Origin of the sequence: Nonomuraea sp. NPDC050786 (assembly GCF_040654115.1) — a bacterium.
In the GTDB taxonomy this organism is placed as follows: Bacteria; Actinomycetota; Actinomycetes; order Streptosporangiales; family Streptosporangiaceae; genus Nonomuraea.
This window is the reverse complement of the sequence record NZ_JBFAHJ010000002.1, coordinates 222,046-450,941: the sequence shown is the minus strand read 5'-3', so window position 1 is coordinate 450,941 and position 228,896 is coordinate 222,046. Positions and strand designations below refer to the sequence as shown.

The 228,896-nt window shown below is 71.6% G+C and carries 210 protein-coding genes, 1 pseudogene and 3 riboswitches (2 of these 214 only partly in view); of the genes and pseudogenes, 127 read left to right on the top strand and 84 right to left on the bottom strand.

From position 1 onward, the window contains the following. The 5 genes in view from AB0H84_RS06460 to AB0H84_RS06440 are tightly spaced (at most 10 nt apart) and all read right to left on the bottom strand, a layout consistent with a single transcriptional unit that may run on beyond the window. A protein-coding gene (locus AB0H84_RS06460) for an alpha-amylase family glycosyl hydrolase (RefSeq protein WP_357599018.1) crosses the window boundary here: on the bottom strand, positions 1–1,914 show its 5' portion. The gene continues 102 nt to the left of window position 1, outside the view; the window shows 1,914 of its 2,016 coding nt (coding positions 1–1,914); its start codon is at positions 1,912–1,914; its stop codon lies off the left edge, out of view. Then, on the bottom strand, positions 1,911–2,252 hold the full coding sequence (locus tag AB0H84_RS06455; protein ID WP_357599015.1) for an STAS domain-containing protein: 342 nt from the start codon (positions 2,250–2,252) through the stop codon (positions 1,911–1,913). Before AB0H84_RS06455 ends, AB0H84_RS06460 begins: the two co-directional genes overlap by 4 nt. A gap of 1 nt (position 2,253) precedes the next feature. Further along, complete coding sequence (locus AB0H84_RS06450) at positions 2,254–4,650, bottom strand: AGE family epimerase/isomerase (RefSeq protein ID WP_357599012.1); 2,397 nt, start codon at positions 4,648–4,650, stop codon at positions 2,254–2,256. A gap of 10 nt (positions 4,651–4,660) precedes the next feature. Beyond that, a complete protein-coding gene (locus AB0H84_RS06445) occupies positions 4,661–6,250 on the bottom strand; it encodes a thiamine pyrophosphate-binding protein (protein WP_357599009.1) in 1,590 nt (529 codons plus the stop codon). Between the two features lie 2 nt (positions 6,251–6,252). Next, complete coding sequence (locus AB0H84_RS06440) at positions 6,253–7,077, bottom strand: type 1 glutamine amidotransferase domain-containing protein (protein WP_357599006.1); 825 nt, start codon at positions 7,075–7,077, stop codon at positions 6,253–6,255. A 153-nt stretch (positions 7,078–7,230) separates the two neighbouring features. On the opposite strand from AB0H84_RS06440, the gene AB0H84_RS06435 reads away from it, so the two are divergent. Continuing rightward, on the top strand, positions 7,231–8,856 hold the full coding sequence (locus AB0H84_RS06435; protein ID WP_357599003.1) for an FAD-dependent oxidoreductase: 1,626 nt from the start codon (positions 7,231–7,233) through the stop codon (positions 8,854–8,856). A gap of 7 nt (positions 8,857–8,863) precedes the next feature. Here the strand turns inward: AB0H84_RS06435 and AB0H84_RS06430 are convergent, their stop codons facing one another. The 7 genes from AB0H84_RS06430 to AB0H84_RS06400 all read right to left on the bottom strand — a co-directional run bounded on the left by AB0H84_RS06430 (position 8,864) and on the right by AB0H84_RS06400 (position 17,772). Continuing rightward, positions 8,864–10,273 carry an ATP-binding protein gene (locus AB0H84_RS06430; protein ID WP_357599001.1) on the bottom strand — a complete coding sequence of 470 codons (1,410 nt, stop codon included), beginning with the start codon at positions 10,271–10,273 and terminating at the stop codon, positions 8,864–8,866. After that, positions 10,252–11,328: a transposase gene (locus AB0H84_RS06425; protein WP_357598998.1), complete on the bottom strand. Its 1,077-nt coding sequence runs from the start codon at positions 11,326–11,328 to the stop codon at positions 10,252–10,254. Before AB0H84_RS06425 ends, AB0H84_RS06430 begins: the two co-directional genes overlap by 22 nt. Positions 11,329–11,441: 113 nt before the next feature. After that, a complete protein-coding gene (locus AB0H84_RS06420) occupies positions 11,442–13,022 on the bottom strand; it encodes a GMC family oxidoreductase N-terminal domain-containing protein (protein ID WP_357598995.1) in 1,581 nt (526 codons plus the stop codon). An 11-nt stretch (positions 13,023–13,033) separates the two neighbouring features. Then, entirely contained in the window at positions 13,034–14,533 is a 1,500-nt protein-coding gene (locus tag AB0H84_RS06415) for a GMC family oxidoreductase N-terminal domain-containing protein (RefSeq protein ID WP_357598992.1), read from the bottom strand. Beyond that, positions 14,533–15,225 (bottom strand): EthD domain-containing protein, encoded by a 693-nt coding sequence (locus AB0H84_RS06410; protein WP_357598989.1) that lies wholly within the window; start codon positions 15,223–15,225, stop codon positions 14,533–14,535. Before AB0H84_RS06410 ends, AB0H84_RS06415 begins: the two co-directional genes overlap by 1 nt. Before the next feature lie 119 nt (positions 15,226–15,344). Continuing rightward, complete coding sequence (locus AB0H84_RS06405) at positions 15,345–16,964, bottom strand: BBE domain-containing protein (RefSeq protein WP_357598987.1); 1,620 nt, start codon at positions 16,962–16,964, stop codon at positions 15,345–15,347. Between the two features lie 205 nt (positions 16,965–17,169). Beyond that, positions 17,170–17,772: a TetR/AcrR family transcriptional regulator gene (locus AB0H84_RS06400; protein ID WP_357598984.1), complete on the bottom strand. Its 603-nt coding sequence runs from the start codon at positions 17,770–17,772 to the stop codon at positions 17,170–17,172. Between the two features lie 86 nt (positions 17,773–17,858). On the opposite strand from AB0H84_RS06400, the gene AB0H84_RS06395 reads away from it, so the two are divergent. Beyond that, positions 17,859–18,695, top strand: a complete 837-nt coding sequence (locus tag AB0H84_RS06395) for an NAD(P)H-binding protein (RefSeq protein WP_357598981.1) — start codon at positions 17,859–17,861, stop codon at positions 18,693–18,695. Positions 18,696–18,749: 54 nt separating this feature from the next. Here the strand turns inward: AB0H84_RS06395 and nadA are convergent, their stop codons facing one another. After that, the gene (gene nadA, locus AB0H84_RS06390) at positions 18,750–19,901 is read right to left on the bottom strand and encodes a quinolinate synthase NadA (RefSeq protein WP_357598978.1); all 1,152 of its coding nucleotides are present in this window, start codon (positions 19,899–19,901) and stop codon (positions 18,750–18,752) included. 163 nt (positions 19,902–20,064) lie between these two features. Here nadA and erpA point away from each other — a divergent pair, with 163 nt between their 5' ends. Then, entirely contained in the window at positions 20,065–20,418 is a 354-nt protein-coding gene (gene erpA / locus AB0H84_RS06385) for an iron-sulfur cluster insertion protein ErpA (RefSeq protein ID WP_043638338.1), read from the top strand. 97 nt (positions 20,419–20,515) lie between these two features. Then, entirely contained in the window at positions 20,516–21,502 is a 987-nt protein-coding gene (locus AB0H84_RS06380) for a carbohydrate kinase family protein (RefSeq protein WP_357598975.1), read from the top strand. A gap of 96 nt (positions 21,503–21,598) precedes the next feature. Here the strand turns inward: AB0H84_RS06380 and AB0H84_RS06375 are convergent, their stop codons facing one another. The 3 genes from AB0H84_RS06375 to AB0H84_RS06365 all read right to left on the bottom strand — a co-directional run bounded on the left by AB0H84_RS06375 (position 21,599) and on the right by AB0H84_RS06365 (position 23,474). Next, a complete protein-coding gene (locus tag AB0H84_RS06375) occupies positions 21,599–22,033 on the bottom strand; it encodes a CBS domain-containing protein (RefSeq protein WP_357598972.1) in 435 nt (144 codons plus the stop codon). A 65-nt stretch (positions 22,034–22,098) separates the two neighbouring features. Beyond that, positions 22,099–22,344, bottom strand: a complete 246-nt coding sequence (locus AB0H84_RS06370) for a sulfurtransferase TusA family protein (protein ID WP_344985357.1) — start codon at positions 22,342–22,344, stop codon at positions 22,099–22,101. Beyond that, on the bottom strand, positions 22,341–23,474 hold the full coding sequence (locus tag AB0H84_RS06365) for a cysteine desulfurase family protein (RefSeq protein ID WP_357598969.1): 1,134 nt from the start codon (positions 23,472–23,474) through the stop codon (positions 22,341–22,343). Before AB0H84_RS06365 ends, AB0H84_RS06370 begins: the two co-directional genes overlap by 4 nt. A gap of 319 nt (positions 23,475–23,793) precedes the next feature. Here AB0H84_RS06365 and AB0H84_RS06360 point away from each other — a divergent pair, with 319 nt between their 5' ends. From AB0H84_RS06360 to AB0H84_RS06345, 4 genes are all read left to right on the top strand, one after another. After that, a complete protein-coding gene (locus AB0H84_RS06360) occupies positions 23,794–24,456 on the top strand; it encodes a cytochrome c oxidase subunit II (protein ID WP_357598966.1) in 663 nt (220 codons plus the stop codon). Continuing rightward, entirely contained in the window at positions 24,453–26,114 is a 1,662-nt protein-coding gene (gene ctaD, locus AB0H84_RS06355) for a cytochrome c oxidase subunit I (protein WP_357598963.1), read from the top strand. Before AB0H84_RS06360 ends, ctaD begins: the two co-directional genes overlap by 4 nt. After that, positions 26,114–26,527 carry a cytochrome c oxidase subunit 4 gene (locus AB0H84_RS06350; protein ID WP_357598961.1) on the top strand — a complete coding sequence of 138 codons (414 nt, stop codon included), beginning with the start codon at positions 26,114–26,116 and terminating at the stop codon, positions 26,525–26,527. Before ctaD ends, AB0H84_RS06350 begins: the two co-directional genes overlap by 1 nt. Before the next feature lie 141 nt (positions 26,528–26,668). Beyond that, positions 26,669–27,871, top strand: a complete 1,203-nt coding sequence (locus AB0H84_RS06345) for an Ig-like domain-containing protein (protein ID WP_357598958.1) — start codon at positions 26,669–26,671, stop codon at positions 27,869–27,871. A 167-nt stretch (positions 27,872–28,038) separates the two neighbouring features. Here the strand turns inward: AB0H84_RS06345 and trpD are convergent, their stop codons facing one another. After that, complete coding sequence (trpD, locus tag AB0H84_RS06340) at positions 28,039–29,085, bottom strand: anthranilate phosphoribosyltransferase (RefSeq protein ID WP_357598955.1); 1,047 nt, start codon at positions 29,083–29,085, stop codon at positions 28,039–28,041. Positions 29,086–29,091: 6 nt separating this feature from the next. Next, positions 29,092–29,490, bottom strand: coding sequence for a hypothetical protein (locus tag AB0H84_RS06335; RefSeq protein ID WP_344987638.1), 399 nt, complete (start codon positions 29,488–29,490; stop codon positions 29,092–29,094). A gap of 210 nt (positions 29,491–29,700) precedes the next feature. On the opposite strand from AB0H84_RS06335, the gene AB0H84_RS06330 reads away from it, so the two are divergent. Genes AB0H84_RS06330 through AB0H84_RS06315 form a run of 4 tightly spaced genes read left to right on the top strand, consistent with a single transcriptional unit; the run spans position 29,701 to position 33,939 of the window. Continuing rightward, positions 29,701–30,354: a heme-copper oxidase subunit III gene (locus AB0H84_RS06330; RefSeq protein ID WP_344985347.1), complete on the top strand. Its 654-nt coding sequence runs from the start codon at positions 29,701–29,703 to the stop codon at positions 30,352–30,354. A gap of 14 nt (positions 30,355–30,368) precedes the next feature. Then, positions 30,369–31,178 (top strand): c-type cytochrome, encoded by an 810-nt coding sequence (locus tag AB0H84_RS06325; protein ID WP_357598952.1) that lies wholly within the window; start codon positions 30,369–30,371, stop codon positions 31,176–31,178. After that, positions 31,175–32,287, top strand: coding sequence for a Rieske 2Fe-2S domain-containing protein (locus tag AB0H84_RS06320; protein ID WP_357598949.1), 1,113 nt, complete (start codon positions 31,175–31,177; stop codon positions 32,285–32,287). Before AB0H84_RS06325 ends, AB0H84_RS06320 begins: the two co-directional genes overlap by 4 nt. Beyond that, positions 32,284–33,939, top strand: a complete 1,656-nt coding sequence (locus AB0H84_RS06315) for a ubiquinol-cytochrome c reductase cytochrome b subunit (protein WP_357598946.1) — start codon at positions 32,284–32,286, stop codon at positions 33,937–33,939. Before AB0H84_RS06320 ends, AB0H84_RS06315 begins: the two co-directional genes overlap by 4 nt. Positions 33,940–34,153: 214 nt before the next feature. On the opposite strand, the gene AB0H84_RS06310 is transcribed toward AB0H84_RS06315, so the two are convergent. Both AB0H84_RS06310 and AB0H84_RS06305 read right to left on the bottom strand, forming a co-directional pair. Further along, positions 34,154–34,441, bottom strand: a complete 288-nt coding sequence (locus tag AB0H84_RS06310; RefSeq protein WP_357598944.1) for an Lrp/AsnC ligand binding domain-containing protein — start codon at positions 34,439–34,441, stop codon at positions 34,154–34,156. Between the two features lie 17 nt (positions 34,442–34,458). Beyond that, positions 34,459–36,183: a DEDD exonuclease domain-containing protein gene (locus AB0H84_RS06305; RefSeq protein ID WP_357598941.1), complete on the bottom strand. Its 1,725-nt coding sequence runs from the start codon at positions 36,181–36,183 to the stop codon at positions 34,459–34,461. A gap of 75 nt (positions 36,184–36,258) precedes the next feature. On the opposite strand from AB0H84_RS06305, the gene AB0H84_RS06300 reads away from it, so the two are divergent. The 3 genes from AB0H84_RS06300 to AB0H84_RS06290 all read left to right on the top strand — a co-directional run bounded on the left by AB0H84_RS06300 (position 36,259) and on the right by AB0H84_RS06290 (position 40,822). Further along, positions 36,259–37,767, top strand: coding sequence for a serine/threonine-protein kinase (locus AB0H84_RS06300; RefSeq protein WP_357598938.1), 1,509 nt, complete (start codon positions 36,259–36,261; stop codon positions 37,765–37,767). Next, positions 37,757–39,190: a serine/threonine-protein kinase gene (locus tag AB0H84_RS06295; RefSeq protein WP_357598935.1), complete on the top strand. Its 1,434-nt coding sequence runs from the start codon at positions 37,757–37,759 to the stop codon at positions 39,188–39,190. The genes AB0H84_RS06300 and AB0H84_RS06295 overlap by 11 nt, the downstream gene beginning before the upstream one ends. 87 nt (positions 39,191–39,277) lie before the next feature. Continuing rightward, positions 39,278–40,822, top strand: a complete 1,545-nt coding sequence (locus AB0H84_RS06290) for a hypothetical protein (RefSeq protein ID WP_357598932.1) — start codon at positions 39,278–39,280, stop codon at positions 40,820–40,822. A gap of 124 nt (positions 40,823–40,946) precedes the next feature. Here AB0H84_RS06290 and AB0H84_RS06285 read toward each other — a convergent pair whose 3' ends face one another. The 4 genes from AB0H84_RS06285 to AB0H84_RS06270 form a co-directional block, all read right to left on the bottom strand. After that, the gene (locus tag AB0H84_RS06285) at positions 40,947–41,156 is read right to left on the bottom strand and encodes a hypothetical protein (RefSeq protein WP_357598929.1); all 210 of its coding nucleotides are present in this window, start codon (positions 41,154–41,156) and stop codon (positions 40,947–40,949) included. 148 nt (positions 41,157–41,304) lie between these two features. Next, positions 41,305–43,005, bottom strand: coding sequence for a PH domain-containing protein (locus AB0H84_RS06280; protein ID WP_357598926.1), 1,701 nt, complete (start codon positions 43,003–43,005; stop codon positions 41,305–41,307). Then, the gene (locus AB0H84_RS06275; RefSeq protein ID WP_357598923.1) at positions 43,002–43,502 is read right to left on the bottom strand and encodes a PH domain-containing protein; all 501 of its coding nucleotides are present in this window, start codon (positions 43,500–43,502) and stop codon (positions 43,002–43,004) included. Before AB0H84_RS06275 ends, AB0H84_RS06280 begins: the two co-directional genes overlap by 4 nt. After that, positions 43,499–43,726: a hypothetical protein gene (locus tag AB0H84_RS06270; RefSeq protein WP_357598920.1), complete on the bottom strand. Its 228-nt coding sequence runs from the start codon at positions 43,724–43,726 to the stop codon at positions 43,499–43,501. The genes AB0H84_RS06275 and AB0H84_RS06270 overlap by 4 nt, the downstream gene beginning before the upstream one ends. Before the next feature lie 112 nt (positions 43,727–43,838). On the opposite strand from AB0H84_RS06270, the gene AB0H84_RS06265 reads away from it, so the two are divergent. Together AB0H84_RS06265 and AB0H84_RS06260 are read left to right on the top strand one after the other, a co-directional pair. Further along, positions 43,839–45,140, top strand: a complete 1,302-nt coding sequence (locus tag AB0H84_RS06265; RefSeq protein ID WP_357598918.1) for a histidine kinase — start codon at positions 43,839–43,841, stop codon at positions 45,138–45,140. After that, entirely contained in the window at positions 45,137–45,784 is a 648-nt protein-coding gene (locus tag AB0H84_RS06260) for a response regulator transcription factor (RefSeq protein ID WP_357598915.1), read from the top strand. Before AB0H84_RS06265 ends, AB0H84_RS06260 begins: the two co-directional genes overlap by 4 nt. On the opposite strand, the gene AB0H84_RS06255 is transcribed toward AB0H84_RS06260, so the two are convergent. After that, entirely contained in the window at positions 45,785–46,846 is a 1,062-nt protein-coding gene (locus tag AB0H84_RS06255; RefSeq protein ID WP_357598912.1) for a phosphotransferase family protein, read from the bottom strand. A gap of 134 nt (positions 46,847–46,980) precedes the next feature. Between AB0H84_RS06255 and AB0H84_RS06250 the strand changes: the two genes are divergently transcribed. From AB0H84_RS06250 to AB0H84_RS06225, 6 genes are all read left to right on the top strand, one after another. Beyond that, complete coding sequence (locus AB0H84_RS06250; protein ID WP_357598909.1) at positions 46,981–48,303, top strand: NYN domain-containing protein; 1,323 nt, start codon at positions 46,981–46,983, stop codon at positions 48,301–48,303. 102 nt (positions 48,304–48,405) lie between these two features. After that, positions 48,406–49,380 (top strand): NlpC/P60 family protein, encoded by a 975-nt coding sequence (locus AB0H84_RS06245; RefSeq protein ID WP_357598906.1) that lies wholly within the window; start codon positions 48,406–48,408, stop codon positions 49,378–49,380. Positions 49,381–49,703: 323 nt separating this feature from the next. Next, positions 49,704–49,867: riboswitch (cyclic di-AMP (ydaO/yuaA leader) on the top strand. A 73-nt stretch (positions 49,868–49,940) separates the two neighbouring features. Beyond that, the gene (locus AB0H84_RS06240; RefSeq protein WP_357598904.1) at positions 49,941–50,456 is read left to right on the top strand and encodes a C40 family peptidase; all 516 of its coding nucleotides are present in this window, start codon (positions 49,941–49,943) and stop codon (positions 50,454–50,456) included. A 114-nt stretch (positions 50,457–50,570) separates the two neighbouring features. After that, positions 50,571–51,359: a hypothetical protein gene (locus AB0H84_RS06235; protein WP_357598901.1), complete on the top strand. Its 789-nt coding sequence runs from the start codon at positions 50,571–50,573 to the stop codon at positions 51,357–51,359. 62 nt (positions 51,360–51,421) lie between these two features. Beyond that, entirely contained in the window at positions 51,422–52,693 is a 1,272-nt protein-coding gene (locus AB0H84_RS06230; protein ID WP_357598898.1) for a M48 family metallopeptidase, read from the top strand. Positions 52,694–52,701: 8 nt separating this feature from the next. Then, positions 52,702–53,823, top strand: a complete 1,122-nt coding sequence (locus tag AB0H84_RS06225; protein WP_357598895.1) for a glycosyltransferase family 4 protein — start codon at positions 52,702–52,704, stop codon at positions 53,821–53,823. A gap of 8 nt (positions 53,824–53,831) precedes the next feature. Here the strand turns inward: AB0H84_RS06225 and AB0H84_RS06220 are convergent, their stop codons facing one another. Further along, positions 53,832–55,577, bottom strand: a complete 1,746-nt coding sequence (locus AB0H84_RS06220) for an AMP-dependent synthetase/ligase (RefSeq protein WP_357598892.1) — start codon at positions 55,575–55,577, stop codon at positions 53,832–53,834. Positions 55,578–55,680: 103 nt separating this feature from the next. On the opposite strand from AB0H84_RS06220, the gene AB0H84_RS06215 reads away from it, so the two are divergent. The 7 genes from AB0H84_RS06215 to AB0H84_RS06185 are packed head-to-tail and all read left to right on the top strand — an operon-like array spanning position 55,681 to position 61,425. After that, positions 55,681–56,448: a metallophosphoesterase gene (locus tag AB0H84_RS06215; RefSeq protein WP_357598889.1), complete on the top strand. Its 768-nt coding sequence runs from the start codon at positions 55,681–55,683 to the stop codon at positions 56,446–56,448. 57 nt (positions 56,449–56,505) lie between these two features. Beyond that, positions 56,506–56,943, top strand: coding sequence for an SRPBCC family protein (locus AB0H84_RS06210; protein ID WP_357598886.1), 438 nt, complete (start codon positions 56,506–56,508; stop codon positions 56,941–56,943). A 1-nt stretch (position 56,944) separates the two neighbouring features. Continuing rightward, complete coding sequence (locus tag AB0H84_RS06205) at positions 56,945–58,105, top strand: ArsA family ATPase (protein ID WP_357598883.1); 1,161 nt, start codon at positions 56,945–56,947, stop codon at positions 58,103–58,105. 42 nt (positions 58,106–58,147) lie between these two features. Continuing rightward, the gene (locus AB0H84_RS06200) at positions 58,148–58,582 is read left to right on the top strand and encodes a DUF5304 family protein (RefSeq protein WP_357598880.1); all 435 of its coding nucleotides are present in this window, start codon (positions 58,148–58,150) and stop codon (positions 58,580–58,582) included. Between the two features lie 15 nt (positions 58,583–58,597). Further along, entirely contained in the window at positions 58,598–59,530 is a 933-nt protein-coding gene (locus tag AB0H84_RS06195; RefSeq protein WP_357598877.1) for an ROK family glucokinase, read from the top strand. Positions 59,531–59,585: 55 nt separating this feature from the next. Next, positions 59,586–60,275 (top strand): endonuclease/exonuclease/phosphatase family protein, encoded by a 690-nt coding sequence (locus AB0H84_RS06190; protein WP_357598874.1) that lies wholly within the window; start codon positions 59,586–59,588, stop codon positions 60,273–60,275. A 37-nt stretch (positions 60,276–60,312) separates the two neighbouring features. Further along, positions 60,313–61,425 (top strand): hypothetical protein, encoded by a 1,113-nt coding sequence (locus AB0H84_RS06185; RefSeq protein ID WP_357598871.1) that lies wholly within the window; start codon positions 60,313–60,315, stop codon positions 61,423–61,425. Between the two features lie 195 nt (positions 61,426–61,620). On the opposite strand, the gene AB0H84_RS06180 is transcribed toward AB0H84_RS06185, so the two are convergent. Together AB0H84_RS06180 and AB0H84_RS06175 are read right to left on the bottom strand one after the other, a co-directional pair. After that, the gene (locus AB0H84_RS06180; RefSeq protein ID WP_357598868.1) at positions 61,621–62,064 is read right to left on the bottom strand and encodes a hypothetical protein; all 444 of its coding nucleotides are present in this window, start codon (positions 62,062–62,064) and stop codon (positions 61,621–61,623) included. A gap of 46 nt (positions 62,065–62,110) precedes the next feature. After that, entirely contained in the window at positions 62,111–62,869 is a 759-nt protein-coding gene (locus tag AB0H84_RS06175; RefSeq protein WP_357598866.1) for an alpha/beta fold hydrolase, read from the bottom strand. Positions 62,870–63,017: 148 nt separating this feature from the next. On the opposite strand from AB0H84_RS06175, the gene AB0H84_RS06170 reads away from it, so the two are divergent. Beyond that, a complete protein-coding gene (locus AB0H84_RS06170) occupies positions 63,018–63,728 on the top strand; it encodes a lysophospholipid acyltransferase family protein (RefSeq protein WP_357598864.1) in 711 nt (236 codons plus the stop codon). A gap of 2 nt (positions 63,729–63,730) precedes the next feature. Here AB0H84_RS06170 and AB0H84_RS06165 read toward each other — a convergent pair whose 3' ends face one another. Further along, positions 63,731–64,192 (bottom strand): MarR family transcriptional regulator, encoded by a 462-nt coding sequence (locus AB0H84_RS06165; RefSeq protein ID WP_357598861.1) that lies wholly within the window; start codon positions 64,190–64,192, stop codon positions 63,731–63,733. Between the two features lie 84 nt (positions 64,193–64,276). Here AB0H84_RS06165 and AB0H84_RS06160 point away from each other — a divergent pair, with 84 nt between their 5' ends. Then, the gene (locus AB0H84_RS06160; protein WP_357598858.1) at positions 64,277–64,705 is read left to right on the top strand and encodes a DoxX family protein; all 429 of its coding nucleotides are present in this window, start codon (positions 64,277–64,279) and stop codon (positions 64,703–64,705) included. A 57-nt stretch (positions 64,706–64,762) separates the two neighbouring features. Here AB0H84_RS06160 and mmuM read toward each other — a convergent pair whose 3' ends face one another. The 3 genes from mmuM to AB0H84_RS06145 all read right to left on the bottom strand — a co-directional run bounded on the left by mmuM (position 64,763) and on the right by AB0H84_RS06145 (position 69,479). Further along, positions 64,763–65,629 (bottom strand): homocysteine S-methyltransferase, encoded by an 867-nt coding sequence (gene mmuM, locus AB0H84_RS06155; RefSeq protein ID WP_357598855.1) that lies wholly within the window; start codon positions 65,627–65,629, stop codon positions 64,763–64,765. Between the two features lie 173 nt (positions 65,630–65,802). Continuing rightward, positions 65,803–68,160, bottom strand: coding sequence for a VIT domain-containing protein (locus AB0H84_RS06150; RefSeq protein ID WP_357598852.1), 2,358 nt, complete (start codon positions 68,158–68,160; stop codon positions 65,803–65,805). Then, on the bottom strand, positions 68,157–69,479 hold the full coding sequence (locus AB0H84_RS06145; RefSeq protein WP_357598849.1) for a MerR family transcriptional regulator: 1,323 nt from the start codon (positions 69,477–69,479) through the stop codon (positions 68,157–68,159). The genes AB0H84_RS06150 and AB0H84_RS06145 overlap by 4 nt, the downstream gene beginning before the upstream one ends. A gap of 111 nt (positions 69,480–69,590) precedes the next feature. On the opposite strand from AB0H84_RS06145, the gene AB0H84_RS06140 reads away from it, so the two are divergent. Together AB0H84_RS06140 and AB0H84_RS06135 are read left to right on the top strand one after the other, a co-directional pair. Further along, the gene (locus AB0H84_RS06140) at positions 69,591–70,058 is read left to right on the top strand and encodes a DNA starvation/stationary phase protection protein (protein ID WP_357598846.1); all 468 of its coding nucleotides are present in this window, start codon (positions 69,591–69,593) and stop codon (positions 70,056–70,058) included. A gap of 176 nt (positions 70,059–70,234) precedes the next feature. After that, a complete protein-coding gene (locus tag AB0H84_RS06135; protein WP_357598843.1) occupies positions 70,235–71,257 on the top strand; it encodes an alkaline phosphatase PhoX in 1,023 nt (340 codons plus the stop codon). Here AB0H84_RS06135 and AB0H84_RS06130 read toward each other — a convergent pair whose 3' ends face one another. Continuing rightward, positions 71,258–71,854, bottom strand: coding sequence for a TetR/AcrR family transcriptional regulator (locus tag AB0H84_RS06130; RefSeq protein ID WP_357598840.1), 597 nt, complete (start codon positions 71,852–71,854; stop codon positions 71,258–71,260). A 97-nt stretch (positions 71,855–71,951) separates the two neighbouring features. Here AB0H84_RS06130 and AB0H84_RS06125 point away from each other — a divergent pair, with 97 nt between their 5' ends. Next, a complete protein-coding gene (locus AB0H84_RS06125; RefSeq protein ID WP_357598837.1) occupies positions 71,952–74,141 on the top strand; it encodes an MMPL family transporter in 2,190 nt (729 codons plus the stop codon). On the opposite strand, the gene AB0H84_RS06120 is transcribed toward AB0H84_RS06125, so the two are convergent. After that, positions 74,110–74,958: a helix-turn-helix domain-containing GNAT family N-acetyltransferase gene (locus tag AB0H84_RS06120; RefSeq protein ID WP_357598834.1), complete on the bottom strand. Its 849-nt coding sequence runs from the start codon at positions 74,956–74,958 to the stop codon at positions 74,110–74,112. The genes AB0H84_RS06125 and AB0H84_RS06120 overlap by 32 nt on opposite strands. Positions 74,959–75,052: 94 nt before the next feature. Between AB0H84_RS06120 and AB0H84_RS06115 the strand changes: the two genes are divergently transcribed. Both AB0H84_RS06115 and AB0H84_RS06110 read left to right on the top strand, forming a co-directional pair. After that, positions 75,053–75,958, top strand: coding sequence for a beta-propeller fold lactonase family protein (locus AB0H84_RS06115; protein ID WP_357598831.1), 906 nt, complete (start codon positions 75,053–75,055; stop codon positions 75,956–75,958). 101 nt (positions 75,959–76,059) lie between these two features. After that, entirely contained in the window at positions 76,060–77,358 is a 1,299-nt protein-coding gene (locus tag AB0H84_RS06110; protein WP_357598828.1) for a N,N-dimethylformamidase beta subunit family domain-containing protein, read from the top strand. A gap of 8 nt (positions 77,359–77,366) precedes the next feature. Here AB0H84_RS06110 and glpK read toward each other — a convergent pair whose 3' ends face one another. Continuing rightward, positions 77,367–78,839: a glycerol kinase GlpK gene (gene glpK / locus AB0H84_RS06105; protein WP_357598825.1), complete on the bottom strand. Its 1,473-nt coding sequence runs from the start codon at positions 78,837–78,839 to the stop codon at positions 77,367–77,369. A gap of 121 nt (positions 78,840–78,960) precedes the next feature. Between glpK and AB0H84_RS06100 the strand changes: the two genes are divergently transcribed. Continuing rightward, positions 78,961–79,986 carry a 6-phosphofructokinase gene (locus tag AB0H84_RS06100; protein WP_357598822.1) on the top strand — a complete coding sequence of 342 codons (1,026 nt, stop codon included), beginning with the start codon at positions 78,961–78,963 and terminating at the stop codon, positions 79,984–79,986. 126 nt (positions 79,987–80,112) lie between these two features. On the opposite strand, the gene AB0H84_RS06095 is transcribed toward AB0H84_RS06100, so the two are convergent. Continuing rightward, on the bottom strand, positions 80,113–80,928 hold the full coding sequence (locus AB0H84_RS06095) for an MHYT domain-containing protein (protein WP_357598820.1): 816 nt from the start codon (positions 80,926–80,928) through the stop codon (positions 80,113–80,115). A gap of 62 nt (positions 80,929–80,990) precedes the next feature. Beyond that, positions 80,991–81,854, bottom strand: coding sequence for an MHYT domain-containing protein (locus AB0H84_RS06090; protein WP_357598817.1), 864 nt, complete (start codon positions 81,852–81,854; stop codon positions 80,991–80,993). A 113-nt stretch (positions 81,855–81,967) separates the two neighbouring features. Here AB0H84_RS06090 and AB0H84_RS06085 point away from each other — a divergent pair, with 113 nt between their 5' ends. The 3 genes from AB0H84_RS06085 to thiI all read left to right on the top strand — a co-directional run bounded on the left by AB0H84_RS06085 (position 81,968) and on the right by thiI (position 85,572). Then, positions 81,968–83,065 (top strand): DUF5931 domain-containing protein, encoded by a 1,098-nt coding sequence (locus AB0H84_RS06085; RefSeq protein ID WP_357598815.1) that lies wholly within the window; start codon positions 81,968–81,970, stop codon positions 83,063–83,065. Positions 83,066–83,667: 602 nt separating this feature from the next. Then, positions 83,668–84,309, top strand: a complete 642-nt coding sequence (locus AB0H84_RS06080; RefSeq protein WP_357598812.1) for a response regulator transcription factor — start codon at positions 83,668–83,670, stop codon at positions 84,307–84,309. A gap of 63 nt (positions 84,310–84,372) precedes the next feature. Further along, on the top strand, positions 84,373–85,572 hold the full coding sequence (thiI, locus tag AB0H84_RS06075) for a tRNA uracil 4-sulfurtransferase ThiI (RefSeq protein WP_357598809.1): 1,200 nt from the start codon (positions 84,373–84,375) through the stop codon (positions 85,570–85,572). Between the two features lie 19 nt (positions 85,573–85,591). Here the strand turns inward: thiI and AB0H84_RS06070 are convergent, their stop codons facing one another. After that, positions 85,592–85,879 carry a YiaA/YiaB family inner membrane protein gene (locus tag AB0H84_RS06070; protein WP_357598806.1) on the bottom strand — a complete coding sequence of 96 codons (288 nt, stop codon included), beginning with the start codon at positions 85,877–85,879 and terminating at the stop codon, positions 85,592–85,594. A gap of 166 nt (positions 85,880–86,045) precedes the next feature. On the opposite strand from AB0H84_RS06070, the gene AB0H84_RS06065 reads away from it, so the two are divergent. From AB0H84_RS06065 to AB0H84_RS06045, 5 genes are all read left to right on the top strand, one after another. Continuing rightward, positions 86,046–86,642: a sulfite oxidase-like oxidoreductase gene (locus AB0H84_RS06065; RefSeq protein ID WP_357598803.1), complete on the top strand. Its 597-nt coding sequence runs from the start codon at positions 86,046–86,048 to the stop codon at positions 86,640–86,642. Positions 86,643–86,697: 55 nt separating this feature from the next. Further along, positions 86,698–87,843 (top strand): histidine kinase, encoded by a 1,146-nt coding sequence (locus AB0H84_RS06060; RefSeq protein ID WP_357598800.1) that lies wholly within the window; start codon positions 86,698–86,700, stop codon positions 87,841–87,843. Positions 87,844–87,909: 66 nt separating this feature from the next. Next, positions 87,910–88,650, top strand: a complete 741-nt coding sequence (locus AB0H84_RS06055) for a LytTR family DNA-binding domain-containing protein (RefSeq protein ID WP_344985277.1) — start codon at positions 87,910–87,912, stop codon at positions 88,648–88,650. Between the two features lie 75 nt (positions 88,651–88,725). Next, positions 88,726–89,019, top strand: coding sequence for a hypothetical protein (locus tag AB0H84_RS06050; RefSeq protein ID WP_357598797.1), 294 nt, complete (start codon positions 88,726–88,728; stop codon positions 89,017–89,019). Positions 89,020–89,103: 84 nt separating this feature from the next. Then, positions 89,104–90,594 (top strand): cation acetate symporter, encoded by a 1,491-nt coding sequence (locus AB0H84_RS06045; RefSeq protein WP_357598794.1) that lies wholly within the window; start codon positions 89,104–89,106, stop codon positions 90,592–90,594. Positions 90,595–90,955: 361 nt separating this feature from the next. On the opposite strand, the gene AB0H84_RS06040 is transcribed toward AB0H84_RS06045, so the two are convergent. The 15 genes from AB0H84_RS06040 to thiO form a co-directional block, all read right to left on the bottom strand. After that, positions 90,956–91,795 carry a deoxyribonuclease IV gene (locus AB0H84_RS06040; protein ID WP_357598791.1) on the bottom strand — a complete coding sequence of 280 codons (840 nt, stop codon included), beginning with the start codon at positions 91,793–91,795 and terminating at the stop codon, positions 90,956–90,958. A gap of 76 nt (positions 91,796–91,871) precedes the next feature. Then, complete coding sequence (gene alc, locus AB0H84_RS06035; protein WP_357598789.1) at positions 91,872–92,840, bottom strand: allantoicase; 969 nt, start codon at positions 92,838–92,840, stop codon at positions 91,872–91,874. After that, positions 92,841–94,145: an allantoinase AllB gene (allB, locus tag AB0H84_RS06030; RefSeq protein ID WP_357598786.1), complete on the bottom strand. Its 1,305-nt coding sequence runs from the start codon at positions 94,143–94,145 to the stop codon at positions 92,841–92,843. Then, positions 94,146–95,300 carry a glycerate kinase gene (locus AB0H84_RS06025; RefSeq protein ID WP_357598783.1) on the bottom strand — a complete coding sequence of 385 codons (1,155 nt, stop codon included), beginning with the start codon at positions 95,298–95,300 and terminating at the stop codon, positions 94,146–94,148. It lies immediately after the preceding gene. 121 nt (positions 95,301–95,421) lie between these two features. Then, positions 95,422–95,634: an EF-hand domain-containing protein gene (locus tag AB0H84_RS06020; RefSeq protein ID WP_357598780.1), complete on the bottom strand. Its 213-nt coding sequence runs from the start codon at positions 95,632–95,634 to the stop codon at positions 95,422–95,424. 39 nt (positions 95,635–95,673) lie between these two features. Further along, positions 95,674–97,062 (bottom strand): 8-oxoguanine deaminase, encoded by a 1,389-nt coding sequence (locus AB0H84_RS06015; protein ID WP_357598777.1) that lies wholly within the window; start codon positions 97,060–97,062, stop codon positions 95,674–95,676. After that, complete coding sequence (locus tag AB0H84_RS06010; RefSeq protein WP_357599663.1) at positions 97,059–97,532, bottom strand: (2Fe-2S)-binding protein; 474 nt, start codon at positions 97,530–97,532, stop codon at positions 97,059–97,061. Before AB0H84_RS06010 ends, AB0H84_RS06015 begins: the two co-directional genes overlap by 4 nt. Further along, positions 97,532–98,392, bottom strand: coding sequence for a xanthine dehydrogenase family protein subunit M (locus AB0H84_RS06005; protein ID WP_357598774.1), 861 nt, complete (start codon positions 98,390–98,392; stop codon positions 97,532–97,534). Before AB0H84_RS06005 ends, AB0H84_RS06010 begins: the two co-directional genes overlap by 1 nt. Positions 98,393–98,397: 5 nt before the next feature. Beyond that, on the bottom strand, positions 98,398–99,285 hold the full coding sequence (gene pucL / locus AB0H84_RS06000) for a factor-independent urate hydroxylase (protein WP_357598771.1): 888 nt from the start codon (positions 99,283–99,285) through the stop codon (positions 98,398–98,400). After that, on the bottom strand, positions 99,286–99,585 hold the full coding sequence (gene uraH, locus AB0H84_RS05995; RefSeq protein WP_357598768.1) for a hydroxyisourate hydrolase: 300 nt from the start codon (positions 99,583–99,585) through the stop codon (positions 99,286–99,288). Then, positions 99,582–100,082 (bottom strand): 2-oxo-4-hydroxy-4-carboxy-5-ureidoimidazoline decarboxylase, encoded by a 501-nt coding sequence (gene uraD, locus AB0H84_RS05990; RefSeq protein WP_357598765.1) that lies wholly within the window; start codon positions 100,080–100,082, stop codon positions 99,582–99,584. Before uraD ends, uraH begins: the two co-directional genes overlap by 4 nt. A gap of 125 nt (positions 100,083–100,207) precedes the next feature. Then, a complete protein-coding gene (gene pknB / locus AB0H84_RS05985) occupies positions 100,208–102,097 on the bottom strand; it encodes a Stk1 family PASTA domain-containing Ser/Thr kinase (protein WP_357598762.1) in 1,890 nt (629 codons plus the stop codon). Between the two features lie 122 nt (positions 102,098–102,219). Beyond that, the gene (locus AB0H84_RS05980; RefSeq protein ID WP_357598759.1) at positions 102,220–102,975 is read right to left on the bottom strand and encodes a thiazole synthase; all 756 of its coding nucleotides are present in this window, start codon (positions 102,973–102,975) and stop codon (positions 102,220–102,222) included. Continuing rightward, positions 102,968–103,168, bottom strand: coding sequence for a sulfur carrier protein ThiS (gene thiS / locus AB0H84_RS05975; RefSeq protein WP_357598756.1), 201 nt, complete (start codon positions 103,166–103,168; stop codon positions 102,968–102,970). The genes AB0H84_RS05980 and thiS overlap by 8 nt, the downstream gene beginning before the upstream one ends. Next, positions 103,165–104,262: a glycine oxidase ThiO gene (thiO, locus tag AB0H84_RS05970; protein WP_357598753.1), complete on the bottom strand. Its 1,098-nt coding sequence runs from the start codon at positions 104,260–104,262 to the stop codon at positions 103,165–103,167. The genes thiS and thiO overlap by 4 nt, the downstream gene beginning before the upstream one ends. Beyond that, positions 104,252–104,368: riboswitch (TPP riboswitch) on the bottom strand. (Overlaps the previous gene by 11 nt.) Before the next feature lie 53 nt (positions 104,369–104,421). Here thiO and AB0H84_RS05965 point away from each other — a divergent pair. Genes AB0H84_RS05965 through thiE form a run of 3 tightly spaced genes read left to right on the top strand, consistent with a single transcriptional unit; the run spans position 104,422 to position 106,612 of the window. Then, positions 104,422–105,591 carry an FAD-dependent oxidoreductase gene (locus AB0H84_RS05965; RefSeq protein WP_357598750.1) on the top strand — a complete coding sequence of 390 codons (1,170 nt, stop codon included), beginning with the start codon at positions 104,422–104,424 and terminating at the stop codon, positions 105,589–105,591. Positions 105,592–105,621: 30 nt separating this feature from the next. Then, positions 105,622–105,996, top strand: a complete 375-nt coding sequence (locus AB0H84_RS05960) for an Rv2175c family DNA-binding protein (RefSeq protein ID WP_357598748.1) — start codon at positions 105,622–105,624, stop codon at positions 105,994–105,996. Beyond that, positions 105,974–106,612: a thiamine phosphate synthase gene (gene thiE / locus AB0H84_RS05955; RefSeq protein WP_357598745.1), complete on the top strand. Its 639-nt coding sequence runs from the start codon at positions 105,974–105,976 to the stop codon at positions 106,610–106,612. Before AB0H84_RS05960 ends, thiE begins: the two co-directional genes overlap by 23 nt. Before the next feature lie 638 nt (positions 106,613–107,250). Here thiE and AB0H84_RS05950 read toward each other — a convergent pair. Further along, positions 107,251–108,318 carry a polyprenyl synthetase family protein gene (locus AB0H84_RS05950; RefSeq protein WP_357598742.1) on the bottom strand — a complete coding sequence of 356 codons (1,068 nt, stop codon included), beginning with the start codon at positions 108,316–108,318 and terminating at the stop codon, positions 107,251–107,253. 168 nt (positions 108,319–108,486) lie between these two features. Between AB0H84_RS05950 and metF the strand changes: the two genes are divergently transcribed. Beyond that, positions 108,487–109,407, top strand: a complete 921-nt coding sequence (gene metF / locus AB0H84_RS05945; RefSeq protein WP_357598740.1) for a methylenetetrahydrofolate reductase [NAD(P)H] — start codon at positions 108,487–108,489, stop codon at positions 109,405–109,407. Positions 109,408–109,754: 347 nt separating this feature from the next. On the opposite strand, the gene AB0H84_RS05940 is transcribed toward metF, so the two are convergent. Next, a complete protein-coding gene (locus AB0H84_RS05940; protein WP_357598738.1) occupies positions 109,755–110,315 on the bottom strand; it encodes a GNAT family N-acetyltransferase in 561 nt (186 codons plus the stop codon). A 10-nt stretch (positions 110,316–110,325) separates the two neighbouring features. Continuing rightward, positions 110,326–110,802 (bottom strand): YbaK/EbsC family protein, encoded by a 477-nt coding sequence (locus tag AB0H84_RS05935; protein WP_357598735.1) that lies wholly within the window; start codon positions 110,800–110,802, stop codon positions 110,326–110,328. A gap of 217 nt (positions 110,803–111,019) precedes the next feature. Here AB0H84_RS05935 and AB0H84_RS05930 point away from each other — a divergent pair, with 217 nt between their 5' ends. Both AB0H84_RS05930 and AB0H84_RS05925 read left to right on the top strand, forming a co-directional pair. After that, positions 111,020–111,727: a L,D-transpeptidase family protein gene (locus AB0H84_RS05930; protein WP_357598732.1), complete on the top strand. Its 708-nt coding sequence runs from the start codon at positions 111,020–111,022 to the stop codon at positions 111,725–111,727. A 141-nt stretch (positions 111,728–111,868) separates the two neighbouring features. Continuing rightward, positions 111,869–113,590, top strand: coding sequence for a hypothetical protein (locus AB0H84_RS05925; protein ID WP_357598729.1), 1,722 nt, complete (start codon positions 111,869–111,871; stop codon positions 113,588–113,590). Positions 113,591–113,654: 64 nt separating this feature from the next. Here AB0H84_RS05925 and AB0H84_RS05920 read toward each other — a convergent pair whose 3' ends face one another. Then, on the bottom strand, positions 113,655–114,212 hold the full coding sequence (locus AB0H84_RS05920; protein WP_357598727.1) for a hypothetical protein: 558 nt from the start codon (positions 114,210–114,212) through the stop codon (positions 113,655–113,657). A 49-nt stretch (positions 114,213–114,261) separates the two neighbouring features. Continuing rightward, complete coding sequence (locus tag AB0H84_RS05915; RefSeq protein ID WP_357598724.1) at positions 114,262–114,882, bottom strand: helix-turn-helix domain-containing protein; 621 nt, start codon at positions 114,880–114,882, stop codon at positions 114,262–114,264. A gap of 95 nt (positions 114,883–114,977) precedes the next feature. On the opposite strand from AB0H84_RS05915, the gene AB0H84_RS05910 reads away from it, so the two are divergent. The 3 genes from AB0H84_RS05910 (at position 114,978) to AB0H84_RS05900 (ending at position 117,233) form a co-directional block, all read left to right on the top strand. After that, positions 114,978–116,171: a cytochrome P450 gene (locus tag AB0H84_RS05910; RefSeq protein ID WP_357598722.1), complete on the top strand. Its 1,194-nt coding sequence runs from the start codon at positions 114,978–114,980 to the stop codon at positions 116,169–116,171. Between the two features lie 6 nt (positions 116,172–116,177). Beyond that, positions 116,178–116,369: a ferredoxin gene (locus tag AB0H84_RS05905; protein WP_344985247.1), complete on the top strand. Its 192-nt coding sequence runs from the start codon at positions 116,178–116,180 to the stop codon at positions 116,367–116,369. Positions 116,370–116,846: 477 nt separating this feature from the next. Beyond that, positions 116,847–117,233 (top strand): SAV_6107 family HEPN domain-containing protein, encoded by a 387-nt coding sequence (locus tag AB0H84_RS05900; RefSeq protein WP_344985246.1) that lies wholly within the window; start codon positions 116,847–116,849, stop codon positions 117,231–117,233. A gap of 462 nt (positions 117,234–117,695) precedes the next feature. Here AB0H84_RS05900 and AB0H84_RS05895 read toward each other — a convergent pair whose 3' ends face one another. The 5 genes from AB0H84_RS05895 to AB0H84_RS05875 all read right to left on the bottom strand — a co-directional run bounded on the left by AB0H84_RS05895 (position 117,696) and on the right by AB0H84_RS05875 (position 123,024). Then, entirely contained in the window at positions 117,696–118,190 is a 495-nt protein-coding gene (locus AB0H84_RS05895; protein ID WP_055503136.1) for a transcriptional regulator, read from the bottom strand. Between the two features lie 310 nt (positions 118,191–118,500). Further along, positions 118,501–119,355 (bottom strand): universal stress protein, encoded by an 855-nt coding sequence (locus AB0H84_RS05890; protein WP_357598719.1) that lies wholly within the window; start codon positions 119,353–119,355, stop codon positions 118,501–118,503. Next, entirely contained in the window at positions 119,356–120,774 is a 1,419-nt protein-coding gene (locus AB0H84_RS05885) for an amino acid permease (RefSeq protein WP_357598716.1), read from the bottom strand. A 9-nt stretch (positions 120,775–120,783) separates the two neighbouring features. Further along, positions 120,784–121,719 carry a carbamate kinase gene (gene arcC, locus AB0H84_RS05880; RefSeq protein ID WP_357598713.1) on the bottom strand — a complete coding sequence of 312 codons (936 nt, stop codon included), beginning with the start codon at positions 121,717–121,719 and terminating at the stop codon, positions 120,784–120,786. Positions 121,720–121,779: 60 nt separating this feature from the next. Beyond that, positions 121,780–123,024, bottom strand: coding sequence for an arginine deiminase (locus tag AB0H84_RS05875; RefSeq protein ID WP_357598710.1), 1,245 nt, complete (start codon positions 123,022–123,024; stop codon positions 121,780–121,782). 205 nt (positions 123,025–123,229) lie between these two features. Here AB0H84_RS05875 and pyrR point away from each other — a divergent pair, with 205 nt between their 5' ends. The 33 genes from pyrR (at position 123,230) to AB0H84_RS05710 (ending at position 158,038) form a co-directional block, all read left to right on the top strand. Then, a complete protein-coding gene (gene pyrR / locus AB0H84_RS05870) occupies positions 123,230–123,775 on the top strand; it encodes a bifunctional pyr operon transcriptional regulator/uracil phosphoribosyltransferase PyrR (RefSeq protein ID WP_357598707.1) in 546 nt (181 codons plus the stop codon). Further along, positions 123,772–124,689, top strand: a complete 918-nt coding sequence (locus AB0H84_RS05865; RefSeq protein WP_357598704.1) for an aspartate carbamoyltransferase catalytic subunit — start codon at positions 123,772–123,774, stop codon at positions 124,687–124,689. The genes pyrR and AB0H84_RS05865 overlap by 4 nt, the downstream gene beginning before the upstream one ends. A gap of 64 nt (positions 124,690–124,753) precedes the next feature. Next, positions 124,754–126,043 (top strand): dihydroorotase, encoded by a 1,290-nt coding sequence (locus AB0H84_RS05860; protein ID WP_357598702.1) that lies wholly within the window; start codon positions 124,754–124,756, stop codon positions 126,041–126,043. After that, positions 126,040–127,146, top strand: coding sequence for a glutamine-hydrolyzing carbamoyl-phosphate synthase small subunit (gene carA / locus AB0H84_RS05855; protein WP_357598699.1), 1,107 nt, complete (start codon positions 126,040–126,042; stop codon positions 127,144–127,146). The genes AB0H84_RS05860 and carA overlap by 4 nt, the downstream gene beginning before the upstream one ends. Beyond that, positions 127,133–130,420 carry a carbamoyl-phosphate synthase large subunit gene (gene carB / locus AB0H84_RS05850; protein ID WP_357598697.1) on the top strand — a complete coding sequence of 1,096 codons (3,288 nt, stop codon included), beginning with the start codon at positions 127,133–127,135 and terminating at the stop codon, positions 130,418–130,420. The genes carA and carB overlap by 14 nt, the downstream gene beginning before the upstream one ends. 23 nt (positions 130,421–130,443) lie before the next feature. Continuing rightward, the gene (locus tag AB0H84_RS05845) at positions 130,444–131,310 is read left to right on the top strand and encodes a dihydroorotate dehydrogenase electron transfer subunit (protein ID WP_357599660.1); all 867 of its coding nucleotides are present in this window, start codon (positions 130,444–130,446) and stop codon (positions 131,308–131,310) included. Continuing rightward, the gene (locus tag AB0H84_RS05840) at positions 131,300–132,277 is read left to right on the top strand and encodes a dihydroorotate dehydrogenase (RefSeq protein ID WP_357598694.1); all 978 of its coding nucleotides are present in this window, start codon (positions 131,300–131,302) and stop codon (positions 132,275–132,277) included. Before AB0H84_RS05845 ends, AB0H84_RS05840 begins: the two co-directional genes overlap by 11 nt. Positions 132,278–132,361: 84 nt before the next feature. After that, a complete protein-coding gene (pyrF, locus tag AB0H84_RS05835; RefSeq protein WP_357599657.1) occupies positions 132,362–133,057 on the top strand; it encodes an orotidine-5'-phosphate decarboxylase in 696 nt (231 codons plus the stop codon). A gap of 667 nt (positions 133,058–133,724) precedes the next feature. Beyond that, positions 133,725–134,048, top strand: coding sequence for an integration host factor, actinobacterial type (gene mihF / locus AB0H84_RS05830; RefSeq protein WP_020541698.1), 324 nt, complete (start codon positions 133,725–133,727; stop codon positions 134,046–134,048). 116 nt (positions 134,049–134,164) lie between these two features. Further along, positions 134,165–134,758 (top strand): guanylate kinase, encoded by a 594-nt coding sequence (gene gmk, locus AB0H84_RS05825; protein WP_357598691.1) that lies wholly within the window; start codon positions 134,165–134,167, stop codon positions 134,756–134,758. 5 nt (positions 134,759–134,763) lie between these two features. Continuing rightward, on the top strand, positions 134,764–135,033 hold the full coding sequence (gene rpoZ, locus AB0H84_RS05820; RefSeq protein ID WP_043638590.1) for a DNA-directed RNA polymerase subunit omega: 270 nt from the start codon (positions 134,764–134,766) through the stop codon (positions 135,031–135,033). 8 nt (positions 135,034–135,041) lie between these two features. Continuing rightward, positions 135,042–136,595: a bifunctional phosphopantothenoylcysteine decarboxylase/phosphopantothenate--cysteine ligase CoaBC gene (gene coaBC / locus AB0H84_RS05815; protein ID WP_357598688.1), complete on the top strand. Its 1,554-nt coding sequence runs from the start codon at positions 135,042–135,044 to the stop codon at positions 136,593–136,595. Positions 136,596–136,706: 111 nt separating this feature from the next. Beyond that, positions 136,707–137,069 carry a hypothetical protein gene (locus tag AB0H84_RS05810; protein WP_357598685.1) on the top strand — a complete coding sequence of 121 codons (363 nt, stop codon included), beginning with the start codon at positions 136,707–136,709 and terminating at the stop codon, positions 137,067–137,069. A 127-nt stretch (positions 137,070–137,196) separates the two neighbouring features. Continuing rightward, the gene (gene metK / locus AB0H84_RS05805) at positions 137,197–138,390 is read left to right on the top strand and encodes a methionine adenosyltransferase (RefSeq protein WP_357598683.1); all 1,194 of its coding nucleotides are present in this window, start codon (positions 137,197–137,199) and stop codon (positions 138,388–138,390) included. A gap of 414 nt (positions 138,391–138,804) precedes the next feature. Next, entirely contained in the window at positions 138,805–140,979 is a 2,175-nt protein-coding gene (locus AB0H84_RS05800; protein WP_357599654.1) for a primosomal protein N', read from the top strand. 49 nt (positions 140,980–141,028) lie between these two features. After that, positions 141,029–142,468: a hypothetical protein gene (locus tag AB0H84_RS05795; protein ID WP_357598680.1), complete on the top strand. Its 1,440-nt coding sequence runs from the start codon at positions 141,029–141,031 to the stop codon at positions 142,466–142,468. 37 nt (positions 142,469–142,505) lie between these two features. Continuing rightward, a complete protein-coding gene (locus tag AB0H84_RS05790; RefSeq protein WP_357598677.1) occupies positions 142,506–143,840 on the top strand; it encodes a hypothetical protein in 1,335 nt (444 codons plus the stop codon). A 27-nt stretch (positions 143,841–143,867) separates the two neighbouring features. Beyond that, positions 143,868–144,416: a peptide deformylase gene (gene def / locus AB0H84_RS05785; protein ID WP_357598675.1), complete on the top strand. Its 549-nt coding sequence runs from the start codon at positions 143,868–143,870 to the stop codon at positions 144,414–144,416. 4 nt (positions 144,417–144,420) lie between these two features. Beyond that, on the top strand, positions 144,421–145,347 hold the full coding sequence (fmt, locus tag AB0H84_RS05780; protein ID WP_357598672.1) for a methionyl-tRNA formyltransferase: 927 nt from the start codon (positions 144,421–144,423) through the stop codon (positions 145,345–145,347). A gap of 41 nt (positions 145,348–145,388) precedes the next feature. Beyond that, positions 145,389–145,817, top strand: a complete 429-nt coding sequence (locus tag AB0H84_RS05775; RefSeq protein WP_357598669.1) for a hypothetical protein — start codon at positions 145,389–145,391, stop codon at positions 145,815–145,817. Between the two features lie 15 nt (positions 145,818–145,832). Further along, positions 145,833–147,449, top strand: coding sequence for a transcription antitermination factor NusB (locus AB0H84_RS05770; RefSeq protein WP_357598666.1), 1,617 nt, complete (start codon positions 145,833–145,835; stop codon positions 147,447–147,449). A gap of 179 nt (positions 147,450–147,628) precedes the next feature. Continuing rightward, entirely contained in the window at positions 147,629–148,291 is a 663-nt protein-coding gene (gene rpe, locus AB0H84_RS05765) for a ribulose-phosphate 3-epimerase (RefSeq protein WP_357598663.1), read from the top strand. Positions 148,292–148,321: 30 nt separating this feature from the next. Then, the gene (locus AB0H84_RS05760; RefSeq protein WP_357598661.1) at positions 148,322–149,131 is read left to right on the top strand and encodes an oxygenase MpaB family protein; all 810 of its coding nucleotides are present in this window, start codon (positions 148,322–148,324) and stop codon (positions 149,129–149,131) included. Between the two features lie 81 nt (positions 149,132–149,212). After that, positions 149,213–149,343, top strand: a riboswitch (FMN riboswitch). A gap of 110 nt (positions 149,344–149,453) precedes the next feature. Continuing rightward, on the top strand, positions 149,454–150,980 hold the full coding sequence (gene ribD, locus AB0H84_RS05755) for a bifunctional diaminohydroxyphosphoribosylaminopyrimidine deaminase/5-amino-6-(5-phosphoribosylamino)uracil reductase RibD (protein ID WP_357598660.1): 1,527 nt from the start codon (positions 149,454–149,456) through the stop codon (positions 150,978–150,980). Further along, complete coding sequence (locus tag AB0H84_RS05750; protein WP_357598658.1) at positions 150,961–151,551, top strand: riboflavin synthase; 591 nt, start codon at positions 150,961–150,963, stop codon at positions 151,549–151,551. Before ribD ends, AB0H84_RS05750 begins: the two co-directional genes overlap by 20 nt. Then, entirely contained in the window at positions 151,548–152,207 is a 660-nt protein-coding gene (locus tag AB0H84_RS05745) for a nicotinamide mononucleotide transporter family protein (protein ID WP_357598655.1), read from the top strand. Before AB0H84_RS05750 ends, AB0H84_RS05745 begins: the two co-directional genes overlap by 4 nt. Continuing rightward, on the top strand, positions 152,204–153,424 hold the full coding sequence (locus tag AB0H84_RS05740; protein ID WP_357598652.1) for a bifunctional 3,4-dihydroxy-2-butanone-4-phosphate synthase/GTP cyclohydrolase II: 1,221 nt from the start codon (positions 152,204–152,206) through the stop codon (positions 153,422–153,424). The genes AB0H84_RS05745 and AB0H84_RS05740 overlap by 4 nt, the downstream gene beginning before the upstream one ends. Then, entirely contained in the window at positions 153,421–153,888 is a 468-nt protein-coding gene (gene ribH, locus AB0H84_RS05735; protein WP_357598649.1) for a 6,7-dimethyl-8-ribityllumazine synthase, read from the top strand. Before AB0H84_RS05740 ends, ribH begins: the two co-directional genes overlap by 4 nt. Before the next feature lie 19 nt (positions 153,889–153,907). After that, complete coding sequence (locus AB0H84_RS05730) at positions 153,908–154,360, top strand: PH domain-containing protein (RefSeq protein WP_357598646.1); 453 nt, start codon at positions 153,908–153,910, stop codon at positions 154,358–154,360. A 56-nt stretch (positions 154,361–154,416) separates the two neighbouring features. Further along, positions 154,417–155,283, top strand: a complete 867-nt coding sequence (locus tag AB0H84_RS05725; RefSeq protein WP_357598643.1) for a MoxR family ATPase — start codon at positions 154,417–154,419, stop codon at positions 155,281–155,283. After that, positions 155,276–156,358, top strand: a complete 1,083-nt coding sequence (locus tag AB0H84_RS05720) for a VWA domain-containing protein (protein WP_357598640.1) — start codon at positions 155,276–155,278, stop codon at positions 156,356–156,358. The genes AB0H84_RS05725 and AB0H84_RS05720 overlap by 8 nt, the downstream gene beginning before the upstream one ends. Beyond that, positions 156,351–157,445, top strand: a complete 1,095-nt coding sequence (locus tag AB0H84_RS05715; RefSeq protein ID WP_357598637.1) for an XdhC/CoxI family protein — start codon at positions 156,351–156,353, stop codon at positions 157,443–157,445. The genes AB0H84_RS05720 and AB0H84_RS05715 overlap by 8 nt, the downstream gene beginning before the upstream one ends. A gap of 26 nt (positions 157,446–157,471) precedes the next feature. Then, positions 157,472–158,038 (top strand): nucleotidyltransferase family protein, encoded by a 567-nt coding sequence (locus AB0H84_RS05710; protein WP_357598634.1) that lies wholly within the window; start codon positions 157,472–157,474, stop codon positions 158,036–158,038. Here AB0H84_RS05710 and AB0H84_RS05705 read toward each other — a convergent pair. Then, entirely contained in the window at positions 158,024–158,911 is an 888-nt protein-coding gene (locus tag AB0H84_RS05705; protein WP_357598631.1) for an endonuclease/exonuclease/phosphatase family protein, read from the bottom strand. The two genes, AB0H84_RS05710 and AB0H84_RS05705, sit on opposite strands and share 15 nt — an antisense overlap. Positions 158,912–159,005: 94 nt before the next feature. Between AB0H84_RS05705 and AB0H84_RS05700 the strand changes: the two genes are divergently transcribed. Both AB0H84_RS05700 and AB0H84_RS05695 read left to right on the top strand, forming a co-directional pair. Next, positions 159,006–160,046 carry an LLM class F420-dependent oxidoreductase gene (locus AB0H84_RS05700; RefSeq protein WP_357598628.1) on the top strand — a complete coding sequence of 347 codons (1,041 nt, stop codon included), beginning with the start codon at positions 159,006–159,008 and terminating at the stop codon, positions 160,044–160,046. Positions 160,047–160,272: 226 nt separating this feature from the next. Further along, positions 160,273–161,556: a dicarboxylate/amino acid:cation symporter gene (locus tag AB0H84_RS05695; RefSeq protein ID WP_357598625.1), complete on the top strand. Its 1,284-nt coding sequence runs from the start codon at positions 160,273–160,275 to the stop codon at positions 161,554–161,556. 27 nt (positions 161,557–161,583) lie between these two features. On the opposite strand, the gene AB0H84_RS05690 is transcribed toward AB0H84_RS05695, so the two are convergent. Further along, positions 161,584–161,793 carry a helix-turn-helix transcriptional regulator gene (locus tag AB0H84_RS05690; protein ID WP_357598623.1) on the bottom strand — a complete coding sequence of 70 codons (210 nt, stop codon included), beginning with the start codon at positions 161,791–161,793 and terminating at the stop codon, positions 161,584–161,586. Continuing rightward, on the bottom strand, positions 161,793–162,398 hold the full coding sequence (locus tag AB0H84_RS05685; RefSeq protein WP_357598620.1) for a DUF2975 domain-containing protein: 606 nt from the start codon (positions 162,396–162,398) through the stop codon (positions 161,793–161,795). The genes AB0H84_RS05690 and AB0H84_RS05685 overlap by 1 nt, the downstream gene beginning before the upstream one ends. A gap of 126 nt (positions 162,399–162,524) precedes the next feature. On the opposite strand from AB0H84_RS05685, the gene AB0H84_RS05680 reads away from it, so the two are divergent. From AB0H84_RS05680 to AB0H84_RS05645, 8 genes are all read left to right on the top strand, one after another. Beyond that, on the top strand, positions 162,525–164,051 hold the full coding sequence (locus tag AB0H84_RS05680; RefSeq protein ID WP_357598617.1) for a serine/threonine-protein kinase: 1,527 nt from the start codon (positions 162,525–162,527) through the stop codon (positions 164,049–164,051). A 66-nt stretch (positions 164,052–164,117) separates the two neighbouring features. Next, a complete protein-coding gene (locus tag AB0H84_RS05675) occupies positions 164,118–165,155 on the top strand; it encodes a Xaa-Pro peptidase family protein (protein ID WP_357598614.1) in 1,038 nt (345 codons plus the stop codon). A gap of 26 nt (positions 165,156–165,181) precedes the next feature. Further along, complete coding sequence (gene efp / locus AB0H84_RS05670) at positions 165,182–165,742, top strand: elongation factor P (RefSeq protein WP_357598611.1); 561 nt, start codon at positions 165,182–165,184, stop codon at positions 165,740–165,742. A gap of 1 nt (position 165,743) precedes the next feature. Beyond that, positions 165,744–166,154: a transcription antitermination factor NusB gene (gene nusB / locus AB0H84_RS05665; protein WP_080041071.1), complete on the top strand. Its 411-nt coding sequence runs from the start codon at positions 165,744–165,746 to the stop codon at positions 166,152–166,154. A gap of 189 nt (positions 166,155–166,343) precedes the next feature. Then, positions 166,344–166,682, top strand: a complete 339-nt coding sequence (locus AB0H84_RS05660; protein WP_357598609.1) for an MmcQ/YjbR family DNA-binding protein — start codon at positions 166,344–166,346, stop codon at positions 166,680–166,682. Between the two features lie 189 nt (positions 166,683–166,871). Further along, positions 166,872–167,624, top strand: coding sequence for a methyltransferase domain-containing protein (locus AB0H84_RS05655; RefSeq protein WP_357598606.1), 753 nt, complete (start codon positions 166,872–166,874; stop codon positions 167,622–167,624). Positions 167,625–167,650: 26 nt separating this feature from the next. Next, on the top strand, positions 167,651–168,892 hold the full coding sequence (gene dinB, locus AB0H84_RS05650) for a DNA polymerase IV (RefSeq protein WP_357598603.1): 1,242 nt from the start codon (positions 167,651–167,653) through the stop codon (positions 168,890–168,892). Positions 168,893–169,121: 229 nt separating this feature from the next. Then, positions 169,122–169,526, top strand: coding sequence for a DUF3040 domain-containing protein (locus tag AB0H84_RS05645; protein ID WP_357598601.1), 405 nt, complete (start codon positions 169,122–169,124; stop codon positions 169,524–169,526). Positions 169,527–169,751: 225 nt separating this feature from the next. Here AB0H84_RS05645 and AB0H84_RS05640 read toward each other — a convergent pair whose 3' ends face one another. The 3 genes from AB0H84_RS05640 to AB0H84_RS05630 are packed head-to-tail and all read right to left on the bottom strand — an operon-like array spanning position 169,752 to position 174,458. Further along, a complete protein-coding gene (locus AB0H84_RS05640) occupies positions 169,752–172,205 on the bottom strand; it encodes a DUF3488 and transglutaminase-like domain-containing protein (RefSeq protein WP_357598598.1) in 2,454 nt (817 codons plus the stop codon). Beyond that, the gene (locus AB0H84_RS05635; RefSeq protein WP_357598595.1) at positions 172,202–173,461 is read right to left on the bottom strand and encodes a DUF58 domain-containing protein; all 1,260 of its coding nucleotides are present in this window, start codon (positions 173,459–173,461) and stop codon (positions 172,202–172,204) included. The genes AB0H84_RS05640 and AB0H84_RS05635 overlap by 4 nt, the downstream gene beginning before the upstream one ends. A gap of 19 nt (positions 173,462–173,480) precedes the next feature. Continuing rightward, a complete protein-coding gene (locus tag AB0H84_RS05630; RefSeq protein ID WP_357598592.1) occupies positions 173,481–174,458 on the bottom strand; it encodes a MoxR family ATPase in 978 nt (325 codons plus the stop codon). A gap of 470 nt (positions 174,459–174,928) precedes the next feature. On the opposite strand from AB0H84_RS05630, the gene mraZ reads away from it, so the two are divergent. The 3 genes from mraZ to AB0H84_RS05615 all read left to right on the top strand — a co-directional run bounded on the left by mraZ (position 174,929) and on the right by AB0H84_RS05615 (position 177,209). Further along, entirely contained in the window at positions 174,929–175,360 is a 432-nt protein-coding gene (gene mraZ, locus AB0H84_RS05625) for a division/cell wall cluster transcriptional repressor MraZ (protein WP_090930667.1), read from the top strand. Positions 175,361–175,579: 219 nt separating this feature from the next. Then, entirely contained in the window at positions 175,580–176,545 is a 966-nt protein-coding gene (gene rsmH, locus AB0H84_RS05620; protein WP_357598589.1) for a 16S rRNA (cytosine(1402)-N(4))-methyltransferase RsmH, read from the top strand. After that, positions 176,535–177,209 carry a hypothetical protein gene (locus AB0H84_RS05615; protein WP_357598586.1) on the top strand — a complete coding sequence of 225 codons (675 nt, stop codon included), beginning with the start codon at positions 176,535–176,537 and terminating at the stop codon, positions 177,207–177,209. The genes rsmH and AB0H84_RS05615 overlap by 11 nt, the downstream gene beginning before the upstream one ends. A gap of 5 nt (positions 177,210–177,214) precedes the next feature. On the opposite strand, the gene AB0H84_RS05610 is transcribed toward AB0H84_RS05615, so the two are convergent. Further along, entirely contained in the window at positions 177,215–178,285 is a 1,071-nt protein-coding gene (locus AB0H84_RS05610) for a hypothetical protein (protein ID WP_357598583.1), read from the bottom strand. A gap of 159 nt (positions 178,286–178,444) precedes the next feature. Here AB0H84_RS05610 and AB0H84_RS05605 point away from each other — a divergent pair, with 159 nt between their 5' ends. The 16 genes and pseudogenes from AB0H84_RS05605 to AB0H84_RS05530 all read left to right on the top strand — a co-directional run bounded on the left by AB0H84_RS05605 (position 178,445) and on the right by AB0H84_RS05530 (position 197,607). Then, the gene (locus tag AB0H84_RS05605) at positions 178,445–180,232 is read left to right on the top strand and encodes a penicillin-binding protein 2 (RefSeq protein ID WP_357598581.1); all 1,788 of its coding nucleotides are present in this window, start codon (positions 178,445–178,447) and stop codon (positions 180,230–180,232) included. A gap of 40 nt (positions 180,233–180,272) precedes the next feature. Beyond that, the gene (locus tag AB0H84_RS05600) at positions 180,273–181,811 is read left to right on the top strand and encodes a UDP-N-acetylmuramoyl-L-alanyl-D-glutamate--2,6-diaminopimelate ligase (RefSeq protein ID WP_357598578.1); all 1,539 of its coding nucleotides are present in this window, start codon (positions 180,273–180,275) and stop codon (positions 181,809–181,811) included. Beyond that, positions 181,811–183,028, top strand: a pseudogene (gene murF, locus AB0H84_RS05595) (UDP-N-acetylmuramoyl-tripeptide--D-alanyl-D-alanine ligase); the annotation flags it as partial. The gene AB0H84_RS05600 and the pseudogene murF, both read left to right, overlap by 1 nt. A 776-nt stretch (positions 183,029–183,804) precedes the next feature. Next, a complete protein-coding gene (gene mraY, locus AB0H84_RS05590; RefSeq protein WP_357598576.1) occupies positions 183,805–184,863 on the top strand; it encodes a phospho-N-acetylmuramoyl-pentapeptide-transferase in 1,059 nt (352 codons plus the stop codon). Further along, entirely contained in the window at positions 184,860–186,236 is a 1,377-nt protein-coding gene (gene murD, locus AB0H84_RS05585; protein ID WP_357598574.1) for a UDP-N-acetylmuramoyl-L-alanine--D-glutamate ligase, read from the top strand. Before mraY ends, murD begins: the two co-directional genes overlap by 4 nt. Continuing rightward, a complete protein-coding gene (gene ftsW / locus AB0H84_RS05580; RefSeq protein WP_357598568.1) occupies positions 186,220–187,494 on the top strand; it encodes a putative lipid II flippase FtsW in 1,275 nt (424 codons plus the stop codon). Before murD ends, ftsW begins: the two co-directional genes overlap by 17 nt. A gap of 12 nt (positions 187,495–187,506) precedes the next feature. Next, on the top strand, positions 187,507–188,583 hold the full coding sequence (gene murG / locus AB0H84_RS05575; RefSeq protein WP_357598565.1) for an undecaprenyldiphospho-muramoylpentapeptide beta-N-acetylglucosaminyltransferase: 1,077 nt from the start codon (positions 187,507–187,509) through the stop codon (positions 188,581–188,583). Next, positions 188,580–189,980 (top strand): UDP-N-acetylmuramate--L-alanine ligase, encoded by a 1,401-nt coding sequence (gene murC, locus AB0H84_RS05570; RefSeq protein ID WP_357598562.1) that lies wholly within the window; start codon positions 188,580–188,582, stop codon positions 189,978–189,980. Before murG ends, murC begins: the two co-directional genes overlap by 4 nt. A gap of 176 nt (positions 189,981–190,156) precedes the next feature. Further along, positions 190,157–190,822 (top strand): FtsQ-type POTRA domain-containing protein, encoded by a 666-nt coding sequence (locus AB0H84_RS05565; RefSeq protein WP_357598559.1) that lies wholly within the window; start codon positions 190,157–190,159, stop codon positions 190,820–190,822. A 323-nt stretch (positions 190,823–191,145) separates the two neighbouring features. Beyond that, on the top strand, positions 191,146–192,633 hold the full coding sequence (gene ftsZ / locus AB0H84_RS05560) for a cell division protein FtsZ (RefSeq protein ID WP_357598557.1): 1,488 nt from the start codon (positions 191,146–191,148) through the stop codon (positions 192,631–192,633). A 51-nt stretch (positions 192,634–192,684) separates the two neighbouring features. After that, entirely contained in the window at positions 192,685–192,894 is a 210-nt protein-coding gene (locus tag AB0H84_RS05555; protein WP_357598554.1) for a hypothetical protein, read from the top strand. Beyond that, positions 192,891–193,583, top strand: coding sequence for a YggS family pyridoxal phosphate-dependent enzyme (locus AB0H84_RS05550; RefSeq protein ID WP_357598551.1), 693 nt, complete (start codon positions 192,891–192,893; stop codon positions 193,581–193,583). The genes AB0H84_RS05555 and AB0H84_RS05550 overlap by 4 nt, the downstream gene beginning before the upstream one ends. 140 nt (positions 193,584–193,723) lie before the next feature. Beyond that, positions 193,724–194,224, top strand: a complete 501-nt coding sequence (sepF, locus tag AB0H84_RS05545; RefSeq protein ID WP_344985172.1) for a cell division protein SepF — start codon at positions 193,724–193,726, stop codon at positions 194,222–194,224. A gap of 80 nt (positions 194,225–194,304) precedes the next feature. Beyond that, positions 194,305–194,592, top strand: coding sequence for a YggT family protein (locus AB0H84_RS05540; RefSeq protein WP_357598548.1), 288 nt, complete (start codon positions 194,305–194,307; stop codon positions 194,590–194,592). Positions 194,593–194,697: 105 nt separating this feature from the next. After that, on the top strand, positions 194,698–195,576 hold the full coding sequence (locus tag AB0H84_RS05535) for a DivIVA domain-containing protein (RefSeq protein WP_357598545.1): 879 nt from the start codon (positions 194,698–194,700) through the stop codon (positions 195,574–195,576). A 42-nt stretch (positions 195,577–195,618) separates the two neighbouring features. After that, complete coding sequence (locus tag AB0H84_RS05530; protein ID WP_357598542.1) at positions 195,619–197,607, top strand: hypothetical protein; 1,989 nt, start codon at positions 195,619–195,621, stop codon at positions 197,605–197,607. Positions 197,608–198,050: 443 nt separating this feature from the next. Here AB0H84_RS05530 and ileS read toward each other — a convergent pair whose 3' ends face one another. Further along, positions 198,051–201,197 (bottom strand): isoleucine--tRNA ligase, encoded by a 3,147-nt coding sequence (gene ileS / locus AB0H84_RS05525; protein WP_357598539.1) that lies wholly within the window; start codon positions 201,195–201,197, stop codon positions 198,051–198,053. A 467-nt stretch (positions 201,198–201,664) separates the two neighbouring features. Between ileS and AB0H84_RS05520 the strand changes: the two genes are divergently transcribed. From AB0H84_RS05520 to AB0H84_RS05510, 3 genes are read left to right on the top strand one after another with little or no spacing between them, the layout of a single operon-like run. Continuing rightward, the gene (locus AB0H84_RS05520; protein ID WP_357598536.1) at positions 201,665–202,057 is read left to right on the top strand and encodes a TraR/DksA C4-type zinc finger protein; all 393 of its coding nucleotides are present in this window, start codon (positions 201,665–201,667) and stop codon (positions 202,055–202,057) included. Then, positions 202,021–202,614 (top strand): signal peptidase II, encoded by a 594-nt coding sequence (lspA, locus tag AB0H84_RS05515; RefSeq protein WP_357598533.1) that lies wholly within the window; start codon positions 202,021–202,023, stop codon positions 202,612–202,614. The genes AB0H84_RS05520 and lspA overlap by 37 nt, the downstream gene beginning before the upstream one ends. Beyond that, positions 202,607–203,536, top strand: coding sequence for an RluA family pseudouridine synthase (locus AB0H84_RS05510; protein WP_357598530.1), 930 nt, complete (start codon positions 202,607–202,609; stop codon positions 203,534–203,536). The genes lspA and AB0H84_RS05510 overlap by 8 nt, the downstream gene beginning before the upstream one ends. Before the next feature lie 8 nt (positions 203,537–203,544). On the opposite strand, the gene AB0H84_RS05505 is transcribed toward AB0H84_RS05510, so the two are convergent. The 6 genes from AB0H84_RS05505 to AB0H84_RS05480 are packed head-to-tail and all read right to left on the bottom strand — an operon-like array spanning position 203,545 to position 210,411. Further along, entirely contained in the window at positions 203,545–204,960 is a 1,416-nt protein-coding gene (locus AB0H84_RS05505; RefSeq protein ID WP_357598527.1) for a protein kinase, read from the bottom strand. 10 nt (positions 204,961–204,970) lie between these two features. Continuing rightward, positions 204,971–205,282, bottom strand: coding sequence for an AzlD domain-containing protein (locus AB0H84_RS05500; RefSeq protein WP_357598524.1), 312 nt, complete (start codon positions 205,280–205,282; stop codon positions 204,971–204,973). Beyond that, positions 205,279–205,953 (bottom strand): AzlC family ABC transporter permease, encoded by a 675-nt coding sequence (locus AB0H84_RS05495; RefSeq protein ID WP_357598521.1) that lies wholly within the window; start codon positions 205,951–205,953, stop codon positions 205,279–205,281. Before AB0H84_RS05495 ends, AB0H84_RS05500 begins: the two co-directional genes overlap by 4 nt. Positions 205,954–205,963: 10 nt before the next feature. After that, the gene (locus AB0H84_RS05490; RefSeq protein ID WP_357598518.1) at positions 205,964–206,809 is read right to left on the bottom strand and encodes an AraC family transcriptional regulator; all 846 of its coding nucleotides are present in this window, start codon (positions 206,807–206,809) and stop codon (positions 205,964–205,966) included. 22 nt (positions 206,810–206,831) lie between these two features. Continuing rightward, positions 206,832–208,484, bottom strand: coding sequence for a serine/threonine-protein kinase (locus AB0H84_RS05485; protein ID WP_357598515.1), 1,653 nt, complete (start codon positions 208,482–208,484; stop codon positions 206,832–206,834). A gap of 10 nt (positions 208,485–208,494) precedes the next feature. Continuing rightward, on the bottom strand, positions 208,495–210,411 hold the full coding sequence (locus AB0H84_RS05480; RefSeq protein WP_357598512.1) for a protein kinase: 1,917 nt from the start codon (positions 210,409–210,411) through the stop codon (positions 208,495–208,497). A gap of 287 nt (positions 210,412–210,698) precedes the next feature. Between AB0H84_RS05480 and AB0H84_RS05475 the strand changes: the two genes are divergently transcribed. Continuing rightward, entirely contained in the window at positions 210,699–211,556 is an 858-nt protein-coding gene (locus tag AB0H84_RS05475) for a chorismate mutase (RefSeq protein ID WP_357598510.1), read from the top strand. 9 nt (positions 211,557–211,565) lie between these two features. On the opposite strand, the gene AB0H84_RS05470 is transcribed toward AB0H84_RS05475, so the two are convergent. Then, a complete protein-coding gene (locus tag AB0H84_RS05470; protein WP_357598507.1) occupies positions 211,566–212,666 on the bottom strand; it encodes an SGNH/GDSL hydrolase family protein in 1,101 nt (366 codons plus the stop codon). 13 nt (positions 212,667–212,679) lie between these two features. Next, entirely contained in the window at positions 212,680–214,044 is a 1,365-nt protein-coding gene (locus AB0H84_RS05465) for an amino acid permease (protein WP_357598504.1), read from the bottom strand. A gap of 169 nt (positions 214,045–214,213) precedes the next feature. On the opposite strand from AB0H84_RS05465, the gene dnaE reads away from it, so the two are divergent. Next, complete coding sequence (gene dnaE / locus AB0H84_RS05460) at positions 214,214–217,741, top strand: DNA polymerase III subunit alpha (RefSeq protein ID WP_357598502.1); 3,528 nt, start codon at positions 214,214–214,216, stop codon at positions 217,739–217,741. Positions 217,742–217,976: 235 nt separating this feature from the next. Here dnaE and AB0H84_RS05455 read toward each other — a convergent pair whose 3' ends face one another. Further along, the gene (locus AB0H84_RS05455) at positions 217,977–218,654 is read right to left on the bottom strand and encodes a response regulator transcription factor (RefSeq protein ID WP_357598499.1); all 678 of its coding nucleotides are present in this window, start codon (positions 218,652–218,654) and stop codon (positions 217,977–217,979) included. A 17-nt stretch (positions 218,655–218,671) separates the two neighbouring features. Further along, positions 218,672–220,117, bottom strand: coding sequence for a histidine kinase (locus AB0H84_RS05450; RefSeq protein WP_357598496.1), 1,446 nt, complete (start codon positions 220,115–220,117; stop codon positions 218,672–218,674). Positions 220,118–220,361: 244 nt separating this feature from the next. Here AB0H84_RS05450 and AB0H84_RS05445 point away from each other — a divergent pair, with 244 nt between their 5' ends. The 3 genes from AB0H84_RS05445 to AB0H84_RS05435 are packed head-to-tail and all read left to right on the top strand — an operon-like array spanning position 220,362 to position 223,859. Continuing rightward, positions 220,362–221,051, top strand: a complete 690-nt coding sequence (locus AB0H84_RS05445) for an ABC transporter ATP-binding protein (protein WP_357598493.1) — start codon at positions 220,362–220,364, stop codon at positions 221,049–221,051. Continuing rightward, positions 221,048–223,441 (top strand): FtsX-like permease family protein, encoded by a 2,394-nt coding sequence (locus AB0H84_RS05440; RefSeq protein ID WP_357598490.1) that lies wholly within the window; start codon positions 221,048–221,050, stop codon positions 223,439–223,441. The genes AB0H84_RS05445 and AB0H84_RS05440 overlap by 4 nt, the downstream gene beginning before the upstream one ends. Positions 223,442–223,451: 10 nt before the next feature. Then, the gene (locus tag AB0H84_RS05435) at positions 223,452–223,859 is read left to right on the top strand and encodes an NUDIX hydrolase (protein WP_357598487.1); all 408 of its coding nucleotides are present in this window, start codon (positions 223,452–223,454) and stop codon (positions 223,857–223,859) included. Between the two features lie 205 nt (positions 223,860–224,064). Here AB0H84_RS05435 and AB0H84_RS05430 read toward each other — a convergent pair whose 3' ends face one another. The 3 genes from AB0H84_RS05430 to AB0H84_RS05420 form a co-directional block, all read right to left on the bottom strand. Further along, positions 224,065–224,886 (bottom strand): aminoglycoside phosphotransferase family protein, encoded by an 822-nt coding sequence (locus AB0H84_RS05430; protein ID WP_357598484.1) that lies wholly within the window; start codon positions 224,884–224,886, stop codon positions 224,065–224,067. Positions 224,887–225,129: 243 nt separating this feature from the next. Next, entirely contained in the window at positions 225,130–225,777 is a 648-nt protein-coding gene (locus AB0H84_RS05425; protein WP_357599651.1) for a response regulator transcription factor, read from the bottom strand. A gap of 23 nt (positions 225,778–225,800) precedes the next feature. After that, positions 225,801–226,952, bottom strand: a complete 1,152-nt coding sequence (locus AB0H84_RS05420) for a sensor histidine kinase (RefSeq protein WP_357598481.1) — start codon at positions 226,950–226,952, stop codon at positions 225,801–225,803. A gap of 125 nt (positions 226,953–227,077) precedes the next feature. Between AB0H84_RS05420 and AB0H84_RS05415 the strand changes: the two genes are divergently transcribed. Next, positions 227,078–227,902, top strand: coding sequence for a type II CAAX endopeptidase family protein (locus AB0H84_RS05415; RefSeq protein WP_357598479.1), 825 nt, complete (start codon positions 227,078–227,080; stop codon positions 227,900–227,902). 137 nt (positions 227,903–228,039) lie between these two features. Then, a protein-coding gene (locus tag AB0H84_RS05410) for an amidase (RefSeq protein WP_357598476.1) crosses the window boundary here: on the top strand, positions 228,040–228,896 show its 5' portion. Its footprint extends 514 nt past the window's final position; the window shows 857 of its 1,371 coding nt (coding positions 1–857); it begins with the start codon at positions 228,040–228,042; the stop codon falls past the right edge of the window.

The window sequence follows — 228,896 nt, the reverse complement described above, 5'->3', positions numbered from 1 at the left end:
GGCGGCGGCGGTGTCGGCGAACAGGTGCCAGGCCTGCCCGCGCGGCGCGGCCGGCAGCTCGAGCGTGTGCGACTCCCAGTGGGAGTTGGCGGCGACGTACACGCAGTCGTCCCCGCCCCCGTCGAACAGCGCGGCCAGCACCCGCGAGTGCGCCGCCCAGTCCGGCGACCAGGCGCGCACGCCGTGCCAGTCGACCGAGCCGGGAGAGCCGCCCCGCAGCACCGGGTGCGCCCGGCGGAAGGCGATGGCGCGCCGCGTGAAGCGGAACAGCTCGGCGTTGTGCTCCCGCAGCCCCCAGTCGAGCCACGTGAGCGGCCCGTCGTGGCAGTAGGCGTTGTTATTGCCGAGCTGCGTGCGGCCGATCTCGTCGCCGGCGAGCAGCATCGGCACGCCCCGGCTGGCCAGCAGGAGCAGCAGCGCGTTGCGCTGCTGCCGGGCGCGCAGCGCCAGCACCGCCGGGTCGTCCGTCTCGCCCTCGTGCCCGCAGTTCCAGGAGTTGTTGGCGTCGTCGCCGTCCCGGTTGCCCTCGCCGTTGCCCTCGTTGTGCTTGTGGTCGTACGAGACCAGGTCCCGCAGCGTGAACCCGTCGTGCGAGGTGACGAAGTTGACCGTGGCCGCGGCCCCCCTGCGGCTGTACATGTCGGGAGAGCCGACCATGCGGGTGGCCAGCTCCCCGGTGACGCCGAGGTCGCCCTTGACGTACCTGCGCACCGTGTCGCGGTAGCGGCCGTTCCACTCCGACCAGCGGCTGTAGTGGGGGAAGCTGCCCACCTGGTAGAGCCCGGCGGCGTCCCACGCCTCCGCGATCAGCTTGCGGTCGCGCAGGATCGGGTCGTACGCCAGCGACTCCAGCAGCGGCGGGTTGTGCAGCAGCTCGCCGTCGGCCCCCCGCCCGAGTATCGCCGCCAGGTCGAACCTGAAGCCGTCGACGTGGCACTCGGCGGCCCAGTACCGCAGGCAGTCCAGCACGAACCCGCGCACCACCGGATGGTTGCAGTTGAGCGTGTTGCCCGTGCCGCTGAAGTTGTAGTAATGACCGTCGGCGGTCAGCATGTAGTAGGTGGCGTTGTCCAGCCCCTTGAAGCTGATCGTCGGCCCGCGCTCGTCGCCCTCCGCGGTGTGGTTGAACACCACGTCGAGCAGGACCTCGATGCCCGCCCGGTGCAGCTCCTTGACCAGGTGCTTGAACTCGTCGACCTGCATGTGCTCGCGGCCGGTGGCCGCGTAGGACGCCTTGGGGGCGAAGAACCCGACGGGGCTGTACCCCCAGTAGTTGACGCCGGTGAACACGTTGTCGGTCTCGTCGAACTCGAAGACCGGCATCAGCTCGACGCAGTTGACCCCGAGCTCCCGCAGGTACGGGATCTTCTCCACGAGCCCCGCGTACGTGCCGGGCGCCGAGACCCCCGAGGAGGGGTGCCGGGTGAAACCGCGCACGTGCAGCTCGTAGATGACCAGGTCCTCGTGCGGCAGCCGCGGCGGGCGGTCGTCCTCCCAGTCGAAGTCGTCGAGCGTCACCCGCGACCTGTGCCGGTAGGGGCCGTGACCGGTCAGCGTCCTGGCGTACGGGTCGCTGAGCACGGTGCCCGGATCGAAGCGGTGGCCCTGCCACGGCCGGCGGGGGCCGTCCACGCGATAGCCGTACTCCAGGCGCTCGACGTCGAGGCCGAACACGGTCATCGCGTAGACGCCGCCCACCCGGAACGACTCCGGGAAGGGCAGTTCGGCCATCGGCTCCGGCTCGCCCTCCCGGTAGAGCACCAGCGTCACCGCGGTGGCGTGGTTGGAGTAGACCGAGAAGTTGACACCCCCGGGCACCCGCGTGGCGCCGAACGGCAGCGACCGCCCAGCGCGCACGGGGTATCCGGCGATCCGCTGCGTGGGGTAAGCGTCGATCGGCTCCAGGATGGTCATACAGTCAACGCCTCCACGCCTTCCTCGACGGATTCCACCACGGTGAAGAATCCGAGGAACCCGGTCGCGTCCATGACCGCGCGCACGTCGGGGGCCAGCCCCGTCAGCGCCAGGCGTACCGTGCTGTGCTGGGCCTGCCGGTAGATCAGCAGCAGCACCCGCAGGCCCGCGCTCGACATGTACAGGGTCCGGGACAGGTCCAGCACGACCAGCCCCTCCTCGGGGAAGAGCGCCTGCAGGTCCTGCTGGACCCGGGGCGCGGTCTCGCTGTCCAGCCGGCCGTCCATGCTGATGACGGTGACCCCGCCGCGCAGCTCCTGATGCAGTCGCATGGTCATGTCACTCCTCCACGGGCGCGAGGTGGGCGCGGACCGTCACCGGCCCGGCGGAGTCGGGCAGCTTCACCGTCATCGCCGCGGCGTCGAAGAGCTGGTACGGCGAGCCGTCCACCTCCACCCACTCCAGCCGGACCCGGCCGGGCGGCAGCGCGTCGGGCGCGACCCGCAGGACGCGGTCGGTGAACCCGTCGGGCCGCGGCCGGAACCACAGCGTCAACGGCTCCTTGTCGAGCAGCAGCCGCTGGTAGACGGTCGCCAGGAAGCAGAGCTCGGCCGCGTGGCACATGCTCATGGAGTGGCTGCCCTTGAACCGCTCGGTGCCGAGCAGGTACGGGTGGCCGTCGGCGAGCACGTTGAAGTAGATCCCGCCCTCGTCGTGGTCGAGGAAGAACGCGCTGTAGAAGGCGGCCGACTCCCGCGCCCTGCGCACGAACTCCTCCTGGCCGCCCAGCCCCGCCAGGATCTGGTAGGCGAGGATCGCCTGCTCCTGCTGCCACCAGGCCTTCCTGTCGTGCCAGACGAACCGGTGGACGTGCTGGCCGGGGGCGAGCCTGCGCTCGACCACGTCGTACCAGCCGCCGCGCTGCGGGTCGCTGCCGAGGCCCGGCATCTTCTCGCCGATCTCGGTCGCCAGCGCCCGGTAGCGCTCCTTGGGCCGGATCGACATCATCCGCATGAGGTTCCAGGCGATCTTGAGGTTGTGCCCGACGACCGCCCTGTCCTGCTGCCAGTGCCAGGTGGTGTCCGGCGTCCAGTCGGCGTGGAAGCGCTCCTGCACGTACGGGCTGTCCTTCCTCGGCATGTGCTTGACGATCAGGTCGAACGTCTCCTCGAGCATGTCGGCGTGCCGCTCGTCGCCGGTGGCCAGGAGCAGGTTGATGAGGTAGGCGGGGGCGTGGTCGCCGACGGAGTTCCAGTTCTTCCTCGACCGGTTCGGTCCCAGCGACTCGTGGTGCGGGCTGAGCAGGATCGGGTCGATGTGCGAGTAGTAGCCGCCCCGCTCGGGGTCGTGGAAGAACTTGCGGAACAGCCGCAGCGTGCCGTCGATGTCGGCGGCGATGCGCGGGTCCCCGGTGAGCCGGTAGAGCTGGGTGGGGCCGGCCAGGGCGTAGATCTGCTCGTACATCGGGATCGCGTCGTAGTCGTCGCCGAACTCGGAGGTGAACAGCTTGCGCTCGACCCCGTCGCGCACGTCGATGCCGTGGTACCAGTACACGACGTCCTCGTCGCGGTCCACGAAGCGCATGTGCTCGCGCAGGTAGGCGGCGCCCTGCTCGGCCACCTCCAGGAAGTCCTCCTCGCCCGTGAGCATGTAGGCCGAGGACATCCCGTAGACCATCCGGGAGATCGTGTCGGTCTCCTGCACGTCCTGGCCGGCCTTCTCGCCGCCCAGGCGCAGCATGGTCCGGTACGTCGAGTAGTCGATCGGGCCGTCGGCCCCGAACTGCGCCTTGCGGTAGAAGCGGCCCAGCTCGCGGATCTGCTTGACCCACCAGTCGGGCTGCTCGAAGGCGTACTGGCCCGGCTGCCGGCCCAGGAAGGTCAGCGCCTTGGCCTCGATCGTGTAGGAGCCGTTCTCGTAGTAGAAGATCCCCTTGACGAACACGTAGGTGCCCGGCGTGAGCAGCTGCTCCAGGTGCGCCGAGGCGTCGAGGTACGGCTCCGAGAGGTTGCGCACGAACTCGGCGGAGGTGGTGCCGGTCAGGCGCACCCGCACCGCCCGCCCGTCGTTGGTGCGCAGCCTGATCTCCCCGTGCTCGAAGCCGGTGACATAGCCGGCCACCAGGTCGGAGAAGGTGAAGTCGGGCCGGTAGACCGTCTCGGAGCTGCGGTCGGCGGCCACCAGGTCGATGATCATGCGGGCGAAGGCGGCGCAGTGCTCGGCCGTCCGGCCGGTCACCAGGTCGCGGTGCACCACGACGTCCTGGTCGGTGTAGAGCGCGCCCATGTTGCGCACGTCGCCGATCAGGTTGTTGTGGCACGTCACGCGGCGGCCCTTGACCGCTTCGGCGATGGGCGCCGCCAGCCAGAGGCCGTGGCAGATGATGCCCTTGATGATCCGGTGGTCGTCGAGGGCCTCCTTGAGCAGCCGTACGGCGGGGGCGAGCTCGTTGACGTCCTCGGTGTAGCGCAGCCGGTCCGACACCATGCCGGACGGCACGATCAGCACGTCGATCCCGCTCAGGTCGGCGCTCTCCAGGTCGCCGCTCACCGTGAACGGCATCTTGTACTCGTGGCCGTGGAAGGTCAGCGAGTCCTGTCCCCACAACCGCGTGAGGAACTCGACCCGCGCCCCCTCCTCGGTGAAACGCCGCTGGTAGTAGTGGAGCTCCTGCTCGACGAAGTCGCTCTCCATGAGGATCGCGACGGTGCGCCCGGCCAATCGCTTCTCACGCACGATGTACCTCTCAGGTGGTAATCAGATCGACGAGGAACGGCCCCGGCGCCGCCAGCATCCGCTGGACCGCCGCCTCCACCTGGGCGGGCTTGCTCACCTTGACGCCGGGGACACCCAGGCTCGCGGCCAGCCTCACGAAGTCGATCTGGGGATGGGACAGGTCGAAGCCCTCGGGGTGGGGGTGCGCGGCGACGCCGCGCTCGCGCCAGTACTGTTCGAGGTTGTCGTCGAGCAGCTGGTAGCGGCGGTTGTCGCAGATCACGAAGCGGGCGGCGACGCCGTACCTGACGGCGGTCCACAGGGCCTGGATGGTGTACATGCTGCCGCCGTCGCCGGTGAAGGCGACCACCTCGGCCTCGGGGCGGGCCAGCTTGATCCCGATCGCGCCGGGGATTCCGACGCCGAGCGAGCCGCCCCTGGTCTGGAAGTAGGTGCCGGGCCTGCGCGGCGGCAGCCGCCTGAGCAGCGCGGGGGAGGCGGTCAGCGCCTCGTCGAAGAGCACCAGCCCGTCGCCCGCGCGGGCGGCCAGCTCACCGGCGAACAGGTCCATCATGGTCTCGCCGTACGCCTCGGCCGGCTCGCGGGCGGGCACGGGTCGGCCGGGGCCGAGCAGCGCGGCCAGCGCCGCGAGCGTCGGCTTGGGATCGGCGACGAGCGCCACGTCGGCCGGCAGGTTCTTGGCGATCTCGTAGTCGTCCAGGTCGATGTGGACGATCTTCGCCCCCTCCGGGAAGGGGCTGGTCAGCAGCGGGAACACCTCGGGGAAGAGGTACGTCCCGACGACGAGCGCGGCGTCGGCCCCGGCCAGCGCGGCGGCGCTGTGCTCGCCGAACATGTGCCCGAGGTCCCCCCGGTGGAGCGGGTGGGTGGTGTCGATGGTCAGCTCCGAGGAGTTCACCGTCCACACCGGGGCTCCGAGCGCCTCCGCCACCCTGGCCAGCTCCTCCTGCGCGCCGGAGACCGAGACCCCGTCGCCGGCCAGCACCACGGGCCGCCGGGCGGCGCGCAGCACGGCCGCGGCCCGCTCCAACTCCTCCGGCACGGGCACCGTCGCCCGGCTGGGGATCGTGCTGGCCACGGCCGGCTCGTCGGTCTCCTCGTCGAGCACGTCCATCGGCAGCGCCACGAAGACCGGCCCGCGCGGCGGCGTCATCGCGGTCTTGACCGCCCGCCGCAGCACCCTCAGCACCGAGCCCGGGTGGGTCACCCTGGTCGCGTACTTGGTCACCGGCCGGGCCATCGCCACCAGGTCCACCGCCATCTGGCCGTCCATGGCCTCGTACCGCACCCCCGCCTCGCCGGCGATCACCACCAGCGGCGAGTGGCCGCGCATGGCCTGGTAGAGCAGGCCGACGCCGTTGCCTAGGCCGACCCCGCTGTGCAGCTGGACCAGCGCGGGGCCGGCGGTGGCGCGGGCGTAGCCGTCGGCGATGCCGAGCGCCGCCGACTCCTGCAGCGCCAGCACGTACCGGAAGCCCGGCGTGTCCTCCAGCACGTCGAGGAACCCTTGCTCCACGGTCCCCGGGTTGCCGAACATCACCGAGATGCCGTCGGCCGCGAACTGCTCGAAGATCGCCTTCTTGGCGGGACGGGTCGCCATGGTCACCAGCCGAAGCGGCGCAGGCCGGACTCGAGCACCTCGACCAGCTTCTCGCCGGACAGGTACGAGTCGGGGGTCGAGCGGCCCGTCACGAACGGGTAGTCCACGATCACCGACGTCTCCTTGCCCACGTTGCCGTGGTAGCGGCCGTCGGGCGCGGTGGCGTCGCGCAGGATGTACTCCAGCGGGTACGGCGGCGGCCCCATGTTGAAGTCGACCCCCAGGAAGCCGGTGCCGTCCTTGTAGTCGTACTCCTTGCAGTGGCCCGTCACGTGCTTGCCGCGCAGGATGCTCGCCCGGTCCTCCCAGTCGCGGGCGAAGGCCAGGCAGGCGACGCCGTAGCACTCGGCGAGCACCGGCTTGTCCGCCCGCACGAAGGCGAGGATGAGGTCGTGCACCCGGCCGTTGTTGGCCAGGTCCACGATCGGGCCGCTGCCGCCCACGAGGACCAGGGCGTCGTACTCCTGGACGTCCCGGTCCAGCCGGCCCAGCTCCCGGTAGTAGGCCTCGACCTTGCGGAGGTAGCCGTCCTCGCTGTTGTAGGGGCGTTCGGGGATCCACTCGGCCAGGCTGACCGGGGCGTCCAGCCGGTCCGACTCGTCCAGCTGCCTGGCGGCCACGGCCACTTCCGGCGTGGTCACGGAGCGGCCCAGCGGCGGGTCCACGTACCCGGGGTCGAGACTGGGCGGCAGCGCCCGCGCCCGCTTGCCGGTGGGGGTGGCGAACACGCTCCGGTAGCCCTGCCGGTCGAAGGCGGCCAGCGGGCCGACGAGTTCCTCTCCCCAATATCCGTACTCGGAGAGAACAATAAGAATGGTGCGCGTCATGCGTGGATTCAAACAACGAGTGGTTTTCCCGGACAACCCCGGCACCCCTATTCCGTCAAGTCGATGAAATTCGCCGGCACTTCGTCAGGTGCCGGGAGCGGCGGTGTGGAAAATGGCGGAAGAATGGCCGTAGCCGATGGTTGGAGGGTCGTGATGCCCGAGCAGCGCCGGCCGGTTCTGCTGGCCGTGGACGACGACGACCACGTGCTCCGCGCGGTGCGGCGGGATCTGTCCCGGGCCTACCACGAGCGTTACCGGGTGGTGGCGACGAGGTCGCCGGTGGAGGCCACGCAGATCCTCGACCGGCTGCGCGGGCGCCGTGAGGAGGCCGCGCTGATCCTCTCCGACCAGCGCATGCCCGAGATGACCGGGATCGAGTTCCTGGGGGAGGCCGGCCGGCGCTTCCCCGCCGCGCGCCGCGTCCTGCTGACGGCCTACGCCGACACGAGCGTCGCCATCTCGGCGATCAACAAGGTGCGGCTGGACCACTATCTCGTCAAGCCGTGGGAGCCGCCGGAGGAGCGGCTCTACCCCGTGCTCGACGACCTGCTGTCGGACTGGGAGTCCGCCCATGAGGCCCCCTACCAGGGCATCCGCCTGGTCGGCCACCGGTTCGCGCCCGCCACGCACCGGCTGCGCGACCTGCTCACCCGCTACCGGCTGCCGTTCAGGTTCGAGGAGGCGGAGCCGGGCGACCCGGAGGCGCCCGCGGTGGTGCTGCCCGACGGGCGCCGGCTGGCCCGCCCCGGGCACGGCGAGGTGGTGGCGGCGCTGGGCCTGGCGACGGAGCTCAGTCACCCCCACTACGACCTGGCGATCGTCGGCGGCGGCCCGACCGGGCTGGCCGCGTCGGTCTACGCCTCGTCGGAGGGGATGACGACGCTGCTCATCGAGGCGTACGTCCCGGGCGGCCAGGCCGGCACCTCCAGCCGGATCGAGAACTACCTCGGCTTCCCGTCCGGCATCTCCGGCGTCGACCTGACCAGCCGCGCCATGGCGCAGGCCCGCCGCTTCGGCGTGGACGTGCTCGCCCCGGTCGAGGCCGAGCGGCTGAGCCGGGCCGGCCGGGCGTGCGTGCTGAACCTGTCCGACGGCAAGGAGATCACCGCCGCCACCGTGCTGCTCTCGCCCGGCCTGTCCTACCGCAGTCTCGACGCCGAGGACGCGGCCCGCTTCGAGGGGGCCGGCATCTACTACGGCGCGGCCCTGTCGGAGACCGAGTCATGCGTGGGACGGCACGTGTGGATCGTGGGCGGCGCCAACTCCGCCGGGCAGGCGGTGCTGCACTTCTCCCGGCACGCCCGCCACGTCACCCTGGTGGTTCGCGCGGACAGCCTGGCCAGCGGCATGTCCGCGTACCTGGTGGACGAGATCGCCGCGCGGGGCAACATCACGGTCATGACGAACACCTGCGTGGTCGCCGCCGGCGGCGCGGACCGGCTGGAGCACATCACGCTGCGCGACACCCGCAGCGGAGCGCTGACCACGCGGGAGGCCGAGCACGTCTTCGTGTTCATCGGCGCCCGCCCGCGCACCGAGTGGCTGGACAACCTCGTGCGCGACCCCCACGGCTTCCTGCTGACCGGCCCCGACCTCGGCCCGGTGGCCGGGCTGGCGGGCTGGGACCTGCCCAGGCCGCCGCTGCTGCTGGAGACGAGCGTGCCCGGCGTGTTCGCGGCCGGCGACGTGCGCGCCAACTCGGTCAAGCGGCTGGCCTCGGGCGTCGGCGAGGGCGCCATGGCGGTGTCGATGATCCACCGCTACCACTCGGAGAGCTGATCCCCTCTTATCCGGGATCACTCGCGGAAGGGGCCAGCGGCAGCCGCACCACGAACCGCGTGTCGCCCGGCCGCGAGTCGACCTCCATCGAGCCGCCGTGCCGCTGCGCCACGATGTCCATGCTGACGTGCAGCCCGAGACCGGTCCCCTTGCCCAGGTCCTTGGTGGTGAAGAACGGCTGGAACACCATCGGCAGCGCCTCGGCGGGGATGCCGTGGCCGGTGTCGCGGAACTCCACCACGGCGTGGTCGCCCTCCCGCCTGGTGCTGATGGTCAGCTCGCCCTCGCCGCCCATGGCGTCCACGGCGTTGTCGATGAGGTTGGTCCAGACCTGGTTGAGCTCGCTGGGGAAGGCCTGGAGGTCGGGGACGCCGCCGTACTCGCGGCGTACGCGGATGTTGCGCAGCTTGGGCGCCATGAGGGCGAGCGTGGCCTCCAGCCCCTCGCGCAGGTCGGCGTCCCGCTGGGGCGCGCGGTCCAGGTTCGTGTAGGCCGAGGTGCGCCGTACCAGCTCCACCACCCGCTCGGACGCCTCGGCCGCGTCGCCGGCGAGCGTCCGCGTGCGCAGCACCAAGACCAGGTACGCCAGCGCCGTGGCGAGGGCGTCCGGCCGCAGCCCTGAGGCCAGCTCGTCGAGCGCGGCGGCGTCCACGCCGTGCTCGGCGAGGTCGTCGGCCAGCTCGGCGGCCTGATCGAGGCCGTGTCCGCGCAGCCAGTCGGCGACGTCGTCGGCCGCCTCCGCCTCGGCCAGCGGGTCCAGCGCCGCCGCGGAGCCCAGCCGGTCCTGGAAGCGCGCGACGAGCCGCACCTCGGCCTCCTCGCCCGCGCGCCCCCACTCGACCGCGGCGGCGGCCATCCGGGGCGCGAGGTCGCGCAGCTCCCGCGCGGCCCGCAGCGCGGCCGCCGCCGGGTTGTTCAGCTCGTGGGCCAGGCCCGCCGCCAGCATGCCCAGCCCTTCGAGCATGCGGCTGCGCCCGGCCTGGCGCTCCATGGCGTTGATGCGCCCGGCCAGCACCGGCAGCAGCACCCGGCAGACCTGCGGGCAGCGCTCCAGCAGGTCGAAGAACGCGTCCTTGCCGTAGGCCACGACCCGCGCCGGCCCCACGGCCAGCGCGGTGGCGAGGTACTCGTCGCTGGTGAGCAGCGGCAGCTCGCCGATGAACTGGTGCTCCAGCGCGTCGCCGAGGTGCCGGGCGAGCACCTGCTCCCGCCCGCCGACCAGCTTGGAGACCACGATCTCGCCGTCCAGCAGGACGTAGAAGGCATCGGCGGGCGCGCCCTCGACGAACAGCGGCTCCCCGTCGCCGAGCTCCCTGACCGTCCCGGCGCACGCCAGCCAGTCGAGCTGCTCGCTCGACAGCCCGGCGAACAGCTCGATCCCGGCGAGCCGGTCGGTCAGCCATGCGGGCGCAGGCACAGTTCCTCCGCCTCCCGTCCGTCCAGGCCGCGCAGCAGCCGGTACGCGTGTGCCACCGACACCAGCGTGACGTGGTGGTGCCAGCCCTGGAACGAGCGGCCCTCGAAGTGCTGCAGGCCGGAGTCGGCGGCGACCGACGCGAGCACGGACGCCGCCCTGTTGCGGAGCCCGACCAGTCCCGCCAGGTCGGGCACCCGGTTGCGGCCCAGGTCCGTCAGCCACATCGCCCGCGCCCCCGAGCGCGGGTACCAGCGGTGGCCCGGTCCCGTGGGCCGCGTGCCCGCCTGCCCCTGCACCACCTGCAGCCGGGGCCGGAGCGGCTCCAGCACCGGGCGCGCGGGCAGGCCGGCCCCGCCGGCGGGCAGTGTGCCGGGGGAGACCCGGACGAGGTAGGGCAGCCCCCGCTCGGCGAGCCCGGCGAGGAGGAGCTCCACGCCCGGCATCGACCTGCCGTCCGCCACGATGGGCGCCGGGGGCAGCCCCCAGTCGATCACCATCTCGTCGATGGCCTGCAGCAGGTGGCGCCAGCGCGGCTGGCTGCGCTCGTGGGCCGGCACGCGGGCCCGGCCGCGCAGGCCGTCGTCCTCGTCCCAGCAGCGGGGCAGCAGCAGCCGCCAGTTGACCGGGCAGCCGCCGTCCTCTCCCACCATCACGACCGACAGGCCGAGCTGGCAGTTGAGGAGGCGGCCCGCGGAGGTGACGAACTGCCGCGCCACGCCCACCGACTTGGAGCCGTTCTTCGGGAAGACGACCTCCTCCAGCACCCACGCCTTCGGGCGGATCGCCCCGGCGAGCAGCTGGGCCAGGCGCTGCCGGACGGGCGCCCAGTCCCAGGGGCTCTGGTTGATGAACTGCTGGAGGCACTGATCGACGGGCCGCCCCACGACCTGGGTGGAGATCCGGCGGATCGACTTGCGGCCGGGGACGGAGACCAGGCCCTGGACGTAGACCTCGCCCCATCGCCGCTGATCAGAACGGAGAAACGACGCGAACAGGTCCTCACATAAAGGCGAGAGCCAAATCTGGCGCGTATCCAGATCCGAGTAGACGGCCATAAGACCAACCCCTATAAATCGAACGTCCCCCCTTTCCTGGAATTATTGAAATGTTCGGGGCCGGCTGACAGGACGAGGTTGTGCTGGCACTCTCGCTTCTACTTATGAGACTTCTACTCATGAGCACGGACGAGGTCGGCCGCGCGCTCGCCGATCATCACCACCGTGGTGTGCGGGTGCGCGTTGACCAGCGAGGGCATGACGGAGGCGTCGGCCACGCGCAGCCCCTCCACGCCGCGTACCCGCAGCCGGGGGTCGACCACGGCGGAGGCGTCGGCGCCCATCCGGCAGGAGCCGGCGAAGTGGTAGTACGAGCCGGTGTTGGCCTTCACCCAGGCGCGCAGCTCGTCGCGGGTGGTCACGCCCGGCCCGGGGGCGACCTCGGACAGCCCCCATCTGCCGGTGAACGCCTTGGTGCGGTAGATGTCCCTGGCGATCTCCACGGCGGTGACCGTGCGCTCCAGGTCGACCGGGTCGCCGTAGTAGTTGGCGTTGATCCGCGGGTAGGCGGTGGGGTCGGTGCCCGCCAGCCGTACCCAGCCCCGTGAGACCGGCCCCACCAGGCCGGTCAGGCTGAGGACCACGTGCGGGTCCACCAGTTCCCGCACCGGCGCGACCGGCTGGCCGGTCTGCACGCGGCGGATGACGTTGGCGAAGAACTTCTCGCCGAACGGCGCGCGGTGCACCAGCGCGACCTCCAGGTCCGGGACGGGCAGCCCGTCCTGCGAGCCGCAGAAGAGCGCGACCTCGGTCACGTTGCCGCGCGGGTCGTCGCCCGGCTCGGCCAGGTAGCCGATCGGCCCGATGACCAGCGGGTGGTCGTGGAAGTTGGCCCCGACCCCGGGCAGGTCGGCCACGACCGGGATGCCGAGTGCGGCCAGGTCGTCGGCCGGGCCCAGGCCCGACAGCAGCAGCAGCTTGGGCGACTGGATGGCGCCCGCGCAGACCACCACCTCGGCCTCGGCCCGCGCCGTGTGCGTGCGGCCCTCGCGCAGGTACTCCACGCCCACGCAGCGGGTCCCCTCGAACAGCAGCCGGGCCGCCGGGGCCGCGGTCAGCACGGTGAGGTTGGGCCGGTCGAGCGCGGGATCGAGGTAGGACTCGCGGGCGCCCCTGCGGCGGCCGTCCTTGATGTTCACGTGGTGCCAGCCCGCGCCGAACAGGCCCGCGTTGAAGTCGTCCAGGCGCGGATGGCCGAGCTCGACGCAGGCCTCGATGAACGTCTCCGACACCGGGTTGCCCGTCTCGGCCGCGTCGGCCACGGTCATCGGACCATCCTTGCCGGCCAGCGGGTTGTGCCCGTCGCGCTGGTCCTCCAGGCGCTGCAGCCAGGGCAGCACGTCGTCGAAGGACCAGCCGGGGCATCCGTGGTAGGCCCAGTCGTCGTAGTCCTGGGGGCGGCCCCTGGTGTGCATCATGTGGTAGATGTTCGAGGTGCCGCCCAGGCCGCGACCGGCGGCCGAGTAGACGCGGTTGCCGTCCAGGCCGGGCTGGGGCTCGCTCATGTACGCCCAGTCCAGGTCGGTCAGCAGCACCTCGTTCCACCGCCACGGCGTCGTGACCGCGTCGGTGACCTGCGCGTCGCCCGCCTCCAGGAGCAGCACGGAGGCGTCGGGGTCCTCGCTGAGCCGGGCGGCCACCACCGATCCGGCCGCGCCGGCGCCGATGACGATGTACCTGTAGCTGTCTGGCACGGTCGGCTCCTTCATGTGAGCAGGTCGGCCGCGCGCTCCCCGATCATGACGGTGGCGGCGGCGGTGTTGCCCGTGGTGATGGACGGCATGATCGAGGCGTCGGCGACGCGCAGCCGCTCGATCCCGTGCACGCGCAGCGCCGGGTCGACCACGGCCAGCGGGTCACGGCCCATGCGGCAGGTGCCCACGGGATGCCACACGGTGGTCGCGGTGGCGCGGACGTAGGCGGCCAGGTCGGCGCCGTGGCCGGGCGCGCTCTCGCGGTCGTGCAAGGAGCACATGGCGCTGGTGTGCGCCAGTTCCCTGGACAGCTCGATCCCGCGCACGAGCGCCGCCAGGTCGGCCGGGTCCTCCAGGTAGCGCGGGTCGACCAGGGGCGCGTCGGCGGGGTCCGCCGACCGCAGGGCGAGCCTGCCCCTGCTGCGCGGCTGGGCGAGCACGGGGGCGAAGGTGAAGGCCGGCCCGTCGATGCGGTACTCGTCGGCCACGAACTGGACGGGGCCGAAGAGCAGCTGCAGGTCGGGGTCGTCCGGTGGGAACAGCCCCGCCTCCGCCAGCAGCTCGGGCAGCGGCAGGGCGGAGCGCGCGGCGTAGGCCACGCCGAGGATGAGGTGGTCGTGCAGGCCGGCGCCGACGCCCGGCAGGTCGGCGGCGACCGCGAGCCCGTGCTCGCGCAGGGACTCGGCCGGGCCGATCCCGGAGAGCATCAGCAGCTTGGGCGTGGCCAGCGCGCCGCAGGAGACGATCACCTCGGCGCTCGCGCCGGCGCGGTGGACGGCGCCGTCGCGCAGGTACTCCACGCCCGTGGCCGTGGTGCCGTCCAGCAGCACGCGGGTCGCCGTGGCGCCGGTCTCGACGGTGAGGCGGGGATGGCCGCGCAGCGGCTCGAGGTAGGCGAACGCCGTGCTGGAGCGCTGGTTGTCCTTAGTCCTGGTGGACTGGTAGGCGAAGGCGCCCTCCTGCGCGGCGCCGTTGTAGTCCCAGTCCTCGCCGCCGGGGAAGCCCAGGTCGGCGGCGGCCCTGAGGAAGGCGCGCGACACCTCCGACATCGCGGACAGGCGGGCCACCTTCATGGGCCCGTCCGCCCCGTGGTACGGCCCGGCGCCGTCCTCGTAGTCCTCGGCCCGTGTGAAGCAGGGCAGCACCTCGTCGTACGACCAGCCGTCGTTGCCCTGGGCGGCCCAGCCGTCGAAGTCGCGGCGGTTGCCCCGGACGTACAGCATGGCGTTGACCGAGCTGCCGCCGCCCAGCACCCTGCCCTGCGGCAGCGGGATGGTCCGCCAGCCGAGCCCGGCCTGCGGGACCGTGACGTACGGCCAGGTGACGGCCGGGTCCTGCCAGAGCGAGGCCATGCCGGGGATGCCCGTCTGGCGGATGGCCGGCAGGCCGGCGTCGCCGCCGGACTCCAGCAGGAGCACGCGTGCCTCGGTCCGCTCGACGAGCCTGGCGGCGACGACCGCCCCGGCCGCGCCGGCGCCCACGACGACGTAGTCGTATCCCTGGCCGGACATCAGCGGCTCTCCGGCCCGATGACCCAGTGCTCGGTGACGGCCATCCGGTGCACGTACCTCGGCTCGACCAGCGTCTCCATGTCGGCCACGACCTTGGCGTACTCGGGCGAGGCGAGCGCGGCCTCCATGGCGTCCCTGTCGTCGAACCACAGCAGGTGGGCGGCGTCGAGGACCGTCTCGCCGATGGCGTACGCGCCGTCCCGCACGTGGCACTGCAGGTACCGGCGGAGCCCCGGCACCTGGGCGACCAGCTCGGCGTGCGGGCCGAGGTCGGCGCTCCTGAAGTCGGCCAGCGGCAGCCCTTCCTTCCGCTTGACCAGCACGATCAGCTTCACGCCCGACGGCGGGGCGAGCTCGGGCCCCGGCACCAGCTCGTGCGCGTCGGTGTCGAGCACGACCGTGCGCCAGAACGCCGCCCAGCGCGGCTCGTCGACCCGCGCGCCCTCCAGGAACTCGGGCGTCTGCAGCGACTCGAGCTGCTCCCGCTCGTCGCGCAGCCAGATCTCCGCGACGCCGCTCCACAGCGGCTCGCCCTCGTCGGGTGACAACGGGATCCTGGTGTCGATCAGGTACTTCCTGATCTGCGGGATCTTGCTCGCGTACCGGACGGCGTGCACGTTCAGCCAGTACTGCTGGAACTCCTCCTCCGTCATCCCGGGCTTGGGCGCGGCGAAGATGAGTTGATGGATCACGGTGTTCTCCTCCGTCACTCGGTGTGTTCGACGCTAGGAGCGTGGATCCGCGCCGGGAAGCGGGCGCGGTGGCGCCGGGCTGACAAAGTCAAGTACGGCGCGGACTTGGCCAGGTGCCGCTACGGCAGCGCGACCGACTGCGCGTGCCGGAAGACGTCGCGGGGGTCGTAGGCCGCCTTGACCTGCTGGAGCCTGGCGTAATTGCCCTTGTAGTAGAGGGTCTGCCAGGGCACGCCCGAGTGGTTGAACGCGGGGTCGGTGATGTCGGGGTCGGGGTTGTTGATGTAGCAGCCGTCGGCCTGGTCGCCGGGGACCGGGTAGCCGCCGGTGGCCGCCCATACCGAGCCGTACAGGTCGCGCAGCCAGCCGATGTTGGCGGCGTCGGCGGCCGGGTCCTGCCACTGGGCCTCGAACAGCGTCCAGAACGCGGCGTCGCGGTGCGCCAGCGCGGTACGCGTGGCCGGGACGGCGTTGATCGCGCCGCCGCTGAACCCGGCCAGCGTCACCGCCGCCGCCGGGTTGGCGAAGTCCGTACGGGTGAGCGCGTCGTACATCTTGCCCGCCTGCTCGGCCGTGTACGAGCGCCGCAGGTACGCCGACTTGGAGGAGCCGCGCAGCGTCGGGTTGATGAACGAGGGAATGCTGGCGGCGATCAGCTTGACCGCGCGCAGCCAGGGCAGCCGCTGCGCGGGCTGGGCCGCGACCACGGCGTCGGCGCCGAGCCCGGCGGTCAGGGCCCCGAGGTAGTCGCCGAGGATCCGCGCCGCGTCCGGGGCGGTGGCGTCCACCTGGGTCAGCAGGAAGACGTTCCCGCTCGAGCGGTGCGCCAGCGACGCGACGCCGGACAGGATCCTGGCGGGGGAGTCGGGCGCGGCGTGCCCCTCGTACCAGGAGCCCCAGTTCGTGACCAGGGTGGCGAACTTCGTCCGGTCGAGCATGCTCCACGGGATGCCGACGGCGCTGAGCAGCACGTCCTTGGGCGGGTTGACGAGCAGGCGGCTCGGGTTGGCGCCGCTCGCGCCCGGCGTGCGGAACCAGAAGCGGGTGACGATGCCGAAGTTGCCGCCCCCGCCGCCGGCGCACGCCCACCACAGGTCGCGGTTGGGGTCGGCCGGGTCGCGCGAGGCCGTCACGGCGCGGGCGGTGCCCGAACGGTCCACGACCACGACCTCGACCGCCGCCAGGTGGTCGATCACGGCCCCGAACTGCCGGGACAGGAAGCCGTACCCACCGCCGGTGGCGTGGCCGCCGATGCCGACCGTGGGGCACATCCCGCCGGGGATCGTCACGCCCCATTTCTTGAACAGCGTGTCGTAGACACCCGACAGCCGGGCGCCGCCCTCGACCGCGAACGCGCCCCGCTGCTGGTCGAAGTAGACCTCGTCCAGCCCGGACAGGTCGATGACGACGTCCACGTCGGCGTTGAACACGAACGGGGCCAGGCAGTGGCCGCCGGACACCACCGAGATCCGCTTGCCCGCGTCGACCGCCTCCTGCACCGCGGCCACGACCTGGGCGGTCGAGCTGACCACGCGCACGTAGTCGGGCGCGCCGACCCAGCGCTGGTTGTAGCCCACGGTCAGCTCCTGGTAGCGGGGGTCGCCCGGGTACACGGTGACCGGGCCGGTGACCGGCCCACCGGCCGGCGCGGCGGCTTGGGCGGGGGACGCGGAGAGCGTCACGGCGCCCGCGGCCAGCGCGGCGCCGCCCAGTAATCCCCGCCTTGACGGACCTTTCATGATCGCTCCTTCCCGGGGGATCCCCGTGGGGTCCCTCCGTGCGGTTCCGGGGATGATCGTCGGGACATCCCTCATGGTGTCCCGGCCTCCCGCGGATGCCGCGAAAAAGGAGCGGAGTCCGTTACCTCCGGCCGACGGCCTCACGAAGAGCGTGGCGGACATCACGAAGTACGGCCGCCGCGCTCTTCGTGAGGCCGTCGTGCCTTCAGGGGGCGGGGGTTCGGGGGAGGGAGTCGAGCCAGTCGAGCAGGCGGGCGCCCTGCCGGGTCATGATGCCGGGGTCGCGGAGCGCGTTGGCCAGCAGCGACATCCCCTGGTAGGCGCCGACCAGCGTCAGGGCGAGCCCCTGGGGGTCGGGCAGACCGAGCTCGCGGAACTGGCGTTCGGCCCAGTCGATCAGCAGCCGGATGACCCTGCCCGCTTCGACGTCCAGCCCACCGTCGTCGCGTTTGTCCAGCTCGACGGCGAGCGTGCCGGTCGGGCAGCCGTACCGTGCGGCGAGGTCTCGCTGGCTGACCCACGCCTCCACCAGGCTCTTGAGCCGTTCCCTCGGGTCGGCGAGGGTCTCCAGGCGGCCGGTGAGGATCTCGAGCTGCCGGGCGTGCTCGGCCAGCGCGGCCGCGACCAGCTCGTCCTTGGTCTTGAAGTAGTAGTACACGTTGCCCACCGGGACGTCGGCGGCGCGCGCGATGTCGGCGATGGTGGTGCGCTCCGCCCCCTGCCGGTGCACGACCTGAGCGGCCGCGGCCATCAGCCGCTGGCGCTTGGCGGCCGCCGTCTTCACCCGGGAACGCGTTGAGTCAGTCACCTGACTAACTATAGGCGCCGTAGTCGTGCTACGGTCTCTTCCAGGTCAAGTGAGTCAGCCGACTAACTAACTCGGAGGAGAACATCATGATCGTTGTCACGGGAGCCACGGGGAACGTCGGCCGGACGCTGGTCCGGTCCCTGGCCGAGGCGGGCGAGGAGGTCACGGCCGTGTCGCGCCGCATCACGGGCGCGGATGTGCCCGAGGGCGTACGGGCTGTCAGCGCGGACCTGTCCGACCCCGGCAGCCTGCGCCCAGCGCTGGAGGGTGCCGACGCGGTGTTCCTCCTCACGGGCGGCGACCTGTTCGCCACGGAGCCCAAGGAGATCGTCGCCGCGGTGAGCGGACCGGACAGGGTCGTCCTGCTCTCGTCACAGGGCGTCGTGACGCGCCCGGAGAGCCCGTCCCACGGCCGGTTCGGAGCTGAGGTGGAACGCGCCGTCATGAACTCGGGGGCGCGATGGACGATCCTGCGGCCGGGCGGGTTCGCCTCCAACGCCTTCGCGTGGGCCGAGTCGGTCCGCGCCCGGCGCACGATCGCCGCGCCGTTCGGGGATGTGGGACTGCCGATCATCGACCCCGACGACATCGCCGCGGTCGCGGCTGCGGTGCTGCGCCGGCCGGGCCACGACGGGCAGATCTACGACCTGACCGGGCCCGAGCTGGTGACCCCGCGCCAGAGCGCGGCCGCCATCGGCGAGGCGATCGGGGAGGAGGTCACGTTCGTGGAGCAGAGCCGCGAGGAGGCGCGGGCGCGGATGCTGGCGTTCATGCCGGAGCCGGTCGCGGAGACCACTCTGGCCATCCTGGGGGAGCCGACCCCGGTCGAGCAGCGGATCAGCCCGGACGTCGAGCGCCTACTCGGCCGGGCTCCCCACCCGTTCGCCACCTGGGCCCGACGCAACGCCGCAGCCTTCCGCTGACCGCCCCACAACGGCGGAGGGCCTCCGGTCCGCACAGGCCGGAGGCCCGGTGGGCTAGGGGAGGGCCAGCATGCGGTCCAGGGCGACCTTGGCCCAGTGGGTGGTGTCCTCGTCCACCGTGATCTGGTTGACGACCTCACCGAGCACCAGCGACTCCAGGGCCCACACCAGGTGCGGCAGGTCGATCCGGTTCATGGTGGAGCAGTAGCACACCGTCCTGTCCAGGAACGAGATGCTCTTGTCGGGGAACATCTGGGCCAGGCGCTTGACCAGGTTGAGCTCCGTGCCGATCGCCCAGCTGGAGCCCGCCGGAGCCGCTTCGAGCGTCTTGATGATGTGCTCGGTCGAGCCCACGTGGTCGGCCTTGAGCACGACCTCGTGGCGGCACTCCGGGTGCACCAGGACGTTCACGCCGGGGATGCGGGAGCGTACGTCGTCGACCGATTCGGCTGTGAAGCGGCCGTGCACCGAGCAGTGGCCGCGCCAGAGGATCATTTTCGCCCGCTCCAGCTGCTCCTGGGTGAGGCCGCCGTTCGGACGGTGCGGGTTCCAGACGACGCAGTCCTCCAGGGACATGCCCATCTCCAGCACCGCCGTGTTGCGGCCCAGGTGCTGGTCGGGCAGGAACAGCACCTTCTCGCCGCGCGAGAACGCCCAGTCCAGGGCGCGGCGGGCGTTGGAGGAGGTGCAGACCGCGCCGCCGTTGCGGCCGCAGAAGGCCTTGATGTCGGCGCTGGAGTTCATGTACGTGACGGGAATCACCTGGTCGGCCAGACCGGCGTCCTCTAGGGCGTCCCAGCACTCCTCGACCTGGTCGAACGTGGCCATGTCCGCCATCGAGCACCCGGCGGCCATGTCAGGCAGGATCACTTTCTGCGTATCGGCCGTCAGGATGTCGGCGGACTCGGCCATGAAGTGCACCCCGCAGAAGACGATGAACTCCGCCTCCGGCCGGGCCGCCGCCTGCTGGGCGAGCTTGAACGAGTCGCCCGTCACGTCGGCGAACTGGATGACCTCGTCGCGCTGGTAGTGGTGCCCGAGCACGAACAGGCGGTCGCCGAGCGCCTCCTTCGCCTTGCGGGCCCGTTCCACCAGGTCCGGGTCGGAGGCGGGCGGCAGCTCGCCCGGGCACTCGACCCCCTTCTCGCTGTGCGGATCGGCGCCCTGGCCGAGGACGAAGAGCGGCAGCCCAGTCTGGGTGGCCATGGCCAAACCCCCTTATCGTCGAATTGACGATACTCATCATGGCACACGGACGAACCTGCTTATTACGGGGGCGGGTACCACGGGAATGTGTGGCATGGGCCAGGTGTTGGTAGCGTCATCAGTAGGACGTCGGAAACAGACAGCCGGGTTAGGGAGTCAGCAGATGACGGTTGAGAGCAGCGAGACCACGGCGCAGGGCCTGATCCTGACCGACGCGGCCGCGGCCAAGGTCAAGAGCCTGCTGGAGCAGCAGGGCGAGGAAGGTCTGCAGCTGCGGGTCGCCGTGCAGCCGGGTGGTTGCTCCGGCCTGCGCTACCAGCTCTTCTTCGACGACCGTTCGATGGACGGCGACGTGGTGTCGGACTTCGGGGGCGTCAGCGTGGTCACCGACCGCATGAGCGCTCCTTACCTGATGGGGGCCTCCATCGACTTCGTCGACACCATCGAGAAGCAGGGCTTCACCATCGACAACCCCAACGCCACGGGCTCCTGCGCCTGCGGCGACTCGTTCAACTAGGGGTGGCTTGCGCGGTCCCGCTTGCTTCAAGCGAGCGGGACCTTCGCGTATTCTCGTGGGGCTCATTGGCCTGCTGACAACGAGGAAGAAGAATCCCGTGCGCATCGCCGTTACCGGCTCCATCGCGACAGACCACCTGATGACCTTCCCAGGAAGTTTCGGCGATCAGCTGATCGCCGAGCAGCTTGACCGGGTGTCACTCTCGTTCCTGGTCGATGACCTTCAGATCCGTCGCGGCGGGTGCGCCGCGAACATCGCGTTCGGGATGGCCTGCCTGGGCCTGAAGCCCGTCCTGGTGGGCGCCGTCGGCAACGACTTCGCCGACTACCGCTCGTGGCTGGAGCGCCACGGCGTCGACTGCGACTCCGTGCACATCTCGGAGACCCAGCACACCGCTCGCTTCCTGTGCACCACCGACCAGCACCACAACCAGATCGCCTCGTTCTACACCGGCGCCATGGCCGAGGCTCGGCTGATCGAGCTGCGGCCCGTCGCCGACCGCCTGGGCGGCCTCGACCTGGTGCTGATCAGCCCCAACGACCCCGACGCGATGCTGCGCCACACCGACGAATGCCGCCAGCGCGGCATCCCGTTCGCGGCCGACATCTCCCAGCAGCTCGCGCGCATGGAGGACGAGCAGATCCGCCAGCTCGTCGACGGCGCCGCGTACCTGTTCTCCAACGACTACGAGAAGGGGCTCATCGAGCAGAAGACCGGCTGGTCCGACGAGGAGATCCTCGACCGGGTCGGCGTCCGGATCACCACGCTCGGCCCCAAGGGCGCCGTCATCGACCGCAGGGGCGAGCCGTCCATCGCCGTCGCCCCCGCCCCCGAGCGGGGCAAGGCCGACCCCACGGGCGTCGGCGACGCCTTCCGCGCCGGATTCCTGTCGGGCCTGGCCTGGGGGCTGCCGCTGGAGCGCTGCGGCCAGATCGGCAACCTGACCGCCACGCACGTGCTGGAGCGCGTCGGCGGCCAGGAGTACGAGCTCGGCCAGCAGGTCTTCCTCGAGCGTTTCAGCGCCGCCTACGGCGCCGAGGCCGCGGCGGAGATCGCCGAGCACGTCCGCTGCTACCACCCGTAGGCGTGAATGAGCCGCCCCGCCCGACGTGCGCGGCGGGGCGGCCTCCGTGGTTCCTGTCCCAGATTCTCCGGTACGGACCCGCGTCCCGTGCCGGGCTCAGCCTCGCGCGTACACGTGGTGCATGAACTCGGCGAGCTGGGCGTCGGGCAGGTGCTTGGCCAGGTCGGACTCGCTGATCATGCCGACGATCCGGTCGCCCTCCAGCACCGGGAGCCGCTTGATCTGGTTCTCCTCCATCTTGGTGAGCGCCTCGTCGACGCTCGTGTCCGGGGTGACGAAGACGAGCCCGCCGGCCAGCTCGCCCGCCGTCACCTTCGACGGGTCGTGCCCTGCGGCGATGCACTTGATCACGATGTCGCGGTCGGTGATGATGCCCTTCACGCGCTCGTCCGGCCCGCACACGGGCAGCGATCCCACGTTGCTGTTGCGCATGATCTGCGCCGCCCTGTCGAGCGTCTCGTGCGCCCCGATGCATTCCGCTCCGGGACTCATCAGGTCACGGGCGGTCTCGTGCGGATGTCCGCTTGTCATGGCTTTCCCCCGAAAGTCGGTGACTTCTCGTACGGGGAGCCCCTACCCACCCACTTCGGGAAAAGTCAGTAATTGCGCCTTACGTGGATCGCCCAGCCGCCCCCGGGCAGCTCGTACGAGCCCACATGCCGGTGCGACTTCAGCCTGCACCACGCCGGCACGTCCGTATAAGCCGCCGGATCGTCGGCCAGCACGGCCACCACGGCGTTGAGCGGGACGTAGTTGATCTGCTCGGCCAGCATGATGATCGGGATCGGGCACTTCTTCCCGAGCGCGTCGATCGTCAGAGCCGGCTGGGTAACCTCGGTCATGCGACTCCTGCGTCCTGGCGGATGCGGCGCACCAGCTCGGGCAGCACGCCGAGGAACCTGTCGACCTCGGCCGCGGACGTGCCCCTGGGCAGCGACACCCGGACATTGCCATGCGTCAGCACGCCCATCGCTTCAAGAACGTGCGACGGACGAAGCGTACTAGCGGTGCACGAACTTCCTGACGAAACGGCGAAACCGGCCTTGTCCAGCTCGGTCAGCAGGGCCTCGCCGTCGACGTACAGACACGAAAAGGTCACGATGTGCGGCGCCCGCTCGACGGGATCGCCGATGACCTCCACGTCCGGGACGATCTTCGGCACCGTCTCCCTGATCCGGCCGACGAGCTCGGACAGCCGCGCCTGCTCCTGCGCCGCCTCCGCGGCCATCGCGCGCAGGGCGGCCGCCGCGGCGACGATGCCCGGCACGTTCTCGAAACCCGGCACCCGGCGGCGCTCCCGCTCGTCCTCCGGCAGGAACGAGCGGAACCGCGTGCCCTTGCGCACGATCAGCACGCCCACCCCCGCGGGGCCGCCCCACTTGTGGGCGCTGGCGGTGAGCACCGACCAGCCGGGCGGTATCGGCATCCTGCCGGCCGTCTGCGCCGCGTCCACCAGCAGCGGAACCCCGTGGGACCGGCAGGCCACGGCCGCCTCCGCCACCGGCTGCGCCGTGCCGACCTCGTGGTTGGCCGTCTGCAGGCAGGCCAGCGCGGTGCCGGGACGGGAGACCGCCTCGGCGAAGGCGTCGAGATCGACCCGCCCCGTCAGGTCCACGCCCACCGTCTCGACCGTGCCGCCGTCGCGTTCGTGCACTCCGCCGGCGTGCAGCACGCTGGAGTGCTCCACCGCGCCGGTGACCAAGTGGCGCCCGACCCTCCGCCTGCCGTGTAGGGTGCCGAGCACGCCGAGATGCACGGCCTGCGTGCCCGACGAGGTGAACGACACCTCGTCCGGACGCGCGCCGAGCGCCTCGGCCACCTCCGTGCGAGCCTGCTCGAGCAGCAGGTGCGCGCGGCGGGCCTGGCCGTACAGTCTCGCGGGGTCGGCCCAGCCGACGTCGATCGCCGCCAGCAGCGCCTCGCGTGCCTGAGGGTGGAGCGGCTCGCTCGAAGCCGCGTCGAAGTACGCCACGAGACTTATCGTCCCACTTGCGGCGCCATCGAGGGGTCGCGCGGGAGGGCAAGGCACCTGCACGCTAATGTGTCTGCAATCAGCTGTGCATATGGAAATACGAGCGCCCAAGGGAGAGACTCTTGGGCTTCATCTGTGGGGTAGGCGATCCGTGAGTCCGACTCGCCGTACGACGCGGCGTTCGTTGGCCCGGCGCAGGGTGCCAGGCGCCGCCGCTTTGGCGTTGCTGCTGGCCACTGCTACGGCGTGTGCTAATGACGTACCGAAGGCCGACTGGTCTCGCGGCCTTCTGCCTGACCATGTCACCGAGCAGGGCGACGTGGTCCAGAGTCTGTGGAACGGGGCCTGGATCGCCGCACTCGCCACGGGCGCCGTCGTCATCGTCCTGATCGTGTGGGCGAGCATCTTCCACCGCAAGCGCAGGGCCAAGGCCGATCTCCCGCCGCAGGTGCGTTACAACCTGCCGATCGAGATGCTCTACACCCTGATCCCGCTGGTCATGGTGTCGGTGTTCTTCTTCTTCACCGCCCGCGACAGCCAGGCGCTGACCCACGTGGACGGCGACGCGCCCGTCAAGGTCAAGGTAGAGGCCTTCCAGTGGAGCTGGCGCTTCACCACGACCGTCAACGGCAAGACGCTGCAGCCGGTCGCGGGCGTGCCGGTGAACGACTACCACCAGGGGCCCCAGCTGGTCCTGCCGGCGAAGACGAAGGTCGAGTTCGACCTGTCGACCGACGACGTCATCCACTCGTTCTGGGTGCCGGAGTTCCTGTTCAAGCGGGACGTCATCCCCGGCATCAAGGAGGGCAACCCGGGGCGCAAGTTCCAGATCACAACGCTTGACCGGACGGGCGTCTTCGCGGGCCGGTGCGCCGAGCTCTGCGGCGTCGACCACAGCCGCATGCTCTTCTCGGTGAAGCTCGTCCCGCAGGCTGAGTTCGACCAGTACATCGCGACACACCAGGCTGGGAGTGCCCAGTGACCGCCATCCAAGAACCCCTTCGCGCGCCGGCAAGGCCCCACACCAAGGGCCAGGTGATCGCCAAGTGGCTGTCCTCCACTGATCACAAGATCATCGGGCACCTCTACCTGATCACGTCGTTCGTGTTCTTCCTGATCGGCGGCGTCATGGCGCTGGTCATGCGGGCCGAGCTGGCGCAGCCGGGCATGCAGTTCACCAGCAACGAGCAGTTCAACCAGCTGTTCACCATGCACGGCACGATCATGCTGCTGATGTTCGCGACGCCGCTGTTCGCCGGCTTCGCCAACGAGCTGATGCCGCTGCAGATCGGCGCCCCGGACGTGGCTTTCCCGCGCCTCAACATGGTGAGCTACTGGCTCTACCTGTTCGGCAGCATCATCGCCGTGTCGGGCTTCTTCACCCCGGGTGGCGCGGCCTCGTTCGGCTGGTTCGCCTACACGCCGCTGTCCAACGCGATCAACTCGCCCGGCATCGGCAGCGACCTGTGGATCATGGGCCTGGCCCTGTCGGGTCTCGGCACGATCCTCGGCTCGGTCAACTTCATCACCACGATCATCTGCATGCGCGCGCCCGGCATGACCATGTTCCGCATGCCGATCTTCACCTGGAACGTGCTGCTGACCAGCATGCTCGTGCTGATGGCCTTCCCGGTGCTGGCCGCCGCGCTGCTCGTGCTCGAGTCCGACCGCAAGCTCGGCACGCATGTGTTCGCCTCCGACAACGGCGGCGCGATGCTGTGGCAGCACCTGTTCTGGTTCTTCGGCCATCCCGAGGTCTACATCATCGCGCTGCCGTTCTTCGGCATCGTGACCGAGGTCCTGCCGGTCTTCAGCCGCAAGCCGATCTTCGGATACATCAGCCTCGTGGTCGCGACGATCTCGATCGCGGGCCTGTCCATCACGGTCTGGGCGCACCACATGTTCCCGACCGGACAAGTGCTGCTGCCGTTCTTCTCCTTCATGACGTTCCTCATCGCGGTGCCCACCGGTGTGAAGTTCTTCAACTGGATCGGCACGATGTGGCGAGGGCATCTGTCGTTCGAGTCGCCGATGCTGTTCGCGGTCGGCTTCCTCGTCACGTTCCTCCTGGGCGGTCTGACGGGCGTCATCCTGGCCTCGCCGCCGCTCGACTTCCACATCAGCGACACCTACTTCGTCGTCGCCCACTTCCACTACGTGGTCTTCGGCACCGTCGTGTTCGCCATGTTCGCGGGCTTCTACTTCTGGTGGCCCAAGTTCACCGGCAGGATGCTCAACGACAAGCTCGGCAAGCTGCACTTCTGGCTGCTGTTCATCGGCTTCCACACGACGTTCCTCATCCAGCACTGGCTCGGCATGCTGGGCTTCCCGCGGCGCTACGCCGACTACAGCCCGGCCGACGGCTTCACCGACCTCAACCTGATCTCGTCGGTGGGCGCGTTCATCCTGGGCGCCTCGACGCTGCCGTTCTTCTACAACGTCTGGAAGACCTGGCGCAGCGCGCCCAAGGTCACGGTCGACGACCCCTGGGGCTACGGCGGCTCGCTCGAATGGGCGACCTCCTGCCCGCCGCCGCGGCACAACTTCACCTCGCTGCCGCGCATCCGGTCCGAGCGCCCGGCGTTCGACCTGCACTACCCGCACGTGTCGGCCAAGCAGGCGCAGGAGGTTGAGGCCTGATGAGAGTCCAGGGTTGGCTGTTCCTCGCGTGCGGCCTGTTCTTCGCCGGCGTCGACGTCGCCTACTGGTTCTGGACCAAGGCGGCGACGGGCCACGGTGAGCCGGTCGGCACCACGGCCATGGCGATCTCGGTCGGGTTCGCGTTCATGGTCGGCTACTACCTGATGTTCACCGCGCGGCGCATCGGCGCCCAGCCGGAGGACAACAAGCAGGCCGACATCAGCGAGGGCGCGGGCGAGATCGGGTTCTTCAGCCCGAGCAGCTGGTGGCCGCTCTTCCTGTGCCTGGCGGCGGCCTTCGCCTTCGCCGGGTTCGTGATCGGCTTCTGGATGTTCCTGATCGGGGTCTTCCTGGTCATCATGGCCATGATCGGGTTCGTGTTCCAGTACTACCGGGGTCACTTCTCGCACTGACCTGTTGCCGAAGCGGGCGTTTCCCTTGTGGGGGAACGCCCGCTTTTTGGTGTTCTTTGCCAGTATGCGGATGTGGTTAATCGATCACTGAGGGTAATAAAGGAGGTGGAAGCGGTTCGATCGCGGACGAGGGAGTCACTCGTGGGGCACGTAGCGAAGGGATCGGCCGGGCTGTTGGCGCTGGCACTGCTGTCTGCTTGCTCCGCCGGCGGCACATCCAAACCTGACGGGGTGGCCATGGCCGGAGGGGCGTCGGGGCCCTCTGTGACGTTCTCACCGCAGGACAAGACCGCGAACGTACCCACAGACCAGCCTGTGGTGGTCGCGGCCCGTACGGGCACGCTCAGGAGCGTACGGGTGGACGGAGGCAAGTCCGGTCCGCTGGAGGGCGTGCTCAGCGCCGACGGCACCCGCTGGCGCAGCAACGCCACCGCCAGGCCCAGCACGCAGTACACGGTCACCGCCGTCACCGTGGACGGCGCGGGCAAGCAGAGCGAGACCACGAGCACGTTCACCACGGTCAAGGGCAACAAGGCGTTCGACATCCAGACGATCACCCCGAACAAGGACGACACCGGGCTGACGGTCGGGGTCGGCATGCCGATCATGATCGCCTTCGACAAGCCCATCGCCGACCGGGTCTCCGTCGAGCGCAACCTCACCGTCCGCAGCTCCAAGCCGGTGGAGGGGGCCTGGCACTGGTTCGACGACAGCCACGTGGACTTCCGGCCGTTGAAGTACTGGCCCGCCCACACGAAGGTGCAGGTGGAGGCGAAGCTGGCCGGCGTGCGCGGAGGACCGGGCATGTACGGCAAGCGCGACGTACGGCTCGACTTCAAGATCGGTCGCGAGCAGATCACCAAGGGCAGCACCGACGAGCACGTCCTGATCGTCCGGCGGGACGGCAAGAAGATCCGCGAGATCCCGATGAGCGCGGGGCAGGGCGACGCGTGGAACCACTACACGACCTCGGGCATCCACCTGGCGATGTCACGCGAGCCCGTCACGGTCATGACCTCGCCCGACGCCGGGCCGGGGCAGGCCGGGTACTACCAGCTGACGGTCTACAACACGGTCCGCATCTCCAACAGCGGCGAGTACGTGCACAGCGCGCCCTGGTCGGTGGGCTCGCAGGGCAACTCGAACGTCAGCCACGGCTGCGTGAACGTCAGCCCGGAGAACGCCATCTGGTTCCTCAGGAACACGTTGATCGGGGATCCGATCATCATCACGGGGTCGCCGCGGAAGCTGGAGCCCACGAACGGGTGGGGGCACTGGCAGGAGAACTGGAAGGACTGGCTCAAGTGGAGCGTGCTGAAGGACGGCCCGACCATCACGTTCTGATGCCGGTTCCATAACGCCACCGACTGCCGCACCGGCGCTGCCGCCTGGCCGCCATCCGTCCCAAGGGCTGCGGCTCGCCGCGGACAGGGGGCGCACTTGGGAGTGCGCCGCAGACACGGCGCGCTCGGGAGTGTGCCGTCAGGCGCGGCGCGCTCGGGAGTGTGCCGTCAGGCGCGGGTGAAGGCGGCGCTGGCCTCGACCCAGCGGTCGAGGGTGGCGGCGGCGGCGCCCGAGTCGACGGCCTGGGCCGCGCGGGCGTAGCCGTCGGACATGGCCGCGTCGAGGTCGTCGCCGGGGCCGTTGAGCGCCACCAAGGCCGCGGCGGCGTTCAGCAGGACGGCGTCGCGCACCGGACCCGTCTTGCCCTGCACCAGATCGCGTACGGCCTGCGCGTTGAACGTCACGTCGCCGCCCCGCAGCGTGCCGACGTCGGCGCGCGGGATGCCGAGGACCGCCGGGTCGAAGGTGGTCTGCGTGGCCGTGCCCTCCTTGACCACCCAGACCGTCGAGGTGCCCGCGATGGTCAGCTCGTCGAGCCCGTCGTCGCCGCGGAACACCAGGGCCGAGACGCCGCGCTCGGCGAAGACGCCGGCCAGCACGGGCAGCATGCGCGGGTCGAAGACGCCGATGGCCTGGGCGGCGGGGCGGGCCGGGTTGGTGAGCGGGCCCAGGAAGTTGAAGATCGTGGGAACGCCGATCTCCTTGCGCGTCGGCCCGGCGAAGCGGAGCGCGGGGTGGTAGACCGGGGCGAAGCAGAACGCGATGCCCGCCTCCCGTGCCACCTGCGCGGTCTGCTCGGGCGTGAGGTCCAGCCGGATCCCCAGGTGCTCCAGGACGTCGGCGGCGCCGCACGAGGACGAGGCCGCGCGGTTGCCGTGCTTGACCACCCGGGCGCCCGCGGCGGCGGAGACGATGGCGGCCATCGTGGAGACGTTGACGGTGTGGGCGCGGTCGCCTCCCGTGCCGACGATGTCGACCACGGGCCCCTCCACGCTCAGCGGCGTGGCCAGCTCCAGCATGGTGCGGGCCAGGCCCACCACCTCGGCCACCGTCTCGCCCTTGGCGCGCAGGGCGATCACGAACCCCGCGATCTGCGACGGTGTCGCGCCGCCGGACATGATCTCCCGCATCGCCCAGGCCGACTCGTCGGAGGTGAGGTGCTCGCCGGACAGGAGGGCGGTGAGCAGGGCGGGCCAGGTCGTCCGGGAGTCCATGGGCACCTACTTGGCGTTGAGTCGGGTGGAGGAGCGGCGGCGCATCAGGTCGGCCACCGTGTCGGCGAGGACCATGGGCTCCAGCGGCTGCGGCACGACGGCGTCGGCCTTGGACCACGCGGCCAGCCAGCGGTCGTCGCGCCTGGCGATGAGCAGGCAGATGGGCGGGCAGTCGTAGACCTCGTCCTTGGCCTGGCGGGAGATGCCCATGCCGCCCGCGGGCTGCGTCTCGCCGTCGAGGACGGCCACGTCGATCTCGCCGGAGCCGAGCCACTGGTGGACCTTGGGCTCGGTGGCGCACTCCACGATCTCGACGAAGGGCACGTCGGCCGCCGGGCGCCTGCCGATGGCCTGGCTCACCTCGGCCCTGGTGGCGGCGTCGTCGCTGTAGACGAGGACCCTCATCGTGTCGGCGGTGCTCCCAGTGGACGTCACTGTCGCGCTCACTATCCCTTGTAGCGGTATGGTCACCTCGGATGGTACCGGTGTGCCGGTGTGCATTCCCAGGCCACCGTGCCTGGCAGGGGGTTTTGGGGCGATTTTCCCAGGTTGCTTCCCGGTTTGTACCTGCTAACCGGGGGGTCGTGCGCGGGACCGACCACTGAAGCCGCAATAATGCTGCCCGTGGCGACAGCATCCGCAATAACTTCGACGACGACAGCACAGTCGTACCGCAGACCCAATCTGGTCAGCGTCGGTACGATCGTCTGGCTGTCCTCCGAGCTCATGTTCTTCGCGGCGCTGTTCGCGATGTACTTCACCATCCGGTCGGTGAGCGAGGGCAACGGCCTCGTCTGGGGGCCCGCGCTGCACAAGGCGGGCCTCGAGGTCGCTGAGGGCGCTCACCTGAACATCCCGTTCGCGACGGCCAACACGATCATCCTGGTTCTGTCGAGTGTGACGTGCCAGCTCGGTGTGTGGGCCGCAGAGAAGGGGCAGGTCCAAAAGCTCCGCTTCTGGTACATCGTCAGCTTCCTCATGGGCGCGGTCTTCGTGGCCGGGCAGCTGTACGAGTACGGCGAGCTGGCGTCAGAGGGCGCGACCCTGTCCGCTAACGCCTACACCTCGGTGTTCTACCTGACGACGGGCTTCCATGGCCTGCACGTGACCGGTGGCCTTTTCGCGTTCCTGTTCATGCTGGGACGCACGTACGCCGCGAAGCGCTTCACGCATGAGCAGGCCACCAGCGCGATCGTCGTGTCTTACTACTGGCACTTCGTAGACGTCGTCTGGATTGGTCTCTTCTCGACCATCTACATCATTCGTTAAGGAACGGGATCTCTGTGACTAGGATCACCGCTTGGCGGCGGCATCCCCTCGCGAGATATGCCGTCCTGATTTTGGCGTTGGCGCTGGTCGGGATGGTATACGCCGCCTTTGTCCAGGCGGGTAAGCCTGCCGACGCGGCACTGGCGTCCGGCAAGGTCGATGACGTGGCCGAGGGCAGGAGCCTGTTCGTTCAGCACTGCTCCAGCTGCCACGGCATGAACGCGCAGGGCACCTCGACGGCGCCCACGCTCGTCGGGGTCGGGGCGGCGGCCGTCGACTTCCAGATGAGCACCGGCCGCATGCCCGCCGCCAACCCCGGCCCGCAGGCTCCGCGCAAGCCGCTGGCGCCCTGGGTCGACGAGACCAAGATCAAGCAGATCGGCGCCTACGTGCAGTCCCTCGGCGGCGGCCCGCAGGTCCCCGCCTCGGAGCAGGTCGATCCCAAGCTCGGCGACGCGGGCAAGGGCGGCGAGCTGTTCCGCGCCAACTGCATCCAGTGCCACAACTGGGTCGGCGCCGGCGGCGCCCTCACGCAGGGCAAGTACGCGCCCAACCTCAACTCGGCCACCCCCACGCAGATCTACGAGGCGATGGTCACCGGTCCGCAGGCGATGCCCGTCTTCAACGACTCGACGATCACGCCTGAAGAGAAGCGCAGCATGATCGCCTACATCACCCAGGTCCGCGAGCAGAAGGACCCGGGCGGCTTCGGCCTGGGGCGCATCGGCCCGGTCACCGAAGGTCTCGTAGCGTGGGTCGCGGGCCTGAGCGTCCTCGCACTCGCCGCCATCTGGATCACCGCGAAGAAGCGACAGAAGTCATGACAGAGAACGAGCACGAGATCGAGCAGCCCGATGAGCGCGTACCCAAGCGCGTCATCGGCACCCCCGCGCCGGGCACCTCGATGCTCGGCACCGTCGAAGCGGCGGACGTCGAGAGGGAAGTCCCAGGCGTCACGCTGCCCGATGAGAGCAAGGCCCGCAAGGCCGAGAAGATCGTGGCGCTCTGCTTCACGATCACGTTCCTGGCGGGCATCGCGTTCATCATCTCCTACGTGGTCTTCCAGGTGGGCAGCCCCGAGAAGACCGGAGTGTCCAACCTCGCGCTGGGCGGCTCGCTGACGCTGGCGGTCCTGGCGCTGGCGGTCGGCATCGTGATCTGGGTCCGCCAGATCATGCCGAAGTACTCCCTGGTCCAGGAGCGCCACCTGATGGCCTCCGAGGAGGACGACCGCGAGGTCGTGGCCGACACGTTCGTCCAGGGCGCCAACGAGAGCGGCTTCGTCAAGCGCAAGCTGCTGCGCCGCACGCTGCTGCTGGCCGCCGCGCCGCTCGGCCTGGTGCCACTGGTGCTGCTGCGCGACCTCGACAACAGCAAGATGCCCGGCGCCAAGTTCAACAAGCTGCTGCGCCACACGGTCTGGGGAGAGAAGACCAAGGACGGCAAGCCGCTCAGGCTCGTCGTCGAGGGCACCGGCCAGCCGATCCGGGCCGCCGACTTCAACTCGCCCGGCGGCATCCTGTCGGTGGTCCCCGAGGGCTACGAGCACGACCTCAACGCCCTCGCCAAGGCCACGCTGATCCTGATCAAGTTCCGTCCGGAGGAGCTCAAGAGCGGCGTCCGGCAGAACTGGACGCACGACGGCATCGTGGCGTACTCCAAGATCTGCACGCACGTGGGCTGCCCTGCCGCCCTCTACGAGCAGAACACCCACCACATCCTCTGCCCCTGCCACCAGTCGACGTTCGACGCGGCAGACGGTGCGAAGGTCATCTTCGGCCCGGCCGCCCGGCCGCTGCCGCAGCTGCCCATCACCGTCGACTCCGAGGGCTACCTCATCGCCAAGGGAGACTTCGAGGTGCCGGTCGGCCCCAGCTACTGGGAACGCGGTGACGCCGAGCGGGCGGCCAGGGAGAAGGGAGGGCAGGCATGAGCGAGCTCAATGCCGTTCCCAAGGGCATCGCGGGGCCGTCGACCTTCCTCGACGACCGCCTCGGCGGGGCCAACTTCCTCAAGCGCAACCTGCGCAAGATCTTCCCGGACCACTGGTCGTTCCTGCTGGGCGAGATCGCGCTCTACTCCTTCGTCATCCTGCTGCTGACCGGTACGTTCCTGACGTTCTGGTTCAAGCCGAGCATGATGGAGATCGCCTACGACGGCTCGTACGCGCCGCTCAAGGGCGTGATGATGTCGGAGGCCTACGCGTCGTCGCTGGAGATCAGCTTCGACGTCCGGGGTGGTCTGCTGATCCGGCAGATGCACCACTGGGCGGCCCTGATGTTCGTGGCCGGCATGATGGTCCACATGCTGCGGGTGTTCTTCACGGGCGCCTACCGCAAGCCGCGCGAGCTCAACTGGATCATCGGTGTCCTGCTGCTGACGCTGGCGCTCGCCGAGGGCCTGACCGGCTACTCGCTCCCGGACGACCTGCTGTCCGGCGCCGGTCTGCGGATCACCGAGGGTGTGGCGATCTCGCTGCCGCTGGTCGGTACGTACATCACGTTCTTCCTGTTCGGCGGGGAATATCCGGGTGAGGCGGTCATCTCCCGGTTCTACTCGCTGCACATCCTGCTCATCCCGGGCATCCTGCTGGCGCTGATCTCGGCGCACATGGTGCTCATGTGGGTGCAGAAGCACACGCAGATGCCGGGCAAGGGCCGGGACAACAAGAACGTGGTGGGTGCGCCGTTCTACCCGGCCTTCATGGCCAAGGCGGGGGCGTACTTCCTGTTCACGCTCGCGACGGTGGCGGGGCTGGCGACGTTCACCCAGATCAACCCGATCTGGCTGTTCGGCCCGTACACGCCCGCCGACGTGTCGGCCGGTTCGCAGCCCGACTTCTACATGGGCTTCCTCGAGGGCGCGCTGCGCATCATGGTGCCGTGGGAGATCAACCTCTTCGGCACCTCCCATGCGGGCACGCTGCCGTTGAGCGTGATCATCCCGGCTCTGGTGCCGATGGGCATCATCATGACCGGGCTCGCGCTCTATCCGTTCCTCGAACGCTGGGTGACGGGCGACCACCGCGAGCACCATATCGCCGACCGCCCGCGCAACAACCCGCACCGCACCTCGATCGGCATGGCGGCCATCACGTTCTACGGCGTGCTCTGGCTGCTCGGCGCCAACGACGAGATCTCGGCCAACTTCCACGTCAGCCTCAACTGGACGACGTACTCCGGCCGGGTGCTGGTCTTCGTGGCTCCGGCGCTGGCCTACCTGATCACCTACCGCATGTGCCTCGGCCTGCAGCGCTCCGACGCCGCGGTCGTCTCGCACGGCGTGGAGTCCGGTGTCATCAAGCGGCTGCCGCACGGTGAGTTCATCGAGGTCCACACGGCGCAGGCCGACGACATCGAGGCCCACGTGCGCGGCAAGGAGCCGGTGGCGATGCTGCCGGTGGCCGAGGACGCCGCGGGCATCCCGCCGAAGGGGATGCGCGGTCCGCTCGGCAAGCTGCGCGCCCGCATGTCGAAGGCGTACGGCGGGGAGAAGATCCCGCTGGACGACGGGCACGGGCATGGGCACGAGGAGGAGCACGCCGCCATCGGCGCCGGTGGCGACGACCGGAGTTTGACGCATTGATGCGTCTTTGACGCTCTCGGGCCCGGACGGAGCTATCCGTCCGGGCCCGGCTTCTGTTCTATGGTCATTTACGGCTGCGCCGGGGTCGCCCGCACGCGCCGTAGACCGTTGCCGTCCGTCATGGCCGGTCGTGAAGGCTCACGGGCTGCTCGCCGTGACGGCGCGCATTCTCGGCCCGCTCCGTGGTCGGACGCCACCACGACCGGGGGGCGGGTCAGTCGGCCTCGGGGAAGCCGATCGAGAAGGCGGCGTCCAGGTCGTGCCTGGAGTAGGCGCGGAACGCGATGTGCGTCTCCGTGTGCAGCACCCCGGCCACCTTGTTGATCCGCCCGGGCACCACCTCGGCGATCTCCTCATAGCGGGCCACCCGCACCATCGCCAGCAGGTCGTAGTCGCCGGTGATCGAGTAGACCTCGCTGACCCCTTCGATCTCGGCGATCGTCTGGGCGACCTCCGGGATCCGGTCTACCTCTGCATTGATGTGGACGATAGCCGTGACCATGGATCAACTCTATCGTTTCACCTCAGGGGCCGCCCCTCCCGGTTCCGCCCCTGATCGAGATGCCGGTACGCCAGGTCGATGCGGGCCTTGTGGCGGGCGGCGCCCCAGGCGGGCAGGCTCCACTCGCCGTCCACCTCCACCAGCCGGACCCCGGGCGACTCCAGCCAGCGCAGGATGCACTCGGTCTCCTCGGCGCTGGCGGCGTGGACCGGGCCGGGGCCCGGGATGACGGCCTCGGCGGTGGCCGTCAGGGAGGCCACGAAAGGGGTCGGATGGGTGCCCTTCGGCATGACCCCGGCCGCCGCGAGCCGCCCGTACCGGATGACGTGGATGTCCCAGCCGCCGCCGAAGGCCGGGCTGGCGGCCACTAACTGCGGGATGCGGGTGATGGCGCTCAGGCGCTGCATGCGGGCCGCCGTGCGGACGAAGGAGGCCAGCCGGTCGCGGTCGACCGACGCCTCCTCGTAGCGCTGCTCCACCGACAGCCGCTCCATGCGGGCCGACACGGCGGTGAAGACGAGCGAGGCGTCGAGGGTCATGGCCCGGCGCGCGCTCTCCACGTGGAGCGCGTATTCCTCCTGGCTCTCCTTGCCCGCGCAGGGCGCGCCGCAGCGGCCCATCTCGTGGAGCACGCAGGCCGCCCGCCGGGTGCGCAGCGAGAGCGGCTGGGTGCACTGGCGCAGCGGGACCGCCTCGTGCAGGGCGATGCGGGCGTCGTCGGCGAGGCGGGCGCTGGTGAACGGGCCGAGGTAGGTGGCCCCGTCGTCCTTGACCTCGCGCACGATCGACAGGCGCGGGAAGACCTCGGCGGTGAGCTTGAGCCAGAGCACCTTCTCGGGGAAGCGGGAGCGGCGGTTGTAGCGGGGCTTGGCGCCGCCGATCAGGCGCAGCTCCCTGACCTCCGCCTCCAGGGCGGTCGAGCAGACGATGTGGCGCACCCGCTCGGCGATGCCGATCATCTCGCGGATGCGCGGGCGGGTCTCGCTCGCCGTGAAGTAGGAGCGTACGCGGTTGCGCAGGTTGGTGCTCTTGCCGATGTAGAGCACCTCGCCGCGCTCGTCCTCGAAGAAGTAGACCCCGGGGGCGTGCGGGACCGACTCGGCGAGGTGGCGCTTGCGCTGCTGCTCGGGCGTCGGGGCGCGGACGAACGACTTGAGCTCTTCGAGCGTGTGCACCTGGAACGAACCGGCCCGCTCGATCAGCCCGTGGAGCACCTCGACGGTGGCCCTGGCGTCCTCCAGGGCGCGGTGGCACGGCTCGGTGGCGCTGCGGAAGAACCTGGCCAGCGTCGCCAGCTTGGCGTTGGGCACCTCGTCGCGGGTCAGCACCCGGCGGGCCAGGTCGACGGTGTCGACGACCGGATTGGCGGGCGGGGGATAGCCGTGCGCGGCGCAGGCGGCCTTGACGAAACGGGTGTCGAAACCGGCGTTGTGGGCCACCAGCGTGGCCCCCCGGATGAACTCGAGGAAGCTCGGCAGCACCGCCTCGATCCGCGGCGCCGCCGTGACCATGGCGTCGGTGATGCCGGTCAGCACGGAGATGAACGGCGGGATCGGCCCGCCGGGATCGACCAGCGTGGAGAACTCGCCGAGCACCTCGCCCGCCCGCACCTTGACCGCGCCGATCTCGGTGATGGCGTCGTCGGACGGGGAGCCGCCGGTCGTCTCGAGGTCGAACACGACGAACGTGACGTCACTCAGCGGAGTGCCGAGCTCGTCGAGAGTGCCTTGAACCGCGTCCACGATCCAAGACCATAGAGAGGGGGACCGACAGGAACGAATAACCATCCCTCTTGATCCTTAGTTACCCTTCCGTGTATGTCCGCGGGAAGACTTGCCGGCCGCTATGCCCTGATGCGCCCTCTAGGCGCGGGTGGCATGGGAAAGGTGTGGCTGGCCAGGGATGAGATGCTTGACCGCGATGTCGCGGTCAAGGAGCTCACGCTGGCCGAGGGCATGTCGCCCAAGGAACGCTCCGACTCGGTGAAGCGGGCCGTGCGCGAGGCGCAGGCCACCGCGCGGCTGCGGCATCCCGGCATCGTGGCGCTGCACGACGTGGTCGTCGAGAACGACCGCCCCTGGCTGGTCATGGAGTTGCTACGAGGCCGCACGCTCGGCGAGACGGTGCGCGAGTTCGGACCCATGCCGGCTGAGCATGCCGCGCGCGTCGGCGCCGACGTGCTGGAGGCCTTGATGGCGGCCCACGCGCAGGGGCTGCAGCACCGCGACGTCAAGCCGGGCAACGTGTTCCTGACCGAGAGCGGCCGGGTGGTGCTCACCGACTTCGGCATCGCCAGGCAGGAGGGTCAGGCCACGCTCACCGAGCAGGGCCTGATGATCGGCTCGCCGGGGTTCATCCCGCCCGAGCGGCTGGCCGGCGAGCCCGGCGGGCCGGCCAGTGACCTGTGGTCGCTCGGCGCCACGCTCTACGTCGCGCTGACGGGCGCGCCGGCCTACGAGGGCTCGGCGGCCCAGCGGGTGCGGGCGACGCTGACGGAGCCCGTACGGGTCGCTCCAGGGCCTCTCGGGCCGCTGCTGGCCGCCATGATGGCGCACCAGCCGGCGGCCCGCCCCGACCCGCGGGTGGTCGTGCAGGCGCTCAGGCAGGTGGCAACGGGCGGCCAGGCGCTCCCGCTGCCGGTCAACCACGACGTGACCGCGCCCGGCAAGGTCGGCCGGCGCGGCGGCAGGGCCGCGCTCTGGATCGCGGCCGTGACGGCGCTGCTCCTCGGCGCGGGCGGCACGGCCGCCTTCCTCGTCCTGCGGGACCGGGCGGAGGCGGGGCCGGCCGCGTTCACCGTGCCCATGGACGTGTGCACGCTGCTCGCCCCGCAGGACGTGGGCAGGCTGCTGCGTACGCAGCAGCCGCCGAAGGGACAGCCGAACGCCGACGAGCAGGGCCCCAAGTGCGGTTGGCCGGTCACCAACACCGGCGTGGGCCTGCAGGTGCAGAAGGACTCCGACACCGTCGACCCCTGGTCGATGACGGCGGCCTCGGCCCACCTGCTCTTCGAGAACCAGAAGCGCTGGTGGACCAGGTACGACAAGGTCGACTGGACCTGGCCCGAGATCGGCGTCAAGAACATGCAGCAGGCCAGGCGCACCCCGCTCCACCAGGTCAGCGGCGTCGGCGAGGAGGCGTTCGGCTTCGAGTTGATGGGCCCCACCGGCCGCGTCCACTCCGCCCACGTCTTCTACCGGCTGGCCAACCTGGTGGTCACCGTCGAATACTCCACGCTCGCCGACAAGCCGACGGACGAGGAGATCAAGCAGACGGCGCTGAAGGCGGCGCAGGCGAGCGAGCAGGTGCTGCGCAATGCCCGATGAGCTCTACCAGCTGGCCGGCCGCTACCGCCTGATCGAGCGGCTCGGGCAGGGCGGCGCGGGCACGGTGTGGCGGGCCATCGACGAAATCCTCGACCGCCAGGTGGCGGTCAAGCAGGTACGCGTTCCGGAGGGGCTGACGCCGCCCCAGCGGGCCGAGTTCGCCGACATCGCGATCCACGAGGCCAGGTCGGCGGGCCGGCTGCGCGACCCGGCGATCGTGCTCGTGCACGACGTCGTCCTGGAGGGCGGCCAGCCGTGGATCATCATGGACCTGGTCACCGGCCGCTCGCTGGACAAGGTGATCAAGGAGCAGGGCCCGCTGCCGCCCGGCTACGTGGCCGCGGTGGGGCTGCGCGTGCTGTCGGCGCTGGAGGTGGCCCACGCCAACGGCATGCTCCACCAGGACGTCAAGCCGGCCAACATCCTGCTCGACGCCGACGGCTCGGCCATGCTCACCGACTTCGGCATCGCGACGCAGATGGGCGGGCAGGGCGGCAGGTTCGGCTTCGCGGGCTCGCCCGGCTACATGGCCCCCGAGCGGCTCAACGAGGAGCCCGCCGGCCCGTCGTCCGACCTGTGGTCGCTCGGCGCCAGCCTCTACACCGCGGTGGAGGGGCGCGCGCCGTTCGAGCGGGAGCTGCCCGCGGCGGTCGCGGCGGCGGTGCTGCTGCACGAGCCGCCGTTCCCGATGAGGGCGGGCCGCGAGTTCGGCGGCCTGCTCATGGCCATGCTGGTGAAGAACCCGTCCGCCCGTCCCACCGCGGCACAGGTCCGCCAGGCGCTCAGCGCCCTGGCGGGGGCCGCCCCGGTTCGCCGCCGCCGGTGGTGGCTGGTGCCCGCGGCGCTCGCCGCGGTCGTGGCGCTGGGCGCCGGCGGCTGGTACGCCACGGGGGCGCTCAGGAGCGGGCCGGAGGCGGGCAGGTTCGCCACGGCTCCCGACCCCTGCACGCTGCTCAGTGACGCCCAGGCCGCCCAGCTCGTGAAGGGCGAGCCCGAGCGCACGCTCACCCGGCCGGGGGAGTGCCAGTGGTACCTCCGCCGGGGCTCGGTGGGCGACCGCCTCCTCGTACGCACCTGGGCGGAGCAGCCCGACGGCGACCTCAGCGGCCCCCAGGTGGCGCAGCGCCGCTTCGCCAGCGAGAAGGCGAGCCGCGCCGCGGCGAAGGGCACGGTGCTGCGCACCTCCCGAGGCCAGGTCAACGACCTCCCGGGCGTCGGGGAGGCGGCGATCACCCAGAACACCTTCAAGGCCGCCATGACCAGCACCACCGAGGGTTTCGCCGACACCACGGTGCTCTTCCGCACGAGCAACCTGCTCGGCGAGGTGATCTGGCAGCGGGCGGACGTGCCGGTGACGGACCCGGTGGACAAGGAGCCGGCCCTCGCCGCCGCCCGGCTGATCTCCGCGAAACTGGCCAAGTGAGCCGGTCAAGCGGCAGAACCGCAAGCGCGTTGCAAGGGGCGTGACTAGGCTGTTTCCCCGCAAGTCAGGGCAACCCCAGGAGTTCAGGTGAATCCCGGTAGCGAGTGGCAGCCGCCGACCACCCCTTACCAGGTGCCGGGAAGGCAGTTCGAGCCGCCGACCCAGCCCCCGATGCCGCCACCGCCACCTCCACCGCCACCTCCACCGCCGCCCGCGCCGCGGCGGCCCGCCTGGCTGCTGCCCACCATCGCCGCTGCCCTCGTCGTGCTGGTCGCGGCGGGCGGGGTGGGCGCCTACATCGTGGTCCAGAAGGTCTCCGGCGCCTCCAAGCCGCCCACGGCCCGGAGCGCCGGGCCGTCTCAGGCCGCCCCCGCCGCGGCGGCCGGCCCCGACGTGTGCGCCATGCTGCCCCAGGAGGAGGCCGACCGCCTCGTGCCCGACGCGACCGTCTCCAAGCGCTCCGAGGACAACGAGTACACGGTCGTCTTCACCTGCGACTGGATGAACCAGCGCATCTCGTTCGGGGAGTTCTGGCGTAGCAGGGAGATCGACGTACGGATCGAGCAGCACAAGGGCGACGGCGCCAAGACCGGCCGGGCCATGGCGCAGAACTCGTACGAGGTCGAGTACCAGGGCGGCAAGTACAACGAGACCGCCAAGCCCTCGCTCGACCCCGACGAGAAGGAGTACATCTCGCCGCTCAAGGACATCCCGGGCGTCGGCGAGGGCGCGTTCGCGCAGTACACCTGGCGGCGGGACAGCAAGCTGCTGTGGTACTCCTACGGCGAGGCCCACGCCCGGGTCGGCGACATGACGGTACGGGTCAAGTTCCAGGCCGGACAGCAGCGCAAGGACGCGCAGATCCTGTCCAACGAGAGCACCAAGTCGATCAACGAGGAGAACGCCATCCGGGAGGTGAGCGGCCTGGTCGCGCAGTTCGCCAAGGGCGTCGCGGCCTGGCAGGCCCAGCATCCGGGCGTGCTGGCCAAGCCGGAGCCGTCGAAGGCCACGACCTCGCCGAGCGCGCGCCCGACGCCCTCGCCGACCGTGCTGGCGGCCTTCCCGGGCGACTGCGGCGCCGTGACCGAGGTGGCGACGCGGCTGGTGCCCGAGCCCACCACCCGGGCGCGCGGCACCGAGGTCGGCGCCGACGCCCAGACCGAGTGCCGCTGGCTCAACCTCGACCTGCCCGGCGACAGCAAGGGCGGCAAGAAGATCCGCAGCGCGCTGATCACCGTCCACCGGTTCACCAACCGGGCGGGCGCCGCCGACGAGACCGCGGCCAAGGGCTACTACGCCAGCGAGCACGGCCGCGACAAGACCACGGAGCGGTCGTCGATAGGCGGCATCTCCTGGGGCAGGCTGACCGACGTCAAGGGGCTGGGCGACGAGGCGTACCAGCAGTACGTCACGGACCGGCACAGCGAGGTCTCGGCCTCCAGCGGCACGGTGGTGATGCGCAAGGGCGCGGTCGTGGTCGTCGTCGACCTCTCCGGCCACCAGCGGCCCGCCGACGAGCCGCAGACCTCTCGCAAGGTCCAGCTCATGCCTCAGAAGGAGGCCATGGACGGGGCGCTCACCCTGGCCAGGGCGTACCTGGCCCAGCTCGCCAAGCAGCCCGTGGGCAGCTAGCCGGGCAACCGGGCGCGCGGCTGGCCAGGCAGCTGGGCGCCCGGACCCACGCGGCCAGGCGGGCAGCTGGACGCGGCCGGCCGGGCCGCTGGGCGCGCGGCTGGACAGGACACCGGGCGCGCGGCTAGGTGGGGGCGTCGCGGAGGCGCTCCACGCGGATGCCGCGCAGCAGCGCCTCCGACACGAGCACGGCGGCCAGCAGGCTGATCAGCAGCGCGACGCCGACGACGGCCGCGACGCTCGAGGGTGAGGTCTTCGATGACCGTACGCCCGCCCGCGCGGCAACTGAGGGCTCGGCAGGCGAGCGCCGGTCCAGGCACCACGCGGGGATCATCCCCCTGGGCGCTCACCCGCGTCAACGGTTAATGGAGCTGCAACCCGGTTGCAAGTGGCCCAAATACCGTTATGTCCTGCAAGACCTGAGCCGCGGGATCGGGTTTGTCCAGTACAGGGGCATGGGCAAGCCGGGGGGATCACGCGGCTCACTGGTTTTCCCGCGCCTTTTCGCGGACGAGGAACGGCTCGAGCAGGCCGGGGACGGCTCGAGCCGCCAGCAGGAGGCCGTCGGCGCGGCCCACGTCCACCACGTCGTAGTGTCCCTGGCCCGCGGCGGTGACGGCGGAGACGGTGAGCAGGCCCGCGCGGCGCTGGAAGAACGACTCGCTGATCGTCCACCCTGAGATGCCCTTGCGGTCGAGGGCGACGGTGCGCCGTACTAGCGCGCCCTGCCTGGTGAGGAGGTGGCGGCCGCCCAGCGCGTGCCCGAGGCTCCTGGCGTCCGTTACGGCCGCCCACATGCCGGACGCCAGCGCCACCACCGGCACCGCCCAGACGGACAGCCGCACCCAGGACCACGGGGCCAGCCAGGACACCGCCCCGGCGATCGCGGCCAGCACGGAGACCGTCACCAGCGCCCGCACCACCCGCCTCCGCCTGGCCGCCGCCGGATGCGCCACGAGCGCCCCCATGCCCATTTCGACCGCGCCGCTTCCGGACGCGTTCGCGCTGCTTCCGGCGTCGCTCGTAGTGGCCGGCGCCCGAGTGCCGGCGATCCTGGCGGCGAGCTGCCAGGCCACGGCGCGGGGGAGCGGCGGGGTGAGGGCGGCGACGTCCTCCGTCTCGTTCTCCGCCGCCTTGCCGAGCCCGGTGGCGATGGTCTTGACGCGTGCCCCGCCGCCCAGCCGGAGCAGCAGCGGTTCGCTGATCTCCACGCCGCGCAGCCGCCGCTCCTCCAGCGTCAGGGAACGGGTGGTCAGCAGGCCGCGCCGGAGCCGGAGCCGGCCTGGCTCGCGGTCCAGCCGGTAACGGCCCCACGACTCGGCGAACAGCAGGACGGCGCCGAGGACACCGGCGGCCGCGTTCACGGCGAGGAGCAGCGGGACCGCCACCAGCGGCCGTGCCGTCACCCAGGCCCACAGGCCGTTCGCCGCCCAGGTGGCGACGCCCTCGACCCCGAACGAGTCGAGCGCCTTGTAGAGGCCCCCGAGCACCAGCGCGGTCCCGGTGAACGTCCACACCGACAGCGGCGCGTACCTGATCCACGACCAGCGCAGCTCCACCAGCGGCCCGTCGCCGGGAGCGGATCCCTCGCCCTGGCGCAGCAGGGTACGGCGCAGGGACTCCGCCTCGTGCCTGGTCAGCGGGTCGAGCGCCAGGTCGGTGCCCTCGGCCGAGTGCTCACCGGTGCCGACCTTGACCACCGTCAGGCCGAAGAACCGGAGCACCGGATCGGCCCTCAGGTCCACGCTGCGTACGCGGTCGAGGGGGATCGAGCGGTGCTGGCGTACGGTGATGCCCGAGCGCAGCTCGAGGCGTTCGGGGGTGAGCCGCCAGCGGGTGGCACGGAGCCGGGCCGCGTCGTACGCCACCACGGCGGCCACGACCAGCACCGCCGCCGCCGCGCTGGCCGTCACCACAGCGCCGGGCGGCCAGTCGCTCCCGACGAGGAAGCGCACCACCGCCGCCACCACACCCGCCACGATCGCCAGCGACTTCGCCCCGGACGCCCACAGGCTCCGCCCGGCCAGCCCCCGCCAGCCCCCGGCCCCGCCGCCTGGCCCGCCGTCAAGGGATGCCCCGCCGTCAAGGGATGCCCTGCCGTCAAGGGATGCCCCGCCGTCAAGGGACGCCACCTCCACGCCGTGCCCATCCCCGGGCCCGTCCCCGGTGTGAGCGGCGTTCACGTCGCGTCCCCCGGCGTCGCCTGCGTGATGGCGGTCAGGCGTTCGGCCAGTTCGGCCGCCACCTCGTGGTCCAGCGCCTCGATCTTGACGGCCCCCGCCGACGAGGCGGTGGTCACCGTGATGTCGGCCAGCCCGAACAGTCGCTGCACCGGCCCCCGCGCGGTGTCGACCCGCTGGATACGCGACATCGGCGCCACCCGCCAGGTGTGGGTCAGCCACCCCTTGCGCGTGTAGACCGCCTGGTCGGTGACCTCCCACCGCTCCACCCGGTAGTAGGCGCGCGGCGCCACGAGGGCCAGCAGCACGCAGCCCACGGCGAAGACCCCCACGCACGCGCCCAGCCAGAGCGGCCGCGAGGTGAAGATCCAGTACGCCGCCACCGCCGCGAGCGCTACCGGCACCAGGAAGATCAGCCCCTGCACCGTCCACCAGGCGACCGCCCGCGGATCGGCCTGGTGACGCGGTGGGCGTAGCCCCACCTGCGCGCCTCCGGTCATCGCCCGCCCTCCGCCCGCTTCACGGAGTCGGCCACGGCCAGCAGCGCCAGCCCGAGCACCCCGATCACGATGGCAGCGAACACCTCGTACCCCTCCAGGAACGGCAGCCGGTTGACCACGAGCAGGTCGTGCGCCCACCGCCACCATCCGAACAGGGTGTTCAGCAGGCCGCCCAGACCTTGCAGGAGCAGCAGCCAGCCGAGCACCGTCAGCACAGCCTTCATGGGTCCCAAGCGTCGCCGCCGGGACGCGGGAGCCGCGTCGGCCGTAGGTCTCGGCCGGCATCGACTTTGGTCGCTGTCGCCGTACCCCTGGCAGGGCCTAACCTCGGTGAGCGTGACGGGACTGCGGGGGGACGGCGCTCACGCCGACGAGTACCGGTGGGCGCTGCCGTCGGTGCTGCTCGGCGACGGGCGCGAGAGCCGCAGGGTGCGCCGCTCGACCCGCGACTGGATCGTCGACATCGGCATGTTCCTGCTCGCGTGCGGCATCACGCTCTTCACCCTGCCGGAGCTCCAGGACGAGCCGGAGCCGCTGCAGGCTCTGGAGCAGGTGGTGGGGGCGCTGTCGTGCATGGCGGTGTGGCTGCGGCGCAGGTGGCCGGTGGGCCTGGCGGTGGTGACCACCCTGCTCTCGTCCTACCTGGAGCTGTCGGGCGGGGCCTCGCTCGTGGGGCTGTTCACGGTGGCGGTGCACCGGCCGTTCAAGGTCTCCGGGCCGATCCTGCTGTTCTCCCTCGTCACGGTGGCCCCGTACGTCATGCTGCGGCCCCAGGAGGAGCTGGACCGGGCGTTGGCGGCGGCGCTCGGCGTGACGATCGCGCTGGCCGTGTACGCGTGGGGCGTCGTGATCAGGGCCAGGCGGCAGCTCATCTGGTCGCTCCGGCAGCGGGCCGACAGCGCCGCGGAGGAGGCCAAGCGGCTCGAGCGCGAGCGCATCGCGAGGGAGATGCACGACGTGCTCGCGCACCGCATCTCCATGCTGAGCCTGCACGCGGGCGCCCTGGAGTTCCGGCCGGACGCGCCCGCCGAGGAGATCGCCAGGGCCGCCGGCGCCATCAGGACCAACGCCCACCTGGCGTTACAGGACCTGCGCGAGGTGATCGGCGTGCTGCGCCACGCGCACCCGGACGGCGAGGACCCGGTGCCCGACCGGCCGCAGCCCACGCTCGCCGACCTGCCCGCGCTGGTCGAGGAGTGCCGCCACGCGGGCATGGACGTGCGGCTCGACCTGCGGGCCGACGGCGGCGCGCCGGAAGGGCTGGGCCGCAACGTCTACCGCATCGTCCAGGAGGCGCTGACCAACGCGCGCAAGCACGCCGGCGGGGCGCCCGTGGCGGTGTCGGTCTTCGGAGCGCCGGGCGAGGGGCTGTCGGCGGAGGTGCGCAACCCTCTGGAGGCGCGCCACGGGCTGCACCTCCCCGGCGCCGGAGCCGGGCTCGTCGGGCGGGGCCTTCCGGGCGCCGGGGCGGGGCTCGTCGGACGGAGCCTTCCGGGCGCCGGGGCCGGGCTCATCGGGCTGAAGGAACGGGCCGGGCTGGCCGGCGGACGGCTGGAGCACGGCGCGACCCCGGACGGCGAGTTCGCGGTACGCGCGTGGCTGCCGTGGCCGGTGGAGACGGATCGGGAGGACGCATGATCAGGCTGCTGATCGTCGACGACGACGCGATGGTGCGGGCGGGGCTGTCGATGATCCTGGGCGGCGTGGACGACATCGAGATCGTGGCCGAGGCCGGCGACGGGTCCGAGGTGCCGCCGCTGGTTGCCGAGCACCGGCCCGACGTGGTGCTGATGGACATCCGCATGCCCGGCGTCGACGGGCTGACCGCCACCGAGGCGCTGCGCCGCACGTCCTCGCCGCCCGAGGTGGTGGTGCTGACCACCTTCCACGCGGACGCGCAGGTGCTGCGGGCGCTGCGGGCGGGGGCGGCGGGGTTCCTGCTGAAGGACATCGCGCCCGGCGAGCTGGTGCAGGCCATCAGGAAGGTGGCCGCGGGGGAGCCGATCCTCGCACCGGCGGTGACGCGCCAGCTCATCACGCATGTGTCGGACGGCGGGGCGGGAGAGCGTACCGAACGGGCCAGGAAGCTGCTCGCCCGCCTCAGCGAGCGGGAGCGGGAGGTGGCGCTGGCCGTGGGACGGGGCAGGTCGAACGCCGAGATCGCGCGTGAGCTGTACATGAGCGTGCCCACGGTCAAGGCGCACGTCTCACGCATCCTCGCCAAGCTCGACCTCAACAACCGGGTCCAGGTCGCGCTGCTGGTCTACGACGCCGGTACGTAGTCACCCCGCCAGCAGCTCCTCGATCGTGGCCCGGTGCAGCACCAGGTCGTCGGGGTCAGCCGGGGCGGGCTGCTCGCCGAAGTGGATCCGGCGCTGCCACACCCTGGCCATGACGATGCCGTGCCGGAGGGCGGCATACGTCTCGTAGAAGTCCATGTCGCGAGGCTCGTATCCCGTTAATTCGCGATATTTCCGGCAGACGTCGTCGCGGCGCATGAAGTCGGGCATGCCGGGGAAGCCCGCGGCGACGGTGAGGTCCTGGAAGAAGCGGTGCAGGAAGATCATCCAGGACAGATCCAGCTCGCGCGGGCCCACGGCGGCCATCTCCCAGTCGAGCACCGCGACGGGGGTGAAGTCCCTGAACACCATGTTCCCGATCCGGGCGTCGCCCCAGCACAGCACGTCCGGACCCGGCTCGTCCGGCCAGTGCGGCTCCAGCCACCGGAAGGCCCGCTCCAGCAGCGGGATCCGCCGCTCGCCGTGCGCCCACTCGTAGTAGGCGCGCTGCGCCTCCACGTGCGCGCGCAGCCCGGGCTGCCCGAACGGCGCCAGCTCCCCGGCCGTGAACCGGGCCTGGTGCAGCGCCGCCAGGACCGCCACGGCGGCGTCCTGGAGCCTGCGCCGGTCCGTCGGCGCCGCGTCCAGCAGCCAGCTCCCGAACGTGTACGGCATCACGTCCGGCGGCACGTCGCCGTCCTCGCGCTCCATGACGAGGAACGGCGTACCGAGATGCCGGGGGTCGGGTTCGTACCAGAGAGCCCTGGGCGCTGGAATCCCAGCTTTTTCCCTGGCCAGGCGCATGATCCCGAACTGCGTCCGCAGGTCGTACGAGGGGAACACCGGAACGGCCTCCACCGCAGGTGCGAGCCTGGCTACACAGCGCGTCACCCCTTCGCCCCAGGCGGCGGTGAAGAAGAGGGTCTCGCTGGACATGCCGTTCTCGGACGGCCTGGACACTCCGGACACCGAGGTTCTCACGCCGAGCCTGCCGCTCAGCCAGACGGCCAGGCGTTCGCCCAGCTCCTCCAGGTCGCGGGTGGACGTGCGGATCTCATCTGTCACGGTCGGCCTCCCAGGCTCCGGCTCAGTCGTACATCACCAACCAAGCGCTCGTCCATACAGGGGTGACCGTTACGGTCAGGTACGCGGCAGCCGTACCCTTGTCTGAAAGGGCATGTCACGAAGGGACAAGTGGGATGAGTTCAGCGGGTGAAGGCCTGTCTCGCCCGCTTCCCGAGCAGGTGCGGCTCAATGTCGTCGATCTGGCTTCTCAGGTGCTCGGGACGATGCCCGCTGTCTCCATACCTCCGCCGCTCCGCGGCATCGCCAAGTTCGACCCCCGTAAACGTGCCAAGCTCGGCAGCGCGCCCATCGCGGCGCAGCTCGAGAACGACAAGAAGTTCCGCGAGCTGGTGGCCGAGTCGGTGGCCGCCGGCTGGCCGGAGCTGGTCGCCTCGCTGGCCGAGGGGAACGTGCCGCCCGCCGCCGACCCGGTGCTCGTGGCCGCGGCCGCGTACCTCACGCGGCCGCCCGGCTGGGCCGAGATGATCGAGGCCGCCCGCGCCGACCTGGAGCAGTCGGCGGCGGCGGCCGAGGGGTCGGAGCGCGAGGAGGCGGTCACCCGGCTGCGCGAGCAACTGGCCGCGCAGAAGAGCGCCGCCAAGGAGGAGTCCGACCGGCTGCGCGAGCAGCTCAAGGCGGCCCGCGCGGAGAACTCCGACCTGCGGCGCAAGCTCCACGAAGCCCGCGAGCGGGCCAAGGCCGCGGTCCGCCATGCCGAGGAGATGGAGCACGCGGCAGAGGAGGCCAGGTCGGCCGCCTCGGCCGCCTCCGTCTCGGGCGAGTCCGAGCTGCGGCGGCTGCGCGAGCGCCTGGCCGACGTGGAGAAGCAGCTCGAAGCCTCGCGCCGGGCCGCCCGTGAGGGCAGGAGCATCGAGGACGCCCGCATCAGGGTGCTGCTCGACGCGCTGCAGGACGCCTCCGCCGGGCTGCGCAGGGAGCTGGCCCTGCCCACGACGATCAGCCGGCCCGCCGACTCGGTCGCCGCCGTCACCGGCGAGCGGCCCGGCGTGCGCGGCGTCCCGGCCCGCGCCCTCGCCGACGACGACCCGCAGCTCCTCGACCAGCTCCTGGCCCTGCCGCAGGTCCACCTGATCATCGACGGCTACAACGTGACCAAGACCGGCTACGGCACGCTCACCCTGGCCGACCAGCGCAACCGGCTGATGACCGGGCTCGGCGGGCTGGTGGCGCAGACCAGGGTCGAGGTGACCGTGGTGTTCGACGGGGCCGAGCTCAACGCCCCCGTGCAGGTGGTGGCGCCGCGGGGGGTGCGGGTGCTGTTCAGCGACCCCGGGGAGATCGCCGACGACCTGATCCGCCAGCTCGTCCGCGCCGAGCCGCCCGGCCGGGCCATCGCCGTGGTGTCGTCGGACCGCGAGGTGGCCGAGTCCGTCAGGCGGATGGGAGCCAGACCCGTTCCGTCTGGCCTGCTGCTGCGCAGGCTGGGCCGGGGCTAGATTACGGCCTGGCCGTCCATCACGATTTACCTCTTTGGGTGAGACCTCACCCGCCACTTCTGTACTATTTCGCCCCAGACATCATCCCTGGGAGGCGACACAGTGAGGTTTGGCAGGGTGCCGGTGGCCGCGGGTCTCGCGTTCGGGCTGATCCTGTCCCCGATAGGTCCGGCCCTCGCTGATCCCAAGCCGACGCTCCGGCAGGCCAAGGCCAAGCTCGAGAAGCTCAACGACAAGGCGGACAAGGTCGTCGACCGCTACAACACCGCCACGGAGCGCTTCAAGGAAGCCAAGAGCGCTTACACCAAGCTGAACGACAGCTACGAGCGCAAGCTGGCGACCGTCGCGGACCTGCGCGCCCAGGTGATCAACATGGCCGTCAACGGCTACAAGCTCGGTGCCTACCCGACCTCCCTGCCCGGCCTGGTCAGCACGGACGACCCCTCGGCGCTGCTGACGGGGCTGACGCTGGCCGGGCAGATCTCGAAGGAGGAGGCGGCGAAGCTGGCCGCGTTCGACCGCGAGAACCGCGGGCTGAAGACGGAGCGGGACAAGGCGGAGCAGGCGCTGGAGGCGGCGGACAGGGAACGGGACGGCGTCGAGAAGGAGCGCAAGGAGGTCATGAAGCTGATCAGCCAGCAGAAGAAGCTGCTGGACAAGCTGAATGCCTACAATCCCGGCAATCCGCACAGCGTCGGCATCAAGTACACGGGTCCTGCCTCGGGCAACGCCGCCGCCGTCCTGCGCTTCGCCTACGCGCAGGTCGGCAAGCCGTACGTGTTCGGCGGCACCGGACCGAACGGCTGGGACTGCTCGGGCCTGACCCAGGCGGCGTGGCGCGCCGGTGGCGTGTCGCTGCCGCGTACGACGTGGCAGCAGTGGGCGTGGGGGGCCGGCCGCAAGGTCTCCCTGAGTGAACTCCGGCCCGGGGACCTCATCTTCAGCAACGGACTGGGCCACGTCAGCATTTATGCCGGCAACGGGCAGATCGTCCACGCGCCCCAGACCGGCGACGTGGTCAAGGTCGTCAAGCTCTCCTCTTACGGCAGCGGCCTCGTGGGAGCCATCCGCCCGTAACCGCCTTTTCTCCGGTCCCGCTACGGGGCCTGTCCGTTCTTGGAACGTTCCAGAAGAAATGTGACAAACGCGACATTTGCCACCTGACAAGCCACCCTGAAGCCAAATGTGAGCAGTGTCACATTCCGATAACGGAACCTGGCGTTCCAGCAGCGGCTTGTCATCTGACAGCCCCCTTTATCTGATCTTTACAGCGCATGTCTCGCTTTGCTGTTTCTTGACGGTTCCGCATAGCTTCTGGCGTCGTCGCGTTGAACAAGCCATGTCCTCCGCGCCCTGAAGATCCGCCGGTTGCCGCCCCTATCCCCGTTTCACCTTGATCGGGCGGTGACCTGCCGAGTCCGTGCAGCCAGGAGGCACGGAGCCGGGGACCCAGCGATCCCAGTAGTCCCCAGGGATCAGGGGTGAATCGGCGCCAGTCGCGCCGTAGGGCTACTTCCAGGCCCGAACCCGTCAGCTAACCCGGTAGGCGTTCGTGGAAGTCCCAAGGAGAAATCCTGTCTACGTCCCCGCATAACCCCCGTCTGTCCCGCCTTGCCCTGAGTGGCGCAGCGCTCACGATGACCGTGACGGCCGGAGGTGTGGTCCTCCATGCCCCGACGGCTCAGGCGGCGACGAACACGGCCGCTTCGGCGGCCACGGCGGCCACGGCCGCCCGCACCTCGAAGTCGGCCAGGGCCGCGGCGCTCAGAGCGGCCAAGGCCGCCCGGCAGAAGTCCAAGGCCCGCAAGGCCGTCGCGGTGGCCAAGCACCAGATCGGTGACCCGTACCGGTACGGAGGCACGGGTCCTGGCTCGTTCGACTGCTCCGGCCTCGTCCAGTACGCCTGGAAGAAGGCCGGCGTGCGGATCCCGCGCGTGGCGAGCAGCCAGTTCGTCCGCATCAAGAACAAGGTCTCCTGGCGGCACCTCAAGCCGGGCGACCTGATGTTCTTCAGCGGGCTCGGCCACGTGGGCATGTACGTCGGCAAGGGCAAGATGGTCCACTCGCCGCGGACAGGCGAACGGGTACGCATCGACAAGCTGAGCAGATGGCGCAAGGCGTCCTTCGTCGGCGCCGTCCGTCCCGGCATGTGACCGAGCCCCCCGCCCGAACGCGTTTCGGGCGGGGGCTCGCTCTTTTGCGCTGAAGTCTCCGTGGGCCGACTACGATCGGGCGTCGTGTCCGGGTGGGTGAGTCGAAGGTTGGCGATGGTCTCCATCGCGCTCCTCGCTCTCGCCCCCGCCGCCGCCCCCACCCTCGATGCGCCGATCCTGCCGCCGCAGGCCCGCGGGCTGTGGCGTGACGGTGCGGTCGTGATCCACGGAGCGCGCTCCGTCGTCGTCGGCCACCACGCCCCGGAGGGCGAGCTCCACGAGCTCGCGCGCCGGGCCGACGCGGCAGGGCGGCGGGTCTCGGTCGTGCTCGGCCGGCCGGTACGACCGCTGATCGTCGTCCCCCGCTCCGCCGCGGAGGCCGCCCGGCTGGCCGGGGTGGGACAGGTCGACGGGCTGGCCGCGCTGGCCGACGGCGGCCGGGTGATCGTCGTCCCCGAGCTCTTCGCCAAGCTCAACCCCACCGGCAAGGACGTCGTACTCGCTCACGAGCTCACCCACGTCGCCGCGGGCACCGACCACCTGCCCGTCTGGCTCTACGAGGGGTTCGCCGACTACGTGGGGTACCGCGACTCCGGGCTCCCCGTGCGGACCGCCGCCGCCGAGCTCGCCGCCGAGGTGCGTTCCGGGCGGCTCCCAGGGGAATTGCCCGGACCTGCCGCTTTCGCGGCCGACGGTCGGGACCCCGTACGGCTCGCGCGGGCGTACCAGGAGGCCTGGCTGGCGTGTCGCTTCCTCGCGGACCGGTTCGGTGAGGGGACGCTGGTGAGGCTCTACCGTGATGCCCGGGCAGCCGGCGTCGATCGGGCGCTCGCCGCGCTCGGGCTGTCCGCGGCCACGCTGACCGCACGGTGGCGCGACTACGTGCGGGACCAGCTCGCGTGAGGGAGAGGAGCGGCGTGGACGTTCACGCTCAAGGGGGGCAGGGGCATGGGGAAGGTATCTCCGTGAACGGGGACGGAGCGCGTGAGGCCGCCGGCGGGCAACGGCTGAGGCGGCAGGCGGCGGTGGCGGCCGTGGTGCTCGCCCTGATCATCCTGGCCGTGGCCGCCTTCAGCACGCCCTGGCGCCTGCTCGCCTCCGGGCCGCCGGACCCCGCGCGTGACTTCACCGCCGCGCAGATCGCCAGGGCCGAGGCGTTCGACGCGGCCACCACCGTGCCGAGCTACCTGTCGCTGGCGCTCACGCTCCTCCTCGCCGGTCTGCTCGTGGCCACCCCGCTCGGCGCGAAGGCCGTGGGCTGGCTCAAAGGCCCGTGGTGGATACGCGTGGTGCTCGGCGTCGTCGTCATCACCGTCATCGTCGAGCTGCTCAAGCTGCCGCTCGGGATCTGGTTCGAGACGATGCTGCGCGGTTACGGCCTGTCCACCCAGGACTGGGGGGCCTGGGCCGGTGACCGGCTCAAGAACATCGGCGTCGAGACGTTCATCCTCTGCCTCATGCTCCTCGTGCTCATGGCGCTGGCCCGCAGGATCAAGCGCTGGTGGATCCCGGCCGCCGCCGGGGCCTTCGCGCTGACGGTGGCGATGTCGTTCATCTATCCGGTGGTGTTCGAGCCGCTGTTCAACGACTTCACGCCCATGCGGCAGGGCGCGCTCCGCGCGAGCCTGCTCGCCATGGCCCAGCGGGACGGCGTGCCCGTCGAGGACGTGCTGATCGCCGACGCCTCGCGCAGGACGACGGCGCTCAACGCGTACGTGTCCGGCTTCGGCGCCACGCGCCGGATCGTCGTCTACGACACGCTGCTCAAGGCCCCGCTGCGGGAGGTCGAGCTGGTCGTGGCGCACGAACTGGGCCACGCCAAGCACAACGACGTCCTCTACGGCACCTTGATCGGCGCCCTGGCCGCCGCTCTGGGCGCCATGCTGCTGTTCCTGGTCTTCGACCCCGTACGCCGCCGCACGGGCGTCACGTCGATCGGCGACCCCCGCGCGGTCGGCGCGATCATGGGGTTGATGACGCTCGGCTCGCTGATCATGGGTCCGGCCCAGAACCTGGTCAGCCGGCACATCGAGGCCAGGGCCGACCTGCACGCGCTCGACCTCACGCGCGATCCGGCCACGTTCATCGCCATGCAGAAGCGCTTGGCCGTCACCAACGTTTCCGACCTGTCGCCGGATGCGGTGGAATATGTGCTCTATGCCTCCCACCCTTCGACACCTGAGCGCATCGCCATGGCCCGCGCATGGGCCAAGGTGAACGGCGTCCCAGTGCAGTGACAGGGGCGGTGGATTCCAGTGCGGAGTCGGGTGCCGGGGGCAAGGTGCTCATCGTCACGAACGACTTCCCGCCGAGACCTGGCGGCATCCAGTCGTTCGTGCACGGCCTCGCCCTGCGGACGCCTGGCGTGGCCGTCTACGCGCCCGCCTGGCCGGGCTGCGAGGAGTTCGACGAGCGCCAGCCGTACCCGATCGTGCGGCATCCGACGCGGCTGATGCTGCCGACCCCGGCCGTCGCGCGCAGGGCGGCCCGGCTGGTGGCCGAGCACGGCGCGCGGACCGTGGTGTTCGGCGCGGCGGCGCCGCTCGGGCTGCTCGCGCCCCGCCTGCGCGCGGCGGGCGCGCGGCGGGTGGTGATGCTCACGCACGGCCACGAGGCCTCGTGGGCGAGCGCGCCGGGCTTCCGCGCGGCGCTGCGCAGGATCGGCCGGCACGCCGACGTGGTGACCTACCTGGGCGAGTACACCCGCCAGCGCCTGGTCGCCGTCATCCCCCCGGAGAAGCTGGTACGGCTCGCGCCCGGCGTGGACGTCACCCTGTTCCACCCCGGCGCGCCCAAGGCCCGGCTGGGCCTGGACGGCAGGCCGGTGGTCGTCTGCGTGTCGCGCCTGGTGCCGAGGAAGGGCCAGGACCAGCTGATCAGGGCCTGGCCCGAGGTGCTGCGGGCGGTGCCGGACGCGGTGCTGCTGCTCGTGGGCGGCGGGCCGCACCGCGGCAGGCTGGAACGGCTGGCGGCGGGGCGGGAGTCGATCAGGTTCACCGGCACGGTGCCCGCCGCCGCGCTGCCCGGCTACTACGCGGCCGCCGACGTGTTCGCCATGCCGTGCCGTACCCGGTGGAAGGGGGTGGACGTGGAAGGGCTCGGGATCGTGTTCCTGGAGGCGTCCGCCACCGGGCTGCCGGTGGTGGCGGGCGCGTCCGGCGGCGCGCCGGACGCCGTGCGGCCCGGCGAGACCGGGCTGGTCGTGGACGGCGAGGACGCGGGCGAGGTCGCCCAGGCGATCGTCGAGCTGCTGGGCGACCCCGACAAGGCCCGCAAGATGGGCGCGGGCGGGCGTGACTGGATCGCCCGCGAATGGGCGTGGGACCACGTGGCCGCCCGGTTCCGCACCCTCCTCCAGGCGCCCTGAGCGCCGGGCTACTTCCCGTCGTAGAGCTCGTCGATCTCCTTGGCGAAGTCGCGCATGACCAGGTTGCGCTTGACCTTCAGCGTGGGCGTCAGGTGCCCGCTGTCCTCGGTGATGTCGTTCTCCAGGATCAGGAACTTCTTGATCTGCTCGGCCTTCGACACCTGCAGGTTAGCCCGGTCCACCGCCGCCTGGACGTCCGCCAGCACCGCGGCGTCCTTGCGCAGCTCCGCCACGGCGGATCCGGCGGGCACGGCCTCGGGGTCGAGCGTGATCAGGGCGGCGACGAAGGGGCGGCCGTCGCCGACGATCATGGCCTGGGAGATCAGCGGGTGGGCGCGCAGCGCGTCCTCCAGCGGCCCGGGGGCGACGTTCTTGCCCGCCGCGGTCACCAGGATCTCCTTCTTGCGCCCCGTGATCCGCAGGTAGCCGTCGGCGTCCAGCTCGCCGATGTCGCCCGTGTGGAACCAGCCGCCGTCGTCGATCGCGTCGGCGGTGGCCTCGTCGTTCTTCCAGTAGCCGTGGAAGACGTTCCTGCCCTTGGCCAGGATCTCCCCGTCGTCGGCGATGCGCAGGGTCACGCCGGGCAGCGGCTTGCCGACCGTGCCGATCTTGTTGGCGTACGGCATGTTGACCGTGCACGGTCCTGTGGTCTCCGTCAGGCCGTACCCCTCGAAGACCTCGATGCCTACGCCCCTGAAGAAGTGGCCGAGCCGCTCGCCGAGCGCGCCGCCGCCGGAGACCGCGGCCGAGAGGCGGCCGCCCGTGGCCGCGCGGAGCTTGGCGTAGACCAGCCGGTCGAAGAGCGCGTGCTTCAGCCGGAGCCCGAGCGGCGCGCCGGCGGCGGAGGCGCGGCTCGCGTCCATCGCCACGTCCACGGCGCGGGCGAAGATCTTGCCCTTGCCGCCCGCGATGGCCTTCTGCTCGGCGCCGTTGTAGACCTTCTCGAACACCCGGGGCACGCCCAGCAGGAACGTGGGCCGGAAGTCCTGCAGGTCGGGGGCGACGTTCTTCATGTTGGGGGTGTGCGCGATGACCGCGCCCGCCTCGAGCAGCACCACCTGGATGATCCGGGCGAGGATGTGCGCCAGCGGCAGGAACAGCAGCGCCGCCGGGTCCTTAGTGGCGAACAGCGGCTCCAGCGGGCCGCGCAGCACGTTGAGCGCGGTGAAGAGCAGGTTGTCGTGGGTGATGCGGCAGCCCTTGGGACGTCCGGTGGTGCCCGAGGTGTAGACGACCGTGGCGAGGTCGGCGGTGACCACCTGTTCGCGCCGCTCGTCCACGTCGGCGTCGGAGACGTCGCCTGTGTCCAGGGCGCCGTCGATCCGCCAGACCTGCTTCAGCTCGGGCGCGGCCTCCCTGACGGTCTCCTCGTGCTCGTCCAGCTCGACGAAGACCGCCTTGGCCTCGCTGTCGGACAAGATCCACCGGACCTGCTCGGCCGAGGACGTCTCGTAGATCGGCACGGTGACCGCCCCGACCGTCCAGACGGCGTAGTCGACCAGCGTCCACTCGTACCGGGTGCGCGACATCAGCGCGACCCGGTCGCCGCGCGAGATCCCCGCCGCGATCAGTCCCTTGGCCACCTCGACCACCTGGTCGCGGAACTCCGACGCGGTGACCGCCGGCCAGCCGGCGCCGCTCTTGCGGCGCATCACCACGGCGCCCGGCTCCTGCTCGGCCCGCCGGAAGACGATGTCGGACAGGCTGGCGGAAGCAGGCACATCGACCAGGACGGGAACGCTGTACTCGCGCACGGATCAAACTCCTCTTCGGGGACCGCCTGGACGTTACCGCGTCAAGTTACGGACGGGTAGTCTCAACGCTCACGCTAGCAGCCGGACATTTAAGATTTGCTCCATGAAGGTCCATGTCGTCAGCGACGTCCACGGCAGAGCCGACGCGTTGGCCAGGGCGGGCGACGGCGCGGACGCGCTGGTCTGCCTGGGCGACCTGATCCTCTTCATCGACTACGACGACCACGCGCAGGGCATCTTCCCCGACCTGTTCGGCGCGGAGCAGGCCGCCGAGTTCATCGCGCTGCGCACGGCCAAGCGGTTCGACGAGGCCAGGGCCATGTCCGCGCGCCTGTGGGCCACGCTCGACGGCGACCCGCGCGAGCACATCGAACGCCGCGTGCGCTCCCAGTACGAGACCCTCTTCGCCGCCATGCCCACCCCGGCCTACCTGACGTACGGCAACGTGGACCTGCCGCGCCTGTGGGCCGACTATCTCCGGCCGGGCCTCCAGGTGCTCGACGGGGAGGTGGCGGAGATCGGCGGCCTGCGCTTCGGGTTCGTGGGCGGCGGGCTGCGGACGGCCTACCGCACGCCGTACGAGATCGGCGACGAGGAGTACGCCGCCAAGGTCGAGGCGGTCGGCGAGGTCGACGTGCTCTGCTGCCACATCCCGCCGGCCGTGCCCGAGCTGCTCTACGACGTCGTGGCCAGGAGGTTCGAGCGCGGCAGCCAGGCCACCCTGGAGGCGATCAGGCGTACGCAGCCGCGCTATGCCCTGTTCGGGCACGTGCACAACCCGCTCCACGCGCGCGCCCGCATCGGCCGCACCGAATGCGTGAACGTCGGCCACTTCCGGGGAAGGGGCGTCCCGTTCGTCCTCGAGTGGTGACGCCGTCCAACAGGTTGGCTCCATCGCAAGTAGCGGGTTGTGCACTACGGTGGTCGCATGGCTGATCGCACCACTTCGAGCACCACCATCAGCGCAGGCCGGCCCGAGGTCATGGCGGTGATCGCGGACTTCCCCACGTACCCGGAGTGGGCCGGGCAGGTCAAGAGCGCCGAGGTCCTCACCATGGACGGCGACGGCAGGCCGGAGACGGTGCGGTTCGTCCTCGACGCCGGCATGATCAGCGACACCTACACCCTCGGCTACACCTGGCAGGGCGACGACGGCGTGAGCTGGAAGGTGGTCGAGCCGGGGAAGATGGTCTCCGATCTCCGCGGGAGTTACCGGCTCGCCGACACGGGCAGTGGCACGGAGGTGACGTACGAGCTCACGGTCGATCTCAGCGTCCCCATGATCGGCCTGGTCAAGCGCAAGGCGGAGAAGGTGATCGTGGACACCGCGCTCAAGGGCCTCAAGAAGCGCGTCGAAGGTCGCTGAGTTGAGTCCCCGGGTCCTGCTCTTCACGGGAAAGGGCGGCGTCGGCAAGACCACGGCCGCCGCCGCCACGGCCACGCTCGCCGCCAGGCGCGGGCTCAAGACGCTGGTGGTCTCGACCGACACCGCGCACTCGCTGGCCGACGCGCTCGCCGTGGAGCCCGGAGAGATCGCGCCGGGCCTCCACCTCCACCAGGTCGACACGCAGAAGTCGCTGGAGCACCACTGGGGCGAGCTGCAGCAGTACGCCAAGGGGGTGCTGGGCGAGCTGGGCCTCGACGAGATCACCTCCGAGGAGATCACCGTGCTGCCCGGCGCCGAGGAGGTCATCGCCCTGCTCGAGCTGCGCGAGCACGCCCGCGAGGGCCGCTGGGACGTGATCGTGGTCGACTGCGCGCCCACCGCCGAGACGCTGCGGCTGCTGGCCCTGCCCGAGGCGCTCGACTGGCACGTCAGCAGGCTCCTGCCGGTCGGCCGCAAGCTGGTGCGGCTCGTCTCGCCGTTCGTGCGCAGCGTGGCCCACGTCAGCGCGCCCGGCGAGGAGGTCATGAGCGCGGGCGAGCGCCTGCACCGCGGCCTCATGGAGGTCCGCGAGCTGCTCACCGGCGACCACGCCTCGGTCCGGCTGGTGTTCACGCCGGAGTCCGTGGTGCTCGCCGAGGCCAGACGCACCCTCACCTCGCTCAGCCTGTACGGCTACCGCGTCGACGCCGTCATCGCCAACCGGGTCTTCCCCTCCGACGGCGCCGACGAGTGGCGCGCCCAGTGGGCGGCGGCGCAGACGCGGCTGCTGGCCGAGGCGGAGCAGTCGTTCGCGCCGCTGCCCATCCACGTGGTCCCCTACCTGCCCGCCGAGCCCGTCGGCACGGACGCGCTGGCCTCGGTCGGCGAGGCGATGTACGGCGACTCCGACCCGTTCGCCGCCCACGCCGTCGAGCCGCCACTGCGGATGAGCGCCGACGAGCTGGTGCTCGCCCTGCCCGGCGCCGACCGCGGCGACGTCGACCTGGCCCGCAAGGGCGACGAGCTGATCGTCACGGCGGGGCCGTACCGGAGGATCCTGGCGCTGCCCACCGCGCTGTCCCGCAGGAAGATCAGTGGAGCGGCGCTCCGGGACGGCGTGCTGCGGGTAGGTTTCAGCCCGGGGAGCGAATCCGCGTCCTGATGAGTTGAGGAGGATGAGCGACCCCAGAGGCAGGGAGGGCCCATGACCGAGAGCAACAACAGCAGCGACAACGACAGAGACCCGATCGGCACCGTCGCCGACGAGGCGCGCAAGCTGTTCGAGTCGATCCAGGGGCGGGCCACCCGCCAGGTCGGCAAGAGCGTGTTCAACTCGTTCACCGGCGGCGGCGGCCGCCGCGAGCGTGACGTGTGGGAGGAGGCCGTGTCCGAGCCCCACGACGAGTACATCTGCCGCGCCTGCCCGTGGTGCCGGGCCATCGCGGCGCAGCGCGAGTCGGGCGGCGACGTGACCGGGCACCTGATGGCGGCGGGCGGCGAGCTGTTCGCCGCGTTCCGGGGCGCGATCGACGCGATCAGCAAGCCGGCCCCCCGCGGGCCGCGCGACGACCGTGACCGCCAGAACCGCCAGGACCGCCAGGACCGCCACGACAACGTGGAACACATAGATTTGGGATAGGGAGAAAAAGGGGCAATGCTCACGATCGGTGTCGACATCGGCGGGACCAAGGTGGCCGCCGGTGTGGTCGACGACAAGGGTCAGATCGTCGAACACACGTTGAGGCCCACCGCCGCCGACCGTCCCGACGTGGTGGCCGAGACGGTCGCCGACGTCGTTCGCGAGCTGAGCGCGGGCAGGACCATCGAGGCCGTCGGGGTCGGCGCCGCCGGGTTCGTCGACGAGACCCGCTCGATGGTGCGCTTCGCTCCCAACCTCGCCTGGCGCGACGAGCCGCTGCAGAAGAAGATCAGCGACCTCGTCGGCCTGCCGGTCGTGATCGAGAACGACGCCAACGCGATGGCCTGGGGCGAGACCAGGTTCGGCGCCGGGCGGGGCCAGTCCCACGTGGTCTGCATCACGCTCGGCACCGGCATCGGCGGCGGCCTGGTCTTCGACGGTGTCCTCTACCGGGGCCGCTGGGGCATGGGCGCCGAGATGGGTCACATGCAGGTCCTCCCCGGCGGGCGGCAGTGCGGCTGCGGCAACGTCGGCTGCTGGGAGCAGTACGCCAGCGGCCAGGCCCTCGTCAAGGACGCCAGGGAGATCGCCGACGCGCACCCCGAGCAGGCCAAGATCCTCCTCGGGCTGGCCGGCGGCAAGATCGAGGGCGAGGAGGTGACCGAGGCCGCGCGGCTGGGCGACGAGGCCTCGCTGGCCGCGTTCGCCAGCCTGGCCGACTGGCTGGGCCAGGGCATGGCCGACCTGGCCGGCGTCCTCGATCCCGGCTGCTTCATCGTGGGCGGCGGCGTCTCCCGTGCCGCCGACCTGTTCATCGACCGGGCGCGCCAGGCCTTCGCCGAGCGGGTGACCGGCCACGGCCACCGGCCGCTCGCCGAGATCAGGCTGGCCGAGCTGGGCGCCTCCGCGGGGGTGGTGGGCGCGGCCGACCTGGCCAGGCAGCGCTGACGGGCCGGGTGCTGGCGGGCCGGGTGCTGGTGGGCCGGGTGCTGACGGTCAGGTGGTGACGATCAGGGTCGCGACCTACAACGTACGCGGGATGCGCGACAGCGTGCCCGCGTTGACCAGGGTGATCACCGCCATGCGCGCCGACGTGCTCTGCGTGCAGGAGGCGCCCAGGCTCAGGAAGCCCCGGCGCGCCGCCCTGGCCGCCGGGGCGGGCCTGCGCGTCGCCACTCCCGGCCGGGTCGGCGGCGTGGCCGTGTTCGCCGGCCCGCGCGTCAGGGTGCTGCACGCCGAGAGCCACGCGCTGCGGGTCTTCCTCGGGCTGGAGCGGCGCGCGCTCGCGCTCGCCGTGCTGGAGGTGGACGGGGCCCGCCTGGCGGTCGGCTCCCTCCATCTGGATCTGAACGGCCCGGCCAGGGTGCACCACGCCGCCGAGGCCGTGGCGCTGATGGAGCGGGCGGCCGGCCGCTTCGGGGCGACGATCGTGCTCGGCGGCGACCTCAACGAACAGGCCCACCAGCCCGCCTGGCGGTTTCTCGCCGCGCGGCTGGCCGACTGCTACGCCGTGGCGCCCGAGGGCGACGGCCTGACGTTCACGGCCGCACGGCCCGCGCTGCGCATCGACGGCGTGTTCGCCGCGCGCGACGCGCGGGTCGTGTCATGCGGGGGAGCGGACGCCCCTATCGCCGATCTGGCCGCAGCCAGCGACCATCTGCCGGTTATCGCAGAGTTGCGAGTTGGGCACTAACGGGCAAGCCGTGCCCCCCAGCCCGTAGCATTTGCTCATGACCCGTCGCTCTCAGCGGCGTGCGCTCTCCTTGATCTTGGCGACGTCCGTGGCCTTGACGCAGGCCACGCCCGCCGCGCATGCCGAACCTCGCCGCCCCGCCACGATAGAGGCGTGGCAGCAGTCGACCAGCGTGCGCCTCCAGGCCGACGGCTCGCTCTCCGACGTGCTCGCCGTCTCCTCCAGCGACGTGTGGGCCGTCGGGCAGCAGGAGATCTGGGACGTCTGGAAGAACCGCGGCACCATCCGCCACTGGGACGGCAGCGGCTGGTCCGAGGTTCCCGTCCGCGACGCCGCGTCCGCGGGCAACCTGAGCGGGCTGGCCGCCGACTCCGCGTCCGACGTGTGGGCGGTCGGCGACGGGCACGACGGGCTGCCGTACATCGCCCACGGCGACGTGACGGGGTTCGACCGGGTCAGGCCGCAGGGGCTGCGGGCCGGAGACTGGCTCGGCGGCGTCGACGCCAAGTCGGGGCGGGTCGTGGCGGTCGGCAGCCGCGACAAGCAGGGCCTCATCCTCACCGGCCAGGGCAGTTCCTGGACCGTGCAGCAGACCAAGGAGAAGGGCGCGCTCTACGCGGTGGCGAACGGGTTCGCCGTCGGCGACACGGGCGTCGAGCCGCTGATCATGCACTACTCGGGCGGGTCGTGGAAGTCCATGCCGCTGCCCTCGATCCCCGGCGGCTACCTGCGTGACGTGCAGGCCGACAGCGCCAAGCGGGCGGTGGCCGTCGGCGGCGTCTACCGCGGGCCGGGCGACATCTCGCCCCTCATGCTGACCTGGAACGGCAAGCGCTGGCGCGAGCAGCCGCTGCCCGACTCCGCCGCCCGGCTCTACGGCGTGACCGGTGACGGCAAGGGCCGCTACTGGATGGCCGGCTACGACCCGTCGCGGCCCACGGAGCCGTTCATGCTGCGGTGCGAGAAGGGCGACTGCGAGACCATCCGCGGGGTCGCCCAGAAGGACAGGAGCAGCGTGCGGCTCCAGGCGGTGGCCTACCTCGCCGGCAAGGGCGCGGTGTGGGGTGTGGGGCACGCGGTCGACACCCGCGACCGCTACACCGACGTGGTGGAGTCGTTCGCCCCCAAGAGCGTCACCTCGAAGTCCTGACGCCCCGGGGGACCGCCGTCCCGCCTTCCCTTAAAGGAACCTCGGTCACGGCCGGCGGTCCTTCGGCGGACAGGCATGAGCACCGGTTCACGGCGCCGCAGACATCAGGCCAGGGGACCGCACCGCAGACGTCAGGCTGGGCGCGAGGTCAGGGGATGGGCGTCGCGGGCGTGAGGGCCGGGCCGGGGCGGGCGGTCACAGGACGGCGCCGTCGTCCCAGCCCGAGTCGTTGGGGGGCCCGTCGCCCATGCGCACCACCAGCGCCACGAACCCGCCGATGAACGCCGCCACCGCCGTGAACAGCGCCCATCCCTCCATGTGCCAGCTCGCCATCGCGGCGACGAGAAGGTACGCGGGGCCGCCGAACAGCGCCACCCACGCCAGCTTGGTCGTCAGGTCGAGCTTGGGCAGCGGAGGCGGCGGGGGCGGCTCGAAGTGCCCCTCCTCCTCCCCGTCCTCCTCATCCTCGGCGTCCTCGTCGGGCGAGGGCTCCTCGGAGGGTTTCACGACCCGGCGGGTGGGCTCAGGGGGGATGTTCTCGCTGTCCGGCCATGGCTGGTCGGCCGAGTCGCGCTCGGCGGTGTCGTTGAAGGACGCGACGATCTGCCGCCAGACCTCGTCCTCACTCTGGGGCGTCACCTAGATGGGCCTCTCCACAACGATCGCGACTTCCCCCTGGGTGCGATCAGTCCCTCTGCAAGGGTACCGAGGCATGTGTCCGGATGAAGTCGAGGCTCCCGGCAAAGATCCTGTCGGCATCGTTGTCCAGCGTCGCAACATGGTAGCTATCGGTAAGCTCCTCGATCGTGGCCTGCGTGACCTTCTCGCGGATGATCGCCACGCTCGTCGGCTTGACCACGTGGTCCTCCGCGCTGTGGAACACCAGCAGCGGTTGTGTCACCTTCGCCAGGTCCGCCTGCACCAGCGACCATAGCGAGGGCAGCGACGCGGCCGCCTTCACGGGGGTGCGGGCGTAGGCCAGTTCGGTCACGCCGGGCTTCTTGACGTCGTTCGCGACGCCGGCCACCGACGGCACGAACCACCTGATCAGCGGGGCGAGCCTGAGCAGCGGCACGTCGTTGGCGATCGACGGGTTGACCACCACCACGCCGCTGATCGCCGCGCCGTGCACCTCGGCGAGGCGCAGCGCCAGGCAGCCCCCGAGCGACAGCCCCGCCACGAACACATTCTGGCAGCGTCCCTGGAGGTCCGCGAACGCCTTCTCCACCTCGGCGTACCAGTCGTCCCAGCGCGTCCGGTTCATCTCCTGCCACGTGGTGCCGTGACCGGGCTGGCGGGGCAGCGAGACGCTCACCCCGTGCCCGGCCAGGAACTCCCCCCATGGCCGCAGCGACTGCGGGGTGCCGGTGAACCCATGGCAGAGCAGCACACCGACCTGGCCTCCGTCGTGGTGGTAGGGCTCCGCGCCTGGCATGAGCGGCATAACAGCTCCTTGACGGAATTTCATCCCGGAACTGCCCGATCGTCGCACGTTCCGGGGTGTTTGTGCGAGAGCTGATGTAGGAGCATGGCCTTCGGGATGGGAAGATGACTCTGGGTCGCCCGCAACGTGCTGGAGAAGAGGTGCCGGGGTGTTCTACTGGGTGGTCAAGGCCATCTTGAGTCCGTTCCTCCTCGCCATATTCCGGCCGTGGACGGAGGGCGCGGAAAACGTGCCCAAACAGGGGCCCGCGATCCTGGCCGGCAACCATCTGTCGTTCGCCGACCACTTCTTCGGGCCGCTGCAGATCCGTCGCAAGGTCATCTCGCTCGGCAAGGCCGACTACTTCACCGGGCGCGGCATCAAGGGCTTCTTCACCCGCCTGTTCTTCAGCGGCGTCGGCACCGTGCCGATCGACCGCTCGGGCGGCAAGGCCAGCGAGGCGGCGCTCCGCACCGGCCTGCGCATCCTGCGCGAGGGCCACATCCTGGGCATCTACCCCGAGGGCACCCGCTCGCCCGACGGGCGGCTCTACAAGGGCAAGACGGGCGTGGCCCGGCTCGCCCTGGAGTCACGGGCGCCGGTCATCCCGTGGGCGATGGTCAACACCTACGAGATGATGCCGCCGGGGCGGCCGCTGCCCAAGCTCGGCATCCGGCCCGGCGTCAAGTTCGGCAAGCCGCTCGACTTCTCCCGCTACTACGGGATGGAGGACGACCGGCTGGTGCTGCGCGCCGTGACCGACGAGATCATGTACGCGCTGATGGAGCTCTCCGGCCAGGAATACGTCGACAAGTACGCCGCCAGCGCGCGTGTCGAGATGGAGCGCGCCGCGCGCGCGGCTGCCGCCGCCAAGAGCTGACCTCACCTGCGGGAGCGCAGGACCGCCTCGGTCTTCTGCATGGCGGTGGTCATCGCCTGCAGCTCCTCCCGGCTGAGCCGGTCGATCAGATACTCGCGCACGACCTCCACGTGCCCCGGGGCCACCCGTTCCAGGCAGCGCAGGCCCGCCTCGGTGAGCACCGCCAGCACTCCGCGCTCGTCGCCGGGGCATTTGGCACGTTCCACCATGCCGGCCTTCTCGAGCTGGGTGATCTGGTACGTCAGCGCGCTCTTCGACACCACCGCGCCCCTGGACAGCTCGGTCATGCGCATCTGATGTCCGGGGGCTTCGGCGAGCCGTACCAGGATCTCGTACTGCGGGTGCGTCAGCCCGGCCGCGGCCTTGAGCTGCTCCTCGATACGCCGCTCGAGCAGGTGGGAAGTGGACAGGAAGGCGCGCCACGCCGCCATCTCCGTCGCGTCCAGCCATCGGGGGTCTGTCACCGGCCCATTCTACGTGCTGTTCAATTTTGAACGATCGATGCTAGGGTGTGGTTGAAATGTGAACGACTCTCCCAAGGAGCTCCAATGATCGACCAGGCCCGCCCCGTCGTCCTGCTCCTCGCGAGGATCGCCATCGGAGTGATCTTCCTCGTGCACGGCTACCAGAAGTTCGCCACCATGGGGATCGCGGGCACGACCAAGTTCTTCGAGTCCGCGGGCATCCCGCTGGCGTCCGTGGCCGCTCCGGCCGTGGCGGTGCTGGAGGTGGTGGGCGGCCTGGCGCTGATCCTCGGCGCGGCACTGCCGATCGCGGGCGCGCTGCTGGCCCTCGACATGGTGGGCGCCATCGTGTTCGTGCACGCCTCGGGTGGCTTCGCCGTCGGCGAGGGCGGCTACGAGTATGTCCTGGCGCTGGCGGCCGCCAGCCTGGCCATCGGGTTCACGGGCGGGGGCGCGCTGGCCCTCGACAGCGTCCTGGGCCGCCGCCGCAGCGCCGCGGCGGTGGCCGCCTAGCGCACCTCGCCCGCGAACGGACCTCGCGCACGCGGGGTCCGTTCGCGCATCGGGGCCTCAGGACAGGTGGGCGCGGATCTGCGCGATGTGCTCAGGAGTGGTACGGCAGCACCCGCCGATCAACGACGCGCCCGCCTTCTGCCACTCCTTGGCCGCCTGCCCGAACTCCACCGGATCGGCCAGCCCCAGCCACCGCCGGTGCCCCGCGTCCCAGGTCTCGCCCGAGTTGGGGTAGACCACCACGGGCGGCCCGCCTGCCAGGCACGAGATCAGCCCGGGGATGTGCCGCGGCGCGGTGCAGTTGGCGCCCACGGCCACCACCTGCGGGTTTCCGGCGAACAGCGCGGCCGCCTCGCGGATGGGCGTGCCGTCGTTGAGCCGCTCCCCGTCACGGCAGGAGAAGCTCACCCACGCCTTCACCTCGGGCGTGCGGGCCAGCAGCCTGACCAGCGTCCGCGCCTCCGGATATGACGGGATCGTCTCGCAGGCCAGCAGGTCGGCCCCGGCCGAGGCGAGGATCTCCCAGCGCGGCAGATGCCACTCGAACAGGCCCTCCTCGTCGAGGCCGTAGTCGCCGGTGTACTCGGCGCCGTTGGCCAGGTAGGCGCCGTACGGGCCGACCGAGGCCGCCACCAGCCCGCGACCGGCCTCGTCGCGCGCCTGGGCGGCGAGCTCCACCGACAGCCTGATCAGCCGCTCGGCCGTCGCCACGTCCAGCCCGCGCCGCAGGAAGCCCGGGATCGTGGCCTGGTAGCTGGCGGTCGTGGCCACGTCGGCGCCCGCCGCGAAGTAGTCGGCGTGCACGCGCCTGATCAGCTCGGGCTGCTCCAGCAGCAGCCGCGCGGACCAGAGCTCGTCGCCGAGGTCGGCGCCGAGCCGTTCGAGCTGGGTGGACAGGCCGCCGTCCAGGACAAGTGCAGTCACGCATCCAGGGTACGAGCACTCGCGCGGCGCACGGTGCGGCGCCACGATCGGCGCTTCGCACGCCACCGCCACCGGACAGGGTCGCACGCTCGCGCGGCGCCACGATCGGCGCTTCGCATGCCACCGCCACCGGCACGGGCCGAGCGCTCGTACCGCCGAACGGCACGCGCCTCCTACGTGCGCTTCCAGAAGGAGCCGCGGCGACCTGATGAGCCCGGGTCGTCGCCCACGAGGGCCGTGAGGACCTCCACGGCCCGGTCGTGCAGGGCCTGGGCGTCGGCGCCCGGCCGCTCGGCGGACTCCAGCTCGCGGGCCAGCGCCTCCAGCTGCTCGTTCCTGCCGAGGTACGCCGCCAGCGCCGCCAGCCGCGACCCCAGGTCCGCCAGGTACAGCAGATCGGCCACGGGCAGCGCCTTCAGCCGGTCGAGCTCGGCCACCAGTTGCGGCCTGACCGAATCCAGCGGCTGCGCGGGTCTGGGCGACCGGCCACCCGGCCGGCCCCACCCCGGGCCGCGCACCCCGCCACCGGGCACGGAGGGCGCGGGCGCCGCGGGCGGCTGTCCGGGCATCGGGGAGACGCCGAAGCCCTCGGTGGCCCCGGCCGGGCCACCGGCCAGCAGCCCCTGATCCAGGTCGCCGAGGCCCGGCTGCGGGAGATGCATCCGCTGGGCGCCCATCGGCGGGGCGGCCATCACCGCCGCGCGCGCCGTGAAGCCCATCATCGGCGGGGCCTGCGGCGGCTCCCAACCGCTCGGTGGTTCGACCGGCTGGATGACGCGGTGTTCCGGAGCGCCCTCGGCGACCTGCCTGGTGTCGATCGCCACGTACGCGGTGAAACGGCAGAGCACGCCGTACTCGAGCGAGGTCCGTACGATCCTGGGCTCCAGGTCGTGCTCGCCCATGGCGTACCGGTCCTCGAGCTCGCGCAGGTGCGCGCGGGCCCAGACGGCGCGGATGGCCGGACTGTCCACCGTCACGCCCGTGACCTGCTCCTCCCACGGCCCGTCCGCGGCCATCCCGCGTACGGTCAGCGAGGAGCCCTCGCGACAGCGCCCGTACACGCGCAGCGGCACCCCGGGGAAGATCGACCCCAGATGGGTGACCGTGCCGGGTTCGACGTCGAGGCCCTTGAGCGAGAGGTCGGTCACCAGGGGAGCGCCGATCCTGCGGTGGATCTGCTCCATGGCGGCGTCCAGCCGGTCCTCCGACTCGACCAGCTCGCACCGGCCCGCGCCGAGCCCGGCGAGGCGGCCGAGGAAGCCGGCGTTCACGGCGCGGTCGATGCCGACCGTGTGCACGCGCATCGCCGACAGCGCGCCGCCGACCTGCTCCAGGATCTGGTCCTCGTGGCCCACCTGGCCGTCGGTGACCAGCACCACGACGCGTTCGCGCCCGTCGCGGGAGCCTAGGAGCGCGATGGCCCGGCGCAGCGGCTCCAGCAGCTCGGTGCCGCCCCGGGCGTCCACGCGGGCGAGGTGTTCGACGGCGCGGTACCGGTTGCGGTCCGACGCCTCCACCAGCCCCTCGAACGCCTCCTCCACCACGGAGTCGAACGTCAGCACCGCGAACCTGTCCTGCTCGGTCAGCGTGTCGACGATGCGGGCGGCGGCCCTGCGCGCGGTGACCATCTTCCAGCCGCCCATGCTGCCCGAGCGGTCGAGCACCAGCACCAGGTCGCGCGGCGTGCGCGTGGACTGAAGCGGCGGCGGCACGACGGTGAGCGCGAACGTCCCGCGCCCGTCCAGTTGCAGCGACGTGGACGCGTCGAACGACATCCGCAGGATGAAGTCGCGGTCGAGCCGCTCGCCCGGGCGCAGCCGTACCGTGTCGCCCTCCTCCTCGACCACGTGCAGGCTGGAGGCCAGCTCGCGCAGCTCGAGCCCGGCCGCGTCCACGGTCGCGCGCAGCGACAGGCGCACGGGGTCGGGGAAGCCGGGCAGCAGGACGGGCGGGCTGATCCGGGACGCGTCGGGCACGGCGTCGGTGTCGGGCGCGGCCCCGTCGCCGACGGGCGGGCCGTCGATGGGGCTGCCCGGGATGTAGCGCGGGGCCACGACCAGCGGGAAGCGGAACGTGGCCGCGCCGTCCTCGTACGGCAGCGGCTGGCTCATGGTCAGCCTGACCGAGACGCGCTCGCCGGGCAGGATGTTGCCCACCCTGATCGTGAACACGTCGGGCCGGTCCTCCTCGGCGATCGCCGCCCGCCTGCCCTCGCGCAGCGCCTGGTCGTAGTCGGCCCTGGCCTGGGCGCGCTCTTTCAGCACGCCCTCGACGACCCGGTCGTCGGCCTCCATCCTGAACGCGGTGACGGCCGCCCTGTCAGGCAGCGGGAAGACGTACGTGGCCTCGAGCGTGACGTCGAACGGGTTCCTGAACCCCTGCGTGACCTCGACCCCGGCGATGAGCCCTGAGATGTCGGCGGCCACGTCCACGCTCTCCAGCGGCAGGTTGCCGCGTTCCGTCCGCAGCGCGCCGAACCCGGCCTCCGGCACCGGCAGGCACCGTGCGGGCTCCAGCGAAGTGATGTTCATCTGAGTTCCCTCTCTTCGAGCACCGCGAGCAGCGGCGCCGCCGCCGCGAGCACCGCCTGAACGTCCTCCTCGGAGGGGACCCGGCCCGCGTCCAGCACGAGCCGCACCCCGTCCGCCAGCCTGACCCCTGTGACCACCGGGGCAGCCGGTCCCTCGTGGGCCGCCCCTTGACCGGGAGCCCATGGACCAGTTGTCCCTTGACCAGTAGTCCCTTGACCAGTAGTCCCTTGACCAGTAGTCCCTTGACCGGCCGCCCCCGGAGCCCGTGCGGCCGCCTGCCCGTGCCGATCAGCCCAGAACCGCCCCCTGGTGTGCTCCCCACCGGCCCGCGCTGCGCCGTCTCCGGGGTACTCGGCGCCGGTCGTGGCCTGTGCCACGTCGTCATCGGCCCACATCGCATCAAGCTCGGCCGCACTGCGCTCCGTCGCGTCAGGCTGGGCGGGGTCAGGCTGAGCCGCGCTGCGCTCGGGCGCGTCGGGCTGGGTGGTGTCGCGCTGAGCCGCGCTGGGGTCGGGCGCGTCGGGCTGGGCGGTGTCGCGCTCAGTCGCGCGCCGCTCGGTCGCACCGTGCTGGGCATCCCGGCGCTCGACGGTGCTGTGCTTGCCTGCGGCGCTGCCACGCTCGGCATCGGTGCCGGTAGCAGCGCCTGCATCGTCCGTTCGGGCATCGGTGCCCGGTCCGGCGCCGTCGTGAGCGGCGCGGGTGTCGCGTCGCGGATCGGCGTGCGTGGCACCGGTGCCGTCGTGCGTGGCGTCGGCTTCCGGCCTCGCGTGGTAGGCGGCCGCCGGCCCGTGCCTCAGCGGCGCCTCGCCGTGCAGCGCGTCCTCCAGCCAAGCCGCCCCACCGGTGCTGGGCGCCGCGTCCGCCCGAGGTGTCGTGTCCGGCCTCGGAGCGGCGGCCGGTCTCGGGGTGGCGCCCGGCCCGACGGCGATGTCAGGTCCCAGCGCGTCGCTCGACGTCATGGGTCCCGGGCTGGAGTGGGAGGGCCCGTCCGGTGAGCCGGGGGCGGGGGCCAGACCGGCCGTGGCCTCCAGCATGCGGTCCGTGGCGCCGGTCAGGGCCGCCTGGATCTGGGCGATCGAGTGGCCGGCCGCCTGCAGGCGCTTGACGGCCACGAGCTGCAGCAGGTGTCTCCGGCCGTACTGGGCGATCCTGCCACGCCTGGTCAGAGGCGGGTCCACCAGGCCGATCGTCGTGTACCACCTGATCAGCCGCTCTCCGGGCACGTCGCGGACCCGGCCGTTGGCAGGTGCCGCGCCGCTGCGCAGGGCGCGCGCCGCGTGCTCGGCCAGTTCGCCGATGGTCCAGGTGTCGCTCATACCTCCACCATGACACTGTCATTATTACACTGTCAACAACAGCATGGAATGCCCGCTCGGTCGTTGTCGTTCTAAATAGGGAAAGTCCTACTTACAGGGGAGGAATGCGACATGGCTGTGATTACCGGCCCCCTTGCGGGCGAGGCCAAGAACACCGTCGCGGAGGCTCTGCAGGGCGCCCTGGTCGATCTCATCGACCTCTCGCTGGTCGCCAAGCAAGCACACTGGAACCTCATCGGCCCGCACTTCCGCTCGATCCATCTCCAGCTCGACGAGCTCACCGACCTGGCCAGAACGCACATGGACACCGTCGCAGAACGCGCCGTCGCGATCGGCGCCAACCCGGACGGCCGTTCCGCCACGGTCGCCAGGGCCACGAAGCTCCAGCAGCCGGAGTCCGGCTGGCTGGAGGACGGCAAGGTGGTGGCGATGATCACCGGCCTTCTGGACGGCGTCAGCAAGCGGATGCACGAGCGTGTCCGGACGACCGAGGAGGCCGACCCGGTCAGTCAGGACCTGCTCATCGCGGTGGCGCAGGACATCGACAAGCAGCACTGGATGTTCCAGGCCATGGCCTGATCCGCACGGGCCTGATCCGCACTGACCTGACCTGCCGGAAAGCCCGGGAGCCCGTTCGGGGCCCCGGGCTTCGGCACGCCGGACGGCAGCACGTTTGCGCAGAGTTTGATGTCGCGAGTCCCTGTCATTCATGTCGGTGCGGTCGACTAGCGTGGCACCTAGAGGGAGGCCCCACGATGTCCCACAAGACTCTCCTCCGCACGGGCCCGCTCTGGCGGGGCGGCACCAGCCCGTACGGTCCGCTCGGCCTGCCGGGCGCGGACGGCCTCGCGCTGCCCGCCGGCTTCACCGGCAGGGTGGTGGCCACTTCGGGCCAGAAGGTCGCCGGGCTGACCTGGCACGCCGCTCCCGACGGCGGCGCCTGCTTCCCCGACGGCGCCGGCTGGATCTACGTGTCCAACTCCGAGCTCCCGCTGCTCGGCGGCGCCTCGGCGCTGCGCTTCCGGCCCGACGGCACGGTCGGCGACGCGTACCGCATCCTGTCGGGCACCGACCTCAACTGCGCGGGTGGCGCCACGCCGTGGCACACCTGGCTGTCGTGCGAGCTCGGCGACCGCGGCCGCGTCTTCGAGTGCGACCCCTACGGCGCGCGGGCCGCGCGCCCCCGCCTGGCCATGGGCCGCTTCAGGCACGAGGCCGCCGCCTGCGACCCGGAGCGGCGCGTGATCTACATGACCGAGGACGAGCCCGACGGCTGCTTCTACCGGTTCAGGCCCGGCGACTGGGGCGACCTGACGGAGGGCACGCTCGAGGTCCTGTGCTCGGCGGGGCGCTGGCAGGCGGTGCCGTCACCGGCGGCCCTGGTCACGGCGGCCCGCCACCAGGTCGAGGACGCCCGCCACTTCGACGGCGGCGACGGCTGCCACTACGCGGGCGGCGTGTGCTACTTCACCACCAAGGGCGACACGGGCCTGTGGGCCTACGACGCGCAGACCGCCACGCTCGACCGGCTCTGCGAGGGCGTGCGCGCCATCACCGCCGCTCCCTCGGGCGACCTGTACGTGGCCAGGGAGACGACGGAGATCGACGTCATCACCCCCGACCGCGCGGTCACGCCGTTCCTCAGGCTCGAGGGGCGCCCAGGGGCGGAGCTGACCGGGCTGGCCTTCTCGCCGGGCGGCGAGCGGCTCTACTTCTCGGCCAGGCGCGGCCGCGCCGAGGGCCACACGTTCGAGGTGGCGGGGCCGTTCCGCGCCTGATCAAGCGGTCAGATAGCGCACCAGCATGACCTTCAGCTCCGCCACCAGCTCCGCGCCGCGCTCGGGCGGCGCGGAGGTCACCAGCGGCATCACCGCCTTCACCATGGCCACCGCCATCGTCCCCATCAGCGCCGCGCGCTCCTCCGGCAGGCCGGGGGAGCGGCGGCGCAGCATGGCGGCGACCTGCCGGGAGATGTCGGCGTGGAGACGCTGCGACGCCGCGGCCAGCTGATCGCCCGTCGCCGTCCCGTACAGCAGCGACCAGTACGCCGGTGACGCGCTCTTGAACCGGACGCTCTCGTCCACGAGCTGCCCCACCAGCGCCTCCAGCGGCACCTCCGGGGTGACGGCGGCCAGCCGGGCGGCCCAGAACTCCTGGCGGTCGACCGTGTAGCGGGCCACCAGCCCGTCCAGGATCTCCTCCTTGTTGCGGAAGAACTGGTACAGCGACCCCGGGGACATCTCCGCCCGCGCGGCGACGTGGTTCGTCGTCATGTCCGGATAGCCCACCTCGGCGATCACCGACTCGGCGGCGTCGAGGATCTCCGCCATGCGCTTCAGGCCACGCGCCTGCCGGCGGACCGTGCGTTCAGGCATGGGTCTCCTCGTTGACAAATGCGAGCATTTACTTGTATTTCTGGTTCGGCAACGAAACACGAGCAGTTTACCGGGTTTGCTTGACGGGGAGGCGAACATGGCGATGAACACGCAGGTCCGGCCGGCTCGCGAGGAGACGGGCGGCCCGCCGCTGCGCCGGCTGGGCTTCCTCCTCGTACGCCGCCGCAGGATCGTGCTGGCGCTGTCCGCCGTCGTGCTCGTCGTGGCCGCGGCGCTGGCGGCGGGGGCGGTGCCGCGGCTGTCGCTGGCCAGGTTCGAGGCGCCCGGGAGCGAGTCCGACCGGGCGCAGGCCGAGCTGGGCCGGCGCTTCGGCACCGGCAGCCCCGACCTGGTCTTCCTGGTGACCAGCAGGAACGGCACCGTGGACGACCCAGCCGTCGAGGCCGAGGGCAGGGAGCTGACGGCGCGGGTCGCCGCGCAGGAGGGCGTCGCCGAGTCCGCCTCGTACTGGACCCGGGGCAGGCCCGCCACCCTGCGCAGCGAGGACGGCAAGCACGCGCTGATCGTGGTGCGCATCCCGGGGGACGCCGGTCACGTGCGCGCGCGGGTCCTGCCCCGGCTCGTGCCCGAGATCACCAAGGGCACCGGCCTGCTCCAGGTGCGGGCCGGGGGAGGGGAGGAGGTGTTCAGGGAGACCGTGCCGCTGGCCAGGCAGGACTTCGTACGGGCCGAGCTGGTCATCTTCCCGCTGGCGTTCGTGCTGCTCTGGCTCTACCAGCGGCGGGTCATGGCGGCCCTGGTGCCGATCCTCGCGGGGGTGCTCGCGATGGTGGCCGGCCTGGCGCTCCTGCGAGGCGTCCTGCTGTTCGCCGATATTTCGACGTTCGCCCTCAACCTGACGCTGGCCATGGGGCTCGGGCTCGGCATCGACTACTGCCTCTTCGTGATCCAGCGCTTCCGCGAGGAGACGCGGCGCGGCGCGGACCGGGCGAGCGCGGTCGCCGGCGCCGTGGAGCACGCGGGGCGGACCGTGCTGTTCAGCGGGCTCACCGTGGCCGCGTCGCTGGCCGTGCTGTTCGCGCTGCCGTTCGACTTCCTGCGCTCCTTCGCGTACGCGGGCATCGCCGTCGTCATCGGCGGCCTGTTCGCGGCGGTCATCGTGCTGCCCGCGGCGCTCGCCTCGATCGGCGGCACGATGCTGCCCAGGCGCACGGGGCCCGAGCGGACGGGGCCCGAGCGGGCCGCCGGGTTCTGGCACGCGCTGGCCACCAGGGTGATGCGCCGGCCCCTGGTCCTCGGCGGGCTGGCCATGGCGGTGCTGCTGCTGCTCGCCTCGCCGTTGCTGGGGCTGCGCTTCGGCGCGGCGGATGATCGCATCCTGCCCCCGGAGGCGTCGTCCCGGCAGACGCAGGAGGTCATCCGCGAGTCCTTCCCCGCGGAGGAGACCGACGTCATCCAGATCGTCGCGAAAGATCGGGCGCCGGGTGATATTTCGGAGTATGCCGCGACGCTTTCCCGCCTGCCCGGCGTCGCCCAGGTCGACTCCGCCGCGGGCTCGTTCGCGGGCGGCCGGCGGGCGGGCGACGGCGACCCGCGCAGGTTCCAGGGGCAGGGCGCGTGGCTCTCCGTGGTCCCGTCCGGCGAGGCGCTGGCAGGCGACCCCGTGCGGCTCGTGGCGGCCGTACGCGCCGTCGAGCCGCCCTTCGAGGTCCTCGTCGGAGGCTACCCGGCCGAGCTGGCCGACTACCGGGCCTCGGTCGTCGACCGGCTCCCGCTGGTGCTGGCCCTCATGCTCGGCGTCACGTTCCTGGTCCTGTTCGGGATGACGGGCAGCCTGATCCTCCCGATCAAGGCGTCGCTCATGAACCTCCTCAGCCTGGGCGTCATGTTCGGGGCCGTCGTCTGGGTCTTCCAGGACGGCAACCTCTCCGGCCTGCTCGGCTTCACCCCGACGGGCACTCTCGACCCCAGCATCCCGATCCTGATGCTCTGCGTCGCGTACGGCCTGTCGATGGACTACGAGGTGTTCCTGCTCTCCCTCATCAAGGAGGAGTACGACAGGACGGGCCACACCGAACAGGCCGTGGCCACCGGCCTGCAGCGGGGCGCGCCGCTGATCACGGCCGCCGGCGGCATCCTGGCGCTCACGTTCGCCGCGTACGCCACGGCGCGGGTGACGTTCGTGCAGATGCTCGGCGTCGGCATGGCGGTGGCCGTGCTGGTGGACGCCACCGTGATCAGGGCGGTGCTGGTGCCGAGCCTGATGCGCCTGGCGGGCCCGCTCAACTGGTGGCCTAGAGGTCGCGCGACCACACCTGCTCGGTGACCTCGACCCCGTTCTCCGTCCCGGTCTCCTCCGACTCCAGCTCGAACCCGGCCGCCTGGTAGATGCGCCGCGCGCTCACCAGGCAGTCGCGGGTCCACAGCGTCATCCGCTTGTACCCCTCCGCCCGCGCGTGCCGCAGGCACTCCTCCACGAGCCGCCGCCCGATCCCGAGCCCCCGGGCGGACGGCTCCACCAGGAGCATCCGCAGCTTGGCCGTCGTCTCGTCCTGGCGTACGCAGAACACGCACCCGGCCCGCTCCCCGTCCACCTCGGCGATCCACCCCGCGTCGCGCGAGAAGTCCAGCTCGCCGACGATCCTGGCGACGAGCTGCTCGAAGTCGGTGCCCCAGCCGTACTCGCGGGCGTAGAGGTCGCCGTGCCGGAAGGCCACCCAGCCGAGGTCGCCGGTGCGCGGGGGCCTGATCACATAGGCGCGCGGCCCGTCCCCGGACCCCAGCAGGCGTCTGATCTGGGCCATGCTGACGACCAGCCGCTCCTGGCTCTCGTCCGGCAGCCCGGCCAGCAGCCGCTCGATCTCCCCGGCCGAGCGCTCGTCGAGCGATCGGAACGTCTGTGCGCCCGCGGGCGTGAGCCGTACGAGCTGCTTGCGCGCGTCCGACGCCGAGCGCTCGCGCGAGAGCAGCCCGTCGGCGTCCAGGCGGGTCAGAATCCTGCTGAGATAGCCCGCGTCCAGGTCGAGCAGGGTGCGCAGCTCCCCGGTCTCCATCGCCTCGGCGTGCGCCAGCTCGAACAGCACCCGCACCTCGGTCAACGAGTACGGCGAGTCGAGCAGGCCCGCCTGCAGCACGCCGATCACTTTCGTATAGAACCGGTTGAAGGCCCTGATCTCAGAGACTCTTGCCTCTGTCAATGAATTCATTGCTCTAGTCAACCATGGAAGGATCCCGGCTGTGAAGCAGGTCTATGTAGGCGGATACGGCCCAGGCATCTGCGCGCTCGGCGGCGGGCTGCTCGCCCGGGTCGCGTCGCCGTCGTTCCTGGCCGCCCATCCCACCCTGCCGGTGCTGTACGCGGCGGGCGAGCTCCGGCGCGGCTGGCTGACCGCGTTCCAGACCGGGCAGACCCTCAGGCCGCTGGACGAGCGGCCGAGCGAGGGCGACAGCCCGTGCCACGTCGCCGTGGACCCGACGGGCAGCGTGCTCGCGGCGACCGACTACGGCGACGGCACGGCCGTCATCTACCGCCTCGACTCCCGGGGCGCGTTCGACGGCGATCCGATCGTCCTGCCCCACAAGGGCTCCGGCCCGAACAAGGACCGCCAGGAGGGATCGCACGCCCACCAGGCCGTCTTCCACGACGGGATCCTGCACGTCTCCGACCTCGGCACCGACGAGATCCGCCGCTACCGCTACGACGGCACCCCCCTGGAGCCCATCGCGATGAACCCGGGCACGGGCCCGCGCCACTTCGCGTTCATCGGCTCCCGCCTGTACGTGGCGGGCGAGCTCGACGGCACCGTCACCCTCATCGACGGCGAGCGCCGCACCGTCGTCCCCGCCTCCCGCGAGGACGTCGAGAACTGCCCGTCCCACCTCCAGGTCGAGGGCGATCTGGTGTACGTCGCCAACCGCGGCCCCAACACGATCACGGTGCTGCGCGCCGCGGACCTGTCGCCCGTGGCCGAGGTGTCGTCCGGCGGCGACTGGCCGCGGCACTTCGCCATCGACGGGACCACCATGTACGTGGCCAACCAGCAGTCGAACGCCGTCACCCTCCTCGAGCTCAAGGACGGCGTTCCCCAGCCCTCCGCCCGGGGGTACGAGGTCGAACGCCCGTCCTGCGTGCTGATCATGTAAGGAGTTGGCCAAGTCGCCGCCCGCCGGGGCGGTCCGGCCACGACCATGAGCGGGTGCGAAAGGTCCTCGTCCTACTCCTTCTCGTGGCCGGGTGCGGCGGAATGCCCCCGGCCCCTGCCCCGGCCCCTGTCCCCAGGCCGGGCACACCCCGCCCCTCCTCCACCACGGACGTGCAGGAGTCGTGGCGCATCAGCGAGCGCGGCGCGGAGCACGAGATCGAGGGCTACGCCGACCAGGTGAGCGTCCTGCCGGGCGAGCGCTTCCACCTGCGCGTCTCCACGACCGCGCCGCGCTTCTCCGCCAGTGCCTTCCGCATGGGCGCGAACCCGGCCAAGGTCTGGGAGTCGCCCGAGGTCAAGGGGGTGCGCCAGGCGCCGATGAAGGTCGTGGGCGGCCCGAGCGCCGGCACGGTCACCGCCGCGCACTGGCGCCCCTCGCTCACCGTGGACACCGCGGGCTGGCCGGAGGGCGCCTACCTGATCAGGCTCGACGCCTCCACCGGGGCCCAGCGCTACGTCCCGATCACCGTGCGCTCGGACTCCACCGCCGGCCGCGTGGTGATCCTGAACGCGGTCACGACCTGGCAGGCGTACAACCTGTGGGGCGGCCGGAGCCTTTACCAGGGCGCCGGCGGGTTCGCCGGCCGCTCCCGCGCCGTCACCTTCGACCGCCCCTACGACCGCGACGGCGCCCGGCTCTTCCTGGACTTCGAGAAGGACGCGCTGGCCGTGGCCGAGCAGAGCCACGTGCCGCTGGCGTACCTGACGGACCTCGACCTCAAGCCGGGCGTGCTCGACGGCGCCCGCGCGGTCGTCTCCCTGGGCCACGACGAGTACTGGTCGCCCGGCATGCGCGCCGTCGTCACCAAGGCCAGGGACAGCGGCACGAACCTGGCCTTCCTCGGCGCCAACGCCGTCTACTGGCGGATCGCGATGCACGGCAGGACGCTCGCCTGCGACAAGGAACGGCTCTGCACGCTGTGGCGGGACTCGCGTCCGGAGAGCGCGCTGGTGGGGCAGATGTACGACTGCTTCCCCGCCGAGGGCGTCTACCGGGTGACCCGGCCGGGCCACTGGATCTTCGCCGGCACCAAGGGCGGGAGCTTCCCCGGGATGGTCGGCGTGGAGGCCGACAAGGTGTCGCGGGGGTCGCCGGGGAACGTCCGGGTGCTGGCGGAGTCGCCGTTCTCCTGCGGCGGGCGGGCGACCGTCTCCCACAGCACCTACTACGTGGCGCCCAGCGGGGCAGGGGTGTTCGCGTCGGGGACGATGCGCTGGGTGTGCGCGCTGCGGGGACGCCGGTGCGGGCACGGCGTGCCCGACCGCGCCGCCGCCTTCACCCGGCGCGCCACGATCAACCTCCTGACCCGTTTCGCCAAGGGCCCGGCCGGCGCCCCATGACGCGGCCGTCAGCCCGTGACCGCCGGGTGGTGGGAGGCCAGCTCGACGGCCGCGCGCCACCGCTCGTAGGCGGCGTCGTCACGGGCGCCGGGCACGAAGCGCCGCTCGAGCTGCCAGGTCTTGCGCAGATCGGACTTCGACCCCCACACCCCGGAGCCCAGCCCGGCCAGGAAGGCCGCTCCGAGCGCCGTGGTCTCCTGGAGGGCCGGGCGCTCCACCGCCGCGCCGAGCTGGTCGGCCTGCAGCTGCATGAGCAGGTCGTTGGAGCTGGCGCCGCCGTCGGCCTTGAGCACCGGCACGGCGCCGCCGGTCATCGCCTCGACCACGTCCCGCACCTCGAACGCGATCGCCTCCAGCGTGGCCCTCACCAGGTGGGCCCGCGTGGTGCCGCGCGTGATCCCGGTGATCAGCCCGCGCGCGTGGGGGTCCCAGTGCGGCGCCCCCAGCCCCGTCAGGGCCGGTACGAACACCACGCCCCCGCTGTCGGGCACCGTGCGCGCCAGCGCCTCCGACTCCGACGCCGTGCCGATCAGCCCCAGCCCGTCGCGCAGCCACTGCACGGCCGCCCCGGTCACGAAGATCGACCCCTCCAGCGCGAACGTGCGCTCGCCCGACGGCGTCTGCCAGGCCACGGTGGTCAGCAGCCCCTCCTCGGACCTGACGATCTCCCCGCCCAGGTTGGCCAGCACGAACGACCCCGTGCCGTAGGTGCACTTCACGTCGCCCACGTCGAAGCACGTCTGCCCGAACAGCGCCGCCTGCTGGTCGCCGGCCACCCCGCTGATCGGCAGCTCCAGCCCCAGGAAGGCGGAGGGCTCGGTGCGGCCGAGCGGCCCGTAGTTGGGCACGATCTCGGGCAGGGCGTGCTCGGGCACCCCGAACAGCTCGCACAGCTCGGGCTCCCAGGTGCCGGACGCGAGGCCGTACAGGAGGGTGCGGGAGGCGTTGGACGGGTCGGTCACGTGCCGCGCGCCCCCCGTGAGCCTGGCGATGAGGTAGGAGTCGACCGTGCCGACGGCGACGTTGCCGGTCTCGACGCCCTCCCACACGCCCTCTTCGTGCTCGGCCAGCCAGGCGAGCTTGGAGGCCGTGAAGTACGGGTCGAGCCGGAGCCCGGTCAGCTCCGACACGCGCGCCTCGTGACCCGCCTCCCGCAGCCGCCAGCACATCTCGGCGGTGCGCCGGTCCTGCCAGACGATGGCCCGGCACGGGGCGGCCAGCGTGCGCCGGTCCCACAGGACGGCGGTCTCGCGCTGGTTGGTGAGCCCGACACAGGACGGCGAGCCGGAGGCGCGGCTCAGCGCCGCGCTGCACGCGGAGAGCGTGGCCTGCCAGATGTCCTCGGGGTTGTGTTCGACCCAGCCGGGCGAGGGAAAATGTTGCCTGAACTCCTCGTAGCCCATTGACTCGATTTGCCCGTTATCGGTGACAACGAGCGCGGTCACCCCCGTTGTCCCGGCATCGATGGCCAACACACTCACGAGATCTCCTCGCAATCCATGTTTATGTCGTGGAGCTGTGCGTTTGGTCTAGACCACTGCCCGTGGCGGCGGGCACAATGCGAGTCTGACATCAAGGTGACCCCCATCGGGAGGAACCCGCATGCGTATCGGAGTGCTCACCGGAGGCGGCGACTGCCCCGGTCTCAACGCTGTGATCAGGGCTGTCGTGCGTAAGGGGGTGAGCGTCTACGGTCATGAATTCGTCGGCTTCCGTGACGGATGGCGCGGCCCGCTCGAAGGCGACACGATGCCGCTCGACATCCAGGCCGTGCGGGGCATCCTGCCACGCGGCGGCACCATACTCGGCTCCTCCCGCACCAACCCGATAAAGATCGAGGGCGGGGTTGACCGAATCAAGGAGAACCTCGCCGCCACCAGTGTCGACGCCTTGATCGCCATCGGCGGCGAAGACACGCTGGGCGTGGCCAAGCAGCTGTACGACCGCGACGTCAACGTGGTGGGCGTGCCCAAGACCATCGACAACGACCTGTCGGGCACCGACTACACCTTCGGCTTCGACACCGCCGTCAACATCGCGACGGAGGCCATCGACCGCCTCCACACCACCGCGGAGTCCCACCACAGGGCGCTCATCTGCGAGGTCATGGGGCGCCACGCGGGCTGGATCGCGCTGCACGCGGGCATGGCGGGCGGCGCGAACGTCATCCTCATCCCGGAGCGGCCGTTCGACATCGACCGGGTCTGCGAATACGTCGAGTCCCGCTTCCGCACCCGCTACTCACCGATCATCGTGGTCGCCGAGGGCGCCCACCCGATCGAGGGCCAGATGGAGCTGCAGACGGGCGAGCTCGACGCGTTCGGCCACGTCCGGCTGGGCGGCATCGGCGAGATGCTGGCCAAGGAGATCGAGAAGCGCACCGGCAAGGAGGCCCGCACCACGGTGCTCGGCCACATCCAGCGCGGCGGCACCCCGACGGCCTACGACCGGGTGCTGGCCACCAGGTTCGGGCTGCAGGCCATCGACGCGGCCCACGAGGGCGACTACGGCAAGATGGTCGCGCTGCGCGGCACCGAGATCGTCCGCGTCGGGCTCGACGAGGCCACGGCCGAGCTCAAGACCGTGCCCGTCTCGCGTTACGCCGAGGCGGAGGTCTTCTTCGGCTAGCTGAAAGCGGCTTGCAAGCGCGCGGCCGTACCTTATGGACCAGCGGGATCACCGCTGCGAGGGTACGGCTTGCGCCGCGGCGAGTAGGCGGCCCACCACGCGTCGCAAGCCGTACCTGGAGATAGCTCAACCGCGGGGCGTGCCGAAGAGATCCACTTCCGGCGCGCCCTCGTCGTTCTCACGCATCCGCGCCTTGTACGCAGCCTCGCTGCGCAGCTCCTTCTCCGACGGAGACAGCAGGACGGTGAGCAGCAGGCCCACGGTGATCACGCTGATGCCGACGATCAGCGGCAGGAGGAGGTCGATGGCCCTGGCGCCGGGGACGGGCATCATCTCCGGCAGCATGGTCACCGACATCGAGTACATCCCCGTGTAGTGCATCCCCGAGACCGCCACGCCCATGACCAGGGCCGCGCCGCCGATCCTGAGTGCGCCCCTGACCCGCAGCGTGAACCAGAGCGCCACGGTCGCCGCCCCGATCGCGATCAGGACCGAGAGGGAGACCACCGCCGGGTCGTAGGAGACGTGGGCGGACATGTTCATCGCGGCCATGCCGAGGTAGTGCATGCTCGCCACGCCGACGCCGGTCAGGACGCCGCCGCCGAGCAGGAACCCCAGTCGCTCCCCGCCGTGCGAGGCGAGGAAGAGCCCCACCCCCACGAAGACGACGGCGATGAGCGCCGACAGGGCGGTGAGCGGGACGTCGTAGCGGATCACCGAGCCGTTCACCGAGAAGCCCAGCATGGCGATGAAGTGCATCGTCCAGATGCCCGTGCCGCCTATCGCCAGGGCCGCCCCCGCCAGCCAGTAGCCGGCCTCGCGCCCGCCGGCGAGGCGGGCTCTGGAGGTCAGCAGCAGTCCGAGCATGGAGCCCACGCTGGACATGACGTACGCCAGCACGGGCGTTAACAGCCCGAAAGAAAAATGGTCGATCGGCGACATGACCCCCACCCATCCCTACGCACCGATAAGGGAGTATGAGCGGAGAGTCGTCGCGTGCGCAACTATCTTCTGCGTGCCTGCATGGCCCGGCGCGGCTGGGGCATCGGCGCGGGCGGCGCGGGGTAGGCGAGCTGCTGCTCCTGGGCGGTACGACGGCGCAGCTCCAGCTTGGCCACCAGCTCCGCGTCCTCGTGCATCTCCTCCTCGGACGGCGAGAGGATCACCATGAGCAGCATGGTCAGCGTGATCAGGCTGATCACGGTCATGAGGGGCACCAGGAAGTCGAGCGCGTCGGCGCCGGAGACCGGGCCGGGCTCGGGGTCGACCGTCACGCGCATCGCGTAGATGCCGGTGTAGTGCATGCCCGACACGGCCACGCCCATGACCAGGGCGGCGAGGGCGATCCAGACGGTCTTCTTCACCCGGAGCGTGAACCACAGCGCCACCGTCGCGGCCACCACCGCGATGGCCACGGAGGCGGCCACGGTGAGGCGGTCGTAGGAGACGTGGGCGGACATGTTCATCGCGTACATGCCCAGGTAGTGCATGGAGGCCACGCCGAGGCCCGTCAGCAGGCCGCCGCCGAGCAGGGCCAGGACGCGGCCGCCGCCGTACGAGACCAGGAACAGGCCGGTGCCCACGACCACGATGGCCACCAGGGCCGAGGCCGCGGTGAGCCACACGTCGTACTTGATCTGGGTGCCCTCCACCTGGAAGCCCATCATGGCGATGAAGTGCATGACCCAGATGCCGGTGCCGCCGATCGAGACGGCCGCGCCGAGCAGCCAGCGCACCCGGGAACCGCCGCGAGAGGCGTGCGCCTGTGCGGTGAGCCGCAGTCCGAGCATCGACCCGATGCACGACATCACGTAGGCGAGCAGCGGTGTCAGCAGGCCGTAGGTGAAATGATTTACAGCGGTGGTCATCTATCGGTTCCTTGCAATTAGGGGTCGCCGGATTGTTTCATCCTGCATGTCCTATTCGCATGGATAACGCGACTATCTGTCAAGTTGCCCTGTCGAGAACGTGAGAGGGGCTCATGGCGATCGAGGGGCCGTTCTGGCGGGCGATCGCGGTGTTCCGCGTCGCATCCCTCGTGTACGCGGCCGCGCTGATGGCCCAGAACCGCGGCTACGAGCACCCGGTGCTGGGCTGGCTGGTCATCGGCGTGATGGCGCTGTGGACGGCGGGGGCGACGTTCGCCTACTCGGCCGAGTCGCTGCGCCGCTGGCCGCTGCTGGCGATGGACCTCCTGGTGACGATGGCGTGCCTGCTGGCCTCCCCGTACGTCGAAGGCGCCGGCCAGGGCGCCAAGGGCACCATGCCCGTCCCCGCGACCTGGATAGCCGGTCCCGTGCTGGCCTGGGCGGTGCACGGGGGCAGGCGGCTGGGGGCGGTGGCGGCGGCCGTCGTCGCGGCGGGTGACCTGTGGCTGCGCGTACGCACCCACGAGTCGCCCATCCCGATCAACGGCGCCGTCCTGCTCTTCCTGGCGGGCGTGGTGGTCGGCCACGTGGCCCGGCTGGCGAGGCAGGCCGGGGAGCGCATGCAGCGGGCCATCGAGATGGAGGCCGCCCAGCGCGAACGCGACCGGCTGGCCCGCGACATCCACGATTCGGTCTTACAAGTGCTGGCGCTGGTCCAGCGGCGCGGGCGTCAGATCGGCGGCGAGGCGGCGGAGCTGGGCCGCCTGGCGGGCGAGCAGGAGGCCGCCCTGCGCGACCTCATCACGGCCGGCCCGCCGGCTTCGGGAGCGACCGACCTGCGCACCTTCCTGCTGCGGTACGGCTCGCCCACGGTCACGGTCTCCACCCCGGCGACCCCGCTGGTACTGCCGGCGGCGGTGGCCCGGGAGCTCGCGGCGGCGGTCGGGGCGGCCCTGGACAACGTCCGCGCCCACTGCGGCCCGGGGGCCCGCGCCTGGGTGCTGGCGGAGTCCGGCGAGGGCACGGTGACCGTCAGCATCAGGGACGACGGGCCCGGCATCCCGGACGGACGCCTGGACGAGGCGGCGGCCGACGGCCGCATGGGTGTCGCCCGGTCCATCCGGGGGCGCGTGGCCGAGCTGGGGGGCGAGGTCTCGATCGTCAGCGTCCCGAGCCAGGGCACCGAGATCGAGATCACCCTCCCCACTTGACCTCGCCGCCTGACCTCGCCGCCTGACCGCGCAGCCTGACCGCGCAGCCTGACCGCGCAGCCTGACCGCGCAGCCTGACCGCGCAGCCTGGCCTGCCGCTTGGCCTCGCCGCCTGACCTCACCCGGTGACCTCGTGACGTGACCTCCCCGCTTGGCCTCGCCGCCTGACCTCCTCGCTTGACCGCGCAGCCTGACCTCACCCGGCGACCTCGTGACGTGACCTGCGCGCTGGTCTCGGTGCCGCCCCCAGCTGCCTGCATCTGCGCCTGGGCTGCCTGCGCCCTCCCGCCCCGCGCCGCCCCCGCCTCACGCTGCGCCCGCCTCGCGCCGCCCCCGCCTCACGCTGCGCCCGCCTCGCGCCGCCCCCGCCTCACGCTGCGCCCGCCTCGCGCCGCCCCCGCCTCACGCTGCGCCCGCCTCGCGCCGCCCCCGCCTCACGCTGCGCCCACGCCGCGCTGCGCCCCGCCCCGCCCGCGCCTTCATGCTCGCCGCCTCGACGCCCCCGGTGTCGGCCTCGGGCCTGCGACCCGCAGCGCCACTCCCGCCCCCTCGCATCCGCCAGCGGCCCGGGCAAGGGGGAGAGGCGCGGTTAGAGTTGCGGCATGGTGCGGGTGATGGTGGTGGACGACCATCCCATGTGGCGTGACGGCGTGGCCAGGGATCTCGCCGAGGCCGGTTACGAGGTCGTGGCCGCCGTGGGGGAGGGGCGGCAGGCCGTGCGGGCGGCCGCGGCGGTGCGGCCGGACGTCGTGGTGCTGGATCTGCACTTGCCGGATATGTCGGGTCCGGAGGTGGCCGCCAGGCTGGCCTCGGCCGAGTCGCCGCCCAGGGTGCTGGTGCTGTCGGCCAGCGCCGAGCAGGGGGACGTGCTCCAGGCCGTCAAGGCGGGCGCGTCCGGATATCTGGTGAAGTCGGCCAGCCGGGAGGAGTTCCTCGACGCGGTGCGCCGTACCGCCGACGGCGACGCCGTCTTCACCCCCGGGCTGGCCGGGCTGGTGCTGGGCGAATACCGGCGGCTGGCCGCGCAGCCGGCGCCCGCCGAGGGGCCGCGGCTGACCGAGCGCGAGACCGAGGTGCTCAGGCTGGTCGCCAAGGGCCTGACGTACAAGCAGATCGCCGAACGGCTCGTGCTCTCCCACCGCACGGTCCAGAACCACGTCCAGAACACGCTGGGCAAGCTCCAGTTGCACAACCGGGTGGAGCTGGTGCGATATGCGATCGAGCGGGGACTCGACGCGGACTAAACTCAAGGGGTCGCGACGTTGGCACCAACGCGCGCCATTCCCCATCTTCCCGGAGGTTCCACCATGACGATGTCTGCCCTGGGCGAGCCGTGCGTTCTGCTCAAGCTGGGCGAGATCGTCCTCAAGGGCAAGAACCGCGAGCTGTTCGAACGCCGCCTGATCAGCAACATCCGCGACGCGCTCCAGTCGCTCGACCTCAAGGTCGACGTGCGCAAGCGGCATGGCGTGATCGCGATCTTCCTGCCCCAGGGCGCCACGGCCGACCAGGCGGAGGCGGTGGCCCAGCGGGTCGCCGACGTGCCGGGGCTGGTGTGGATCCATCGGGCCTGGCGGGTCGCCAAGGACCCCGACACCGTGCTGAAGGCCGGCCTGGAGCTGGTGGGCGAGAGCGAGGAGGCCAAGCGGGGCGCCCGCTTCGCGGTCCGCTCCCGCCGCCGCGACAAGCGCTTCCCGCTGCGCTCCAACGAGCTCGACCGGCTCGTGGGCGGCGCGATCAACGACGAGTACGGCCTGCCGGTCGATCTGAAGAACCCCGAGCTGACGGTGTTCATCGAGGTCGACAGGGACGAGGTGTTCGTCTTCACCGGCGGCATCCCCGGTCAGGGCGGCCTGCCCGTCGGCACCAGCGGCCGGGCCCTGGTGCTCATGTCGGGCGGCATCGACTCGCCCGTGGCGGCGTACCGGATGATGCGGCGCGGACTGCACGTCGACTTCCTGCACTTCTCCGGCATCCCGTTCACCACCTCGGAGTCGATCTACAAGGCGTACGCGCTGGTCAAGAAGCTCGACCGGTTCCAGGGCAGGTCGCGGCTGTGGGTGGTGCCGTTCGGCAAGGCGCAGCAGTCGATCCGCAACTCGGGCCAGGACCGCCTGGCCGTGATCGCGCAGCGGCGGCTCATGCTCAAGACGGCCGAGGAGGTCGCCCACCGCATCCACGCCTCCGCGCTGATCACCGGCGACGCGCTCGGCCAGGTCTCCTCCCAGACCCTGGCCAACATCACCGCCCAGGACAACGCGGTGGACATGCCGATCCTGCGCCCGCTGGTGGGCTGGGACAAGACCGAGATCATGGCCGAGGCGCGGCGCATCGGCACGCTGGAGATCTCCGAGCTGCCCGACGAGGACTGCTGCAGCCTGCTGGCGCCCAAGCGGGCGGAGACGCGGGCCAAGATCGAGGACCTGAAGCAGATCGAGAAGCGGCTCGACGCCGAGGAGCTGTGCGTGCAGCTCGCCGACTCGATCCAGGAGTACACGCTGGACTGACCCCGGCGCGCGGCGGGTCTCAGCCGTTGACCTTGAACGGGTCGTGCTCGGCCAGCAGCTTGTCCAGCCGCGCCTGGTCCACGCGGTTGGTGACCTCCGACTGCTCCTGGCGGTCGCGGACGACCTTGCAGAGCGTGACCGTCGAGGTGACGACGTACAGCAGGCCGAGCCCCAGGAACGCCCTGACCCACCCCTGGACGGGCAGGTAGATCAGGGCGATCACCACGGAGGACAGCGAGACGGCGAACGACAGGACCGCCTGGACGTAGAACGCGGTGGTCTGCGTGGGCTGAATGGGCTTCGTCATGCGGCCATCGTGCGACGGGGCGACCGGCCGCCGCATGGGGTCACGTACTCAAGTTACTCATGAGTACGTGACGACGGCGGCCGCCTCCCACCGCACCCGCTCGCGAGGCGCGGATGATCCGATGGCAGGATGGCCCCAGACGGCGAGTCAGGGGAGGGGAGTGATCGTGGAGGAGTCGCGCTTGCCTCCAGGCCAGTACGTGCCGCGCGGCCGACCCGTGATCCACTACGGAAGGGTGCCCGGGTTCAAGCCGGAGAGCTGGGACTTCCGGGTCTTCGGCGCCACCGCGTCCGGCGCGGAGCACTGCTTCACCTGGAGCGACTTCGAGCGGCTGCCCCGCACGACCCGCATCGCCGACTTCCACTGCGTGACCAAGTTCTCCCTCATGGGCAACGAGTGGGGCGGCGTCACCCCCGCCACGATCATGGAGGTCGCCCCGCCCGACCCGGGCGTGCGCCACGTGATGATCTGGGCCGAGTACGGCTACAGCGCCAACCTTCGCATGGCCGACTTCACCGCCTCCGACACGCTGTTCGCCCTGGAGCTCGACGAGAAGCCGCTCAGCCCCGACCGGGGCTTCCCGGTGCGCATCGTCGTGCCCCACCTGTACGCGTGGAAGAGCGTCAAATGGGTGCGCGGCATCGAATACCTCCTCGAAGATCGCCGCGGCTTCTGGGAGGAGCGCGGCTACCACAACATCGCCGACCCCTGGCGCGAGCAGCGCTACTCCTACCAGGAAGAACCCGGCGAGGGACCCCCCTAGACTTCACTCACTGTTTTGCCCCGGACGCGCTCCGTTTTTGGCTACGGTTTCCCGCATGCTGACCACCGCGTGCGTGGTGCTGTCCCCCTTGTTCTTCCTCGCCGGCTACGGGCTCGCCCGCGCGCGGTGGCGCCGCCATGCGCTGCCGGAGGGCCGCAGGTCGGACGAGGCGACGTTCACCACGCTGCACATCGCCGCGATGGCCGCCCCCGCCCTGCGCGGCGGGCTCAACCGCGACTCCGCCCGCAAGGCCGTACGGCACCTGCACACGCTGCTCGGCACCCGGGCCGTCGCGATCACCTCGACCGAGGCGGCGCTGGCCTGGGAGGGGCCGTGCACCGACGACGTGCTCACCTACGCCCGCGCCGCGCTGGCGGCGGGCCGGGCGCAGGTGTTCCCGGGGGAGCCGTCCGGGGGTGTCGTGGTGCCGCTGACCGTGGACGGCACGGTCGTGGGGACGCTGGCGGCCTTCGACGAGGAGGTGAGCGCCGGCCTCGTGCGTACCGTCACCGAGGTCGCCCGCTGGGTGTCGGGCCAGCTGGAGCTGGCCGAGCTGGATGCCTCGCGGCGGCGCGCCCTGGAGGCGGAGATGCGCGCGCTGCGGGCGCAGATCTCGCCGCACTTCGTCTACAACGCGCTCACCACGATCGCCTCGTTCGTCCGCACGAACCCCAAGCGCGCCCGCGAACTCCTGCTCGACTTCGCCGACTTCTCCCGGTACGCGCTGCGCCGGGCGCACGACTTCACGACCCTGGCCGACGAGCTGACGTGCGTCGACCGATACCTCCTGCTGGAACGTGCCAGATTCGGCGACAAGCTGCGCTTCAGCATGCAGGTGGCGCCCGAGGTGCTGCCCGTGCCCGTGCCGTTCCTGTGCCTGCAGCCGCTCGTCGAGAACGCCATCAAGCACGGCATGCGCGGCCGCGGCGGCAGCGGCGAGGTGCGGGTCGTGGTGCGCGACGCGGGCCCCGAGGCGCACATCACGGTCGAGGACGACGGCGCCGGGATGGACCCGGAGTCCGCGCGGCGGATGCTGGACGAGAACCCGGCCCGCGAGGGCAGCGGCATCGGGCTGGCCAACGTGGACCTGCGGATGCGCCAGATCTACGGCGACGGCTACGGTCTCGTCGTGGAGACGGCATTGGGCGCGGGCACGAAAGTCAGGCTGCGGGTGCCCAAAACCCAACTTAGCTCTTTGTAGTCAAATCATTACTCTCTGCTGGCGTTCCGCTTGTGACCTTTGCTTTCATACGGCAGCGTGGAGGACATGCTGAGAGTTCTGGCCGTCGACGACGAGGTGCCCGCTCTGGAGGAGCTCGCCTACCTGTTGCGCCAGGACGACCGGATCGAACACGTCGCGACCGCCTCCGACGGCGTCACGGCGCTGCAGGACATGGTGCAGATGATCGGCAGCGGCGAGCGGCTCGACGGGATCTTCCTGGACATCCGGATGCCCGGGCTCGACGGGCTCGATCTGGCCAGGCTGGTCGGCGGGTTCCCCAGCCCGCCGCGGCTGGTGTTCGTGACCGCGCACGAGGAGTGCGCGGTCCAGGCGTTCGAGCTGGAGGCGGTCGACTACCTGCTCAAGCCGGTCAGGGCCGAGCGCCTGGCGGAGGCCGTGCGCCGGCTGGAGGCGGCCGCGCTGTCCGGCCCCGAGCCGGTCCAGGACGAGGTGATCCCGGTGGAGCTGGGCGGGCGCACCCGCTTCGTACCGCAGCAGGCGGTCTGGTACGCCGAGGCCAAGGGCGACTACGTACGGCTGCACACCGTGGACGGGAGCTATCTCGTACGCATGTCCCTGGCCGCGCTGGAGCGGCGCTGGTCGGATGCCGGATTCATCCGCATCCACCGCAGCACGCTGGTCTCCGGGCGGCACGTCAGCGAGCTCAGGTTCGAGGGCGGCCGGGTGACGCTCACCGTCGGCACCGAGACGCTGCAGGTCAGCAGGCGGCACAGCCGTCAGGTGCGCGACCAGCTCGTACGCCAGCACAGGGGCGTGATCTCGTGACGGCTCGCGGGAGCGTGACCCGGTGACGGGGGGAGCGGCGGATGGCCCGGTGACGGGGGAGCGGCGGATGGCCCGGTGACGGTGGAACGGCGGATGATCGTGTCGCGCGGGCCGGGCGCGGCCGGGCGGGCGCGCGAGCGGTCCGATCCCGAGGAGGACGGGCCCGACGTGACGGCGATCATGGGGCGGCAGTTGAGACAGGCGCTGCTGACCGTGGGCGCCGTCGCGGGACTGCTGGCGGGCGTCCCCGTGATCGCCGTGTGGGTGCCCGGCCCCGGGGCCTGGGTGGCGCTCTCGCTGGCCCTGCAGGGCGTCTGGGTGGCGCTGGCCGTTCGGCAGCTGAGACGGGCGGAGCGGCTGGAGAGATGAGCGTGCTGCGGCTGAGGCGGCCGCCGGATCCGGCGGCGACATGAGAGCGCTGCGGCTGCGGCCGCTGCCGGATCCGGCGGCGAGATGACCGTCGCGGTGCTGACCGGGATCGCCTTCATGCTGGTTCTGGGTGTCATGGTGGGCGCCGCGCGACCTCGCCGCTCGAGCGGCGTCTCCGACTTCCACGTGGCGGCCAGGGCGGTCCCGCCCTGGTGGAACGGCGCCGCGATCTCGTCCGAGTTCACCTCGGCCGCGGCCTGCCTGGGAGCGGCCGGGCTCATCGCCACCCGTGGCGGGCCGATGGTGTGGTACCCGGCGGGGGCCACGGCCGGGTTCGTCGTCATCCTCGCCCTGGTCGTCGCCCCGTTGCGGCGCTCCGGGACGTACACGCTGCCCGACTTCGCCGAGTGGCGGCTCGGGTCGGCCGGGCTGCGCCGCTTCACCACCTGCTTCGTGCTGGTCATCGGGCTGGTGTTCATGGTCGCGCAGCTCCACGCGGCCGGCGTCGTGGTGCGTCTGCTGACCGGGCTGCCGCCGTGGCTGGGCTGGGCGGCCGTCGCGGCGGCGGCGCTGGTCGTGGCGTTCGCGGGCGGGCAGGGGAGCGTGACGAGCGTGCAGGCCGCGCAGTTCTGGCTGAAGCTGGTCGCGTTCGTCGGCGTGGGGGTGGCGTGCTGGTGGCTGGGGGACGCGCGGCCTCTCACCGGGTTCGAGGCGGCCTATCGGGCCGGTGCGGCCGGACCGGCGGGGGCGGGCGACCCGTCCCTGCCCGGGGTGCTGACCGTGCTGCTGGCCTGCGCGCTCGGCACCATGGGGCTGCCGCACGTGATCGTCCGCGTCTACACCAACAGCGACGGGCACGGGGCCAGGCGGTCGATCGTGGCGACGCAGGCCATGCTGGCGGTCTTCTGCGTCGTGCCGCCGCTGTACGGGCTCCTGGGGCGCGTACACGTGAGCGGCGCGGCGCCGGACGAGATCGTGCTGCTGCTGCCCTCCAGGCTGGCTCCAGGAGCCGTGGGGGACGCGCTCACGGGCGTGCTGGCCGCCGGGGCGTTCGCGGCCTTCCTGGCCACCACGGGCGGCGTCCTCGTGGCGGTCGGCGGCGCGGTGTCGACGTGCCTGACCCGGGCCGGCGTGAGCTCCTTCCGCACGGCCGTGGGCCTGGTGCTGCTGGCCGCGCTCGTCCTGACGGCCGTCAGCACCCCGCAGACGTCGGTGGCGTTCGTCCTGATCGGCTTCAGCCTCTCGGCCGCCACGTTCTGCCCGCTGCTGGTGCTGGGGATCTGGTGGCGCCGGCTGACGGACGCCGGGGTGGCGGCCGGGTTCGCGCTCGGCGGGGGACTGACGGCGGTGCTCGTGCTCGGGGAGGGGGCGGGCGTGAAAACAGGCGTGCTCTCCGCCAACCCCGCGCCGGTCGCCGTGCCGGTGGCGTTTGCCGCGATGGTGCTGATTTCCCTGGTCACCCCGGGCCGGGTGCCGCGCGGAGTGGGGCGGATGATGGCCAAGATGCATCTGCCCGAGCATCTCGTGGGCCCACCGGCCTACCGCTCGTCGCACCACAGCAGCCGCTCACCGTAAGCACACGCTCCGTATAACGCTGACTACGCACCGTTCAACGAGCTGCCCTTGAACAGGGTGTCGTCCGCAAGATCGCGACCGTAGTGTTTCGGCATCAGATAGCCATCCCCGGCGCATCGGGGGGGACGAGCCGGGGGGCTCATGACAGGCCTGATGCGCCGCTTCACCGGTGACCGCGCTGGTCACCACGGCTGCCGGGCCCTCATCGGGGGTAGGGCCCGCCATGCCGGTCCCGTGGAGGGGCGCCTGCTGAGGCCCTCAGCCGGCCCCGCGATACGGCCCTTCGGGGGCGGCCGGATCGCGCGAGCAGGCGCTCCTGTCACGGTGGGCACGTCACGGTGGCGCCCCCGCCGGGCTCCCGTCAGCTGTCGCGGAGCTTCTTCAGCAGCGCGATGTCCTCGGCGTGCTTGGGCGCCTTGCCCGGCGTCTCGATGCAGACCGGCACTCCCGCCACGGCCGGATGCCGCATGAGCTCGGCGAACGGCTGGGCGCCGATGTGCCCGGCCCCGATGTTCTCGTGCCGGTCCTTCTTGGCCCCGCACACGTCCTTGGAGTCGTTGGCGTGGATCAGCTTGAGCCGCCCGGGGGCGATGCCGTGCAGGGCGTCGAGCGTCTCCTTCACCCCGCCCTCCGCCGCGAGGTCGTGACCGGCGGCGAACGCGTGGCACGTGTCGAGGCAGACGCCGGCCCGCGGGTGCCAGTCGAGCGTCGCCAGGTAGGGCTCGAGGTCCTGGACCGTCGCGCAGAGCATGGCGCCCTGCCCCGCCATCGGCTCGAGCAGCAGGTCGGGCCCGCCCTCGGGGATCTCGTCCAGCAGCGGCAGCAGGGTCTCCCGCACCTGGCGCAGCGCGTCGTCACGGGACTGCGTGACCGCGGAGCCCGTGTGCAGCACGACCCCCTTGGCGCCGATCTCGGCCCCGCGCCGCAGCGTGTGGCGCACGAGCGCGATGGAGTTGGCCAGCGTCTCGGGGCTGGGCGAGCCGAAGTTGGCGAGGTAGGGCACGTGGACGAACGTCTCGACGCCTGACTCCGCCAGCTTGGCGTCCTCCTCGGGCCGGCCCTCGGCGAGCGCCCAGCCGCGGGGATTGGTGACGAACACCTGGATCATCTCGGCGCCGATCTCGGCCATGTTCTTGAGGCCGCCCGTCGCCAGGCCGCCTGTGACGAGCACGTGCCCGCCGATCAGGGATGTTGGGGTCATGATGGCTCTCAGTCTAGGCGGGCCGCGGCTGCGGGCTGAGCGGCGGCTCAAGCCGTCACGGTGGGTGACCGCCAGACTACCGCCCTGCCGGGTCAGGGGTGACCAGGTGGCCGTGGAGGCGGACGCGGGCCAGGCCGCCGTCGGGATAGATGTCCACCCGCACGTGCGTGACCGGATCCTCGTGGTGGAGCCGGAAGCGGTGCGGGGTGTCGGGCTGGAGCGGGGTCCTCGGGAGGAGCCCGATCTCGCGTTCGCCGTCGACGAGGCCGGTGAGCGAGACCGCGCCCGGCGCGTTGAAGAGCAGGTTCGTGGTGTCGATCTCGGCCAGCCTGATCACGCCGGGGCCCGCGAGCCGGATGACCAGCCAGTCGTTGCCGCCGTCGCGGCGGCGGGCGGTCTCCCAGCCCTCCGCCTGGTGGCGGGGGAGGCCGGGGGCGAGGACATTGTCGGGGGAGGAGTAGAACTCGTCCGAGCAGGCGGTGACCCGGCCGCCGTTGGCCAGCGCGGCCAGGTCGAGGCCGAGCCCCTCGTACACCGACAGGTCGGGACGTGCCTCCCCGTGCACCCGGAGGCGGGCGACGCCGCCGTCGGGGAAGATGTTCAGCCGCACGTGGGTGAAGCGGCGCGCGTCGGTGACGGCGAAACGGTGCTCGGCGTCCCCCTTGAGCTCGGCCCGGGGGACGATCTCCACCCAGGAGGCGGACTCCAGCTCGGCGGGTGACGGGTGGCCCTCGACCGCGGCCGCCTCGACGGAGGCGTACGGCGGGTAGTTGCCCTTGAACCACGCCGTGTCGATCACCACGCCACGGATCACGCCCGGAATCCCCAGTCGCACCAGCGCCCAGTCGTGGCCGGGTGAGCGGCGGCGGCGGGTCTCCCACCCGTCGTACACCTGCCCCTTGTTCCCGAACGTCGCCGCCTGGAAGCCCGGACGCTCCGGCCTGATCAGGCTCTCCTTCTCGGCGAACGACTCGTCGCTGGCCGCCACGACGGACCCGCCGAGGGTGCGCAGGGCGAGGTCCGGCAGGTTGGCGAAGGATGGCATCTAGCGCTCTCCCAACAGAAATCGGCCGTGCGGCACGCCGTCCACCGGGCGGCCGCGCAGCCAGGTGGTCAGCACGGCGCCCTTGAGCACGCGGCCGTGGTACGGGGTGACCGGGTTCTTGTGGTGGAGGAGCGCGGCGTCCACGGGGTGGTCAGCCAGGGGATCGAATGCCACCAGATCGGCGTCATTGCCGACCTTTATCCCGCCTTTCCCCGAAATTCCGGCCATTGAGGCTGGATTGGCGGACATCCAGCGGGCCACGTCGCCCAGCCCGTACCCCCTCCTCGATGCCTCCGTCCAGATCGCGGGCAGGCCGAGCTGGAGTGAGGCGATGCCGCCCCAGGCGGCCGCGAAGTCGGGCACCTTGAGGTCGGCGGGCGACGGCGAGTGGTCGGACACGACGCAGCTCAGCACGCCCCTGGCCAGCCCGTCCCACAGCAGGTCCCGGTTGGCCTCGGAACGGATCGGCGGGCAGCACTTGTACGCGGTCTCCCCCTCGGGCACCTGCTCGGCCGCCAGCGTCAGGTAGTGGGGGCACGTCTCCGCCGTGACCGCGACGCCCTCCGCCTGGGCCCGTTCCAGCACGTCCAGGCAGGAGGCGCTGGAGACGTGCAGGATGTGCACGCGGGCGCCGGTCTCCCCGGCCAGCCGCACGACCCGCGCGACGGCGCTGCGCTCCGACTCGCCGGGCCGCGACTCCAGGAACTCCCGGTACGTCGGCCCGCCCGGCTCCCCGAGCAGCTCCGGGTCCTCGGCGTGCACCACCATGACCCCGCCGATCCCGGCCACCTCGGACAGCGCCTCCCGCAGCTCGGCGGCGCTCAGCGGCGGGAACTCGTCCACACCCGACGGAGACATGAAGCACTTGAAGCCATGGACGCCGCGCTCGCGGAGCGGCGCGAGGTCCTTGACGTTCCCCGGCACCGCCCCGCCCCAGAAGCCGACGTCCACGTGGCACTGTCCTTCGGCGGCCCGCAGCTTGGCCTCGAGGGCGGCCGTGTTCACGGTGGGCGGGAGCGAGTTGAGCGGCATGTCGAGGATCGTGGTGACGCCTCCGGCGCCCGCCGCCCTGGTCGCCGAGTCGAACCCCTCCCAGTGCGTCCGGCCCGGCTCGTTGACGTGCACGTGCGTGTCGACCAGGCCGGGCAGGAGCGCCAGGTCGCGCAGGTCGATGTCCTCGGCGGCCTCGAGCGGCGCGGCGTAGTCGTACAGGCCCGCGATCTTCTCGCCCCGTACGGCCACCGCCGCCGCCCGCTCGCCCTCCGGGGTGACGGTCCTGCGGGATCGGATCACCAGATCGATCATCTATTCCTCGTGGAGGTGGACGGCGGCCAGCCGGGCGGCGAGGCGCTCGAGCAGCGGCCCGGCCTCGGCCATGCAGCGGTCGGGGTCGGGCTCCAGGTCCGTGAGGGCGTAGGCGGCCTCGATGCCCGCGGCCCGCAGCTGGTCGTCGGTGAGCGTACGGCGGCCGCAGACGGCCACCACCGGGACGCCCGCCCTGGCCGCGGCCTGCGCCACGCCGACAGGCGCCTTGCCGCGCAGGGACTGCTCGTCCAGCGAGCCCTCGCCCGTGATCACCAGCCGCGCGCCCTTGACCAGCTCGCCGAAGCCGAGCAGGTCGAGCAGGTAGCCGATGCCGGGCCGGATCTCGGCGTGCAGGAACGCCAGCGCGGCGAACCCCACCCCACCGGCCGCCCCCGCTCCCGGCGCCCCGGCCACGCCCATCGCCCGGGGCGTGTCGTCGTGCTCGACCGCCCCCATCAGCCCGTGCGTGGCCGTCGCCACGGCCGCCAGCCGGGTCAGAGCGGCCTCCAGCGTCTTCACGTCCTCGGGAGTGGCGCCCTTCTGGGGGCCGTAGACGGCGGCGGCGCCGTGGGGCCCGAGGAGCGGGTTGTCCACATCGCTCGCCACCACGAACTCGATCCCGGAGATGTCCGCGAAACCCGACATGTCGATGCGGGCCAGGTCCTTCAACGCGGCCCCGCCCTGCGGCAGGTCGTTCCCGCCGGCGTCCAGCAGGCGCGCGCCGAGGGCCTGCGCCATGCCCGCGCCCCCGTCGGTGCACGCGCTGCCGCCCAGGCCCAGGACCACCCGCTTGGCCCCCCGGCGCAGGGCGTCCGCGATCAGCTCGCCGGTGCCGTGGCTGGTGGCCGTCAGCGGCTCGTGCCCGCCGGGCAGGCGGCGCAGCCCGGACGCCTCCGCCAGCTCCACCACCGCCGTCGCGTCGGCGTCCTGCCAGGCGTACGAGGCGGGGATCCGCTCCCCGGTGGGCCCGGTCACCTCGATCGTGACCCGGCCGAAGCCGCCGGCCACGGCCGCGTCCACGGTGCCGTCGCCCCCGTCGGCCACCGGCAGCTCCACCGTGGGCACACCCAGCCCGGCCGACACGCGCGATGCCACCTCGGCCGCCGTCAGCGACCCCTTGAACTTGTCGGGGGCGACCAGAACCTGCTGAACCACTACGAACCCCTACACGATGGTGAACAATGTTCTGACACGCCTTCCTGCCCGGTGCGAGCGGGCAGGAAGGCGTGACTCATCATCACATGGGGGCTGGGGACGGTCCGGGCCCGGTCGCGGTTCAGGCCACCGTGCGGATGAACTCCTCCAGCGAGTAGCGCCCGTCCTGGTCGGAGTCGGCGGACTGGCTCATCGCCCCGAGCGCCTCCGGCGGAAGATCGGGGAAGTGCTGCCGCAGCTCCGCCTCGCTGATGTAGCCGTCGCCGTCGGTGTCGATCGTGGCGAACGTGCTCTTGAGCTCCGCCAGCCGCTCGTCTGGGAGTTCCTCCGACACGGGACCGCCCTTTCCTGCTCGTTCCTGCACATTCCAACCCTAGTCGCCCCCGTGGACCTCTTCCGCGGCGGTGAAGCCGCGCTCCTCGGCCAGGCGCATCAGCCGCCGGTGGGCCGCCGCGCCCGCGCGCCCCGCGGCGTCCTGTGAGACGGTCCGCAGCTCGCCGTCCTCGGCCACGGTGCGCCCGCCCACCAGCACCCGGGCCAGTGGCGGCGGCGGCCCGAAGACCAGCGCGCAGACCGGGTCGGCCACGGCCGAGGTGAAGGGGCCGTCCACGCGCCACAGGGCGAGGTCGGCCAGCTTGCCGGGTTCGAGCGAGCCGAGCTCGCCGTCGCGGCCGAGGTTGCGTGCCCCGCCCAGCGTGGCGATCTCCAGGGCCTGCCGGGCCGTGAGCGCGTCGGGGCCGTACCTGGCGCGCTGGAAGAGCAGGGTCTGACGCATCTCCCCGGCCAGCGACGTCAGCTCGGAGGAGGCGCTGCCGTCCACGCCGAGGCCCACGTTCGCGCCGCTGCGCAGCATCTCGGACACGCGGGCGATCCCGCTGCCGAGCCGGCCGTTCGACGAGGGGCAGTGCGCGGAGCCCGTGCCGGTGGCGGCGAGCTTGCCGATGTCGGCGTCGCTCAGGTGCACCGAGTGGGCGAACCACACGTCGGGGCCCAGCCAGTCCAGCTTCTCCATGTAGTCCACGGGACGCAGCCCGAACTGCGCCACGCAGTGCTCGTCCTCGTCCAGGGTCTCGGCGATGTGCGTGTGCAGGCGCACGCCCTTGGCCCTGGCCAGGGCGGCGGACTCGGTCATCAGCTCGGCACTGGCCGAGAACGGTGAGCACGGCGCGACCGCGATCCGCAGCATCGAGGAGAACGACGGGTCGTGGTAGGCGTCCACGGCCTCCGCCGTGGCGGCCAGGATCTCGTCCAGCTCCTCGACCACGACGTCCGGCGGCAGCCCGCCGTGCGACTCGCCCCTGTCCATGGAGCCGCGGGCGGGGTGGAAGCGGATGCCGACCTCGCGCGCGGCCTCGATCTCGGCCGCGAGCAGGTCGCCCCTGCCCTTGGGGAAGACGTAGTGGTGGTCGCTGGAGGTGGTGCAGCCCGACAGCGCCAGCCAGCCCAGCCCGGCCGAGGCCGCGCCCTTGACCACGTCGGCGTCCATGGCGGCCCAGACCTGGTAGAGCGCCACCAGCCACTCGAACAGGGTGGCGTCCTGCGCCAGGCCCTGCGAGGCCCACTGGTACAGGTGGTGGTGGGTGTTGACCAGGCCGGGGGTGGCCAGGCAGCCGGTGCCGTCGATCCTGGTCGCGCCCGGCGTGTCCGGGGCGGGCCCGGGGCCCAGCTCGGCGATCAGGTCCCCCTCGATCCTGATATATCCGGATTTGATCTCGGGGCCGGTGACCGGCGCGATGTGGACGTTCTCGATGAGCAGGCTCACTCGGCGGCCGCCTTCCGCGACGCGGCCAGCCGTACCGCGTCGATGATCTTCTCGTAGCCCGTGCACCGGCACAGGTTGCCGGCGAGCGCCTCCCTGATCTCCGCGTCGGACGGCAGCCCCACCCGCTCGATCAGGTCGTGCGCCTGCACGACCAGCCCCGGCGTGCAGAACCCGCACTGCACGGCCCCGCACTCCACGAACGCCTCCTGCACCGGATCGAGCCGGTCGCCCTCGGCGAGCCCTTCGACGGTACGCACCTGCCGCCCCTCGGCCTGCCCGGCGGCGACCAGGCAGGAGCAGACCGGCACGCCGTCGAGATAGACCGTGCAGGAGCCGCACTCGCCCTGTTCGCAGGCGTTCTTGGAGCCCGGCAGCCCCATGCGCTCGCGCAGCACGTACAGGAGGCTCTCGCCCTCCCAGACGTTCTCGGCGCTCTCCTCGCGGCCGTTGACGGTGAAGGTGACGCGCATCACGCCGCCCTCCTTCCAAGGTGGTCGTTCCAGGCCCAGGTGAGCGTGCGGCGGGCCAGCACGCCGACGGCGTGCACGCGGTACGCGGCGGTGCCGCGCACGTCGTCGATGGGCGCGGCGGCGGCCGCGCACAGCTCCCCGAACCGCCTGGCCAGCGCCGGATCGAGCGGCGCGGTCCAGTCGAGCTCGCGGGCCAGCAGCTCCTCGGCCTCGAACGCCCGGCGCGGCGTCGGCGCGGCGGACCCGATCCCCGTGCCCACCCGCCGCTCGTGCGGGTGCAGCGCGACCGCGAACGAGCACACGGCGATCACCATGGCGTTGCGGGTGCCGACCTTGGAGAAGTACTGGGGCCCGGTCGCGGGCCTGACGTGAACGGCCCTGATCAGCTCGTCCGGCTCCAGCGCGTTGCGCTTGACCCCCAGGTAGAAGTCGGCGGCCGGGATCATCCGGACGCCGCGCCCGCGCGACTCCACCTCGACGACGGCCTCCGCGGCCAGCAGCGGCGGGTGGCTGTCGCCCGCGGGGGAGGCCGCGCCGAGGTTCCCGCCGACGGATCCTCGGTTGCGGATCTGCGGCGAGCCGACCGTGCGGGCCGCCTGCGCCAGCCCCGGCAGCGGGCCGCCCAGCTCCTCGATGACCGTCGTGTACGGCACCGCCGCCCCGACCCGCCACACGCCGTCCACCATGGCCCATTCCCGCAGCTCGGCCACCCGGTTGAGGTCGAGCAGCGCCGCCGGTCTGCGGACGTCCATGTTGATCTCGACCATGACGTCGGTGCCGCCCTGGATCGGCACCGCGTCGGGCCGCTCGGCCTTGGCGGCCAGCGCCTCCGCCCACGTCGTGGGCCGCAAGAAGTCCATGTCCCCTACTCCCAGGCGAATCCGGCGTCAGATGCGTCCTCGCGCAGCACGCTGCCCTCGATCAGGCCGTACGGGCGGTCGGCGGCGTGGAAGACCTCGTTCTCGTTGTCCAGGCCGAACGGCGACAGGTCCACCGGGAAGTGGTGCTTGTTCGGCATCGCGAGCCTGATCTCGCAGATCTCCGGGCAGGTGGTCAGGGCGCGCTCGCCCATGGCGTACAGGGTCTGCTGGAGCGAGAGGCTGTGGGTGCCCGCGAACGCGTCCAGCAGCGACCCGCGCACCTGCTCGTATGCCTTGCCGTACGCGGCCGTGCCGCCGGTGTGCCGCCAGCGCGCGGTGACGGCGGTGGCGAGGATGCGGTCGGTGGTGGGCCGGAGCGTGGTGTACTCGTCCACGATGTAACCGTGGAACTCCGACCCGGTCGTGTTCATCAGCACCAGGTCCTTCAGCCCGGACACCACGGTGGACCGGCCGTCCCTGTCGTGGTGCCCCCTGTCGTAATGGACAAGGCACGTGCGCACCTCGCCGCCGTCGCGCACGAACGAGTACGGCCCCTCGCGGCGCCACGCGTACTCGTCGATCTCGACCCTGGCGTGGTGGATCGTCGGCTGCGACTCGACGAAGTGCCTGGCCAGCAGGAGGGCGAACTCCTCGATCTGGCCGACGCCGTGCTCTTTCGCCAGCGCGTACGCGGTGTTCTTCTGCGTGTCGGTCGGCAGGACGGCGGCGTTGTCGCCGGTCAGGTGGACGGCCTCCATGTCGCCGGAGAGCGAGGTGCTGACACTGAGGTCCTTGACGTGGTGCACCGCGTCGTCCACCGGACCGTCCCTGACCACGTGGACGAGCCTGATCTCCGCCTTGCCGTAGCGGTTGGGTCCGAGCTTGATGGACATCTAGCTCCCTCGGTAGGTGGAGTAGGCGTACGGGCTGAGCAGCAGGGGCACGTGGTAGTGCCGTTCCGGGTCGGCGACGGTGAAGGTGACCACGACCTCCGGGTAGAACGTCTCCTCCAGGTAGGCGCCGGTGTCGAAGACGACCCGGTGCACCCCGGCGCCCGGGTTCCAGCCCTTGATGCGGCCGTCGTCGTCGGTGCGCCCCTCTGCCACGACCCGGCCGTCGTGCTCCAGGCGTACGTGGAGGCCCCGCGCCGGGAGGCCGGTGACCGCGTTCAGCACGTGCGTCGAGAAGCTCACGTCCCCTCCTGCATGAGCTTGCCCAGGCGCAGCCGCGTGATCGCGGCCAGCTCGTCACGGACGACCGCGCGCTCGCTCTCCTCGTCGTTGCCCAGCCGCTCGCGGAGCCGGTCCAGCAGCTGGGCCCCGCTGAGCCCGGTGGCGCAGATCAGGTAGACGTGCCCGAAGCGCTCCTCGTAGGCCCGGTTGCCCTCGGCGAGCGCCTGGCGTACGTCGTCCGACACCCCCGACTGCTCCTGCCGGGACCACGACGCCTCCCTGCCGCCCCCGGCGGCCCGCTCCCCGATCCTCGGGTGCGCCGCGAGCGCCTCCAGCACGTCGTCCCACGGGAGCTCCCTGACGGCCGCGTCGGCGGCCGCGGTGAGCTCGCCGAGATCCCGGTACGGCCGGCGCGCCGCCAGCTTCGCGGCGAAGGTCCGCGAGGCGCAGCAGGTGAGCAGCTCCTCCTCGGCGGCGTCCGGGGACCTGGCGTTGAAGTCGGGCAGTGTGTCGGGCATGTCAGAAGTACACACATGCGCTTCGTGCCCGGTCCATCCGCAAGAACTCCGAACTGACCGCCCCCATGGCCAGGACTTTTCGTGTCATGCTCCAAGCCCGAGCCTCGCCACCTCGGCGCGACTGCTTACTGCCAGAGGATGACCGTGCTGCCCTGAGGCCGCTCGCTGTTCGGCAGGGGCCGCTGGAACTGCACGACCCCGCGATTGCCGAGCTTCTGCACCCGCACGTGGAACCCGAGCGCCTCCAGCTCCGCCTTGGCGTCCTTGACGTTCTTGCCCAGCACCGACGGCACCAGCCCGAACTGCTGGTCGTCGCGGGCCTCGTTGTCGCCGCGGAACCAGTCCAGGAAGTCCGACTGGCACCGGGCCACCGTGATCGCGGCCTGCGCGCCCTTGTCCACCTCGGACTTCGCCTTGGGCGTCTGGGCGATGACCGTGCACGGCTCGGCGTCGTCGTCCACCTCGTTGACCTGCACCTGGAACCCTTGCTCGCCCAGATATCTGGCGGCCTCGTCCTTGGGCATGCCGCTGACGTCGGGCATGACCATGCCGGCGCTGACGAAGATGTCGACCTTGGCGCCCTCTCGCAGCTTCTCGCCCGCCTGCGGCGAGGTGCGGATCACCTTGCCCCGTTCGACCAGCTGGTTGGCCAGCCGCTTGACCACGCCCACGGTCAGCCCGGCGGCGGCGATCGCGGCGCGGGCCTCGTCGCCGCTCATGGCGGCGGTGTTGGGCACGACGACGCGCTTGGGGCCGAGCGAGGGCACCAGCGTGATCGTGGCGCCCTTCTTCACCTCGACGTTGGCGGCCGGGTCGGTGCTGAGGACCAGGCCCGCCGCCACCTTCTCGTCGTTGACGCCCTTGCCCTCCTGCACCACGAACCCGGCCGCGACGGCGCTCTTCCTGGCCAGCTCCAGGTTCTTGCCGACCAGGTCGGGCACGTGGACGAGCTCGGGCTGCGCGAAGAACCAGCCGGTCAGGCCCACCGCGACCACCATCACGGCGGCGAGTGTCACCAGGAACCAGTTGGGCCGGAACCCCTGCCGCTTCGGCGTCTCCTCCCGCGGCTGGATCATGGTGTGGGCCGGCGCGGCCTGCGGCATCGAGGGGGCGGCGGCGAACGTGCGGGTGTGCGGCTGGGAGTGGGACAGCGGCGGGTTGGTCAGCCGCGGCAGCATCCGGTGCGCGTCGACCGCCGCCACGAGCATCGCGGTGGCGTCGGCGGGGCGGTCGCCGGGCTCGCGGGCCGTCGCGTGCGTCACCAGCGTGTCGATCAGCGGCGGCACCTCGGGGACGAGCGACGACGGCGGGGGCACGGTGTCGTGGACGTGCCGGTAGGCGACCGACATCGGCGTCTGGCCGTCGTACGGCTGCTGCCCCGTGACCAGCTCGAACAGCATGATGCCCGCGGCGTAGACGTCGCTGCGCACGTCGGTGGCGCCGAGCGTGACCTGCTCGGGAGCCATGTAGCCGATCGTGCCGATCATCACGCCGGTGCGGGTCTGGTTGGTGGCCTCGATGGCCCTGGCCAGGCCGAAGTCGACGACCTTGACCCGGCCGTCGTCGGTCATCAGGACGTTCTCCGGCTTGACGTCGCGGTGGACCATCCCGGCCTGGTGGGCCGCGCCGAGGGCGGCGAGCACCGGGATCATGATCTCGAGGGCCTCGCGGGCGGGCAGCCTGCCGCGCTCGCGCAGGATGTCGCGGAGCGTCCTGCCGGGCACGTACTCCATCGACAGGTAGACGACGTCGTTGTCGGTGCCCTGGTCGAAGACGTGCACCACGTTGGGGTGCGAGAGGCTGGCGACCGACTTGGCCTCGCCGATGAACCTCCTGACGAACGCGGGGTCCTCGGCGAGCGAGCGGTGCATGACCTTCAGCGCCACCGTCCGGTCCAGCCGGACGTCCAGCGCGAGGTAGACGGTCGCCATACCGCCCCGGGCGATCCGGCTCTCGATGCGGTAGCGTCCGTCGAGAAGCCGCCCGACCAGCGGGTCCGCAGTCGTCGTGTCCACCCCGCTGAGTTTACGGGCGTTTTGCCATCGGCAGGGCCTTGCCGCCCGAAACCGATGCGGAGACGTTCCCTGTGGAACGGCCCCGCACCAGCAACCTCAGCACCCTCGAGGAAACGGCCCTCTCAGGGGGTCATCGGGGAGGACGCCTCGGCGTAGCGCCTGCGCGGGATGCGGCCCGCCAGCCGCGCCAGCCGTCCCGCGACCACGGCCCCCTTCATGGCCGCCGCCATGAGGTCGGGCCGCTGCGCCCTGGTCACCGCCGTGGCCAGCAGCACGGCGTCGCAGCCCAGCTCCATCGCCAGCGCGGCGTCGCTCGCCGTGCCGATGCCCGCGTCGAGCACCACCGGCACCGAGGCGGCCTCGACGATCAGCTCGATGTTGTGCGGGTTGCGGATGCCGAGGCCCGAGCCGATCGGCGCGCCCAGCGGCATCACGGCCGCGCAGCCCGCCTGCTCCAGCCTGCGGGCCAGCGCGGGATCGTCCCCGATGTACGGCAGCACCACGAACCCGTCGGCCACCAGCCGCTCGGCCGCGTCGAACGTCTCGATCGGGTCGGGCAGCAGCGTCCGCTCGTCGGCGATGACCTCCAGCTTGACCCAGTTCGTGCCGAGCGCCTCCCTGGCCAGCCGCGCCGTCAGCACGGCCTCGCCCGCGGTGAAGCAGCCGGCCGTGTTGGGCAGCACCTTGATGTCCCGCCTGCGCAGCACGTCGAGGACCGAGCCGGGGGCCTGGGGGTCGAGCCGCCGCATGGCCACCGTGGTGATCTCGGTGCCGGACGCGGCCAGCGCCTGGTCGAGCACGTCGAGCGAGGGCGCGCCGCCGGTCCCCATGATGAGCCGGGAAGCGAACTTCTCCCCGGCGATGATCAGATCATCCACCTTGCACCGCCGTCAGAACCTCCACCCGGTCACGGTCGCTGAGCGCCGTCGTCTCCCACGAGCTCCGCGTGACCACCTCGTCGTTCACGGCCACGGCCACTCCGGTGGTGGCCGCGGTCAGTCTGCGTACGGCCTGCGCCACGGTCATGCCGTCGGCCACCTCGTGCGCGGCCCCGTTGATCGTCACAATCATGAAATTTCCCGAAACCTTCCAGGCGCGCACAACGCCGCCAGCTCGCCCTCTTCGCCCCGCAGGATGTCGGCCGTCAACGGCGCCAGCAGCACGCCGCCCCGGTGGTGCCCGGTGGCCAGCGCGAGCCCCGGCGTGCCGCTCGGGCCGATGACGGGCAGGTTGTCCGGCGTGCCCGGCCGCAGTCCGGCCACCACGTCGGCGATCTCCAGCTCGGTGACGCCCGGCACCAGCTCCCTGGCGTCCCGCAGCAGCTCGTACAGCCCGCCCGCGGTCACCCGGGTGTCGAACCCCATCTCCTCCTGGGTCGCCCCGACCACCAGCTCGCCGTCACCCCGGGGGACGAGGTAGACCGGCGTGCCGTGCACGGTGCCGCGCACGCAGCGGGTGAGCAGCGGCTGCGGGGAACGCAGCCGCATGATCTGCCCCTTGACCGGCCGCACCGGCACGCCGGCCAGCCCGGCGCTCCATGCCCCGGCCGCCAGGACGACCCGCTCCGCCCGCACCTCGCCGCCGTCGTCGAAGCGTACCCCCGTGACCCGGCCGCCGTCGCGCAGCAGCTCGCCGACGCGGGCGCGGACCAGCGGGACCCCCAGGCGGTCGAGGGCGGCGAGCAGCGCCGCCGTCACCCGGCGCGGGTCCACCCAGGCGTCGCCGGGGGCCAGCAGCCCGCCCCGCACGGAGGGCGCCAGCATCGGCTCCAGGCGGCGGCACTCGCGCCCGCTCAGCCGCTCGACGGGCAGCTCCAGCTTCTCCATGTACGCGGCCAGCTCGTCCAGCGCCGCCAGGTCGTCGGCCCCGAACGCCACGTCGAGCGTCCCGTCGGAACGAAGATCCAGGGCCTCGACGCCCGGCAGGCCCGCGTCGGCCGCCAGCTCGGCGGCGAAGCCGGGCCAGCGGCGCAGCGAAGCCGCGCCCAGCCGCAGCAGCGGCACCTCGGTGTAGGAGACCTCGCTGACCGGCGCCAGCATCCCCGCGGCCGCGTGCGAGGCGCCCGAGGCCGGGGCGGGGTCCACGAGAGTGACCGGCAGGCCGTCGCGGGCCAGCCGCCAGGCCGCGGAGAGCCCGACCACCCCGGCGCCCACGATCACATCCATCCGCGCTCCCTTCGCCGGCATGATCCGGATCAGGTGTCTTGCGGTCGAAGGCCCGGTGCAGCCTTCCTCTCAGCCCGGTTACGGCCGGACTCCCGCGCGTCTTTCCGCCTCCAGCCTACGGCCTCGGCGCGACGGCCCGGCACCGCCCCCGTTATGGTCATGAACGTGAATCATGTCGTGGTGGTAGGAGCCGGCCTGGCCGGGGTGCGCACCGTGGAAGCGCTGCGCGGACGCGGATTCGGCGGAAGGATCACGCTGATCGGTGAGGAGCGCCATCGGCCCTACGACCGCCCGCCGCTGTCCAAGGCCGTGCTGTTCGGCGACGCCGACACCAGCTACGTCGGCACCGATCTGGCCGCGATCGACGTGGACTTCCGCCCGGGCGTCAGCGCCAAGTCGCTGCGCGCGGGCGTCGTCGAGACCACCGAGGGCGAGCTGAGCTACGACGGCCTGGTCATCGCCACCGGGGCCGAGCCGATCAGGCTGCCCGGCGACGGCCCGCAGCACGTGCTGCGCACGATCGACGACGCCCACGAGCTGCGGGCCATGCTCGTCCCCGGCGCCCGCGTCGCCATCATCGGCGCGGGCTGGATCGGCGCCGAGGTGGCCACCGCCGCCCGCCGCGCCGGCTGCGCGGTGACCGTGATCGAGGCGGGCCAGGCGCCGCTCGCGACCGCCGTCGGCGCCGAGATCGGGGCCCGCACCCAGCGCTGGTACGACGAGATCGACCTGCGGCTCGGCACCATGGTCGACTCCGTGGACGAGGGCGGCGTCCGCCTGGTCGGCGGCGAGTTCGTGGCGGCCCACGTGGTCGTCACGGGCATCGGCGTGCGCCCGGCCGTCGAATGGCTCACCGGCGCCGACATCGACCTGCACAACGGCGTGGTCGTGGACGAGCACCTGCGTGCCTCGCTGCCCGACACGGTCGCCGTCGGCGACTGCGCCGCCTGGTGGTCGCGCCGCTGGCAGACCAGGCTCAGGGTCGAGCACTGGGACACCGCGCTCAACGCCCCCGAGGTCGCCGCCGCGAGCCTGCTGGGCGAGGACGTGGCCTACGATCCCGTCCCCTACTTCTGGTCGGAGCAGTTCGGCCACATGGTGCAGTACGCCGGCCATCATCCGGCGGGGGAGCGGCTCGTCTACCGAGGCGACCCGGAGGGCAAGTGGTCGGCCCTCTGGCTCACCGCCGACGACGCCCTCGCCGCGGTGCTCGCCGTGGACCGGCCGCGGGACCTCGTACAGGGGCGCCGGATCATCGACGCGGGGCACCGCCTCGACGCGGAACGCCTGGTAGATCCAGATGTGCCCCTACGGGATTGTGTTGTTTGAGCAAGCACGCCATGTGGTAGTTGTGGTTTCGTGACGCTTTCTGTTGCACAGATCGACCGGGAGACCGACCAGCTCGTAGAAGAGTGGCTCACTCTCCCCGAAGTGGCCTCGCGCCTGGACCTTTCCATCGGGCGGGCCAAGCAACTCCTCAAGGACCACAAACTGCTCGGCGTGCGCCGGGGCAGCGGCGGGCCGCAGGTGCCCGCGGTGTTCCTCGACGGAAAGGACGTGATGAAGGGCCTGCCCGGCACGCTGACCGTGCTGCAGGACGCCGGCTACGACGATGTCGAGTCGCTGCGCTGGCTCTTCACCCCTGACGAGTCGCTGCCAGGGTCGCCCATCGAGGCGATCAAGGCCGGCCGCCACACGGAGGTCAAGCGGCGTGCCCAAGCCCTCGGTTTCTGAGGCACGCCTCTATCTCTGCACCGACGGCCGCCGCGACCGCGGCGACCTGGCAGAGTTCCTCGATACGGTGCTGACCGCGGGCGTGGACATCATCCAGCTGCGGGAGAAGGGCCTGGAGGCACGCGAAGAACTCGCGCTCCTCGAAGTCTTCCGCGACGCCTGCGACCGGCACGGCAAACTGCTGGCCGTCAACGACCGGGCGGACATCGCCTATGCCGCCCGGCCCGACGTGCTCCACCTGGGGCAGGACGACCTTCCTGTGGCGGTCGCGCGAGAGATACTCGGCGACGACATCGTCATCGGACGGTCCACCCACTCCGCCGCCGAGGCTTCCGCCGCGGCTGTGGAGCCGGGCGTCGACTACTTCTGCTGCGGCCCCGTCTGGCCCACGCCCACCAAGCCCGGCCGCCCGGCCCCCGGCCCGCCGCTGCTCAGGCACGCGGCCGCGCTGGAGAGCGCGCGGCCGTGGTTCGGGATCGGCGGCATCGACCTCACGAACCTGGACGAGGTGATGTCGTACGGGGTGAGCCGGGTGGTGGTCGTACGCGCGATCACGGACGCGGAGGACCCGGGGGCGGCCGCGGCGGAGTTCGCCAAGCGCCTGTCCTCCCGCTGACCCGGGGAGCCGCCCTTACGCGGCCACCGGTGTCCCCGTCGGCTCCGTCGACCTTGTCGACCCGGCTCCGTCGACCTCAGTCCGAGGCGTCCGCCACCCCGCGGGCGCCTCGGGCCATGAACTCGTGACAGCCTCGGCGCCGGCGCCCTCGCTGGCGCGGCCCGGCAGGCGCTTCGTTGGCGCGGCTCCGATGGCGCGGCCTGCTCGCGCGGCCTGCTCGCGCGGCTCGGCTGGGGCGTTGCTCGGGCAGCCCTGCTGGCGCGGCCCTGCTGGCGCTTCGTTGGCGCGGCCTGCTGGCGCGGCCTGCTCGCGCGGCCTGCTCGCGCGGCCTGCTCGCGCGGCTCGGCTGGCGCGGCCCTGCTGGCGCTTCGCTGGCATGGCCCCGATGGCCGGCTCCGCTGGCATGGCCCGGCTGGCAGGCTCCACTGGCACGGCGACGGCAGCTCCGCGCCTGCCATGAACTGGCACCGCCTACCGCAGACCCTGCACTCGGTGCGATGGCAGCCCCCCGCACCCGGGCGATGGCAGCCCCCGCACCAGCTGCGATGGCAGTGCCAGGCCCTGGGTTGGCGCGCATCGCCCCCTCAGGCGTGCGTGCCCGCACCCGGGAGAGGGCCGAGCCCCCGAGCGCGTACGCGTCAGGTGTTGCGGGAGGTGGCGGCGATGGCGAGCTCCGTCAGCGCCGTGCGGGCGTCGGCCGTGAGCGGCGCCTCGTCGAGCGCCGACAGCGCCCTGCCCAGGTAGTCGCCGATCAGCTCCTCGCATTCCCGCAGCGCACCGGTGTCGTCGATGATCCGCCGCAGCGTCTCCACCCCGTGCTCGTCCAGGTCAGGATCCCCCAGGAGCCGTCGCACGGTGGTCGCGTCGGCGGGGGAGGCGGCTGCCAGGGTGCGGGCGACGAGCATCGTCCGCTTGCCTTCGCGCAGGTCGTCCCCGGCGGGCTTGCCCGTCTGCGCCGGGTCGCCGAACACTCCCAGGATGTCGTCCCGGAGCTGGAACGCGATCCCGACCTGCGTGCCGTACCCCGTGCAGAGCTCGTCCATCCACGGCATGAGCTTGCCGGCGGCGAGCACCAGCCCGAGCCTGAGCGGCTGCTCCACCGAGTATTTGCCGCTCTTGAACAGCGCCACCCGCAGCGCCGACTCGAACGTGTTCTCGCCGTGGGCCTGCTCCAGCAGGTCGAGGTACTGGCCGCACATCAGCTCGGTGCGCATGTGGTCGTGCACCGGCTGGGCCGCCGCCAGCGACTCGGGCGGCAGGCCGCTGGTGCGCCACATCTCGCCCGACCAGATCAGCAGCAGGTTGCCCAGCAGGATCGCCGCGCCCTCGCCGAACTGCTCCGCGGAGCCGTGCCAGCCCGACTTCTCGTGCAGCGACTGGAACCGGCGGTGGGCGGACGGCATCCCCCTGCGCAGGTCGCTCTTGTCCATCACGTCGTCGTGGACCAGCGCGCTGGCCTGCAGCAGCTCCAGGGAGGCCGCGGCGGTGAAGATCTCGGGGACGTCCGTGCCGCCCGCGCCGCGCCAGCCCCAGTAGCAGAACGCGGGGCGCAGCCGCTTGCCGCCCGACAGCAACTCGTCGGCGGCCGTGCGCAGCGGTGCGAGCTCGGGATCGCCGGTGGCGGGCAGCTGCCGTTCGACGAATTCTCCGAGAGCACGCTCCACCTGCTTGCGCAGGGTGTCCAGGCCGGCGGCGTCAGTGGTCATGCCTTGAGACTAGTGGCCGGGCGCCCGGATCGACTCCGCAGGTGTGCTGGAGGCGTTGCCGGTGCCTCGGAGGTGACGCAGCCGCCTGACCCCTAGGGTGGCGCGCCGGCCCCCTAGGGTGGCGCGTCCATGACCTTGCGGTGGGGAGGTGACCTGTAACCTTGGGGCATGGCGCTTGGTCGACCCTCCATCCTGCCCGATCGTGTTCCCACCGTCCGCGACCTGCTCGCCGCCGGTGGCCGGTCGTTCTCCTTCGAGTTCTTCCCGCCGAAGACCGACGAGGGAGCGCGGCAGCTCTGGAAGGCGATCAGGGAGCTGGAGTCGCTGCGGCCGACGTTCGTGTCCGTGACGTACGGCGCCGGCGGCTCCACGCGTGACCGCACGGTCGACATCGTCGAGCGGATCGCCCACGACACGACGCTCACGCCCGTGGCGCACTTCACCGCGGTCAACCATTCCATCCGCGAGCTGCGCCACCTGGTGGGGCGTTTCGCCGACGCCGGGGTGCGCAACATCCTGGCCGTGCGCGGCGACCCCCCTGGCGACCCGGCGGCCGAGTGGGTGCGGCACCCCGAGGGCGTGCTCTACGCCGAGGACCTGGTGCGGCTGATCAGGCAGTCGGGCGACTTCTGCGTCGGCGTGGCCGCCTTCCCGTACAAGCATCCGCGCTCGCCGTCCATCGAGTCCGACACCGACTACTTCGTCCGCAAGTGCCAGGCGGGGGCCGACTACGCGATCACGCAGATGTTCTTCCGCGCGGAGGACTATCTGCGGCTGCGCGACCGGGTGGCGGCCAAGGGGTGCGACACGCCGATCATCCCGTGCATCATGCCGGTGACGCAGATGAGCACGATCGCGCGGTCCGAGCAGCTGTCGGGGGCGCCGTTCCCGGCCGAGGTGGCGGCCCGCTTCGAGGCGGTCGCGGACGACCCGGCGGCGGTGCGGCGGCTCGGCATCGAGCACGGGGCCGAGCTGTGCCAGCGGCTGCTCGACGAGGGCGCGCCGGGCATCCACTTCATCACGTTCAACCGCTCCAGCGCGTCACGCGAAGTCTTCCAACGCCTCGAGCGGGCGGCTCTTTCCGCCTGAAACCGCTGGGCGAGGTGCGACCGCGTCCAAGCGTTCAGCGCGCCGGGCGGCCCGAGCCACCATCCCGCCGCGCCTGCGCCGGAGGGGCCCCGCGGTGACGGGGCACGAGGGCGGCGGGTGGTGGGTCGCGCGCTGGGGTGTGGCGCGCTGGATGAGGTGTACCGCCGCCCGGGACACCGCCGTACTGCGGGTGGGGTGGCCCGCCACCCGCCCGCAGGGGGACCGGGCGGGTGACGGGCAGGGGACAGAAGACGGTGAGTAAAGGGGCGGATACCTTACGTAATGGATGGTGCCCCCAGCCATGTCCAAACAAACCCAACAGTCACGGGTTCCTCAGCATGTCGCCGTCAGGTCAAGGGCAGGGGGCGGCCCATGATGGCGTACTCCTCGTGGCCGCCCGGGAACACGAACCTCGTGAGGAGGTCGGTGAACCCCATGGCGGCGTAGAGGTGGCGGGCGGCGGTGGGCTGGTCGTGCGTGGACAGGACGGCCGAGCGCTCGGGGCGGCCGGCGCAGAGGGTGCGGATCATCGCGCGGCCGATGCCCTTGCCGTGGTGGTCGGGGTGGACGTGGATCTCGGCCAGTTCGAACGCGTTGCCCAGCCAGGCGTTGGCGGCCTCCCGGCCGAGACGGTCGGTCACGGCCCGGTAGACCACGTCGTGCCACCATTGGCCGGGCGCGCCGTGGAAGCCGTAGGCGAAGCCCACGGTGAGAGGCGAAGAAACGGACGAATCACGCAATTCTGCGAAATAACACTGGAAATGCGGATATGTCGCGTGATTTCGCATGATGGTCTTACGGCCGTTGATCTGCTCCGCGGGCGGGTTCATGGCAGCCGCGTAAATGTCGATCACCGTCTCCAGCCGCTCCGTGAACTCGGCCGGACCCGCCCCGCGAAACTCGATCACCCGTCGCACATTACTCGACGTCCGCCGGCGTACCCCCGGTGATCCGCACGAGCTCGTCGAACGTCGTCGGGAAGACGGTCAGCGGATGCCCCCCGGCCGCCCACACCACCTCGTGCTTGCCGAGCCAGTTGTCCACCAGGGTCCGCACGGGCGCCGGGTGCCCGACCGGGGCCACGCCGCCGATGGGCTGGCCGGTCGCCGCCCTGACGAACTCCGGCGTCGCCCGCCGTACCTTCGCGGCCCCCACCGTGCGGGCGATCAGCTCCACGTCCACGCGGTGCGCCCCGCTCGTCAGCACCAGCAGCGGCGCGCCGTCCGCGTCGAAGATCAGGCTGTTGGCGATGGCTCCGACCTCGCACCCGAGCTGAGCCGCGGCGCTCGCGGCCGTGGGGGCCTTCTCGGGCAGGACGACGATCTCGCCGCCCGCGCCCAGTTCGCGCAGCGCGGTTTGAACGACGACGGCATTGGACGGCAACTTCTCAGGCATGGACACACTCTAAACAGTTGACCGCTTCATTACTGGTTCATGGCGAGTGGTGTAGGGTCCACTGATCTATTCGGTAATGGTATGAGAGGTGGTACACGTGGGGGCTCGACGGCTGCCCGGGGTGGCTGCTCTTCTGACGGCTGGCGCTCTCGCACTCTCGGGCTGCGGCGCGCAGGCGCCGCAACGCTCGACGTCGGCGTCACCGGTTCTGACAGCTGTGTCCCCCGTCGTCACGCGCATCTCGGCGGGCGCGCGATCCGGGCCCTCCGCCACGGTCACCGCGCCGCGCAAGACGCTCAAGCTGGGCTCCAAGGGCAAGGCCGTCCAGTGGCTGCAGCAGCGCCTGGCCGAGCTCGGCTACCGCCCCGGCAAGGCCGACGGCCGGTACGGCGGGGCGACGCTGGCGGCCGTGTGGGCGTTCCAGAAGGTGAACGGCATCAGCCCGTCCAGCACCGTCGCCAAGCGCACGTGGGACGCCCTGGAGGCCCCGAAGTCCCCGCAGGTCCTGGTCAGGAACGGCAAGCCGACCCGCGCCGAGGTCAACCTCACCAAGCAGATCATGGTCCTGTACGTGGGCGGCCAGGTGAAGCTGATCACCCACATCTCCTCGGGCAGCGGCGTCCCCTACTGCGAGACCGCCACCTGGCAGGGCAAGCAGCAGCGCTTCTGCGGCTCGGCGACCACGCCGACGGGTGATTACCGGACGACGTGGCGCGCCCGCGGGTGGCACCGGTCGTACCTGGGGCAGCTCTACAACCCGATCTTCTTCAACGGCGGCATCGCCTTCCACGGCGCGCTGTCGGTGCCGCTCTACCCGGCTTCGCACGGGTGCGTACGCATGCCGATGAACGTGGCAGAGGTCCTGCCGGGGATGCTCGGCAAGGGCGTGCCCGTGCATGTCCGGGGCAAGTTCAGGCGCGCCTGAGGCGGGCGTCGCCGGTGAGCGCGTGGCCGGGGGCCCCAGTGGCATAACGCGCGGCATAACGCGCGCATAACCAAATACGGTGACGGGCCCGTTATGGGGCCTTTGTTGGACTCCCTCCCTGACCTTCTTGGGGGGAGTCCATTGACAACGGTGTTCATGGCGCCCGCGCCCGCACAGGTGGCGGCGCGGCGCGAGAACCGGTCCCGGCTGTGGTGGCTGCTGGCGGCGGGGTGGGTCGCGCACGTGGGGCTGCGCCTGTGGCTGTACCGGTACCACACCGGACCGGTGGCCAACCCGGACGAGACCGGTTACCTGCTCGCCGCCCGCTGGCTGGCCGGCGGGCCCGGCGCCGACCTGACCGGCTCGACCTTCTACCAGGGCGGGTACCCGGTCCTGCTGGTCCCGATCTTCTGGCTCACCTCCGACCCCGTCCTGGCGTACCGGCTGGTGGTCGTGGTGGGGTCGATGGCGGCCGCGAGCGCGTACCCGCTGGCGTACCTGCTGCTGCGCCGGATGGGGCTGGGCGGGCGGGCCGCGCTGATCGCGGCGTTCGTGGCGGCGCTGTCGCCGGCGCTGCTGGTGTTCTCGGGGCTGGCGCTGACCGATGCGATCCTGCCCGTGCTCGTGCTCGCCTGGCTGGTCGCGGTGCACGACCTGGTCGCGTACGGGTCGGTGCGGGCCGGGGCGGCGGCGGGCGGGCTGTCGGCGTTCGCGATGGCGGCGCACCTGCGGGGGACGGTCGTCCTGGCGGTCTGCGTGCTGGTCGTGATGGTGGCGGCGGTCCGGTGGAGGGCGGTGCCGCAGGCAGTCCGGCGGAGGGCGTTGATGTCGGCGGTCCGGCGGAGGATGGCGAGGCCGGCGGTCGCGGCGCTGGGGAGCGCCGGTGCGGTCGTGGCGGCGGGTAAGGCGCTCAACGGGGCGCTGGCGGCCGCGCTGTACCCGGGCGGGTCCCGTGACCTGTCCGGGCTGCTCATGTCCAGGCTCACGACCCTCGACGGGCAGGCCTGGGCGCTTTCGGGAGCGGCCGGGCAGCTCTGGTACCTCATCGTCGGCACCTGGGGGCTCGCGGGCGTCGGCCTGGCGGGCGCGGCGGCCCTGCTGGTACGGCGGTCCGCGCCGTTCCAGCACCGTGTCCTGGCGGGCACGCTGCTGCTCACCACCCTCGGCGTCGCGTACGCCTCCTCGGCCGCACTGCCGGACGAGCACCGCGTCGGCAACTACGTCTACGGCCGCTACCTGGCCAGCGTCGCGGTGGCCTGGACCCTCGCCGGGCTCGTCGTCCTGCTGAAGGGCGGGCGCCTGGCCGTCGTGCGGCACGCGGCGGCAGCCGCCGGGCTGACGGCACTGACCGGCGGGGCGGCCGCCTGGTACGCGGGGGACCGGCTGGAGCGCTACGGCTTCATCGCGTTCGACTTCCCTGAGGTGATCTTCCTCACCGGCGACCGCGACTCGCTCGACCTGGTCGCCGCCTCGATGACCGCACTGATCATGCTGGCCTGCCTGATCGCGGCCGCCTTCCTCACCACCCGCCGCACCCGGCTGCTGGTGGTGGGCGCGCTGGCGCTGATCGACATCGCGTTCACGGCCTGGCAGGCGCCCGCGCCCCCGTCCGGTGCGGACTGGCTGCCCGCGCCGCCCCCGGGGCGGGTGGCGGTGGATCGGCGGGTGAAATGGAACGTGTGGGTGCCGCTGGCGTACCGGGTGTCGTGGACGAAGATCGAGCTCTACGGCGGGCGGCCCCCGGAGGGCGCCTGCACGGCCGTCGTCCCGTACGGCGCGCTCCCGCCGCCGGGCTGGGCGGCGACCGGCCGGGGCGGTGCCCATATGGGCTGGACGACCTGGTCGAACGGGCACTGCGGCTGAGCGCCGGCGGGTGGTCCGCTCGACCAGCCCGCCGCGGCCGTGCAGTCCGGCCTTCAGGGCTCCTTCAGGGCTGAGGCGCCCCCGGAGCCCCCGCAGCCCCCGGAGACACCGAAGCCGTGGTTGCCCGCCTGGCCTCGGCGGCGGCCATGCACAGCCCGACGGCCTGTGCCAGCCCGGCCGCCACCAGGATCGCGACCGTGCCCGCCTGCCACGCGGGGATGCCGCCGGCGAAGTCGGGGGAGTCGTAGAGCTCCGGCAGCATCTTGACGGGATTGACCAGCGCGACGAGGACCGCCAGGGCGTACGGCACGATCAGGACGCCCGACAGCACGAGCAGGAACGTGCGGCCCCGGCCGCGCCGCCGTAAGAGCACGCCGATGACGGCGTAGACCACGCTCAGGAAGCCCGCGAGCAGCGCGGTCCACGAGACCAGCCGCCAGGTGTCGGTGCCCAGCGCGGTCATCCCGCCGGGACCGAGCCGGCCACCCGCCCACTCAGGGCCCGCGACCTGTGCCTGCACGGCCGCCCTGATGGCCACGAGGTTGACGCCCGCGTACGCCGCCGCCAGGAGCGGCCCCAGCGCCAGCAGGCCGAGAGCGACCGGCCACCTGCTCCTCGCCATCCGGCTCCCCCTCCCCTCCGGACAGTTTTCCAGACAGGGCCGTCGAGGGCTAACCGAGCGAGCACAGGCCGGAGAGCGTGATCTCGGCCGCGCGCCGCGCCGTGTGCCACATCTGCTCCACGGACCGGTCGTTGTCGATGTTCGTGATGATCGCCAGCTTCACCGCGCCGAACACCGCCCCCACGGCGGCGGCCGCCTCAACCCGGTCGAGTTTGTCCGGGTACGCCGCGTGCAGCGCCCGCGCCATCCTCGCTTGGTTCTCGAACAGCATCATGAGCGCCCGCGCCTGCAGCGTGGGCTCCTTGAGGACGAGCCGTAGCCGCAGCCCCGCGTCCTCGCACGTGAACTCCTCGTACGTGGTGAGCCACTCCAGGCTCTCCTCCACGATCCTGCGCAGCACGTCGGCCGGTGACTCGCCCGGCTCCCTGTCCGCCAGCGTGGCGACCGCCCGCTCCATCCGGCCCTCGGAGTCGTAGAAGACCACGTCCTCCTTGCTCGCGAAGTAGCTGAAGAACGTGCGCGTCGACACGTCGGCTTCCGCGGCGATCTCCGCGAGCGTGGTCTCCTCGTAGCCCTTCTCGTCGAACAGCCGGAGCGCGGCCTCGACCAGTGCCCGGCGCGTGCGCTGCTTCTTGCGCTCCCGCAGCCCCACGCCACCGCTTTCCACCATGCCGAAACTATAGTGCAAGCACTGTTTATTTGCATGCATTGAAATTTTGCAATGGACGAGGTTTTATGGAGTGTCACTCGGAAAGGAGCCGCAGCATGTCCGACGTCACGTTTCCCATGGCCCGCCGGCGTCCGCTCGACCCGCCTGACGAAGCCACTGAGCTGCGACAACAGGGGGCCATGCACCGCATGACGTACCCAGACGGCCACCGGGGCTGGCTGGTGACCCGCTATTCGGCGGCCCGCGCCATCCTGGCGCACCCGCACTTCAGCAACCGGCAGGAGCTCTCGCATCCGCCGCTGGCGAGCCAGCTCGAACGGGTGAAGATGCAGCGGGAGCGGAAGATGCCGGCGGGGGTCTTCCTCCGGATGGACCCGCCCGACCACACGCGCTACCGCAAGCTGCTCACCGGGCAGTTCACCGTGCGCCGGATGAAGGCGCTCGAGTCCAGGATCGAGGAGATCGTCAACGCCCACCTGGACGCCATGGCCGCCGCCGGCGGTCCCGTGGACCTCGTGCAGGTGTTCGCGCTGCCCATCCCGTCGCTGGTGATCTGCGAGCTGCTCGGGGTGCCGTACGAGGACCGCGCGCAGTTCCAGGAGGACTCCAAGCTCCTGCTCAGCCTGGAGACCAAGGCCGAGGAGGCGATCGCCGCGCTCGGCCGGGTCATGGCGTACCTGTACGGGCTCATCCAGCGCAAGCGCGAGGAGCCGTCCGACGACCTGCTCAGCGGGCTCATCGAGGGCGGGGAGCTGAACGACGAGGAGCTCACCGGGGTCTCGTTCCTGCTGCTGGTGGCCGGGCACGAGACGACCGCCAACATGCTGGGGCTCGGGACGTACGCGCTGCTCACGAACCCCGACCAGCTCGCCGCCATGCGCGACGACCCGTCGGTGGTGGACAACGGCGTCGAGGAGCTGCTGCGCTACCTCACGATCATCCACGTCGGACCGATCCGTACCGCGCTGGAGGACGTCGAGATCGAGGGCAACCTCATCAAGGCGGGCGAGGCCGTCACCCTTCAGCTGCCCGCCGCCAACCGCGACCCGGACCGCTTTCCCGACGGCGACCGGCTCGACGTCACCAGGCAGGCGGGCGGGCACCTGACCTTCGGCCACGGCATCCATCAGTGCCTGGGACAGCAGCTGGCGCGGGCCGAGATGCGCATCGCGTACCCCGCACTGCTGCGCCGCTTCCCGGGTCTACGCTTGGCCGTAACACCCGAGGAGGTGCCGATGCGCTCGGATATGGGCATCTATGGCGTGCACCGCCTCCCAGTCACTTGGTAGGTCATCATGGAGATCAAGGCAGATACGACGGTGTGCATCGGCGCGGGCATGTGCGCGCTGACAGTGCCGGAGGTGTTCGACCAGAGCGAGGACGAGGGCACGGTGGAGCTCCTGCAGAAGGTGCCGCCGCAGGAGCTGGAGGACGGCGTCCGCCGCGCCGTGACCCTGTGCCCCTCGGGGGCCATCTCCATCGCCTGAGCGACGCCTGACCCCCTTGAACGGCCCGAGGGCCGTCGCCGCATCTCGTGCTGGTGCGGCGACGGCCCTTTCTGCGTCTGCGGGACCGCGACACGTCGAACCTGTGTTCGTGGAATCGGTTGACACCGAGCGTGATCGAAATTATGTTCGACGTTGTGACGGTGGGGCTCGCGGCTCAGCGTCACAAGGACCTGGTCGCGGGCCGTTCGCTTCCCCAAGCGATACCCGCGGCCAGGATCCACGGGCGAAGGGCGCGTCCTCGTCGTCGGCGGAGACGAGTGGGCGCGTCCTGGCCGGACGGGGAGAGGGGAAGCTCCTCGTCCGGCCAGCCCGGCGGAAATGTCGGTGGCGTCTGCAAGTCTGGGCTCCACCGGCTCAGCGCCGGCTGCCGCCCACGACTCCAAGGAGGCGCGCAAGATGGCACCACGGCCTAGAGAAACGCCCGGGCCCCGGCTGTCGCCTGCGGTTCGGGCACACTTGACCGATTCACGTTCCTGCCTGGCGGACGCGGCCGGCGCCCGCACCCCGGCATCCCGATATGTGGCGGCCCACCTGGCAGCCCTTCGAGCGGCGGCGGCGATGCTGGCCGCGCGTCCCCGTCCCACGGAGGGCCGCAGGCGCCGCCTGCGCAGCGCCTGGGACCTGCTGCCCGAGGCCGAGCCGCACCTGGCCGAGTGGGCGGCCTACTTCGCGGTGAGCGCCGCCAAGCGCGCCGCCGCGGAGGCGGGCATGGTCAGCAGGGTCAGCGCGGCCGACGCCGACGAGATCCTGGCCGAGGCTGAGACGTTCGTCTCCACGGTGGAAGACCTCCTGGGCGTCCCCTCCCAGCCCCAGCTCCCCGTGAACGTCCCCTTGGCGGGCTGAGCCCCCTGCCTGTCCCCGCCCGGGGACACGGCTCTTCACCGGAACGCCGCCCCACGCGGCGGGTTCCCGGTCTGCGTCGCGCATCCTTTCAGCGCGGGCTCAGGATGCCGGACGCGCTCGCCCGCTTCGCCGCCGGGCGCTCGCCCTGGAGGCATGCCTCAGGTGCGCACACGCGCCTTGTGAAGCGCGCAGTCGCCGTGGGCAGGGTCAATCTGGCAATCCGGGGCACATCATTCGCGGCGCGCCACCCACGCCCGTACGGACGCACAGAGCGCGCATCGGGCGTGAAGGCGGCCGGTGATCTTCGTCACATTGCGGAGACCCGTGGCGTACGGGCATCCGGTTCAGGCCGGAAAGAGGCGTGAGTGTGCCGTCCCCGGTGCCAGGAAGCCGGTGGGCTCGCCGGCGCCAGGCGGCGGCGAGCCCGTGAGCGGACGGCGCACACTCAGGCCGGGACCGGCCTCAGAACGACTCGACGGCGCGGCGTGCCTCGGCGTCGAGGACGCCCCAGCTGATGAGCTCCTCGGTCAGCTCGCTCGGCGACTTGTCATAGATCACGGCCAGGGAGCGCAGGTCCTCCTGGCGGATCGACAGCACCTTGCCGTTGTAGTCACCGCGCTGGCTCTGGATCGTGGCGGCGTAGCGGGCCAGTGCCCCCGCCTTCTCCTTGGGCAGCGCGGCCAGGCGCTCCAGGTCGATCACAAGCTTGGGCGTCGGCCCCAGCGGGCTGGGCGCGGCGCCACCCGGCAGCAGCTCGGATACGGGCACCCCGTAGAAGTCGGCAAGCTCGGCAAGCTTCTGCACGGTCACCGCTCGGTCGCCGCGCTCATAAGAGCCCACGACCACGGCCTTCCACCTGCCGCGCGACTTCTCCTCGACCCCGTGCAGGGAAAGCCCCTGCTGGGTGCGGATGGCGCGCAGTCGTGCACCCAGCGACTTTGCGTACTCAGACGGCATTCTGTGGCCCCCCGGCTCTCGTATGTATCGCTCTCAGTAGATTGTGCTCCCTTGCGGCTTATGCCCTAGCCACCGGGGGGTCTGGTGCCGTGCTAGGCACCAACGGTAGCCGTGGCCCCAGGTTTAACCCAGAACGCCGCGAGGTGTGGTTACGGACAGTGACGGTAAAGGGGCGGACGCCTAAGGTCAAGCTGATTGGAAAAAAGATGCCGAATCCGGTCCGGTAGAGAACGCCACAAACGCCCCTGGTGTCTCATTTGTAACGGTACTTCGTCATAGTTTGCCGAGGAATTTCGCCCCCGCCGCCGCGTCAGCACTTCCGGGGGAGAATCATGACAGGGCAGGTCGCAGCCCGTACGATCTTGAGCGAGGTGTCGCCCAGGAAGACCCGCCTGAGTGGCCCGGTGGCGCTCGAAGCGCATATGATCATCTCACCGGGGAGCCACGAGGTCGTCCGGAGCGCCTGGGCGACGTTGCCGCCCTCCAGCACCTCGACCTCCGCCTCCGGCCGCCCGCGGGTCGCCGTCCGCAGGTCCGAGGCCGCCTGGTCGCGCAGGCGTTCCAGCAGGTCCTCCTCGATCACGGCGTGCCTGTCGCCGCTGACCACCAGCGTGACCAGCCGCAGCGGGACGCCCAGAGCCGCGGCCACCGCCGTCGCGTCCTTGACTGCGGCGTCACAGCCGGGGCCGCGGCGGTAGGCGACGGTGAGACGTTCGAGGGCGGCGGGGCGTTCGCCGGCGTAGCCGCGCGGGGCGAGCAGCACGGGAACGGAGGACGAGTGCAGGAGCTGGTCGGCGGTGCTGCCCAGGGCGATGCGCCCCTTGCCGCCGCCAGGGGCCGAGCCGATCACCACGACGTCGGCGCCGCGCTCGCGCGCCAGCTCCACCAGCCCGCGCCCGCTGCCCTTGTGCGCGTGGACCACGTAGTCGGCGTCGCCCGCCAGCTCGCGAGCCTGCCAGAGCGCCGCGTCGGCCTGCTCCATCAGGTACGCCCGCCACGCGCTCTCCTCGGCCCTGGCGGGCCCGGGCACGGACCACGTGGGCGGCTGCACGTACGCCACCGTCAGGCGGCCCCGCGCCTGCTCCTTGAGCAGCACGGCCAGCGCCAGCCCGTCCCGCCCCAGGAGCTCGGGGACGAAGCCGGCCAGCACGTCGTGCAGCTTCATTCAGGTCACCTCGGCGTTCAGCCGCGAATGGCCGTAGCCGTACAGGAAGTAGCAGATCAGGCCCACGAGCATCCACAGCCCGAACGCCGCCCACGTGGCGCCGGCCAGGCCCGCCATCACGACGACGCACAAGATCGCGCCGAGCACCGGCGTGGCGGGGAAGAGCGGCACGCGGAAGCCGCGCGGCAGCTCGGGGCTGCGGCGGCGCAGGACGAGCACCCCGACGTTGACGATGGCGAAGGCGAACAGCGTGCCGATGCTGGTGGCCTCCGCGAGCCGGCCGAGCGGCACCAGGCCCGCCAGCACGGAGATGAACGCGGCGACGATGAGGGTGTTGGCGACGGGGACCTGGCGACGCATGGCGACCCGCTGGAAGATCCGCGGGATGAGCCCGTCGCGGGACATCGCGAACAGGATGCGTGTCTGGCCGTAGATGACGGTGAGCACGACGCTGGCGATGGCGATCACCGCGCCGAAGGAGACGATCAGGCCCGGCCAGGACGCGCCGCCGGCCAGGTCGGCGATGTGCGAGAGGCTCGCCTCGCTCTTGTCCGGGTCGAAGCTCGTCCACGGCGTCGCGCCGATGGCCGCCATGGCCACGAGCACGTAGACGGCCGTCACGATGGCCAGTGACAGGATGATCGCGAGGGGCAGGTCGCGCCTGGGGTTCCTGGCCTCCTCTCCCGCGGTAGAGGCGGCGTCGAAGCCGATGTAGGAGAAGAACACCTGCGAGGCTGCCGCCGTGATCCCGGCCACCCCCATGGGGGCGAACGGCGTGAAGTTCCGGGTCTGGAAGGCCGTGAACGCCACCATGCAGAAGAAGAGCAGCACCACGACCTTGATCACCACGAAGACCGCGTTCGCCGTGGCGCTCTCGGAGGCCCCGTGCAGCAGCAGCCACGTGGCGAGCAGGACGATGACGATCGCGGCGACGTTGACCACGCCGCCCTGGCCGGGGGAGCGGGTGACGGCCTCCGGCAGCGTGAAGCCGAACAGGGCCCGCAGGAACGCGTTCAGGTACTCGCCCCAGCCCACGGCCACGGCCGCCACGGAGACGGCGTACTCCAGCATGAGGCACCAGCCGCACACCCAGGCCACCAGCTCGCCCAGCGTCGCGTACGCGTAGGAGTAGGACGAGCCGGACACCGGGATCGTCCCGGCGAGCTCGGCGTAGGACAGGGCCGAGAACAGCGCCGTGATCGCCGCCAGCACGAACGACAGCACCACCGCGGGCCCCGCCTTGGGCACGGCCTGCCCCAGGATGACGAAGATGCCGGTGCCGAGCGTGGCGCCGACGCTGAAGAGCGTGAGCTGCCAGAGCGACATGGTGCGCCGCAGCTCGCCGCCCTCCCCGTGGCCGCCCTCGGCGACGATGCGCTCGGTGGGTTTGGTGCGGAAGAGCCGTCGCGCCAGTGTCATCGGACACCCCTACAGCGTGCTCGTCAGCGGCCACCTGCCGTTCGGTGTCACGATCGTGCCCGCTGAGCCCTCGAGTATGCGCTCGGCCTCGTCCAGCCTGCCGATCGCGGCCATGTCGCCGGTCGTCTCCACGAACCGGCAGGCCGCCTCCACCTTCGGCCCCATCGACCCGGCGGGGAACTCCAGGGCGCGCAGCTCGTGCGGCGTGGTGTGGGCGATCTCGCTCTGGTGCGGCGTGCCGAAGGCGCGCATGACGCGCGGCACGTCGGTGAGGCTCAGGAACGCGTCGCAGTCCAGCGCCTCGGCCAGCATCGCGGCGGTGAGGTCCTTGTCGACGACCGCCTCCACGCCGGTCAGCCGGCCGCGCTCGTCGCGGACGACCGGGATGCCGCCGCCGCCCGCGCAGATCACGACCACGCCCTCGCGGATCATCATCCGGATCAGCCGGGTCTCGACGATGCGGCGCGGAACGGGCGAGGGGACGACGCGCCGCCAGTGGGGGCCGTCCTGCCTGACCGTCCACCCGTACTCGGCGGCCAGCTTCTCCGCCGCCTCCTGGTCGTAGACCTGCCCGACGAACTTGGTCGGGTTCTCGAAGGCGGGATCGACGGCCGTCACCAGCGTCTGCGTGACCATGGCCAGCACCTGCCGGCCGGGCAGCGCGTTCTGCAGGGCCTGCTGCATCCAGTAGCCGATCATGCCCTGCGTCTGCGCGCCGAGCGTGTCGAACGGGTACGGCCTGGTCAGGCTCGGGTCGGCGGCGCTCTCCACGGCCAGCAGGCCCACCTGCGGGCCGTTCCCATGGGTGATGACCAGCTCGTGCTCGAGGGCCAGGCGGGCGAGCGTCTTGACGGCCGCGCGGATGTTGGCCTGCTGGACGTCCGCGTCCGGCGCCTGGCCGCGTTTGAGCACCGCGTTGCCGCCCAGCGCGACGATGACCCGCATCCGCCTACCCCCTCGTGCCCCGTCTCGTGCCCCGTCTCATGCCGCGTCTCATGCCGCGTCTTATGCAGCGTCGCGTTCGAGCGGGCAGCTCATGCAGCGCGGGCCGCCGCGCCCCCTGCCGAGCTCGCTGCCCCTGATCGTGATGACCTCGATGCCGTTGTCGCGCAGGTAGTTGTTGGTGGTGGTGTTGCGCTCGTAGGCGACGACGACGCCCGGCTCCAGCGCCAGCCCGTTGCAGCCGTCGTCCCACTGCTCCCGCTCGGCCGCGCGGACGTCCTGCTGGGGGGTCAGCACCGTGATGTCGGGCAGGTCGAGGGCGTGGGCGATGGCCTTGTGCATGTGCTCCGGAGGGTGGTCGGTGACCTTGAGCTCCTTGCGCGTCTCGCCCGGCTCGATGGTGTACGCGGGCAGCATCCCGAGCCCCGCGTACTTGGTGAACACCCCCACGTCGAGCATCGTCATCACGGTGTCGAGATGCATGAACGCCCGCGCCTTCGGCATGTCCAGGGCCACGATCGTCCGCGCGGAGCCGGCGGCGAACAGCCGCTGCGCCAGCATCTCGACCGCCTGGGGCTGGGTGCGCTCGCTCATGCCCACCAGCACCGCGCCCCGGCCGATGACCAGCACGTCGCCGCCCTCCATGGTGGCCGGCGCCACCGACTGCCCCGGCATCCAGCAGTGGAAGCCGCCCGCCTCCGGCCGGCCGAACCCGTCGGCGAACGTCGGGTGGTACATGTAGACGGCCTCCATGTTGACCGTCTCGCGCATGCGGGCCTTCTTCTTCATCGCGTTGATCGACACGCCGTCGTAGATCCAGCAGGACGTGTCGCGGGTGAAGAGGTGGTTGGGCAGCGGCGGCAGCACGAAGTCGTCGTCGCCGGTGGTGTGGAAGGTCACGGAGTCGAAGTCGCAGCCCATCTCGACCAGCTCCCGCTTGGTGACGCCGCCGGTCAGGTAGACCTGCAGCGCCGCCGAGTCCAGGCCGTCGAGGACGTTGCGCACGTCGTCGATGGCGCCGGGGCCGAGCCAGCGCTCGTCGATGACCGCGTCGAGGATGTGCTTGCGCGCCTCCGGGATGTCGACGGTCTCCGTGAGCAGGTCGGCCAGCAGGTGGACCTTGACGCCGCGGTCGGTCAGCACTCGCTGGAACTCCTCGTGCTCCTCTATCGCGCGCCTGGCCCACAGCACGTCGTCGAAGAGGAACGCGTCCTTGTTGGACGGGGTCAGCCGCTTGAGCGCCAGGTCCGGCCGGTGCAGGAGCACCTGGCGCAGGCGTCCGACCTCGGAATCGACATGAAAGGCCATCTTCGCTGTTTCCCTCCAGACGGCGTCCTCGGGCAGTATCAACCTCTTTCCCCGAGAAGACCGGTACGCCATCCGTACCCCGTGGGCACGTCGTGACGCAACCGAAGCCCGCCCGCGTTGTTCCTGGTAGCCCCTGGTACTGTGTGTGCCGACCAACACCCTTTAAGACCCGTCCCGTGAGGCGGGAAAGGTGGTGAGATTCGCCATGTCCGATTCCAGGGCCGTGCTCGAAGCCCCGGACATCCATAGGGCGCTGACCCGGATCGCGCACGAGATCCTCGAGCGCACCAAGGGCGCCGACGACGTCGTACTCCTCGGCATCCCCACCCGCGGCGCCACGCTCGCCCGCCGGCTCGGGGACCGCATCCAGCAGTTCGAAGGCGTCAAGATACCCGTCGGCTCGATCGACATCACGATGTACCGGGACGACCTGAGGCTCAAGCCCGCCCGCCCGCTCGGCCGCACCGAGCTGCCGCCGGACGGCATCGACGGCCGCGTGGTCGTGCTCGTGGACGACGTCCTCTACTCCGGCCGCACCGTGCGCGCCGCGCTCGACGCGCTCAACGACCTGGGCCGCCCCACCGCCGTGCAGCTGGCCACGCTGGTCGACCGCGGCCACCGCGAGCTGCCCATCCGCGCCGACTACGTCGGCAAGAACCTTCCCACGGCCAAGAGCGAGAAGGTCCGGGTCTACCTGCAGGAGATCGACGGCCGCGACGCCGTGCTGCTCGTGAAGGGGGACGACAAGTGAACCGCCACCTGATCTCCGCCGGTGACCTGTCCAAGGACGACGCGCTGCTCATCCTCGACACCGCGGAGGAGCTGGCGAGAGTCTCGGAACGCTCCATCAAGAAGCTGCCGACGCTGCGCGGCCGCACCGTGGTCAACCTGTTCTTCGAGGACTCCACCCGTACGCGGATCTCGTTCGAGGCGGCGGCCAAGCGGCTGTCCGCGGACGTGATCAACTTCTCGGCCAAGGGGTCGAGCGTGTCCAAGGGCGAGTCGCTCAAGGACACCGCGCTCACCCTCGAGGCCATGGGCGCCGACGCGGTGGTCATCCGCCACAGCGCCTCCGGCGCGCCGCACCGCCTGGCCACCTGGGTGCACGGCAGCGTCGTCAACGCCGGCGACGGCACCCACGAGCACCCCACGCAGGCGCTGCTCGACGCCTTCTCGATGCGCCGCCGCCTGGGCACTCTCGACGGACGCAAGGTCACGATCGTCGGCGACGTGCTGCACAGCCGGGTCGCCCGCTCCAACGTGCTGCTGCTCCACACGCTCGGCGCCGACGTCACGCTGGTGGCGCCGCCCACGCTGCTGCCCGTCGCCGTCGGCTCCTGGCCGTGCGAGGTGTCGTACGACCTGGACGCCGTGCTGCCCAAGTCGGACGTGGTGATGATGCTGCGCGTGCAGAAGGAGCGGATGAACGCCGCGTACTTCCCGAGCGAGCGCGAGTACTCCCGCCGGTACGGGCTCGACCGCGACCGGTTCGCCAAGATGCCCGACGACGCGATCGTCATGCACCCCGGTCCGATGAACCGGGGCATGGAGATCGCCGCCGAGGTGGCCGACTCGGCCCGGTCCACGATCGTCGAGCAGGTCACCAACGGCGTGACCATCCGCATGGCCGTCCTGTACCTGCTGCTCGGGGGAGAGAGCACGTGAGGGAGCGAAGCGAGCGAACCAATAGGCACAGCATCTTGATGATCATTGTGCCGACGAAGGAGGCATGATGATCATCAAGAATGTTCGGATCCTCGGCGGGGAGCCGGTCGACATCCGGGTCGCCGACGGGGTGATCGCCGAGATCGGGCCGGGCCTGGAAGGGCCCGAGACCGTGGACGGCGGCGGCGCGATCGCGCTGCCCGGCCTCGTGGACCTCCACACGCACCTGCGTGAGCCCGGCCGCGAGGACGCCGAGACCGTGCAGACCGGGACGCAGTCGGCGGCCCGCGGCGGATACACCGCCGTGCACGCCATGGCCAACACCTCGCCCGTCGCCGACACCGCGGGCGTGGTCGAGCAGGTGTGGCGGCTCGGGCGCGAGTTCGCGCACTGCGACGTGCACCCCGTCGGCGCCGTGACCGTCGGCCTCGAGGGCAGGCAGCTCGCCGAGCTGGGCGCGATGGCCGACTCGGCCGCCCGCGTGCGGGTCTTCTCCGACGACGGCAAGTGCGTGGACGACGCCGTGCTGATGCGCCGCGCCCTGGAGTACGTCAAGGCGTTCGACGGCGTCGTCGCCCAGCACGCCCAGGAGCCCAGGCTGACCGAGGGCGCCCAGATGAACGAGGGCGTCGTCTCCGGCAGGCTCGGCCTGACCGGCTGGCCCGCGGTCGCGGAGGAGGCGATCATCGCCCGCGACTGCCTCCTGGCCGCCCACGTCGGCTCCAGGCTGCACGTGTGCCACGTCTCCACGGCCGGCTCCGTCGAGATCATCCGCTGGGCCAAGTCCAAGGGCTGGAACGTCACCGCCGAGGTCACCCCGCACCACCTGCTCCTCACCGACGACCTCGTCGAGGAGTCCCCGGTGGGCGCCTACAACCCGATCTACAAAGTCAACCCGCCGCTGCGCACCCGCGCCGACGTCGAGGCGCTGCGCGCCGCGCTGGCCGACGGCACGATCGACGTCGTCGCCACCGACCACGCACCCCACCCGGTCGAGGACAAGGAGACCGAGTGGTCGGCCGCGGCCATGGGGATGATCGGCCTGGAGACGGCGCTCAGCGTGGTCCAGGAGGCGATGGTCGAGACGGGGCTGCTCGACTGGGCGGGTATCGCCCAGCGCATGTCCGTCGTCCCCGCGCGCATCGGCCGCCTGTCCGGGCAGGGTCAGCCGCTCGAGGCGGGGGCCCCGGCCAACATCACGCTGTACGACCCGTCCGTACGCACCGAGGTGGATCCGTCGGCATACGCGTCGAAGAGCCGGAACACCCCGTACGAGGGGATGACGCTGCCCGGCAGGGTAGTGGCCACGTTCCTGCGCGGCAGGCCGACCGTTCTCGAAGGGAAGCTGGTTTGAACACATCGGTGCTCGTCCTGGAAGACGGCCGCGTCTTCCACGGGACCCCGTACGGCGCCGAGGGCGAGACGTTCGGCGAGATGGTCTTCAACACCGGCATGACCGGCTACCAGGAGACCCTCACGGACCCGTCCTACCATCGGCAGATCGTCGCCATGACGGCGCCCCACATCGGCAACACAGGCGTCAACGACGAGGACCCGGAGTCCAAGCGCGTCTGGGTCGCCGGCTACGTCGTGCGCGAGCCGTCCAGGGTCGTCTCCAACTGGCGGGCCAACCGCTCGCTCGACGACTACCTCAAGGAGCAGGGCGTGGTCGGGATCGCCATCTCCGGCACCCGCGCGCTCACCCGCCACCTGCGCGAGCGCGGCGCCATGCGCGCCGGCATCTTCAGCGCGCCCACCGAGCCGGTCGAGGAACTGGTCGAGCGGGTGCGGCGCTCGCCCCGCATGGAGGGCGCCGACCTGGCCGCCGAGGTGGCCACCGGCGAGCCCTACGTCGTGCCCGCCATCGGTGCGAAGAGGTTCACGGTCGCGGCCGTGGACCTCGGCATCAAGGGCATGACGCCGCACCGGATGGCCGAGCGCGGCTGCGAGGTGCACGTGCTGCCCGCGACGGCCACGTACGAGCAGATCATGGCGGTCGGTCCGGACGGCGTGTTCTTCTCCAACGGGCCCGGCGACCCCGCCACGGCGGACGTCTCGGCGCTGCGGGGCGTCCTCGAGGCGAAGGTCCCGTTCTTCGGGATCTGCTTCGGCAACCAGCTCTTCGGGCGGGCCCTGGGCCTTTCCACCTACAAGCTGCGCTACGGGCACCGGGGCGTCAACCAGCCCGTCCAGGACGTGCGCACGGGGAAGGTGGAGATCTCGGCGCACAACCACGGGTTCGCCGTGGAGGCGCCGCTCGACGGGCCGTTCGACACCCCGTACGGCCAGGCCGAGGTCAGCCACGTCAATCTCAACGACCGCTGCGTGGAAGGGCTGCGCCTGCTCGACGGCCGCGCCTTCAGCGTGCAATACCACCCGGAGGCCGCCGCGGGCCCCCACGACGCGGCCTATCTCTTCGACGAGTTCTGTGAGGTCATGAGCCGTGCCCAAGCGTGAGGACATCAGGTCCGTCCTGGTGATCGGCTCGGGGCCGATCGTGATCGGCCAGGCGTGCGAGTTCGACTACTCGGGCACCCAGGCGTGCCGCGTGCTGCGGGCCGAGGGCTTCCGGGTCATCCTGGTCAACAGCAACCCGGCGACGATCATGACGGACCCGGAGTTCGCCGACGCCACGTACGTGGAGCCCATCACCCCCGAGTTCGTCGAGAAGATCATCGCCAAGGAGCGGCCGGACGCGCTGCTGCCGACGCTCGGCGGGCAGACCGCGCTCAACACCGCGGTCGCGCTGCACGAGTCCGGCGTGCTGGAGAAGTACGAGGTCGAGCTGATCGGCGCGGACTTCGACGCGATCCAGGCGGGGGAGAACCGCGAGCGGTTCAAGGAGATCGTCGCCAAGGTCGCCCGCGAGCACGGACTCAACGCCGAGTCGGCCAGGTCAGCCATCTGCCACACGATGGACGAGTGCCTGGCCGCCGCCGAGGAGCTGGGCTACCCGGTCGTGGTCCGGCCGTCGTTCACGATGGGCGGCGCCGGCTCCGGGTTCGCCTACGACGAGGACGACCTGCGGCGCATCGGCGGCGCGGGGCTCGACGCCTCTCCGACCACCGAGGTGCTCCTGGAGGAGTCGATCCTCGGCTGGAAGGAGTACGAGCTCGAGGTCATGCGCGACAAGAACGACAACGTCGTCATCGTCTGCTCCATCGAGAACATCGACCCGATGGGCGTGCACACCGGCGACAGCGTCACCGTCGCGCCCGCGCTGACCCTGACCGACCGCGAATACCAGAACATGCGCGACGTCGCCATCGCGGTCATCCGCGAGGTCGGCGTCGACACCGGCGGCTGCAACATCCAGTTCGCGGTGAACCCGCGCACCGGGCGCATGATCGTCATCGAGATGAACCCGCGCGTGTCGCGCTCCTCGGCCCTGGCCTCCAAGGCCACCGGCTTCCCGATCGCGAAGATCGCGGCCAAGCTGGCCATCGGCTACACGCTCGACGAGATCCCCAACGACATCACCAAGGAGACCCCGGCCTCCTTCGAGCCGACGCTCGACTACATCGTGGTGAAGGTGCCGAGGTTCGCGTTCGAGAAGTTCAGGGGCGCCGACCAGACACTCACCACGCACATGAAGTCCGTCGGCGAGGCCATGGCCATCGGCCGCTCCTTCCCCGAGGCGCTGCAGAAGGCGCTGCGGTCGCTGGAGAAGAAGGACTCGTCCTTCAGCTGGGCCGGCGATGTCGCGGACAAATCCGCATTGCTGGAGGCGTGCCGCACGCCGCACGACGGGCGGCTGCGCACCATGCAGCAGGCCATCAGGGCGGGCGCCACGCCCGAGGAGCTCTTCGAGGCGACCAACGTCGATCCCTGGTTCATCGACCAGCTCTTCCTGCTCCACGAGGAGGCCGAGGCGGTCGCCGCCGCGCCCGAGCTGACCGCCGAGGTGCTCGAACGGGCCAAGCGCCACGGCTTCAGCGACGCGCAGCTCGGCGAGATCCGCGGCATCGACGAGGCCAGGGTGCGCGACCTGCGCCACGCCCTGGGGCTGCGGCCGGTCTACAACACCGTCGACACGTGCGCCGCCGAGTTCGCCGCGAAGACGCCGTACCTCTACTCGACCTACGACGAGGAGAACGAGGTCCCCTACGGCGAGCGCCAGAAGGTCATCATCCTGGGCTCCGGGCCCAACCGCATCGGGCAGGGCATCGAGTTCGACTACGCGTGCGTGCACGCCTCGTTCGAGCTGGCCAGGGCCGGGTTCGAGACCGTCATGGTCAACTGCAACCCCGAGACCGTCTCGACCGACTACGACACCTCCGGCCGGCTCTACTTCGAGCCGCTGACGCTGGAGGACGTCCTGGAGGTCGTGCACGCCGAGCAGCAGACCGGCCCGGTCGCCGGCGTGATCGTGCAGCTCGGCGGCCAGACGCCGCTGGGGCTCGCGCAGGCGCTCAAGGACGCGGGCGTGCCCGTGGTCGGCACCTCGCCCGAGTCGATCCACCTGGCCGAGGAGCGCGGCGCGTTCGGGCGGGTGCTGGCCGAGGCGGGGCTGCCCGCTCCCAAGCACGGCACCGCGCTCACCGTGGCCGAGGCGCGGGAGATCGCCGAGGAGATCGGCTACCCCGTGCTCGTGCGCCCGTCCTACGTGCTGGGCGGCGCCGGCATGGCCATCGTGTACGACGAGGACACGCTGACGACGTACATGGCGGCCCAGGAGGGCGGCCACCCGGTGCTGGTGGACAAGTTCCTGGACGAGGCCATCGAGATCGACGTCGACGCCCTCTACGACGGGTCGGAGCTCTATCTCGGCGGCGTCATGGAGCACATCGAGGAGGCGGGGATCCACTCCGGCGACTCGGCGTGCGCGCTGCCGCCCATCACGCTCGGCAGCCACGACATCAAGCGCATCCGCGCCGCCACCGAGGCCATCGCCCGGGGCGTGGGCGTGCGCGGCCTGCTGAACGTCCAGTACGCGATGTCGGCCGGTGTCCTGTACGTCCTGGAGGCCAACCCGCGCGCCAGCCGTACAGTGCCGTTCGTGTCCAAGGCCACCGCGGTGCCGCTGGCCAAGGCGGCGGCCCGGGTGATGCTCGGCGCGTCGATCGCCTCGCTGCGTGAGGAGGGCATGCTGCCCGCGACCGGCGACGGCGGGACGCTGCCTCTCGACGCCTCCATCGCGGTCAAGGAGGCGGTGCTGCCGTTCAACCGGTTCAGGGGCGTCGACATCGTGCTGGGGCCGGAGATGCGCTCCACGGGCGAGGTCATGGGCATCGACGCGCACTTCGGGATCGCGTACGCCAAGTCCCAGGCGGGCGCCTACGGCCGGCTTCCGACCAAGGGACGCGCGTTCGTATCCGTGGCCAACAGGGACAAGCGTGCGATGATCTTCCCTGTGAAGGCGCTGGCGGATCTCGGATTCGAGATCCTGGCCACGGAGGGCACCGCCGAGGTGCTGCGCCGTAACGGTGTCCATGCCAAGATCGTGCGAAAGCACAGCGAGAGGACGGGTCCGGGAGGTGAGCCCACGAGCGTGCAGGCCATTCTGGACGGCGAGGTCGACCTGATCATCAACACGCCCTTCGGCAGCCCCGGGCAGTCCGGGCCGCGGCTCGACGGCTACGAGATCCGCACCGCCGCGGTGCTGCGCGGCATCCCGTGCATCACCACGGTCTCGGGGCTCGCGGCCGCGGCGGCGGGCATCCAGGCGATCGTGCGCGGCGACGTCGGCGTACGGTCTCTCCAGGAGCACGCGCAGGCACTACGGGGCTGACCCCGCACGGGAGGTGAAGACGACTGGCCGGCACTCCGGTGCAGGTGACGGGCACGGTGCTGACGACGCGCCGGGTCGACGCCTACCATGCGCTGACGGTGGTGGCGCCCGGCATAGCCGAGCGCTACCGCCCCGGTCACTTCGTCTCCGTGGCGGTCGGCGGGGCTTACACGTCGATGGTGACGCGCCGCGCGCTGTCCATCCACGACGTCAAGGCCGACTACGGCGGCACGGTCGAGCTGGTCTTCACCGCCTCGGGCCCCGGCACGGCCTGGCTGGCCGAGCGGCGCGCCCGCGACACGCTCGACCTGGTCGGGCCGCTCGGCCGCCCCTTCCCGCTGCCGCGTGACCCGGCGCACTGCGTGCTGGTCGGCGCCGAGTACGGCTCCGCCGTGCTGTTCCCGCTGGCCGACGCGCTGCTGGCGCGGGGCTGCCGGGTCGACTTCGTGCTGGGCGGAGCCGGGGCCGAGCGGGTGTTCGGCGCCATGCGGGCCCGCAGGATCGCCGAGACCACCACGCTGACCACCGAGGACGGCTCGCTCGGACTACGCGGCAAGGTCACCGACGCGCTACCCTCGGTGATCGCCGACACGCGGGCCGACGCGGTCTACGCCTGCGCGCCCATGGAGACGCTGCGGGCCGTGACGGCGGTGGCGATGGAGTTCGACATCCCGGTGCAGGTGGCCGTCGAGGAGTCGATGGCCTGCGGCATCGGGGTGTGCATGACGTGCGTGCTGCCCGTCATCGGTGACGACGGAGTGACCAGGATGGTGCGGGCGTGCGCTGAAGGGCCGGTGTTCCGGGGGGAGCGGGTGCGGTTCGAGGACGTGGGAACGATCCCGTTCGACGCGCTCGGCGCCCCCGGAGGCGGTGCACGACATGTCAGTTGATATGCGGACATTTCTGGCGCATGTGGAGCTGGCGAACCCGATCACCACGGCCGCCGGATGCGCCGCCTCCGGACGGGAGCTCGCCCAGTTCTTCGACCTGCACCGGCTCGGGGCGCTGACCACCCGCTCGATCACCATGGCGCCGAGGGCGGGACGGCCCACGCCGCGCATGGCGGAGACTCCCTCGGGCCTGCTGAACGCCGTCGGGCTGCAGGGGCCGGGCATCGACGCGTTCCTGGAGCGCGAGCTGCCCTGGCTGGCCCAGAGGGGCATCAAGACCATCGTCTCGATCGGCGGCGGCACCGTCGCCGAATACTCGGAGCTGGCCCGCAGGCTCGCCGACGCGCCCGGGGTCACCGCCTTGGAGGTCAACCTCTCCTGCCCGAACATGGAGGACCGCGGCCGCGTCTTCGCCCGCGAGGGCAGCGCGGCGGCCGAGGTCATCGCCTCGGTGCGCTCCATCATGCGCTACGACGTGCCGGTCGTGGCCAAGCTCGCGCCCGACGTGGCCGACATCGTGTCGGTCGCACGGGCCTGCGTGGACGCCGGGGCGGATGCGCTGTCCATGATCAACAATCCGCTCGGCATGGCCATCGACACCGAGGCGCTGCGGCCCTCGCTCGCCGCCGTCACCGGAGGGCTGTCGGGGCCCGCCATCCTGCCGCTGGCCGTACGGTGCGTGTGGCAGGTCCACGCGGCGCTCCCCGGAGTGCCGCTGATCGGCATCGGCGGCGTGATGACCGGCAGGGACGCCTTCCAGCTGGTCCTGGCGGGCGCCTGTGTGGTCGGAGTGGGCACGGCGCTGTTCCACGACCCCTACGCCTGCCTGCGCATCGAACGCGAGCTGGAGGACCTGCTGAGGGCCCGCGGCTTCCAGCGCCTGGCCGACGCCGTGGGCCTCGCCCACCGCCCGCCGGGCAGCGCCCCCCGCCACCTGCTCGTCGACGCCGAAGAGAGCACGCCATGATCAGCCATGAAATCGAGGAGAGCACCTCTTGACTCCCGCACCCATCGCTTCCGAGGAGAGCACCTCTTGACCCCCGCACCGCTCCTGACCCCCGCGCCCATCGCCGTCGCCCTGGACGCCCCTGACCTGGAGACCGCCGCCCGGTGGGCGGCGCTGGTGACGCCGCACGTCAGCACGGTCAAGGTGGGTCTGGAGCTCTACCTCCGCTACGGCCCCGACGTGATCGCCTCCGTCCGGGGGGCCAGCGGCGTGCAGGTGTTCCTCGACCTCAAGCTCCACGACATCCCGAACACCGTCGCCGGCGCCTCGCGCGCCGTGTCCCGGCTGCGCCCGGCGATCCTCACCGTGCACGCCGCCGGCGGCCCGGCCATGATCCGCGCCGCCGTGGAGGCCGCGGACCCGCACACCAGGATCGCCGCGGTGACGATCCTGACCTCGCTGAGCGAGGACGACCTGGGCCGCATCGGGCTCGTGGGGCCCGCCGACGACGCCGTACGCCGCCTGGCCGCGCTGTCGGTGGAGTCGGGGGCCACGGCGCTGGTGTGCTCGCCCAACGAGGTGTCCGCGGTGCGGGCGGAGGTGGGGGAGGGGATCACGCTCATCACGCCCGGGGTGCGGCTCGCCGGGGCCGACGCGCAGGACCAGGCGCGGGTGGCCACGCCCGAACAGGCACTCGCCGACGGCGCCGACCTCCTCGTCATCGGCCGCCCCATCACCGCCTCCCCGGATCCGGGCGCGGCCGCCGCCTCCATCGCGGCGTCCCTCCGGCGCGCGTCGTGACCCCTCCGCCGTCCCGCCGCGCCTGACCGACCAAACCGTCCATCCTGTTCGGCTGCGCGCGGTGGGCCGCGCGCCCATCAAACCGTCCATCCTGTACGGCTGCGCACGGTGGGCCGCACGCGCCGACGTCCCTTGCCTTCCGTCATGGCCGGTCGTGAAGGCTCACGGGTCGCTCGCCGTGACGACGCGCATTCTTGACCACCACCGTGGCGAATCGTCAGCCGGTGCCTCCACGCGCCGTTCTGGAGCCATCTCCGCGCCGTGAAACGCGTTCGCTCCGAGGGCCCTCTGAACGGTCGTACGGAGGCTCCCTCGGGCGGCCTTTGGATCATGGTCCTGTGGGTGCCATCGCAAGATCATAATGCATGCGCGGGAGCACTTGTGCGCGATCTTCGTTCCGGTTTCGGGCCTGGTGTGGGAGAGGTTTCGGACATCGGGGGGTGACTGGAATGTGATCATCGTTGCGTTTCGCGACACCGTCGTGAGGCGACGCGAGAAGCGGGAAGTGGGGGCGATTTCATCAGCGGACTGTGATTTTATGGACACGGACAGTGATGAAGTGGATTTTGTGCGGAGAGAAACGGCTCTTGACGTTGCTTAGGGGGCGATGACCAGCTAGTTTCCCTTCCCGTCCGAGTACATCGACAGAAATTCGAGGTGACCCGGCGTGGCTCTTCCTCCACTGACCCCTGAGCAGCGCGCCGCAGCCCTGGAGAAGGCTGCCAAGGCCCGTAAAGAGCGTGCCGAGGTCAAGAACCGGCTCAAGCATGGCGCGGTTTCTCTGGCTGAGGTGCTCAAGGATGGGCAGACCGACGACGTCATCGGAAAGATGAAGGTGTCGGCTCTGTTGGAATCGCTCCCCGGCGTGGGCAAGGTCCGCGCCAAGCAGCTCATGGAGCGGCTTGCCATCGCCGAGTCCCGCCGCGTGCGGGGTCTCGGTGCGAACCAGAGGGCATCCCTCGAGCGCGAGTTCGGTGGCAACGAGAGCTAATCTCTGTTCCACAAGAAAGCGCAGGTTCAACGGGGGGTAGGAAAGTGACCGACAGGTCCTGGTCCGGCGAAGTCAGTGCCTACGAGGCATTCGGGCCCGGAGCGGAGGTCGGATTCTTGCCCTTGAGCGAACGACGGCTGACGGTCCTTTCAGGGCCGTCGGGCGTCGGCAAGTCCACGGTCGTCGCCGAGCTCCGGCGGGCACACCCCGAGGTGTGGCTGTCGGTCTCGGTGACCACCAGGAGGCCCCGGCCCGGTGAGGTGAACGGGGTCCACTACTACTTCGTCGACGGCGAGGAGTTCGACCGGCTCGTGGCGGCCGGGGAGCTGCTCGAGTGGGCGGAGTTCGCGGGAAACCGCTACGGCACGCCGCGCGAGCCGGTGATGAAGAAGCTCGCCGACGGCGTGCCGACGCTGCTCGAGATCGACCTCGAGGGCGCCAGGCAGGTGCGCAGGAGCATGCCTGAGGCGCTGCTGGTGTTCCTGGCCCCGCCCTCGTGGGAGGAGCTGGAGAAGCGGCTGCGCGGCCGCGGCACCGAGCCGGAGGACGTCATCGCGCGCCGCCTCGACGCTGGGCGGATCGAGATGGCGGCGGAGCCGGAGTTCGACCTGAGCCTCGTGAACACGAACGTCCAAGACGTGTGCTCTCGGCTGATAGCCTTGATGACTGACCCTCAGGGGGTCACGACAACCACCAACCGAGAGGTCTGACAATCGTGGCAGGCACCACCCCGGCCGCGGAGGGCATCACCAACCCGCCGATCGACGCGCTGCTCGACATCGTCGACAGCAAATACTCCCTGGTGATCATGGGCGCCAAGCGTGCCCGCCAGATCAACGCCTACTACTCCCAGCTCGGCGAGGGCCTGCTGGAGTACGTCGGGCCGCTGGTCGAGACGCACGCGCAGGAGAAGCCGCTGTCCATCGCCCTGCGCGAGGTCTCCGAGGGTCTCCTCAACGCCGAGCCGATCGAAGGCGCGGTCTGACCCCTTCGATGAAGGTCGTCCTGGGCGTCAGCGGCGGCATCGCCGCGTACAAGGCCTGCGAGCTGCTGCGCCTGTTCACCGAGTCCGGGCACGAGGTGCGGGTCGTCCCGACCCGCGAGGCGCTCAAGTTCGTGGGCGCGCCCACCTGGGCCGCCCTGTCGGGCAACCCCGTGTCGGCAGAGGTGTGGGACGACGTTCATGAGGTGCCCCACGTGCGGATCGGCAAGCAGGCCGACCTCGTCGTGGTGGCGCCCGCGACCGCCGACGTGCTCGCGCGGGCCGCCCACGGGCTGGCCGGCGATCTGCTCACCAACACGCTGCTGACGGCCACGTGCCCCGTCGTGTTCGCGCCCGCGATGCACACGGAGATGTGGCAGCACCCCGCCACCCGCGCCAACGTCGCGACACTGCGCGAGCGGGGCGCCGTCGTGATCGATCCCGCCGTGGGCCGCCTCACCGGCGCCGACACCGGCCCCGGCCGTCTGCCTGACCCGGCCGAGATCTTCCAGGTGTGCCTGCGCGTGCTGCGCGGCCGACCCCGCGACCTGGCCGGGCGCAAGGTCCTCATCTCCGCCGGCGGCACCCGCGAGGCGATCGACCCCGTCCGCTACATCGGCAACCGCTCCTCGGGGCTGCAGGGCTACGCGCTGGCCCGCACGGCGGCCGCCCGGGGCGCCGAGGTGACCCTGGTGGCGGCGAACGTGGCCCTGCCCGACCCCGCCGGGGCGAAGGTCGTCCGGGTGGAGTCGGCGGCCGAGATGCGCGAGGCGGTGCTCGCCGCCGCTGCCGACGCCGACGTGGTCGTCATGGCCGCCGCGGTGGCCGACTTCCGGCCTGCGACGCGCCGCGACACGAAGATCAAGAAGACGGACGGCGAGCCTGAGCCGATCTTTCTGACGAAGAATCCCGACATCCTCGCCGAGCTCGGCACACTCCGCCGCGACGCCCGCGCGGCGCAAGCGCATTCAGGCGACGGGACGCGGGGTGACTCGCGGCCGCAGCCGGCCGACGGCGTCTCTCACGATGATGCGCCCGCCCTGCCGCCCTCGCAGCCGTGGACCTCTGGTGCCGCGACGCCGCAGCCGGCCGCCGCCACGGCACCGCAGCCGTCCGGCGCCGTGACCTCGCACCTGTCGCCGCCCGGCCCCGCGACGCCGCAGCAGGCTCCGTCCGGTGCGGCAGGCTCGCAGCCGCCGCTGCCCGAAGGCGCGACGCCGCAGCCGTCGCCCGCCGGAGTCGCGTCCCCGGAGCCGGGCGACTCGAGGCCGGATGGTGGCGGGCTTGACGTCGCGTCGCGCCGGGGGCCCAGGGCGTACCCGGAAGTGATCGTCGGGTTCGCGGCCGAGACGGACGACGTGCTCGCCAACGGGCAGGCCAAGCTCGCCCGCAAGGGCTGCGATCTGCTGGTCGTCAACCAGGTGGGCGGGGGCCTCGCCTTCGGGACCCCCGACAACGCGGCCACCGTGCTGGTGGCCGGCGGCGAGCCGGTCGAGGTGCCGTTCGGCCCCAAGGAGGACGTCGCCGACGCCGTGTGGGACCTGGTCGCCGCCCGCCTCTCCTGACCGCGCACTTCAAAAGGGACGCGAACCCCCAAATGGCGTAAGGCCGATTACCTGATCGACTATTGCTACATCCTCGCGCGCCTGCGGATACTTGGGCGAAGGGGGGATGGAATGCCGGTGGGTTCTGCTGTCAGGGATCGTTGTAGAACATTGCTCGGCGACCAGGGGGAGATCCACTACGTCTTTCCCGCGGTGTCCGCGGTGCCTGCGGGGACGGGGCACTTCCTCATCGTGGTCACCGGCTCGGCCATTTCGGTGCTGGCCACCAGGACGCTCAGGACCGACCGGCCGGTGGCGGTGCTCGCGGCCTTCCCGCGACACACCAGGCTCGGCCCTATCCTGCCTGGACCGATCATCGAGCTAGACTCGATGACATTCGAGTTCGATGAGGAGTACGCCGCCGTGGTGGCGGCCGCCGACGCGGAGGTCTTCGCGCCGGAGACCCTGCCACCCGACCCTCTGCCTGAGCTGTGACGGGAGCCGGATAGTGGACGGTTTCGCGCCCCGGCGCCGGGTAGGGCTAGACTCGGCGACGCTCAGGCGTGCCCATGCGTCCTGGGCTTTACATCCGTCAGCAGCCGCTGCATGAGGAGCCACTGAGTTGTCACGTCGCCTGTTCACCTCCGAGTCGGTCACCGAGGGCCACCCGGACAAGATCGCTGACCAGATCAGTGACGCGATTCTCGACGCCATGCTCAAGGACGACCCCCGGAGCCGGGTCGCGGTCGAGACGCTGATCACTACCGGCCAGGTCCATGTCGCAGGCGAGGTCACGACTGAGACCTACGTCGACATCCCGGCCCTCATCCGGGAGAAGATCCTGGAGATCGGCTACGACGCCTCGCACAAGGGCTTCGACGGCGCCTCCTGTGGCGTGTCGGTGTCGATCGGCGCGCAGTCCCCCGACATCGCCCAGGGTGTGGACGACGCGTACGAGCACCGGGTCGGCGGCGGCGCGGACGCCGACGAGCTGGACCGCCAGGGCGCGGGTGACCAGGGCCTCATGTTCGGCTACGCCTGCCGCGAGACCCCCGAGCTGATGCCGCTCCCGATCATGCTGGCTCACCGGCTGTCGCAGCGGCTGTCGGAGGTGCGCAAGACGGGCGTGGTGCCCTACCTCCGTCCTGACGGCAAGACCCAGGTGACCATCGAGTACGAGGGTGACACGCCGGTCCGCCTGGACACGGTGGTGGTCTCCACGCAGCACGCGGCGGAGATCGACCTCAAGGAGATGCTGACGCCGGACATCAAGGAGCACGTGGTCGACCCCGTGCTGGCCGGCCTCGACCTCGACACCGAGGGCTACCGCCTGCTCGTCAACCCGACCGGCCGCTTCGAGATCGGCGGTCCCATGGGCGACGCCGGGCTGACCGGCCGCAAGATCATCATCGACACCTACGGCGGCATGGCCCGCCACGGTGGCGGCGCCTTCTCCGGCAAGGACCCGTCCAAGGTGGACCGCTCGGCCGCCTACGCCATGCGCTGGGTCGCCAAGAACGTCGTCGCCGCCGGCCTCGCCGACCGGTGCGAGGTGCAGGTGGCGTACGCGATCGGCAAGGCGCAGCCGGTGGGCCTGTTCGTGGAGTGCTTCGGCACCGAGAAGCTGCCGGTGGAGAAGATCCAGGACGCCGTGCTCCAGGTGTTCGACCTGCGCCCGGCGGCGATCATCCGCGACCTGGACCTGCTGCGCCCGATCTACTCGGAGACCGCCGCGTACGGGCACTTCGGCCGCGAGGGCTTCTCCTGGGAGTCCACGGACCGCGCCGAGGCCCTGCGCACCGCCGTCGGCCTCTGAGATCTGAACCACCGCGGACCGGCCATGAACCGCAGGCCGCCGCTGGCTGATGTCGCCGCGGGCCGACGCCGCCCGAGGCCGACATCGTCGCCGACCGTGCCCCGACGTCAGGGCGGACTCACCGCACCCTGACGTCGGGACGGGCGGAACGCGCTGGGACGTCGGGGCGCCGCCGCGGCCCGGCGCTCTGTCACGCCCTTGACAGCGGGTGGGCGCCTGCCCGCCATGCGCCCGGCCGGGTCCTTCGGCTCGGTGGAGGCGTGGCTCGTTCCCTCGGGCGTACGGCCCTCCCAGGTCCTCGCGTGGCATCGGAGCGCGGGTCCGGACGTGTGCGTGGCGGAGGTTCCGGGTGGTGAGGTCTGGTAGACGTTATGCGTGACCGACTCCGACGACGCCCTTCTGCCGCTCGACGCCGTGCGGCCCCCAGCGTCGTCGAAGGAGACCAAGGGCGCCACCGTACCCGCCCCTGACCGCCCCGTCGCGAGGGTCGCGGTGGACAGCCCGCTCCCGCACCTCGACCGCCTCTTCGACTACCTGGTGCCGGCCTCCATGCACGAGACGGCCGAGCCGGGGGTGCGCGTGCGGGTGCGGTTCGCGGGCAAGCTGGTCGACGGGTTCCTGATGGAACGGGCCGGCGACAGCGAGCACGAGGGAAGGCTCATGCCGCTCGAACGCGTGGTCTCCCCGGAGCGCGTGCTCACACCTGAGATCGCCGGGCTGGCCAGGGCGGTCGCCGACAGGTACGCGGGCACCTTGACCGACGTGCTCCGCCTGGCCGTACCGCCCCGTCACGCCAAGGCCGAGTCCGAAGAGCCGCCGAAGCAGGATTTTCCGCCCGCGGAGCCGCCCACGGGCGAGAGCGCCTGGGACGCGTACCCGACCGGTCCCTCCTTCCTCGACGCGCTGCGCCACGGACGCGCGCCCCGGGCCGTGTGGTCGGCCCTGCCCGGCGCCAGGGGATGGGCGGGCGCGATGGCCGAGGCCGTGCGGGCGGCGCTGGACGGCGGCAAGGGCGCGGTCGTCGTGGTGCCCGACGGCAAGGACGTGGCGCTGGCCGACGGCGAGCTCGAGCGCGTGCTCGGGCCGGGCAGGCACGTGGCGCTCACCGCCGACCTGGGTCCCGCCGAGCGCTACCGGCGGTGGCTGAAGGTGCTGCGCGGCCACGTACGGGCCGTCGTCGGCACCAGGGCCGCCATGTTCGCACCCGTCGCCGATCTCGGGCTGGTGGCCATCTGGGACGACGGCGACGACCTGCACGCCGAACGCCTGGCCCCTTACCCGCACGCCCGCGAGGTCCTCGGCCTGCGCGCCCTCAGGACGGGCGCGGCGATGCTCATCGGCGGCTACGCGCGGACCGCGGAGGCCACCCAGCTCGTCGCCACCCGCTGGGCCAGGCCCATCGTGGCGGCCCGCACGACGATCAGGAGCCTCGCCCCCCGGGTACGCCCCGCGGGAGAGGACGCCGAGCTGGCCAAGGACCAGGCGGCCCGCCAGGCCAGGCTCCCCAGCCTCGCCTGGCGGGCCCTCCGGCAGGGCCTGGAGAGGGGGCCCGTGCTGGTGCAGGTGCCCAGACGGGGATACCTGCCCGCCCTGGCCTGCCGGCACTGCCGTACCCCCGCCCGGTGCGTCCTGCCCCCGACCCGGACGGCCGTCCCGTTGCCGGGCCCGGCCACCGGCACGGCCGCTCCCTCGTCCGGGACGGCCATACCGCTGCTGAGCCCGTCAGGCGGCGCCACGATGAACGGGCGCGCCGGTGCGGCGGCCCTGACCGACGCCGGTGACGGGATGCCTGCGGTGCAGGGCGCCGACCGGCCGGGGCCCGTGTGCCACGGGCCGCTCGCGCTCAGAGGCGGTCACGCGGCTCCCTACTGCCGCTGGTGCGGCCGGGTGGACGCCGACTGGCGCTGCCCGTCCTGCGGCAGCCCCAGGCTCCGGGCCGTCGTCACCGGCGCCAGGCGTACGGCGGAGGAGCTCGGCAGGGCCTTCCCCTCCGTGCCGGTGCGCACGTCGGGCCGCGACGGCGTCCTGGCCACCGTCCCCGACACCCGCGCGCTGGTCGTCGCGACGCCCGGCGCCGAGCCGGTGGCGCAGGGCGGCTACGCGGCGGCCGTGCTCCTCGACGGGTGGGCGCTGCTCGGCAGGGCCGACCTGAGGGCGGCTGAGGAGGCGGTCCGCCGGTGGATGAACGCCGCCGCCCTCCTCCGCCCCGCCGCCGAGCTGGTGGTGCTCGGTGACGCCGCGCTGCCCGCCGTACAGGCCCTGCTGCGGTGGGACCCCGTCACCCACGCGGAGCGCGAACTGGGCGACCGCGCCGAGCTGGGGTTCCCGCCGGCGGTGCGGATGGCGACGCTCACGGGCGCGGCGAGCGCGGTCAGGCAGATGCTCGACGAGGTACGCCTCCCGCCCGGCGCCCAGGTGCTCGGCCCCGTCCCCGTGGACGAGTCCGGCCTGGAACGGGCCATGATCCGGGTCCGGCGGTCCGGCGGCGCCGCGCTGGCCGCCGCGCTCAAGGGGGCCAGTGGGGTGCGTGCGGCGCGTAAGACGCCAGATGTCGTGAAGGTAAGTGTCGACCCGCTCGACCTGATTTAGACCGTTTCCCCGATTCGCTCATCTGAGGACCAGCCGTTAGCGTGCCTCTGTGTCGATCGAATGGGTGAACGGGGCCATCGACGCCCTGCGCGCCTGGGGGCGCGCGCGGGAGGTCGAGGTGGACGCGGACGAGGTCCGCCTGCTCTGCGACTACGCCAGCGACTACCTCAACGTCAACGAACTGGGTGACTTCACCCCCGAGACCTTCGACGAGCTGCTGCTGTCCATCTATCCGCGCAAGGTCATCGCGCCGCCTGAGAGCGCTGCTGAGACCATCGCCGCCGCCCGCAGCCTCGTCGACTACCTCAGCGAGTCGGGCGCGGTGTCCGGGGACACGGCGGCGCTCATGCGCGACAGGCTCGACGACATCGCGCCGCGCATGCCCGAGGCCCTCGCCGACCAGGCGAACTTCGGCATGGCCAAGACCCTCTTCAGCTCCATCGGCCCGGAGTCGCTCGAGCAGGCGATCGCCATCCCCTCCGGTGAGATGCCCGACCTGGGCGAGGCGCCCTGCGACTGCCCCGGATGCACGCCGCTGCCCGCCGCCCGGCTGGCCTCGCCGGAGGACCTCGTCGCCGACCTGGCGACGGTGCCCGCGCTGGCCGAGGAGCCGCTGCCGGACACCGGCGAGCCGCTGGAGGCCTGGGCGCAGCGGGTCGCCACGCTCCTCGAGGACGACGCCGACCGGGGGCTCTACGACCTGTTCGACATGCTCTACCGGGTCCAGGTGCGCGTGCCGGTCACCATGATCCGCGATTACCTCGACGAGTACGCCGACGGCGGCGAGATCGACCTGGACGCCGTGCTCGACGACCTCGTCCGGCACGGCATGATCCAGGTCACGGGCGACACCGCCGGGCTCACCCCGCTGGCCGTCTGGGGGCTGCGTCGGCACTACCTGTCGCTCGGGCTCGACGCGCCCGAGGCCCCCGACCTGGCCGAGGCCGACGCGCTCGGGCTCATCGAAGGGCTGCTCGAAGGCGTTCCCGCCGAGCTCGCCGAGCAGGACATCAGCCGCTGGCTGGCCGGCAGGGCGCCGGGCGAGGCCGCGGCGGAGCTGCTGGCCGCCGCCTCCGGCGCGCCCGCCGTGGCCCGCGGCATCGCGATCACCATCGTCGACCTGCTGGGCCCGGAGGCCGAGCCGGAGGTCCGCCGCTCCCTCGACGACCAGGAGCTGCGCCCGCACGCCATCCACTGGCTGGCCGCCAGAGGTCTGCCCGCGCCGCAGCTCACCCAGCAGGAGCTGCTCTGGGTCAGCGTCGACATGCTCGCGCTGGCGATGCCCGCGGCCGAGGAGGACCCCGAGAACTTCGCCGAGAACATGGCCGCCTCCGGCCCGCCCGCCCATATGATCGAGGAGATGTGGCGGGTCGACCACCCTGACGTCGTCGAGGTCCTGGAGCTGCTCGGACGCTCGATTTCCGACGGCACGGTGGCGAAGGCGGCGCGCAAGGCGGCGTTCAAGGCCCGGTCCCGAGCCATCCGTTGAGTACGCTCATGTGACTGCTGTGCAGTAAGTTTCGTGGGTGGCAAACAACGTCTTCGACCTCGCCGAGCTGCGCAAGCTGATCGATGAGCAGGCCGCCGTGCCGCCACGGCCTCCTGAGGAGACTCCCGTGGAGCACGAAGCGCTCACGTTCCCGCCGGTGCTGCCGGCGCCCGACGCGGAGCTGGCCGCGGCGGTGCCCTCGGTGCCGCTGGTCGCCGACGCCATCAGGCTCGCCACCTGGACGGGCACCCGCGAGGTGACCCCCGAAGGGCACCTGACTGAGGCGGACGCCGAGGCCGCCGCACGGGAGCTGGGCCTGCCCGCCTCCCGGCTGCGCCTGATCTGGATCGTCGCCGTCAACACCGGGCTGCTCCAGATCCTCGGCGGCCGCGCCTCCAGGGGGCCGCTGTCGATGCGGCTCACGGTCGAGGCCACGCTGGAGTTCTGGGACGGCGTGGTCATGGACGTGCTCGACCGCGCGGACGAGGGCCTGACGGGCTCCGCCGTGGTCGACGGCCACCTGGCCGAGATGCTCGCCACGATCTACTCGGTGCGCTCCGGCGTCGCCACCGCCAACCTCGCCAGGGGCATACTCCAGTCCCACGAGGTGGCCTGCGCGCCCGGTGCCGTCGAGATGCGCAGGCTCGCCGCCGCGCTCCCCGCCGAGCTGCTGGAGGCGCTGTCGCTGCTGGCGTACTGCGGGCTCGTCGAGCAGACCGCCGCCGGCCGCACCGCGCTCACCCCGCTCGGCGTCTGGGCCATCCGCCGCGACCTGTTGCGCGAGGGTCACGACGCGCCGACGACGGCCGAGGTGGAGGTGTTCGCCGACCTGTCGGCGGCCGAGCTGGTGGAGGCGCTGGTCAAGGGCTCGGCCACGCAGAGCGCCGTCGCCGGTTGGCTGGAGCGCCGCGCGCCCGAGTCCGCGGCCCGCGACCTGATCGAGATCGCCGCCTCCGGCACGGCCGGGCAGCGCGGCGCGGTCGGAGCCATCCTCGAGGAGCTGGGCCCGGAGGCCGAGAAGCCTGTCAGGGAGGCGCTCGACCACCCGCTCATGCGCCGCTACGCCGCCTCCTGGCTGCACATCCGCGACCTCGAGGCCCCCACGCTGAGCCCCGAGGACCACACCTGGCTGGCGGTCGACTCGCTGGCCGCCCTCATGCACCTGTCGGGGCCGGCCGCGGGCCGGATCGACCCGCCCGAGCCGGGAGAAGACCTGATCAAGCTGGTCGGCGAGATGCCCGGAGTGGGCCATCCCGACACGATCGCCGTGCTCGACATGCTGGCCACCGCCCACGACGACCAGGCCGTGGTCAAGGCGGCCCGCAAGGCGGCGATGAAGGCGCGCTCGCTCGAGCACACTAAACTGGGTTGATCCACACGTGAGAACGGAGTAACCCCCTTGGCGATCCAGTCGATCCGGCTGTTCGGAGACCCGGTGCTGCGCACCCCGGCGGCCCCGGTCGTCGACTTCGACAAGGAGCTCCGCAAGCTGGTCAAGGACCTCACCGACACGATGATGGACGCTCCGGGCGCGGGCCTCGCGGCGCCGCAGATCGGGGTCGGGCTGCGGGTGTTCACCTACTACGTGGACGAGCAGCTCGGCCATCTCATCAATCCCGATCTCGACCTCTCTGCGGAGCTCGACGAGGAGGGCGAGGAGGGCTGCCTGTCCTTCCCCGGCCTGTCGTACCCGACGCCCCGGGCCATCCGCGCCGTCGCCAAGGGCTACAACATGCACGGCGAGCCCGTCACGCTGGAGGGCACCGACCTGATGGCGCGCTGCTTCCAGCACGAGACCGACCACCTCGACGGCATCCTGTTCATCGACCGCATGGACCCCAAGCAGCGCAAGCTGGCCATGAAAGCCGTCCGCGAGGCCGAGTGGAGCGGTCTGGCCGCCCCCGTGATCAAGGTCTCGCCGCACGCCACCGGCGGAAGGGCGCTCTGAGAGCATGCGTCTGGTCTTCGCGGGCACACCCGAGACGGCGCTGCCGTCGCTGCGCACCCTGATCGACTCGCCGCGCCACGAGGTCGTGGCGGTCGTCACCCGCCCCGACGCGCAGTCGGGCCGGGGCCGCAAGGTCCACCCCTCGCCGGTGGCCGAGCTCGCGGAGGAGGCGGGCATCGAGGTGCTCCGCCCGGCCAAGGCCGGCGACCCGGACTTCCTCGACCGGTTGCGCGCCCTGGAGCCCGACTGCTGCCCGGTGGTCGCGTACGGTGCGCTGCTCCCGCAGTCGGCGCTCGACATCCCCCGGCACGGGTGGATCAACCTGCACTTCTCGATCCTGCCCGCCTGGCGCGGGGCCGCGCCCGTGCAGCACGCGATCCTGCACGGCGACGAGATCGGCGGGGCGACGACGTTCCAGATCGTCAAGGAGCTGGACGCGGGGCCCGTCTACGGCGTGGTGACCGAGGAGATCCACACCAGCGACACGAGCGGGACGCTGCTTGAGCGGCTGTCGGTCTCGGGCGCGGGGCTGCTCGCCGCCACCCTGGACGGCGTCGAGGACGGCACCCTGGAGGCCCGGCCGCAGCCAGCCGACGGAGTGACGATCGCACCAAAGATCACCGTCACCGACGCCCGCGTCGACTGGACCAAGCCCGCCCTGCACGTCGACCGGCTGATCCGGGCCTGCACCCCCGCGCCTGGGGCGTGGACCGAGTTCCGCGGGCAGCGGGTGAAGCTGGGGGCGGTGCGGATGGTTCGGGGCGAGCGGCTGCCCGCCGGCGAGGTCGCCGCCACGAAGGTGAAAGTGCTGGTGGGGACCGCCACCGACGCGGTCGAGCTGGGCGAGGTGCAGCCGCAGGGCAAGCGGGTGATGGGGGCCGTGGAGTGGGCTCGCGGGGTTCGCCCAGAGGGTAAAGAGATCTTCAAGTGACGCGGCGTGTCGGCCATGGCGCTCTCTGTAACATCGGCCTCATGACTACAACCAGTAACGAAGCGCAGGCGCTCATCGCACGCATGGACAACCTCCGCGAGGATCAGGATGTCGCGTTCGCGACGCTCTGCGACGCGCGCGATCACATTCGCGACATCAACATCTGGACCCGCCGCTGCGATCGCAACATGACGAAGCTCGACGGCAAGGTGGCGCGGGTCGAGCAGAAGACCGACAAGGCCCTCGGCCTCGCTGTGCAGGCGGGGGAGAAGCTGGACGCCCTCGACGGGCGGGTGGCCGTGCTGGAGACCGACGTCAAGGAGCTGAAGACGGATGTCGCGGTCCTCAAGACGGACGTCTCGGAGCTCAAGGTCGATGTCTCGGAGCTCAAGACGGTCGTCAAGAGCGACCTGATCGACGTCAAGGCGCTGCTCGGCGAGGTGCTCGAGAGGCTGCCTGCCAAGGCATAGAGGAAAGTTTGAGTGATGAGGACACGGGGGGACCAAGGGGCCGGAGGCAGGGGCGGCGGGAGCCGTACGCGGAAGCCACCGAGACCAGCACGCGACCAGGCACGCAACGCGGCCTTCGACGTCGTGCGCGCGGTCGACGAGCGTGACGCGTACGCCAACCTGCTCCTGCCGCGGCTCCTTCGCGAGCGCGGCATCAGGGGACGCGATGCCGCGCTGGCCACCGAGCTCGCGTACGGGACGCTGCGCGGGCTCGGCACCTATGACGCCGTGATCGAGATGTGCAGCGACCGGGCGCCCGATCCCGACGTGCGCGACGCCCTGCGGCTCGGAGCCCACCAGCTCCTGCGCATGCGCGTCCCGCCGCACGCGGCCGTCGGCACCACCGTCGACCTGGTACGCCTGCGCATCGGTCAGGGGGCGGCCAAGTTCGTGAACGCGGTGCTGCGGAAGATCGGCTCGAGGACGCTCGAAGAGTGGATCCCCATCATCGCGCCCGACCCGGCCGACGATCCCGTCGGCCACCTCGCCATCGCCTACGGCCACCCCCGCTGGATCGTCTCCGCCTTCCGCGACGCCCTCGGCCGCCCGGACGAGATGGCCGACCTGCTCGACGCCGACAACGCCCGGCCCCTGGTGACGCTCGTGGCACGGCCAGGGCGGAGCTCGGTGGAGGAGCTCGAGGCCTTCGGCGCCCTCCCGGCCCGTTACTCGCCGTACGCCGCCTACCTGCGCGAAGGCGATCCCGGGCAGATCGAGGCGGTGGCGGAGACGCGGGCCGCCGTCCAGGACGAGGCCAGCCAGCTGGTGGCCCTGGCCCTGACCCGGGTCCCTCTCGAGGGGGACGGGGACGAGCTCTGGCTCGACATGTGCGCGGGGCCCGGCGGCAAGGCTGGCCTGCTCGACGCCATCGCCACCCACGGCGACCTCGAAGGTCTGCGCAGGGAAGGCCCTCCCACGCCTACGCCTACGCCCACGTCCACGTCCACCGGCGCGGGCGCGGTTCGGGAAGCCGTGGAAGAGCGGTCCGGTGGAGCGGGATCTCCCTCGGAAAGCGCGGAAGTGGGCAAGGGCTTGAAGGCGGCCGGCCCTGGTGCGGAGGCCACGGGTCCAGGGGCTGGTGGGGCGTTTCCTGGGGGAGCGCGGCTGGTGGCGGCCGATGTGCAGCAGCACCGGGCCCGGCTGGTGTGGCAGACGACCAGGGACGCGGCCGTGGTGACGGCTGACGGCACCGAGCCGGCGTGGCGGCCCGGGGTGTTCGACCGGGTGATGCTCGACGCGCCCTGCACCGGGCTGGGGGCGTTGCGGCGGCGACCGGAGGCGCGGTGGCGGCGGGACCCGGCCGGGATCGCCGAGCTGGGCAAGCTGCAGCGGCGGCTGCTCGACACCGCGCTGGACGCCGTGCGCCCCGGCGGCGTCGTCGCGTACGTCACGTGCTCCCCGCACCTGGCCGAGACCCGGGTCGTGATCGCGGACATCATGGCGCGCAGGCACGACGTCGAGCAGCTCGACGCCCGCGACTACCTGCCCGAGGTCGACGGCCTCGGTGACGGCCCGCACGTCCAGTTCTGGCCACACAGGCACGGCACCGACGCCATGTTCCTGGCGCTGCTGCGTAAGCGTCCTTCCATGTGAGACGCGTGGTGTGCGGCGCTGAGCAGCGTCCTCCCAGTGAGAGGCATGTGGGTCTTGTCGTGGCCGCCGCACCCGGTTCTCCCGGGTTCAGCCGCCTGAGGAGCGGAAACTTCGGCGGGCGGTCGTTGGGCTCCCTGCGATTCTGTAGCGCGGGGCGTAGTCAATAGACTTGGCCAATCATGGCCGTACAGATCTCGCCCAGTATCCTTGCCGCCGACTTCGCCAGGCTCGCCGACGAGGCCGCCGCCGTGCCCAACGCCGACTGGCTGCACGTCGACGTCATGGACTACCACTTCGTGCCCAATCTCACCATCGGGCTGCCCGTCGTCGAGGCGCTGCGTAAGGCGACCTCGACGCCCCTCGACTGCCATCTCATGATCGACGACCCCGACCGCTGGGCGCCGCAGTACGCGGAGGCGGGGGCGGGCAGCGTGACCATCCACGCCGAGGCGGCCAAGGGACCCATCCGGACCCTGCGCGAGATCCGCGCGCTCGGCGCCCGGGCCGGTCTGGCGCTCAACCCGGCCACGCCCGTGGAGCCGTACGAGGACCTGATGGGCGAGGTCGACATGCTCCTGCTGATGACCGTGGAGCCGGGCTTCGGCGGGCAGAAGTTCCTCGACGGGGTGCTGCCCAAGGTGCGCCGGGCGCGGGAGATCATCCAGCGGCACGGCGGGAGGGTCTGGCTGCAGGTGGACGGGGGCGTCGACGCCGGCACGATCGAGCGCTGCGCGGAGGCGGGCGCCGACGTGTTCGTGGCGGGCAGCGCCGTCTACGGGGCCTCCGACCCCGCCTCCGCTGTCGACGCCCTCCGCGCCGCGGCCACTCTCAAAAACGCATAGATCGGGCGATCCCCGGGTAACCATTCACTTATGGGCGACCATGGGATCTTCGGTCCCCGCTCCGTGACGTGGCGGGTGATGGGCGAGCCGATCCTGCTGGTGGGGGGCATCAGGGCGCTGTTGATGCAGGGGCTGCATCCGAGGGCGATGCGCGGCGTGCTGCAGAACTCCGCGCTCATGGATCCGCAGGAGGCCTGGTCGCGGTTCGTACGGACCACGGAGTTCGTGCGCGTCCGTACGTACGGGACCAATGCCGAGGTAGAGCGGGCGGGGCGGCGCGTCCGCAAGATCCATGCCAAGCTGAGCGCCTACGATCCCGACACCGGCACCACCTTCCACCTCGACGACCCTGACGCGCTGCGCTGGGTGCACGTCGGCGAGGTCGACTCCTATCTGTCGGTCGCCCGTCGCGCCGGGGTGCGGGTGTCGGACGCCGAGGCGGACGCGTTCGTCGCGGAGTGGCGGCGGGCCGCCGAGGTGGTGGGGCTGAAGGCCGAGGACGTGCCCGGGTCGGTGGCCGAGCTGCACGACTACATCGAGGCCGCGCGGCCGGGGCTGCGGTTCGTGCCCGAGGCGGCCCACCCGCTCCGGCTGTCACTCAACGCCCCGCTTCCACGCAAGCTGACGCCGCTCAAGCCCGCGCTGCCGGCGCTGACGTTCCTCGCCTTCGCCACGCTGCCGCGCTGGGCCAGACGCCTGTACGGGCTGCCCGCCACCCCGGTCGGCGACCTGTGGGCCACGGCCACGCTGCGTACGCTGCACACCGGGATCGGGCTGGTCCCCGGCGACGTCCTCTACAGCCCGGCCGCGCGGCGGGCGCGCCGGCTCATGGCCGCCTGAAACTAGCGCTTGGTCAAGTAGGGGGCTAGGGGTGGTCGCGCACGACATTTGGGGCATGGCACACTGGTAGCGAAAGAGAGCTAGCGTGCTCCGGGGTCGGTGAAATTCCGAACCGGCGGTTACAGTCCGCGACCCGGCCGATGCCATCGGCCGGTTGACCCGGTGAAATTCCGGGACCGACGGTTAAAGTCCGGATGGGAGGAAGCGCGCGAGGTGTCCGGCGTCCCAGCCGGGCGCTTGCCGTGGTGCATATGCGCATCACAGCAGAGAAATCCCCCGGGGCCCGCCGTGGCTTGTAGCTACTGGCGAGTAGGAGACCCGGGTGGAGATCCCCCCGCAGGACGCCGCGCACATGGCGCGCGCCGTCGAGCTGGCCGCGCGTGGACACGGCACCACCAGCCCCAATCCCGTCGTGGGGTGTGTCGTGCTCGACGCCGCAGGCCTGGTGGTGGGCGAGGGGTTCCACGCGTACGCGGGCGGGCCGCATGCCGAGGTCGTCGCGCTCGCGCAGGCGGGGGAGCGGGCGCGCGGCGGCACCGCGTACGTGACGCTCGAGCCCTGCGACCACACCGGGCGGACGGGGCCGTGCAGCCGGGCGCTGCTGTCGGCCGGGATCGCGCGGGTGGTGATCGCGGTGGCCGACCCGAACCCGAAGGCCGCCGGTGGGGCGGCGCGGCTGCGGGCGCACGGGGTCTCCGTGACGACCGGGGTGCTGGCCGCCGAGGCCTCGCTGGTGAACGAGGAGTGGCTGACGTACGCGCGGCTCGGGCGGTCGCATGTGACGTGGAAGTTCGCGGCGACGCTGGACGGGCGGTCGGCGGCCGCGGACGGGACCAGCAAGTGGATCACCTCGCCGGAGGCCAGGGCCGACGTCCACCGGCTGCGGGCCGCGTCGGACGCGATCGTCGCCGGCATCGGCACCGTCCTGGCCGACGACCCCCACCTCACCGCCCGCCCCTCGGCCGCCGCCGCTCTCCCGGTCTCGGCGGCCCACGCCGGGGACGGCCCTCGCCGCGAGCCGGAGGGGCAGCCCGGCGAGGGCGGCGGGCGTGGGCCGGAAGGGCGGCCAGACGAGGGCGGCGGGCGTTGGATGGAGGGGCGGCCTGACGAAGGTGGCGCGCGCGGGCCGGAGGACCGTGGAGGCGTTGGCGGCGGTGTGCTTGCTCCGGCCGGCGGCGGTGCCGGGGACGGTCAAGGCGCGGTCGCTGACGAGGGTGGCCGGCGTGGGACCGGCCTGGAGCCGGGGGCCGGTGGCCGAGTCCTTCAGGGGCGCAAGGCGAAGGGGCGCGGACCGTTGCGGGTCGTGGTCGACACGCGGGCACGGACGCCGCGCGACGCCAGGGTGCTCGACGACAGCGCCCCCACGCTCATCGCCGTCGCCGAGGACGCCGTCGCCGAAGACGCCGTCACCGAAGACGCCGTCGCCGGCACCAGCACCAGCGCCGGCTCCGGCACCAGCACCGGCTCCGGCACCGGCACCGGTCTCGGTCTTGGTCTCAAGGCCGACCTGCTCCGCCTGCCCCGCCACGGCCGCGGCCTCGACCTGGACGCCCTTCTGAAGGAGCTGGCCGCGCGCGAGATCGTGAGCGTGTTCCTGGAGGGCGGCCCCACGCTGGCCGGTGAGTTCCTCAGGCGGGGCCTGGTCGACCGCGTGGTCGCGTACGTCGCGCCCGCGTTGCTGGGCTCCGGGCGGGCCGCGCTGGGCGCCGCCGGGGTGGGCACGATCGGCGAGATCCACCGCCTGACATTTGACGAAATTTCCCTTATCGGGCCGGATGTACGGCTGATTGCCCGGCCCGCAGCAGCCCCCAACCAGGCAGGGAGTAGTGATGTTCACCGGAATCATTGAGGAAAAGGGCGAAGTGGTCGCCATCGACCAGGTGGGCGGCGGTGCCGTGCTGTCGGTACGCGGCCCGGTCGTGACCTCCGACGCCAAGCACGGCGACTCGATCGCGGTCAACGGCGTGTGCCTCACGGTCGTGGCGGCCAAGGACGACGTGTTCACCGTGGACGTGATGCGGGAGTCCCTCGACCGCAGCTCGCTCGGCGGCCTCGTCCAGGGCTCCCCCGTGAACCTGGAGCGTGCCGTACGCGCCGACCAGCGCCTCGGCGGCCACATCGTGCAGGGCCATGTGGACGGCACCGCCGTGCTGCTCTCCCGGGACCCGGGCGAGCGATGGGACGACGTGCGCTTCTCGCTCCCCGAGGCGCTCGCCCCGTACGTCGCGGAGAAGGGCTCGATCGCGATCGACGGAATCAGCCTGACGGTGACGACGGTTGACGACGAAAGCTTCGGTGTGAGCCTCATCCCCACGACGCTCCAGCTCACCACGATGGGCGACCGCCAGGTCGGCGACGTGGTGAACATCGAGGTCGACGTGATCGCGAAGTATGTGGAAAGGCTGGTGGTCAGGCAATGAACTGGGCCGACGCTGGATTCGAGGTATTCGGCACCCATGTGCTGTGGACCGACCTGATCGGCAACATCGCCGCGCTGTCGACGGTCCTGCTCGCCATGCGCAAGTCGATGTGGACCTGGCCGGTGCAGTTCGCCGGATCGGTGCTGCTCTTCATCGCCTCGATCAACGCGCACATCACCGGCAACGCGCTCAAGCAGGCCCTGTTCGCCGGTCTGGCGGTCTACGGCTGGTGGGCCTGGCGGCGCGGCACGCAGGACGGCAGGCAACTCGCCGTCCGCCCCGCGCAGTGGTGGGAGCGCTCGCTGCTGATCGGCGTCATGCTGCTGGGCACGGCCGTGGTCGGGCTGCTCTTCTTCGTCACCGGCCTGTCGTGGGGCGCGCAGGTGCCGCTGCCCAAGGGCGCCTTCCTGGTGGCCGCCGACGCCTACATCTTCGTGGGCAGCGCGATGGCCACCTGGGCGCAGGGCAGGGCGCTGGTGGACTTCTGGATCGTGTGGGTGGCCGTCGACCTGGTGGGCGTGCCGCTGGCGTTCAGCTCGGGGCTGGTGGTCTCCGGCTGGGTGTACGGGATCTTCTTCGTGCTGGTCGTCGTCGGGTTCGTGAAGTGGCTGCGCGAATACCGGACCGCCGAGCTCGGCGTGGCGGTGGCGCAATGAGCGACATCAGGCTGGACCCGATCGAGCGGGCCATCGAGGACATCCGCAACGGCAAGGCGGTCGTGGTCGTCGACGACGAGAGCAGGGAGAACGAGGGCGACCTGATCTTCGCCGCGGCCAAGGCCACGCCCGACCTGTGCACGTTCACGATCAGGCACACGAGCGGGATGATCTGCGTGGCCATGGAGGGCAAGGAGCTCGACCGGCTCGGGCTACCGCTCATGGTCTTCCACAACAAGGAACGCATGCGCACGGCGTACACGATCACCGTGGACGCCCGCGACGGCGTCACCACCGGCATCTCGGCGGCCGACCGCGCCAAGACCATCCGCACGCTCGCCGACTCGGCCACCGAGCCCAACGAGCTGGTGCGCCCGGGGCACATCTTCCCGCTGCGCTACCACGAGGGCGGGGTGCTGGCCAGGCGCGGCCACACCGAGGCGGCCGTCGACCTGGCCAGGCTGGCCGGGCTGTCGGCCTCCGGTGCGCTGGCCGAGGTGGTCAACGACGACGGCACCATGGCCAGGCTGCCCGAGCTGCGCCGCTTCTGCGACGAGCACGACCTGGCTCTCGTCTCCATCGAGCAGCTCGTCGACTACCGCCGCCGGGCCGAGAGCATGGTGACGAGGGTGGCCGAGACCCGGCTGCCGAACGTCCACGGGATGTGGCGGGCGTACGGCTATGCCAGCGCGCTCGACGGCGGCGAGCACATCGCGCTCGTCTACGGCGACCTCGAAGGCGGCGAGAACATCCTGGTCAGGGCCCACTCCGAGTGCCTGACCGGCGACGTGTTCGGCTCGCTGCGCTGCGACTGCGGGGTGCAGCTGAGCCACGCCATGGCGGCCATCGCGGAGGAGGGCCGGGGCGTGGTCGTCTACCTGCGCGGCCACGAGGGCAGGGGCATCGGCCTGCTGGCCAAGCTCAGGGCGTACAGCCTGCAGGACAACGGCAGCGACACCGTCGACGCCAACGTCGAGCTGGGGCTGCCGGTGGACGCGCGGGAGTTCTCCAACGCGGGGCAGATCCTCGCCGACCTCGGCGTCAAGTCGGTGCGGCTGCTCACCAACAACCCGGCCAAGCTCAAGGGCATGGACGGGTACGGCATCAAGGTCCTCGGCCGCGAGCCCATGCCCGTGGCCATGAACCCGTACAACGAGCGGTACCTCAAGGCCAAGCGCGACCGCCTCGGCCATGACATCTCGGAGGCGGCCTCATGAGCGGAGAAGGACGGCCGGGCGTCGCGGCGCCCGACGCCTCGGGGCTGAGCGTGGGGGTGGTGGCGGCCTCCTGGCATGCCAAGATCACCGACCAGCTCGTGGCGCGGGCCGTGCAGGCCTGCGCCGACAGCGGCGCCACGGCCACCGTGGTGCGGGTGCCGGGGTCGCTGGAGATCCCGGTGATCGCCCAGGCACTGGCCCGCCGCTGCGACGCGGTGGTGGCGCTGGGGGCGGTCATCAGAGGCGAGACCGCCCATTTCGACTACGTCTGCGACTCGGTGACCGCGGGCCTGACCCGGATCTCGCTGGACGAGGAGACACCGGTCGGCAACGGCGTCCTCACGTGCGAGACCCTGGACCAGGCCCTCGACCGTTCGGGACTGCCTGGCAGCAAGGAGGACAAGGGGTATGAGTCGACCATCGCCGCGCTCGAGACCGCCCTCCTGCTGAGGGACCTCCCTTGAGCTGAGATAGGTTTCCCTCGTGCCAGAGCCCGTATCTCCACCGCCCCTGCCCGTCATCTGGCGGCCCCGCCGCCCGCGGATCGTCGCGTACGGCTGCGCCGCCCTGATCGTGATCGGGGCGGTGATCATGGCGGTCTTCATCGCGGAGCCGTTCAAGCTGCCTGACCGGATCGGGATCGTGCTGTTCGGCTGCGCGGTGGCGTTCGTGCTGCACCTGCTGGGCCGGGTGCGGGTGGAGGCGGACGACGAGGGTGTCACGATCGTCAACGCCGTACGCACCCACCGCTACACGTGGCCGGAGATCCTGGAGGTCACGCTGCTGGTGGGCGACCCCTGGCCGCGCATCGACTTCTCGGACGGGCGCACCATCGGGGCGATGGGCATCCAGGGCTCGGAGAAGGACCGCGCCCGCAGGGCCACGGCCGAGCTGGAGGCGCTGATCCGGGAGCGCGCGGAGGCTCGCGAAGATTAGGCGGGTCCTGCTCGAGAACGTAGGCTGAAGGGGTGCTGCGGCCGACAATCAGGGCAATGGACATCGAGTCGCCAGACAAGCTCGTCGAGCTGCTCGACCGGCACGCCTACCTGGCCGACGAGGGGCTGGCCACGGCCGTCTTCCTGGCGCTGAAGATGGGCCGCCCGCTCTTCCTCGAGGGCGAGGCGGGGGTCGGCAAGACTGAGCTGGCCAAGACGCTCGCCACGCTGCTCGACGCGCCGCTCATCAGGCTCCAGTGCTACGAGGGGCTGGACGCCGCCCAGGCCCTGTACGACTGGGACTTCGCCCGCCAGCTCCTCCACCTCAAAGCGGCCGAGGCCGCCGGGATCACCGATGTGGGCCGGCTGGAGGGCGAGATCTACGATCGCAGGTTCCTGATCGCCCGCCCCCTGCTGAAGGCCGTCGAGACGCAGCCGAGCGTGCTGCTGGTGGACGAGATCGACCGGGCCGACGACGAGTTCGAGGCGTTCCTGCTCGAGGTGCTCTCCGACTTCACGATCTCGATCCCCGAGCTCGGCACGGTCAGGGCCACCACGCCGCCCGTGGTCGTGGTGACCTCCAACAGGACGCGCGAGGTGCACGACGCGCTCAAGCGGCGCTGCCTCTACCACTGGCTGGAGCACCCGAGCTTCGAGCGCGAGGTCGCCATCCTGCTGCGGCGGCTGCCCGGCTGCACCGAGACGCTGGCCGCCCAGGTGGCGCGGGCGGCCGAGCGGCTGCGGCAGGCGGACCTGGTCAAGCCGCCCGGCGTGGCCGAGACGCTCGACTGGACCGAGGCACTGCTGACGCTGGGCGCCAAGGAGCTCGATCCCGGGCTGGCCGCGGCCACCCTGGGGGCGGCGCTGAAGTATCGCGAGGACGTCGCGAGCGTGCTCGGCAACGGGCTGCTCTCCCATGGATGAGCTGGTCGCCACCGTGACCGGGTTCGCCAGGACGCTCCGGGCGGCCGGGGTCGGGGCCGATCACGAGCGGACGCGGAACATGCTCAGCGCGCTCGACCACCTCGACGTGGCCGACCCGGGCGAGGTCTACTGGGCCGGGCGGCTCACACTCTGCGCCACCCCCGACGACCTGCCCCGGTACGACCGGTGCTTCGCCGCGTACTTCGGCGGCCGGAAGGCGGCCGTGCTCATCCAGGGCGCCCGTACGGGCACGACCAGCGTCACCAGGCACCTGGCGGCCGAGCCGGAAGGGGAGGGTGGCGACGACGGCACGGCGGCGCCCGCGACGGCGAGCCGGGCCGAGGTGCTGCGGCAGCGCGACGTGGCCCGGCTGACCGAGGCCGAGCGGGCCGAGGTGCACAGGATGCTGGCCATGCTGAGGACCGGGCGGGCCCGGCGGCTCTCGCGCCGCTTCGAGGGCGCGCGCCGGGGCGTGCTCGACCCGCGCCGCACCATCCGCGACGCGCTCAGGAAGGGCGACGTCGCCAGGCTCCGGCACAAGAGGCACACCACCCGCCCGCGCGCGGTCGTGCTGTTCGTGGACGTCAGCGGCTCGATGGCCCCGTACGCCGAGACCCTGCTGCGCTTCGCCCACGCGCTGGTCAGGAGCGAGCCCAGGGCCACCAGGGTCTACTCGGTCGGCACCAGGCTCACCCCGATCACCGCCGAGCTGCGCCACCGCGACCCCGGCACCGCGCTGAACGAGGTCTCCAAGGCCATCCCCGACTGGAGCGGCGGCACCCGGCTGGGGGAGGAACTCCGGGAATACCTGTCCCGTTACAGCGCGAGAGGGGCGATAGCCGTGATCGCCTCGGACGGGTGGGAACGCGGCGATCCCGAGCTCCTGGGAGCGCAGATGGCCAGGCTGGCCAGGCAGGCGCACCGGGTCATCTGGGTCAACCCGCACAAGGGGTATGCGGACTACCAGCCGCTCACCGGTGGCATGCGCGCCGCCCTCCCGCACATCGACGACCTGGTGGCCGGGCACAGTCTGGCCGCCTTCGAGCAACTCAGCGAAAGGCTGGCCCATGCGTGACGTGCTGCCGGAGATCATGAAGTGGTGGCGGTCCGGTCTCAGGTTCGGGCTGGCGACCGTGGTGAGCACGTTCAGCAGCGCGCCCAGGCCGCCGGGCGCGGCCATGGCGGTGCGCGGTGACGAGGTGGTCGGCAGCGTGTCCGGCGGGTGCGTCGAGGGCGCCGTGTTCGAGCTGGCCGCCGAGATCGACCGGCCACTCCTGCAGCGGTACGGGGTGAGCGACGACGACGCGTTCGCCGTCGGGCTCACCTGCGGCGGCATCATCGACATCCTGGTCGAGCCCGTCTCGATCGAGACGTTCCCCGAGCTGGGGGAGATCTCGGCGTCCGTGGAGGCGCACCAGCCGGTCGCGGTGGCCACCATCGTCTCCGGCCCCGGCCAGGTCGGCGCCCGCCGGGTCGTCTGGCCGGACCGCTTCTCCGGCACCCTCGGCCTCGAGCGCCTCGACGAGGCCGTGGACGACGACGCGCGCGGCATGCTCGCCCAGGGGCTGACCGGCATCAGGCGCTACGGCAGCCAGGGCGAGCGGCGCCTGGACGACCTGGCGGTGTTCGTCCAGGCGTTCGCGCCGCCGCCGCGCATGCTGGTCTTCGGGGCCATCGACTTCGCGGCGGCCGTGGCCAAGGTGGGCAAGTTCCTCGGCTACCACGTCACCGTCTGCGACGCCCGCCCGGTCTTCGCCACTCCCAAGCGCTTCCCCGACGCCGACGAGGTCGTGGTCAAGTGGCCCCACGACTACCTGTCCTCGGTGCAGGTGGACGAGCGCACGGTGATCTGCGTGCTCACCCATGACCCCAAGTTCGACGTGCCGCTGCTGGAGGTGGCGCTGCGGACGAAGGCCGGGTACGTGGGCGCGATGGGCTCGCGGCGCACCCACGACGACCGGCTGGCCCGGCTGCGCGAGTGCGGGCTCACCGAGGCCGAGCTGGCCGGGCTGCGCTCGCCGATCGGGCTCGACCTCGGCGCGCGCACCCCGGAGGAGACCGCCGTGTCGATCGCCGCCGAGCTGATCCAGCTCCGCTGGGGCGGCTCGGGGCGGCCGCTGTCCAGCACGCGGGGGCGCATCCACCACGGGGCGGCCCTGTGAAGAGCGGCCCGATGAAGAGTGGCCCAATGAAGAGTGGCAGGGTGGCGGGGCTGCTGCTGGCCGCGGGCCAGGGCGCCCGGCTGGGCACGCCCAAGGCGCTGGTCGAGTACGCGGGTGAGCGGCTGGTCGACCGGGGCGTCCGGCTGCTGGAGGCGGGCGGCTGCCACCCCGTCGTGGTCGTGCTCGGCGCGGCCACCGTGCAGGTGCGCGGCGCGGTGACCGTGCGCAACCCCGACTGGGCCACCGGCATGGGCTCGTCCCTGCGGGTCGGGCTGGCCGCGCTGCCGGAGGAGGCGGAGTCCGTGGTGGTCGCCCTGGTGGACCAGCCGCTCATCCGCCCGGGAGCGGTACGCGCCCTGATCGGCTCGGGCGCCGGCCTGGCGGTCGCCATCTATGGAGGCAGGCGCAGGAACCCGGTGCTGATCGCCCGCGAGCACTTCGCCGGGGTGGCGGAGCTGGCCGTCGGGGACGTCGGGGCCCGGCCGTTCATGAAGGCCCATCCCGAGCTGGTCACCGAGGTGCCGTGCGACGAGCACGGGGACCCGGCCGACATCGACACGCCGGGGGACCTGCGGCTGCTAGAGCCGCAGTGAGGCGACGGCGGCCCGGTGGTCGCTGCCGGTGGCCGGGGCGACGCCCGCCTTGGTCGCCGTCATGCCCTTGAACAGGATGTGGTCGGGCCGCGTGATGGGGAACTCCGACGGCCAGGTGAACCCGAACCCGTCGCCCGCCACGGTCTGCGCGTCGGTCAGCGGCGGCGTCAGCCCCCGCATGCCCCGGTCGGTGGTGGCGGTGTTGAGGTCGCCGAGCAGCAGGATGCGCTTGCTGGGGTCGGCGTCGATGAGCTCGCGCGCGTGCGCGAGCGAGGCGTCGCGCGAGGTGGTGGCCCCCGGCCGGGCCGAGGCCAGGTGCATGACGTAGACGGTCACCTTGCCCTTGGGGGTGGTGACCACCGCGCGCAGGGCCCGCGGCCAGCCCAGGCCGACGTCGAGGGGCTTGGTGTCGCTGATCGGATAGCGGCTCCACAGGCCGACCGTGCTGACCGGGTAGTGGTACTTGAACATCTTGTTGAGCTGCTTGGCCGCCGGCCCGCCGCTGGTCAGCTCCTGGGCGGCCAGCAGGTCGAGATCCTGGGCGATCACGCGCACGGCCTCCCCGGAGGCGTTGTTGGTCACGCCCACGTTGACCGTGCCGACGGCCAGGTCGCTCGGGCCGCCCGGCGGCGTGCGGAAGAGCGTGGAGCCGAACATCACCGCCCACACCACCCCCGGCAGCAGCGCCGCGAGGGCGGCGGCCCTGGAACGTGCCACCGCGGCGGCCATGAGCAGCAACGGGACGGCCCACCCCAGCCAGGGCAGCAGGCTCTCCATGACGGGGGTGAAGCCGCCGAGCGCCGGAATCAGCCGATGCCCCGCCAGGGCCAGGGCGACCACGGCGCTCACGACGATGACGAGCCGACTCAGCACCTGATCCAGGCTAGTGGCTCACTACCCGGCATGCCGACGCGATAGCCTTGTCGCGTCGCAACGGAATATCATTCGGTTTCAGCGGGAGCCCGGCATGCGCATCGGAATGGCACTCACGTACTCGGGCGGCTTCAAGGAGGCGGTGGCCGAGCTGGCCGACTACGAGAGGGCCGGGCTCGACATCGTGTTCGTGGCCGAGGCGTACTCGTTCGACGCCGTCAGCCAGATGGGCTACATCGCCGCCAGGACCGAGCGGCTGGAGATCGCCTCGGGCATCCTGCCGATCTACTCCCGCACGCCGACGCTCCTGGCCATGACCGCCGCGGGCATGGACTACGTCTCCGACGGGCGTTTCACGCTCGGCATCGGCGCCTCCGGGCCGCAGGTGATCGAGGGGTTCCACGGGGTGCCGTACGCCGCGCCGCTCGGGCGTACCAGGGAGATCATCGAGATCTGCCGTAAGGTGTGGCGGCGCGAGCGCCTGGAGCACGACGGCCGGCACTACACGCTGCCGCTCCCGCCCGAGCAGGGGACGGGCCTGGGCAAGCCGCTCAAGCTCATCAACCATCCGGTACGGCCCCGCATCCCCATCGTGGTCGCCGCCATCGGTCCCAAGAACGTCGAGCTGACCGCCGAGCTCGCCGAGGGCTGGGAGCCGATCTTCTACGTCCCCGAGAAGGCCGCCGACGTGTGGGGTCCGTCGCTGGCCGCCGGCAAGGCCAGGCGTGATCCGGAGCTGGGCGAGCTGGACGTGATCGCGCAGGCGTTCCTGGCGATCGGCGACGACGTGGCCGGGCTGCTGGAGTTCGGGCGGCCGATGGCGGCCCTCTACATCGGCGGCATGGGCGCCAAGGGCCGCAACTTCTACAACGACCTGGCCAGGCGCTACGGCTACGAGAAGGAGGCCGAGCAGATCCAGGACCTCTACCTCGAGGGCAAGAAGGACGAGGCGGCCGCCCTGGTGCCCGGCGAGCTGCTGGAGAAGATGTCGCTGATCGGCAGCGAGGGGTTCGTGCGCGACCGCGTGCAGGCGCTGAAGGAGTCGGGGGTGACCACGCTCAACGTGACCCCGCTCGGCAGGACGCACGAGGACCGGGTGCGGCTGATCGAGAAGATCAAGGAAATTGTGAGGTAAGTCTACTTCGTTTATGGGGAATATCTCCGGTCATGTGGGTGTTCCAGCGGCTCGTGAGGTTCTCTCTGGTGTCCGTCTGGCTGGTCGAGCGGCTGCACGTTGATCTGTGCCGGCTGCGCGGATCTCTCTGTCGCTGACCGACACGCCCTCGAACGTCCCCCTCCCTTTGGTGTGCCCGCACTGTGCTCTGCTGCCGCATGCCGTGATTTTCCGGAGTTCCCCACCCATGAAGAGATTCTCCTTCTCCCTGCAGTTGCTGGTCGGCCTGGTGGCCGGCATCGCGCTGGGCTTCGTCGCCAAGATCTGGGACGTGGCCTGGCTCGCCGAGACGCTGACGAAGGCCGGCCAGATCTTCGTCCAGCTGCTCAAGCTGGCCGTCCCGCCCCTGGTCTTCACCGCCGTGCTGGTCAGCGTGGCCAACCTGCGCAACGTCAACGGCGCGGCCAGGCTCGCGACCAAGACGCTGCTGTGGTTCCTCATCACCGCGTTCATCTCGGTGGCGTTCGCGATCGGGCTCGGCCTGATCATCAACCCCGGCCAGGGCGTCACCCTCGACACCGGCGCGGCCAAGGCCGTGGACACCGAGGGCGCGGGCACCTGGCTCGACTTCGTCACCGGCATCCTCCCCACGAACATCGTCACGTCCTTCACCGAGGTGAACGTCCTCCAGATCGTCTTCCTGGGCATCGTGCTCGGCGCGGCGGCCCTGGCGGTCGGTGAGAAGGCCGAGCCGTTCCTGAACCTCTCCCGTTCCGTCCTGGAGCTGGTCCAGAAGGCGCTGTGGTGGGTCATCCGCCTGGCCCCCATCGGCACGGCGGGCCTGATCGGCAAGGCCGTGTCCACCTATGGGTGGGAGCTGCTGGCGCCGCTGGCCAAGCTCAGCCTCGGGGTATACGCCGGCTGCCTCATCGTGCTGCTGGCCGTCTACCCGACGCTGCTGGCGGTGTGGGGCAAGGTCAACCCCGTCCAGTTCTTCCGCAACGCCTGGCCCGCGATCGAGCTGGCGTTCGTCTCCCGCTCCTCGGTCGGCACGCTGCCGCTGACGCAGCGGGTCACCATCGAGCGCAACGGCGTGGACCGCGACTACGCCTCCTTCGCCGTGCCGTTCGGCGCCACCACCAAGATGGACGGCTGCGCCTCCGTCTACCCGGCGCTGGCCGCGATCTTCGTGGCCCAGGTGTTCGGCGTCCACCTCGGCGTGGGCGACTACCTGCTCATCGCGTTCGTGTCGGTGGTCGGCGCGGCCGCCACGGCCGGTCTGACGGGCGCGATCGTCATGCTGACGCTCACGCTCAGCACGCTCGGGCTGCCCCTGGAGGGCGTCGGCCTGCTCCTGGCCATCGACCCGATCCTGGACATGATCCGCACCGCCACCAACGTCACCGGGCAGATGGTGGTGCCCGTCCTGGTGGCCCGCTCGGAGGGCCGTCTGGACGAGGCCGTCTTCAACGCGCCGCCCTCGTCGCTCGACAGCGCTCCTTCGAGGGCCGCGCAGCCCGCGGCGGCCTGATCGCCGCCGGGCGGCCTGCTCGCCTGCTCATTCGTACGTGAGCAGGTCGCCCGGCTGGCAGCCGAGCGCGTCACACAGACGGCTCAGCGTGGAGAACCGGATCGCCTTGGCGTGGCCGTTCTTCAGGATCGACAGGTTGACCACGGTGATCTCCACGCGGTGCGACAGCTCGGTGAGCGTCATGCCCCGCTCCTGGAGCAGCTCGTCGAGCCGGACCCTGATGACGCGCTCACCCATCAGATGGTGGCCTCGACCTCGTCGAGCAGGGCCAGGCCCCGCCGTACGATCTCCGACACGCCCAGAGCGGCGAACCCGGCCACGACGCTCCCGAGCAGCGCGCTCGACGGCAGGTAGAAGGGGTGGCTCTCGGTCAGCAGCATGGAGGAGAGTATGGCCTCTGCGATCATGCCGAGCACGGCCGACACGGCCGAGCCCGCGATCAGGATCCAGCCCAGCCGGCGCAGATGCCCGGTCGTGACGGCGGAGAACAGCGCCCGGTCGCCCGACCTCGCCCTGTGCAGCGCGCGTACGAGCGTGAGCAGACAGAGCAGCCACGTCGCCGTGCCGGGACCCCACAGCAGCAGGTAGAGCAGGGCGGCGAGCGGTGCGGCGCCCTCCGGGCGGACCACCACCTCGGCGGTCGCGTCGCTGACTGTGGCGCCGGCCGCCGCCATTCCCTCGACCGGCACATCGAACACGCGCAGCGGGATGCCCACCCCCACCGGCGTGCCGAAGAAGGCCATCACGGCGGTCATGGCGAGGCCGGCCAGGGCGGCCAGGCAGCCCAGGACGAGCCCGATGCTCAGCAGGATCTCGAGTCGGATCAGCCATCGTGTTGTCATAACGATAATCGTAAATAACGAAATTCGTTATGTCGAGCCCTGCTGTGGACCGGATGAGGGGGCGGTGGAGGCTGTGGGGCCCTATGGTTGGTCGGAAATCCTGATGTTCGAGTAATTGGCGGGGATATGTCCGACGCGACGGAGCGCGCGCCGTCCTTGGTCGCTGACCGGTACCGGCTTGACGAGCGCATCAGCAGCGGGCCGATGGGCGAAGTCTGGCGGGGGTACGACACGCGGGCCGACTGGGTCGTGGCCGTGAAGATGCTCGGCGCCAGGGCGGCCGGGTCCGCCACGCGTGAGGTGCTCAGGCAGCACGCCCAGGCCGTGGCCAGGGTGATCCATCCGAACGTGGCCATGGTGCTGGACGTCGGCGAGCACGAGGGCGCGCCGTTCCTGGTGATGGAGTTCCTGACGGGGCTCAGCCTCGGCGAGGAGCTGGCCGCGCGGGGTCCCCTGGGGATCGTCGAGGTGTGCGACCTGGTCGGGCAGGCGGCCGCCGGGCTCGACGCCGCGCACCGGGCAGGGGTCGTGCACGGCCAGGTCGGCCCGGACAGCTTCCGGTCGGCCGGGAGCGGGGTGCTCAAGGTCGTCGGGTTCGGCATGGACGACCGGGTGCCGCCGTCCAGCCGGTACGTGGCGCCCGAGCGGATCGCGGGCCAGGAGGCGACGGCCTCCGGGGACCTGTACGCGCTCGGATGCGTCTGCTACGAGCTGCTCTGCGGGCGTCCGCCTTTCGGTGACGCGGCCGGCGATGACGGCGGGGCGGACTCCGGCGGGGGCAGGGGTGAGCCCGTGCCGCCCAGTGCGTTCCGGGCCGAGGTGCCGGCGGAACTGGACCGGCTCGTGCTGGCCATGATCGCTGAGGAGCCCGCCAAGCGGCCCGCCGGCGGCGAGGCGATCAGGCGCGCGCTGGCGGGCATCGCCCGGCCGCGCTCCAACCCGGCCGCACCGCCCATGCCCGTGACCGGCGCCTCCCTGCGCGACGGCGGCCTGCCGCCTGACGGGCAGGAGGCAACCGAGGTCTTCCAGGCCGTGGAGCAGGGCGGCGGCCCGCGGGCCGGTGACACTGCCGTCTACCAGGCGGGCGAGCTCGAACCCGGGCCCGGCCCCAACCGCAAGCTCCTCCTCCAGCTCGGCGCCGCCGTGGCGATCATCGCGGTGGTGACCGTGGTCATGGTGATGTGGGCGGGCGCGCGCAAGGAGGAGCCGGTCGCCGTGCCCACTCCGAGCGCCGCTCCCTCCACGTTCACGCCGCCCACCGAGACGCCGGCCGAGACGCCCACCCCCGATCCGTCGCCCGGCCTGGTGACCACCCTGGGGCCGGAGCCGACCGAGCTGCGTGAGACGGCCGCTCCCAAGGCCACCCTGGGCGACGCGCTCCCGCCGGGCGGGTGGGGCAAGTGGCTGTCGGAGTTCGACCAGGCCCTGATGGCCCAGCAGGCGATGGGCGGGATCAACCCCGAGGTCGCGGGCAAGGCCCGGGAGAAGATCAGGAAGGTGGCCAGGAAGTTCGACGAGGGTCACATCGACCCGGCCATCAAGCAGATCGCCGGTGTCTACCACGACCTGGAGCGGGCTCAGCAGAAGGGCGACATGGAAAGGTCCGGGCCGGCGGCGGACGTCCTGCGGGACTGGCGGCTCCCCGGCGGCTGACCGGCCGCCGCTCTGGGGCGAGGCGGGCGATAGTGACGTGAGGGCAGGAACACGTACATTGGCGCCATGACCTTCGACTACGTGGCGCGGCGCGCGCGCCTCGCCGAGCTGCTGCCCGCGCGTGGGGTCGACGCCCTGCTCGTCACCTCACCGGTGAACGTGCGCTACCTCACCGGGCTGGCCAGCTCGAACGCGGCCGTCCTGGTCAGGGCCGACGGCACGGCGCTGCTGGCCACCGACAACCGCTACATCGAGGCGGCCCGCGCGCTGGACGTCCCGTCGGTCGAGGCGTACGACGTGGCGGAGCAGCTCGCCGAGCCGGGCGTCGGCATCGAGGCGGCGTGGATGAGCGTGGCCACGTACCGGCGCCTCGACAAGGGGCTGGTGCCGCTGGAGCCGGTCGTGGAGCTGCTGCGGGCGGTCAAGGACGACGGCGAGCTGGAGCTCCTCCGTACGGCCTGCCAGATCACGGACCAGGCGTTCGCCGACGTCTCCGTGAAGATCGCCCCGGGGATCACCGAACGCGACCTCGCCCGCCTCCTCGACAACCGCATGACGGAGCTCGGGGCCGACAAGCCCGCGTTCGACACGATCGTGGCCGCCGGTGAGAACGGCGCGATCCCGCACCACGCGCCGACCGGCAGGCAGTTGCGCGCCGGCGATCTGGTCACCATGGACTTCGGCGCCCGCTACCAGGGCTACCACGCCGACATGACCAGGACGGTCTGCCTGGGCGCGCCCGCCGCCTGGCAGCGCGAGATCTACGACCTGGTCGCCGAGGCGCAAAGGGCGGGCCGGCACGCGCTCGCCCCCGGCGCGGGGGCCAAAGAGGTGGATGCCGCGGCCCGTACCGTCATCGAGGACGCGGGCCACGGAGAGCACTTCCGGCACGGCCTGGGACACGGCGTCGGCCTGGAGATCCACGAGGAGCCGTTCCTCGGCCCTTCGCGGACCGGTAGACTAGAGGATCGAGTTCCGATCACCGTCGAGCCTGGGGTCTACCTCCCGGGCCGGGGCGGGGTTCGCATCGAGGACACCCTGGTGACACGTGAGGGCGGGCCGGAACTTTTCACGAAGACGACAAAGGAGCTGCTCGTCCTTTAGAGCGGCCGCACGCGGGAGAAGAACGAGTGGCGACGACCAACGACCTCAAGAACGGCATGGTGCTGAAGCTCGACGGCGGTGAGCTGTGGGCCGTTGTGGAGTTCCAGCACGTCAAGCCGGGCAAGGGCGGCGCGTTCGTGCGCACCAAGCTCAAGAACGTCCTGTCGGGCAAGGTCGTCGACAAGACCTTCAACGCCGGGGTGAAGGTCGATGTGGCCAACGTCGACAAGCGCGAGATGCAGTACTCGTACAAGGACGGCGACGACTTCGTGTTCATGGACACCGAGACCTACGACATGGTCAACGTGCCCAGCGGCACGGTCGGCACCGCCGCCAACTACATGCTGGAGAACACGCTGGCCACGATCGCGTTCAACGAGGGCGCGGCCCTCTACGTCGACCTGCCCGCCGCGGTCGAGCTGACCATCGCCAACACCGAGCCCGGCCTGCAGGGCGACCGCTCCACCGGCGGCACCAAGCCCGCCACGCTGGAGACCGGCGCCGAGATCAAGGTCCCGCTCTTCATCACCACGGGCGAGAAGGTCAAGGTCGACACCCGCAGCGGCGAATACCTCGGCCGGGCCTGAGGTGTCGGCACGCGGCAAAGCACGCCGGCGGGCGCTTGACATCCTCTTCGAGGCCGAGCTGCGCGGCGAGGATCCGCTGAAGATCCTCGCCGAACGCGTCGAGCGGCAGGAGCCCCCGGTGAACGAGTACACCTCGACCATCGTCGAGGGCGTCGCCCGGCACCACGCGCGCATCGACGAGCTGATCACCACGTACGCCGAGGGCTGGACCCTCGACCGGATGCCCGCCGTCGACCGCAATCTGCTGCGCGGCGGCACGTACGAGCTGCTGTGGATGCCCGGCGTGCCCGAGGGCGTCGTGATCAGCGAGTGGGTGCACCTGGCGGGGGAGCTGTCCACCGACGAGTCGCCGCAGTTCGTCAACGGGCTGCTGGCCCGCTTCAAGCAGCTCAAGCCAAGCCTCACCCTTTAGACACCGTCAGGAGCGCGTGTTCGGGGTACGGTTCGAACCACGTCGGCCTGCACGGCTGCGCATGAGACGCGGTCGGGCGCTCCGTCGGCGAGGGCCTGGCCGCCGGGCGCGGGAGCGGGCGGACAAGTGGCGCGTCACCAGCCGCGACGCGCCCCTTTCCGCCCTTCCCGCGGTGCGTATCGTAGGGGCATGGTGACCGAGGACGACGTGCGCCGGCTCGCGCTGGCGCTGCCCGAGGCCCTTGAGAAGACCATGTACGGCACGCCCGCCTTCTACGTGCGCGGCAAATGGTTCGCCCGGATCAGGGACGAGGGCGACGTGCTGGTGCTGCCGGTGGGCTCCGAGGAGGAGAAGGCCGGGCTGGTCGCGGCCGAACCTGGCACGTTCTTCACGACGCCGCACTACGACGGCTCCGCCACGGTGCTGGTGCGGTTCGGGGCGGTGGACGCCGAGGAGCTGGGTGAGCTGTTGACGGACGCGTGGCGGCTGCGGGCCCCGACGCGGCTGGCGGCCGCTTTCGACGCCTGACCCCCGCGCCCTCCAACCCTCGATGGGTGGAGGGTTCGGCCGGGCGCGGGTGTGGGCAGGCAGGAAGCAGGGGACCGGCGTACCGCGTAGGCTGGGCCCCGTCCGCGAAGAAGCAGTTCGCGGGGTGCGCGTTTCGCGACGGCCAGGCGCCGGGCCTCCGTCGCGAGGGGAGAGGGAGGCGAGCCGACGTTGCGTGCTGAAGGCGCCACGAGGACCCCGGCGGTGCGGACCGCCGTCGTCTGGGACGCGTTGCGGTCCGTGCTGACCGAGCGGGCGGCGGCGACCGGTCGCGATGCGCTCGACATCGTCGACGCAGGGGGCGGCACCGGGGGATTCGCCGTGCCGCTGGCCGCGCTCGGCCACACCGTCACCGTCGTCGATCCGAGCCCCGACTCGCTGGCCGCGCTCGAGCGCCGCGCCAAGGAGAAGGGCGTGGGCGTACGCGCCCTGCAGGGCGACGCCGACGGCCTGGGCGAGCTGCTCAGCCGCGACAGCGCCGACCTGGTCCTGTGCCACAGCGTGCTCGAATACGTCGAAGACCCGATCAGCGCGCTGACCGCCGTCGCCGGCGTGCTGCGCAGGGGCGGCGCCGTGAGCGTGCTGGCCGCCAACCCCGTCGCCAGCGCCATCCACCGGGCGCTCGCCGGCCAGTTCGACGAGGCGCGGGCCGTGCTGGGCGATCCCGAGGGCACGTGGGGCGACCGCGATCCCACGCCGCGGCGCTTCGCCGCGCAGGCGCTCGCCGAGCTGCTGAGCGCCACCGGGTTCTCCGTGGGCGCCGTCCACGGCGTCCGGGTCTTCGCCGACCTGGTGCCGAGCAGGCTCGTCGACGGCGAGCCCGGCGCGGCCGAGGCGCTCGTCGCGCTCGAACAGGCCGCCGCCACCCACCCCGTGCTGAGGGACATCGCCACACAGCTGCACGTGCTCGGTCATAGGCTTTAGAACGTCTGTTCGGATAGAATCGACGCGTGTCCCGCAAGCAGATCACCGGCATCGGCCCCGCTCCGCGTACCGGGGCCGATGACAGCGGCTGCCCGATCCTCCATGTCGACATGGACGCCTTCTTCGCCAGCGTCGAGCTGCTCGACCGCCCGGAGCTGCGCGGCCGCCCGGTGATCGTGGGCTCGCCCGCCGGGCGTGGCGTCGTGCTCAGCGCCACGTACGAGGCCAGGGCCCACGGCGTGCACTCCGCGATGCCGATGAGCAGGGCGCGCAGGCTCTGCCCGCAGGCCACGGTCATCCCGCCCAGTCACGGCAAATACTCCGAGGTCTCCAAGGGCGTCATGGAGATCTTCCACGCGATCACCCCGCTGGTGGAGCCCATCGCGTCCGACGAGGCCTTCCTCGACGTCGGGGGCGCCAGGCGCAGGCTCGGCCCGCCCGCCGCCATCGCCGCCATGATCAGGGAGCAGGTCCTCGAACGCTACGGCATCACGTGCTCGGTCGGCGTGGCGAGCAGCAAGTTCGTGGCGAAGCTGGCCTCCAAGCAGTGCAAGCCCGACGGGCTCCTGGTGGTGCCCGCCGACCAGGTCGTGGACTTCCTCCACCCGCTGCCCGTGTCGGCGCTGTGGGGCGTCGGCGAGCGCACCGAGCAGTCCCTCGTGCGCCTCGGCATCCGCACCGTCGGCGACCTGGCCAGAGTGCCGCCCGCCACCCTCCAGCGCGAGCTCGGCCAGGCCGTGGGCGGCCACCTGGCGGCGCTGGCGTGGGGCCGCGACGAGCGGCCGGTGAGCGCCCACGTGCCCGACAAGAGCATCGGCAACGAGGAGACGTTCGCGGTCGACGTGGACGATCCCGAGGTGATCAAGCGGGAGTTGCTGCGCCTTTCCGAGAGGGTGGCCGCCAGGATGCGTAAGGGCGGCCACGTGGGAAGGACTGTAAGTGTGAAGCTACGTCGAGCCGACTTCACCACGATCAACCGCTCGCGCACGCTGCGCGAGCCGACCGACGTGGCTCAGGTGATATACGTCACAGCCTGCGAGCTGTTCGAGGCGGCTGGCCTCCAGCGCGTACGGCTGCGCCTGGTCGGGGTCCGGATGGAGAACCTCCGGCCGGCGGGGGAGGCCACCCGGCAGCTCAGCCTCGGGGAGCGGGAGACCGGCTGGCGCGAGGCCGAGCAGGCGATGGACCGCGCGATCCGGAGATTCGGGCCCGATGCGGTGGTCCCGGCATCGCTCGTACGTGGCAAGCTTGATGAAGCAGAGACATGACGCCGATGTCCGGATTTGCTGGGGGCTTAAGTGTGGCGATTTTGGGGGAAAGGGGGCGAGATGGGTCACAATGGAGCCATGACGACACCTCCGGTTTGGTCTGCGTTGGACGTTTGCTTTCGCCTACGTCTACAGCCTCGTATTCTGGGGATAACCGACCGCGAGGTTCGGACACCCCGTGTCGTCCGTTGCCGTCTTCCCCGTCCTGGGGCCGTCCTTGGGAGGCGCCGTGCCGCTCTCTGAGCACGAGCAGCGCTTGCTCGACCAGATCGAGCAGGCCCTCTACGCCGAGGACCCGAAGTGGGCCAACACCGTAAGGATCAGTGACCCGCGCACCCATTACAAGCGTCGCCTGATCAGGGCCTCCATCGGCTTTGCTCTCGGCGTCGTCGTCATGATGGTCGGCGTGGTGATAAGTGGCAGTGCGCTGATCCCGCTCGGCGTCGGCGGTTTCGTGGTCATGCTCGCCGCGTGTCTGTGGGGCCTGTCCAGTTGGAAACGCATGAATGGGTTCGGTGACTCCCCTCCCTCCTCCGGCACGGGCACCCCGTCGGGCAAGCAGGCCCGCCGTAACCGGGGCACCTTCATGGAGCGCATGGAAGAGCGCTGGCGCCGTCGCCACGACGACCGCTGACCGCTGACCGCTGATCCGGCCGAGCCGCCCGGCACCCGTCCGGGCGGCCGTCGTATGGGATGAGCCCTGACCGGCCCCTGTCCCCTTCCGTCCTGCCGTCGTGCCGGAGCCCGACCGGCCCAGCCGTCCCCCGGCTGTGGTGTCCTGAGGGCGACCGGCCCGGAGCGTTGCAGGCCGACCGATCCGGCCGCTCCCCCTCCTCCGGGGAACGGCCGGACGCGCCGGTCAGGAGCCCTTCTGGGCCGCCGTCCGCCGCAGCCTGATGTTCTCCAGCAGGTCGAACCCGTCGAGCAGCCGCTCTCCCAAGGCCCGCAGCCGCCGCAGCGTCGACGGCGGCAGCAGCACCGCCCGCACCCGCCGCCCGCGTGACACCGTGGCCGCCAGGGCCTGGCGCACCTTGCGCAGGTCCTTGCGCATGGGCCCGATCTCCCCGGGATCCCGGGCGAACAGCACCCGCTCCACCGCCGAGGCGATGGCCGCGACGGCCGCCGCCGACTCCGCGTCGAACTCGTACTGCTGGGCCAGCCGCCGCGCCAGCGCCCGCGGTGTCTCGCTGGGCCGGCGGGCCATGCCGTAGTCGTACAGCACGTCGTCCAGCTCCGCCCACCCGGCGGCCACGGACGCGGCCACGGACGGGGGGACCGCCGGATCGGGACCCGAGGCGTCCGCGGCCAGCGCGGACGTCAGCTCGTCGGTGGGGGCCGACACCTTCCAGCTCAGGGTGCGTACGCGCCGGTTCCTGGTGAGCACCCGCAGACCGGCGGGGATCAGCAGGAGCAGGAGCAGCGCCCCCGCGCCGATGCCGATCTTGGCGATCAGCGGCATGGAGTCGTCCGGCGGCAGCCCGCCGGTGGCGACCACGCCCTCGCGGTCCAGCTCCCGCGGGTTGCGCCGGGTCTGCGGTGCGACGGGCTCGTCCGCGGACGAGCTGGTCGCGCCCGGCGTCGGCGTCGCGGCCTCGCCCGTGGAGCGCGGCCTGGGCTGGGTGTACTCGGGCACGCGCGCACTGCCCTGCCCGAGCGACCCCGCGGGGGTCGGCTCGAACGGCAGCCAGCCCACGCCCTCGAAATACAGCTCCGGCCAGGAGTGGGAGTCGTTCGTGCCGACCTGCCACCGGTCGCCGACCTTGGTGCCGCCCGTGTAGCCGATGGCCACCCTCGACGGGATGCCCACCAGCCTGGCCAGCACCGCCATCGACGCGGCGAACTGCTCGCAGTAGCCGACCCGGTCACGCAGCAGGAAGTCCCGCAGCGCCGAGTTGCTCTGCCCCTGCGTGCGCAGGTTGTAGGTGAAGCCGCCGTCCTTGGTGAAGAACTGCTGCAGCTTCACCGCCGCGTCGTAGTCCGTCTTGGCGTCCGCGGTCAGGTCGGAGGCCAGCTTGGCGATCTCGGGAGGCAGGTTGTCCGGCAGCTTCAGGTAGCGGGGGTCGGTGGTCGGCCGGGTCCCGCCGAGCGATTCCAGCAGCTCCGGCGTCGGCTGCGGCTCGCTCGTGGCCACCTGGTAGTCCAGGCCCGCGGCCTCGTCGCGGGTGGAGAAGACCATGAGCGTGTCCACGTCGGCCCGCCAGTCGCCGTCCGCCTGGATCTCCCTGGGCGGGTACGGCAGCGGCAGGAACTGCAGTTTCGTGATCTCGTCGCTGATCTGGATCTTCGTGACCACGTTGCCGATCTTCGCCTGCGGGCCCAGGCCTGGCGGCGCGGGGAGCGGGCCGTTGTCCGTCCTGTTCTGCACCGCTCCCTTCGGATCGGTCATGCCGAACTGCTGGCCGTCGAACGTGTCGAGCGCGTAGATCCGCAGGTAGCGGGGTTTGTCGTCGTTGTTGGTGTAGGTGAGGACCACCCGCCGTTCCGGAAGGTCCAGCTGGCCCTTCAGGAACGCGACCGGGTTGGGGATGCTGATCGAGTTCCCCTTGCCCGGGCCCGTGCCGCCCACGCCGAACGTGAAGAACGACACCGGCTCCATGGCCGGCAGCAGCGCCGGCACCCCCACGGCCAGCGCGATCGCGGCGAACCCGATGCGCTTGCCCGACAGCCGCAGGCCGTTGGTGTCCGCCCCGTTGCGCGTGGCGGGCTGCGAGGTGGCCGCGCGCGTCCGCCGTACCAGCACCGCCTTGCCCCAGTGGCCCACCCGCTCGCGGCCGTCGGCGATCAGCAGGCTGATGAACCCGAGCGCCGCCAGAATGAACGCGGGCCAGCTGATCGGATCCGGCAGGATCGTCGCCGGCACGGTGGCCAGGGCCAGCAGCGGCAGCCCGGCGAGCGCCGCCCTGCGCAGCCGCGCGGCCAGCAGGTCCACGGCGATCGCGATCAGCGCCACGCCGGCCGCGGTCAGCAGCGTGATGCCGTCCGTCTGCGGCACCGGAGCGGCGAAGCGCTGGATGTCGGCCCAGCCGACGCCCAGCAGCCTGCCCAGCTCCGCCACCGACGCCTTGGTGGGGATCACCAGCACCCACGCCTTGCCGGCGGCGAAGACCACGGTCAGGTAGATCCACGTCGCGACCAGCGCGGCCGGCGGCGCCGCCCACGCGGGCAGCGACAGCCGGCTGCTCAGCAGGCCCGCTGCCATCACGGTGAGCACGGCGCCCAGCGACGTCCAGAACCAGGCGCCGCCCTGGAAGAGCGGGTAGAGCATGAGCGCGGCGGCGAACGTGGCCACGCCGGCGGCGAAGGTCAGCCTCATGCCGCGCCTCCCGGGTTGAGCGCGTACCTGCCGCGGTTGGCGGCGTGCTGCCAGACAGAGGCGATCGAGGTGCCCGCGGGCAGCCGCACGATGCGCCAGCCGTACCCGGCCAGGATCGTCTGGACAGCCTGGTGGTTCTCCGCGGCCGTCCGGTCGCCGGCGTCCCACGTGCTCACGTCGAGCAGGACCGCCACCCCCGTGATGCCGCTGTGCCTCAACCTGGCCAGCTCCCTTGCCTCCTCCGGATCGAGATCGCCGAGCACGGCCACGATCAGCCCGTCGCCGCCGCCCTGGCGCAGGGCCGAGACGCCCATCTCCAGCGAGCGGGCCGGGCTGTGCCGTATCACGGCCAGGGTGTCGAGCAGCGACCAGCTCAGGCCGGTGTCCGTCAGGTGCTCGGCGCCCTGGTCGGTCACCAGCCGCAGGCCGAGGCCCTCATGGGCGAGGTGCACGCCGATCGAGGCCGCGGCCGAGACCGCCACCTCGAACGACGAGCGCGGGCCCTCGCCGCGGTGCGCGTACCTGCGGCTGTCCAGCAGGAGCGCGCCGCGGCTCTGCCACTGCTGCTCCTCGCGGCGTACCATCAGCTCGCCGTGGCGGGCCGTCGAGCGCCAGTGGACCCGCCGCAGGTCGTCGCCCTGCCGGTATTCGCGCGGCGCCACGTCGTCGTCTCCGGCCGCCGCCACGCTCCTGGTACGGCTGTCGCCGCCGCCCGTCCACTCGCCCGACAGCTGTACGTGGGGCAGCGCCGCCACGTGGGGCGTCACCACGAGCGTGTCGCTGATCGTGAACGAGCGGGTCAGCTCGACGAGCCCGAACGGGTCGGCGATGCGGACCGACAGCGGGCCGATCGTGTAGCGGCCGCGCAGGTCCGAGCGCACCCGGTAGTCGATCTCCCGGACGCCCCGGGACTCGACCCGGTCCAGCACGAACCGCGGCCGCACGCCCAGCGCGTACGGAACGGTGTCCTCGATGAGCAGCAGACCGGTCGGCAGCCTGGTGACGTTCTCCAGCCGCAGGGTCACGGTGGCCTCGCCGCCCACCTCCGCCCTGGGCGGGTCGAGGCGCCTGGCGCAGCTCAGCCGGTAGCGCGTGCGCGCCACCACCATGGCCGCGAGCAGCGGCAGCGCCGTCACCAGCACGCCGATCCTGAACAGGTCGTTCTCTCCCAGGAAGAACGCCATCAGCAGCGCCGCGATGCCGGAGGCGAGGAACGACCTGCCCCTGGAGGTCAGCGCCCGCAGCCCAGCCCTCACCGGGCCTCACTCACATGCATCAACGGCCTCGCGTCTCCGGCACCGGCACGCGCCTGATGAGGTCGGTCACCACCTGTTCGGGCAGGCGGCGCTGCCCCTGGGCCTCGACGCTTGGGAGCAGCCGGTGCGCGAGCACGGGGATGGCCAGGTCCTGCAGGTCGTCGGGGATGACGTAGTCGCGGCCGGCCAGCGCCGCGTGCGCCCTGGCGGCCCGTACCAGCTGAAGGGTGGACCGGGGCGAGGCGCCCAGCCGCAGGTCGGGGGAGTGGCGGGTGGCCACGACGAGGTCGATGGCGTACTTCTTGACCGCCTGGGAGACGTAGATGCCGCGTACGGCCTCGATCAGGGCGCGCACCTCGGCCGTCGTCGCCACCGGCTCCAGCTTGTCCAGCGGCGAGGTGCCGCCGTGCACGTCCAGCATCTCGAGCTCGGCGTGCGGCTCGGGGTAGCCCATCGCGACGCGCGCGGTGAAGCGGTCGCGCTGCGCCTCGGGGAGGGGATAGGTACCCTCCATCTCGATGGGGTTCTGCGTGGCGATCACCATGAAGGGCGAGTCCAGTTCGTACGTCACCCCGTCCACGGTCACCTGGTGCTCCTCCATGCACTCCAGCAATGCGGACTGCGTCTTGGGGGAGGCGCGGTTGATCTCGTCACCCACCACGATGTTCGCGAACACCGGGCCGGGCTTGAACTCGAACTCCCTGGTCTGCTGGTTGTACGCGCTGACCCCGGTGATGTCGCTGGGCAACAGGTCGGGGGTGAACTGCACGCGGCGCACGGGGCAGTCGATGGAGCGCGCGAGCGCCTTGGCCAGCATGGTCTTGCCGACCCCTGGCACGTCCTCGATCAGGAGGTGGCCCTCCGCGAGCAGGACGGTGAGAGTGAGGCGTACGGCGTCGCTCTTGCCCTCGATCACCGATTCGATCGCGCTGCGAATCCGGTGAGCCGTGGAGACCAGCTCGTCGAGCTGGGGAGGGACATCATGGGTAACTGCCACCGGGCCTCCATGAGAGAAGTGCGACGGCTGTCCCGTACTGTGCCATTGCGGGAGCCATGCCATTCCTTTTCCATTGTGTGTACGACCCTACGACGCTGTGGGTTCGCGGGCGACATTTGTGGATATTCCAGGGAACCCCGCTGACGTTCTCGTTCTTGTCGCATAGCGGTGCGAATCCCGTGACACGCCCCCCTCGGGGCGCCCCACTTTCCCCCACCGAAGGCCTCGCGAAGGGGCCGCGCCCCTATTTCCGCGCTCATTTGAACTCTCGACACGCCCATGAGGGTTGACCGGCCGGTCACCGCACCCCACCCCGCTCCATCGCTCTGACCTGCGGTAACGCAACGGAAACCGATGATGAAGACCGTTCGAATCAGTTGACGGTGGGGAGAAGTGGAGTATGGTGGTGCGCAGTGGAGGGCCCGGTGCACCAGCGCTGAGCGCTTCACGAGGCACGGGAGGTGGGGCCGGTGTTCCTCGGCACCCATCAACCGCGTCTGGACGACAAGGGACGGCTGTTCCTGCCGGCTAAGTACCGTGAGGAGCTGGCGGAGGGTCTTGTGATCACCAAAGGCCAGGAGCGATGCCTCTACGTCTTTCCCGTGGAGGAGTTCCAGCGCATTACCGAGGCTCTCAGCACCGCCCCGGTCACCGCCAAGGCGGTGCGTGACTACAGCCGCGTCTTCTTCGCCAGCGCGTCCGACGAGAAACCGGACAAGCAGGGCCGCATCACGATCCCGCAGAGCCTTCGCCAGTACGCGGGGCTGGAACGTGACTGCGTCGTCATCGGGGCCAACACCCGGCTGGAGATCTGGGACGCGCAGGCCTGGGACACCTATCTCAGCGCGCAGGAGCAGGCGTTCGCCGATCTGTCGGAGGAGGTGCTGCCAGGGATCTTGTAGAAGTCACGGTCGATCCGTCGGTGCTGTCGTTCGGCGAGGTCTCCACCCGCAACCACTGCTTGCCAGCTGATGCACCTTCCCCGGTGTCAGATGGCGGGCGTCCACGAAGAGGGTGCGGATGGGGACCTGGCCGGGCGGCGCCGGGTGGGGACTTTGGAGTGACCGGCGATCGATCTGTACGCGTCATCCGCGAGCAAGGGCGCGAGAGGGGGGTTGGAGATGCACGACAACGCTGGCACGGGTGGCCACGTTCCGGTGATGCTCGAGCGCGTTCTGGAGCTGCTCGGTCCCGCGCTGACGGGTGCCTCACCGGTCGTCGTCGACGCCAACCTCGGTCTCGGTGGCCACTCGGAGGCCCTGCTCGCCGCGTTTCCCGCGCTCCATCTGATCGGGATCGACCGCGACCCATTCGCGATCGACCACTCGACCCGCAGGCTGAGCCCGTACGCGGAGAGGATCACCCTGGTCCACGCGTCCTCCGGCGACCTGGCCGAGGTGCTCGCCCGCGCGGGCCGCACCACGGTCAACGGGGTGCTGTTCGACCTGGGGGTCTCCTCGCCGCAGCTCGACGAGGCCGAGCGGGGGTTCGCCTACTCCTACGACGCGCCGCTCGACATGCGGATGGACACGGAGCAGGAGCTGACGGCGGAGAAAGTGGTCAACACCTACTCCGCCGCGGAGCTGACCCGCATCCTGCGTGACTACGGCGAGGAACGATTCGCCCCGCGTGTCGCGGCCCTGATCATTAAGGAACGGGCTAAAGAGGCAATAACCTCGACCAAGCGGCTTGCGGACATCGTGCGCGAGGCGATTCCCGCCGCGACCCGGCGCACCGGGGGAAACCCCGCCAAGAGGACTTTCCAAGCGCTGCGCATCGAGGTGAACGCGGAGCTGTCCGCCCTGGAGGCGGCGCTCCCCGCGGCACTCGACGCGCTGGCGCTCGGTGGGCGAGTCGTCGTGCTCTCCTACCACTCACTGGAGGACCGGCTCACCAAGCAGGCCCTCACGGCGCGAACCAGGGACACCAGCCCCCCCGGGCTGCCCGTCTCATTGCCGGCTCACCAGCCGAGGTTCCGCCTGCTGACGAGGGGAGCTGAGCTCCCAAGCGAAGAAGAGCTCGCCCGCAACCCGCGGGCGGCCTCGGCCCGGCTACGGGCGGCAGAGAGGATCCGTGTTGACGACTGAGCAGGAGACCGGCCGGGACGCGCCCGGCCGCCGCGCGACGCTCAAGCCCGGGCCCAAGACGGGCACGCGCCGGCTCGGGGCGCCGCACCAGTCCAAGCCGCGGCCCCGTCCTGACGTCGAGAGCAAGCTGTCGGCCGCCGAACGGGCGCGCCTCGACCTCGACGGCAAGGGGTCCGCCGCGGCCGAGCGGGCGCGGACGGGCGGCGCGCGCGTGCGTACGGACGCCCCGACCGCCTCGCCGCGGACGCGTACGGACGTCGGCGCGAAGCGGCCCGTCACCGAACGCGTGCGTCCCGCCGCGGGGACGCGGCCCGGCTCGGCGGACGCGCAGGTCAGGCGGCCGGCGCCGCGACGGCGCCCCGCCCGCCGGCAGCGCGCGCCGTTCGTGCTGCTCGTCGTGGGGCTGCTCTGCGGCGGCCTGGTGAGCCTGCTGCTGCTCAACACCATGCTCGCCAAGGACGCCATCACCGACGCCAAGCTGCGCGACGAGATCGCGGTGGCGAAGCAGGAGAAGGAGAAGATCGACCAGAACTACCAGTTCAAGATGCAGCCGGAGAACCTCGGCCGCCTGGCCGAGAGCCAGGGCCAGCACCGCGACTGGGACAAGGTCAACAGCTATAGCGGCGATGACGCTCCGGCCGGCCAGGCGGACACGGGACGGTGAGGGATTCAGGCGGCAGGGGTCAGGGTCCCGGCCGCGGCGCTGGCGGCGCCGGCTCTCAAGGAGGGCCCGGCGCCGCTCGTCGTACGCCCGGCGGTCCTGGGCGGTCGGGGCGTCAGGGGGGCTCTTCCCGTTCTGACGGGGGGCGCTCCGAGGGTACCGGCCGTCCGGGATCGGCGGAGAACCCGCCGCGCCAGCCGCGCAAGCGCCCGCAGGACCCTCTCGACCTGCCGTTCGGCCACGACGACGAGCCCCGGGCGCGTCCGTCGCGCGATTCCGGTGGTGACTCGCGTGGTCGCTCTCCGCGTGATTCCGGTGGTGACTCGCGTGGGCGTTCTCCGCGTGATTCCGGTGGTGACCCGCGTGGTCGCTCTCCGCGTGATTCCGGCGATGATCCGCGTGGGCGCTCTCCCCGTACGCGCTCGCCGCGTGACGACGCCGAGCGCGGCGGCAGTGCGGGCCAGGGCCGTCCCGGCCGCTCGCGTTCTGGTGACTCCGGTGGCGCGCGCCAAGGCGGCCAGGACCGCGGCCGGCAGGGCGGCGCCGCGGGCCGGGAGGGCGGTGCGGCGGGCCGGGAGGGCGGTGCCGCGGGCCGTTCCCGTGGTGAGGCGGGCCGTTCCCGCGGCGACGTGCCGCGCGCCCGCTCGCGCGGGGAGGCGGACCGAGGTACCCGCAGGCGCCCGCACGACGAGGACGACCGCCCGAGGAGCAGCAGCCTGCGCGGCGGCGACGAGGAGGACCGCCCGAGAAGCCGCAGCGTGCGCGGCGGCGAGGACGACCGTCCACGGAACGGTGCGGGGCGGGTCCGCGGCGACGGGCGCCCCAGCGGGCGTGCCGGGCAAGGCGGGGACGAAGGCGACGGTCCCCGAGGGCGTGCGGGGCAGGGCCAGGATGAGCGTGAGCGCCCGAGGGGGCGTGCGGGGCAGGGCCAGGATGAGCGTGAGCGCCCCAGGGGGCGTGCCGGGCAGGGCCGGGACGAGGGCGAGCGGCCCAGGGGGCGTGCCGCCCAAGGACGCGATGACGTTGATCGGCTCCGGGGGCGCGATCAGGGGCGTGACGAGCGGGCGCGCGGCCGGCACGACGACGACCCCTCGCGCCGCGGCAGGCCGGAGGACGACGTCCGGAGCCGGAGCAGGGAGGAAGGGGCGCGGCGTACCCAGGCGGGCAGCCCCAGGCCGCAGGCCAGGCCGGAGGCCGTACGGGGCCGTGAGCGGGCGGAGGCGCGCCGCGGCGCGGACGTGCCGCCACCCCGAGGCCCGCGCCGGCCGCCGCCGCGACCGCCCAGGCCGCCGCTCGTGCTGCGGCTGGGCAACCCGCGCAGGCGCATCAACATCGGCCTGATCGGCATGACGTTCGTGCTGTCGATCTTCGCCGGGCGGCTGATCCAGATGCAGGGTCTCGACTCCAAGGTGTACGAGGCCGCGGCGGTGGACCAGCGTACGCACACCGAGCAGATCCCCGCCAAGCGCGGCTCGATCACCGACGTCAACGGCCACGGGCTGGCCGTCACCGTCGAGGCCCGCGAGCTGTCGATCGACCCGTCCAAGATCCTCCCGCAGGATCGCGCGAAGTGGACCAAGCTCCTGGCGCAGCAGCTCGGGAAGACCGAGCAGGAGATCTCCGCCAAGCTGGCCAGGACGAACACCCGCTACCAGCGCCTGGCCACCGACGTCGACCCCGTCGTGGCCAGCCGCCTGCTGCAGGCCCGCGTGCCCGCGCTGGCCGCGAAGAAGACGTACCGCAGGCTCTACCCGGCAGGCGATCTGGCGGGCACCCTGATCGGGTTCGTCGGCGACGACGGCGACGGCCTCGGCGGCATGGAGCAGGCCAAGAACAAGCTGCTGGCCGGCCGCGACGGCGAACAGCGCGTCGAGACCGGCCGCGACGGCCTGCGCATCCCGATGACCAGCAGCCAGCGCACCGCCCCCGTGAACGGGCAGGACGTACGGCTGACCATCGACCGCGACATCCAGTGGGCCGCCCAGGAGTCCATCACCGAGCAGGTCAAGAAGGCCGGCGCCGACAGCGGCACCGTGATCGTCATGGACGTGCGGACCGCCCAGATCATCGCCATGGCCAACGCCCCCGAGCTCGACCTGAACAACTGGCGCAAGGCCCCCGCCACCAGCTACATCAACAAGGCCGCCGCCGACGTGTTCGAGCCGGGCAGCACCAACAAGGTGATCACGGCGGCCGCCGCGATCGAGGCGGGCGAGGTGACGCCCGACACGGTCTTCCAGGTCCCGGACCGGATCAAGTGCGCCGACCAGGTGCTGCGCGACGCCCATGCGCACAAGGCCGAGTCGATGACGTTCCGGCAGGCCGTGGCCGAGTCCAGCAATGTGGCCACGATCATGGCCGCGCGCAAGGTCGGCAGCGAGCGCCTCTACCGGATGCTGAAGGCGTTCGGGTTCGGCTCGACGCCCGGCGGCGGCGTGCCGAGCGCCGAGGCGGGCCTGCTGCCCGATTACAAGAGCTGGTCGGGCAGCCAGAACTGCACCGTCGCCTACGGGCAGGGCGTGTCGGTGACCGCGCTGCAGATGGCCAGCGTCTACCAGACCATCGCCAACGGCGGCGTCAAGGTCGAGCCGCAGATCGTCGCCGGTACGACGGACACGTCCGGCAGGTTCGTTCCCGCTCCAGCAGGTAAGCAGACCAAAGTGGTGAGCGCGACGACGGCCAAGGAGATCACGACCATGCTGGAGAGCGCGGTGAGCGCGGAGGGCACCGGACTGCTCGCGGCCATCCCCGGTTACCGGGTGGCGGGCAAGACCGGCACGGCCAACCGCTACGATGCCAAGCTCGGCCGTTACGAGGGGTACACGGCCTCGTTCGTCGGGTTCGCGCCCGCCGACCAGCCCCGGCTGGTGGTGCTGTCGGTGCTGCAGAACCCGAAGAACGGACACTTCGGCGGGCAGCTGGCGGCCCCCGTGTTCAAGGATGTGATGACGTTCGCCATCAAGAGCAAGAAGATTCCTCCCACAGGCTCCACCGCGCCTCCGGTGCGGATGCGCGCGGGACAGTGAGCAGGGAAGGTACGCTCTCGCCGTGCGTCCCCCGTCGTCTATGCGTCCCACGACCAGTCCGCCCCGTCCGCTGACCGGGCTCGCGACCATGCTCGATGCCGACTCAGGCTCGGCACGGTCGCCTCATGCCGCCCTGACCGGCGTCACCATCGACTCCCGCAACGTCAGGCGCGGAGACCTCTACGTGGCCCTGCCGGGTAAGCAGGCCCACGGCGCCGCCTTCGCCGCCGACGCGATGGCGAAGGGGGCCGTGGCCGTGCTCACCGACCGGGAGGGCCGCGACGCCGCCGTCGCGACCGGGCTGCCCGTGCTCGTCGTGCCCGACCCGCGCGCCCTGCTCGGGCAGGTCTCCTCCTGGGTGTACGGGCAGCCGGCCCACGACATCCAGGTCCTCGGCGTCACCGGCACCAGCGGCAAGTCCACCACCACGTTCATGATCGAGGCCGGCCTGCGGGCCGCCGGCCACACGACGGGCCTGGTGGGCGGCGTCGAGATCCGCGCGGGCGACCTGCGCTTCCAGCCCACGCTCACCACGCCGGAGGCGTCGGAGCTGCACGGCCTGTTCGCCCTGATGCGCGAGGAGGGCGTCAGCGCGGCCGCCATGGAGGTCTCCAGCCACGCGCTCGCGCTCGGCAGGGTCGACGGGGTCTACTACGACGTCGCCCTGTTCACCAACCTCTCCCAGGACCACCTCGACTTCCACAAGGACTTCGACGACTACTTCGCGACCAAGGCGCGGCTGTTCCAGCCGGAGCTGAGCCGGATCGGCGTGACCAACATCGACGACCGCTACGGGCGGGAGCTGCTCGGCCTGGCCAAGGTGCCGATGACCACGTTCTCGGCGCTGGGCGACCCGGAGGCCGGCTGGCGGGCTCTCGACGCCCGGCTCGGCGCGGACGGCAGCGCGTTCAGGGTGGTCGGTCCCGGCGGGGTCGAGGCGGACGCGCAGATCTCGCTGCCCGGCCCGTTCAACGTCGCCAACGCGCTCGGCGCCATCGTCACTCTGGTCGAGGCCGGCGTGCCGCTGCAGACCGCCGTGCACGGCGTCGGCATGCTCACCGGCGTGCCCGGGCGCATGCAGCGGATCACGAGCGCGGAGGACGAGTTCCAGGCCGTCGTGGACTACTCGCACAAACCCGGCGCCGTCGAGTCGGTGCTGCGCTCGCTGCGCTCCGTCACGGCGGGCACGCTGACGATCGTGCTGGGCTGCGGCGGTGACCGCGACAAGGGCAAACGGCCTATCATGGGCGAACTCGCCGCTCGCCTGGCGGACGTGGCGGTTTTCACGAGCGACAATCCGCGCTCGGAGGATCCGCTCGCCATTCTCGCGACGATGATGGAGGGAGCGCTCCGCGTTCCGCAGCACGACCGCGCTCATGTGATCATTGAGCCCGACCGCGCGGCCGCCATCGGCCTGGCGATCGCCCGGGCCGGACGCGGCGACGTGATCGTCGTGGCCGGTAAGGGTCACGAGCAGGGCCAGTACGTTTCAGGCGAGGTGATCCCGTTCGACGACCGCGAGGTCGTCGCCGAGTCGATCGCCGCACGCAAGGAAAGCACGGAAAGCAGGAAGCACTGATGATCCCGTTGCCTCTGGCCAGGATCGCCGAGATAACCTCGGGCGCCCTGTCGGGCATGGCCGATCCCCGCGCCGTCGTGCGCGGGCCCGTCGTGATCGACTCGCGGGCCGTCGAACCGGGATCGCTCTTCGTCGCCCTCAGGGGCGCGCGGGTGGACGGTCACGACTACGTGGCGCAGGCGATGCGGGCCGGAGCCGTCGCCGTGCTGGCGACCCGGCCGGTCGACGTCCCCTCGGTGATCGTGCCCGACGCCGCCGCTGCGCTGGCCGAGCTGGCCGCCGCCCAGGTGGCCGCGCTGCCCAAGGTCACCGTGATCGGCGTGACCGGCTCGGCGGGCAAGACGACGACCAAGGACCTCCTGGCCAGGCTGACCGCCCGGGTGGGATCCACCATCGCCCCCGTCGGCAGCTTCAACAACGAGCTCGGCCACCCGCTGACCGTGCTGCGGGCCGATCACGACACCCGCTTCATGGTGCTGGAGCTCGCCGCGCGCAACATCGGCCACATCAAGGAGCTGACCCGCATCGCGCCGCCGCAGATCGGCGTGGTCCTCAACGTCGGCACCGCGCACCTCGGCGTGTTCGGCGGCAAGGAGGCCATCGCCAAGGCCAAGGGCGAGCTGGTGGAGTCGCTGCCGCGCACCGGCGTGGCCGTGCTGAACGCCGACGACCCGCTGGTGCGGGCCATGGCCTCGCGCACCGAGGCGCGCGTCACGTACTTCGGGCGCGCCGAGTCCGCCTCCATCCGGGCCGAGAACCTCTCGGTCGACGCCCGGGGGAGGGCCTCGTTCACACTCCGCACGCCCTCGGGGGACGCGCCCGTGTCGCTCAAGCTGTACGGGGAGCACGCGGTCGAGAACGCCCTCGCCGCCGCGGCCGCCGCCTACGAGCTGGGCCTGCCCGTGGCCACCATCGCCGAGGAGCTGTCGGAGGCCACGCCGCGCAGCCGGTGGCGGATGGAGGTCACGGACCGGGCCGACGGGGTGACGGTCGTCAACGACGCGTACAACGCCAACCCGGACTCGATGCGGGCCGCCTTCGAGGCGTTCGCGGTGCTGGGGCGGGGGCGGCGGCGCTTCGCCGTCATCGCGGCGCTGCGGGAGCTGGGCGAGGACGGGCCGGCGCTCAACGCGGAGCTGGGCCGGCTGGCCGGCGGCTCCGGGCTGGCCGGGCTGATCGTGGCAGGCCCTGACGCGGAGCCCGTGCTGGAGGGCGCGCGGGCGGCCGCGGCGGAGGCGCTGGCGGCGGCCCAGGCCTCCCTGGACGCCCAGGCGGCCGCCCAGGCCACCACCGGCCTCCCACCGGCCCCCGGACCGCACCCGTCGGGACCGCACCCGTCGGGACCGCAGGCTTCGGCGCCTCAGGCGTCGGGACCGCACGTCTCGGGACCTCAGGTTTCGGGGCCTCAGGCGTCGGGACCGCATGTCTCAGGGCCCCACGCCTCCGGACCACAGGCCCCCTCAGGGCCTCAGGGCCTCGCAGGAGCGCCGAGCGCGCCGCAGCCCCCCGCCCCTCACGAGGGCGGGCCCCAGGGCTGGCATGGGCCCGTTCCGGAGCATGGGGCGCCGCAGGGCCGGCACGCGCCGGATGGCGGCGGCACACCGCAGGGGTGGCAGGCAGCCGCACCGGAGCAGCAAGGCGGCCCGCAGGGTGGCGGCGCGCCGCACGGATGGCAGGGCCCGGCGGGTGCGGTGGCACCTGGGCAGCCGCCGGTGGGCGCTCCTGTACCCGGGCAGCCGCCCGTGGGTGGTCCCGTACCCGGTCAGCCCGTGGTGGCAGGAGGGCCCGCAGGGGGAGCCCCGGTCGGGGGGCCGGCCGGTGCGGGGGCCGCGTATCCTGCGCAGACGATGCGAATTGTGCACGTGCCCGATGCCGAGGCGGCCGCGGCCGAGCTGGCCGGGTGGTTGCGTCCGGGGGACGCGGTGCTGGTGAAGGGACCGAGAGCCATGGGACTGGAACGGACGGCCGAGCTGCTGCTCGGAGGTGCCGCCCAGTGACCGAGATCATCATCGCCGGCGCTGTGGGCCTGATCCTCTCGATGCTGGGCACCCCGCTGGCGATCAGGCTGTTCTCGCGGCGCGGCTACGGCCAGGAGATCCGCGAGGAGGGCGTGCAGGCCCACCTCGGCAAGCGGGGCACCCCCACGATGGGCGGCATCGTGTTCGTGCTGGCCGCGCTGCTCGCCTACGGCGCCTCCCATCTGGCCACCTTCGCCGCGCCCACCGTGTCGGGCATGCTGGTGCTGTTCCTGATGACGGGGCTCGGCGCGGTCGGCTTCCTCGACGACTTCATCAAGATCTACAAGCAGCGCAGCCTCGGCCTCCGCAGCGGCGCCAAGGCGCTCGGCCAGCTCGTCATCGGCGCGGTCTTCGCGTTCCTGGTGGTCCGCCAGCCGAACGTCTACGGCATCACCCCCGCCGAGACCCGGGTGTCGTTCCTGCGGGACATCGGCCCGTCGATCGGCATCGTCGGGTTCACCATCTGGGTGCTCTTCATGATCGTCGGGTTCTCCAACGCGGTGAACCTCACCGACGGGCTCGACGGCCTCGCGAGTGGCGCGACCGGCGTCGTGCTCGCCGCGTACGTGCTGATCGGCAACTGGCAGCTCCGCAACAACTGCATCGACCAGCTCGGCCCCAACTGCTACTGGGTGCGCGACCCGCTCGACCTGGCCGTGGTGGCCTCGGCCGTGCTGGGGGCGCTGATCGGGTTCCTGTGGTGGAACGCCCCGCCCGCGCGCATCTTCATGGGCGACACCGGCTCGCTGGCCCTCGGCGGCGTGCTGGCCGGGCTGGCCATCGCCACCCGCACCCAGCTCCTGCTGATCATCCTCGCCGGCCTGTGCGTGATCATCACGCTGTCGGTGATCATCCAGGTCGGATCCTTCAAGATGACCGGGAAACGGGTGTTCAGGATGGCCCCGCTGCAGCACCACTTCGAGCTGAAGGGCTGGGCGGAGACCACGATCGTGGTCCGGTTCTGGCTGATCGCGATGCTCTGCTCGGCTCTCGGGCTGGGGCTGTTCTACATCGAGTGGATGCCGCGCCCATGAGCGTGACGTGTGTGGCCGGGCTCGGCGTCTCCGGCACCGCCGTCGCGAAGGTCCTGGCCGAGCGCGGCGAGCGCGTCGTGGTCGTGGAGGCGGTCGAGGGCGAGCGGCAGCTCGCCGCGGCCGCCGAGCTGGCCGCCGTGGGGGTGGAGACCCGCTTCGGGGCGATGGAGGTGCCGGAAGGGGCGACGCGACTGGTCACCACCGGCTGGGCGCCGCACCACCCGCTGATCGCCGCCGCGCTGGAGGCGGGCGTCGAGGTGGTGGGCGAGGTCGAGCTCGCCTGGCGGCTGCGGCCCGCGCAGGCGGCCCCGTGGCTCGCGCTGACCGGCACCAACGGCAAGACCACCGCCGTACGCATGCTGACCTCGATCCTGCTCGCCGCCGGCCGCAAGGCCCTGGCCGTCGGGAACGTGGGCGTCCCCGTCGTGCGGGCCGTCGCCGAGCCGTACGACGCGCTGGCCGTCGAGCTGTCCAGCTTCCAGCTCCACTGGTCCAGCACGCTGGCCCCGCACGCCGCGGCCATCCTCAACGTGGCCCCCGACCACCTGGACTGGCACGGCTCCATGGAGGAGTACGCCGCCGCCAAGGGCCGCATCTACGAGCGGGCCCAGCACGTGATCTACAACGCCGACGACCCCGAGGCCACGAGGCTGGCCGCGCCCTATCCGGGCGCGGTCGGGTTCACGCTGCGGGTGCCCAGGCGCGGGGAGATCGGCGTGGTGGAGGACCTGCTGGTCGACCGGGCGTTCGTGGCCGACCCCGTGGAGGCGGCCGAGGAGCTGGCGACGCTGGAGGACATACGCCCCTTCGCGCCGCACAACGTGGCCAACGCGCTGGCCGCCGCCGCCCTGGCCCGCTCTCTCGGCGTGCCCTCCGAGGCGGTACGCCAGGGCCTGCGGGACTTCGTGCCCGACCCCCACCGGCTCTCGCACGTGGACAGAGTGGGCGAGGTCGACTACATCGACGACTCCAAGGCGACCAATCCGCACGCCGCCGCCGCGGCGTTGGCCTCGTACCAGTCGATCGTGTGGGTGGCGGGCGGCCAGCTCAAGGGCGCCGACGTCGACGAGCTGGTGCGCCAGGCGGCCCCCAGGCTGCGCGGCGCGGTGCTGCTGGGCGCCGATCGCGCGGCGATCGCGCAAGCCATCGCGCGACACGCGCCGAATGTCCCCGTCGTGGACATCGCCGATCGGGACACTGGTGCGATGGAAAGAGTCGTCACCGAAGCCGCCCGGCTGGCCTCGCCCGGGGACACCGTGCTGCTCTCCCCGGCGGGGGCCTCGCTTGACATGTTCGCCGGCTATCCAGCGCGGGGGGAGGCCTTCGCCCGCGCCGTACGCGAGCTGAGGCTGCGACGTGAGCGCGAGCGCTGAGGAGCCGCGCGCCGTCGAGGGGCCGGGCAGCTGGGCGCGCGAGCAGCTCGGCGCGCTGAAGGAGCTGCTCGACAAGCCGCTGACCACGTACTACCTGATCATCATGTGCAGCGCGCTGCTGCTCGCGCTCGGGCTGATGATGGTGCTGTCGGCCTCCAGCGTCGAGGCGCTGCAGAAGTTCGGCAGCCCGTTCACGTGGTTCATCAAGCAGTCGCTGTCAGCCGCGGTGGGCGTGCCGGTGATGTGGGCCTGCTCGCGCCTGCCGGTCAAGTTCTTCCGGTGGGCCGGCTATCCCATGATGGCGCTGTCGATCCTGGCGCTGGTCATGGTGCTCTTCATCGGCTCGTCCGAGCTGGGCGCGCAGCGGTGGATCTACGTCGGCCCGTTCACGCTCCAGCCGTCCGAGCCGGCCAAGCTCGGGCTCGTGCTGTGGGGGGCCGACCTGCTGGCCAGGCGGGTACGGCAGGGCCGCATCGAGTGGCGGCAGATGCTGATCCCGCTCATGCCCGGCACCGCGATCCTGGCCGTCATGGTCATGCTCGGCCGCGACCTGGGCACCACGCTGGTGCTGTTCATGATCTTCCTGGCGCTGCTGTGGGTGGTGGGGGCGCCGCTGAAGCTGTTCGGCGGCATCATGGGGCTGGCGGTGCTCGCCGCGGTCATCATGATCAAGGTGGAGCCGTACCGGATGGCCCGCATCGGGGCCTATCTGAACCCGTGGGCCGACGCCCAGAACGCCGGATACCAGGCCGTGCAGGGGCAGATCGCGATGGGCTCGGGCGGCTGGTTCGGGCTCGGGCTCGGCGCGAGCCGGCAGAAGTGGAGCTGGCTGCCGCACGGCGAGAGCGACTTCATCTTCGCCATCCTCGGCGAGGAGCTCGGGCTCATGGGCACGCTGATGGTGGTGGCGCTGTTCGGGATGCTCGGCTACGCGGGGCTGCGGGTCGCCGTCCGGGTCAACGACGCCTTCACCAGGCTCGCCGCCGCCGCCATGGTGGCCTGGATCGTCGGCCAGGCGACCGTCAACATGGGCGCCGTGCTCGGCGTGCTGCCGATCACCGGCATCCCCCTCCCGCTGGTCTCGTACGGCGGCTCATCGCTGCTGCCCACGCTCGCCGCGCTCGGCATGCTGCTGTCGTTCGCCAAACGCGAGCCGGGCGCGCGAGAGGCCTTGGCAGCTCGTGGCCCCGGACCGGCCGCCCGGGCTCTAAGCTGGCTTGGCCTGGGGGGTACGACCAGACGCCGAGCGACACGTTAGGGAGTGACCGAGATGAGGGTGGTCCTCGCCGGTGGGGGGACGGCCGGGCACATCGAGCCCGCGCTGGCCCTTGCGGACGCGCTGCGCCATCTTGACCAGGGCGTCGGCATCACCTGCATGGGCACCGAACGCGGCCTGGAGACCCGGCTCGTCCCCGCCAGGGGCTACGAGCTGGAGCTGGTGCCGGCCGTGCCGCTGCCAAGGGCGATCACCCCGAGCCTGCTCACCGTGCCGGGGAGACTGGCCGGGGCGATCAACGCGGCGGCCGCCATACTCGACCGGGTCCAGGCCGACATCCTCGTCGGCTTCGGCGGCTACGTCGCGACCCCCGCCTACCTGGCGGCCAAGCGGCGCGGCCTGCCGATCGTCGTGCACGAGGCCAATCCCCGCCCCGGGCTGGCCAACCGGCTCGGCGCCCGGCTCACCGACCACGTCTTCAGCGGCTTCCCCGACACCACGCTGCCCAAGGCCGAATACCTCGGCACCCCGATCCGCCGCGAGATCGTCAACCTCGACCGGCTGTCCATGGGCGACAAGGCGCGCTCCTGGTTCGGGCTGGAGAACGACCGGCCGACGCTGCTGGTGTTCGGCGGCTCCCAGGGGGCCAGGTCGCTCAACGAGGCCGCGCTCGGCGCCGCCCCCGTGCTGCGCAGGGCGGGGGTTCAGGTGCTCCACGTGCTCGGCCCGAACAACACCGTCGCGCACGAGCCCCCGCCGGGCGACCCGCAGTACGTGCTGCTGCCCTACGTCGACCGCATGGACCTCGCCTACGCGGCCGCCGACTTCGTGTTGTGCCGCGCCGGCGCGCTGACGTGCGCGGAGCTGACCGCGGTCGGCCTGCCCGCCGCGTACGTGCCGCTGCCGCACGGCAACGGCGAGCAGGCCATCAACTCCGGGCGCATCGTCCAGGGCGGCGGCGGCCTGACGGTCGACGACGCCGACCTGTCACCCGAATGGATCATCCACAACGTGCTCCCCATCCTCCGCGACCCCGAGCGGGTCGCCGCCATGTCCGAGGCGGCGTCCAGACTGGGACGCAAGGACGCCGATATCATGCTCGCCAGGAAAGTGTTGGAGATAGCCCGATGAGTCTCGTCAAGCTGGTCGATCCCGTCGCCGTAGCGGACCTGGGGCGGGTGCACTTCATCGGCATCGGCGGCGCGGGCATGTCGGGCATCGCCCGCATCCTGCTCAAACGCGGCGTGCGGGTGTCGGGCAGCGACGCGCGCAGCTCCGAGCTGATCACCGAGCTGCGCGAGCTGGGCGCCACCATCCACATCGGCCACGCCGCCTCGCACGTGAAGGACGTCGACACCGTGGTCGTCTCGACCGCCATCCGCGACTCCAACCCCGAGCTGGGCGAGGCGCTCAAGCAGGGGCTGCGGATCATCCCGCGGGCCGCCGCGCTGGCCTCCGTCATGGCCGGGCGCACCGCCGTCGCCATCGCGGGCACCCACGGCAAGACGACCACCACCTCGATGCTGACCGTGGCGCTGCAGAAGTGCGGGGCCGACCCCTCTTACTGCGTGGGCGGCCAGCTCGTCACCACCGGGCTCGGCGCCGACGACGGCCAGGGGCAGGTGTTCGTGGCCGAGGCCGACGAGAGCGACGGCTCCTTCCTCATGCTGGCGCCCGACATCGCCGTGGTGACCAACGTCGAGGCCGACCACCTCGACAACTACGGCGACCCGCGGGCCGTGCACGACAGCTTCACCAGGTTCGCCGACCGGGTCGGCTCGCTCCTCATCACCTGTGCCGACGACCCGGGCGCGGCCGAGCTGGCCGGCCGGGCGCGCGAGCGGGGGCTGCGGGTCAAGACGTACGGCGTCCAGGGCGAGGACTACCGCGTGAGCGGGATCAGGCCGGACGGGTTCGGCACGGTCTTCGACATCGAGGGCCGGGGCGACGTCCGGCTGGCCGTCCCCGGCGCGCACAACGCGCTCAACGCCACCGCGGTGATCGCCGTGGCCGACGAGCTGGGGCTGCCGTTCGAGGAGATCAGGCAGGGCCTCGGCGCCTTCACGGGGGCCAAGCGGCGCTTCGAGGCCAAGGGAGAGGCCGGCGGCATCGCGGTCTTCGACAGCTACGCCCACCACCCGACGGAGCTGGCCGCCGACCTGAAGGCCGCCCGCGACGTGGTCGCCTCCTACTCCGGCGACGGCCGGGTCATCGCGATCTTCCAGCCGCACCTCTACTCCCGCACCCGCTTCTTCGCCGACGAGTTCGGCGCGGCGCTCGGGCTGGCCGACGAGGCCATCGTGCTCGACGTCTACGGGGCCCGCGAGGACCCCGAGCCGGGGGTCTCGGGGGCGATGGTGGCCGGGCGGGTGGCGCTGCCTCCCGAGCGGGTCGTGTACGCGCCCGACCGGGCCACGGTGCCCGCGCTGGTGGCCGAACGGGCGCGGCCCGGCGACATCGTGCTCACCATGGGCGCGGGCGACGTCACGGAGCTCGGGCCGCAGATCGTGGCCCGCCTCTCCTCCTGACGGCCGTCGTTCCGGCGGGAGTCCCAAGACGTAGGGACTCCCAAGACGGCGGGAGCCCCAAGACGGCGGGAGTGCCGCGATCGCGGTGTCCCGTCCGTTGGGCGTGGCGTGCGGTGTTATGGCGCGTGTCGGCGTAGGTTCTGTGCCGACGCGCAGATGCCGGCATGGGGAGGGCGATGAAGGCACGTACGGCGTTCCTGGTGCTGCTCACGGCGGGAGTGGTGGGCTCGGCCGCCTGGCTGGTGTTCTTCTCGCCCGTCCTGGGGGTGCGCTCGATAGAGATCGTGGGAAATCTCACAGTGCCCAGCGAGCGCATCAAGCAGCAGGCCGGCGTGGCCGACCTGCATCCCCTCGCCACCGTGGACCTCGCCGACGTCCAGAACCGCGTCCTGGGCATCAGACAGCTCGCCGGCGCCAAGGTGGACCGGATCTGGCCGGGCACGCTCAAGATCGAGGTGGTCGAGCGCGAGCCCGTCGCCGCGATCCCAGCGGGCGGCAGGTTCGCGGTCGTCGACAAGCAGGGCGTGGTGATCGAGGTCAAGTCCGCGGCGCCGTTCATGCTGCCGGTGCTCAAGGTCGACACGCCCGCGACGGGCGACCCGGCCACGATGGCGGCGCTCCAGGTCATCCAGGCGGTCCCCGGCGAGGTGGCGCCCAAGCTGAGGGAGGTACGCGCCGGAACGGCCGAAGGGGTGACCCTGAAGCTGTCCGACGGGCGCACCGTCATCTGGGGCGGCGCCGACCGCTCCCAGGAGAAGGGCCGCATCCTCACTTCCCTGCTCAAACGGGAGAAAGCCACGGTGTACGACGTCAGCTCCCCGGACGTCGTGACGCTGAAGTGATCAAGAGTGGGCAAGTCCGCGGCAAGGCATGGCCGAGCTTGTGCGAGGTGGGGGTCGCGGCGTGAGAGCCTTAAGTCGTACGTCGGGCGCAGGAGCCCCCGACCAGGCACGACTTCGGAGCGAAACGGACAGCCCGCGACACGCCGGACGTGCTTGCGGCGCGGTTAGTTGACCCGCCAGGCAGGGGACTCCTACTGTCCGTATCAATCCTCAGGTTGACATAAATCTAAATCTCAACCTGAGGTTGAGAGTTACCCGAAGTGACAAAAGCGGAGACGATCCGCACCGAAATGGCAAGTCAACGAGCGGAAAGGCCCCTCGTCGTGGCAGCACCGCAGAACTACCTCGCGGTCATCAAGGTCGTCGGCATCGGCGGCGGCGGAGTCAACGCCGTCAACCGGATGATCGAGGAGGGACTCAAGGGCGTCGAGTTCATCGCCATCAACACCGACGCCCAGGCGCTGCTGATGAGTGACGCCGATGTGAAACTCGACGTGGGCCGTGAGCTCACGCGCGGCCTGGGCGCCGGCGCCAACCCCGACGTGGGGCGCAAGGCGGCCGAGGACCACCGTGAGGAGATCGAGGAGGTCCTCAAGGGGGCCGACATGGTCTTCGTCACGGCCGGCGAGGGCGGTGGCACCGGCACCGGCGGCGCACCCGTCGTGGCCAACATCGCCCGGTCGCTCGGCGCGCTCACCATCGGCGTGGTGACCAGGCCGTTCAGCTTCGAGGGGCGGCGCAGGGCCATGCAGGCCGAAGCCGGCATCGAGACGCTGCGCGACGAGGTCGACACGCTGATCGTGATCCCCAACGACCGCCTGCTGTCGATCTCCGACCGGCAGGTGAGCGTGCTCGACGCGTTCAAGGCGGCCGACCAGGTGCTGCTCTCCGGTGTCCAGGGCATCACCGACCTCATCACCACCCCTGGTCTGATCAACCTCGACTTCGCCGACGTCAAGTCGGTCATGTCGGGCGCCGGCTCGGCGCTCATGGGCATCGGCCACGCCCGCGGCGACGACCGCTCGGTGGCGGCGGCCGAGATGGCCGTCTCCAGCCCGCTGCTGGAGGCCAGCATCGACGGCGCCCACGGCGTGCTGCTGTCGATCGCGGGCGGCTCCGACCTGGGCCTGTTCGAGATCAACGAGGCCGCGCAGCTGGTGTCGATGGCCGCCGCGCCCGACGCCAACATCATCTTCGGTACGGTCATCGACGACGCGCTCGGCGACGAGGTGCGCGTGACGGTGATCGCGGCCGGCTTCGACGACGTGCCGCCGCCGGTGGAGAAGCAGCTGCCCCGTCCGGTGAGCCGCCCCGCCGCGCCGCCTCCGTCGGCTCCTGCGCGGCCGAGCGTCGCGTCCCCCAGCGTGAAGTCGGAGCAGCCGCCGCTGCGCCCTGAGCCGCGCGCTGAGGTGCGTCCGGAGCAGCGCGGCGACTTCAGGCCCGAGCCGCGCTCCGACTTCCGCGCCGAGCCCCGTCCGGAGCCGCGTGCCGAGTTCAGGCCCGAGCCCCGTCCTGAGCCGCGTCCTGAGCCGCGCGCCGAGTTCAGGCCCGAGCCGCGCCCCGAGTCACGTCCTGAGCCGCCGCGTCCCGAGCCGGTGCGGCCGATGGAGTCGGTGCAGCTCCCCGAGCCCGCGGGCGACGAGCCCGCCGCGGAGGAGCCGTCCGGCCCCGTCTCGATCCCCCGGCCCACGCCCGAGCCCGCCAACCCGCCCACGCCCATCACCTCCCGCATGTCGGAGCCCGCCAAACGTCCCAGGGTGATCTTCGAGGAGCAGGAGGAGGAGCTCGACGTCCCTGACTTCCTCAAATAGCCCGGCCGCCTGACGCCGCTCTCCGGCAGGATCCGGGAGCGGCGCCGTCGTGTGCGGCCGCCGCTGCTGCTGCTCGCCGTCCTGCCGGGCGCGTGGGCGGCGGTCAGGAGCGTGCGCATGCGTTACGCCACCCTGTACGGCCTCATCCCGGCCCGCCACCGCAAGCGGATCAACGCGGAGCTGCCGGCGGAGCGGGAGTCGGCGGCCGAGGTGGGAAGGCGTACCCTGGGCCGGTCTGTAGCGAAAGGGAGACTCACGTGAGAAGGGACGAGATCGCGGCCGGGCTCGCCGAGGTCGACGCGCGCATCGCGGCGGCCTGTCGCGCGGTGGGGCGCGACCGGGGCGAGGTCACGCTGATCGCCGTCACCAAGACCCGGCCGGCCGAGGATGTGCGGATCCTGGCCGAGCTGGGCGTGCGCGACATCGGCGAGAACCGCGACCAGGAGGCCGCGCCCAAGGCGCACGAGCTCGCCGGGCTCTCGCTGACCTGGCACTTCGTCGGCCAGTTGCAGACGAACAAGGTCCGCTCCGTCGTCTCGTACGCCGACGTGATCCACTCGGTGGACCGCCTGCGGCTGGTGGAGGCGATCAGCAAGGAGGCGGTGCGCCAGGGCCGCAGGATCGGCTGCCTCATCCAGGTCGCGCTCGACGACGACCCCTCCAGGGGTGGCGCCCGCCCCGCCGACGTGCTGGAGCTGGCCGACGAGGTGGCGCTGACCGAGGGCGTGTGGCTCGGCGGCGTCATGGCGGTGGCGCCGCTGCACGAGGAGCCGGCCAAGGCGTTCGCCCGGCTCCGGGAGGTGGCCACGCGCCTTGAGGAGCAGCACCCGCGCGCGACGATGATTTCGGCCGGAATGAGCGAAGACCTCACGGAAGCCATCGCGTACGGCGCGACACACGTGCGCGTCGGTACGGCGTTGCTCGGCCGTCGCAAGCCCTTCGTCAGGTAATGTCCCCTCAAGTGGGTCTCCAGGCCCACGATCAAGTAGAGGTCGATCAGCGGTGAGCTCCAAGGGGGTACGGCTACCGCCTCGGGCGCCGGCGACGGACCCCGAGCGAGTGCGACCAGGAGCAGGAGGACGACGTAGCGATGGCCGGCGCGATGCGCAAGATGGCGGTCTACCTCGGTCTCGTGGAGGACGACCGCTACGAGAGATATGAGACGTACACGGACGAGTACGCCTACGAGGACGAGGTGCAGCGCACCGGCGAGGAGCGTCCCGTGGCGGTCCAGGAGCGCGACGACGAGGTCGACGCGGGGGTGCCCGCGCCGAGACCCGCCGCGGCCGTCCTGGAGCGCCGTACGACCGATCTGGCCCGCATCACGACCCTCCACCCGCGCACGTACAACGAGGCGCGCACCATCGGCGAGCACTTCCGCGACGGCACCCCGGTCATCATGAACTTGACCGAGATGGTTGACAGCGACGCCAAGCGGCTTGTCGATTTCGCGGCAGGTCTGGTCTTTGGCCTACATGGCAGCATTGAACGTGTTACCAACAAGGTGTTCCTGTTGTCCCCTGCCAATGTCGAGGTGACCGCCGAGGACAAGGCCCGAATCGCGGAACGCGGGTTCTTCAACCAGAGTTAGAGTCTCTGTATGTCTATCGAACCCAACCAGGCCTCGCCGAGGCCGGGAGGGCACATCAGAAGTGGAGGCGCGGCCAGGCCGTGGGGATCGTAAGTCAGATCTTGGTCGTAGTCCTGTCTCTCTACCTGGTGCTGCTCATAGGCCGGATGATCTTCGAGACGGTGCAGGCCTTCGCCCGCCAGTGGCGCCCTTCAGGTGCCATCCTGGTACTGGCCGAGGCCACCTACACCGCAACCGACCCACCTCTCAAGTTCCTCCGCCGTTTCATTCCTCCGCTCCGGTTGGGTACGGTGGCCTTTGACCTAAGCTTCACTGTCCTGTTCATCGTCGTGCTGATCCTGATCCAGATCGCGGGATCGCTGCGATGACCGGGCCGGTGTCGCGCCGGTCGTGATCCAACTCGTGTCCGCGCTGAAGTGATTCGGGTTACCGTCCCTCCGGACAGACTCCAAGCGCGCCAAGGAGACCAAAAAATGCCGCTGACGCCCGCTGATGTGCGGAACAAGCAGTTCAGTACCACCCGGTTGCGGCCGGGCTACGACGAGGAAGAGGTCGACGCCTTCCTTGATGAGGTAGAGGCCGAGCTCGACCGTCTGATCCAAGAGAACGAAGAGCTCCGTGCGAAGCTGGCCGAGTGCCTGCGCGGGAAGGTGCCGGGCGGCATGAACATGCCCATGGCCTCCGCCCCGGTCCAGGAGCAGCCCAAGCCCGAGATGATGGCGCCGCCCCCGCCGCAGCCCGAGCCCATGCGGGCCCCGGAGCCGCAGCCGGTGCAGCAGCCGGTCCCCGTGGCCATGAACATGCCTCCCGCCGAGGACAACATGGACACCGCGGCCCGCGTGCTCGCGCTCGCCCAGCAGACCGCCGACCAGGCGATCTCCGACGCCCGCCGGGAGGCGGACGAGACGGTCACCCGCGCCAGGCGCGAGGCCGACGACATCCTCACCAAGGCGCGCCGCCAGGCCGAGCAGGTCATCGGCGACGCCCGCGCCCGCGCCGAGACGCTCGAGCGCGACGCGCAGGAGCGCCACCGCCAGGCGATGGGCTCGCTGGTGCAGACCCGCGACGAGCTCGAGCGCAAGGTCGAGGAGCTGCGCAGCTTCGAGCGCGAATACCGCAGCAGGCTCAAGCTCTACCTGGAGAACCAGCTCGCCGAGCTCAACGTCGCCGCCGAGGGCAGCGGTGGGTTCCCGGTCATGTCCGGTGGTCCGCAGGGTCAGGCTCCCGCCATGTCGCACGCGGTGTCGCAGAGCGGCCAGCAGCCTCTTCCCGGTGGTCCCAGCCCGTTCGGCGGTGAGGCTCCCCAGGGCGCCTTTCCCGGCGGTGACGGTCCTCACAACGACCGCCGGTAAAGTAACGGGTCACTAGGACCTGTCACTCGAAAGAGCTCCCCTGTGATCCTTATCAGTGCTGGTTTGGTGCTCGCGGCGGTCGTGCTGCTGATCGCGGGCTTCGTACTGGCTAAGCCGTTCCTGATCATGTGGTCCATCGTGGTCAGCGTGCTGTCCGCGCTGTTCCTCGTGATCGGGGCGTTCCTTCGGCGGAACGAGCTTTTTCCCGGTGGCGGGCAGGCCGCTGCGCCGGCCACCCCACCGAAAGGGCTCATGCCGCCGGGCCAGCCGTACACCCAGACCGGCCCTACGGTCCCCCAGACCGCCCCCACGGTTCACCCGCAGCCACCGCGACCCCAACCGCATCCGCAGACGCCCCAGCGGACGGCGACCGTTCCCGCCGCCCCGCGCCGCCCCGCGGCCGGGGGCATCTCGCCGGATGCGATCGTGCTGGTGATCCCCGGACGCAGGCGCTACCACGTGTCCGGCTGCCGACAGCTGAGCGGCCGCGACAGCGAGGAGCTCACGTACGAAGAGGCACGCGAGGAGGGCTTCACGCCCTGCACGACGTGCCTGCCCGACGCAGCGCTCGGCGGACGGCAGCTGCCGCCTGCCGCCGACCCCGAGCCCGTCGTCGGCCCCGGCCCCGCCGCCAAGGCGGAGAGCCGGGCGGAAGACTCCGCGGAGACCCGCGACGTACGTCCGCCGGTCGCCCCGCCGAAGCCCGGCACGAAGGCTTCCACCCCCACCTCGGAGCCCGCCGCCTCCCACGAGGAAGGTGCCACCGGGTGGTTCGGCCGCCCCTCCGCCGCCGACTCCGATGAGGATCAGGCGGACAAGCAGACTTCTTACCTCCGGCCGCCGGCCTCCACGCGCGGGCCCGACCCGGCGCCGCCCCGCCCCTCGCCGGGCGCCTCGGGCAAGGGTGCGTCGAGCGGGGCCTCCTCCGGATCGCCTGCCGCGGCCGCCACATCGCCCGCCACGGGTGAGTCCACTCCGCGCACCCCCGCTCCGGGCAAGAGCGGGGCTCCTGCCGCGGGCAAGCCGTCGCAGCGGGCCGGGACGCCCGAGCAGCCGGGGACCAAGCCCGGCCAACCAACCGCCGCACCCCGGCCGTCCGGGACGAAGCCGGGGCAGCCCTCAGGCGCGTCCGGGCCGTCGGCCACCAAGCCGGGGCAGCCTTCCGGGGCATCCGAGCAGTCCGGCGCCAAGGCCGGGCAGTCCTCCGGCGCTCCTGAGCGGCCCGCCGGTGCGCCTGAGCGGGGTGCTGCTGGGGCTGCGGGGGTCGGAGGCAAGGCGGGGGCTGGACAGCCTTCTGCTGCGGCCGATGAGGACGACGACTCCTCGGGTCCGGCCACGGCGCCGCAGCCGCGTGTGCCCTCTTCAGCGGCGCCACCCCGTCCAGGTGCCCAGGGTGGGGCTTCCGGGCCGTCACAGCGCCCTTCTGGGGCCGCCAAGGCACCTGCTCCGGCAGGGAAGAGCGCGGTGGTGCCCGAGAGGCCCGCGTCCTCGGCCGAGTCGGAGGCCAAGCCCAAGGGTCCCCTTCCTTCCGGTCCCGGCGCGGCCGCCAGATCTCCGGAAGGACCCCCTTCCGGTACGGGCGCTGCCGGCAAGCCGGCGGTGACGGGGAAGACCGGCCCCGAGCGGCCCGCCACAGGCACTCCCAAGGCCACCCCCGCCAAGCCGCCCGCTCCCAAGGGGGACACGCCCAGTGCCGGCGGCGGCAAGGGTGAGCCGTCCGGAGGAGCGGAGAGCGGCACGGCGCCCAAGACCGGTGACTCCAAGGCCGGTTCGTCCAAGGCCGAGGCAGCCGGATCCGCCAAGGGCGGTGACGAGCCCACCGATCCTGCGGGCCCCGGCCCGGAAGGCAAGGGCGGGCGTCCTGAGATGGTGAAGGTCATCGTCGGCACCCGTCGCTACCACAGCACCGCCTGCCCGTTGATCAGAGGCGCCGGTGAGACCGGTGTGGAGACGATGACGCTGGCGGCAGCGGAGGCGGCCGGGCTGACCAGTTGCTCGGTCTGTCAGCACGACCACGAGACGGTGAGCTGAGAGGCGGTACCCGGCCCGGCGAGAGCATCGTGCCGCCGGGCTCGGCACGCGCCCCATGCGCTGAGAGGTGGCGCGGTTCCGCGCCGCCGTCCTGAGTGCGGTTCGGCGAGGGTGCGGCCGGTTCAGGGCCGGGCTGTGCCGAGTCCCGGTGGCATGGCCTGCGTATCGGGCTGGCGGGACGGCTCTCTTGGGCTGTGCCGAGTCCCTGGTGGCGCGCGGGACGCGTATCGGGCGGCTCCCGGGCGGCGCGTTGCGCTATGCCGAGACCCCGGTGGCGCGGAACGCGTATCGGCGGATGGGACGACTCCCCGGGTGGCCGGCTTCGTGGCCTGTGGAGCGGGGGAGCAGGGGGTGTGCCGGTGCGTGGGCCTGGAAGCCGCGTGGCGGACTGAGATGCCGGTGCGGTGGGGCGCCCGGAGGCGGCCCCACCGCGTTGTCCGGCGTCAGGCGCGGCGGAGCTGGAAGGTCAGCGACAGGTCCTCGTCCGTGTGGGACGGCAGGTCCGGGGCCGTGCCCTCCGTGACCGAGGTCGCCAGGACCTCCTCCGCCACCACGTGCCCCTCGGTGCGCAGGGCCGTGGCGAGGTCAGGGGAGGACGTGCTCCACCACAGGTCGATGCGGTCGGTGATCGACAGGCCGGTCGACTTGCGGGCGTCCTGGACCAGGCGGATGACCTCGCGCAGGAGGCCGGCGCGACGCAGGTCGTCCGTGAGCTCCAGGTCCAGGGCCACCGTCTCGCCCGTGCCGGTGCCGATCGCGCCCGTCTCCACCGCCCAGCCCGTACGGGGCTGCTCGTTGACGATCACGTCGTCGGGGCCGAGCATGATCTCGCCCAGCTCGTCCGCCTCCACCATGACCGTGGAGCCCGAGCGGAGCGCCCGCGCCACGCGGGCGGGGTCGGCGGCTGAGACCGCGGCGGCCACCAGCTTGGTCTGGGAGCCGAAGCGCTTGCCCAGGGCCCGGAAGTTGGGCTTGACGGAGTAGGACACGAGATCGGCGCTGAAGCCGGACATGTCCTCGAGCGTGTGGACGTTGAGCTCGTCCGCCACCAGCCCCCGGAGCTCCCCGGGCAGCGACGGCCAGCCGTGCGCCCCCACCAGCGCGCGGCGGAGCGGCTGGCGGGTCTTGACGCCCGAGGAGGCGCGGGCCGAGCGGCCCAGCTCCACCAGACGCCGTACCAGGGCCATCCGGTCGGACAGCACCGGGTCGAGCAGGTCCTCGCGCACCGTGGGCCAGGAGGCCAGGTGCACCGAGGAGGGCGCCTCGGGGGAGCGCAGCACGTCCCAGAGGTAGTCGGTGATGAACGGCGCGATGGGCGCCATCAGCCGCGTCACCGTCTCCAGGCACTCGTACAGCGTCGCGAACGCCTCCAGCGACCCCTGCCAGAACCGGCGGCGCGAGCGGCGCACGTACCAGTTGGACAGGTCGTCGAGGAAGTCGGCCAGGCGGCGGCCGGCGCGCTGGGTGTCGTACTCGTCCAGGGAGGCCGTGACCTCGGCCACCGTCCTGTGCAGCTCGGCCAGCACCCAGCGGTCGAGCAGCGGGCGCTCGGCCGCCGGCGTGGCCTCCGCGAGCATGGACGGCGACCAGGACTCGGCGTTGGCGTAGAGGGTGAAGAACGACGAGGTGTTCCAGAGCGTCAGCAGGACCTTGCGGACGATCTCCTCCAGCGCGTTGTGCCCCACCCGGCGCGCCGCCCAGGGCGAGCCCGAGCAGGCCATGAACCAGCGCAGCGCGTCGGCCCCGTGCTGGTCCATCAGCGGGATCGGCTCGAGGATGTTGCCCAGGTGCTTGCTCATCTTGCGGCCGTCCTCGGCCAGGATCAGGCCGAGGCAGAGCACGTTCTCGTACGAGGACTGGCCGAAGACGAGCGTGCCGACGGCCATCAGCGAGTAGAACCAGCCGCGCGTCTGGTCGGTGGCCTCGCAGATGAACTGCGCCGGGTAGAGGCCCTCGGGCTTGCCGCGCTCGCCCCACTGGGCGAACGGCATGGAGCCGGAGTCGTACCAGGCGTCGATGACGTCGGGCACGCGGCGGGCCAGGGCGCCGCACGAGGGGCAGTCGAAGGTCACGTCGTCGACGTACGGGCGGTGCGGGTCGAGCGCCGAGACGTCCTGCCCTGCCAGGGCGCCCAGCTCCTCCAGCGAGCCGACGCACGTCACGTGGGACTCGTCCTCGGAGCACACCCACAGCGGCAGCGGCGTGCCCCAGTAGCGCGAGCGCGACAGCGACCAGTCGACGTTGTTGCGCAGCCACTCGCCGAACCGGCCCCACTTGATCGTCTCGGGGTACCAGCTGGTGCCGGCGTTCTCCGCCAGCATCTTGTCCTTGACCGCCGTGGTGCGGATGTACCAGGACGGGAGCGCGTAGTAGAGCAGCGGGGTGTGGCAGCGCCAGCAGTGGGGGTAGGCGTGCTCGAAGTGGCCGCCGCGGTAGAGCAGCCCGCGGGCGCGCAGGTCCTCGGTCAGCTCCTCGTCGGCGTCCTTGAAGAACCGGCCGCCGACCATGGGCACGTCGTCGAGGAAGCGGCCGTCGGGGCCGATCGGGTTGACGACGGGCATGTCGTACCGCTTGATCACGGCCATGTCGTCGGCGCCGAACGCGGGGGCCTGGTGGACCAGGCCGGTGCCGTCCTCGACCGTGACGTAGTCGCCGAGCACGACGTAGTGGGCGCCGGGGATGTCGACCAGGTCGAACGGGCGGGAGTACGTGGTGTGCTCCAGCTCGCGCCCCGTGTAGCGGGCCACCTCGGTCACGTCCTCGCCCAGGACCGACAGCAGCGGCTCGGCGACCACCAGGACCTCGCCGTCCGCCGTGCGGGCCGCGACGTACGTCACGTCGGGGTGCACGGCGACCGCCGTGTTGGACACGAGGGTCCACGGCGTCGTCGTCCACACCAGCAGGGCGGCGCCCAGCTCGGCCAGCGGCCCCGAGGTCACCGGCATGCGGACGTAGACCGACGGGCTGGAGACGTTCTCGTAGCCGCCGGGCTGGCCCAGCTCGTGGTCGGACAGCCCCGTGCCGCAGCGCGGGCAGTACGGCGTGATGCGGAAGTCGCGGAACAGCAGCCCCTTGTCCCACACCACCTTCAGCGACCACCACACCGACTCGATGTAGGACGGGTCCATCGTCCGGTACGCCTGGGACAGGTCGATCCAGTAACCCATGCGCTCGGTCATCTGCTCGAACGCGTCCACGTGCCGCAGCACCGACTCGCGGCACTTGGCGTTGAACTCGGCGATGCCGTATTCCTCGATGTCCTTCTTGCCGGTCAGGCCCAGCTCGCGCTCGACGCCGACCTCGACCGGCAGGCCGTGGCAGTCCCATCCGGCCTTACGCGGAACGCTGAATCCCCGCATGGACTTGTAGCGCGGGAAGAGGTCCTTGAACACCCGCGCCTCGACGTGATGCACGCCGGGCAGACCGTTCGCGGTGGGCGGACCCTCGTAGAAGACCCAGGACGGGTTACCGGCGTTCTGCTCGATGGACCGCTCGAAGATCTTCCCGTCCCGCCAGCGGTCGAGGACCTCGCGCTCGAGCGCGGGCAGGTCGACCTGCGCGGGAAGAGAGCGGAACGTTGGGGAAGACATCTCGGGCGTGACCTCCACGCTTCGTCGGCCGGCAGGGCTGAGCGTGAAGGGACGAAGCCACGCGGGCTCCGCGGTACCACCCTTCTTGACCTCTCCAGCGGAAAGGCCCTCTTCGTTTGGTCTGCTGCCGGGTCTAATGAGCTCGTGCGAGCCGTTCTTCCGGCGGCTCCGGGGTGATATCCCTCACAGTCGGGCCCCATCAACGCCTTGCAGTCTCAAACCATAACGCAGAGTGGAGGCGAAGGCTTCCTTGTTTCCAGCGGCGCACCGGCCGGCGGCCCTCCAACGGCCACGCTGGGTACGCAACCGACAAAGATGTGGGAATGGACGCCCCTGTGGAGGAGTTGAATGCGCGAGGCGGGATAGTACGGGGGAGGTAAACCGTCCGGCGGGTCGTTTGCCGTTCCGTTATGAGGATCCTAAGCTGCCCGCACCATTTACGGCCTTGATCAGCAATGGAGGCAGCCATGGCGGCAGTGACGCAGCCCACCGCTACACCGTCGATGTGGTCGGAAGAGGAGCTGGCCGAGGTACGCGGCAGGCTTCAGAGCGAGATCGACGAGCTCAACGCGGACATCCGCCGCCACGAGTCGGAGATAGCCTCTGGAGACGTCACCCAGGGAGCCGGCGACGACCAGGCGGACGCCGGCGCCAAGACGTACGAGCGCGAACGCGAGATCGCCCTTACCCTGAATGCGCGCGATCTGGTCGCGCAGAACGAACGTGCGATCGCCAGGATCGACGCAGGGACCTATGGAGTGTGCGAATCGTGCCACAAGCCGATCGGCAAGGAACGCCTTCAGGCGTTCCCGAGGGCGACGCTGTGCGTGGCCTGCAAGCAGAAGGAGGAGCGCCGGTAGCAGCGCCTGAGGGCAGGTCCCGCGGGCGCCTGTTCGCCGTCCTCGTCGTGCTGGCGGCCGTGATCTACGCGGCCGACATCATCACCAAGACGGTGGTGCTGCGCACCCTCGAGGGCCGGGCGCCGCTCGTCGTCATCCCGGACGTGCTGCAGTTCCGGGTGATCTTCAATTCCGGTGCCGCGTTCAGCATGGGCACCGGAATGACCCTCGTCTTCACGTTCATCGCCGCGGGCGTGGTCGTGGCCATCGTGCGCACCGCCCGCAAGCTGGGCAGCCGGGCCTGGGCGCTCACGCTCGGCCTGCTGCTCGGCGGGGCGGTCGGCAACCTCACCGACCGCCTGCTGCGCTACCCCTCGGGCTTCGGGCGCTCCACGCAGCTGCAGGGGCACGTGGTCGACTTCATCGAGGTGCTCCCTGGGCACTTCCCCGTCATCGACTACTTCCCCGTCTTCAACATCGCCGACTCGGCCATCGTCTGCGGCGGCATCCTGGCGGTGCTCCTGGCCTGGCGCAACGTGCAGATCGACGGGTCCAAGGAGGTGGCGAAGGGTGAGTGAGCAGCGCAGCCTTCCCGTCCCCGACGGCCTCGAGGGCGAGCGGCTCGACGCGGCGCTCTCCCGCCTGTTCGGCTTCTCCCGCACCCGCGCGGCCGAGCTGATCGTCGCCGGCGAGGTGCTGGTCGACGGGCGGCAGCCGGCCAAGTCGGACCGGGTGCACGCGGGCGCGTGGCTCGATGTGACGATGCCGCCGCCGGTCACGACGCCGATGCCGGTCGCCGAGCCGGTGCCGGGCATGAGCGTCGTCTACGAGGACGACGACATCGTCGTGGTCAACAAGCCGATCGGGGTGGCCGCCCACCCGACCGTCGGCTGGACCGGGCCGACCGTGATCGGCGGGCTGCTCGGGGCCGGTCACACCATCGCGACCAGCGGGGCGGCCGAGCGGCAGGGCATCGTGCACCGGCTCGACGCCAACACCACGGGCGCGATGGTGGTGGCCAAGAGCGAGGTGGCGTACTCCCGGCTCAAGCGGGCCTTCAAGGAGCGGACGGTCGACAAGCGCTACCACGCGCTGGTGCAGGGGCATCCCGACCCGTTCAGGGGCACGGTGGACGCGCCCATCGACCGTCACCCGTCCGGGGACGGGCGGTTCGCGGTGGTGGCGGGCGGAAAGCCGTCGGTCACCCATTACGACACCGTCGAGGCGTTCCGGGCGGCATCGCTGCTGGACATCAAGCTGGAGACCGGGCGCACCCACCAGATCCGGGTGCACATGGCGGCGCTGCGCCACCCCTGCGTCGGCGACCTGCTCTACGGCGCCGACCCGACGCTGGCGGCCCGCCTTGGGATCACGCGGCAGTGGCTGCACGCGGTGGCGCTCGGGTTCGAGCACCCGACCACGGGGGAGTGGATGTCGTTCAGCACGGACTATCCGCAGGACCTGCAGAAGGCGCTCGACATCGTCCGCGCCGAGTCCTGACTCCCGCGTCAGCGGCGCTTCTTGACCTTCTTCCGGCCCTGGTCCGACGGCTCGACCGCGCCCGGGGCCTGGGCCGGCGTCTGCTTGTTCTCCTTCGGCTTCTCGCTCTTGTCCTCGGTCTTCTTCTCGGTCTTCTTCTCGTCCCTGGTCTTGGACGCGGTGGGCGTCGGCTCGCGGGTGGGGGTCTTGCGCTCGCCGGTCGGGGTCGGCGTCCTGTGCGGCTCCCTGGTGGGCGGTGCGGAGCTCTGCGGAGCGGAAGGCACGTTCGCCGTCGCAGGGGACCTCTCGGGGGCCGGCTCGGAGGACGTCTTGGCGGGGGTCGGATGGGTAGCTTGAGGGGACGTCGGCCCGGGATCCGAGGTGGACGGGCCGGCGGTCACCACGGCCGGGGCGGGGCTCGGGCGCAGGGGCAGATCCTGCGCGCGGTTCGACCACCAGGCCGCGCCGCCGGCGACGAGGGCCACGATCAGCGCGCCCCCGGCGACCGCGGCCAGCCGCAGCCCGCGCCGCGGCGGGCGCGCCACCTGCCCCGCCATGAGCTGCTGCCCCGTCACGGGCATCGGTCCCGCCGTGGATATGGGGACGGGCCCCGTCTGCTCGGTCGCGCCGCCCGCGATGATCATGGCCAGCCGCCGCTCGGCCTCCACCAGCGACATGCGCTCAGCCGGGTTCTTGCGCAGCAGGCCGAGCAGTACGGGGGCGAGCGCGCCCGCGCGGGCCAGCGGCGCCGTTTCGGCGTGCATGACCGCGCTGAGCGTGGCCAGGGCGTTGTCCCGCTGGAAGGGGGAGTGGCCCTCGACTGCCATGTAGAGCGTCACGCCCAGCGACCACAGGTCCGAGGCGGGGCTCGCCTGCCCGCCTGCCGCGCGCTCCGGCGCCATGAAGGCGGGGGTGCCGATCAGGATGCCCGTACGGGTCACGGGGGCCTCGTCCTCCGTGGTGGCGATGCCGAAGTCGGTGAGCACCGCCCGCCCGTCCTCGGCGAGCAGCACGTTGTCCGGCTTCACGTCACGGTGCAGCACGCCCGCCGCGTGCGCCGCGCGCAGCGCCTCCAGGAGCTGCAGCCCGATGTTCGCGGTCTCGAGGGGGGACATCGGGCCGTCGTCGCGGATCAGCTCTCCTAAGGTGCGGGAGTGCACGAGCTGCATGACGATCCAGGGGTGGCCGCCTTCCTCCAGGACGTCGTACACGGTGGCCACGCCCGGGTGCGCCACCCGGCCCGCCGCCCTGGCCTCCCTGAACGTCCGTACCGCGAACACCTCGCGCTCGGGACCCGTCAGGTCGGGCGGCGGCACGACCTCCTTGACGGCCACGTCCCTGCCCAGCACCTCGTCATGGGCATGCCAGACCTTGCCCATGCCGCCCTTGCCGATCGTCCTGAGCAACCGATAGCGCCCGCCGACCATAACCGCTGAATCGGACATGCACGGGCGCCTACCCCAGAAAGAGCCGGACAAGCGCGGTGACGACGGCCGCCGCGGCCAGAATGACCAGGAACGGCGCCCGCAGCAGCAGCGCGACGACCGCGGCGCCCAGCCCCGCGGTACGCGCCGGGTCGAAGCGCAGCCCGCCCTCCTCCGTGAACATCTGCACCGCGATCAGCGCCGCCAGCAGCGCCACCGGCACCAGTTCCGCGAACCTGCGCACCACGGGATGCTCCAGCATCCGGCGGGGCGCCGCCAGCCCGGCCAGCTTGAGCGCGTAGCAGCCCGCGCAGAGCGCGGCGATGGCCCACCACAGCGTCATCGCGCCATCACCACCAGGACCGCGCCGACAACCGGCAGCGCGGAGAGCAGCACGGGCAGTCCCGGTGGCAGGAACGGGGTGGCGCACAGCGCGATCACCGCCCCGGCCGCGGCCAGCAGGCGCAGTTGCGCGCTGGAGGCCAGGCGGGGCCACAGGATGGCCAGGAACGCGGCCGGGCCCACCACGTCCAGCCCCAGTGCGGCGGGGTCGCCCAGGGACGAGGCGCCGTACGCGCCCGCCAGCGTGGTCAGGTTCCAGGTGACGTAGAGGCTGGCGAACGTGGTCGTGAAACCGGTACGCGCCGCCTCCTCGGTCGGCTGGGCCAGCGTGACGGCCGTCGTCTCGTCGATCACCCCGTGCGCGGCAACCAGCCGGCGCGCCCCGCGTACCCGCAGCAGATCGGCCAGGCGCAGGCCGTAGAGCGTGTTCCGGCCGCCCAGCAGCAGGGCGCCGAGGGTGGCGGTCACCAGGTCGCCCCCGGCGCCCACCGCTCCGGTGAGGGCGAACTGGGAGGCGCCGGTGAACGTCAGCAGGCTCAGCACGCACGCCTGCGGCACGCTGAGGCCCGCGGTGATCGCCGCGGCGCCGAAGGCGACACCCGACAGCCCCACGGCCACGCCGACGCCGAGGGCGTCCCGCACGGCGGCGGAACGATGTGTTGTCTGTTCCATCCGCAACAGGCTAGGAGACGGAAAAATCTCCGGTCTTGTACGTTCCTGCGGCGGCACGCTGATACGCGGCGGGCGGCACGCCCACGATGCGCTTGAAATGCCGGTTGAGGTGGGCCTGATCGGTGAAGCCCACCTCGGCGGCGACCTGCGCGGGACGCACCCCGGACTGCAGGAGGCGGCGCGCCTGGCGGACCCGGAGCGAGGTGAGGTAGGCGTGCGGCGGCAGGCCCGTCACGGCCTTGAACGCCCGCAGCAGCGAGAACGGCCGCGCGCCCACCGCGCCGGCCAGGTCGTCCAGCGTCGGCGGGTCGACGAGGCTCTCGTGCAGCAGGTCGAGCGCCTCGCGCACGGCCCGCGCGCCCGCGGAGGGCAGGACCGCGGCAGGGCGCGGAGTCGCGTGGCGGGTGACCAGCCGGGCGAACAGCGTGCCGCTCAGCGTCGAGGCGGCCAGCGCGTCGCCGCGCTCGGCCGCCCGGTGCGCCCGGGCCAGCAGCGCCGCCACCTCGTCGTCGCGCACCACCTGCTCGGGGAAGTGCGGCGTCGCGTACGGCGCGCCCAGCTCGGCGGCGACCCCCGCCAGCGTGTCGATCGACGGATAGAGCATGCGGTACGACCAGCCGTCGGGCGTGCCCGCCTGGCCGGTGTGCGAGGAGTCGGGGTTGACCAGCACCACCTCGCCCGCCCCCGCCCGCAGCAGGGTGCCGCGGTAGTCGAACTCCTCGACGCCCCTGACGATCACGCCGATGGCGTACCCGTCGTGCACGTGCCGGGTGAAGCGGTGGGTGACGTAGCTCGCCTTGAGCAGGTCGGTGCCCGGCACCGCCGGATGCCGCCAGAAGTGCGCCTGCTCCTTCACCGCGCCCCCTGATCGGACCTGTTCATCGCGGCCTGAACGTCTTCGCGAACGTGTCGAAGTAGCGCTTCTCCATGGCCCAGCGGGAGTCGGGGGCCTCCCAGTAGAGGGCGTACGGGCGGCCGTCGGCCGTGCGGAAGCCGCGGTCGATCACGTGGATCAGCACGCCGTCGCGTTCGCGGGTGAACTCCCAGTCGGCGGCCTGCAGACCGAGATATCGGGTGCGGACGATGCCGATGCGCTGATATCCCGCGAACTCGCCCTTCGCCTGGATCTCCTTCTCCAGCGCGAGCCACTGCCGCGCCGGATCTCTCCAGGCGACCTCGGGAACCGTCCACTCGACGGTCAGCGCCCCGGAGGCGCCGGGGCCTTTGAAGGAGACGCTGTCCCTGGTGGGGTGCTTCGTCGCCCGCCACTGCGGGGGCAGGGCGATCGAGAAGCGGCCCGCCGCGCTGGTGAAGGTCTGCCAACCTGTGGGCACCGCTGCCGCCGTGGGGGTGGGCGTCGGGTCCGGGGTCTTCACCGTGGGCTTGTCAGTGGGGCTCTCAGTGGGGCCCTCAGCGGGCTTCTCGGTGAGGCTCTCGGTGGGCGCCGGGCTGGTCGTCGTGGGGGCGCTCCGCCACTGGTCGGAGAGCAGGACGCCGCCCGTGCCCAGCACCGCCACGGCCGCCACGGCGGCGGGCACGCCGACCCACAGGGCCTTGCCACGCCTGGCGCGCCCGGAGAGCGTGGAGCGCGGCGCGCTGTCGGCCGTCGGCTGCCAGGTGGCCGTGCCGCCGCCCGTGCCGCCGCCCGTGCCGCCGCCCGTGCCGCCGCCCGTGCCGCTGCCGGCGCCCGCGTGGCTCCGCGCTTGGGGCCCGCCGGGCACGGGACGGGCGGAGGCGGCCTCGTACAGCAGCCTCGCGGCCTCGTCGGCGGGCATCCGCCCGGCCGGGCTCCGGTGCAGTAACCCCATGATGACCGGCTCCAGCGCGCCCGCCCGCGCCGGCGGCCTGGGCTCGTCGCGCAGCACCGCCGCCACCGTCGCGGCCCACGAGTCGCGCCTGAACGGCGGCTCGCCCTCGACGGCCGCGTACAGCGTGGCGCCCAGCGACCACAGGTCCGACTCCGGACGGGCCGGCTCGCCGTTCAGTCGCTCGGGAGGCATGTACGCGGGCGTGCCCACCAGCCCGCCGGTCGCCGTCAGCCCTGCCTCGGCCTCCAGCGAGGCGATGCCGAAGTCGGTCAGGACCACCCGGCCGTCGTCGGCCAGCAGCACGTTCTCCGGCTTCACGTCGCGGTGCAGCACCCCGGTGGCGTGCGCGGCCCGCAGGGCGTCCAGCACCCGCCCGCCGATCACCGCGGCCTGCCCCACCGTGAGCGGCCCCTGCTCGCGCAGCACCTCGGCCAGCGAGCGCGAGCGGACGAGCTGCATCACGATCCACGGGCGGCCGCCCTCCTCGACGACGTCGTGGATGACGATCACCGACGGGTGGTCGAGCCGGCCCGCCGCCCTGGCCTCCCTGATGGTCCTGCTGTTGAGCTCGGCCCGCTTGGCCTCGCCGACGCCCGTGTAGCGGACCTCCTTGATCGCCACCGTGCGGTCGAGCAGCTCGTCATAGGCACGCCAGACCACGCCCATCCCGCCCTCGCCGAGCGGCTCGATGAGGCGATAGCGGTTGCCGACCTGCCGTTCCACGCAGTGCAGCCTACTTGGCCGGTTTGAAGGTGGCGCAGAACCCCTCGAAGAAGTCGTAATCCTTCTTCCAGTGGCTCTTCAGCGTGTGCCAGTAGATCGCGTACGCCCGGCCGTTGTCCGTGATGAACCCCCGGTTGCGCACGCGGGTCAGGCCGGTGTTGGTCCGCCAGGTGAAGTCCCAGTCGGCGGCGGCCTTCTGGTAGTCGACCCGGTGGATGCCGAGCTTCTTGTAGCCGCCGAAGACGTTGTTGAGCTTCGGCTCCTGCTTCTTCCAGTCCTTGTACGGGTCGTTGTCCGACTTACCGCCGTCCTCGATCATGAGGTAGGCGTTGGAGGCCGCGCCCGGCCCCCTGAACCTGACCTGCTTGCCGTCGCGGGTGAACACGTCCCAGCCCTTGGGCAGGCCGACGGAGAAGCCGAGCTTCTTGTCGGTGTACATCTTCCAGCCCTTGGGCAGCGCGTCCTCCGGCTTCTTCTCGGCAGCCGGGCTCTGGGTGGGGGAGGCCGTGGGCGACGGCGGCTGGGAGGCGCTCGGCTGGGACGCGCCGGGGGAGGTCGCGGAAGGGGCCGACGTGGCGAGCGTGGCGTGGGACTCGCCCTTCTCCGCCGTCCGGTCCTCCGGGGCCGAGCGCAGGCCGAGGTAGCCGCCGATCCCGGCGACCAGCAGGACCGCCAGGCCCGCCGTGACGACCGGCCCGGCCCGCAGCCCGTCCGTCCTGGCCGCGTTCATCGTGGACTCGGCGCCGGGCGCCGGGTCCTGGGTCGGCGCGGCGGTGATCCGCGCGCCGGTCTCCGGTGCGGCCGGCACCGGGGGCAGCACCGGTGGCGGCACGGGGGCCGGCGCCGGCTTCGCGTTCGGGTCGGTCGGGGTGTCGTCCTCGACGGGCACCGGGACCGGGCGCGGCTTGCCGTACGTCCGCGGCCTGCCGTACGTGCGCGGCTTGCCGTACGGGCGCCCCCTGTCGGGGGAGGGCTCTTTGGCCGGCGGCGGCGTGGCCGGCGCAGGCGGTGCCGACGGTGCCGAAGGGGCGGCCGGCGTGCGGAACGGGGTGGGCACGCGCACCGTCTGGTTCGCGGCGGGGAACTGCATGGTCGGCGGCGGGCTCGCCTGCGCGATGACCTGGCGCAGCATCCGCTGCGCCTCCTCATAGGTGAGCCGCTGCACCGGCTCCTTGCGCAGCAGACCGCTGATCACGTCGGTGAGCGGGCCCGCGTGCGGCATGGGGTCGGGCTCGTCGGTCAGCACGGCGTGCATGGTCGCCAGGGCCATCCCCCGCTCGTGGGGGGAGCGGCCCTCCACCGCCGTGTAGAGCGTGGCTCCTAACGACCACAGGTCCGACTCGCGCCGGGCGGGCAGCCCTTTGAGCCGCTCGGGCGCGATGAACGCCGGCGTGCCGGCCAGGCCCGTCACGGTGAGCTGCGTCTCGGTCTCCAGGGTGGCGATGCCGAAGTCGGTGAGCACGACGCGGCCGTCGTCGGCCAGCAGCACGTTCTCGGGTTTGACGTCGCGGTGCAGGACGCCCGCCTCGTGGGCGCGGTGCAGCGCGTCCAGCACGGCCAGGCCGATCTCGGCCACCCGTTTGGGCTCCAGCGGCCCGTCCTGCTTGATCACGGCGCCCAGCGAGCGCGACTGGACGAGCTGCATGACGATCCAGGGACGGTCGTCCTCCTCGATCACGTCGTGCACGACGATCACGTTGGGATGCTCGAACCTCGCCGCCGCCCTCGCCTCGCGCATTGTGCGCCGGTTCAGCAGCTGCACCTCCTCGCCCAGGGCGGCGGCGTACCTGACCTCCTTGACCGCGACCGTGCGGTCGAGGAGCTCGTCGTAGGCTCGCCAGACGATGCCCATTCCGCCCCTGCCGATGGGTTCCTGCAGCTGGTAGCGGCCGGCGATGCGGCGTCCGTCCTGCTTGCGATCCGACATCAACGGCCTCGTACCCTCCTCTAGGCCAAGAAATACTCCCATAGCGAGGGATCAACGGCGACTCGCCTGGAGGCCACTCCGTAATGTGACAGGTGCCACACAGCAGGTCGAGACATGGGTGTAGGGTTTCAGACATGACTTGTCGCTACGCGTTTACCGAGCCGGCTCCGGGAGAGCCGGTCGTCAGCTAGCGACCACCTGGAGCCGGCATGAGGCAGAGACACCCGTCTCTGCCTTTTTCGTTTTCCCGCCGGCTGCTGGGCCGGCCCGAGTTTGGGGAGTCGAGGATGTCATCGACCTTGGAACGGCACTCTGTGGCGGTGGGCGACCTGCTCGTGGGCGAGGGACCCGCCGTGGTGATCGGCGGCCGGGTGGACCTGCGGGCGCACCACGGGCAGGTGGACGCCCACGAGGTGCTGGGAGAGCATGCCACGCTGGTGGAGCCGTACTCGGCCGCCGACCTGCCGGCGATCGCCGCGAAGGCGGACGCGGTGGTGGTGGGCTCGTCGTGGACACGCGACATCCCGCTGGTACGCGCGGCGGCCGGGCTGGGGCTGCCGGTGGTGGTGGAGCGGCGGGCGTCGGCCTCCATGGAGGAGTGGCTGGAGCTGGCCGACTACTGCGCGCGGGCGGGGGACGGGCGGGTGCTCCTGTGCGAGGGCGGCCGGCTGGACCTGGGGCTGATGCGCGCGGCCCGCGCCGTCTCGGGGCGTCCCGTGCTCGCCGACGTCTCCCGTGACGTGGAGCTGTCGGCCGCGGCGGTGGCGGCGGGCGCCGACGGCCTCGTCCTCGACGCGCCCGGCGCCGGGTCGCGGGCGCTGGAGGTGGCCGAGGAGGCGGTGACGGTCGTCGGCGCGCTGGTGCGGCCGGAGTCGCCCACCACGTTGCCGGAGTGCCGGCAGGCGATCGACCGGGTGGACGCCGCCCTGGCCACGCTGCTCGAGCGGCGGGCGGCGCTGGCGGGCATCGTGCAGCGGATCAAGCCGGTGGGCGGGTTCGAGGGGCGGGACCTGGCGCGGGAGCGCGCGCTCGTGGCCCGGATGGCGCTGCGCGCGCCGTCGCTGGGGGAGGAGCGGCTCGCGCCCGTCATGAACGCCGTCATCGAGGCGGGCCTCCACCTGGCCGAGGAGCGCTCGTCCCAGTGACCCTCATGATCAGGGGGCGGTCAGGAGGAAGTTGTTCATGGGGCGGCCGGGGCCGGCCGCGATCTGTTTGGTGATGAGCTCGGCGAAGCGGCGGTAGCCGTCGCCCGTCGGGTGGTAGCTGCGGGCGTTGACCGTGAGCTGCTCCATGTCCACGTTCAGCCCGTTCAGGTACGGCTGCGGCCGCCCCACCTCGTGCCCCGCGAACGCCTCGTACGCGTCGACGTACTCCACGCTCCCCGGCGCCCCGAACGCCGCGATCGCGCGGTCGAAGTCGGCCGCCACCGATCGCACCGTGTCGTTGAGCCGCCGCGTCACCTCGTTGAGCCAGCTCTGGTCGGCCGCGCTGAGGTTGTCGACGCTCTCCACCGGCTCCCTGGGGAACGGCCGCGGGTAGCCGAGGACGATGACGCGCGCGTTCGGCGCGCGTACCCGCAGCTCGCGCAGCACCTTGAGCATGCTGGGCCGCAGCTCCTCGATGCGGCGGGCGACGGCGGCGTCCTGCTCGACGCAGGCCGACGACCACGGCAGCTTGACGATGCAGCCCGTGAGCACCTTGGTGAAGCCGGCGTCGTTGCCGCCGATGCTGAGGGTGACCAGGCTGGCGGACGGGCTCACCCAGGAGATCTGGGGCCGCTGGCCGTACTGGCCCGACAGGAGCTGGCCGGTGGTGGCGCCGCTGCAGGCGTAGAAGGCGGTGCCGCCGCCGAAGCGGTACGTCCGCGCCACCAGCGGCACGTACGAGCCCGACGCCCGGTGGCAGCGGCCGGCGCCGTCGTTGACGGGCCTGTCGTCGAGGTCGTAGACGCCCTCGCCGGAGGAGTAGGAGTCGCCGAGCGCCACGTACATGCCGCGCTGCGCCACCTGCACGGCCGTCAGGCGGGTCACCTGCGGAAGCCGTCCGGACGGCTCGCGGGCGGCGGGGCAGCCCGCGTCCAGCACGGCGCAGGCCAGCTTCGGGAAGACGCCCAGCGGTAAGCACGCCACCGCGAGGGCGATGCCGGCGGCGGCCGCCGCGGCGGCCCGGGCGATGCCTCGCGTCCCCTGCTTCGGCGTCTGCCGTGTCGCCTCGTCCAGTGCGGCCTCCCCCGAGCGGCTGCGTGTCAGCGACATCGAGACTACCCAGTCAGGTGATCGTCGGGGAGCCGCCGTCGCGGGCGCGGCGGCGGTTGACCACCTGCCAGCCCAGGGCGATGGCCACGACCAGCGCGGGGATGAGGAAGAACGCCACCCGCTGGTCCTCGTCGGCGAAGGGCATCAGCAGCACGACCAGCGCGAGGAACGCCAGCGTGAGCCAGTTGGTGTACGGCGTGCCCGGCATCGGGAACACCGACCTGTGCCCCGACCTGCGCAGCCGCATCTGGCAGTAGACCAGCACGCCCCAGGTCGTGATCACGCCGAGGGAGGCGACGGCCGTGGCGATGTTGAAGGCGCGCTCGGGCAGGAAGTAGAAGAGCGCCACCCCCGCCAGGAACATGATCGCCGTGAACAGGATGCCGCCGAGCGGGACGAACCGGGAGCTCAGGCTGCCCGCGAAACGGGGCGCCTCCTGCTTCATGGCCATCGAGCGCAGGATGCGGCCCGTGGCGTACAGGCCGGAGTTGCAGGACGAGAGCGCGGCGGTGATCACCACGAGGTTCATGGCGTCGGCGGCCCACGGGACGCCGAGCCCCGAGAAGACCGTCACGAACGGCGAGACGCCCGCGTGGTACGCGGTCCACGGCAGGACCATCGCCAGCAGCGCCACCGAGCCCACGTAGAAGATCGCGATGCGCCACACCACGCCGTTGATCGCCTTCGGCATGACCTGGTGCGGCCTGGCCGTCTCGCCCGCCGCGATGCCGACCAGCTCGATCGACGCGTACGCGAAGACCACCGACTGCAGGCTCATCAGCACCAGCGGGAAGCCCTTGGGGAAGAAGCCGCCGTGGGCGACCAGGTTGTGCGGGCTCGCCTGGCCGATCGTGAACACCACGAGGACCAGGCCGACGACCAGGAAGACGGTGATCGCCAGGACCTTGAGCATGGCGAACCAGAACTCCAGCTCGCCGAAGAGCCGCACCGACAGCAGGTTGACCGCCAGCACGGAGCCCAGGGCGATGAGCGCGGTGAGCCACTGGGGGAACGCGGGCGCCCAGTAATGGATGTAGGCGGCGATGGCGGTCAGCTCCGCTATGCCGGTGAACGCCCAGTTGAGCCAGTACATCCAGCCGCTGGCGAACGCCGCCCACGGGCCGATGAGCTCGCCCGCGTACGCGACGAACGACCCCGACACCGGGCGGTAGAGCACGAGCTCGCCGAGCGCCCGCATGACGAAGAAGGCGGCCAGCCCGGCGGCGGCGTACGACAGCACCAGGGCGGGCCCCGCGGCGGCCAGCCGGCCCCCCGAACCGAGGAACAATCCGACACCGATCGCCCCGCCGATGGCGATCATCTGGACCTGGCGGTTGCCGAGCGAGTGCCGGTACCCCTCGTCGGTCTGCGTGCGCACCGAGTGTCTCCTCAACTACAGGAAGTGAGTACGACGATATCCGCGCCGCCCGCCGCGAAGGTTCCGGCGCGCCGGTCGGCGAGTGCGCCCGCCACCGGCTCCGGGATGTCGGTCAGGACCACTAGAGTCGGAGCCGCACAACCACGTCCAGACTGGGAGGCGCCGCTCCATGTCGTCCAGCGAGTCATTCGTTCACCTGCACGTACACACCGAATACTCGATGCTGGACGGGGCGGCCCGGCTCAAGCAGATGTTCAAGAAAGTCGGCGAGCTGGGCATGCCGGCGATCGCCATCACCGATCACGGCAACATGCACGGCGCGTACGACTTCTTCAAGCAGGCGACGGGCGCGGGGATCAAGCCGATCATCGGGATCGAGGCCTACGTGGCGCCGGAGCTGCGCCACAACAAGAAGCCGGTGCTGTGGGGCGAGCCGCACCAGAAGAAGGACGACGTCTCGGCGGGTGGCTACTACACCCACATGACGATCTGGGCGCGCAACAGGACCGGCCTGCACAACCTGATGAAGCTCAGCTCGCGCGCCTACACCGAGGGGTTCGTCCGCAAATGGGCGCGGATGGACGCCGAGATCCTCGCCGAGCACGCCGACGGCCTGATGGCCACCACCGGCTGCCCCTCCGGCGAGGTGCAGACGAGGCTGCGGCTCGGCCAGTACGACGAGGCGCTCAAGGCCGCCGCGAAGTTCCAGGACATCTTCGGCAAGGACAACTACTTCCTGGAGATCATGGACCACGGGCTCGACATCGAGCGCCGGGTCCGCGACGGGCTGACCCGGATCAGCAAGGAGCTCGGCATCCCGCCGCTGGTCACCAACGACTCCCACTACACGTACGAGTCCGACGCCGCCTCCCACGACGCCCTGCTCTGCATCCAGACCGGCAAGCAGCTGTCCGACCCCGACCGGTTCCGCTTCGACGGCAGCGGCTACTACATCAAGACCGCCGACGAGATGCGCGCGATCGACTCCTCCGACCTGTGGGCCGAGGGCTGCCGCAACACGCTGCTCGTCGCCGAGAAGGTCGACCCGGCGGGGTTCTTCCAGCACAAGAACCTCATGCCGACCTTCCCCGTCCCCGACGGCATGACCGAGGAGCAGTTCTTCCGCCAGGAGGTCTGGAAGGGCCTCGAGCGGCGCTTCCCCGAGGGCGTCGACGAGGAGCACCGCGCCTGGGCGGAGAACGAGCTGGGCGTCATCATCCAGATGGGCTTCCCGAGCTACTTCCTCGTGGTCGCCGACTTCATCATGTGGGCCAAGAACAACGGCATCCGCGTCGGCCCCGGCCGTGGCTCCGCGGCCGGCTCGCTGGTGGCGTACGCGCTGGGCATCACCGACCTCGACCCGATCCCGCACGGGCTGATCTTCGAGCGCTTCCTCAACCCCGAGCGCGTGTCCATGCCCGACGTCGACATCGACTTCGACGAGCGCAGGCGCGGTGACGTGATCCGCTACGTGACCGAGAAGTGGGGCGCCGACAAGGTCGCCATGATCGCCACGTTCGGCACCATCAAGGCGAAGGCCGCCATCAAGGACGCGGGCCGCGTCCTGGGCTATCCCTACGCGCTCGGCGACCGGGTCTCCAAGGCGTTCCCGCCCGCCGTCATGGGCAAGGACATCCCGCTGGCGGGCATCTTCGACAAGGACCACCCGCGCTACGCCGAGGCGGGCGAGCTGCGCAGGCTCTACGAGGAAGACGTCGACGTCAAGGCGACGATGGACCTCGGCAAGGGCCTGGAGGGCCTGATCAGGCAGACCGGCGTGCACGCCGCCGGCGTGATCATGTCGGCCGAGGTGCTGACCGACTACATCCCGATCATGCGCCGTGACTCCGACGGCGCGATCATCACGCAGTTCGACTATCCGACCTGCGAGACGCTCGGCCTGCTGAAGATGGACTTCCTGGGCCTGCGCAACCTCACGATCATCGACGACTGCCTGAAGATGATCGAGGCCACCACCGGCGAGCAGATCGACCTGCTCAAGCTGCCGCTCGACGACCGCAGGTCCTACGAGCTGCTGGCTCGCGGCGACACACTCGGCATCTTCCAGCTCGACGGCGGCGGCATGCGCTCGCTCATGAGGCTGATGCGTCCCGACAACTTCGAGGACATCTCCGCCGCCCTCGCGCTCTACCGGCCCGGCCCGATGGGCGCCAACTCCCACACCAACTACGCGCTGCGCAAGAACGGCCAGCAGGAGATCACCCCGATCCACCCCGAGCTCGAGGAGCCGCTGAAGGACATCCTCGACACGACCTACGGCCTGATCGTCTATCAGGAGCAGGTCATGGCCATCGCGCAGCGGGTCGCCGGCTACTCCCTGGGCGGCGCCGACCTGCTGCGGCGGGCGATGGGCAAGAAGAAGAAGGCCGAGCTGGACAAGCAGTTCGAGTTCTTCGAGAAGGGCATGCAGGACAACGGCTTCTCGGCCGCGGCCATCAAGGCGCTGTGGGACATCCTGCTGCCGTTCTCCGACTACGCCTTCAACAAGGCCCACACCGCGGGCTACGGCCTGGTCGCCTACTGGACCGCGTACCTCAAGGCCAATTACCCGGCCGCCTACATGGCCGCCCTGCTGACCAGCGTCAAGGACGACAAGGACAAGTCGGCCCTCTACCTCAACGAGTGCCGCCGCATGGGCATCAAGGTCTTCCCGCCGGACGTCAACGACTCCGACTTCGACTTCACGCCGCGCGGCACCGACATCCGCTTCGGCCTCTCCGCCGTCCGCAACGTGGGCGCCAACGTCGTCGACGGCATCCTGAAGGCGCGTCAGGAGAAGGGCCGCTTCGCCGACTTCAAGGACTTCCTGCGCAAGGTCCCGGCCGTCGTCTGCAACAAGCGGGTCATCGAGTCGCTGATCAAGGCCGGCGCGTTCGACTCGCTGGGGCACGTGCGCAAGGGCCTGGTCATGGTGCACGAGCAGGCCGTGGACGCGATCATCGACATCAAGAAGAACGAGGCCATCGGCCAGGACTCCCTGTTCGGGGCCATCGACGGCGGCGAGGACCAGACCTTCGACGTGCAGATCCCGGCGGGGGAGTGGGACAAGAACACCCTGCTCCAGTTCGAGCGGGAGATGCTCGGCCTGTACGTGTCCGACCATCCGCTCTTCGGCGTCGAGCACATCCTCTCGGCCGGGGCCGACTGCTCGATCGCGGCCGTCCAGGACGAGAGCCGGGCCGACGGGCAGATCGTGACCGTGGGCGGGATCCTGAGCGGGGTGCAGCGCAAGATCACCAAGAAGGGTGACACGTGGGTGCTGACCCAGCTGGAGGACCTCGAGGGCTCGATCGAGGTGATGATCTTCCCGTCGGCCTACCAGCTCTGCTCGACGATCCTGGCCGAGGACGCGATCGTCTTCGTCAAGGGGCGGATCGACAAGCGCGAGGACGTGGCGAAGATCATCGCCATGGAGGTGACGGCTCCCGACCTGACGCAGGAGGCGGGCGGGCCGCTGCTGGTGAGCCTGCCGCTGGCCCGCTGCACGCCACCCGTCGTGGGCCGGCTGAAGGAGATCCTCGCGACGCATCCGGGCACGTCGGAGGTGCACCTGCAGGTCCACAACGGGCCCAGGACGACGGTGATGCGCGTCCACGACCGGCTGCGGGTGACACCCTCTCCCGCTCTGATGGGCGATCTGAAGCAGCTCCTGGGTCCCGCCTGCCTGGGTGCCTGAGGCGGCGCCTCTGTCTCTCACGGGTGCATGGGAGAGTCCACCGCACGTGACTCTCCCGCCGCCCTGACGTCCGTCCCTTTAGGGCTCCGCGCGAAGTACGGCTCCGGGCGGGAGCCGCCCCATGTGGTCCAGCCGCTCCTTGATCTCCCGGCCCTGCGTCGAAGGTTCGGTCTCGTCCACCGCCGCCCGCACTGATGCACATCCACGCTCTGGCTTAACCCTGACACGAACACCGTCAACCGCTCTCCCACGTCGCCCGGCCGCTGCCGGCTGCTCCTGGGGTGATCAGTCCGGTTTCGTAGGCGAGGACGACGGCTTGGGCGCGGTCGCGGAGGTTGAGTTTGGTCAGGATGCGGGTGACGTGGGTCTTGATGGTCGCTTCGCTGAGTTGGAACAGGGTGGCGAGTTCGGCGTTGCTGCGGCCCCTGGCCAGTGCCTTGAGAACTTCGAGCTCACGGGGAGTGAGGGTGGCGAGGTCCGCGTGCGGGGACGCGTCGGCTTCCTGCTGGGCGGCGAAGCGCTCCACCAGGCGGCGGGTGATGGTGGGGGCGAGCAGGGCGTCGCCGGCTTGCACCTGCCACACGGCCGCTGCCAGGTGTTCCGGGCTGATGTCCTTGAGGAGGAAGCCGCTGGCGCCGGCGCGGAGAGCCGCGTAGACGTAACGGTCGAGATCGAAGGTGGTCAGGACGATGACCCGGGGCGGTGAATCGTCGGCGGCGAGGATGCGCCGGGTGGCCTCCAGTCCGTCCATCTCGGGCATGCGAATGTCCATCAGGACCACGTCGGGGTGGGTGCGGTGGACCGCTTCCACGGCTTGCGCGCCGTCGGCGGCCTCCGCCACGACCTCGATGCGGTGGCGCGCGAGAATCATCCGGAAGCCGGTGCGCACGAGTTGTTGATCGTCGGCGATCACGACCCGGAGGGGCTGGCTCACTTCCGTCCCTTCCCTCTCGGGGCGTCGTCCGGTGGACCTGCCGGTGCCGACGCAGGTCCGTGCAGCACGTCGTTCCGGTGCGGGGCTTCGATCGGAATCACCGCTCGGACCCTGAAGCCGCCGGTCGGCCGCTCCGCGGCATGCAGTGTGCCATGGTAGACGGCGAGCCTTTCGCGCAGGCCGGTCAGGCCGTGACCGGTTCCGGAGTTCGCCGATGCCGTGGGGACGCCGCCGGTGTCCGCGACCTCGACGGTGAGCCGTGTGGGCGAGTAGGCGAGGCTGATCTTCACGCTCGCACTGTGGGCGTGTTTGACCGTATTGGTCAGGGCCTCCTGTACGACTCGGTAGGCGGCCAGATCGGCGCCGGGCAGGAGGGCGACCGGTGTCCCGGTCACGGTCAGTTCGATCGGCACACCAGTTCGGCGGAGACGTTCCACCAGGGCCGGGGCTTGGGCGAGTCCAGGTTGTGGGGCGAGGTCCGCCGCGGTGGGCTGATGGTCATGGGAGATGTCGGTGCCGAGGGCGTTCGCGGGTGTGTCCAGCATGCCGATCTCGGCCGCAGGGTCGCTGTCCATAGTGAGGAGGCCCATGGCATAGCGGAGTTCGGACATGGCGGCGCGTCCGCCCGTTTCGACGGCCCGCAGTGCTTCGCGCGCCTGATCGAGGTCGGACTCCAGGGCCATGCGCGCGGCACCGGCCTGGATCACCATCACGCTGACGTTGTGGGTGACGACGTCGTGCAGTTCGCCGGCCAGCCGGGCGCGCTCGCGCTCGACTGCCGATCGGGCCGCGGCCTGCTGCTCGGCCTGGAGGGCCCTGAGCTTCTCCCGTGCCGCCTCCGCACGCTGCTTCCATGTGTTGATCATGCTGAAGGCCAGGCCGGCGGGGACGATCACGACGATCGGCAGCAGGGCGCTCGGGATGGGCGGCAGCTTCCCGAAGCCCCCGAACGTGGCGATCACCGCGGTCGCCATGACGGACGTCACGGCGGCGATCCGGTGCGGGCTGTACACGAGGGCGCTGTAGGCGGCGATCATCGCGGGCAGCACCGCGAAGGTTGGTTCCAGGCCCCCGCTGACGTGGTAAAGCAGTTTGGCACCCACCGCGACCACGAAGACCGACAGCGGGAACCTGCGCCGCAGTGCCAGCGGGAAGGTGCTGAGCACGACCTCCACCGCCACCTGAACCGGTGGGATCGCGGGGGACTGATGGTGGACGGACACGGACGGCAGAACCGTGACCCAGATCGGGATGACCTGCCGGCCGATCATGCGGACCGCCGTGTACGCGCTGAGGGACTGCAGCCCGTAGGCCAGCACGCAGAGCATGACGAGAGCGTCGAACACCCACGAGCGACGGGGCAGGTGCGGCGGCGTGCCGTCGGCGCGCGGCAGCGCGGACCAGGCTCGGCGCCACCTTGCGGCGATCGCTGTCGTGTCCACCGGTGAAGTATCGCAAGCCGCCGTGTACCGGCGCGTCCGACCTGGTGACCATCCGCGTACGACTTTCGCGTACATCGCGAGTATGACTTCGGGCCGGGTCAGACGATCTAGGTAGGCGGATATCGATGGATCGGGCGATGCGCCGGCCGCGGCAGGGCTTCTAGCGTTCACGAGGTCCGCCGGACGCTCCTGGAGCGGTCGGTGGCGGATCAATCAGGTGTTGACACCGACCCGGGGAGTGGCCGTGACCGCGCCAGTTATCGAGATCAGCGATGCCAGTAAGACGTACGACGCCGGGCTGCCCGCCTTGGACAGAGTCTCCCTGACCGTCCAGGCAGGCGAGGCCCTGGCGGTGCTAGGCCCCTCGGGCAGCGGCAAGTCCACCCTGCTCAACCTGATCACCGGCCTCGACAAGCCGACCTCGGGCCAGGTCACCGTCAACGGCATCCGTGTCGACAAGCTCAGCGAGGCCGGATCCGCCAAGTACCGGCGCGAACGCATCGGCATGGTCTTCCAGTTCTTCAACCTGCTGGACGACCTGACCGTCATCGACAACGTGCTGCTGCCCGCGCAGTTGGCCGGGATGCCCACCGCGCGGGCTCGCGCCCGCGCCGCCGAGCTGCTGTCGTACCTGCGCATCGACCGGCATTCCCGCGCCTACCCGGGACGGCTGTCCGGCGGCGAACGGCAGCGCGTCGCGGTGGCCCGCGCGCTGATGAACCGGCCACCGCTGCTTCTCGCCGACGAACCGACCGGGGCGCTGGACACCGCCTCCGGTGAAGAGGTCCGCCGTCTGCTCGCCGAGCTCAACCAGGACGGGCAGACCATCGTGCTGGTCACCCACGACGTCACCCTCGCCGAGGCCTGTGCGACGCGCACCATAGAACTGACCGACGGACGGATCGTGCGGGACACCGCGGCGGTGGCCGGGTGAGCCTCACGTTCCTGACGAGCCCACTGGGCCGGATCGTCCGCTCCGGCGTGGGGCGCAGGCGGGTGCAGGGCCTGGTGATGACGCTCACCACCCTGCTCGCGGTGGCCGCATCCGTGCTGGCCGCCGGCCTGCTGGTGAACTCCCGAGCCCCCTTCGAACGCGCCTTCGCCGCGCAACGTGGCTCCCAGCTGACCGCGCAGGTCGACGGAGCGCGGGCCGGCGCCGCCCAGATCGCCGCCACCGCCCACGCCTCAGGGGTGACCGCGAGCGCCGGCCCCTACCCGGTCGCCTCGCTGCACCCGGTCGCCGGCTCGGGCGCGGACGTGCCGGCCGGCACTGCGCTGAAGCAGATGACCGTCGTCGGCCGCTCGGGCCCGGCCGGCGCGGTGGACCAGGTCGACCTGACCTCCGGCACGTGGGCCACCGGCCGCGGACAGATCGTGATGCGTGCCGGACCAGGGGGAGGGACTTACTTCAGCCTCGGATCACACGTGACGTTCCCCGATGTGCCCGGCGCACCGACGCTGACCGTCGTCGGATTCGCCAACTCGGTCAGCGACACCGCCGACGCATGGGTCACCCCGGACCAGCTGACCGCGATGACCTCCGGGACCACCCCGCAGTACCAGATGCTCTACCGCTTCACCCACGCCGCCACCGACGCCCAGATCGACGCGGACCGTTCCGCGATCGCGGCGGCGCTCCCCAAGGGCGCGTTCACCGGCGCGCGGTCCTGGCTGCAGGTCCAACTGACCGCCACCAGCCAAACGGCCGGGTTCGTGCCTTTCGTCGCCGCCTTCGGCATCCTTTCACTGCTGATGTCCGTGCTCATCGTCGGCATCATCGTCAGTGGCGCGGTCAGCTCCCAGACCCGGCGCATCGGCATTCTGAAAGCACTCGGCTTCACCCCCGGCCAAGTGGTCCGCGCCTACGTCGGCCAAGCCCTCATCCCCGCCGTCATCGGAACCGCGCTCGGGCTGGTCGCCGGGAACCTGCTCGGCATCCTGGCCCTCCGCGATGCCGAGACCGTCTACGGCACTGGAACGCTGACCATCCCGGCCTGGGTCGACGCCGCGGTCGCAGCCGGCGCTCTCGCGCTCGTCGCGGCAGCCGCCCGGGCGCTCGCTCTGCGGGCGGGCCGGCTGCGCACCGTCGATGCGATCGCCGTCGGCCACACGCCCGCCGCCGGGCGAGGACGCCTGGCCCGCCGGCTGGCCGGCCGCCTCCCGCTGCCACGCCCTGTCGTCATCGGCCTGGCCACCCCCTTCACCCGCCCCGCGCGCACTCTCGCCATGACCGGCGCAGTCCTGCTCGGCGCGGGCGCGGTCACCTTCGCCGTCGGCCTGACGGCCTCGCTGAGCGACGCGCAGAACGCGCCGAGCATCTGGAGGCTCGGGAACGTCATCGTCAACATAGGCGGCAGTCGGCCGGGCGCCCCGATCCACCAGGGCGACTCCCATCGGAGCGCGGCATCCCCAGCCCGGGTCGCGGCCGACATCGCGGCGCAGCCTGGTACCGCGTCCTATGTCGGCAGCAGCAGCACCACGGTGGGCGTCGCAGGCCTCACCGGTGGTGTGAGCGTCATCGGCTTCTCCGGCGACACGGCCCGGGCGTCCTACGAGATGATCTCGGGGCACTGGTTCACCGGACCAGGACAGGCTGTCGTCCCCACCCGATTCCTCACCGCGACCGGCGACGCCATCGGCGACACCATCACCGTCACCCGGGGCGGGCGCCGCGTGTCCCTGCGGATCACCGGTGAGGCGATGGACACCAGCGAGCACGGCATGCAGATCCTCACCAGTCTGTCCTCCCTGAACGGGCTCCACCTGGACCTGCAACCACAGCAGTTCAACATCGAACTCGAGCCTGGCACCGACCGGACCGGCTATGTCGACGCACTCAACGCGAAGTTCGCCTCGACCACCGCCCAGGCCCGGCCGAACACCAACGTGGGTGGTACGGTCACCGCCGCCGCGGAAGCACTCGCCGCCCTGCTCACCGTGTTGATCGTCGCAGTGGCCGGGCTGGGCGTGCTCAACCTCGTCGTGCTCGACACCCGACAGCGCGTCCACGACCTCGGGATCTTCAAGGCGCTGGGCATGTCCCCGCGCCAGACGGTCGTCATGGTCCTGACCTCTGTCGCGGGGATCGGCTTGATCGCCGGCATCGCCGGAGTACCGCTTGGAGTCATGACGCACCACTTCGTCGTCCCGCTCATGGGCAACGCAATCGGCACCCGCTTCCCGTCCGCCTACATCGACGTCTACCACCTGCCCGAACTCGTGGCCCTCGCTCTCGGCGGCATCCTCATCGCCCTCGCCGGGGCCGCCCTCCCCGCCGGCTGGGCCGCCCGCACCCGCACGCAGAACGCCCTGCGCCGCGAATAGCCCAACTGCGGTGCGGGCCGCTCCAGCGAGCGCCCGCGCGCACGTGCTGGCCCGCTGGCACCGGCCGGGGCCCGGGCGAGTCCTGTCGGAGTTGCCGGGCGGCAACGCCGATGGAGAGGAGCCGGTCGAGGTGGCGGCGGCTCGTGAGTTGCTGGAGGAAACCGGCTATGAGGCGGCGAGTCTTGAGGTGGTCATGCAGACCTTTCTGGCCTCGTACGCCACTCATCGCCGCTATGCGGTCCTGGCCCGCGGGTGCCGGAAAGTCGCGGAACAGACCCTGGATGAGGACGAGGACATCGAGACCGTACTGATGCCGGTCAGCGAGTTCGTCCGGCATGTGCTCGGCGGGCAGCTGACGGACACCGACATCGCCTTCGCGGGACTGACGGCCGCTGGATACCTGAAGGCGACCATGTGACACCCCCTCGACGCTTCGATCGGGCGTGCTCAGGGGAGGAAAGGCGTCCAAGCCGGGCTGGGGCGGTGGGTTTCTCTTCCACAGCCGATGTCCGCTACGGTGGCGCCGGCTCAGCGGGAAGCCAGGTCGGCGGTGACGTCGGCGGGATGCTGCACGTGCTGAGTCGGCGAGCGAGGGCCGTCCGCGGGTCATGAAGCTGCGGACATCAGCCGAGCAGATGCAGGACCCGTTCGGCCAGGCGTTCCAGGGTGCCCACCGGGTTGTGCGGTGTCGCTGCCCCGTCGGGGCCAAGTTGGAGAAACCACCCCAGCGCGATCAAACGGCGGAATCCCCGCACCCGCTCGGCTTCGCCTGGCGCCAGGTCGATGTGACCCAGCAGCTGTTCTGCGTCCAGGGTGCCGTCGATGCGGGAGATGTGTTCGGTGAGCTCGCCCAACTCGAAGGCACGATCGGTGCGGCCAGAGTCTTCCCAGTCGATGAGCCGTACGCGACGCTCGTGGTCATCCCACAGCAGGTTCGCGTGATTGCCGTCCGCCAGTCCGAGAACGGGCGGATGAGGGTTCGCCACGAGTCGATCGGGTTCTGCGGAATCCAGCCACGCGGATCCCTGCTGGTATGCCTGGCGCACGTCGGGACCTTCGCCAAGGTCGGGGTGCTCGCCGGCCAGCTTACGAATCTTGTCCACGGCAATGGCAGGTCCCCACGGCGCCGGCTCGAGCGCCTCCACCACCCGGGTGGGGATCGCCCGATGGAGCCGGCTCAGGGCTGCGGCCACCGCGCTGATCTGCTCACCAGTGGCATGCTCGCCGCGCAGGACCCGGCCGGGCAGCCTCGTCATCGTGATCGTGGGCGGGTGAGCGTCGAACGCAGCTTCCACCGGCGTGGGCGCAAGACCTGGCACATGTTGGGCCAGGAGCGTCAGGGCCGTCCATTCCCGGAAAGGCTCTCCTCTGTCCCACGACCTGTATCGCTTGCTCACGACATCATCGCCGATCTCGACGCTGTGGGTGCTGAACCGGTCCGCCATGCGCTCGCTTCGCCCTCTCTGCCCCTCCACCGGAGGCAAGCGTTCCCCACGTGTGGCCTCAGGAGGGAAGGAGGTCTGAGATTATCGCAGCTCGCGTCCGTCACTGTGGCGGAAAGCGCCTGAGCTCGGGTTCGGTGCCGGTGCTGTGACGCCGCTCGAGCGGGAGCGCCAGGGCGATGCCGTGACGGCCGCAGAGCAGACCCGCGTGCCGGGCTGCCGGAGCGGGCGCGGGGACGGCGGTCGTCACGGCTCAGGGGCGTGTTTGAGGTGGAGGGCGAGGCGGGTGCGGTCGCGGAGGCCGTACTTGCGGAGCAGGCTGGAGACGTGGTTCTTCACCGTGCCCTCGGTGATGAGCAGCCGGGCCGCGATCTCCCGGTTGGAGGCCCCTGTGGCGATCAGCCTGGCCACCTGCGCCTCGCGGGCCGACAACCGCTCCCCGTCCCGCGGCAGGCTCGGCTCGGCCGGGGCCCGGCGGAGCTCGGCGACCAGGCGGGCGGCCACGGGAGAGGCCAGCACCGTCTCCCCGCGCCCGGCCCGGCGGACGGCGTCGACCAGCTCCTCCGGCGTGCAGTCCTTGAGGAGGTAGCCGACGGCGCCGCCGCGCAGCGCGCCGAAGATGTAGTCGTCCTCGTCGAAGGTGCTGAGCACGATCGCGGCCACGCCGGGCTGCCGGGCGGACAGGCGGGAGATGAGCTCGACGCCGTTCATCCTCGGCATCCTGGCGTCCACCAGCGCCACGTCCGGGTGGCACTCAGCGGCCGCCAGCAGCGCCTCCTCCCCGTCGGCGGCCTCGCCCACCACCTCGATGCCGTCCTCGATCTCCAGCATCTTGCGCAGCCCTTGCCGCATGAGCTCCTGGTCGTCCACCAGAAGCACCCTGATCGCGCCCATGTCGCCGCCTTCGCCGGGATCCCTCACGTCGCCACCTCCGCCCGGATGGGGAGTTCCGCCCGTACCTCGAAACCGCCGCCGGGCCGGTCGCCCGCGGTCAGGGTGCCGCCCACGGCGCGGGCGCGCTCCGCGAGCGAGGGCAGGCCGAACCCGCCGCGCGCGCCCCGGGCGCGGCCCCTGCCGTCGTCGGCGACCACCAGGACGACGCGCTCGCCGTCGAAGGCGAGCGTGCCGGTCACCTGGCGGGCGTCCGCGTGCCGTACGGCGTTGGTCAGCCCCTCCTGCAGCACGCGGTAGAGCACCAGCTCCACGTCGGGCTCCAGGGGCGGCTCGTCGCCCACCACCTCGAAGGAGACCGCGAGCCCCGTGCCGTCGAACGACGCCGCCAGCCGTTCGAGCGCCGCCCCGCCGACGCGCCCTTCAAGCGCCAGCGGGCGCAGCGCGCGGACCCAGCGGCGGGCGTCGGCCAGCGCCGCCACGGCCAGCTCCTTCGCCTGGCGCACCTCGTCCCAGGCGGCCTCGGGGCGGCGCGCGCGGAAGCGTTCGGCGTTCTCCAGGCTCAGCTTGATCACCGTCAGGTGGTGGCCGATGGAGTCGTGCATCTCCGCGCCCATCCGGGCCCGCTCCTGGGCGACCGTCAGCTCCCTGACGCGGGCCAGCAGCCGCTGCGCATCCGCCCGCCTGCGCCGCGCCTCCAGCACGGCCGACGCCATGCCCAGCACGAAGGAGGCGAAGACGATGACGGGGACGGTCTGCGCGGTGGCGTCCGGCACATCGCGGTGGAACACCACCACGACCGAGACGAACATCGCGCTCGTCAGGCAGCCGATGACGACGGCGGCGGTCCGCACGCTGTGGGCGAACGCCACGTTGGCGATGGCCAGGAGCGTCAGCAACTGGTGGACCTCGGCCGATCCCGTGAATCCCAGCGCGAACGTCGCCAGCAGGAACGAGATCGGCAGGAACCGCCGCCAGCCGTTGGCGTGCCGCCAGGGCAGCAGCAGCCACAGCGCGGCCACCAGCGCCAGATTGGCGGCGAACGCCGTGGCCCCGGCCGGCGTCCAGGTCTCCATCACGTACGCGACCACCCCGGTGGCGGCGAACACCACCCAGAAGACGACGTTGAACAGCATGGGCCGGTCGGGGTCACGCAGCCAGGCCAGACGACGCAGCATGGCTCCGACATTAATTTCCCGCGCGCGCGTTGTGATCCTCCCTGAGTACCCATGACGAAGGTCATGACGGGTTCCGCCCGCAGGCCGATGCGGCACGACCTGCGGGCTTCCTAACGTGGGCGTCCATGAAAGCCACCCACCCTGTCCGGGCCGTGCTGATCACCGTCGTCGCCATGTTCGCGCAGGTGGTCATCGGCTCTCTTCCCGCGATGCTGCTCCTCGACCGCGGCAACATCCTTTACCGGCCGGTGGGCGTGATCGGGATCACGCTGGCCTCGCTCGGCATCGTCTACCTGATCCGCCGCTACCTCGGCCGCCGGCCATGGCGGGGCGTGGGGCTCACGCGATCCTGGCGGGCGGTGCCGCACCTGCTGGCGGGCGCTCTGGCCGGCGCCGCCGCGGTCGCGGCCGCCGGTGCGCTGTCGGTGGCGTTCGGCGTCGCCACCTGGATGCCTTTGCCGTACGACATGATCGGCGCCGAGCTGCCCTACCTCCCGCTGGCGATCGCCATCGCCCTGCTCGGCCAGGCGTTCCCGGAGGAGCTGCTGTGGCGGGGGCACCTGTTCGACACGCTGTCGGACCGGCTCTCCCCGCGGAATGTGATGATCATGACGGCCGTGGTCTTCGGCGCGATGCACATCATCTCGCAGAGCGCGGCCGACACGGTCGCCGAACGCCTGCTCTACACCCTGCAGGCGGCCGGCCTAGGCTTCGCCTGCGCGGCGGCGAGGGCGCGCACCGGAGCGGTCTGGATGGCGGTCGGCGTGCACCTCGGCCTCCACATCGGCAACATGACGCTCCCGATCAAGGACATCCAGTACGGCGTGCAGCTCGTCATCCTGGCCTGCACCCTCACCGTCACCGGGCTGCTCATCCTGTCCAGGCGAAAGGGAGAGCGCGTGTCGGCTCCGGAGAGGCGAGCCGGAGGGCTGGTGGAGGAGATCTCCTGAGCGGGGGAGGCCGGCCATCGCGTGCAGGAGCGGCACGGGGGGTGAGTGTCCGAGGTGGTGATCCGACGAGTGGCTGCCGACGGCGTGGGCAACCCTCGCCGTCGCCGCCCCGCGCCTCGTGGGGCAGGATCGCAAGAGTGAGCGAACTGCACTACCTGAGCGCGACCGAGCTGGCACACCTGATCAGGACCAGGCAGGTGAGCGCCGTGGAGGTCCTCCGCGCCCACCTCGACCGGATCGAGCAGGTCAACCCGCACGTCAACGCCATCGTGACCCTGGTCGCCGAGCAGGCGCTCGCCGCGGCCGAGGCGGCCGACGCCCGGGAGCCGGCCGGGCCGCTGCACGGCCTGCCCGTCGCGCACAAGGACCTCGTCGACACGGCCGGCATCCGCACCACCTACGGTTCGCCGCTCTTCGCCGGCAACGTCCCCGCCCAGGACGACGTGATCGTCCAGCGGCTCCGCGCCGCGGGGGCCATCACCGTGGGCAAGACCAACACCCCGGAGTTCGGCACCGGCTCCCACACCGTCAACGAGGTGTTCGGCGCCACCAGGAACCCCTACGACCTGTCCAAGTCCGCCGGAGGCAGCAGCGGGGGCGCCGCGGCGGCGCTGGCCACGGGCATGGTCCCGCTGGCCGACGGTTCGGACATGGGCGGCTCCCTGCGCAACCCGGCGTCGTTCTGCAACGTGGTCGGCCTGCGCCCCACTCCCGGGCGCGTCCCCGACCCGTCCGACACCGCCGCCTGGTACACCCTGTCCGTGCAGGGGCCGATGGCGCGGACGGTCGAGGACGTCACGCTGATGTTCGGGGCGATCGCCGGGTTCGACCGGCGCTCCCCGTACTCGATCAGAGAGGTCTTCGCCCCGGAGCCCGAGGAGGGCGTGGCGGGGCTGCGCGTGGCGTGGAGCCCGGATCTGGGCGGGCTGCCGGTGGACTCGAGGACGGCGGAGGTCACCGCGACGGCGCCGGCGGTGTTCGAGCGGCTGGGGGC

Coding starts and splice junctions, on each gene's coding strand:
- AB0H84_RS06295 (WP_357598935.1), top strand. CDS start 37,757: ATGCCCGATGAGCTCTACCAGCTGGCCGGCCGCTACCGCCTGATCGAG.
- AB0H84_RS06110 (WP_357598828.1), top strand. CDS start 76,060: ATGCCCCCGGCCCCTGCCCCGGCCCCTGTCCCCAGGCCGGGCACACCC.
- AB0H84_RS06055 (WP_344985277.1), top strand. CDS start 87,910: ATGCTGAGAGTTCTGGCCGTCGACGACGAGGTGCCCGCTCTGGAGGAG.
- AB0H84_RS06130 (WP_357598840.1), bottom strand. CDS start 71,854: ATGCCTGAACGCACGGTCCGCCGGCAGGCGCGTGGCCTGAAGCGCATG.
- trpD (WP_357598955.1), bottom strand. CDS start 29,085: ATGGACTCCCGGACGACCTGGCCCGCCCTGCTCACCGCCCTCCTGTCC.
- AB0H84_RS06320 (WP_357598949.1), top strand. CDS start 31,175: ATGACAGAGAACGAGCACGAGATCGAGCAGCCCGATGAGCGCGTACCC.
- rsmH (WP_357598589.1), top strand. CDS start 175,580: ATGCACGACAACGCTGGCACGGGTGGCCACGTTCCGGTGATGCTCGAG.
- AB0H84_RS06005 (WP_357598774.1), bottom strand. CDS start 98,392: ATGGACTTCTTGCGGCCCACGACGTGGGCGGAGGCGCTGGCCGCCAAG.
- AB0H84_RS05860 (WP_357598702.1), top strand. CDS start 124,754: ATGATGATCATCAAGAATGTTCGGATCCTCGGCGGGGAGCCGGTCGAC.
- AB0H84_RS05535 (WP_357598545.1), top strand. CDS start 194,698: ATGCCGCTGACGCCCGCTGATGTGCGGAACAAGCAGTTCAGTACCACC.
- alc (WP_357598789.1), bottom strand. CDS start 92,840: ATGCCATCCTTCGCCAACCTGCCGGACCTCGCCCTGCGCACCCTCGGC.
- pucL (WP_357598771.1), bottom strand. CDS start 99,285: ATGTCCATCAAGCTCGGACCCAACCGCTACGGCAAGGCGGAGATCAGG.
- AB0H84_RS05965 (WP_357598750.1), top strand. CDS start 104,422: ATGAACGTGAATCATGTCGTGGTGGTAGGAGCCGGCCTGGCCGGGGTG.
- AB0H84_RS06040 (WP_357598791.1), bottom strand. CDS start 91,795: ATGACCCCAACATCCCTGATCGGCGGGCACGTGCTCGTCACAGGCGGC.
- AB0H84_RS05660 (WP_357598609.1), top strand. CDS start 166,344: ATGGTGACCGAGGACGACGTGCGCCGGCTCGCGCTGGCGCTGCCCGAG.
- fmt (WP_357598672.1), top strand. CDS start 144,421: ATGCGTCTGGTCTTCGCGGGCACACCCGAGACGGCGCTGCCGTCGCTG.
- AB0H84_RS06215 (WP_357598889.1), top strand. CDS start 55,681: ATGAAGGTCCATGTCGTCAGCGACGTCCACGGCAGAGCCGACGCGTTG.
- coaBC (WP_357598688.1), top strand. CDS start 135,042: ATGAAGGTCGTCCTGGGCGTCAGCGGCGGCATCGCCGCGTACAAGGCC.
- AB0H84_RS05430 (WP_357598484.1), bottom strand. CDS start 224,886: ATGGCGGACCGGTTCAGCACCCACAGCGTCGAGATCGGCGATGATGTC.
- AB0H84_RS06270 (WP_357598920.1), bottom strand. CDS start 43,726: ATGAAGGCTGTGCTGACGGTGCTCGGCTGGCTGCTGCTCCTGCAAGGT.
- AB0H84_RS05915 (WP_357598724.1), bottom strand. CDS start 114,882: ATGGTGGAAAGCGGTGGCGTGGGGCTGCGGGAGCGCAAGAAGCAGCGC.
- AB0H84_RS06140 (WP_357598846.1), top strand. CDS start 69,591: ATGGCTGTGATTACCGGCCCCCTTGCGGGCGAGGCCAAGAACACCGTC.
- sepF (WP_344985172.1), top strand. CDS start 193,724: ATGGCCGGCGCGATGCGCAAGATGGCGGTCTACCTCGGTCTCGTGGAG.
- murC (WP_357598562.1), top strand. CDS start 188,580: ATGAGTCTCGTCAAGCTGGTCGATCCCGTCGCCGTAGCGGACCTGGGG.
- AB0H84_RS06135 (WP_357598843.1), top strand. CDS start 70,235: ATGTCCCACAAGACTCTCCTCCGCACGGGCCCGCTCTGGCGGGGCGGC.
- AB0H84_RS06260 (WP_357598915.1), top strand. CDS start 45,137: ATGATCAGGCTGCTGATCGTCGACGACGACGCGATGGTGCGGGCGGGG.
- AB0H84_RS05685 (WP_357598620.1), bottom strand. CDS start 162,398: ATGACAACACGATGGCTGATCCGACTCGAGATCCTGCTGAGCATCGGG.
- AB0H84_RS06160 (WP_357598858.1), top strand. CDS start 64,277: ATGATCGACCAGGCCCGCCCCGTCGTCCTGCTCCTCGCGAGGATCGCC.
- dnaE (WP_357598502.1), top strand. CDS start 214,214: ATGTCGTCCAGCGAGTCATTCGTTCACCTGCACGTACACACCGAATAC.
- AB0H84_RS05935 (WP_357598735.1), bottom strand. CDS start 110,802: ATGCCTGAGAAGTTGCCGTCCAATGCCGTCGTCGTTCAAACCGCGCTG.
- AB0H84_RS05840 (WP_357598694.1), top strand. CDS start 131,300: ATGTCAGTTGATATGCGGACATTTCTGGCGCATGTGGAGCTGGCGAAC.
- thiS (WP_357598756.1), bottom strand. CDS start 103,168: ATGATTGTGACGATCAACGGGGCCGCGCACGAGGTGGCCGACGGCATG.
- AB0H84_RS05475 (WP_357598510.1), top strand. CDS start 210,699: ATGTCATCGACCTTGGAACGGCACTCTGTGGCGGTGGGCGACCTGCTC.
- rpe (WP_357598663.1), top strand. CDS start 147,629: ATGGCCGTACAGATCTCGCCCAGTATCCTTGCCGCCGACTTCGCCAGG.
- AB0H84_RS06195 (WP_357598877.1), top strand. CDS start 58,598: ATGCTCACGATCGGTGTCGACATCGGCGGGACCAAGGTGGCCGCCGGT.
- AB0H84_RS06275 (WP_357598923.1), bottom strand. CDS start 43,502: ATGACCGGAGGCGCGCAGGTGGGGCTACGCCCACCGCGTCACCAGGCC.
- AB0H84_RS05770 (WP_357598666.1), top strand. CDS start 145,833: ATGAGGACACGGGGGGACCAAGGGGCCGGAGGCAGGGGCGGCGGGAGC.
- pyrR (WP_357598707.1), top strand. CDS start 123,230: ATGTCCGATTCCAGGGCCGTGCTCGAAGCCCCGGACATCCATAGGGCG.
- AB0H84_RS06080 (WP_357598812.1), top strand. CDS start 83,668: ATGGTGCGGGTGATGGTGGTGGACGACCATCCCATGTGGCGTGACGGC.
- AB0H84_RS05600 (WP_357598578.1), top strand. CDS start 180,273: ATGCGTCCCACGACCAGTCCGCCCCGTCCGCTGACCGGGCTCGCGACC.
- erpA (WP_043638338.1), top strand. CDS start 20,065: ATGACGGTTGAGAGCAGCGAGACCACGGCGCAGGGCCTGATCCTGACC.
- murD (WP_357598574.1), top strand. CDS start 184,860: ATGAGCGTGACGTGTGTGGCCGGGCTCGGCGTCTCCGGCACCGCCGTC.
- AB0H84_RS06175 (WP_357598866.1), bottom strand. CDS start 62,869: ATGCCGCTCATGCCAGGCGCGGAGCCCTACCACCACGACGGAGGCCAG.
- AB0H84_RS06240 (WP_357598904.1), top strand. CDS start 49,941: ATGACCGTGACGGCCGGAGGTGTGGTCCTCCATGCCCCGACGGCTCAG.
- thiI (WP_357598809.1), top strand. CDS start 84,373: ATGACGATGTCTGCCCTGGGCGAGCCGTGCGTTCTGCTCAAGCTGGGC.
- AB0H84_RS05775 (WP_357598669.1), top strand. CDS start 145,389: ATGACTACAACCAGTAACGAAGCGCAGGCGCTCATCGCACGCATGGAC.
- AB0H84_RS06405 (WP_357598987.1), bottom strand. CDS start 16,964: ATGAAAGGTCCGTCAAGGCGGGGATTACTGGGCGGCGCCGCGCTGGCC.
- AB0H84_RS05680 (WP_357598617.1), top strand. CDS start 162,525: ATGTCCGACGCGACGGAGCGCGCGCCGTCCTTGGTCGCTGACCGGTAC.
- allB (WP_357598786.1), bottom strand. CDS start 94,145: ATGATCGATCTGGTGATCCGATCCCGCAGGACCGTCACCCCGGAGGGC.
- AB0H84_RS06455 (WP_357599015.1), bottom strand. CDS start 2,252: ATGACCATGCGACTGCATCAGGAGCTGCGCGGCGGGGTCACCGTCATC.
- nadA (WP_357598978.1), bottom strand. CDS start 19,901: ATGGCCACCCAGACTGGGCTGCCGCTCTTCGTCCTCGGCCAGGGCGCC.
- AB0H84_RS05420 (WP_357598481.1), bottom strand. CDS start 226,952: ATGCTGCGTCGTCTGGCCTGGCTGCGTGACCCCGACCGGCCCATGCTG.
- AB0H84_RS05885 (WP_357598716.1), bottom strand. CDS start 120,774: ATGACACTGGCGCGACGGCTCTTCCGCACCAAACCCACCGAGCGCATC.
- AB0H84_RS06185 (WP_357598871.1), top strand. CDS start 60,313: ATGACCCGTCGCTCTCAGCGGCGTGCGCTCTCCTTGATCTTGGCGACG.
- metF (WP_357598740.1), top strand. CDS start 108,487: ATGGCGCTTGGTCGACCCTCCATCCTGCCCGATCGTGTTCCCACCGTC.
- AB0H84_RS05425 (WP_357599651.1), bottom strand. CDS start 225,777: ATGGGCGCGATCAGGGTGCTTCTGGTGGACGACCAGGAGCTCATGCGG.
- AB0H84_RS05505 (WP_357598527.1), bottom strand. CDS start 204,960: ATGTCCGATTCAGCGGTTATGGTCGGCGGGCGCTATCGGTTGCTCAGG.
- AB0H84_RS06145 (WP_357598849.1), bottom strand. CDS start 69,479: ATGAGCGACACCTGGACCATCGGCGAACTGGCCGAGCACGCGGCGCGC.
- AB0H84_RS05640 (WP_357598598.1), bottom strand. CDS start 172,205: ATGAGGCTGACCTTCGCCGCCGGCGTGGCCACGTTCGCCGCCGCGCTC.
- AB0H84_RS06090 (WP_357598817.1), bottom strand. CDS start 81,854: ATGACCACCGCTGTAAATCATTTCACCTACGGCCTGCTGACACCGCTG.
- AB0H84_RS05740 (WP_357598652.1), top strand. CDS start 152,204: ATGAGCGACATCAGGCTGGACCCGATCGAGCGGGCCATCGAGGACATC.
- AB0H84_RS05470 (WP_357598507.1), bottom strand. CDS start 212,666: ATGTCGCTGACACGCAGCCGCTCGGGGGAGGCCGCACTGGACGAGGCG.
- AB0H84_RS06445 (WP_357599009.1), bottom strand. CDS start 6,250: ATGGCGACCCGTCCCGCCAAGAAGGCGATCTTCGAGCAGTTCGCGGCC.
- AB0H84_RS06045 (WP_357598794.1), top strand. CDS start 89,104: ATGACCGTCGCGGTGCTGACCGGGATCGCCTTCATGCTGGTTCTGGGT.
- murG (WP_357598565.1), top strand. CDS start 187,507: ATGAGGGTGGTCCTCGCCGGTGGGGGGACGGCCGGGCACATCGAGCCC.
- AB0H84_RS05495 (WP_357598521.1), bottom strand. CDS start 205,953: ATGGAACAGACAACACATCGTTCCGCCGCCGTGCGGGACGCCCTCGGC.
- AB0H84_RS06285 (WP_357598929.1), bottom strand. CDS start 41,156: ATGATCCCCGCGTGGTGCCTGGACCGGCGCTCGCCTGCCGAGCCCTCA.
- AB0H84_RS05500 (WP_357598524.1), bottom strand. CDS start 205,282: ATGACGCTGTGGTGGGCCATCGCCGCGCTCTGCGCGGGCTGCTACGCG.
- AB0H84_RS06310 (WP_357598944.1), bottom strand. CDS start 34,441: ATGGTCACGGCTATCGTCCACATCAATGCAGAGGTAGACCGGATCCCG.
- AB0H84_RS05710 (WP_357598634.1), top strand. CDS start 157,472: ATGAAGAGTGGCAGGGTGGCGGGGCTGCTGCTGGCCGCGGGCCAGGGC.
- AB0H84_RS06350 (WP_357598961.1), top strand. CDS start 26,114: ATGAGAGTCCAGGGTTGGCTGTTCCTCGCGTGCGGCCTGTTCTTCGCC.
- AB0H84_RS06095 (WP_357598820.1), bottom strand. CDS start 80,928: ATGTCGCCGATCGACCATTTTTCTTTCGGGCTGTTAACGCCCGTGCTG.
- AB0H84_RS05700 (WP_357598628.1), top strand. CDS start 159,006: ATGCGCATCGGAATGGCACTCACGTACTCGGGCGGCTTCAAGGAGGCG.
- uraD (WP_357598765.1), bottom strand. CDS start 100,082: ATGCCCGACACACTGCCCGACTTCAACGCCAGGTCCCCGGACGCCGCC.
- AB0H84_RS06200 (WP_357598880.1), top strand. CDS start 58,148: ATGACCGAGAGCAACAACAGCAGCGACAACGACAGAGACCCGATCGGC.
- AB0H84_RS06250 (WP_357598909.1), top strand. CDS start 46,981: ATGAGTTCAGCGGGTGAAGGCCTGTCTCGCCCGCTTCCCGAGCAGGTG.
- AB0H84_RS06010 (WP_357599663.1), bottom strand. CDS start 97,532: ATGCGCGTCACCTTCACCGTCAACGGCCGCGAGGAGAGCGCCGAGAAC.
- AB0H84_RS06335 (WP_344987638.1), bottom strand. CDS start 29,490: ATGAGGGTCCTCGTCTACAGCGACGACGCCGCCACCAGGGCCGAGGTG.
- AB0H84_RS06375 (WP_357598972.1), bottom strand. CDS start 22,033: ATGACAAGCGGACATCCGCACGAGACCGCCCGTGACCTGATGAGTCCC.
- AB0H84_RS05565 (WP_357598559.1), top strand. CDS start 190,157: ATGAAGGCACGTACGGCGTTCCTGGTGCTGCTCACGGCGGGAGTGGTG.
- ribH (WP_357598649.1), top strand. CDS start 153,421: ATGAGCGGAGAAGGACGGCCGGGCGTCGCGGCGCCCGACGCCTCGGGG.
- AB0H84_RS06415 (WP_357598992.1), bottom strand. CDS start 14,533: ATGTCCGGCCAGGGATACGACTACGTCGTCGTGGGCGCCGGCGCGGCC.
- AB0H84_RS05695 (WP_357598625.1), top strand. CDS start 160,273: ATGAAGAGATTCTCCTTCTCCCTGCAGTTGCTGGTCGGCCTGGTGGCC.
- AB0H84_RS05745 (WP_357598655.1), top strand. CDS start 151,548: ATGAACTGGGCCGACGCTGGATTCGAGGTATTCGGCACCCATGTGCTG.
- AB0H84_RS05890 (WP_357598719.1), bottom strand. CDS start 119,355: ATGAAGCTGCACGACGTGCTGGCCGGCTTCGTCCCCGAGCTCCTGGGG.
- AB0H84_RS06330 (WP_344985347.1), top strand. CDS start 29,701: ATGCTGCCCGTGGCGACAGCATCCGCAATAACTTCGACGACGACAGCA.
- AB0H84_RS05675 (WP_357598614.1), top strand. CDS start 164,118: ATGACCTTCGACTACGTGGCGCGGCGCGCGCGCCTCGCCGAGCTGCTG.
- AB0H84_RS05875 (WP_357598710.1), bottom strand. CDS start 123,024: ATGGCCTTTCATGTCGATTCCGAGGTCGGACGCCTGCGCCAGGTGCTC.
- AB0H84_RS05415 (WP_357598479.1), top strand. CDS start 227,078: ATGAAAGCCACCCACCCTGTCCGGGCCGTGCTGATCACCGTCGTCGCC.
- arcC (WP_357598713.1), bottom strand. CDS start 121,719: ATGCGGGTCATCGTCGCGCTGGGCGGCAACGCGGTGCTCAAACGCGGC.
- AB0H84_RS05905 (WP_344985247.1), top strand. CDS start 116,178: ATGGAGATCAAGGCAGATACGACGGTGTGCATCGGCGCGGGCATGTGC.
- AB0H84_RS05520 (WP_357598536.1), top strand. CDS start 201,665: ATGGCGGCAGTGACGCAGCCCACCGCTACACCGTCGATGTGGTCGGAA.
- AB0H84_RS05950 (WP_357598742.1), bottom strand. CDS start 108,318: ATGACCACTGACGCCGCCGGCCTGGACACCCTGCGCAAGCAGGTGGAG.
- AB0H84_RS06060 (WP_357598800.1), top strand. CDS start 86,698: ATGCTGACCACCGCGTGCGTGGTGCTGTCCCCCTTGTTCTTCCTCGCC.
- AB0H84_RS05725 (WP_357598643.1), top strand. CDS start 154,417: ATGGACATCGAGTCGCCAGACAAGCTCGTCGAGCTGCTCGACCGGCAC.
- AB0H84_RS06085 (WP_357598815.1), top strand. CDS start 81,968: ATGGCGATCGAGGGGCCGTTCTGGCGGGCGATCGCGGTGTTCCGCGTC.
- AB0H84_RS06435 (WP_357599003.1), top strand. CDS start 7,231: ATGCCCGAGCAGCGCCGGCCGGTTCTGCTGGCCGTGGACGACGACGAC.
- AB0H84_RS06440 (WP_357599006.1), bottom strand. CDS start 7,077: ATGACGCGCACCATTCTTATTGTTCTCTCCGAGTACGGATATTGGGGA.
- AB0H84_RS05480 (WP_357598512.1), bottom strand. CDS start 210,411: ATGTCGGATCGCAAGCAGGACGGACGCCGCATCGCCGGCCGCTACCAG.
- AB0H84_RS05810 (WP_357598685.1), top strand. CDS start 136,707: ATGCCGGTGGGTTCTGCTGTCAGGGATCGTTGTAGAACATTGCTCGGC.
- AB0H84_RS06125 (WP_357598837.1), top strand. CDS start 71,952: ATGGCGATGAACACGCAGGTCCGGCCGGCTCGCGAGGAGACGGGCGGC.
- AB0H84_RS05920 (WP_357598727.1), bottom strand. CDS start 114,212: ATGGCGAGGAGCAGGTGGCCGGTCGCTCTCGGCCTGCTGGCGCTGGGG.
- thiO (WP_357598753.1), bottom strand. CDS start 104,262: ATGGATGTGATCGTGGGCGCCGGGGTGGTCGGGCTCTCCGCGGCCTGG.
- AB0H84_RS05715 (WP_357598637.1), top strand. CDS start 156,351: ATGCGTGACGTGCTGCCGGAGATCATGAAGTGGTGGCGGTCCGGTCTC.
- AB0H84_RS06070 (WP_357598806.1), bottom strand. CDS start 85,879: ATGACGAAGCCCATTCAGCCCACGCAGACCACCGCGTTCTACGTCCAG.
- AB0H84_RS06315 (WP_357598946.1), top strand. CDS start 32,284: ATGAGCGAGCTCAATGCCGTTCCCAAGGGCATCGCGGGGCCGTCGACC.
- AB0H84_RS05910 (WP_357598722.1), top strand. CDS start 114,978: ATGTCCGACGTCACGTTTCCCATGGCCCGCCGGCGTCCGCTCGACCCG.
- AB0H84_RS06425 (WP_357598998.1), bottom strand. CDS start 11,328: ATGGCCGTCTACTCGGATCTGGATACGCGCCAGATTTGGCTCTCGCCT.
- AB0H84_RS05750 (WP_357598658.1), top strand. CDS start 150,961: ATGTTCACCGGAATCATTGAGGAAAAGGGCGAAGTGGTCGCCATCGAC.
- AB0H84_RS05895 (WP_055503136.1), bottom strand. CDS start 118,190: ATGCCGTCTGAGTACGCAAAGTCGCTGGGTGCACGACTGCGCGCCATC.
- AB0H84_RS06100 (WP_357598822.1), top strand. CDS start 78,961: ATGCGTATCGGAGTGCTCACCGGAGGCGGCGACTGCCCCGGTCTCAAC.
- AB0H84_RS06210 (WP_357598886.1), top strand. CDS start 56,506: ATGGCTGATCGCACCACTTCGAGCACCACCATCAGCGCAGGCCGGCCC.
- AB0H84_RS05760 (WP_357598661.1), top strand. CDS start 148,322: ATGGGCGACCATGGGATCTTCGGTCCCCGCTCCGTGACGTGGCGGGTG.
- AB0H84_RS06235 (WP_357598901.1), top strand. CDS start 50,571: ATGGTCTCCATCGCGCTCCTCGCTCTCGCCCCCGCCGCCGCCCCCACC.
- AB0H84_RS05720 (WP_357598640.1), top strand. CDS start 155,276: ATGGATGAGCTGGTCGCCACCGTGACCGGGTTCGCCAGGACGCTCCGG.
- ileS (WP_357598539.1), bottom strand. CDS start 201,197: ATGTCTTCCCCAACGTTCCGCTCTCTTCCCGCGCAGGTCGACCTGCCC.
- AB0H84_RS05690 (WP_357598623.1), bottom strand. CDS start 161,793: ATGGGTGAGCGCGTCATCAGGGTCCGGCTCGACGAGCTGCTCCAGGAG.
- AB0H84_RS06395 (WP_357598981.1), top strand. CDS start 17,859: ATGATCGTTGTCACGGGAGCCACGGGGAACGTCGGCCGGACGCTGGTC.
- AB0H84_RS06370 (WP_344985357.1), bottom strand. CDS start 22,344: ATGACCGAGGTTACCCAGCCGGCTCTGACGATCGACGCGCTCGGGAAG.
- AB0H84_RS06300 (WP_357598938.1), top strand. CDS start 36,259: ATGTCCGCGGGAAGACTTGCCGGCCGCTATGCCCTGATGCGCCCTCTA.
- AB0H84_RS06150 (WP_357598852.1), bottom strand. CDS start 68,160: ATGAACATCACTTCGCTGGAGCCCGCACGGTGCCTGCCGGTGCCGGAG.